The organism is Stenotrophomonas sp. 2201_Sma, from assembly GCF_056486685.1.
On the sequence record NZ_CM151329.1, the window covers coordinates 392,501 to 616,341 of the forward strand.

The 223,841-nt window shown below is 66.7% G+C and carries 203 protein-coding genes, 3 rRNA genes, 2 pseudogenes and 1 riboswitch (2 of these 209 running past the window's edge); of the genes and pseudogenes, 122 read left to right on the plus strand and 86 right to left on the minus strand.

The window, feature by feature from the left end; genetic code table 11:
- The 3 genes from ACZLIF_RS01765 to rrf (ACZLIF_RS01775) all read left to right on the plus strand — a co-directional run.
- Window positions 1-2,374: ribosomal RNA gene (locus tag ACZLIF_RS01765) — 23S ribosomal RNA — on the plus strand (it extends 507 nt beyond the left edge of the window).
- A 126-nt stretch (window positions 2,375-2,500) separates the two neighbouring features.
- A 5S ribosomal RNA gene (gene rrf / locus ACZLIF_RS01770) occupies window positions 2,501-2,615 on the plus strand.
- A gap of 132 nt (window positions 2,616-2,747) precedes the next feature.
- Window positions 2,748-2,862, plus strand: a 5S ribosomal RNA gene (rrf, locus tag ACZLIF_RS01775).
- A 146-nt stretch (window positions 2,863-3,008) separates the two neighbouring features.
- On the opposite strand, the gene ACZLIF_RS01780 is transcribed toward rrf (ACZLIF_RS01775), so the two are convergent.
- A complete protein-coding gene (locus tag ACZLIF_RS01780; protein ID WP_065175456.1) occupies window positions 3,009-4,724 on the minus strand; it encodes a M28 family metallopeptidase in 1,716 nt (571 codons plus the stop codon).
- 76 nt (window positions 4,725-4,800) lie between these two features.
- The gene (locus ACZLIF_RS01785; RefSeq protein ID WP_128988099.1) at window positions 4,801-5,463 is read right to left on the minus strand and encodes a DUF4097 family beta strand repeat-containing protein; all 663 of its coding nucleotides are present in this window, start codon (window positions 5,461-5,463) and stop codon (window positions 4,801-4,803) included.
- A 50-nt stretch (window positions 5,464-5,513) separates the two neighbouring features.
- Between ACZLIF_RS01785 and ACZLIF_RS01790 the strand changes: the two genes are divergently transcribed.
- Window positions 5,514-6,857 carry a murein hydrolase activator EnvC family protein gene (locus tag ACZLIF_RS01790; RefSeq protein ID WP_428992349.1) on the plus strand — a complete coding sequence of 448 codons (1,344 nt, stop codon included), beginning with the start codon at window positions 5,514-5,516 and terminating at the stop codon, window positions 6,855-6,857.
- Window positions 6,858-6,965: 108 nt separating this feature from the next.
- On the plus strand, window positions 6,966-8,378 hold the full coding sequence (locus tag ACZLIF_RS01795) for a S41 family peptidase (RefSeq protein WP_128988098.1): 1,413 nt from the start codon (window positions 6,966-6,968) through the stop codon (window positions 8,376-8,378).
- A gap of 39 nt (window positions 8,379-8,417) precedes the next feature.
- On the opposite strand, the gene ACZLIF_RS01800 is transcribed toward ACZLIF_RS01795, so the two are convergent.
- Window positions 8,418-9,110, minus strand: a complete 693-nt coding sequence (locus ACZLIF_RS01800) for a rhomboid family intramembrane serine protease (protein WP_053520204.1) — start codon at window positions 9,108-9,110, stop codon at window positions 8,418-8,420.
- Window positions 9,111-9,336: 226 nt separating this feature from the next.
- Here ACZLIF_RS01800 and ACZLIF_RS01805 point away from each other — a divergent pair, with 226 nt between their 5' ends.
- A complete protein-coding gene (locus tag ACZLIF_RS01805) occupies window positions 9,337-10,689 on the plus strand; it encodes an outer membrane protein transport protein (RefSeq protein ID WP_478462283.1) in 1,353 nt (450 codons plus the stop codon).
- A gap of 105 nt (window positions 10,690-10,794) precedes the next feature.
- Entirely contained in the window at window positions 10,795-11,394 is a 600-nt protein-coding gene (gene pnuC / locus ACZLIF_RS01810) for a nicotinamide riboside transporter PnuC (protein WP_128988096.1), read from the plus strand.
- Window positions 11,395-11,512: 118 nt separating this feature from the next.
- On the opposite strand, the gene putA is transcribed toward pnuC, so the two are convergent.
- The gene (gene putA, locus ACZLIF_RS01815) at window positions 11,513-14,731 is read right to left on the minus strand and encodes a bifunctional proline dehydrogenase/L-glutamate gamma-semialdehyde dehydrogenase PutA (RefSeq protein ID WP_128988095.1); all 3,219 of its coding nucleotides are present in this window, start codon (window positions 14,729-14,731) and stop codon (window positions 11,513-11,515) included.
- Between the two features lie 273 nt (window positions 14,732-15,004).
- On the opposite strand from putA, the gene ACZLIF_RS01820 reads away from it, so the two are divergent.
- Genes ACZLIF_RS01820 through ACZLIF_RS01845 form a run of 6 tightly spaced genes read left to right on the plus strand, consistent with a single transcriptional unit; the run spans window position 15,005 to window position 19,798 of the window.
- The gene (locus ACZLIF_RS01820; protein ID WP_065182572.1) at window positions 15,005-15,481 is read left to right on the plus strand and encodes a DUF2244 domain-containing protein; all 477 of its coding nucleotides are present in this window, start codon (window positions 15,005-15,007) and stop codon (window positions 15,479-15,481) included.
- Between the two features lie 11 nt (window positions 15,482-15,492).
- Window positions 15,493-16,440: a cytochrome c oxidase subunit II gene (coxB, locus tag ACZLIF_RS01825; RefSeq protein WP_053519495.1), complete on the plus strand. Its 948-nt coding sequence runs from the start codon at window positions 15,493-15,495 to the stop codon at window positions 16,438-16,440.
- Window positions 16,441-16,499: 59 nt separating this feature from the next.
- Window positions 16,500-18,107: a cytochrome c oxidase subunit I gene (gene ctaD, locus ACZLIF_RS01830; protein WP_053519494.1), complete on the plus strand. Its 1,608-nt coding sequence runs from the start codon at window positions 16,500-16,502 to the stop codon at window positions 18,105-18,107.
- Between the two features lie 8 nt (window positions 18,108-18,115).
- Window positions 18,116-18,322 carry a hypothetical protein gene (locus tag ACZLIF_RS01835; protein WP_128988094.1) on the plus strand — a complete coding sequence of 69 codons (207 nt, stop codon included), beginning with the start codon at window positions 18,116-18,118 and terminating at the stop codon, window positions 18,320-18,322.
- Window positions 18,319-18,909 carry a cytochrome c oxidase assembly protein gene (locus tag ACZLIF_RS01840; protein WP_053519492.1) on the plus strand — a complete coding sequence of 197 codons (591 nt, stop codon included), beginning with the start codon at window positions 18,319-18,321 and terminating at the stop codon, window positions 18,907-18,909. The genes ACZLIF_RS01835 and ACZLIF_RS01840 overlap by 4 nt, the downstream gene beginning before the upstream one ends.
- Before the next feature lie 13 nt (window positions 18,910-18,922).
- Window positions 18,923-19,798, plus strand: a complete 876-nt coding sequence (locus ACZLIF_RS01845; protein ID WP_128988093.1) for a cytochrome c oxidase subunit 3 — start codon at window positions 18,923-18,925, stop codon at window positions 19,796-19,798.
- 21 nt (window positions 19,799-19,819) lie between these two features.
- Here ACZLIF_RS01845 and ACZLIF_RS01850 read toward each other — a convergent pair whose 3' ends face one another.
- Window positions 19,820-20,038, minus strand: a complete 219-nt coding sequence (locus ACZLIF_RS01850; protein WP_008264755.1) for a twin transmembrane helix small protein — start codon at window positions 20,036-20,038, stop codon at window positions 19,820-19,822.
- Between the two features lie 57 nt (window positions 20,039-20,095).
- On the opposite strand from ACZLIF_RS01850, the gene ACZLIF_RS01855 reads away from it, so the two are divergent.
- The 6 genes from ACZLIF_RS01855 to ACZLIF_RS01880 all read left to right on the plus strand — a co-directional run bounded on the left by ACZLIF_RS01855 (window position 20,096) and on the right by ACZLIF_RS01880 (window position 24,995).
- A complete protein-coding gene (locus ACZLIF_RS01855) occupies window positions 20,096-20,809 on the plus strand; it encodes an SURF1 family protein (protein WP_065175446.1) in 714 nt (237 codons plus the stop codon).
- A 57-nt stretch (window positions 20,810-20,866) separates the two neighbouring features.
- Window positions 20,867-21,436, plus strand: a complete 570-nt coding sequence (locus ACZLIF_RS01860) for a hypothetical protein (protein ID WP_128988092.1) — start codon at window positions 20,867-20,869, stop codon at window positions 21,434-21,436.
- A 10-nt stretch (window positions 21,437-21,446) separates the two neighbouring features.
- The gene (locus ACZLIF_RS01865; protein WP_053519488.1) at window positions 21,447-22,610 is read left to right on the plus strand and encodes a COX15/CtaA family protein; all 1,164 of its coding nucleotides are present in this window, start codon (window positions 21,447-21,449) and stop codon (window positions 22,608-22,610) included.
- 4 nt (window positions 22,611-22,614) lie between these two features.
- Window positions 22,615-23,508: a heme o synthase gene (cyoE, locus tag ACZLIF_RS01870; protein WP_053519487.1), complete on the plus strand. Its 894-nt coding sequence runs from the start codon at window positions 22,615-22,617 to the stop codon at window positions 23,506-23,508.
- Window positions 23,509-23,844: 336 nt separating this feature from the next.
- Window positions 23,845-24,246: a hypothetical protein gene (locus ACZLIF_RS01875; RefSeq protein ID WP_128988090.1), complete on the plus strand. Its 402-nt coding sequence runs from the start codon at window positions 23,845-23,847 to the stop codon at window positions 24,244-24,246.
- Window positions 24,247-24,251: 5 nt separating this feature from the next.
- On the plus strand, window positions 24,252-24,995 hold the full coding sequence (locus tag ACZLIF_RS01880; RefSeq protein ID WP_128988089.1) for a hypothetical protein: 744 nt from the start codon (window positions 24,252-24,254) through the stop codon (window positions 24,993-24,995).
- Window positions 24,996-25,091: 96 nt separating this feature from the next.
- Here the strand turns inward: ACZLIF_RS01880 and ACZLIF_RS01885 are convergent, their stop codons facing one another.
- The 4 genes from ACZLIF_RS01885 to ACZLIF_RS01900 form a co-directional block, all read right to left on the minus strand.
- Window positions 25,092-26,063 carry a bile acid:sodium symporter family protein gene (locus ACZLIF_RS01885; RefSeq protein WP_128988088.1) on the minus strand — a complete coding sequence of 324 codons (972 nt, stop codon included), beginning with the start codon at window positions 26,061-26,063 and terminating at the stop codon, window positions 25,092-25,094.
- 28 nt (window positions 26,064-26,091) lie between these two features.
- Window positions 26,092-26,592, minus strand: coding sequence for a protein tyrosine phosphatase family protein (locus ACZLIF_RS01890; RefSeq protein WP_128988087.1), 501 nt, complete (start codon window positions 26,590-26,592; stop codon window positions 26,092-26,094).
- 27 nt (window positions 26,593-26,619) lie between these two features.
- A complete protein-coding gene (dnaG, locus tag ACZLIF_RS01895) occupies window positions 26,620-28,359 on the minus strand; it encodes a DNA primase (protein ID WP_128988086.1) in 1,740 nt (579 codons plus the stop codon).
- A gap of 61 nt (window positions 28,360-28,420) precedes the next feature.
- Entirely contained in the window at window positions 28,421-29,347 is a 927-nt protein-coding gene (locus ACZLIF_RS01900; protein ID WP_128988085.1) for a YihY/virulence factor BrkB family protein, read from the minus strand.
- 212 nt (window positions 29,348-29,559) lie between these two features.
- Here ACZLIF_RS01900 and ACZLIF_RS01905 point away from each other — a divergent pair, with 212 nt between their 5' ends.
- Window positions 29,560-30,498: a hypothetical protein gene (locus ACZLIF_RS01905; protein WP_478462288.1), complete on the plus strand. Its 939-nt coding sequence runs from the start codon at window positions 29,560-29,562 to the stop codon at window positions 30,496-30,498.
- 77 nt (window positions 30,499-30,575) lie between these two features.
- Here the strand turns inward: ACZLIF_RS01905 and ACZLIF_RS01910 are convergent, their stop codons facing one another.
- Window positions 30,576-31,022, minus strand: a complete 447-nt coding sequence (locus ACZLIF_RS01910; protein ID WP_065175438.1) for a GatB/YqeY domain-containing protein — start codon at window positions 31,020-31,022, stop codon at window positions 30,576-30,578.
- 133 nt (window positions 31,023-31,155) lie between these two features.
- Window positions 31,156-31,371: a 30S ribosomal protein S21 gene (gene rpsU, locus ACZLIF_RS01915; RefSeq protein WP_002808376.1), complete on the minus strand. Its 216-nt coding sequence runs from the start codon at window positions 31,369-31,371 to the stop codon at window positions 31,156-31,158.
- Between the two features lie 167 nt (window positions 31,372-31,538).
- On the opposite strand from rpsU, the gene tsaD reads away from it, so the two are divergent.
- From tsaD to ACZLIF_RS01940, 5 genes are all read left to right on the plus strand, one after another.
- Window positions 31,539-32,564 (plus strand): tRNA (adenosine(37)-N6)-threonylcarbamoyltransferase complex transferase subunit TsaD, encoded by a 1,026-nt coding sequence (tsaD, locus tag ACZLIF_RS01920; RefSeq protein ID WP_065175437.1) that lies wholly within the window; start codon window positions 31,539-31,541, stop codon window positions 32,562-32,564.
- A gap of 124 nt (window positions 32,565-32,688) precedes the next feature.
- On the plus strand, window positions 32,689-33,042 hold the full coding sequence (gene folB / locus ACZLIF_RS01925; RefSeq protein ID WP_053519479.1) for a dihydroneopterin aldolase: 354 nt from the start codon (window positions 32,689-32,691) through the stop codon (window positions 33,040-33,042).
- Between the two features lie 65 nt (window positions 33,043-33,107).
- Window positions 33,108-34,379 (plus strand): mechanosensitive ion channel family protein, encoded by a 1,272-nt coding sequence (locus ACZLIF_RS01930; protein ID WP_065175436.1) that lies wholly within the window; start codon window positions 33,108-33,110, stop codon window positions 34,377-34,379.
- A gap of 128 nt (window positions 34,380-34,507) precedes the next feature.
- On the plus strand, window positions 34,508-36,682 hold the full coding sequence (locus tag ACZLIF_RS01935; RefSeq protein WP_128988084.1) for a glycoside hydrolase family 3 N-terminal domain-containing protein: 2,175 nt from the start codon (window positions 34,508-34,510) through the stop codon (window positions 36,680-36,682).
- Between the two features lie 161 nt (window positions 36,683-36,843).
- A complete protein-coding gene (locus tag ACZLIF_RS01940) occupies window positions 36,844-37,359 on the plus strand; it encodes a hypothetical protein (protein ID WP_128988083.1) in 516 nt (171 codons plus the stop codon).
- 44 nt (window positions 37,360-37,403) lie between these two features.
- Here the strand turns inward: ACZLIF_RS01940 and ACZLIF_RS01945 are convergent, their stop codons facing one another.
- Entirely contained in the window at window positions 37,404-38,588 is a 1,185-nt protein-coding gene (locus ACZLIF_RS01945; protein ID WP_128988082.1) for a PQQ-dependent sugar dehydrogenase, read from the minus strand.
- Window positions 38,589-38,752: 164 nt separating this feature from the next.
- Here ACZLIF_RS01945 and yiaA point away from each other — a divergent pair, with 164 nt between their 5' ends.
- Window positions 38,753-39,202: an inner membrane protein YiaA gene (yiaA, locus tag ACZLIF_RS01950; protein ID WP_128988081.1), complete on the plus strand. Its 450-nt coding sequence runs from the start codon at window positions 38,753-38,755 to the stop codon at window positions 39,200-39,202.
- Window positions 39,203-39,254: 52 nt separating this feature from the next.
- On the opposite strand, the gene ACZLIF_RS01955 is transcribed toward yiaA, so the two are convergent.
- The 6 genes from ACZLIF_RS01955 to ACZLIF_RS01980 all read right to left on the minus strand — a co-directional run bounded on the left by ACZLIF_RS01955 (window position 39,255) and on the right by ACZLIF_RS01980 (window position 45,268).
- Window positions 39,255-39,599, minus strand: a complete 345-nt coding sequence (locus ACZLIF_RS01955) for a hypothetical protein (RefSeq protein ID WP_053519473.1) — start codon at window positions 39,597-39,599, stop codon at window positions 39,255-39,257.
- 111 nt (window positions 39,600-39,710) lie between these two features.
- Window positions 39,711-41,009, minus strand: coding sequence for an APC family permease (locus ACZLIF_RS01960; RefSeq protein ID WP_065175432.1), 1,299 nt, complete (start codon window positions 41,007-41,009; stop codon window positions 39,711-39,713).
- Window positions 41,006-41,782: a L,D-transpeptidase family protein gene (locus ACZLIF_RS01965; RefSeq protein ID WP_128988080.1), complete on the minus strand. Its 777-nt coding sequence runs from the start codon at window positions 41,780-41,782 to the stop codon at window positions 41,006-41,008. Before ACZLIF_RS01965 ends, ACZLIF_RS01960 begins: the two co-directional genes overlap by 4 nt.
- 27 nt (window positions 41,783-41,809) lie before the next feature.
- The gene (locus tag ACZLIF_RS01970) at window positions 41,810-42,655 is read right to left on the minus strand and encodes a MurR/RpiR family transcriptional regulator (protein ID WP_065175430.1); all 846 of its coding nucleotides are present in this window, start codon (window positions 42,653-42,655) and stop codon (window positions 41,810-41,812) included.
- Window positions 42,656-42,728: 73 nt separating this feature from the next.
- On the minus strand, window positions 42,729-43,835 hold the full coding sequence (locus ACZLIF_RS01975) for a dipeptide epimerase (protein WP_065182564.1): 1,107 nt from the start codon (window positions 43,833-43,835) through the stop codon (window positions 42,729-42,731).
- The gene (locus ACZLIF_RS01980) at window positions 43,832-45,268 is read right to left on the minus strand and encodes an SH3 domain-containing protein (RefSeq protein WP_128988079.1); all 1,437 of its coding nucleotides are present in this window, start codon (window positions 45,266-45,268) and stop codon (window positions 43,832-43,834) included. Before ACZLIF_RS01980 ends, ACZLIF_RS01975 begins: the two co-directional genes overlap by 4 nt.
- 132 nt (window positions 45,269-45,400) lie before the next feature.
- Between ACZLIF_RS01980 and ACZLIF_RS01985 the strand changes: the two genes are divergently transcribed.
- The 9 genes from ACZLIF_RS01985 (at window position 45,401) to hglS (ending at window position 56,075) form a co-directional block, all read left to right on the plus strand.
- Window positions 45,401-46,861 (plus strand): transglutaminase-like domain-containing protein, encoded by a 1,461-nt coding sequence (locus ACZLIF_RS01985; protein WP_128988078.1) that lies wholly within the window; start codon window positions 45,401-45,403, stop codon window positions 46,859-46,861.
- A 51-nt stretch (window positions 46,862-46,912) separates the two neighbouring features.
- Window positions 46,913-49,912, plus strand: coding sequence for a TonB-dependent receptor (locus ACZLIF_RS01990; protein ID WP_128988077.1), 3,000 nt, complete (start codon window positions 46,913-46,915; stop codon window positions 49,910-49,912).
- Between the two features lie 58 nt (window positions 49,913-49,970).
- Window positions 49,971-51,521 (plus strand): serine hydrolase domain-containing protein, encoded by a 1,551-nt coding sequence (locus ACZLIF_RS01995; protein WP_128988076.1) that lies wholly within the window; start codon window positions 49,971-49,973, stop codon window positions 51,519-51,521.
- Complete coding sequence (locus ACZLIF_RS02000) at window positions 51,454-52,167, plus strand: M15 family metallopeptidase (protein ID WP_081284430.1); 714 nt, start codon at window positions 51,454-51,456, stop codon at window positions 52,165-52,167. Before ACZLIF_RS01995 ends, ACZLIF_RS02000 begins: the two co-directional genes overlap by 68 nt.
- Window positions 52,168-52,238: 71 nt before the next feature.
- Window positions 52,239-52,610, plus strand: coding sequence for a hypothetical protein (locus tag ACZLIF_RS02005; protein ID WP_065182560.1), 372 nt, complete (start codon window positions 52,239-52,241; stop codon window positions 52,608-52,610).
- 227 nt (window positions 52,611-52,837) lie between these two features.
- Entirely contained in the window at window positions 52,838-53,245 is a 408-nt protein-coding gene (locus ACZLIF_RS02010; protein WP_065175425.1) for an EF-hand domain-containing protein, read from the plus strand.
- A gap of 95 nt (window positions 53,246-53,340) precedes the next feature.
- On the plus strand, window positions 53,341-54,093 hold the full coding sequence (locus tag ACZLIF_RS02015; protein WP_053519655.1) for an HAD family hydrolase: 753 nt from the start codon (window positions 53,341-53,343) through the stop codon (window positions 54,091-54,093).
- 31 nt (window positions 54,094-54,124) lie between these two features.
- A complete protein-coding gene (locus tag ACZLIF_RS02020; protein WP_053519656.1) occupies window positions 54,125-54,613 on the plus strand; it encodes a hypothetical protein in 489 nt (162 codons plus the stop codon).
- A 100-nt stretch (window positions 54,614-54,713) separates the two neighbouring features.
- Complete coding sequence (gene hglS / locus ACZLIF_RS02025) at window positions 54,714-56,075, plus strand: 2-oxoadipate dioxygenase/decarboxylase HglS (protein ID WP_128988075.1); 1,362 nt, start codon at window positions 54,714-54,716, stop codon at window positions 56,073-56,075.
- Between the two features lie 340 nt (window positions 56,076-56,415).
- On the opposite strand, the gene ACZLIF_RS02030 is transcribed toward hglS, so the two are convergent.
- On the minus strand, window positions 56,416-57,930 hold the full coding sequence (locus ACZLIF_RS02030) for an acetyl-CoA hydrolase/transferase family protein (protein ID WP_128988074.1): 1,515 nt from the start codon (window positions 57,928-57,930) through the stop codon (window positions 56,416-56,418).
- 318 nt (window positions 57,931-58,248) lie between these two features.
- On the opposite strand from ACZLIF_RS02030, the gene glnE reads away from it, so the two are divergent.
- Window positions 58,249-61,044 (plus strand): bifunctional [glutamate--ammonia ligase]-adenylyl-L-tyrosine phosphorylase/[glutamate--ammonia-ligase] adenylyltransferase, encoded by a 2,796-nt coding sequence (gene glnE, locus ACZLIF_RS02035; RefSeq protein ID WP_128988073.1) that lies wholly within the window; start codon window positions 58,249-58,251, stop codon window positions 61,042-61,044.
- Between the two features lie 111 nt (window positions 61,045-61,155).
- On the opposite strand, the gene ACZLIF_RS02040 is transcribed toward glnE, so the two are convergent.
- Window positions 61,156-61,722, minus strand: a complete 567-nt coding sequence (locus tag ACZLIF_RS02040; protein WP_053520117.1) for a queuosine precursor transporter — start codon at window positions 61,720-61,722, stop codon at window positions 61,156-61,158.
- 101 nt (window positions 61,723-61,823) lie between these two features.
- Window positions 61,824-62,783, minus strand: a complete 960-nt coding sequence (locus tag ACZLIF_RS02045; RefSeq protein ID WP_128988072.1) for a mitochondrial fission ELM1 family protein — start codon at window positions 62,781-62,783, stop codon at window positions 61,824-61,826.
- A gap of 125 nt (window positions 62,784-62,908) precedes the next feature.
- Here ACZLIF_RS02045 and ACZLIF_RS02050 point away from each other — a divergent pair, with 125 nt between their 5' ends.
- Both ACZLIF_RS02050 and ACZLIF_RS02055 read left to right on the plus strand, forming a co-directional pair.
- The gene (locus ACZLIF_RS02050; RefSeq protein ID WP_053520115.1) at window positions 62,909-63,499 is read left to right on the plus strand and encodes a malonic semialdehyde reductase; all 591 of its coding nucleotides are present in this window, start codon (window positions 62,909-62,911) and stop codon (window positions 63,497-63,499) included.
- 85 nt (window positions 63,500-63,584) lie between these two features.
- Window positions 63,585-64,298: a YceI family protein gene (locus tag ACZLIF_RS02055; protein WP_128988071.1), complete on the plus strand. Its 714-nt coding sequence runs from the start codon at window positions 63,585-63,587 to the stop codon at window positions 64,296-64,298.
- Window positions 64,299-64,401: 103 nt separating this feature from the next.
- Here ACZLIF_RS02055 and ACZLIF_RS02060 read toward each other — a convergent pair whose 3' ends face one another.
- Window positions 64,402-64,803, minus strand: coding sequence for a hypothetical protein (locus tag ACZLIF_RS02060; protein WP_128988070.1), 402 nt, complete (start codon window positions 64,801-64,803; stop codon window positions 64,402-64,404).
- A 181-nt stretch (window positions 64,804-64,984) separates the two neighbouring features.
- Here ACZLIF_RS02060 and ACZLIF_RS02065 point away from each other — a divergent pair, with 181 nt between their 5' ends.
- Window positions 64,985-65,809, plus strand: coding sequence for a hypothetical protein (locus ACZLIF_RS02065; RefSeq protein ID WP_128988069.1), 825 nt, complete (start codon window positions 64,985-64,987; stop codon window positions 65,807-65,809).
- A 16-nt stretch (window positions 65,810-65,825) separates the two neighbouring features.
- Here the strand turns inward: ACZLIF_RS02065 and ACZLIF_RS02070 are convergent, their stop codons facing one another.
- Window positions 65,826-66,623 carry a siderophore-interacting protein gene (locus ACZLIF_RS02070; protein ID WP_128988068.1) on the minus strand — a complete coding sequence of 266 codons (798 nt, stop codon included), beginning with the start codon at window positions 66,621-66,623 and terminating at the stop codon, window positions 65,826-65,828.
- A 59-nt stretch (window positions 66,624-66,682) separates the two neighbouring features.
- Complete coding sequence (locus ACZLIF_RS02075; protein WP_053520111.1) at window positions 66,683-67,240, minus strand: PadR family transcriptional regulator; 558 nt, start codon at window positions 67,238-67,240, stop codon at window positions 66,683-66,685.
- 573 nt (window positions 67,241-67,813) lie between these two features.
- On the opposite strand from ACZLIF_RS02075, the gene aceE reads away from it, so the two are divergent.
- Window positions 67,814-70,501, plus strand: a complete 2,688-nt coding sequence (gene aceE / locus ACZLIF_RS02080) for a pyruvate dehydrogenase (acetyl-transferring), homodimeric type (protein ID WP_128988067.1) — start codon at window positions 67,814-67,816, stop codon at window positions 70,499-70,501.
- A gap of 119 nt (window positions 70,502-70,620) precedes the next feature.
- Window positions 70,621-72,192, plus strand: a complete 1,572-nt coding sequence (locus ACZLIF_RS02085) for a DUF6119 family protein (RefSeq protein WP_128988066.1) — start codon at window positions 70,621-70,623, stop codon at window positions 72,190-72,192.
- Window positions 72,193-72,852: 660 nt separating this feature from the next.
- Here ACZLIF_RS02085 and ACZLIF_RS02090 read toward each other — a convergent pair.
- Both ACZLIF_RS02090 and ACZLIF_RS02095 read right to left on the minus strand, forming a co-directional pair.
- A complete protein-coding gene (locus ACZLIF_RS02090) occupies window positions 72,853-73,347 on the minus strand; it encodes a very short patch repair endonuclease (RefSeq protein WP_128988065.1) in 495 nt (164 codons plus the stop codon).
- Window positions 73,348-73,447: 100 nt separating this feature from the next.
- On the minus strand, window positions 73,448-74,947 hold the full coding sequence (locus tag ACZLIF_RS02095) for a DNA cytosine methyltransferase (RefSeq protein WP_128988064.1): 1,500 nt from the start codon (window positions 74,945-74,947) through the stop codon (window positions 73,448-73,450).
- Window positions 74,948-75,276: 329 nt separating this feature from the next.
- On the opposite strand from ACZLIF_RS02095, the gene ACZLIF_RS02100 reads away from it, so the two are divergent.
- On the plus strand, window positions 75,277-76,410 hold the full coding sequence (locus tag ACZLIF_RS02100; protein WP_128988062.1) for a protein NO VEIN domain-containing protein: 1,134 nt from the start codon (window positions 75,277-75,279) through the stop codon (window positions 76,408-76,410).
- A gap of 565 nt (window positions 76,411-76,975) precedes the next feature.
- Here the strand turns inward: ACZLIF_RS02100 and ACZLIF_RS02105 are convergent.
- Window positions 76,976-77,344 (minus strand): hypothetical protein, encoded by a 369-nt coding sequence (locus ACZLIF_RS02105; RefSeq protein WP_128988061.1) that lies wholly within the window; start codon window positions 77,342-77,344, stop codon window positions 76,976-76,978.
- Window positions 77,345-77,832: 488 nt separating this feature from the next.
- Window positions 77,833-78,048, minus strand: coding sequence for a hypothetical protein (locus ACZLIF_RS02110; RefSeq protein ID WP_206733962.1), 216 nt, complete (start codon window positions 78,046-78,048; stop codon window positions 77,833-77,835).
- A 62-nt stretch (window positions 78,049-78,110) separates the two neighbouring features.
- Between ACZLIF_RS02110 and ACZLIF_RS02115 the strand changes: the two genes are divergently transcribed.
- Both ACZLIF_RS02115 and ACZLIF_RS02120 read left to right on the plus strand, forming a co-directional pair.
- Window positions 78,111-79,535: a GAD-like domain-containing protein gene (locus ACZLIF_RS02115; RefSeq protein ID WP_241685933.1), complete on the plus strand. Its 1,425-nt coding sequence runs from the start codon at window positions 78,111-78,113 to the stop codon at window positions 79,533-79,535.
- A gap of 262 nt (window positions 79,536-79,797) precedes the next feature.
- Complete coding sequence (locus tag ACZLIF_RS02120) at window positions 79,798-80,937, plus strand: YncE family protein (protein WP_128988058.1); 1,140 nt, start codon at window positions 79,798-79,800, stop codon at window positions 80,935-80,937.
- Between the two features lie 113 nt (window positions 80,938-81,050).
- Here ACZLIF_RS02120 and ACZLIF_RS02125 read toward each other — a convergent pair whose 3' ends face one another.
- Entirely contained in the window at window positions 81,051-81,527 is a 477-nt protein-coding gene (locus ACZLIF_RS02125) for a nuclear transport factor 2 family protein (protein WP_053518805.1), read from the minus strand.
- Between the two features lie 219 nt (window positions 81,528-81,746).
- Here ACZLIF_RS02125 and ACZLIF_RS02130 point away from each other — a divergent pair, with 219 nt between their 5' ends.
- Window positions 81,747-82,559, plus strand: coding sequence for an alpha/beta fold hydrolase (locus ACZLIF_RS02130; RefSeq protein ID WP_128988057.1), 813 nt, complete (start codon window positions 81,747-81,749; stop codon window positions 82,557-82,559).
- Between the two features lie 20 nt (window positions 82,560-82,579).
- Window positions 82,580-82,750, plus strand: coding sequence for a hypothetical protein (locus ACZLIF_RS02135; RefSeq protein ID WP_164972344.1), 171 nt, complete (start codon window positions 82,580-82,582; stop codon window positions 82,748-82,750).
- Here the strand turns inward: ACZLIF_RS02135 and ACZLIF_RS02140 are convergent.
- Window positions 82,747-83,490: a hypothetical protein gene (locus ACZLIF_RS02140; protein WP_128988056.1), complete on the minus strand. Its 744-nt coding sequence runs from the start codon at window positions 83,488-83,490 to the stop codon at window positions 82,747-82,749. The genes ACZLIF_RS02135 and ACZLIF_RS02140 overlap by 4 nt on opposite strands.
- Before the next feature lie 139 nt (window positions 83,491-83,629).
- On the opposite strand from ACZLIF_RS02140, the gene ACZLIF_RS02145 reads away from it, so the two are divergent.
- Both ACZLIF_RS02145 and ACZLIF_RS02150 read left to right on the plus strand, forming a co-directional pair.
- On the plus strand, window positions 83,630-84,226 hold the full coding sequence (locus ACZLIF_RS02145) for a hypothetical protein (protein ID WP_227255455.1): 597 nt from the start codon (window positions 83,630-83,632) through the stop codon (window positions 84,224-84,226).
- Between the two features lie 54 nt (window positions 84,227-84,280).
- Entirely contained in the window at window positions 84,281-85,249 is a 969-nt protein-coding gene (locus ACZLIF_RS02150; RefSeq protein ID WP_128988055.1) for a polysaccharide deacetylase family protein, read from the plus strand.
- A gap of 3 nt (window positions 85,250-85,252) precedes the next feature.
- On the opposite strand, the gene ACZLIF_RS02155 is transcribed toward ACZLIF_RS02150, so the two are convergent.
- The 3 genes from ACZLIF_RS02155 to ACZLIF_RS02165 all read right to left on the minus strand — a co-directional run bounded on the left by ACZLIF_RS02155 (window position 85,253) and on the right by ACZLIF_RS02165 (window position 87,073).
- Window positions 85,253-86,095, minus strand: a complete 843-nt coding sequence (locus ACZLIF_RS02155) for a class I SAM-dependent methyltransferase (protein ID WP_065182578.1) — start codon at window positions 86,093-86,095, stop codon at window positions 85,253-85,255.
- A gap of 44 nt (window positions 86,096-86,139) precedes the next feature.
- A complete protein-coding gene (locus ACZLIF_RS02160) occupies window positions 86,140-86,529 on the minus strand; it encodes a hypothetical protein (RefSeq protein WP_128988054.1) in 390 nt (129 codons plus the stop codon).
- A 127-nt stretch (window positions 86,530-86,656) separates the two neighbouring features.
- Complete coding sequence (locus ACZLIF_RS02165) at window positions 86,657-87,073, minus strand: hypothetical protein (protein ID WP_128988053.1); 417 nt, start codon at window positions 87,071-87,073, stop codon at window positions 86,657-86,659.
- A gap of 85 nt (window positions 87,074-87,158) precedes the next feature.
- Between ACZLIF_RS02165 and ACZLIF_RS02170 the strand changes: the two genes are divergently transcribed.
- Entirely contained in the window at window positions 87,159-87,443 is a 285-nt protein-coding gene (locus ACZLIF_RS02170; protein ID WP_065175406.1) for a hypothetical protein, read from the plus strand.
- 27 nt (window positions 87,444-87,470) lie between these two features.
- On the opposite strand, the gene dmeF is transcribed toward ACZLIF_RS02170, so the two are convergent.
- Window positions 87,471-88,445 carry a CDF family Co(II)/Ni(II) efflux transporter DmeF gene (gene dmeF, locus ACZLIF_RS02175; RefSeq protein WP_065182548.1) on the minus strand — a complete coding sequence of 325 codons (975 nt, stop codon included), beginning with the start codon at window positions 88,443-88,445 and terminating at the stop codon, window positions 87,471-87,473.
- Between the two features lie 51 nt (window positions 88,446-88,496).
- Here dmeF and ACZLIF_RS02180 point away from each other — a divergent pair, with 51 nt between their 5' ends.
- Window positions 88,497-88,781, plus strand: a complete 285-nt coding sequence (locus ACZLIF_RS02180; RefSeq protein WP_049417302.1) for a metal-sensing transcriptional repressor — start codon at window positions 88,497-88,499, stop codon at window positions 88,779-88,781.
- Window positions 88,782-88,805: 24 nt separating this feature from the next.
- On the opposite strand, the gene ACZLIF_RS02185 is transcribed toward ACZLIF_RS02180, so the two are convergent.
- On the minus strand, window positions 88,806-89,183 hold the full coding sequence (locus ACZLIF_RS02185) for a MerC domain-containing protein (RefSeq protein ID WP_053518817.1): 378 nt from the start codon (window positions 89,181-89,183) through the stop codon (window positions 88,806-88,808).
- Window positions 89,184-89,251: 68 nt separating this feature from the next.
- Here ACZLIF_RS02185 and ACZLIF_RS02190 point away from each other — a divergent pair, with 68 nt between their 5' ends.
- Window positions 89,252-90,577 (plus strand): GTP-binding protein, encoded by a 1,326-nt coding sequence (locus ACZLIF_RS02190; protein WP_128988052.1) that lies wholly within the window; start codon window positions 89,252-89,254, stop codon window positions 90,575-90,577.
- Window positions 90,578-90,587: 10 nt separating this feature from the next.
- Here ACZLIF_RS02190 and ACZLIF_RS02195 read toward each other — a convergent pair whose 3' ends face one another.
- Together ACZLIF_RS02195 and ACZLIF_RS02200 are read right to left on the minus strand one after the other, a co-directional pair.
- The gene (locus ACZLIF_RS02195) at window positions 90,588-92,198 is read right to left on the minus strand and encodes an ATP-binding cassette domain-containing protein (protein WP_065182546.1); all 1,611 of its coding nucleotides are present in this window, start codon (window positions 92,196-92,198) and stop codon (window positions 90,588-90,590) included.
- Between the two features lie 163 nt (window positions 92,199-92,361).
- Complete coding sequence (locus ACZLIF_RS02200; protein WP_128988051.1) at window positions 92,362-93,261, minus strand: LysR family transcriptional regulator; 900 nt, start codon at window positions 93,259-93,261, stop codon at window positions 92,362-92,364.
- 197 nt (window positions 93,262-93,458) lie between these two features.
- Here ACZLIF_RS02200 and ACZLIF_RS02205 point away from each other — a divergent pair, with 197 nt between their 5' ends.
- Together ACZLIF_RS02205 and ACZLIF_RS02210 are read left to right on the plus strand one after the other, a co-directional pair.
- Window positions 93,459-94,637 (plus strand): serine hydrolase domain-containing protein, encoded by a 1,179-nt coding sequence (locus ACZLIF_RS02205; protein WP_128988050.1) that lies wholly within the window; start codon window positions 93,459-93,461, stop codon window positions 94,635-94,637.
- The gene (locus ACZLIF_RS02210) at window positions 94,634-95,818 is read left to right on the plus strand and encodes an MFS transporter (RefSeq protein ID WP_128988049.1); all 1,185 of its coding nucleotides are present in this window, start codon (window positions 94,634-94,636) and stop codon (window positions 95,816-95,818) included. The genes ACZLIF_RS02205 and ACZLIF_RS02210 overlap by 4 nt, the downstream gene beginning before the upstream one ends.
- A 3-nt stretch (window positions 95,819-95,821) precedes the next feature.
- On the opposite strand, the gene ACZLIF_RS02215 is transcribed toward ACZLIF_RS02210, so the two are convergent.
- Complete coding sequence (locus tag ACZLIF_RS02215) at window positions 95,822-97,438, minus strand: EAL domain-containing protein (protein ID WP_053518830.1); 1,617 nt, start codon at window positions 97,436-97,438, stop codon at window positions 95,822-95,824.
- 221 nt (window positions 97,439-97,659) lie between these two features.
- Between ACZLIF_RS02215 and ACZLIF_RS02220 the strand changes: the two are divergent.
- The 4 genes and pseudogenes from ACZLIF_RS02220 to ACZLIF_RS02235 form a co-directional block, all read left to right on the plus strand.
- Window positions 97,660-97,999 (plus strand): annotated as a pseudogene (locus tag ACZLIF_RS02220) (D-serine/D-alanine/glycine transporter); the annotation flags it as partial.
- Window positions 98,000-98,041: 42 nt separating this feature from the next.
- On the plus strand, window positions 98,042-98,818 hold the full coding sequence (locus ACZLIF_RS02225) for a lytic transglycosylase domain-containing protein (RefSeq protein WP_065182540.1): 777 nt from the start codon (window positions 98,042-98,044) through the stop codon (window positions 98,816-98,818).
- Window positions 98,819-98,951: 133 nt separating this feature from the next.
- Entirely contained in the window at window positions 98,952-100,304 is a 1,353-nt protein-coding gene (locus ACZLIF_RS02230; protein ID WP_128988047.1) for a hypothetical protein, read from the plus strand.
- 9 nt (window positions 100,305-100,313) lie between these two features.
- A complete protein-coding gene (locus ACZLIF_RS02235) occupies window positions 100,314-102,392 on the plus strand; it encodes an SMP-30/gluconolactonase/LRE family protein (RefSeq protein WP_128988046.1) in 2,079 nt (692 codons plus the stop codon).
- Here the strand turns inward: ACZLIF_RS02235 and ACZLIF_RS02240 are convergent.
- The gene (locus ACZLIF_RS02240; protein WP_065175397.1) at window positions 102,370-102,774 is read right to left on the minus strand and encodes a YciI family protein; all 405 of its coding nucleotides are present in this window, start codon (window positions 102,772-102,774) and stop codon (window positions 102,370-102,372) included. The two genes, ACZLIF_RS02235 and ACZLIF_RS02240, sit on opposite strands and share 23 nt — an antisense overlap.
- Window positions 102,775-102,955: 181 nt before the next feature.
- On the opposite strand from ACZLIF_RS02240, the gene ACZLIF_RS02245 reads away from it, so the two are divergent.
- The 9 genes from ACZLIF_RS02245 (at window position 102,956) to ACZLIF_RS02285 (ending at window position 110,254) form a co-directional block, all read left to right on the plus strand.
- On the plus strand, window positions 102,956-103,369 hold the full coding sequence (locus ACZLIF_RS02245; RefSeq protein ID WP_053518842.1) for a YciI family protein: 414 nt from the start codon (window positions 102,956-102,958) through the stop codon (window positions 103,367-103,369).
- A 51-nt stretch (window positions 103,370-103,420) separates the two neighbouring features.
- Window positions 103,421-103,843, plus strand: a complete 423-nt coding sequence (locus ACZLIF_RS02250; RefSeq protein ID WP_128988045.1) for a VOC family protein — start codon at window positions 103,421-103,423, stop codon at window positions 103,841-103,843.
- 38 nt (window positions 103,844-103,881) lie between these two features.
- A complete protein-coding gene (locus ACZLIF_RS02255; RefSeq protein ID WP_128988044.1) occupies window positions 103,882-104,292 on the plus strand; it encodes a VOC family protein in 411 nt (136 codons plus the stop codon).
- 30 nt (window positions 104,293-104,322) lie between these two features.
- Window positions 104,323-104,679: a DUF1428 domain-containing protein gene (locus ACZLIF_RS02260; RefSeq protein ID WP_053518847.1), complete on the plus strand. Its 357-nt coding sequence runs from the start codon at window positions 104,323-104,325 to the stop codon at window positions 104,677-104,679.
- 45 nt (window positions 104,680-104,724) lie between these two features.
- A complete protein-coding gene (locus ACZLIF_RS02265; RefSeq protein WP_065175393.1) occupies window positions 104,725-105,993 on the plus strand; it encodes an RNA polymerase sigma factor in 1,269 nt (422 codons plus the stop codon).
- A 54-nt stretch (window positions 105,994-106,047) separates the two neighbouring features.
- Window positions 106,048-107,697 (plus strand): M28 family metallopeptidase, encoded by a 1,650-nt coding sequence (locus ACZLIF_RS02270; protein WP_128988043.1) that lies wholly within the window; start codon window positions 106,048-106,050, stop codon window positions 107,695-107,697.
- Window positions 107,698-107,857: 160 nt separating this feature from the next.
- Window positions 107,858-109,120, plus strand: coding sequence for a sensor histidine kinase (locus tag ACZLIF_RS02275; RefSeq protein WP_053518853.1), 1,263 nt, complete (start codon window positions 107,858-107,860; stop codon window positions 109,118-109,120).
- The gene (locus tag ACZLIF_RS02280; protein WP_128988042.1) at window positions 109,110-109,877 is read left to right on the plus strand and encodes a LytR/AlgR family response regulator transcription factor; all 768 of its coding nucleotides are present in this window, start codon (window positions 109,110-109,112) and stop codon (window positions 109,875-109,877) included. Before ACZLIF_RS02275 ends, ACZLIF_RS02280 begins: the two co-directional genes overlap by 11 nt.
- Before the next feature lie 32 nt (window positions 109,878-109,909).
- Window positions 109,910-110,254, plus strand: a complete 345-nt coding sequence (locus tag ACZLIF_RS02285) for a hypothetical protein (RefSeq protein ID WP_128988041.1) — start codon at window positions 109,910-109,912, stop codon at window positions 110,252-110,254.
- Between the two features lie 39 nt (window positions 110,255-110,293).
- Here the strand turns inward: ACZLIF_RS02285 and ACZLIF_RS02290 are convergent, their stop codons facing one another.
- Both ACZLIF_RS02290 and ACZLIF_RS02295 read right to left on the minus strand, forming a co-directional pair.
- The gene (locus ACZLIF_RS02290) at window positions 110,294-110,908 is read right to left on the minus strand and encodes a hypothetical protein (protein ID WP_053518857.1); all 615 of its coding nucleotides are present in this window, start codon (window positions 110,906-110,908) and stop codon (window positions 110,294-110,296) included.
- Window positions 110,909-111,238: 330 nt separating this feature from the next.
- Window positions 111,239-113,350 carry a M13 family metallopeptidase gene (locus ACZLIF_RS02295; protein ID WP_128988040.1) on the minus strand — a complete coding sequence of 704 codons (2,112 nt, stop codon included), beginning with the start codon at window positions 113,348-113,350 and terminating at the stop codon, window positions 111,239-111,241.
- Between the two features lie 287 nt (window positions 113,351-113,637).
- Here ACZLIF_RS02295 and ACZLIF_RS02300 point away from each other — a divergent pair, with 287 nt between their 5' ends.
- Window positions 113,638-116,589 (plus strand): bifunctional diguanylate cyclase/phosphodiesterase, encoded by a 2,952-nt coding sequence (locus tag ACZLIF_RS02300; RefSeq protein ID WP_241685932.1) that lies wholly within the window; start codon window positions 113,638-113,640, stop codon window positions 116,587-116,589.
- A gap of 66 nt (window positions 116,590-116,655) precedes the next feature.
- Here the strand turns inward: ACZLIF_RS02300 and ACZLIF_RS02305 are convergent, their stop codons facing one another.
- Window positions 116,656-117,537 (minus strand): LysR family transcriptional regulator, encoded by an 882-nt coding sequence (locus tag ACZLIF_RS02305; protein WP_053520278.1) that lies wholly within the window; start codon window positions 117,535-117,537, stop codon window positions 116,656-116,658.
- 95 nt (window positions 117,538-117,632) lie between these two features.
- Between ACZLIF_RS02305 and ACZLIF_RS02310 the strand changes: the two genes are divergently transcribed.
- The 3 genes from ACZLIF_RS02310 (at window position 117,633) to ACZLIF_RS02320 (ending at window position 120,622) form a co-directional block, all read left to right on the plus strand.
- Window positions 117,633-118,043: a DoxX family protein gene (locus ACZLIF_RS02310; RefSeq protein ID WP_128988039.1), complete on the plus strand. Its 411-nt coding sequence runs from the start codon at window positions 117,633-117,635 to the stop codon at window positions 118,041-118,043.
- A 31-nt stretch (window positions 118,044-118,074) separates the two neighbouring features.
- Complete coding sequence (locus ACZLIF_RS02315; RefSeq protein WP_128988038.1) at window positions 118,075-118,863, plus strand: dioxygenase family protein; 789 nt, start codon at window positions 118,075-118,077, stop codon at window positions 118,861-118,863.
- Between the two features lie 115 nt (window positions 118,864-118,978).
- A complete protein-coding gene (locus tag ACZLIF_RS02320) occupies window positions 118,979-120,622 on the plus strand; it encodes a Na+/H+ antiporter (RefSeq protein WP_053520275.1) in 1,644 nt (547 codons plus the stop codon).
- Window positions 120,623-120,684: 62 nt separating this feature from the next.
- Here the strand turns inward: ACZLIF_RS02320 and ACZLIF_RS02325 are convergent, their stop codons facing one another.
- On the minus strand, window positions 120,685-120,933 hold the full coding sequence (locus ACZLIF_RS02325) for a DUF3297 family protein (protein WP_053520274.1): 249 nt from the start codon (window positions 120,931-120,933) through the stop codon (window positions 120,685-120,687).
- A gap of 89 nt (window positions 120,934-121,022) precedes the next feature.
- Here ACZLIF_RS02325 and ACZLIF_RS02330 point away from each other — a divergent pair, with 89 nt between their 5' ends.
- Complete coding sequence (locus ACZLIF_RS02330; protein ID WP_053520273.1) at window positions 121,023-121,565, plus strand: DUF6630 family protein; 543 nt, start codon at window positions 121,023-121,025, stop codon at window positions 121,563-121,565.
- Between the two features lie 92 nt (window positions 121,566-121,657).
- On the opposite strand, the gene ACZLIF_RS02335 is transcribed toward ACZLIF_RS02330, so the two are convergent.
- The 5 genes from ACZLIF_RS02335 to msrB (ACZLIF_RS02355) all read right to left on the minus strand — a co-directional run bounded on the left by ACZLIF_RS02335 (window position 121,658) and on the right by msrB (ACZLIF_RS02355) (window position 124,926).
- The gene (locus tag ACZLIF_RS02335) at window positions 121,658-121,933 is read right to left on the minus strand and encodes a DUF4031 domain-containing protein (RefSeq protein ID WP_053518230.1); all 276 of its coding nucleotides are present in this window, start codon (window positions 121,931-121,933) and stop codon (window positions 121,658-121,660) included.
- Between the two features lie 13 nt (window positions 121,934-121,946).
- Window positions 121,947-122,444 (minus strand): hypothetical protein, encoded by a 498-nt coding sequence (locus ACZLIF_RS02340; RefSeq protein ID WP_053518232.1) that lies wholly within the window; start codon window positions 122,442-122,444, stop codon window positions 121,947-121,949.
- A 126-nt stretch (window positions 122,445-122,570) separates the two neighbouring features.
- Window positions 122,571-123,509 (minus strand): flagellar motor protein MotB, encoded by a 939-nt coding sequence (gene motB, locus ACZLIF_RS02345; RefSeq protein WP_053518234.1) that lies wholly within the window; start codon window positions 123,507-123,509, stop codon window positions 122,571-122,573.
- A gap of 3 nt (window positions 123,510-123,512) precedes the next feature.
- On the minus strand, window positions 123,513-124,367 hold the full coding sequence (gene motA / locus ACZLIF_RS02350) for a flagellar motor stator protein MotA (protein ID WP_053518236.1): 855 nt from the start codon (window positions 124,365-124,367) through the stop codon (window positions 123,513-123,515).
- A gap of 91 nt (window positions 124,368-124,458) precedes the next feature.
- Window positions 124,459-124,926, minus strand: a complete 468-nt coding sequence (gene msrB / locus ACZLIF_RS02355) for a peptide-methionine (R)-S-oxide reductase MsrB (protein ID WP_053518238.1) — start codon at window positions 124,924-124,926, stop codon at window positions 124,459-124,461.
- A gap of 140 nt (window positions 124,927-125,066) precedes the next feature.
- On the opposite strand from msrB (ACZLIF_RS02355), the gene ACZLIF_RS02360 reads away from it, so the two are divergent.
- A complete protein-coding gene (locus ACZLIF_RS02360) occupies window positions 125,067-125,441 on the plus strand; it encodes a classical arabinogalactan protein 4 (protein WP_128988037.1) in 375 nt (124 codons plus the stop codon).
- A gap of 164 nt (window positions 125,442-125,605) precedes the next feature.
- Complete coding sequence (locus ACZLIF_RS02365; RefSeq protein WP_429000973.1) at window positions 125,606-125,767, plus strand: lana protein; 162 nt, start codon at window positions 125,606-125,608, stop codon at window positions 125,765-125,767.
- Window positions 125,768-125,812: 45 nt separating this feature from the next.
- Here the strand turns inward: ACZLIF_RS02365 and ACZLIF_RS02370 are convergent, their stop codons facing one another.
- Window positions 125,813-126,292 (minus strand): winged helix-turn-helix transcriptional regulator, encoded by a 480-nt coding sequence (locus ACZLIF_RS02370; protein WP_128988035.1) that lies wholly within the window; start codon window positions 126,290-126,292, stop codon window positions 125,813-125,815.
- Window positions 126,293-126,441: 149 nt separating this feature from the next.
- On the opposite strand from ACZLIF_RS02370, the gene ACZLIF_RS02375 reads away from it, so the two are divergent.
- Together ACZLIF_RS02375 and alr are read left to right on the plus strand one after the other, a co-directional pair.
- Window positions 126,442-127,746: a D-amino acid dehydrogenase gene (locus ACZLIF_RS02375; protein WP_128988034.1), complete on the plus strand. Its 1,305-nt coding sequence runs from the start codon at window positions 126,442-126,444 to the stop codon at window positions 127,744-127,746.
- A complete protein-coding gene (alr, locus tag ACZLIF_RS02380; RefSeq protein ID WP_128988033.1) occupies window positions 127,725-128,795 on the plus strand; it encodes an alanine racemase in 1,071 nt (356 codons plus the stop codon). Before ACZLIF_RS02375 ends, alr begins: the two co-directional genes overlap by 22 nt.
- Window positions 128,796-128,940: 145 nt before the next feature.
- Here the strand turns inward: alr and ACZLIF_RS02385 are convergent, their stop codons facing one another.
- Complete coding sequence (locus ACZLIF_RS02385; protein ID WP_128990516.1) at window positions 128,941-129,507, minus strand: DUF3016 domain-containing protein; 567 nt, start codon at window positions 129,505-129,507, stop codon at window positions 128,941-128,943.
- Between the two features lie 245 nt (window positions 129,508-129,752).
- Between ACZLIF_RS02385 and ACZLIF_RS02390 the strand changes: the two genes are divergently transcribed.
- Window positions 129,753-131,741: a hybrid sensor histidine kinase/response regulator gene (locus ACZLIF_RS02390; RefSeq protein WP_128990514.1), complete on the plus strand. Its 1,989-nt coding sequence runs from the start codon at window positions 129,753-129,755 to the stop codon at window positions 131,739-131,741.
- A gap of 44 nt (window positions 131,742-131,785) precedes the next feature.
- A complete protein-coding gene (locus ACZLIF_RS02395; RefSeq protein ID WP_128990512.1) occupies window positions 131,786-132,079 on the plus strand; it encodes a DUF3247 family protein in 294 nt (97 codons plus the stop codon).
- Between the two features lie 73 nt (window positions 132,080-132,152).
- Here ACZLIF_RS02395 and ACZLIF_RS02400 read toward each other — a convergent pair whose 3' ends face one another.
- Window positions 132,153-132,416, minus strand: coding sequence for a hypothetical protein (locus ACZLIF_RS02400; RefSeq protein WP_053518254.1), 264 nt, complete (start codon window positions 132,414-132,416; stop codon window positions 132,153-132,155).
- Window positions 132,417-132,575: 159 nt separating this feature from the next.
- On the opposite strand from ACZLIF_RS02400, the gene ACZLIF_RS02405 reads away from it, so the two are divergent.
- The 3 genes from ACZLIF_RS02405 to ACZLIF_RS02415 are packed head-to-tail and all read left to right on the plus strand — an operon-like array spanning window position 132,576 to window position 135,024.
- Window positions 132,576-133,640, plus strand: coding sequence for a class I SAM-dependent methyltransferase (locus ACZLIF_RS02405; RefSeq protein ID WP_128990518.1), 1,065 nt, complete (start codon window positions 132,576-132,578; stop codon window positions 133,638-133,640).
- Complete coding sequence (locus tag ACZLIF_RS02410; protein ID WP_065175382.1) at window positions 133,637-134,338, plus strand: pseudouridine synthase; 702 nt, start codon at window positions 133,637-133,639, stop codon at window positions 134,336-134,338. The genes ACZLIF_RS02405 and ACZLIF_RS02410 overlap by 4 nt, the downstream gene beginning before the upstream one ends.
- Window positions 134,335-135,024 carry an HAD family hydrolase gene (locus ACZLIF_RS02415; RefSeq protein ID WP_128990511.1) on the plus strand — a complete coding sequence of 230 codons (690 nt, stop codon included), beginning with the start codon at window positions 134,335-134,337 and terminating at the stop codon, window positions 135,022-135,024. Before ACZLIF_RS02410 ends, ACZLIF_RS02415 begins: the two co-directional genes overlap by 4 nt.
- A gap of 111 nt (window positions 135,025-135,135) precedes the next feature.
- Here ACZLIF_RS02415 and fabB read toward each other — a convergent pair whose 3' ends face one another.
- Both fabB and fabA read right to left on the minus strand, forming a co-directional pair.
- Window positions 135,136-136,344, minus strand: coding sequence for a beta-ketoacyl-ACP synthase I (fabB, locus tag ACZLIF_RS02420; protein ID WP_065182526.1), 1,209 nt, complete (start codon window positions 136,342-136,344; stop codon window positions 135,136-135,138).
- Window positions 136,344-136,859, minus strand: coding sequence for a 3-hydroxyacyl-[acyl-carrier-protein] dehydratase FabA (gene fabA / locus ACZLIF_RS02425; RefSeq protein WP_053518264.1), 516 nt, complete (start codon window positions 136,857-136,859; stop codon window positions 136,344-136,346). The genes fabB and fabA overlap by 1 nt, the downstream gene beginning before the upstream one ends.
- A 190-nt stretch (window positions 136,860-137,049) precedes the next feature.
- On the opposite strand from fabA, the gene dinB reads away from it, so the two are divergent.
- Window positions 137,050-138,144, plus strand: coding sequence for a DNA polymerase IV (dinB, locus tag ACZLIF_RS02430; protein ID WP_128990509.1), 1,095 nt, complete (start codon window positions 137,050-137,052; stop codon window positions 138,142-138,144).
- A 13-nt stretch (window positions 138,145-138,157) separates the two neighbouring features.
- Here dinB and ACZLIF_RS02435 read toward each other — a convergent pair whose 3' ends face one another.
- Window positions 138,158-139,069 carry an MBL fold metallo-hydrolase gene (locus tag ACZLIF_RS02435; RefSeq protein WP_111186587.1) on the minus strand — a complete coding sequence of 304 codons (912 nt, stop codon included), beginning with the start codon at window positions 139,067-139,069 and terminating at the stop codon, window positions 138,158-138,160.
- A gap of 47 nt (window positions 139,070-139,116) precedes the next feature.
- Window positions 139,117-139,755: an NAD(P)-dependent oxidoreductase gene (locus ACZLIF_RS02440; protein WP_128990507.1), complete on the minus strand. Its 639-nt coding sequence runs from the start codon at window positions 139,753-139,755 to the stop codon at window positions 139,117-139,119.
- A gap of 109 nt (window positions 139,756-139,864) precedes the next feature.
- Between ACZLIF_RS02440 and ACZLIF_RS02445 the strand changes: the two genes are divergently transcribed.
- Together ACZLIF_RS02445 and gph are read left to right on the plus strand one after the other, a co-directional pair.
- Window positions 139,865-140,794, plus strand: a complete 930-nt coding sequence (locus ACZLIF_RS02445; RefSeq protein WP_065175376.1) for a LysR family transcriptional regulator — start codon at window positions 139,865-139,867, stop codon at window positions 140,792-140,794.
- A 62-nt stretch (window positions 140,795-140,856) separates the two neighbouring features.
- Complete coding sequence (gene gph, locus ACZLIF_RS02450; protein ID WP_128990505.1) at window positions 140,857-141,525, plus strand: phosphoglycolate phosphatase; 669 nt, start codon at window positions 140,857-140,859, stop codon at window positions 141,523-141,525.
- A 27-nt stretch (window positions 141,526-141,552) separates the two neighbouring features.
- Here the strand turns inward: gph and btuB are convergent, their stop codons facing one another.
- Complete coding sequence (btuB, locus tag ACZLIF_RS02455) at window positions 141,553-143,394, minus strand: TonB-dependent vitamin B12 receptor (RefSeq protein WP_128990503.1); 1,842 nt, start codon at window positions 143,392-143,394, stop codon at window positions 141,553-141,555.
- A gap of 116 nt (window positions 143,395-143,510) precedes the next feature.
- Window positions 143,511-143,732, minus strand: a riboswitch (cobalamin riboswitch).
- A gap of 152 nt (window positions 143,733-143,884) precedes the next feature.
- Here btuB and ACZLIF_RS02460 point away from each other — a divergent pair.
- Window positions 143,885-144,463: a histidine phosphatase family protein gene (locus ACZLIF_RS02460; protein ID WP_065175373.1), complete on the plus strand. Its 579-nt coding sequence runs from the start codon at window positions 143,885-143,887 to the stop codon at window positions 144,461-144,463.
- 15 nt (window positions 144,464-144,478) lie between these two features.
- On the opposite strand, the gene ACZLIF_RS02465 is transcribed toward ACZLIF_RS02460, so the two are convergent.
- Both ACZLIF_RS02465 and ACZLIF_RS02470 read right to left on the minus strand, forming a co-directional pair.
- The gene (locus ACZLIF_RS02465; RefSeq protein WP_128990499.1) at window positions 144,479-144,841 is read right to left on the minus strand and encodes a TfoX/Sxy family protein; all 363 of its coding nucleotides are present in this window, start codon (window positions 144,839-144,841) and stop codon (window positions 144,479-144,481) included.
- Window positions 144,838-145,320 (minus strand): GAF domain-containing protein, encoded by a 483-nt coding sequence (locus tag ACZLIF_RS02470; protein WP_053518280.1) that lies wholly within the window; start codon window positions 145,318-145,320, stop codon window positions 144,838-144,840. Before ACZLIF_RS02470 ends, ACZLIF_RS02465 begins: the two co-directional genes overlap by 4 nt.
- A 67-nt stretch (window positions 145,321-145,387) precedes the next feature.
- Here ACZLIF_RS02470 and bioD point away from each other — a divergent pair, with 67 nt between their 5' ends.
- Window positions 145,388-146,074 carry a dethiobiotin synthase gene (gene bioD / locus ACZLIF_RS02475; RefSeq protein WP_128990497.1) on the plus strand — a complete coding sequence of 229 codons (687 nt, stop codon included), beginning with the start codon at window positions 145,388-145,390 and terminating at the stop codon, window positions 146,072-146,074.
- A 34-nt stretch (window positions 146,075-146,108) separates the two neighbouring features.
- Here the strand turns inward: bioD and ACZLIF_RS02480 are convergent, their stop codons facing one another.
- The 4 genes from ACZLIF_RS02480 to msrB (ACZLIF_RS02495) form a co-directional block, all read right to left on the minus strand.
- Window positions 146,109-147,551: an aminotransferase-like domain-containing protein gene (locus ACZLIF_RS02480; protein ID WP_128990495.1), complete on the minus strand. Its 1,443-nt coding sequence runs from the start codon at window positions 147,549-147,551 to the stop codon at window positions 146,109-146,111.
- 154 nt (window positions 147,552-147,705) lie between these two features.
- Window positions 147,706-148,443 carry a peptide-methionine (S)-S-oxide reductase MsrA gene (msrA, locus tag ACZLIF_RS02485; protein WP_128990493.1) on the minus strand — a complete coding sequence of 246 codons (738 nt, stop codon included), beginning with the start codon at window positions 148,441-148,443 and terminating at the stop codon, window positions 147,706-147,708.
- Between the two features lie 14 nt (window positions 148,444-148,457).
- A complete protein-coding gene (locus ACZLIF_RS02490) occupies window positions 148,458-150,227 on the minus strand; it encodes a cytochrome c biogenesis protein DipZ (protein WP_128990491.1) in 1,770 nt (589 codons plus the stop codon).
- Entirely contained in the window at window positions 150,227-150,805 is a 579-nt protein-coding gene (gene msrB, locus ACZLIF_RS02495) for a peptide-methionine (R)-S-oxide reductase MsrB (RefSeq protein WP_053518289.1), read from the minus strand. Before msrB (ACZLIF_RS02495) ends, ACZLIF_RS02490 begins: the two co-directional genes overlap by 1 nt.
- A gap of 143 nt (window positions 150,806-150,948) precedes the next feature.
- Between msrB (ACZLIF_RS02495) and ACZLIF_RS02500 the strand changes: the two genes are divergently transcribed.
- Complete coding sequence (locus tag ACZLIF_RS02500; protein ID WP_065182516.1) at window positions 150,949-151,668, plus strand: response regulator transcription factor; 720 nt, start codon at window positions 150,949-150,951, stop codon at window positions 151,666-151,668.
- Window positions 151,665-153,140, plus strand: a complete 1,476-nt coding sequence (locus ACZLIF_RS02505) for a sensor histidine kinase (RefSeq protein WP_065175368.1) — start codon at window positions 151,665-151,667, stop codon at window positions 153,138-153,140. The genes ACZLIF_RS02500 and ACZLIF_RS02505 overlap by 4 nt, the downstream gene beginning before the upstream one ends.
- A 661-nt stretch (window positions 153,141-153,801) precedes the next feature.
- Here the strand turns inward: ACZLIF_RS02505 and ACZLIF_RS02510 are convergent.
- Together ACZLIF_RS02510 and queD are read right to left on the minus strand one after the other, a co-directional pair.
- A complete protein-coding gene (locus ACZLIF_RS02510) occupies window positions 153,802-154,155 on the minus strand; it encodes a phasin family protein (protein WP_065175367.1) in 354 nt (117 codons plus the stop codon).
- A 115-nt stretch (window positions 154,156-154,270) separates the two neighbouring features.
- Window positions 154,271-154,633, minus strand: coding sequence for a 6-carboxytetrahydropterin synthase QueD (queD, locus tag ACZLIF_RS02515; protein ID WP_128988905.1), 363 nt, complete (start codon window positions 154,631-154,633; stop codon window positions 154,271-154,273).
- 193 nt (window positions 154,634-154,826) lie between these two features.
- On the opposite strand from queD, the gene ACZLIF_RS02520 reads away from it, so the two are divergent.
- Together ACZLIF_RS02520 and ACZLIF_RS02525 are read left to right on the plus strand one after the other, a co-directional pair.
- The gene (locus ACZLIF_RS02520) at window positions 154,827-157,466 is read left to right on the plus strand and encodes a TonB-dependent receptor plug domain-containing protein (protein ID WP_128988903.1); all 2,640 of its coding nucleotides are present in this window, start codon (window positions 154,827-154,829) and stop codon (window positions 157,464-157,466) included.
- Window positions 157,467-157,539: 73 nt separating this feature from the next.
- On the plus strand, window positions 157,540-160,134 hold the full coding sequence (locus ACZLIF_RS02525) for a M14 family zinc carboxypeptidase (protein WP_478462303.1): 2,595 nt from the start codon (window positions 157,540-157,542) through the stop codon (window positions 160,132-160,134).
- Between the two features lie 113 nt (window positions 160,135-160,247).
- On the opposite strand, the gene ACZLIF_RS02530 is transcribed toward ACZLIF_RS02525, so the two are convergent.
- The gene (locus ACZLIF_RS02530) at window positions 160,248-161,660 is read right to left on the minus strand and encodes a DEAD/DEAH box helicase (protein ID WP_065175363.1); all 1,413 of its coding nucleotides are present in this window, start codon (window positions 161,658-161,660) and stop codon (window positions 160,248-160,250) included.
- 878 nt (window positions 161,661-162,538) lie between these two features.
- Between ACZLIF_RS02530 and ACZLIF_RS02535 the strand changes: the two genes are divergently transcribed.
- Both ACZLIF_RS02535 and maiA read left to right on the plus strand, forming a co-directional pair.
- A complete protein-coding gene (locus ACZLIF_RS02535; protein ID WP_111186697.1) occupies window positions 162,539-163,528 on the plus strand; it encodes a fumarylacetoacetate hydrolase family protein in 990 nt (329 codons plus the stop codon).
- 14 nt (window positions 163,529-163,542) lie between these two features.
- Complete coding sequence (gene maiA / locus ACZLIF_RS02540; RefSeq protein ID WP_053516994.1) at window positions 163,543-164,211, plus strand: maleylacetoacetate isomerase; 669 nt, start codon at window positions 163,543-163,545, stop codon at window positions 164,209-164,211.
- 32 nt (window positions 164,212-164,243) lie between these two features.
- On the opposite strand, the gene ACZLIF_RS02545 is transcribed toward maiA, so the two are convergent.
- From ACZLIF_RS02545 to ACZLIF_RS02555, 3 genes are all read right to left on the minus strand, one after another.
- Window positions 164,244-165,740 (minus strand): UdgX family uracil-DNA binding protein, encoded by a 1,497-nt coding sequence (locus ACZLIF_RS02545; RefSeq protein WP_128988221.1) that lies wholly within the window; start codon window positions 165,738-165,740, stop codon window positions 164,244-164,246.
- Window positions 165,721-167,004, minus strand: coding sequence for a putative DNA modification/repair radical SAM protein (locus ACZLIF_RS02550; protein ID WP_445393886.1), 1,284 nt, complete (start codon window positions 167,002-167,004; stop codon window positions 165,721-165,723). Before ACZLIF_RS02550 ends, ACZLIF_RS02545 begins: the two co-directional genes overlap by 20 nt.
- 131 nt (window positions 167,005-167,135) lie before the next feature.
- Window positions 167,136-168,263, minus strand: coding sequence for a PilT/PilU family type 4a pilus ATPase (locus tag ACZLIF_RS02555; RefSeq protein ID WP_053516991.1), 1,128 nt, complete (start codon window positions 168,261-168,263; stop codon window positions 167,136-167,138).
- A 121-nt stretch (window positions 168,264-168,384) separates the two neighbouring features.
- Between ACZLIF_RS02555 and ACZLIF_RS02560 the strand changes: the two genes are divergently transcribed.
- From ACZLIF_RS02560 to ACZLIF_RS02630, 15 genes are all read left to right on the plus strand, one after another.
- Window positions 168,385-168,750: a DUF4398 domain-containing protein gene (locus ACZLIF_RS02560; protein WP_053516990.1), complete on the plus strand. Its 366-nt coding sequence runs from the start codon at window positions 168,385-168,387 to the stop codon at window positions 168,748-168,750.
- The gene (locus tag ACZLIF_RS02565; RefSeq protein ID WP_053516988.1) at window positions 168,747-169,631 is read left to right on the plus strand and encodes an OmpA family protein; all 885 of its coding nucleotides are present in this window, start codon (window positions 168,747-168,749) and stop codon (window positions 169,629-169,631) included. Before ACZLIF_RS02560 ends, ACZLIF_RS02565 begins: the two co-directional genes overlap by 4 nt.
- Before the next feature lie 324 nt (window positions 169,632-169,955).
- Window positions 169,956-170,192, plus strand: coding sequence for an HP1242/YdcH family protein (locus ACZLIF_RS02570; protein ID WP_053516987.1), 237 nt, complete (start codon window positions 169,956-169,958; stop codon window positions 170,190-170,192).
- 304 nt (window positions 170,193-170,496) lie between these two features.
- Window positions 170,497-171,867: a pyridoxal-phosphate dependent enzyme gene (locus ACZLIF_RS02575; protein WP_053516986.1), complete on the plus strand. Its 1,371-nt coding sequence runs from the start codon at window positions 170,497-170,499 to the stop codon at window positions 171,865-171,867.
- 123 nt (window positions 171,868-171,990) lie between these two features.
- Entirely contained in the window at window positions 171,991-173,163 is a 1,173-nt protein-coding gene (locus tag ACZLIF_RS02580) for a cystathionine gamma-synthase (RefSeq protein ID WP_065175355.1), read from the plus strand.
- Window positions 173,164-173,171: 8 nt separating this feature from the next.
- A complete protein-coding gene (locus ACZLIF_RS02585; protein ID WP_231108685.1) occupies window positions 173,172-174,470 on the plus strand; it encodes a glycosyltransferase family 4 protein in 1,299 nt (432 codons plus the stop codon).
- Between the two features lie 37 nt (window positions 174,471-174,507).
- Window positions 174,508-175,302, plus strand: coding sequence for an ABC transporter permease (locus tag ACZLIF_RS02590; RefSeq protein ID WP_111186692.1), 795 nt, complete (start codon window positions 174,508-174,510; stop codon window positions 175,300-175,302).
- Complete coding sequence (locus ACZLIF_RS02595; protein ID WP_053516984.1) at window positions 175,299-176,561, plus strand: ABC transporter ATP-binding protein; 1,263 nt, start codon at window positions 175,299-175,301, stop codon at window positions 176,559-176,561. Before ACZLIF_RS02590 ends, ACZLIF_RS02595 begins: the two co-directional genes overlap by 4 nt.
- A gap of 9 nt (window positions 176,562-176,570) precedes the next feature.
- Entirely contained in the window at window positions 176,571-177,992 is a 1,422-nt protein-coding gene (locus ACZLIF_RS02600; protein ID WP_128988223.1) for an FkbM family methyltransferase, read from the plus strand.
- The gene (locus ACZLIF_RS02605) at window positions 177,989-181,669 is read left to right on the plus strand and encodes a glycosyltransferase (protein ID WP_128988224.1); all 3,681 of its coding nucleotides are present in this window, start codon (window positions 177,989-177,991) and stop codon (window positions 181,667-181,669) included. Before ACZLIF_RS02600 ends, ACZLIF_RS02605 begins: the two co-directional genes overlap by 4 nt.
- Window positions 181,666-182,700 carry a GDP-mannose 4,6-dehydratase gene (gene gmd, locus ACZLIF_RS02610; RefSeq protein WP_053516980.1) on the plus strand — a complete coding sequence of 345 codons (1,035 nt, stop codon included), beginning with the start codon at window positions 181,666-181,668 and terminating at the stop codon, window positions 182,698-182,700. The genes ACZLIF_RS02605 and gmd overlap by 4 nt, the downstream gene beginning before the upstream one ends.
- On the plus strand, window positions 182,684-183,586 hold the full coding sequence (locus ACZLIF_RS02615; RefSeq protein WP_053516979.1) for a GDP-mannose 4,6-dehydratase: 903 nt from the start codon (window positions 182,684-182,686) through the stop codon (window positions 183,584-183,586). Before gmd ends, ACZLIF_RS02615 begins: the two co-directional genes overlap by 17 nt.
- Before the next feature lie 94 nt (window positions 183,587-183,680).
- Window positions 183,681-185,879, plus strand: coding sequence for a hypothetical protein (locus ACZLIF_RS02620; RefSeq protein ID WP_128988225.1), 2,199 nt, complete (start codon window positions 183,681-183,683; stop codon window positions 185,877-185,879).
- A gap of 61 nt (window positions 185,880-185,940) precedes the next feature.
- Window positions 185,941-186,288, plus strand: a complete 348-nt coding sequence (locus tag ACZLIF_RS02625) for an EamA family transporter (RefSeq protein WP_053516976.1) — start codon at window positions 185,941-185,943, stop codon at window positions 186,286-186,288.
- Window positions 186,289-186,290: 2 nt separating this feature from the next.
- Window positions 186,291-187,427, plus strand: coding sequence for a glycosyltransferase family 4 protein (locus tag ACZLIF_RS02630; RefSeq protein WP_128988226.1), 1,137 nt, complete (start codon window positions 186,291-186,293; stop codon window positions 187,425-187,427).
- A gap of 108 nt (window positions 187,428-187,535) precedes the next feature.
- On the opposite strand, the pseudogene ACZLIF_RS02635 reads toward ACZLIF_RS02630, so the two are convergent.
- From ACZLIF_RS02635 to ACZLIF_RS02655, 5 genes and pseudogenes are all read right to left on the minus strand, one after another.
- Window positions 187,536-188,933 (minus strand): annotated as a pseudogene (locus tag ACZLIF_RS02635) (UbiA family prenyltransferase).
- A gap of 36 nt (window positions 188,934-188,969) precedes the next feature.
- The gene (locus ACZLIF_RS02640) at window positions 188,970-190,379 is read right to left on the minus strand and encodes a mannose-1-phosphate guanylyltransferase/mannose-6-phosphate isomerase (RefSeq protein ID WP_065175349.1); all 1,410 of its coding nucleotides are present in this window, start codon (window positions 190,377-190,379) and stop codon (window positions 188,970-188,972) included.
- A gap of 14 nt (window positions 190,380-190,393) precedes the next feature.
- Window positions 190,394-191,752 carry a phosphohexomutase domain-containing protein gene (locus ACZLIF_RS02645; protein ID WP_053516973.1) on the minus strand — a complete coding sequence of 453 codons (1,359 nt, stop codon included), beginning with the start codon at window positions 191,750-191,752 and terminating at the stop codon, window positions 190,394-190,396.
- 143 nt (window positions 191,753-191,895) lie between these two features.
- Window positions 191,896-192,837 (minus strand): electron transfer flavoprotein subunit alpha/FixB family protein, encoded by a 942-nt coding sequence (locus ACZLIF_RS02650; protein WP_128988227.1) that lies wholly within the window; start codon window positions 192,835-192,837, stop codon window positions 191,896-191,898.
- Window positions 192,837-193,583, minus strand: a complete 747-nt coding sequence (locus tag ACZLIF_RS02655; RefSeq protein WP_053516970.1) for an electron transfer flavoprotein subunit beta/FixA family protein — start codon at window positions 193,581-193,583, stop codon at window positions 192,837-192,839. The genes ACZLIF_RS02650 and ACZLIF_RS02655 overlap by 1 nt, the downstream gene beginning before the upstream one ends.
- A 261-nt stretch (window positions 193,584-193,844) precedes the next feature.
- On the opposite strand from ACZLIF_RS02655, the gene rfbB reads away from it, so the two are divergent.
- The 7 genes from rfbB (at window position 193,845) to ACZLIF_RS02690 (ending at window position 199,343) form a co-directional block, all read left to right on the plus strand.
- Window positions 193,845-194,900: a dTDP-glucose 4,6-dehydratase gene (gene rfbB / locus ACZLIF_RS02660; RefSeq protein WP_128988228.1), complete on the plus strand. Its 1,056-nt coding sequence runs from the start codon at window positions 193,845-193,847 to the stop codon at window positions 194,898-194,900.
- A gap of 13 nt (window positions 194,901-194,913) precedes the next feature.
- Window positions 194,914-195,801, plus strand: a complete 888-nt coding sequence (gene rfbA, locus ACZLIF_RS02665) for a glucose-1-phosphate thymidylyltransferase RfbA (RefSeq protein ID WP_128988229.1) — start codon at window positions 194,914-194,916, stop codon at window positions 195,799-195,801.
- On the plus strand, window positions 195,798-196,355 hold the full coding sequence (gene rfbC / locus ACZLIF_RS02670) for a dTDP-4-dehydrorhamnose 3,5-epimerase (protein WP_053516966.1): 558 nt from the start codon (window positions 195,798-195,800) through the stop codon (window positions 196,353-196,355). Before rfbA ends, rfbC begins: the two co-directional genes overlap by 4 nt.
- Window positions 196,352-197,251, plus strand: a complete 900-nt coding sequence (rfbD, locus tag ACZLIF_RS02675; protein ID WP_128988230.1) for a dTDP-4-dehydrorhamnose reductase — start codon at window positions 196,352-196,354, stop codon at window positions 197,249-197,251. Before rfbC ends, rfbD begins: the two co-directional genes overlap by 4 nt.
- A 90-nt stretch (window positions 197,252-197,341) precedes the next feature.
- Window positions 197,342-198,073 (plus strand): CoA transferase subunit A, encoded by a 732-nt coding sequence (locus ACZLIF_RS02680; RefSeq protein ID WP_128988231.1) that lies wholly within the window; start codon window positions 197,342-197,344, stop codon window positions 198,071-198,073.
- 1 nt (window position 198,074) lies between these two features.
- Complete coding sequence (locus ACZLIF_RS02685) at window positions 198,075-198,707, plus strand: CoA transferase subunit B (protein WP_128988232.1); 633 nt, start codon at window positions 198,075-198,077, stop codon at window positions 198,705-198,707.
- 48 nt (window positions 198,708-198,755) lie between these two features.
- Window positions 198,756-199,343 (plus strand): alpha-ketoglutarate-dependent dioxygenase AlkB family protein, encoded by a 588-nt coding sequence (locus ACZLIF_RS02690; RefSeq protein ID WP_053516962.1) that lies wholly within the window; start codon window positions 198,756-198,758, stop codon window positions 199,341-199,343.
- 8 nt (window positions 199,344-199,351) lie between these two features.
- On the opposite strand, the gene ACZLIF_RS02695 is transcribed toward ACZLIF_RS02690, so the two are convergent.
- Genes ACZLIF_RS02695 through ACZLIF_RS02710 form a run of 4 tightly spaced genes read right to left on the minus strand, consistent with a single transcriptional unit; the run spans window position 199,352 to window position 202,870 of the window.
- A complete protein-coding gene (locus ACZLIF_RS02695) occupies window positions 199,352-199,993 on the minus strand; it encodes an ABC-type transport auxiliary lipoprotein family protein (RefSeq protein WP_128988234.1) in 642 nt (213 codons plus the stop codon).
- Window positions 199,990-200,916: an MlaD family protein gene (locus ACZLIF_RS02700; RefSeq protein ID WP_128988236.1), complete on the minus strand. Its 927-nt coding sequence runs from the start codon at window positions 200,914-200,916 to the stop codon at window positions 199,990-199,992. Before ACZLIF_RS02700 ends, ACZLIF_RS02695 begins: the two co-directional genes overlap by 4 nt.
- Window positions 200,917-200,919: 3 nt before the next feature.
- Window positions 200,920-201,747, minus strand: a complete 828-nt coding sequence (locus tag ACZLIF_RS02705) for an ABC transporter ATP-binding protein (RefSeq protein WP_053516958.1) — start codon at window positions 201,745-201,747, stop codon at window positions 200,920-200,922.
- Between the two features lies 1 nt (window position 201,748).
- Window positions 201,749-202,870: an ABC transporter permease gene (locus ACZLIF_RS02710; RefSeq protein WP_053516957.1), complete on the minus strand. Its 1,122-nt coding sequence runs from the start codon at window positions 202,868-202,870 to the stop codon at window positions 201,749-201,751.
- Between the two features lie 92 nt (window positions 202,871-202,962).
- On the opposite strand from ACZLIF_RS02710, the gene ACZLIF_RS02715 reads away from it, so the two are divergent.
- Window positions 202,963-204,222 (plus strand): threonine/serine exporter family protein, encoded by a 1,260-nt coding sequence (locus tag ACZLIF_RS02715; RefSeq protein ID WP_053516956.1) that lies wholly within the window; start codon window positions 202,963-202,965, stop codon window positions 204,220-204,222.
- Between the two features lie 54 nt (window positions 204,223-204,276).
- Here ACZLIF_RS02715 and ACZLIF_RS02720 read toward each other — a convergent pair whose 3' ends face one another.
- The 3 genes from ACZLIF_RS02720 to ACZLIF_RS02730 form a co-directional block, all read right to left on the minus strand.
- The gene (locus ACZLIF_RS02720) at window positions 204,277-204,657 is read right to left on the minus strand and encodes an H-NS histone family protein (RefSeq protein WP_053516955.1); all 381 of its coding nucleotides are present in this window, start codon (window positions 204,655-204,657) and stop codon (window positions 204,277-204,279) included.
- Window positions 204,658-204,879: 222 nt separating this feature from the next.
- The gene (locus ACZLIF_RS02725) at window positions 204,880-206,571 is read right to left on the minus strand and encodes a proline--tRNA ligase (RefSeq protein WP_111186681.1); all 1,692 of its coding nucleotides are present in this window, start codon (window positions 206,569-206,571) and stop codon (window positions 204,880-204,882) included.
- A gap of 473 nt (window positions 206,572-207,044) precedes the next feature.
- The gene (locus ACZLIF_RS02730) at window positions 207,045-207,422 is read right to left on the minus strand and encodes a DUF4124 domain-containing protein (protein ID WP_074902117.1); all 378 of its coding nucleotides are present in this window, start codon (window positions 207,420-207,422) and stop codon (window positions 207,045-207,047) included.
- 80 nt (window positions 207,423-207,502) lie between these two features.
- Here ACZLIF_RS02730 and pssA point away from each other — a divergent pair, with 80 nt between their 5' ends.
- Genes pssA through rimI form a run of 3 tightly spaced genes read left to right on the plus strand, consistent with a single transcriptional unit; the run spans window position 207,503 to window position 209,264 of the window.
- Window positions 207,503-208,279 carry a CDP-diacylglycerol--serine O-phosphatidyltransferase gene (pssA, locus tag ACZLIF_RS02735; RefSeq protein ID WP_128990747.1) on the plus strand — a complete coding sequence of 259 codons (777 nt, stop codon included), beginning with the start codon at window positions 207,503-207,505 and terminating at the stop codon, window positions 208,277-208,279.
- A complete protein-coding gene (locus ACZLIF_RS02740; RefSeq protein WP_128990749.1) occupies window positions 208,276-208,770 on the plus strand; it encodes a hypothetical protein in 495 nt (164 codons plus the stop codon). The genes pssA and ACZLIF_RS02740 overlap by 4 nt, the downstream gene beginning before the upstream one ends.
- Window positions 208,767-209,264 (plus strand): ribosomal protein S18-alanine N-acetyltransferase, encoded by a 498-nt coding sequence (gene rimI / locus ACZLIF_RS02745; RefSeq protein WP_053516950.1) that lies wholly within the window; start codon window positions 208,767-208,769, stop codon window positions 209,262-209,264. The genes ACZLIF_RS02740 and rimI overlap by 4 nt, the downstream gene beginning before the upstream one ends.
- A 75-nt stretch (window positions 209,265-209,339) precedes the next feature.
- Here rimI and ACZLIF_RS02750 read toward each other — a convergent pair whose 3' ends face one another.
- The 4 genes from ACZLIF_RS02750 to ACZLIF_RS02765 form a co-directional block, all read right to left on the minus strand.
- Entirely contained in the window at window positions 209,340-210,161 is an 822-nt protein-coding gene (locus tag ACZLIF_RS02750; RefSeq protein ID WP_128990751.1) for a DMT family transporter, read from the minus strand.
- Between the two features lie 63 nt (window positions 210,162-210,224).
- Window positions 210,225-213,068: a valine--tRNA ligase gene (locus tag ACZLIF_RS02755; RefSeq protein ID WP_128990753.1), complete on the minus strand. Its 2,844-nt coding sequence runs from the start codon at window positions 213,066-213,068 to the stop codon at window positions 210,225-210,227.
- Window positions 213,069-213,140: 72 nt separating this feature from the next.
- Window positions 213,141-213,566, minus strand: a complete 426-nt coding sequence (locus tag ACZLIF_RS02760; RefSeq protein ID WP_004154132.1) for a DNA polymerase III subunit chi — start codon at window positions 213,564-213,566, stop codon at window positions 213,141-213,143.
- Between the two features lie 82 nt (window positions 213,567-213,648).
- Window positions 213,649-215,127: a leucyl aminopeptidase gene (locus tag ACZLIF_RS02765; RefSeq protein WP_053516946.1), complete on the minus strand. Its 1,479-nt coding sequence runs from the start codon at window positions 215,125-215,127 to the stop codon at window positions 213,649-213,651.
- Window positions 215,128-215,231: 104 nt separating this feature from the next.
- Between ACZLIF_RS02765 and lptF the strand changes: the two genes are divergently transcribed.
- The gene (gene lptF / locus ACZLIF_RS02770; protein WP_053516945.1) at window positions 215,232-216,314 is read left to right on the plus strand and encodes an LPS export ABC transporter permease LptF; all 1,083 of its coding nucleotides are present in this window, start codon (window positions 215,232-215,234) and stop codon (window positions 216,312-216,314) included.
- A complete protein-coding gene (gene lptG, locus ACZLIF_RS02775) occupies window positions 216,311-217,417 on the plus strand; it encodes an LPS export ABC transporter permease LptG (protein ID WP_053516943.1) in 1,107 nt (368 codons plus the stop codon). Before lptF ends, lptG begins: the two co-directional genes overlap by 4 nt.
- Window positions 217,418-217,458: 41 nt before the next feature.
- On the opposite strand, the gene ACZLIF_RS02780 is transcribed toward lptG, so the two are convergent.
- Window positions 217,459-217,950, minus strand: a complete 492-nt coding sequence (locus ACZLIF_RS02780; RefSeq protein WP_065175339.1) for an RDD family protein — start codon at window positions 217,948-217,950, stop codon at window positions 217,459-217,461.
- 56 nt (window positions 217,951-218,006) lie between these two features.
- On the opposite strand from ACZLIF_RS02780, the gene xerD reads away from it, so the two are divergent.
- The gene (gene xerD / locus ACZLIF_RS02785) at window positions 218,007-218,984 is read left to right on the plus strand and encodes a site-specific tyrosine recombinase XerD (protein WP_065182490.1); all 978 of its coding nucleotides are present in this window, start codon (window positions 218,007-218,009) and stop codon (window positions 218,982-218,984) included.
- Window positions 218,985-219,085: 101 nt separating this feature from the next.
- Window positions 219,086-219,877, plus strand: coding sequence for a DsbC family protein (locus ACZLIF_RS02790; protein WP_128987984.1), 792 nt, complete (start codon window positions 219,086-219,088; stop codon window positions 219,875-219,877).
- Window positions 219,878-219,956: 79 nt separating this feature from the next.
- Here ACZLIF_RS02790 and ACZLIF_RS02795 read toward each other — a convergent pair whose 3' ends face one another.
- On the minus strand, window positions 219,957-222,056 hold the full coding sequence (locus ACZLIF_RS02795) for a glycosyl hydrolase family 18 protein (RefSeq protein ID WP_128987985.1): 2,100 nt from the start codon (window positions 222,054-222,056) through the stop codon (window positions 219,957-219,959).
- Window positions 222,057-223,195: 1,139 nt separating this feature from the next.
- On the opposite strand from ACZLIF_RS02795, the gene purL reads away from it, so the two are divergent.
- Window positions 223,196-223,841, plus strand: the 5' portion of a protein-coding gene (gene purL / locus ACZLIF_RS02800) for a phosphoribosylformylglycinamidine synthase (protein WP_128989074.1). Its footprint extends 3,239 nt past the window's final position; 646 of the gene's 3,885 nt are visible here — the first part of the coding sequence; the start codon lies at window positions 223,196-223,198; its stop codon lies off the right edge, out of view.

The following is a 223,841-nucleotide window of genomic DNA, read 5'->3' on the forward strand; positions in this document are numbered from 1 at the left end:
GCGTACAAGCAGTAGGAGCTCCGCAAGGAGTGACTGCGTACCTTTTGTATAATGGGTCAGCGACTTACTGTTCGTGGCAAGCTTAACCGTATAGGGGAGGCGAAGGGAAACCGAGTCTGATAAGGGCGCATAGTCGCGGGCAGTAGACCCGAAACCGGGTGATCTAGTCATGCCCAGGGTGAAGGTGCGGTAACACGCACTGGAGGCCCGAACCCACTCCCGTTGCAAAGGTAGGGGATGAGGTGTGATTAGGAGTGAAAAGCTAATCGAACCCGGAGATAGCTGGTTCTCCTCGAAAGCTATTTAGGTAGCGCCTCATATGTATCCTCTCGGGGGTAGAGCACTGTTATGGCTAGGGGGTCATCGCGACTTACCAAACCATTGCAAACTCCGAATACCGAGACGGACTGTATGGGAGACACACGGCGGGTGCTAACGTCCGTCGTGAAAAGGGAAAACAACCCAGACCCACAGCTAAGGTCCCAAATTCAGTGCTAAGTGGAAAACCATGTGGAAAGGCACAGACAGCCAGGAGGTTGGCTTAGAAGCAGCCACCCTTTAAAGAAAGCGTAATAGCTCACTGGTCGAGTCGGTCTGCGGGGAAGATTTAACGGGGCTAAGCACTGAACCGAAGCTTGGGGTGCATAACTTTGTTATGCGCGGTAGAGGAGCGTTCCGTAAGCCTGCGAAGGTGGATTGAGAAGTCCGCTGGAGGTATCGGAAGTGCGAATGCTGACATGAGTAACGATAATGCGGGTGAAAAACCCGCACGCCGAAAGCCCAAGGTTTCCTTGCGCAACGTTAATCGGCGCAGGGTGAGTCGGCCCCTAAGGCGAGGACGAAAGTCGTAGTCGATGGGAAGCAGGTTAATATTCCTGCACCTCGCGTAAGTGCGATGGAGGGACGGAGAAGGTTAGGTGTACCGGGCGTTGGTTGTCCCGGGGAAAGGCGGTAGGTTTGGATCTTTGGCAAATCCGGGATCCTTTAAGACCGAGCACCGAGACGAGCCTTTAAGGCGAAGTCACTGATACCACGCTTCCAGGAAAAGCTCCTAAGCTTCAGCTTACGCAGACCGTACCGTAAACCGACACAGGTGGGTAGGATGAGAATTCTCAGGCGCTTGAGAGAACTCGGGTGAAGGAACTAGGCAACATGGCACCGTAACTTCGGGAGAAGGTGCACCCTTTTTGGTGGCTCGTGCGAGCTATAGCTGAAGAGGGTCGCAGTAACCAGGCCGCTGCGACTGTTTATCAAAAACACAGCACTCTGCAAACACGAAAGTGGACGTATAGGGTGTGACGCCTGCCCGGTGCTGGAAGGTTAATTGATGGGGTCAGCCGCAAGGCGAAGCTCTTGATCGAAGCCCCAGTAAACGGCGGCCGTAACTATAACGGTCCTAAGGTAGCGAAATTCCTTGTCGGGTAAGTTCCGACCTGCACGAATGGCGTAACGACAGCGGCGCTGTCTCCACCCGAGACTCAGTGAAATTGAAATCGCTGTGAAGATGCAGCGTTCCCGTGGCAAGACGGAAAGACCCCGTGAACCTTTACTATAGCTTTACACTGAACGTTGAGTTCGTCTGTGTAGGATAGGTGGGAGGCTATGAAACCATGGCGCTAGCTGTGGCGGAGCCATCCTTGAAATACCACCCTGTCGTGCTTGACGTTCTAACCTGGGCCCATTATCTGGGTCGGGGACCGTGTATGGTGGGTAGTTTGACTGGGGCGGTCTCCTCCTAAAGAGTAACGGAGGAGCTCGAAGGTACGCTCAGCGCGGTCGGACATCGCGCACTGTGTGCAAAGGCATAAGCGTGCTTGACTGCAAGATCGACGGATCAAGCAGGTAGGAAACTAGGACTTAGTGATCCGGTGGTTCTGTATGGAAGGGCCATCGCTCAACGGATAAAAGGTACTCCGGGGATAACAGGCTGATACCGCCCAAGAGTTCATATCGACGGCGGTGTTTGGCACCTCGATGTCGGCTCATCACATCCTGGGGCTGTAGTCGGTCCCAAGGGTATGGCTGTTCGCCATTTAAAGTGGTACGCGAGCTGGGTTCAGAACGTCGTGAGACAGTTCGGTCCCTATCTGCCATGGGCGTTGGAGATTTGAGAGGGGCTGCTCCTAGTACGAGAGGACCGGAGTGGACGAACCTCTGGTGTTCCGGTTGTCACGCCAGTGGCATTGCCGGGTAGCTATGTTCGGAAGCGATAACCGCTGAAAGCATCTAAGCGGGAAGCGCGCCTCAAGATGAGATCTCCCGGGGCACAAGCCCCTGGAAGGAACCATGTAGACTACGTGGTTGATAGGTCAGGTGTGTAAGTACAGCAATGTATTGAGCTAACTGATACTAATGATCCGTGCGGCTTGACCATATAACCTCAAGTTGCCTTGGCTTTACGACAACGTCGTAAGAGCATCCAAGTGCACGCTACGTCACAAGAACTATGCGAGGCTGGCGCCTTGTCCCATCGGGACGAGTGCGACTCTCCAAAAGCCTCCCTGGTGAAATTAGCGCTGTGGAACCACCCGATCCCATCCCGAACTCGGAAGTGAAACGCAGCTGCGCCGATGGTAGTGTGGCTCAAGCCATGCGAGAGTAGGTCATCGCCAGGGTTTATACCCAAAAACCCCGCTGCTCACGCAGCGGGGTTTTTCCTTTTAATGAAGGCACTGCATTTTCCGGGTGGCTTCCGCCCAAGGGCAAGATCGCGAAGCTGGCGCCGCAGGCGCTGCTGCAACCGTCTCCCTGGTGAAATTAGCGCTGTGGAACCACCCGATCCCATCCCGAACTCGGAAGTGAAACGCAGCTGCGCCGATGGTAGTGTGGCTCAAGCCATGCGAGAGTAGGTCATCGCCAGGGTTTACACCCAAAACCCCGCTGCTCGCGCAGCGGGGTTTTTCTTTATGCGCGGAAAGCGGTCACTGAGCTGCGAACGCACAAAAAAAGCGGCGCCCCGTAGGGCGCCGCTCTGACCTCGATAGCATTCAGTCGAGCATAGCGCGACGTTAGCGGGCCGGGGTCTTGGCCTTCATCATCGTGTCGCGGGCGGCTTTGAAGGGATTGCCTTCATACCAGTTCGGCCAGCGGTCGCCACCGGCAAGCTCCTTGCCGACGCCGTACATCAGCTGCAGGTCTTCGACAGTGCCGTCCAGCTTCCAGCTCGCCGCATCGAACTCATCCTTCGGGCCATGGTAGCGGTTGGCGCCGTAGTCGGCTGCTGCCTTGCGGCCGGCTTCCACCCCACCTTCGCGCAGATCTTCGCCGCCGTCGGCGTACAGCGCCGGGACGCCTGCCTTGGCGAAATTGAAGTGGTCGGAACGGAAGTAGAAGCCACTCTGTACCGAGCTTTCGCCGTGCAGGGTGCGTCCCTGGGCCGCCGCCAGCGGCTTGAGGATGTCTTCCAGCTCGGAGCTGCCGAAGCCGGTCACCGTCACGTCCTTGGCGCGGCCGGCCACGGACATGGCGTCGATGTTGATGACGCCGGCGATCCTGTCCAGCGGGAACGTCGGATGCGCAACGTAGTACTTGGAGCCGAGCAGGCCGGATTCTTCCAGGGTCACGGCAAGGAACACCACCGAACGCTCCGGCTTCGGATCCTGGTGGGCCATTGCTTCGGCGACTTCCAGGATGCCTGCCACGCCGGTCGCGTTGTCGATCGCACCGTTGTAGATGTTGTCGCCCTCCTCGCCCTCGTGCTTGCCCAGGTGATCCCAATGGGCCATGTACAGCACGGCCTCGTCGGCACGCTTGGTGCCCGGCAGGACGCCGACCACGTTGCGCGACTGCTTCTGTGCGATACGGCTCTTGAGGTCGACGGATGCGGTGGCTTTCAGCGGCACCGGCTTGAAGCCGCGCTTGCTGGCGTCCTTGTAGGCCTGATCAAGGTCCAGGCCCGCGGCAGCGAACAGCGAGCGTGCGGCATCAGCGCTCAGCCAGCCCTGCACCGGGATGCGTGCTTCCGGATCGTCCTTGGCCGGCAGGTCGTACTGCGGTCCGGCCCAGGAGTTCTTCACCACATCCCAGCCGTAGGAGGCGCCGGCCGTGTCGTGCACGATCAGGGCTGCAGCGGCGCCCTTGCGTGCGGCCTCCTCGAACTTGTAGGTCCAGCGGCCGTAATAGGTCATGCGCTTGCCGTCGAACAGGGTCTCGTCATCGACGTGGAACCCCGGGTCATTGACGAACATGACGACCGTCTTGCCCTTCCAGTCCTGGCCGGCATAGTCGTTCCACTTCTGTTCCGGTGCATCGACACCGTAGCCGACGAACACCAGGTCGCTGGCATCGATGCTGATCTCGGCCTGGCCGGTACGCGTGCCGACCACCATGTCAGTGCCGAACTTCAGTTCCGTGGTCTTGCCGCCCTGGTTGATCTTCAGCACGGTGGACTCATCGGCCGTGGTTTCGGTCATCGGCACGTCCTGGAACCAGCTGTCGCCATTGCCTGGCTTCAGGCCGATGCGTTGCATCTGGTCGCGGATGTAGTTGACCGTCAGCTCTTCGCCCTTGCTGCCCGGTGCTCGCCCTTCGAACTCGTCGGAGGCCAGGGTCTTGACCATCTCGGCGAAGTCGGCGGCATTGATCTCCGGCGAGAACGCATGGCCCGCGGTTGCGGTAGACGGGGCGGTACTGTCGGTGCCGGCGCTCGGCGCCGGGGAGTCATTGCCTTTGCAGGCACTGAGCGCGGCCGCGGCGGCCAGGCACAGGAGGAGTTTGCGGGGCATCATCGGTTCCTGGGAAACAAGGGATGGCCGCATGGTGGTGCGGCCGGGAACGGGGAGTATCCCCGAATCGTTGGGCTCAGTCCGCCGGCGCGGTTTCGCTGTCGAACGGAATGGGATCGGCGCCGCTGACCGGGCCGATGCGCGCGGTGCGGTGCACGTACAGCACCACGTCCCGCTCGAAGTGCAGGGCGCCACTGACCACGGCGTTCGGGCCGATGATGACCCGCGGCTTGCGGACGGCCGTCAGCGAGACGCTGAAGCTGGGCTTGCGCACGCGCACGCCGCCGTCGACCTGGGAGCCGATGCCCACGGTGATATCGCCATTGACGGTTTCCACGTCCTTGCTGACGCGGCTCTCGACCAGGCCGATGCCACCGTTGACGGTCTCCACGCCGCCTTCGATCTGGCTGCCGCGATCACTGAAGATGCTGCCATTGACCGTGCTGACGTTGCCGCGGGCGATCACCTCACGGCCCAGGCGCACCCCGCCGTTGACCGTTTCGATGCTGCCGGTACGGGCGCGGTCGGCGACCTTCACCCCACCGTTGACGGTATCGATGCTGCCGGTTTCGCTGCCTTCGCCGACGCGGATGCCGCCGTTGACGGTATCCAGCTTGCCGTAGCGCTGCCCGGCTTCGGCGGTGATGCTGCCGTTGACCTTGCTGATGTTGTCCTGTGCCCAGGCGGGATTGCTGGCCAGCAGCACGCCCAACAGCAGCGGAATGGATCGAATGTTCATGGGTCCCTCGGTGGATGTGCGGCTGGCAGGCCGCGTGCGTTGATGTCACCATTCCCCAATCGCCCCTGCAACTGCCTGAAGTCACTGGAAAGCCCTTGCGCAACAACGCCTTCCCCTCACGCCGACATCACATCGCCGCTGCCCGCGGCGGGCGCTGCCTGCTGCTGGGGCTGGCCTTGGCATTGGCGCTGCCGCTTCCGTCAGGTGCACAGAACACGCGCGAAACGGAGCGCAAGCTGCAGAAGCTGCGCAGCGAGCTGAAGGGCGTCGCGCAGGAGCGCCGCCAGCTTGAGGGCCAGCGTGGCCAGGCATCTCAGCAGCTGCGCGCGGCCGATGAGAAGGTGGCCCGCAGCGGCCGTGTGCTGGCCCAGACCGAGGCGGCGCTGCGCGAGCAGAACCAGGCACTGGCCGAGGCCGAGCGACGTCGCACGACCCTGCAGTCCAACCTGGCGCAGCAGCATCGCGAACTGGCCGGGTTGCTGCGCGCGGCCTATCAGCTGGGCAACCACGCCCCGCTCAAGCTGCTGCTGTCACAGGACACGGTGGCCGATGCCAACCGTGCACTGGCCTACCACCGGTACCTGCAGCGCGAGCGCGCGCAGCGCATCACCGCATTGACTGCCGATCTCAAGGAACTGGAGGCGCTGCAGGCACAGATTGCCGAACGCCAGCAGCAGCTGCAGGGGACCCAGCGCGAGCAGAAGCAGCAGGCGGCTGCGCTGGCGGCCGATCGTCGCGAACGTGCGCAGACCGTGGCCTCGCTGGACGAACGCTTCAAGGACCGGCGCGAGAAGGAACAGGCATTGGGGCAGGATGCCAAGGCACTGGAGACCCTGCTGGCCAATCTGCGCGCGGCCGCAGCGCGGGCCGAAGCCGAGCGTCGCGCGGCAGCGCGCCGGGCTGCCGCGGAGAAGGCCGCCGCCGAACGCGCTGCACGCCAGGCCGCCGCCGAAGGCCGACCGCCGCCGGCGACCAAGGTGCCGCCGGCCGTGGCATCGGCGCCGGCACCGAAGGTGGGGGGACTGGGGTGGCCGCTGTCGGGCAACCTGCTGGCACGCTATGGCGGCAAGCTGCCGGATGGCCGCACCAGCAGCGGCGTGCTGATCGGTGCGCCGGCCGGCAGCACGGTAACCGCAGTTGCGGACGGCACGGTCGTCTTCTCCGACTGGATGACCGGTTACGGCATGATCCTGATCGTCGATCACGGCAATGGCTACATGAGCCTCTACGCGCACAACGACACGCTGCTGAAGGATGCAGGTGCGCGGGTCAGTCGTGGCGATGCGGTCGCCAAGGTCGGCAACTCCGGCGGCCAGGGCGTGACCGCGCTGTATTTCGAACTGCGTCGTGGTGGGCAGCCGGTCAATCCGGACAGTTGGCTGCAGCGCCGCTGAACCCGGGGCCTGCACGGACTGCGTGGGTTCAACGGGAATTTAGCTGTGCTTCGCGCATAATCGGTGCCTGTGCCTTGGGCACGATGCCACCGTCGACAGGAGTGCTCCATGCGCGCAGCCCGTACCGCCACCCTCTTACTGGCCCTGTTGCCAGCGCTGTCCTGGGCGCAGCAGACCGCGCCGGCCCCGACCGCTGCGAACAGCGGGCAGGCGGCGAGCAGCGAGGAGGCGGTGACCTCGAAGGTGCCGCTGGAAGACATCCGCCGTTTCGTGGCGGTGTACAACGCGGTGCGCGCGGCCTATGTCGACCCGGTCGACGACAACAAGCTGATGCAGTCGGCGGTCCGTGGCCTGCTGCTCGACCTCGACCCGCACAGCACGTATTTCAACAAGGAAGATGCGCAGGCCTTTGACGAGCAGGCCTCCGGTGCCTACGAGGGCATCGGCGTCGAGCTGCAGCAGCAGCCGGACAACGCCAGCATGAAGGTGATCGCGCCGATCGATGACACGCCGGCGGCCAAGGCCGGCATCCTCGCGGGCGATCTGATCATCGCCATCGATGGCAAGCCGATCAGTGCGATCGATGCCAGTGAGCCGCTGCGGGGCCCGGCCGGCAGCAAGGTGGTGCTGACCATCGTGCGCGACGGCCGGCCGAAACCGTTCGATGTCAGCCTGACCCGGCAGACGATCCGCGTCACCAGCGTGCGCAGCCGCCTGCTGGAGCCGGGCTATGGCTACATCCGCCTGAGTACCTTCCAGGCCGACACCGGTTCGGATTTCCAGAAGCATGTACAGCAGTTGCAGAAGCAGTCCGGTGGAACGCTGAAGGGGCTGGTGCTGGACCTGCGCAGCAATCCGGGTGGCCTGCTGACCGCTGCTGTGCAGGTGGCCGACGATCTGCTGGACAAGGGCAACATCGTCAGTACGCGGGGCCGCATCAGCATCAGCGATGCGCGTTTCGACGCCACGCCGGGCGACCTGTTGAAGGGCGCACCGGTGGTGGTGCTGGCCGATGCGGGTTCGGCCAGCGCCTCGGAAGTGCTGGCCGGTGCATTGCGCGACAATGGCCGTGCACGCGTGGTCGGCAGCCGCACGTTCGGCAAGGGCTCGGTGCAGACCGTGCTGCCGCTGGACAACGGCGATTCGGTGAAGCTGACCACGGCGCGCTACTACACGCCCAGCGGCAAGTCGATCCAGGCCACCGGCATCGTGCCGGATGTGGAGCTCAAGCCTGCGCCGCGCCCTGAGGATGACGCGCTGCCGGCCAGCCTGAGCGACTACAGCGAAGCCACCCTGCCGGGTCATCTGCGCGGCGACGACGAAGGGACCGAAGGTTATCGCGCAGGCGCGGTGTTGCCGGGCGATGGCCCGATCAACGATGCGCTCGCCGAACTGAAGCATCCCGGCTCGGTGGCCGCGCGACTGAAGGCCGAAGCCGCGAAGGCGGAAGCGGAAATGGCCGCCGACGCGGCGACCGCAAAGCCGGAAGCCAAGCCGAGCCCGGCCCCGGCAAAGCCCTGAGGTAGCGCCGGGCCACGCCCGGCGATGCCGGCCGGTTGCCTAGAACCCGTGCCGCTTGCGCAGGCGGCGCGCGATTGCTGCGCGCACGTACACGCCATACACCACGCCGAACACGAAGCCGCCGATGTGGGCCCACCAGGCCACCATGCCGAAGGTCGGGCCGATATAGGCGAACACCACCTGCAGTGCTGCCCACACGCCGATCAGCAGGTAGGCCGGGGCGCGTACGAACTCCAGGAACAGGCCGAGGGGAATCACCACGCCCAGTCGCGCGCCCGGGAAAAGGGCCAGGTAGGCGCCGATCAGGGCTGACACCGCGCCGCTGGCACCGATGATGATCTGGTCCGGGCTGCCCATGGTGTAGATCGCCACCAGGTTGGAGACCGCGCCGCCGACCAGGAACAGCAGCAACAGGCGCCATGGCCCCAGTACCCGCTCTGCCGGCAGGCCGAAGATCAGGAGGAAGACCAGATTGCCCAACAGGTGCGACCAGTCCGCATGCAGGAACAGGGCTGTGAACAGGCGCAGCACGCTGCCGTCCTGCAGGGTGGCCCACCAGTCCAGCGGATGGGTCAGCCCGGTGGAGAGCGCGCCCCAGTCGAGCCACAGGCTGCCCCTGGCATCATCCGGCCGTGAGATCGACCACAGGAAAGCCAGCCACAGTGCCGCAAACAGCACGGGTGTGGCCCAGCGCAGGGCGGCCTTCTTGCGCGACGGAAGGGAAACGAACATGGCGACAAGCCTAGCGCGCCGGGCTCCGTGGCGGGGGCGCTCCTGTTCAGGTTTTGCGACGAAAAAAGCGCCGCCGCTGTTATTGTTTCATTAACGGCTCTGGGTAATACTCGCATACGGCGTCGTATGTCGGGAGGGGAATCCGGCGCGCTCCGATGGGCCCCAGGGCCTGCCGGGCGCAGGCGCACTCAGAGCAACATCACCGCTTACCGGAGAGAGAACTACGATGCAAACCGCTTCCACCATTGCCCGTCTGACCCTGCTGGCCGTCGGCGTTGCCGGTGCGCTGGCCGCCGCCGACGCCAACGCTGCTGCCTTCCAGCTGAAGGAAAACAGCGCCAAGGGCCTGGGCCGCGCCTTCGCCGGCTCGGCCAGTGCACCGGATGATGCCTCGATCATCGTCAACAACCCGGCCGGCATGCGCCAGCTCGACGGACGCCAGGTCCAGTTCGACGCCAGCGCGGTCAGCTTCTCGGCTGAGTTCAAGGGCGCTGGCCGAAATGCCGGCCCGACCGGTCCGGGTACCGGCACCGCGATCAGTGGCGGCGACGGCGGTGACGCCGGCAAGATCGCTGCCATTCCGGCCGCATACTTCCATACTCCGATCGGTGAGAAGGCTCACTTCGGTGTGTCGCTGAGCGTGCCGTACGGCTTCGCCACCAAGTACGACACCGACTGGGTCGGCCGCTACAGCGGCACCCGCACCGAGATGGAAACCGTCGATCTCGGGTTCTCGGCCTCCTACGACGTGAACCCCTACGTGTCCTTCGGTGCCAGCGTGTTCGTCGAGCGCATGAACATCGAGCTGCGCAATGCCATCGACTTCGGCGCCATCATGGCGCAGTCGCGCGTTCCGGGCTATGCGCCTGGCAGCGCTGACGGCTCGTTGAAGGTCAAGGGCGACAACAACGAAATCGGTTGGACCGTCGGTGGCCTGTTCAGCCCGGACGAGAACACCCACATCGGTATCAGCTACCGCTCCAAGGTCGAGCACAAGATCACCGACGGTGACGCGACGTTCGACGTCCCGACCGGCCCGAAGACCGTCCTTGCCGCAGCCCGTCCGGGCTGGTTCGTCGACACCAAGGGCCGTGCCACGGTGACGCTGCCGGCGTCGGCCACCCTGAGCGTGACCCACCAGGTCAACGACAGGCTGTTGATCGCCGCCGACGTCACCCGTACGGCATGGTCGACCGCGTTCGATTCGGTCACCATCGATTACGATTCCAACCAGGCCAACTCGGTGCTGAACTTCAGCTACCGCGATACGACCTTTGCCTCGATTGGTGCCGATTACAAGGTCAACGACAAGCTGACCCTGCGCGGCGGCCTGGCATACGACCAGACTCCGACGACCGACGCGCATCGTGACGTGCGGGTGCCGGACACCACCCGCAAGTGGGTCACGCTGGGCATGAGCTACGCCACCTCGGAGAAGATGGAGTTCAACCTGGGCTACCTCCACATTTTCGCCAAGGATCCCAACGTCACCGCGACCTCGGACACCGGCAACGTTGTGCGTGGCAAGTACGATGTCGTGGGCGACGTTCTGGCTGCATCCATCAACTACAAGTTCTGATCCGGGCCACGGCCTGATCCGGTACACGGAAGGCCCCGCGCAAGCGGGGCCTTCTGTTTGTGCAGGCGCATCCCACGCGGGGCGTGGATCTACGACAATGGCCGCATGAATCTGTCCGATCCGAACTTCCAGCTGGAGCTGGCCGCCAACGTTGCGGTCGCAGGCTCGATCCTGCTGGCGGGACGCAACAACGTCCACACCTGGTGGCTGGGTATCGTCGGCTGCGCGTTGTTCGCCCTTGTCTTCGAGCGCTCACACCTGTTCGCCGACATGGTGCTGCAGTTCTTCTTCATCGCCATCAGCGTGCTGGGATGGTGGCAATGGCTGCGTGGCAACCACGGCGCGCCGCTGCCGATCACCTCGCTGCGCCCGCGCACAGGAATGTGGCTGCTGCCGACGGCGGCACTGGCCACGTTCGGCTATGGCTGGATGCTGACCCGTCTGACCCACGCCTATGCGCCCTACGTCGATTCGGCGGTACTGGTGCTGAGCGTGATCGCGCAGATCCTGATGATGCGCCGCAAGCTGGAATCGTGGTGGGTGTGGCTGCTGGTCAATACGATCGCCGTGCCCCTGTACTACAGCCGTGGCCTGCACCTGACGTCGATCCTGTACGTCGGTTTCTGGATCAATGCACTGGTGGCGTTGCGCCACTGGCGCAATCTGATGCGTGCCGAGGCCACGGCGGCACCTGACTCCCTGTAGCGCCGAGCCCACGCTCGGCTGCGCCGGAAAAGCCGAGCGCGGGCTCGGCGCTACAGCAAGCGAAGCACAAAAAACCCCGCTTCCGCGGGGTTTTTCGTTGACCACATCAACCCGGTGATCAGTCGCCCAGCGTCAGCAGCGAGGCGTTGCCGCCAGCGGCCGTGGTGTTCACCGTGACGGTCTTCTCGGTGGCAAAGCGCAGCAGATAATGCGGGCCACCGGCCTTCGGTCCGGTGCCGGACAGGCCCTGGCCGCCGAACGGCTGCACACCGACCACCGCGCCGATCTGGTTGCGGTTGACATACACATTGCCGACCTGGATGCCGTTGGTGATGCGATCGACGGTCTCGTCGATGCGCGAGTGCACGCCCAGGGTCAGGCCGTAGCCGGTGGCATTGATCTGCTCGATCACCGCGTCCAGCTGCTCACCCTTCCAGCGGATGACGTGCAGGACCGGCCCGAAGATCTCCTTCTGCAGCTGGCCCAGGTTCTTCAGTTCGTACGCGCGCGGTGCGAAGAAAGTGCCGTGGGCAGCCTCGGCGGACAGTTCAGCCGCAGCGATCAGGCGCGCTTCGCGGTCCATGCGTTCGGCATGGTCCTGCAGGATCTTCAGCGCATCGGCGTCGATCACCGGGCCGACGTCGGTGGACAGCAGGCCGGGGTCGCCGACCTTCAGTTCCTTCATGGCGCCGGCCAGCATGGTCATCACCTTGTCGGCGATGTCGTCCTGCACGAACAGCACGCGTGCGGCCGAGCAGCGCTGGCCGGCCGAGGTGAAGGCCGAACCGATCGCATCCTTGACCAGCTGTTCCGGCAGCGCCGAGGAGTCGGCGATGAAGGCGTTCTGGCCACCCGTCTCGGCGATCAGCACGCCGATGGCGGCATCACGCGCGGCCATCGCACGGTTGATCGCACGTGCGGTGTCGGTGGAGCCGGTGAAGGCCACGCCCGCCACGCGCGGATCGGCGGTCAGCGCCGCGCCGACGGTGGCACCATCGCCCGGCAGGAACTGCACCACCTCGGCCGGCACGCCGGCGTCATGCAGCAGCTTCACGGCGTAGTAGCCGACCAGGTTGGTCTGCTCTGCCGGCTTGGCGATGACGCTGTTGCCGGCAGCCAGTGCGGCGGCCACCTGGCCCAGGAAGATCGCCAGCGGGAAGTTCCACGGGCTGATGCAGACAAACACGCCACGGCCGTGCAGCTGCAGCTCGTTGGATTCGCCGGTGGGGCTCGGCAGCGTCTCGGCATGTCCGAACTGCTCACGTGCCTGCTTGGCGTAGTAGCGCAGGAAGTCGACCGCTTCACGCACTTCGGCAATGCTGTCGGGCAGGCTCTTGCCGGCTTCCTTCACGCACAGCGCCATGAACTCGGGCATGCGTGCTTCGAGCTGGTCGGCGGCGTGCTCGAGGATGGCGGCGCGGCTTGCTGCCGGGGTGCGGTTCCAGGCCGGCTGCGCGGCCACGGCATTGGCCAGCGCCTTCTGCACGGTGGCGGTATCAGCGGGCAGCCACTGGCCGACCACTTCGCGGGTATCGGCGGGGTTGGTTACCGGTTGCGGCGCGCCTGCGGGGGTCGCACCCGGCACCAGCGGCGCGGCCTGCCACGGCTTCACTGCCGCGTTGAGCTGCCCGGCCAGGGCGCGCAGTTCGTTGTCGTTGGCGAGATTGGCGCCCATGGAGTTCTTCCTGTCGTGGTTCTGGCTGCGCAGCAGGTCAACCGGCAGCGGGATCTTGGGATGCGGAATCGATTCGAACGAGGACACCATCTCGACCGGATCGCGGATCAGATCGGAGATCGGCACGCGTTCGTCGGTGATGCGGTTGACGAAGCTGGAGTTGGCGCCGTTTTCCAGCAGGCGTCGCACCAGGTACGGCAGCAGATCCTCATGCGATCCGACCGGTGCATAGACGCGGCAGGGAAGGCCGAGACGATCGGCCGGCACCACTTCGGCGTAGAGATCGTCGCCCATGCCGTGCAGCTTCTGGTGCTCGTACACGCCGCCGTTGGCAATGCTGCGCACGGCCGCGATGGTGTGCGCGTTGTGGGTGGCGAACATCGGGTAGATCGCATCGGCATGCGTGAACAGACGCTTGGCACAGGCCAGGTAGGACACGTCGGTGTTCTGCTTGCGGGTGAACACCGGGTAGCCCGGGTAGCCTTCGATCTGCGCGCGCTTGATCTCGGCATCCCAGTAGGCGCCCTTGACCAGGCGCACCTGCAGGCGACGACCGGCACGGCGCGCCATGTCGGCCAAGTGGTCGATCGTGTACGGGGTGCGTTTCTGGTAGGCCTGCACCACGACGCCGAAGCCGTCCCAGCCGGCCAGCGAGGCGTCGCAGAACACCTGCTCGATGATGTCCAGCGACAGCTCGAGGCGGTCGGACTCCTCGGCGTCGACGGTGCAGCCGATGCCGTAGCTCTTGGCCAGCTGCGCCAGTTCCAGCACGCCCGGCACCAGGTCCTTCAGCACGCGCTCGCGCTTGGCATGTTCGTAGCGCGGGTACAGCGCCGACAGCTTGATCGAGATGCCCGGTGCGTTGTTGACGTCGCCGTCGGGACGGCCGCCGCGTGCCTTGTGGTCACCGCCGATGGCGTGGATCGCACGACGGTAGTCTTCCAGATAGCGCAGCGCATCCTTCATGGTCAGGGCACCTTCGCCCAGCATGTCGAAGGAATAGCGATAGCTGGCGTTGTCGCCCTTGTGCGAACGCGCGAGCGCCTCGCTGATGGTGCGGCCCATGACGAACTGATGGCCCATGATCTTCATCGCCTGGCGCACGGCCAGGCGGATCACCGGCTCACCTACGCGTCCGACCAGGCGCTTGAACGCGCTGGGTGCGTCGGCACGGGTGGCATCGTTCATCTGCACCAGCTTGCCGGTCAGCATCAGGCCCCAGGTGGAGGCATTGACCAGTACCGAGTCACTGCCGCCCAAGTGCTTTTCCCAGTCGGCGTCGGCCAGCTTGTCGCGGATCAGTTTGTCGGCGGTGTCCTGGTCCGGAATGCGCAGCAGCGCTTCGGCCACGCACATCAGCAGCACGCCTTCCTCGCTGCCCAGATCGTACTGGCGCATGAAGGCTTCGATCGCGCCCTGGTCCTTGGCGCGCACGCGCACGCGGCCGACCAGATCGGCGGCCAGCGCCTGCACCCGGGCCTGTTCCTCGGCGGGCAGGCGGGCCTGCGCCAGCAGCTCACGGACGTGGCTGGCCTCGTCCTTCAGCCAGGCGTCGGTAATGGCCTGGCGGAACGGGTTGGGGGACGCCGGCAGTTCCGGCGACAGCAGCGCGCCATGACGCGGGGCGTCGTGGGCGGCAAGGGAGGAGGAGGGTGCGTTCATGCCGGTCCGGCCAATGGAAAACTTGGCGATTTTAATCATTTTTGCGCCCTTCGGAAGTGCCCCGCAGCCGCCTTCGTGAATGCTGATAGCCCCTAACGGTGGTGGATTCAGCGTGTTCAGCATGTGCGACTCTATTTGTGCTGAATTCGTCATTTGCGGCGCCGGGCGGATGCTGTATTGCAGCATGGCAAAAAGTGTGAATGCACCCTTGCTACCGGTGAGACGGCGGGGCTACCATCGAGACGTTTCCCGCGGCAGGAACGCGGTTGCGACATGATCGAGGTGCTTCCAGCTCCAGATGGGTCAGGTACGCAGCTGCGGCTGCGTCCCCCACGGGCGCTCGATGCCCGGCAGTTCGTCCTGTTGTTCACCGTGTTGTCGGGAGCGATGTGGCTGGTCTCCGCCCTGGGGTGGTTGGCCGGCAATGCATTCGCCCCCCTGTTCGCGCTGCTGTACAGCCTGTTGCTGGCAGCCGCGTTACGTGCCCTGTGGCGCAGCGGCGAACGGCAGGAGGAAATCCGGGTAGTGCCGGCGTATGTGGAGGTCATCCCCGTACCCGGTGGATTGCCGGTGTTCCGGGCTCACCCGCATTGGGTGCGCCTGCTCGCCGACGATGAGAGGGTCCGGCTTGCGTCCAGCGGCCGGCAGGTGGAGGTGGGGAGTTTCCTCGCGCCGGCCGAACGTCAGACGCTCGCAGAGACACTTGAAGGCTTGCTCGCCGCCAGCGATGGCGGCAACCGACGACGCTAAGGGTCTAGGCAATGAAGCAAAGCAGCAGGTGGGGCACGAAGTGCGTTGCAATGGCCGCCGCAGTGGTGGCCGGGGGATGGGTTCCGGCGATGGCATGGGCCCAGGCGGCCGATCCCAAGCCGTGGCAGCTGAACATGGGCAAGGGGGTAACCCAGACCTCGCGCCTGGCCTGGGAGTCGAACAATCTCTCGCTGATCGTCTGCACGGTGATCGGCGTGATCGTGTTCGGGGCGATGGCCTACGCCATCTTCAAGTTCCGCAAATCCAAGGGGGCGGTCGCAGCCACCTTCAGCCACAACACCAAGGCCGAGATCATCTGGACGGTGATCCCGGTGATCATCCTGGTGGTGATGGCATGGCCGGCCACGGCCAACCTGATCAAGATGTACGACACCCGCGATGCCGAGATGACGGTGAAGGTCACCGGCTACCAGTGGATGTGGAAGTACGAGTACCTGGGCGAGAACGTCACCTTCACCAGCCGCCTGGACCGCGAGTCGGACCGCATGCGGCAGAGTGGCAAGGTGCCGACGCGCGAGAGCCATCCCCACTACCTGCTGGATGTCGACAACCGGCTGGTGCTGCCGGTCGATACCAAGGTCCGTTTCGTCATCACCTCCGACGACGTGATCCACGCCTGGTGGGTGCCGGCGCTGGGCTGGAAGCAGGATGCCATTCCCGGCTTCATCAACGAGGCCTGGACCAGCATCGAGCAGCCGGGCGTCTATCGCGGGCAATGCGCTGAACTGTGCGGCAAGGACCACGGATTCATGCCGATCGTGGTCGAGGCCGTGTCCAAGGAGGAGTTCAGGCAGTGGCTGGCGCAGCGCAAGCCGGCACCGCCGGCCGCAGCCCCGGCCGAACCGGCTGCGCCTGCGGCGGAGACGCCTGCCGCGCCGGCCGAACCTGCCGCCGCCGAAGCGGGTGCCGCCCCTGCCACCGCGGCCAGCGGCGCGTGATGTAAATCCCGCGGCCGCCTGCGGCCGTGGCGACAACCGATTCTGAGAGGTGTTTTGCAATGGCGCACTCGGCAGTTGGGCACGACGATCACCACCACCACCCGGGTTTCTTCGAGCGTTGGTTCTTCTCGACCAACCACAAGGACATCGGCACCCTGTATCTGCTTTTCAGCTTCATCATGTTCATCATCGGCGCGGCGATGAGCGTGATCATCCGCGCCGAGCTGATGCAGCCGGGCCTGCAGTTCGTCAGGCCGGAAACCTTCAACCAGCTCACCACCGTGCACGCACTGGTGATGATCTTCGGCGGAGTGATGCCGGCCTTCGTCGGCCTGGCCAACTGGATGGTGCCGTTGCAGATCGGTGCGCCGGACATGGCCCTGCCACGCATGAACAACTGGTCGTTCTGGCTGCTGCCGGTGGCCTTCAGCCTGCTGCTGCTCACCTTCCTGCTGCCCGGAGGTGCGCCGGCCGGTGGCTGGACGTTGTATCCGCCGCTGTCGCTGCAGGGCGGCTACAACGTGGCCTTCACTGTGTTCGCCATCCACGTGGCCGGCATCAGTTCGATCATGGGCGCGATCAACATCATCGCCACCGTGCTCAACATGCGCGCGCCGGGCATCGACCTGCTGAAGATGCCGATCTTCTGCTGGGCCTGGCTGATCACCGCCTTCCTGCTGATCGCGGTGATGCCGGTGCTGGCCGGTGCGGTGACCATGCTGCTGACCGACAAGTTCTTCGGCACCAGCTTCTTCAACGCCGCCGGTGGCGGTGACCCGGTGATGTTCCAGCACATCTTCTGGTTCTTCGGCCACCCCGAGGTGTACATCATGATCCTGCCCGCCTTCGGCGTGGTCAGCGAGATCATTCCCACCTTCAGCCGCAAGCCGCTGTTCGGCTACCAGGCGATGGTGTACGCCACGGCTGCGATCGCCTTCCTGTCGTTCATCGTCTGGGCCCACCACATGTTCACCGTGGGCATGCCGCTGGGCGGCGAGATCTACTTCATGTTCGCCACCATGCTGATCTCGATCCCGACCGGCGTGAAGGTCTTCAACTGGGTCAGCACGATGTGGCGTGGCTCGCTGACGTTCGAGGCGCCGATGCTGTGGTCGGTGGCCTTCGTCATCCTGTTCACCATTGGCGGCTTCTCCGGTCTGATGCTGGCCATCGTCGCCGCCGACTTCCAGTACCACGACACCTACTTCGTCGTTGCCCACTTCCACTACGTGCTGGTGACCGGTGCGGTGTTCGCGCTGATTGCCGCGGTGTACTACTGGTGGCCGAAGTGGACCGGTCGCATGTACAGCGAGAAGTGGGCCAAGGTGCACTTCTGGTGGTCGATCGTGTTCGTCAACCTGCTGTTCTTCCCGCAGCACTTCCTCGGCCTGGCCGGGATGCCGCGCCGTATTCCCGATTACAGCGTGGCATTCGCCGACTGGAACCTGATCAGCTCGATCGGCGCATTCGGCATGTTCGTCACGCCCTTCATGATGGCGGCGATCCTGCTGTCCTCGCTGCGCAATGGCGAGAAGGCGGCCGATCGGTCCTGGGAAGGGGCGCGTGGCCTGGAGTGGACGCTGCCGTCGCCGGCACCGGCCCATACCTTCACCACCCCGCCGATCCTGCGCCCGGGCGATCTGGCGCATGACGACATCACGCATTGAGGTGGGGCATGCATAACGAGCGCCCGCTCCAGACCTGTAGAGCCGAGCCCGGCTCGGCTGTCGAAGAGCAGCCGGGCAGGGCCCGGCTGTACGGCGGCGAGACTGAGGGCATCGAACAGCAGCGCCGGCGTGCCCGGCGCACGGCGGTCGTGGTGGGCGCCATCGCCGTACTGGTCTATGCCGCCTTCATTCTCAGCGGGGTGATCGGACGATGAGCCCGACGCCGGCCAGCACACCGTCGCCCAGCGCCGGCCTGCCGCGCCTGATCGGCGTTGCCGTGGCCGTGTTCCTGCTGACCTTCTCGCTGGTGCCGCTGTATCGCATCGCGTGCGAGAAGGTGTTCGGCGTGCGCCTGGAGCGTGGCCCGGGCAGCGAGGCCAGCGTGGGGGCTGCCACCGCAAAGCGCACCGTGCGGGTGGAGTTCGATGGCGGGGTCAATTCGCGGCTGCCATGGGCATTCCATCCCGAGCAGCTGACCATGGACGTGGTGCCCGGTGAGCTGAACGAGGCGCTGTATTACGCCCGCAATGACGGCCCACAGGCGATCGTCGGCAGTGCGGTGCCCTCGGTCGCGCCAGCACGTGCCTCCGGATTCTTCAGCAAGACCGAGTGCTTCTGCTTCACCGCGCAGACGCTGCAGGCCGGCGAGAAGCGCGACATGCCGGTGCGCTTCATCGTCGATCCGGATCTGCCGCCGGAAATCAAGACGATCACCCTGTCCTACACCTTCTACCGCAACGACGCGCTGTCCGATCGGCTGGCTCCGGCCGCCACCTCGGAAGGCGCGCACGCCGCTCCCTGACCCGGATAACGACATGGCCCAGACACCGACCGACGCCAACGTGTACTTCGTCCCGGCCCAGAGCAAATGGCCATTCGTGGGCTCCATCGCGATGATGGTGACCATGGTGGGCGTGGCCAGCTGGCTCAACGATGCCAGCTGGGGGCGCTGGACGTTCTACATCGGCATCGCGATGCTGGTGCTGACCCTGTTCTGGTGGTTCAGCGACGTGGTGCGCGAATCGCAGGCCGGCCACTACAACCGCCAGGTCGATGGTTCGTTCCGGATGGGGATGGTCTGGTTCATCTTCTCCGAGGTGATGTTCTTCGGCGCGTTCTTCGGCGCACTGTTCTACACCCGTCACCTGGGCCTGTCCTGGCTCAGCGGCGAGGGCCGCGGGGTGATGACCAACGAGCTGCTGTGGCAGGGCTACTCCGCGGGGTGGCCAACCAACGGCCCGGCGGCGATCGGCGGGGCCTTCCAGACCATTCCGGCCTGGGGCCTGCCGCTGATCAATACGCTGATCCTGCTGACCTCCGGCGTGACGCTCACCATCGCCCACCATGCGCTGAAGGCCGGGCACCGTCGCCAGCTGCTGGTCTGGCTGGGCCTGACCGTGGCGCTGGGCCTGGGCTTCCTCGCCCTGCAGGCGGAGGAGTACATCCACGCCTACAAGGAGCTGAACCTGACGCTCGGCTCGGGCATCTACGGGTCGACGTTCTTCATGCTGACCGGTTTCCACGGTGCGCACGTGCTGCTGGGCACGATCATGCTGATCGTGATGTGGCTGCGCTCGGCAAAGGGGCACTTCACCCGCGACAACCATTTCGCGTTCGAAGCCGCTGCGTGGTACTGGCACTTCGTCGACGTGGTGTGGCTGATGCTGTTCCTGTTCGTCTACGTGCTGTAAGTGCCGGTGCCGGTGGCGTGCTCAGCCACCGATGCCGTGTGGTTTGATCCAGCCCATGTAGATGCTCACGATCACCAGTACGATCAACGCCACCGACACCGCGATGCGGCGCGTCAGTGCGTTGACCGTGCGCTTGGTCTGGCCCCGGTCGACCAGCAGGTAGTACAGCCCGGCGCCCAGGTTCCAGACGATGACGATCAGAAACGCGATCACCAGCAGGGTCTTCAGCGAATCACTCATGCGCGGCTCGAGGGCAGGGTGGATGTGCCTATCTGACCGCGTTTGCGCGGACTTGTCATGATGCGCCAGCACACGCGGGTGATCGGCTGGCTGCTGGCGCTGGTGGCGATCACGGGATTCACCGCGCTGGGCCTGTGGCAGTTGCAGCGCATGCATGCAAAGCAGGCCATGCTGGATGCGCAGGGCCCCGCTGCGGCGCAGGCACTTCCGCTGGCGCAGGCACTGGCGGCGCCGGGCGCGCTGCATGGCGTGGCCGACCATGGCCGCTTCCTGCCGGGCGTGGTGCTGCTGGACAACCAGACCCGGCACGGCCGGGCCGGGGTGAAGATCTATCGCCCCTTCCGCAGCGACGGCGGCAGCGTGCTGCTGGTCGACCTCGGCTGGCGCGCGCTGCCCGCCGACCGCACGCTCCCCGACCTGCCGCCGCCGCCTTCGCCGGTGGCCGTGCGCGGGCTGCTGGCGCCGCCGCCGTCGGCAGGGTTGGCGCTGGGCCCGGCGTTCTCTGCAACCGGTGAGGCGCAGCGCTGGCTGGCCAGCCGGCTGCCTGCCGAGGGCCTGGCGACGGCGCTGGGGCTGCCCGCACTGCCGGAGCGCGTGCTGCGGCTTGATCCGGCGCTGCCCTTCGGTGATGAACGCGACCTCGATCTGCTGCCGAACACGCTGCCCCCGCAGCGCCACCTGGGTTACGCCGTGCAATGGTTCGGCCTGGCGCTGACCGTGCTGGTGGTTGCGCTGGTGCTGGAAGGGCGCAGCAGGCGCGTTCCACGCTAGCGCCGGCCCGACTTCGGACGCCCGGCATCCCCTGTCCAACCATGAGAAAATGCCCGCATGAACACTGCTACATCCCCGCAGGCGCGCGGTTCCGGTCGCCGGACCCTGGTGTTGTTGTTCGCCGTGTTCTTCGGGGCAATGGCGCTGGCGGCCGTGCTGCGCTTCTCCGGATGGCAGCCTACCGGCCACCGCAACAGTGGACAGCTGCTCAAACCCCCGGTGGACCTGCGCCAGCAGCCACCGACCCTGGCCGACGGCACGGCCTATCCCTGGAATCCGGAGGCGCGCACCTGGCGCCTGCTGGTGGCACCGGCTGGTGCCTGCGACGCGCAGTGCGTCACTTTGTCGCAGGGACTGGGCAAGGTGTGGCAGCTGTTCGGCCATAACGCCGATAATGTCGAGATCCTGTGGCTGGGTCCGCCACCGGCGTCGATCGCCTCGCTGCCCGCGCTGCGGCCGCTGGCACCGTCGCCAGCGCTGCGCGCGGCCCTGCCCGGCGTCGACGATCCGGCTGGCCTGCCGGTCTACGTGATCGATCCGAACGGCTTCGTGATCATGCGCCATGCCCCGGGCAGCGACCTCGGGGGCATGCGCAAGGACATGGCCACGTTGCTGAAACTGAAGTGAGTCCTGTTTGATGAGCCTTTCCGCGCGTCCGGCGCTGCACCGCAATTTCCACCGCCTGGCGTGGTTCGCCATGATCATGACCGCGAGCACGATCATGTTCGGTGCCTTCGTCCGTCTGTCCGATGCGGGGCTGAGCTGCCCGGACTGGCCGACCTGCTATGGCCGCGCGACCTGGCCGCAGCACATCGAGGAGACGGTTGGCCACCCGGCTGCCGATATCCGTCCGCTGGAAACGCACAAGGCCTGGCGCGAGCAGGTGCACCGCTTCCTGGCCGGCGCGCTGGGCATCGAGATCCTGACCCTGGCCCTGCTGGCCACGCGCAGGCGCCGGTTCGGAACCACGGCGGTCGTCACCGCCTGCGTGCTGGTGGCTGCCGGCATACCGTTGTACATGATGGGCTGGCATGCAACGGCCAGTGCCCTGGCCCTGAGTGGTGAGGCGATACTGCTGATTGCCGCCTTGCGCTGGAACAACATCGATCTGGCGCGCGCGGCGGTACTGACCCTGGCAGTGGTGATCTTCCAGGCCCTGCTGGGCATGTGGACGGTGACGCTGCTGCTGAAGCCGATCGTGGTGATGGGCCACCTGCTGGGCGGCATGCTGATGTTCGGCCTGCTGGTGTGGCTGGCGTGGCGGGCCACGCATCTGCCGATCACGCTGGCCGAGGCGCCCAGGCTGAAGTGGCTGCTGCGTGCCGCCGTGGTCGTGCTGGTCACCCAGATCGCACTGGGCGGCTGGGTCAGTGCCAACTATGCGGCGCTGGCCTGCGGCGGCGGCAGCGCCTCGCTGGACAACTTCCCACGCTGTGCCAACCAGTGGTGGCCGCAGCACAACTTCGTCGAAGGCTTCACCCTGTGGCGTGGCATCGGCGTGGACTACGAAGGGGGCGTGCTCGATGGCGCCTCGCGTATCGCCATCCAGCTGGCGCATCGCCTGTTCGCCATCGTGGTGGCTGCCTACCTGCTGTGGCTGGGCGTGCGTCTGTTCCGCCTGCCGAGCATGCGGGGCTGGGCGACTGCGCTGATCGTGCTGCTGGTGCTGCAGGTCACCCTCGGCATCCTCAACGTGAAGCTGGCGCTGCCGCTGGAAGTGGCGGTGGCGCACAACGGCGTGGCCGTTGCCCTGTTGTTCGTGCTGGTCAGCCTGCTGGCCCGCCTGCGTGCCCCGGACTGATCCGATGTTTTCCAATTACCGCCAGTACTGGGACCTGACCAAGCCCAAGGTCGTCGCCCTGATCGTGTTCACCGCCCTGGTGGGCATGGTCCTGGCCATTCCAGGCGTGCCCAGCTGGGAACAGGTACGCGCGGGCCTGCTCGGCTTCCTCGGCATCTGGCTGGCGGCCTCGGCTGCGGCTGCGATCAACCAGCTGCTGGATGCGCACATCGATGCGCAGATGGCGCGCACCTCGTGGCGGCCGCTGGTGGTCGGCAAGGTCAAGCCGTGGCAGGTGCTGGTGTTCGCCGGCGCGCTGATCGTGCTGTCGATGACGATCCTGGTGCTGTGGGTGAACGTGATCACCGCCGTGCTGACCTTCGCTTCGCTGATCGGTTATGCGGTGATCTATACGGTCTACCTCAAGCGTGCGACCTCGCAGAACATCGTCATCGGTGGTCTGGCCGGCGCGATGCCACCGATGCTGGGCTGGGCCGCCGTCACCGGAATGCAGGGCTCTTCGGACTGGGCGTACTCGTCGCTGCTGGTGCTGATCATCTTCATCTGGACGCCGCCGCATTTCTGGGCGCTGGCGATCTTCCGCCGCGAGGACTACGCCAAGGCGAAGATCCCGATGCTGCCGGTGACCCACGGCGTAGTGCATACCCGCAGACAGATCATGGTGTATTCGGTGGTGCTGGCCCTGGTCTGCCTGCTGCCCTATCTGGTGGGCATGAGCGGACCGTTCTACCTGGGCGGTGCGATCGTGCTCAACGCGGTGTTCCTCTGGTATGCGTGGCGCATGCTGGATCCGCCGGATGAGCTGTTCTCGATGAAGATGTTCCAGTACTCCATCGTCTATCTGATGGCGCTGTTCGCCTTCCTGCTGATCGACCACTGGATCCTGCCCTGGTTGTAACGGGCGCCTGCCGCCGGGCATGGCCCGGCGCTACCGTATCCCAGGGAAAGGCGGGCGCATCAGCCGGATGCATGACGGCCGTCGCAGGGAGGACAGGCTTGACCTGATCGAGGCGGCACGCGTGCTGCGCAGCCACGCCGTGCGTGGACGGTCTTCCACAGAACTCCGTGCGTTCAATGTCGGCTTCCGCTCGCCGGAGGCGGCACTTTGCCAACCCGCCGAGCCGCTAAGGTGTGGGGATCTGCCGCGCTGCTGACTCACCGCGGGCAGTGGATCACAGATACGGATGGATCCGGCAGGCGGGATGGTCGAATGTGGATACACAGGATTTGCGAGATGAATCGCAATCCTGTGGAGCAATCAATGAAATGCCATGTTTCTCTGCCCATCGTTCTATGTGCTGCGCTTGCATGCTTGGCCGGCAATGCAACAGCAGAAGTAAAAGCACTGAGTCGGGCCAACTGCATTGGATTCGTCAATGAATCCGTTACCTACGAACGGCCCCAGTTCCGCAACTTCCAGGGCTCTACCGCATCCAGGCATATCCCGCTTGGAAACATCGAGCCGAAGCATGTCCTTGCTGCTCCCAACAATGGACTGTACTCCTGGCGCTTCTACGCAGGCGATGGCACCGATCCGGAACGGATGGTTGTTCATGGTTACCACACATGGGTGCTGGGCGGACGTGTATTCACCCAGTCCACGAGCGCGGTCGATTGCCAACTTTCGGAGTGGTGAGCATCATGAAAAGCCTTTGCTGTCTTGCAATTTCACTGCTGATGTCGATGTCGGCCCAGGCATCGCAGACCGATGCAGCTCCTGATCCGGTGGGACGTTGGCTGCATCAACGTGCCATGCAAGCTGCAATGCAGGAGACCTCGACGACGAGAGAATCGTCTGTCGGCGCTGGCAGCTACCAGATCGTGCGACTGGCAGACCTGGATGCCCCCGAAGAGGTGAAGCATCAGCTTCGCACGGACATGGACCGGTCAGCGGGTGTGGTGCAGGTTGCAGAAGGGATCATCCCAACGCGGGCCGAACTGCTGGCCGCCTTGCCCCGCCGATATCGCTCGGCGTCGGAACTACGCCAGCGGCTGCCACAGCCACCCAGCAGCTTGGAAGCAAGCCTCCTGGGACCGGCGGAGCTGATCGGTATGGAGTCCAGTGGCGTGCTGGATGGAAGCAGGTCCTCGGGGCTGAGCCGTTTCTTCCAGCTGGAAGGCGTCGGCGTCGTGGAGTTCAGCGAGAACAACTTCCTCGCTGCGGGCACGCATATCGAGGTCATCGCCGAGGCGCAGAACACAACAGTGAAGGGCGCGCTCGCGCACTTGAAGAAGAGCGTTGACAGCGCTGGCCGTACCCGCGTCGAGCTTGTCTGGACGGGAGACAGCAAGACCTTCAGCCTGATCGCAACCGGGGAGCGCGGCACCGACGTGGAGCGTAACGCCCGATTGCTGCACGACATCGCTGCCGCCATCGTGGATTAGCGACGGCGCGAGGGGCGTCCACACGTGGCGTGGCATCAGCCGAGCATGGGCTCTGCTCTGCAGTAGTTCCACGCCATGTGTGGATGAATTTCCGGGTCAGGAGCTGCGCCGTGCGTAGCGCTGCGCGATCACACCGCAGACGATCAGCTGGATCTGGTGGTAGATCATCACCGGCAGCACGATGGCACCGAGGCTGCCCCCGGCGAACAGCACCTTGGCGATCGGCACGCCGGTGGCCAGGCTCTTCTTGGAGCCGCAGAACACGATGGCGATCTCGTCCTCGCGGTTGAAGCGCAGGCGACGGGCGATGAAGGTGATCAGCGGCATGGCGATACCGAGCAGGACGGCGGCTACCACGGCCACTGCCAGCAGTGACAGCACAGGGGTCTTGCTCCAGAGCCCTTCGGTGACGGCTTCGCCGAACGCCGAATACACGACCAGCAGGATGGTGGCCTGGTCGGTGTAGCGCAGCAGCGCGCGCTGCTTCTCGACCCAGCCGGCGATCCACGGGCGCAGCAGGTGGCCGGCCACGAACGGCACCAGCAGCTGCAGCATGATGCCGCCGATCGCATGCAGCGGGTCATGCACACCGCCGGAGGTGCCGGCCAGCGCGGTCAACAACAGCGGCGTGAGGAACACACCGAGGATGCTCGACAGCGATGCGCTGCAGACGGCCGCCGGCACATTGCCGCGCGCCATCGAGGTGAAGGCGATGGACGACTGCACGGTGGAGGGCAGGGTGCACAGGAACAGCACGCCCAGGTACAGCTCCGGGGTCAACAGCCAGCCCGACAGCGGCTTGAACATCAGGCCCAGCATCGGAAACAGCAGGAAGGTGCAGGCGAGAATGGTCAGATGCAGGCGCCAGTGCAGCATGCCGCCGATGATCGATTCGCGCGGCAGGCGCGCCCCGTGCAGGAAGAACAGCGCGGCGATGGCGACCGTGGTGACATCGTCCAGGACGATGGCGGCGGCGCCCTTCATCGGCAGCAGCGACGCCAGGCCGACCGTGCACAGCAGGGCGAGGGTGAAGTTGTCCGGTCGCAGGCGCGACCACCAGCGGGTCATGGGGGGCAGACTCCTTGGTGTGGAGGGTTCAGGGCGAGGTGACCGGTGTGGCCAGACGCTGGCGGGTGACCGCTTCCAGCGACTTCAGGCCGGCGCGCTGGCCCAGCTGAAGGGCCTGTTCCGGGCTGGCATGTTCGTAGCGTGCATTGACCAGGCCGAGCACGGCACCGGCGCGGTTGCCGGACGCGCAGTGCAGCAGCACCGGCCCCTGGCTCTGCTGCAGGGCCTGGTGCACGGCGCGCACATTGGCCGCATCCAGGTCCTCGGCGCCGGCCACCGGGATGCGCACATAGCGCAGGCCCAGCGATTCGGCCGCGCGGGTTTCATCGAAACCACGGTCCTCGTCGGGCTGGCGCAGGTCGATCACGGTGCGCACGCCTTGCGCAGCCAGTTCGCGCAGGTGTGCGGCACTGGGCTGGCCGCCGGCATACAGGCCGGGGCGGACTTCATTGAGCGGGGCATCTGCGGCCAAGGCCGCCAGCGGCAGGCAGAGGGACAGCAACAGCAGGCAGGTCAGGCGCAGCAGCATGGTCCTCTCCGTTAAAACGTTCCGCCGCTACCGGCCCAGGCTGGCGCGGGCCTTGAGCAGCTCGCGCAGTTCGTACTTGTCAGTATCGTCCAGTCCCTGCTGCCGCTGCTTTGCCAACAGCTCTTCCAGACGTTGCTGCAACAGCTGTTTCTCCAGCTGGGCCACGGCGTCGTGCAGTTCCTGGGTCCAGATCGCTTCGCTGCCGGGCAGGGTCTGGGCGGCCAGCGTGTGCAGCGAGGCCTGCTCCTCACGCCTGTCGAAATGCTCCAGCAGCGCGCCGGTGCTGATATCGGGACGCTGTTCGACCAGCGCCAGCAGCTCCAGCAGCAGCTCCACACCCGGCAGGCGCAGGCCCTGGAAGTGATGCTTGCCGCCCAGGGTCAGCGCCAGCGACGGCTGCTGCAGCAGCACGGCGATCGCACCCCGCACCAGGCTGCGCTTGGCCACCGGCTGGATCGACCGTGCCGGAGGGCGCTGCGGCATCGCCGTGCGGGTATTCTGCGTGGCCGCACCGAGCCCGGTCAGCTGCGCCAGCTGCTGCTTCATCAGGTCACCGAACGCGCCATCGGGAATCTGCGCCAGCATCGGTCTGGCCCGCTCGGCCAGGCGTGCCCGGCCGTCCAGCGTGCCCATGTTGATCTCGCGGGTCAGCTCGTCGAAGAAGAACTGCGATAGCGGCGTGGCCTGCTTCAGGCGTTCGTTGAAGGCCTCAGCGCCTTCCTTGCGCACGATGGTGTCCGGGTCCTCGCCGTCGGGCAGGAACAGGAAGAAGGCCTGGCGGCCGTCCTTCATGCGCGGCAGCACCGACTCCAGTGCCTTCCAGCCGGCGCGGCGGCCGGCGGCATCGCCATCGAAGCAGAAGAACACGTCCGGTGCGTTTCGGAACAGCAGCTCGGCATGGTCGGGCGTGGTCGCGGTGCCCAGCGTCGCCACCGCCTGGGTGACGCCGAACTGGAACAGCGAGACCACGTCCATGTAACCCTCGACCACGATCAGCCGCTCGATCTTCTGGTTCGCCTGGCGCACCTGCCACAGGCCGTACAGTTCGCGGCCCTTGTGGAACAGCGCGGTTTCGGGCGAATTGAGGTACTTGGGACCGTCGTCCTTCTCGAACACCCGGCCACCGAAGGCGATCACCCGTCCACGGCGGTCGAAGATCGGGAACATCACCCGGTCGCGGAACTTGTCGTAGACGTGCCCCCGGTCGTTCTTGGAGAACAGGCCGGCACGGTCGAGCAGCTTCATCCGCCGCTCGTCCTTGCCCAGCGCATCGCGCAGGCCGCTGTAGCCGTCGGGCGCATAGCCGATCTGGAAGCGGGCGCGGTTCTGTTCGTCCACGCCACGGCCGTCAAGGTAGGCGCGGGCCTTGTCGCTGCCCTCCAGGTTCTTCTGGAAGAAGCGCGCCGCTGCATCCAGTGCCGAATAGAGTTCGCGGCTGTCGTCCTGCTGCTGGGCGCTGCGCGGGTTCTCACTGCGCGGTACGTCCATGCCCGCGCGCTTGGCCAGCTCATCCACCGCGTCGAGGAACTCGAGGCGGTCGTAGTTCATCAGGAAGCTGATTGCGGTGCCGTGCGCACCGCAGCCGAAGCAGTGATAGAACTGCTTGGTCGGCGAGACGGTGAACGAGGCCGAGCGCTCGTCATGGAACGGGCAGCGTGCCGCGTACTCCTTGCCCTGTCGCTTCAACGGCACACGGCTGCCCACCACCTCGACGATGTCGGTGCGGGCCAGCAGGTCGTCGATGAAAGCGTCGGGGATACGGGCCATGGGCAGCAGGGCAGGGCGCGGCCGCCGGGGCGCGCAGCAGGGGCGGCAGGTCCCCCCTAGTTTACTCGCTGGCGATGGTCGGGCCGGCCTGTTGTTCGCTGCCGCCGCCGGCGCTGGCGGCCGCCCGCTGTGCCCGGGCACTCAGGCGCTCGTCGATCACCGCGGTCATCAGGGCGCCGACGAAGAACACCGCGGTGGCGTAGTAGATCCAGACCAGCGCGATCACCAGGGCGCCCATCGAACCATAGGCGCTGCCGGGTGCCACGGTGGCGATGTAGACGCCGATGCCGTAGCGCCCCAGGGCGAACAGGAGCGAGGTGATGGCCCCGCCGATGAAGGCCTGGCGCCAGGCCACGCGACGGTCGGGCAGATAGTGGTAGAGGAAGGCGAAGGCCAGCGTGTACAGCAGCAGCGTGGTCACGTAACCGATGGCCGGCAACACCGATGGCAGCTGCGCGAATACCACCTGCAGGGCGGTGGTGGCGGTCATCGACAGGATCAGCAGGAAGCCCAGCGCCAGCACCACGCCGAAGGAGAACACGCGCTTGCGCAGCCAGGCCTGGACGCCTTCCAGGCGCTGGCCGCTGGTATGGAAGATGCGGTTGAGTGCGTTCTGCAGCTGTGCGAACACGGCGGTGGCGCCGACGAACAGCAGCAGGGTGCTCCACAACCCGGCCAGCGAGCCCATGCTCGGCTGGCTGTTGGCGTTGTGCAGCACGGTATCGGCCACGCTGGCCACGCTGCTGCCGGCCACCGAGCCGATCTGGCTGATCAGCGCCTGCTGCGCGGGCGGGTACAGCGAGGCGGTCAACCACAGCAGCAGCACCAGCAACGGCGCCATCGACAGCAGGGAATAGAACGAAACCGATGCGGCCTGGGTCAGGACGTCGATTTCGACGAAGCGCTTGGCCACGGCCATCGGGAAGCTGTCCTGCAGCTTCTCCAGGCGCGATCGGACGATGGGCAGGAAGGTGCGGGGATGCGGCATCTACGGCGTCGGCTGGAGCGGTACAGGCTTCCTTTTCTAGCAGATGCCGGCGTTGCGGCAGGTGAAGTGGCAGCGCGGTCGCGGAATGCAGCGAAGTCCGCGTTATCCTTCTGCCCGGACCGAGGGCGCGCTGGGGCTGCCGCCACGGTATCCGGGCCCACCGCCTGTGTGCGGGGCCACGACAATCCAACTTCTCTGCAAAAGGACGCGTTATGAAAGGGATGGTCTGCACCACGATGGTGTTGCTGCTGGCGACGAGCGGTTCGGCCGCTGCGGCGTCCACGGCCTGCGAAAAGGCCTTCAAGACGGTAGGGGATCCGCGCAATGGCGCGATGTACATGGCCGACCTGACGGTGCCCGGTCTGAAGGTGCAGAGTGCACTGGACCAGCTTCGCAAGATCGGTGCCGATGACCAGTTCGAGGTGGGCGGCCAGCTGGTGGAAGGCGATACCGGCAACCAGTACCTGATCCAGACCAAGGGCCTGCGCACGCCGCTGGTGCTGATCGGCACCGCCGACCGCAGCGGCCGGGTCACCCTGGCCACCAAGCTGGCCCGCGGCCAGACCATCGCCCAGGAGGACGCCCGCAAGTCGATGTGCGACATGCTGGACAAGCTCAAGGGCGGCAGCCAGGGGGATGCGCTGGCCGCCGCCGCGCGCGCGCAGTATCCGATCTCCGTGGCGGAGGAGGTGACCGCGCCGGACCTGTCCAAGAAGATGGGTAAGGAGGTGCGCGATACGATGGCGGCCTACAACGCTGCGGGCAGCTTCAAGGACCTGCTGCTGGGCACCACCACCAACAAGGAAGACCTGGGCGACCGCTCGGCCACCTTCCTGCCGGTGTATGCCAAGTACATCGGTCGCCGCTACCGGATCGACGGCCAGATCTACACGGTCAACTCGAACAGCTACTCCAGCCGTCCGGGTGAGGTCGGATCGATCAACTACCTGGTGACGCCGACCCGTGGCCTGTTGCGGATCCGCCAGTATGACACCTTCAACAACAACAACTACACCATCCGTTGCGAATTCGCTCCGGACCAGGCAGCCAACTTCGCCATGCTGCGCGAACGCGACTGGGCCAAGCTGGAAGGCGAGGTCAGCGCGGTGGAGGGCAGTTCCATGACCCTGCGCAACTGCCGCCAGGTGTAAGCGCTGGCGCGGCAGCTGCAGCAATGACAAGGCCCGCGTGAAGCGGGCCTTGTCATGTCCGGCAGGGTGGTGGCGGATCAGCCAGCCAGGGCCTGTTTGACCAGCTTGGACACCACGCCCATGTCGGCCTGACCGGCGAGCCTGGGCTTCAGCGCCCCCATCAGCTTGCCCATGTCGGCCGGGCCGGTGGCACCGGTTTCGGCGATGGCGGCCTGGATGGCGGCGGCGATCTCGGCCTCACCCATCTTGGCGGGCAGGTAGGCCTCGATGACCACGATCTCGGCACGCTCGATCGCGGCCAGGTCTTCACGGTTGGCCGCTTCGTACTGGCTGACCGAGTCCTTGCGCTGCTTGACCATCTTGTCCAGCACGGCGATCACGGCGGTGTCGTCGAGCTCGATACGCTCGTCCACTTCCTTCTGCTTGATCGCGGCGTTGATCAGGCGGATCACGCCCAGCTTGTCCTTCTCGCCCGCCTTCATGGCGGCCTTCATGTCATCGGTGAGCTGCTGCTTCATGCTCATGGGAGACCTCGTGGTGGTAGTGGGGCAGGGCGGTTGCCCGGGCCCGGAAACGCAAAAAGCCGGCGACGCTCGCGCGTGCCGGCTTCGGCTTCACCGCGGAAGGACGAACCCGCCGCAATGAAGATGCGTCCGATCAGTACAGGCGCTGACGCTTGGTGACGTCGCGCGACGAGCGGCGCAGCTGACGCTTCACAGCAGCGGCGGCCTTGCGCTTGCGCTCCTGGGTCGGCTTTTCGTAGAACTCGCGCTTGCGGGTTTCGGCCAGCACACCGGCCTTTTCGCAAGTGCGCTTGAAGCGGCGAAGAGCAAACTCGAAGGGCTCGTTCTCGCGGACTTTGACGCTGGGCATGGAATCTCCGGGACACAGTAGAACCGGGTCACGCCCGGCGAGCCGCACATTATAGCGGCGAATCAACAAACTGCAAGCACGCAAGCCTGAATGCGGGCCAGCAATACGGATGCAGTGGGATCTGCACGTCACCCCGAGGGGGCGGCAGGGGCGTCATAATAGCAGGCATGCGAGTCCTTGGCATCGAATCTTCCTGTGATGAGACCGGCGTGGCGGTGTACGACACCGACCTGACCGGCAGCGCGGCCCTGCGCGCCCATGCGGTCTACAGCCAGATCGCCCTGCACGCCGAGTACGGCGGTGTGGTGCCCGAGCTGGCCAGCCGTGACCACGTGCGCAAGCTGCTGCCGCTGGTCCGGCAGACCCTGGCCGAGGCGGGCCTGGGCGTGGACGACATCGATGGCGTGGCTTATACCGCTGGCCCCGGGCTGGTCGGTGCGCTGCTGGTCGGTGCCGGGGTGGCCCGTGCCCTGGCCTGGGCACTGGAGGTGCCGGCCGTGGGCGTGCACCACATGGAAGGGCACCTGCTGGCGCCCTTGATGGAGGACGATCCGCCGCAGGCCCCGTTCGTGGCCCTGCTGGTGTCCGGTGGCCACACCCAGCTGGTGGCGGTCGATGCCATCGGCCGCTACCGCCTGCTGGGCGAGACCCTGGACGATGCGGCCGGCGAAGCCTTCGACAAGACTGCCAAACTGATGGGGCTGCCCTATCCCGGCGGCCCGCAGCTGGCCAAGCTGGCCGAACAGGGCACCCCGGGGGCCTACCGTTTCGCGCGGCCGATGACCGATCGCCCGGGTCTGGATTTCAGCTTCTCCGGCCTGAAGACCCAGGTGCTGATGGCCTGGCGTGACAGCGACCAGAGCGACCAGACCCGCGCCGACATCGCGCGCGGTTTCGAGGATGCGGTGGTGGAGACCCTGTCGATCAAGTGCGAACGCGCGCTGGAAGCAGCCGGCACCAATGTGATCGTGGTGGCCGGCGGTGTCGGTGCCAATACGCGGCTGCGTGCCCGCCTGCAGCAGATGGCCGAACGCCTCGGGGGGCGTGCCTGCTTCCCGCGGCCGGCGCTGTGCACCGACAACGGCGCGATGATCGCTTTCGCCGGCGCCCTGCGCCTGCAGGCCGGGCAGCACAACCCGCCGAAGGTTGACGTGACCCCGCGCTGGGACATGGCGACGCTGCCCGCGGTGTGACCCGCGGCGCACCCATCCACACAGGCTGCGACCGTAGCGGAGGACGTGCCGGGATCCGGTCGTTTCAGGCAGCGGTGGTTCCGTCCCGTTACCATGACCGTCTGTTTTCCGGCTGGTAACCGCAATGGACAAGGTTTTCATCGAGGGGCTGACGATCGACGCCCTGATCGGCATCTACGATTGGGAACGGCGGATCCGGCAGGACCTGGTGTTCGACCTGGAGATGGGTTTCGACAACCGGCGCCCGGCGGCGACCGACGATATCGCCCATACCCTCAACTACAAGGCGGTCAGCAAGCGGCTGGAGCAGTTCGTGCGCGAATCGGAGTTCGGCCTGGTCGAGACCCTGGCCGAACGTTGCGCGCAGATCGTGCTCGACGAGTTCGATGTGCGTTGGCTGCGGCTGAAGCTGAGCAAGCCGGGAGCGGTGCGCGGCGCGCGCGCGGTCGGCGTGATCATCGAGCGCGAACGCGGCTGAAACAGCAGCGTCGGCCGGTGGCCGGCAACTTCTTCATGCGAAATGACTGAAACAGGAGACGACTGATGGTGGATGCGGTGGTGGCGGTACAGTGGATGGAGCGGCTGCAGAACACACTGGAACCCTATCCCGGCGCCTACCTGGCGTTGATGATTTCGGCCCTGCTGCTCGCGGCGGGCCTGGCCAACTGGGTGACCAAGCGCATCCTGGTGCGCGGCCTGCGCCGTCTGCTGCAGCGCCTGCCCGGTGCCGAATCCGGGCGTGGCAGCCATCTGATGCGGGTCATCTCGCGGTTGTCCAACGTGGTGCCCAGCCAGGTGATCGCCTCTGGCATCACCCTCATTCCCGATCTGCCGCCCGGGCTGGTCAGCGTCATCGTCAAGCTGTGCATCGTGTGGGCGGTGCTGACCGTCTCGCTGGCGTTCTCGCATGCGCTGGATGCGGCCAACAGCCTTTACGAGCGCAAGCCGGATGCGCGCAACAAGCCGATCAAGGGCTACCTGCAGGTGGTCAAGATCGTGATCTTCGTGGCGGCCGGCCTGGCGATCATCTCCACCCTGCTGGGCGTGGCACTGGGCCCGCTGGTGACCGGCCTGGGTGCGGCCACGGCCGTGCTGATGCTGATCTTCCAGGACACCATCCTCTCGCTGGTGGCCAGCGTGCAGATCAGTGGCGATGGCCGCGTGCGCATCGGCGACTGGATCGAGATGCCGAGCCAGAACGCCGATGGTGACGTCATCGACATCGCCCTGCACACCATCACCGTGCAGAACTTCGACAAGACCATCACCACCATCCCGACCAAGAAGCTGGTGACCGAGTCGTTCAAGAACTGGCGCGGCATGCAGGAGGCCGGTGGCCGCCGCATCAAGCGCGCGCTGTACCTGGACCAGCACAGCGTCGGCTTCCTGGACGAGGGCGACCTGGCCTTCCTCGGTGAGTTCGCCCTGCTGCGCGACTACCTGCGCGACAAGGAGCAGGAGCTGGGGCAGTGGAACGGGCGCCTGCGCGAACAGGGCGTGGCGGACGTGAACAGCCGCCGGGTGACCAATCTGGGCACGTTCCGGGCCTATGTGGAGCGCTACCTGCGCAGCCACCCGGGTATCCACACCGACATGACCCTGCTGGTGCGACAGCTGCAACCGACCACCGAGGGCCTGCCGCTGGAGCTGTACTGCTTCACCCGCACTACCGCCTGGGCGGAGTACGAGGCCGTGCAGTCGGACATTTTCGACCATCTGCTGGCGATCCTGCCGGCCTTCGGCCTGAGGGTGTTCCAGGCGTCCAGCGACGCCATGTTGATGGCCGGGCAGCGCCAGTCGGCCCGCTCGGAGTAAGCTGCCGTGCCGCCCGCGGGACCGTACGGACCCCGCTGGTGGATGAAACTGAATGCCGAAACCTCTCGCCAAATGGCCCGGGATCGCTAGAATGCCGGGCTTGTAAACGTTTTCATCAAGGACTGCCGGTGGCCTCCGAACGCATCGAATCCCTCATTGCCCAGATGACCGTCGAGGAAAAGGTCGGCCAGCTGGGTGTTTTCGCGGACATGGTCCGCCCGTTCGCCCCGGACGTGAACCCGGAAGCCAACGTGCGCAATGCCGACCAGGTGCTGCAGCAGGTGCGCGAGGGCAAGGTCGGCTCGCTGTTCAACGGGGTGGGCGCCGAACTGGGCCGCCGCATCCAGCAGGTCGCGACCGAGGAGAGCCGGCTGGGCATCCCGGTCATCCTCGCGGCCGACGTCATCCACGGCATGCGCACCGTGTTCCCGATCCCGCTGGGCGAGGCCGCCAGCTTCGAGCCGGACCTGGCCGAGCGCACCGCCCGCGCCACTGCGGTCGAGGCCACCGCCGCCGGCCTGCACTGGACCTATGCACCTGCCGTGGACATCGCCCGCGACCAGCGCTGGGGCCGTGGCGCCGAAGGCGCAGGCGAGGACGTGGTGCTGGGCTGTGCCTTCGCCGCCGCCCGTGTGCGCGGCTTCCAGGGCAGCGACCTGCGTGCCGCCGATTCGCTGCTGGCCACGCCCAAGCATTTCGCCGCCTATGGCGCGGTGATGGCCGGCATGGAATACAACATGGTGGACATCTCGCCGCAGACCCTGCGCGACGTGCACCTGCCGCCGTTCAAGGCGGCCTTCGATGCCGGTGCGATCACGGTGATGTCCTCGTTCAACGACATCAACGGCGTGCCGGCCAGCGCCAATGCAGAACTGCTCACCGACATCCTGCGTGGCGAGTGGAAGTTCCCGGGCGTGGTGATCTCCGATTACACCGCCGACATGGAACTGGTGGCGCACGGCTACGCCGCCGATGACCGCGACGCCACCGCCAAGGCCTTCACCGCAGGCCTGGACCTGAGCATGCAGAGCGGCTTCTATGCCGAGCACCTGCCAGGCCTGGTGGAAAGCGGCGAGGTGCCGATGGCGGTGCTGGATGAGGGCGTGCGCCGCATCCTGTGGCTGAAGGAAACCATCGGCCTGTTCGACGACCCGTACCGGTCGCTGGACCCGGCCCGCGAAGCGGACGACTCGCACATCGCCGCACATGATGAGCTCTCGCGCGATGCCGCGCGCCGTTCGATCGTGCTGCTGAACAACCGTGACAACGTGCTGCCGCTGCAGAAGACCGGGCAGAAGATCGCGCTGATCGGCCCGTTCGTGCAGGACCGCGAAAACATCGAAGGCTGCTGGACCCTGTTCGGCGACAAGCAGCGTTATGTGGACCTGGAAACCGGTGTGCGTGCCGCCATCGGTGACGCGTCGCTGCTGGAGATCGTGCCCGGTTGCGATCTGGAAACCGCGATCCCGGGGGGCACCGAAGCCGCCGTGGCGGCTGCGCTGCGTGCCGACGTGGTGGTGTTGGCGCTGGGCGAGCCGCAGCGCTACAGCGGCGAAGCGCAGTCGCGCGTGGAGATCACCTTGCCGCCGGCGCAGCAGGCACTGGCCGAGGCGGTGGCAATGACCGGCAAGCCGCTGGTGGTGGTGCTGCGCAATGGCCGCGCGCTGGCCCTGCAAGGTGCGGTGCGCAATGCACAGGCCGTGGCGGTCACCTGGTACCTGGGCACGCAGACCGGTCATGCGGTGGCCGATGTGCTGTTCGGCGACTACAGCCCGTCCGGCCGCCTGCCGGTCAGCTTCCCGCAGGTGTCCGGCCAGCAACCGTATTTCTACAACCATCCGCGTACCGGCCGCCCCGAACTCCCGACGATGTCGGAGTTCAAGGCACGCTGGCGCGAGATTCCCAACGAGCCGCTGTATCCGTTCGGTCATGGCATCGGCTACACCACCTTCGCCTATGGCGTGCCGCAGCTCAGCACGGCACAGCTGGGCTGGGACGACACCCTGACCATCACCACCACGCTGACCAACACCGGTACCGTGGCCGGCGAGGAAGTGGTGCAGCTGTACATCCATGACCGCGTGGCCAGCCGCGTGCGGCCGGTGCGCGAGCTGAAGGACTTCCGCAAGATCGCACTGCAGCCGGGCGAATCCACCGATGTGGTGTTCACCCTGCATCGCGAGCAGTTGGCGTTCACCGGCCGCGATGGCGTGCTGCGTGCCGAGCCGGGCCTGTTCGAGCTGTGGGTGTGCGCCTCGTCAGCGGCTGGCGAGCCGGTGCAGTTCGAACTGCTGAAGGGCTGAACGGGAACGGTAGCGCCGGGCCATGCCCGGCGTCGTCACCCACACGCCGGGCATGGCCCGGCGCTACCATCGCGGTGGGTGTGTGCGTCGTCACCCATGGCAAACACGCCGGGCCTGACCCGGCGCTACCATCGGGGTTCGTGATCCGATGGAGCCCGACCATGCGCAAGAGTGCTTTCCTTGCCCCCGTGCTGCTGCTGGCAGCCTGTGCACAGCCGGCGCCGCCCGCGGCCCCGGAGGCAACGCCCGCTGCCGCACCGGCAGCCGAGCCCGTGCAGGCAGCACCTGCAGCACCTGCGGCACCCGCGAGCGAACAGACCGAAGATGCGCGCGCGCGCATCGAGACACTTCTCGGTGATGCGGCGCAGTACGAGAAGGTCTTCACTGCCTTCAGAACGGCGGTGGTCGGCGGTGATCGCGCGGCGGTCGTCGAGGAAATACGTTTCCCGTTGAACATCAGCGGCGGAAAGACGATCGCCGGACCGGGCGAATTCCAGCGCAGCTACGAGAAGATCATCACCCCGGCCGTGGTCAAGGCGGTATCCACACAGGATTTCGGAAAGGTGTTCGTCAACCAGCAGGGCGTGATGATCGGCGATGGCCAGGTGTGGTTGGGCGGCCAGTGCCTTGATGCGGCCTGCACCCGGACCGAAGTGAAGGTCATCACCATCCAGTGAGCGTGCAGGGTGACGGGCACTGGTCCGCCACCCTGCGCAGCTGATCAGGTCTTTGGCGTGAGCTTGAGCAGGCGCGCCTTGCTGCCATCTTCAAGCAGCCACAGCGCGCCATCGGGCCCCTGTTCCACTTCACGGATGCGCTCACCCATGTTGAAACGTTCCGCCTCGCGCGCGTTGTCGCCCTCGAAGGCTACGCGCACCAGTGATGTGGAGGACAGGCCGCCGATGAAGCCGCTGCCCTTCCACTGCGGGAACAGGGTGCCGCTGTAGATGACGAAGCCCGCAGGCGAGATGACCGGCGTCCAGGTCACCTTCGGCGCGGCGAACTCCGGGCGCGTGTCGTGGTCGGGAATCGGCCGGCCGTCGTAGTGGTCGCCGTTGGAGACCACCGGGTAGCCGTAGTTGGCGCCCCGCACGATCAGGTTCAGTTCGTCTCCGCCCGCCGGCCCCATCTCATGCGCCCACAGCTTGCCGTTGGCATCGAAGGCCATGCCCAGGATGTTGCGATGGCCGAGCGACCACACCTGTGCAGCCACGCCGCCCTGTGACGCAAACGGATTGTCCGCCGGCAGGCTGCCATCGTCGTTGAGGCGGATGATCTTGCCGAGGTTGCCGCCCATGTCCTGCGCGGGGTCGAACTTCTGCCGTTCGCTGGAGCTGATCCAGAGCTTGCCGTCCGGACCGAACACCAGGCGATGGCCGTAGTGGCCCTGCCCGCTGACCTTCGGTGTCTGTCGCCAGATCACCTTCAGATCCTTGAGCTGGCCGCCGCCATCGGCGTCCAGGGCAAGCGTGGCGCGGGCCACCGCGGCCCCGCGGGTATCCAGCGTGCCTTCCTCCGCATAACTGACGTAAATGACCTGGTTGCGGGCGAAGTCGGGGTGCAGGATGACATCGCCGAAGCCGCCCTGGCCACCATAGGCGACCTTCGGTACGCCCGTGATCTCATGCTTCTGGCCGCTGGCCACGTCCAGGTGCTGCAGTTTGCCGCGTTTCTCGGTGACCAGCAGGCTGCCATCGGGCAGGAAAGTCATTGCCCACGGTTGATCGAAACGGCTGACTTCCGTGGCGGTGAACGGCCGGTGGTCGGTTGCGGCCGCAGTCGCGGCGGGTGCAGCAGCGGTGGCGGCAGTACCGGCAGTAGCGGATGCAGGATCGGCGGCGTTGCAGGCAGTGGTGGCGAGGATCGGCACGAGGCCGAGGGCAAGCATGAGGGGCGTACGGGTCACGGGAATCTCCGGGGCGGGGATGCGGATGGCCAGGCTCTCCCTTGTATACCACCGCCGACGTGACCGTCGTGGCCCGAAGGTCCCCCCCCTGTGCGCCGCGAGGGGGATCGTCTAGGGTGACCACCACCGGGCAACGCATGCCCGCCTGCCTGCAAGGATCTGCAATGCACACTGTTACCGCTCACAAGCCGTCTCCCGCCTTCATCGCCGCCTCATGGGTCGCCCTGCTGCTGGGCGCGGGGGCCTACCTGATCGGTCTGTTCAACGCCCAGATGGCACTGAGCGAGAAGGGCTACTACCTGGTGCTGCTGCTGTACGGATTGTTTGCGGCGGTATCGCTGCAGAAGAGCGTGCGCGATCGTCTGGAGGACATCCCGGTCAGTGGCCTGTACTACGCGCTGTCCTGGTTCGCGCTGCTGTCGGCGCTGCTGCTGATGATGATCGGTCTGTGGAACGCCACGCTGCTGCTGAGCGAGAAGGGGTTCTATGCCATGGCCTATGCACTGGCGCTGTTCGGTGCTGTCGCGGTACAGAAGAACACCCGCGACCTGATCGCCGCCAATAGTGGGACTTCGCGCAGCCCGGTCATGCCACCGCTGCCGGAACACGACTGATACCCCGGTGCTGCAGAACCGGGTTGCGGCCCGGTTCTGCAGAGGCCTGAACTCAGGTGCCGCGCGGTACGCCCCGGTCCAGGCGCTGGTCGAGGTTGACCGCTTCTTCCCAGCCGCGGCGGACGGCGTTGCGGGCCTGCGCCCACTCCAGCCGGCTCTTGCCGCGCTCGCTCGCCCAGCGCGACTCGAGTTCGGCTTCCACCTCTTCGTACGCGCGGATCATGTCCTGCGCACGGGCAGCGTGACCGATGCGATAGGCCGGCTCGTAGTCCTCGAAGAACAGCTGGTTGTCGTAATAGGGTTCAGCGGTGTAACGCTCGCGCCAGAAGTCGGAAACGGCCTGGCGCGGTGCGCTGTCATCCGGCACGCGGCCGGGGATCTGGTACTCGGGGCTCATCGATCGGGCTCCGTGGTGGATGAGCTTCGATCATGCCGCCATGGCGGTTAACGGTCCGGTCCGCTCGCGTGAAGGGAAGGTGTCCTCCATCCGCGCCGTCGCTGCCGATCATCAGGCGCCTACGTCCTTGCGCGGCAGTTTGTAGATCACTGCGCCGATGGCGAAGGCGACCAGTGCGGCGGCGATGTTCTGCCAGCTGGCACTGGCGAACAGGGCCAGGCAGAGCAGCAGGGCCAGGACCGGAATCAGCGGCCCGCCCGGCAGCTTCAGTGCGCCCGGCCGGTCGGCGTAGCGCTTGGCCAGCACCAGCACGGCCGCCGCGGTTCCGATGTAGGCGAACAGTCGCGTGGTCATCGACAGCAGCGCCAACTGCACGAACGAACCGGACAGCGCCAGGCCGAGGGCGATCAGCCCCTGGCAGAAGATCGCGGCAGCCGGTGTGCGGAAGCGCGGATGGACCTGCGCGAGGATCTTCGGCCCGTAGCCATCGCGGGCAAGCGCGAACAGGAAGCGCGGGCCCATCATCATCGTATTGCTGTTGGTGCCGAGAATGGAGATGGTCGCGCCGACGGTCAGGATCAACGCCAGTGCCTCACCGCCGAATCCGGCCGCGGCATCGGCCAGCGGTGTCGGCGACGACGCAAGCCCGGCCAGGGTGCCCTGCGCCACCACCTGCACCGCGCCGTAGATGACGGTGACGGTGATGATCATGGTGATCAACGCGAATGGAATGTCGCGACGGGGATTGCGGTACTCGCCGGCTGCCGCCGGGATGTTCTCGAAACCAGCGTAGGCATACAGCAGCAACAATGCGGCCTCACCCATGCGCTGCAGGTCGTGCGGGTCCGGGCGCTGGCCGGAGAACGCCAGCTGCGGATCGATGTAGAACGCGCCGATGGCCACGAACAGCAGCAGCGGCAGCATCTTGCCGATCACCAGCACGATGCCGGTGCGGGCCGCCGAGCGCACTCCGATGATGTTCACGCCGGTCAGGAAACCCAGCGACAGCACGATCACGGCAAGGCGACCCGTGCCGGCCCCAGCCCAGGGCCAGAAGCGCGCGACCGCATCGGCCAGCGCATTGCTGAGTGCGGCCGCCGAGCTGATACGGGTCAGCCAGATCATCCAGCCGATCTCGAAGCCGGCGAAGCGGCCAAAGGCTTCGCGGGCATACAGATAGCTGCCGCCGGGTTCATCGAAGTAACTGGCGGCCTGCGCGTAGCACAGCACCAGCAGGGCCACCACGATGCCGGCGGCGACCACGCCCCACAGGCTGAAGGGGCCCAGCAGGGCGACGGTGGCCGCCGGCAGCAGATAGATGCCGCTGCCGATCACATCGTTGATCGACAGGCCGACGATCTGCCAGCGGCTGACCGCGCGCTGCAGCTGCGGTTCGTCCGGGGCGCTCAACGCAACGCTCCGGTCAGGGCCGGCAGCTGCCACGGCCCCTGCAGGTTGTCGTACTCCGTCTTGGGCAGCAGGACGAAGACCGCGCGCGTGTCCGGCTTCAGCCAGGCCAGCAGGGCCGTCATGTGGCGCGGCTCCATTGCCGTACAGCCGGCCGTGGCCTCGCCCGGTTTGCGCCAGAGGTGGGCGAAGATGCAACTGCCCTTGCCCGGCCTGCGGCTGCTGTTGTGTTCGATCACGAAGCCCTCGCGGTAGCGAACATCGCCCTTGTTGTGCAGGTCCAGCCGCATCGGTTCGGTGGAGCCTTCTACTGCGGCGGTACCTACGTCCGCCGCATCGACGATGCGGTTGTAGTAGCGCGAGGCGGGTACATCCATGCAGTAGTGGCTGGCCGTCATCGGCAGATACGGCATCGCGCTGGCGATCGTCGGCGCGTAGCCGAACGCGGGGCCGATATCGAAGACGCCGGCCGGACTGCGCCCGTCGCCTTCCGTTTTCTGCGGCCCCTGGTTGTGCAGCGACGCACGGCCCACGCCCCACGCGCTGCCCTCACGCCCCACGGCCACGGTGAAGGCCGGGCCGTGCGGGCGCCAAGTGTCGTCGCTGCTCCTGCGCTCATAGGCCTGCAGCCGGCCCTGGGTGGCATCCCAGCTGTCGGTGACCACCACGATGGCCTGCAGACTGCGCGCCATCGGCGGCAGCGGGGTGAGCGCGCCAGCGGGCAGCGCGGTGGCCAGAGCGGTGACAGCGAGGGCGGTACGCAGCAGCGGCAGCATCGTGGACTCCAGTGAACCAGGGGTCGATCAGGCGTCGATCAGGTGTTCGATCCGTTCCAGGTTCACCCCGAGCTGGCGGTGGCGGTCCGGGTTGGCATGGCACAAAAGCACGAAGACGAAGTCGAGCAGGGACTGCAGTGAAGCACGGTACAGCAGCTGCGCCACGTGCGGTGCGGGGTCATGGGCGCAGACCACCAGTGACTGGTCGGCATGTGCGCGCAGTGGGTTGGCGGTGTGGCGGGTGATCGACACCACCTTCCCGCCCACGTCCTGGAACTGCCGCGACAGCTGGAACAGCTGCGGCAGCTTGCCGAACTCGGAGAACACCAGCATGGCATCACCGGCCCGCGCCGCTGACAGGTTGGCCATCATCAGGATCGGATCGGCATGGTGCACGGTCAGCATGCCCAGCAGCGACAGTCGCATGGCGAACTCGCGCGCGTACAGGCCGTCATCGCCAAGGCCGTACACGAACACTTTGGGCGCCCTGTCGAGCAGTCGCACGATGGCCTCCACATCAGCCTGCGCATTGGCCAGGCTGGTCTCTTCCTCGGCGGCTGCCCGGCTCAGGCGCAGGCGCCCGGCGATGTCGGCGTAGTCATCGGCGCTCGGCGACGGCGGGCGTGCCTGCGGATCGTGGCCGGCGCGCGCCACGTCCTGGCCGATCGAGTACTTCAGGTCCGGGTAACCCTTGAAGCCCAGCTTCTGGCTGAACTTCACCACGCTGGACTGGCTGATGCCCAGCGCGCTGGCCAGCTGCTGCGACGAGTAGTCGCGCAGCAGGTGCGCGTTGTCGAGGATGAAGTCGGCGATGCGGCGTTCGATGGCCGACATCTGCCCGCGCTCGGAGCGGATTTTCACCAGGGGTGGCATGGGGCTCAGCGTGGGTCCGGTTGCAGGAAGGGTAAGCGGGATCAACGGTCGGCGGTAGCGCCCGTGCAGCGGCCTACCAGCGCGGCGGCGTGATCATCTCCAGCCCGCGCACCTCGGTGATTCCCAGCCCCGGCGCATCGCTGATGGTGATCTCCGACTCGTTGAAGTTGACCCCGCCGCTGACCGGGTCGAACTGGCCCAGCGAAGGGCCGTCCAGGTCGACCTTGGTGATCACATCACTCCTGGCCACGGCCAGGTGCACGGCCGCGGCCACGCTGATGCTCGATTCGATCATGCAGCCGATCATGCACGGCACGCCGTAGATGCCGGCGATGTCGGCGATGCGGATGGCATTGGACAGGCCACCGGTCTTCATCAGCTTGATGTTGATGATGTCCGCCGCGCGCTGCTGGATCAGGTCCATCACCTGGCTGGGACTGAACACGCTCTCATCGGCCATGACGGGCGTGTTGACCCGGTCGGTCACGTACTTCAGGCCACTGATGTCGGCGGCCTTCACCGGCTGCTCCAGCAGCTCCAGCACCACGCCGGCATCCTCCAGCGTGCGCATCGCGTGCACCGCCTGCTTGGCGGTCCAGCCTTGGTTGGCGTCCAGGCGCAGCAGGGCGCGGCCTTCAACCGCCGCGTGGATCGCCTTGACCCGCTCGATGTCCAGGCCGATGTCCTTGCCCACCTTGATCTTCAGCGACTCGAAGCCACGCTCGATCGCCGACAGCGAATCGGCCACCATCTTGTCGATGTAGTCCACGCTGATGGTGATGTCGGTGGTGATGACCGGGTCGCCGCCGCCGAGCATCTGGTACAGCGGCGCACCATGCAGCTGCGCCCACAGGTCGTACAGGGCGATCTCCACTGCGGCCTTGGCGCTGGTATTGCGCTCCATCGACGTCTGCACCAGCCCGCACAGGCGGTTGAGGTTGGCAACGTCCTGCCCGATCAGGCGTGGAGCGATGAAGTGGCGGATCGCTTCGATGATCGAGCCATGCGTATCACCGGTGATCACCGCGGTGGCCGGCGCCTCGCCGTACCCGGTGTGGCCGCTGTCGGTGCGGACCAGCACCACCACGTCCTCCACGGTTTCCACGGTGCGCAGGGCGGTCTTGAAGGGGGTCTTCAGCGGCACGCGCAGCATGCCCAGTTCAATGGCGGTGATCTTCATTCAGGGGTCTTGGCCCGCAGGCGCTGGATGTTGGTGATGCGGTCGATGTAGCGGACCGTGTCGCTGGCCATCATCGGCTCCAGCGGCGTGACCGAAACACCATTGAGATGGGCCTGCACACGCGTGCCGTCGGCGCCGAACCAGCTGCCGCCGGCCGTATCGTGGATGACCCAGGTGCGGCCGTCGACGTGGCCGATGGCCATCATCACATGGCCGGGGATGTAGACCAGATCACCGACCTGCAGGCCGGTGACGGCACGTTCGCGCGCGGCCTTGCCATCCCTGCTGGTGAACGGCAGGCGATCCAGTGCCGGGCTGATCGCCTGGGCGCTGGTATTGCGCGGCAGCAGCACGCCGAAGCTGCGGTAGATTTCCGAAACGAAGCCGCTGCAGTCGCGGGTATCGTAGTCATGGCCCCAGCCATAGCGCTCACCCAGGAACTTGAACGCCTGCTGCAACAGCCGGCGAGGGGTCAGCGGCAGGTAATCGGCGGCCGTGTCCTGCGAGCGCGGCAGCAGTGCCGGAACCAGCTTCAGTCGTCCATCGGCCTCGCGCACGGGCAGCTGCACCACCCATGAGGCGTGGGCCTGCTGGCCGTTGACCGGCGTGGCCGCAGGCCAGTCGGCCAGCACCGGCAGGCGCACGCCCATGTCCAGCTGCAGGCGCGAGACGCGCGGCTCTTCCGGCGTGTAGACGGTGTGCGCGGTGGCGCCGGTGACGATGCGGTACGGGCCGGCGCTGCCATAGCCGAGCACGCTGGTCTTGTCGCCGGTGGCCACGGCGTCCGTTTCGATCCATGCACTGTAACGCTCGCTGTGCACGAACAACCAGCGGCCATCGGTGCTGCGATGGACCACGGCGACCTTGTCACCGGGGAACAGCGCCGATTCCTGGAAGCGATCGATATCGGTATCGCCCACCGTGCTGAAGACCCGCTCGCGGGTCGGGAAGGTGCGCAGTGCGGCACGCTTCACCACCAGCCCGTAGTCGGGCGCCACCTGTGCGGGAATCGCATCCAGGCCGAGGTTGGCTTCGATGGCCTTGCGCACTGCCGGTGCGATCGCCTGCCCCTTGGCGTTGTAGAGCGTACGCGTGGGCCAGCTCGACAGCGCCGTGATGCTGCTGCGTACCTGTGCCGCATCCAGCTGGGCGGGCAGGGCGGCGATGTCCTGGATATGGACATCCTCTGCGCGCATCCGTGCGTTCTGCGCCTGGATCTGTGCGCGGTCGAGGATCGGCGCATCGGCATCGTCCAGCCGGGCGGCCCAGTAGTCCGGAGTCAGGTAAGCCTCGTGCAGACCGATCACATACGGCAGCGGCGCGCCCGGATCGGGCGCGGCAGCCTGCACGAAGGCCGGTGCGGCGAACAGGCACAGGGCCAGGGTCAACCGGCGCGGCCACTGCCGGCGCGGTTCGCGGGAAGCCAGGATCATGCGCAGCACACCCTCCTCGAATGCCTTAAGGAATATTTATTCCTTTCGCTCGCGAAAGCAAGAATAAATTATTGACCGGTCCTCCGGCCCGTGTTACACAGCCGTTACCACCCGCGCTTGGGAAGTGTCGCTGTGGATCCTGCCGTTCGCAAACCGCGTCTGCCTGCCGCCGCCGGCCTGTGTGCCGCGCTGCTGCTGTGGGCGTCGGCCACGCACGCGGCAGACGCGCGCGACAGCCGGCAGCTGCAGGTGATCGACCTGATCGACAGCGGGCGCTTCAGCGACGCCCAGGCGCTGCTGGCGACCGGGCGCGATGCTGCCGAAGACGCATTCCAGCGCGAGCGCATGCGCCGCATCCGCCTGGATTTTTCCCTCGACGAAGCGGCGGCCAAAGCGGCGGTGCGTCGCTGGATTCCGGATCTGACCGACGAGGAGTTCGCGCGCTGGGACCAGCTGGGGCTGATCGAGCACCTCGATATCGATGGCAGGCGCGCGTACTTCAAGCGCGCGCCCTCGAACCTGTTCCTGCTCAGCGATGAAGCGCGTGCACGCCGCCGCGCCGATGCACCGATGCCGTCTCCGGGCCCGAATGAAGTGCTCAACGCGCACCACGCACGTGTCGTTGCTGCTGCCGGTCAAAGCGGTCAGGGCTCGGTGCTGCCGCAGCGCATCGCGTTCACGCAGTCGCTCACGGTCAAGGCCGATGCGGTCCCGGCGGGCGAAACCGTTCGCGCCTGGATTCCCTATCCGCGCGAGATTCCGGGCCAGCAGGAGCGCGTGCAATGGCTTGGCAGTACACCGGACAAAGCACGCGTGGCACCCGCCGGTACCCTGCAGCGCACCGCCTATCTGGAAGCGAAGGCCGTCGCCAGGCAGCCCACGCGCTTCGAGATCCGTTATGCCGTCACCCTGTTCGCCCGCCACACGGCAATCGATCCGGCCCGGGTGCAGCCGACACCGGCCGACGCCGCGCTGCAGCCCTACCTGAGCGAACAGCTGCCGCATGTGCGTTTCACGCCGGCATTGAAACTGTTCTCCGACCAGGTGCTGCAGGGCGAAACACGCCCCTACGAGATCGTGCGCAGGCTGTTCGCGGCGGTCGATCGCATCCCATGGGCCGGCGCACGCGAGTATTCCACCCTCAGCAACATCAGCGACTACGCGCTGCGTGCCGGCCATGCCGACTGCGGCCAGCAGACGCTGCTGCTGATCGCGCTGCTGCGCATGAACGGCATTCCCGCGCGCTGGCAGTCGGGCATGGTGTTCTCCGACGATGGCAGCGGCTACAACAACCTGCATGACTGGGGACAGGTCTATCTGGCGCCGTATGGCTGGCTGCCGATGGATGTGACCACCGGTGCACTGGCCAGCGATGTACCTGCGCTGCGCGATTTCTACCTGGGTGGCCTCGACGGCTACCGCATCGCCTTCAACGACGATTTCGGCCAGCCGTTTGTGCCGGCCAAACAGCATTTCCGCTCGGAAACGGTCGACTCGCAGCGCGGCGAGGCCGAGTGGGCAGGCGGCAACCTGTACTTCGACCAATGGAGCTACGACTTCCAGTGGCAGGTACTGCCCGCCGGGCAACGCTAGCGCGACACACCACCATCGGCACCATTCAATTCTTGCAGGAGAGAGCAGGGGATGAAGGCATACAACATCAAGCGGGCGGCGCTGTGCGTCGCCCTGGGTACCTGTCTGGGCGTGATCGCGCCCGGCGCCTTCGCGCAGGATGGCTCCGTCGCCGGCCGGCTGGTCAGCGATGCCGGCCAGGTTCCCGCCGGCGCCACGGTCACGGTGCGCAATCCGGCCACCGGCTTCGTCCGCTCGGTACAGGCCGATGCCAACGGCAGCTATCGCATTCCGCTGTTGCCGGTGGGCACCTATGAGATGGAGGTGAGCCTGCCCGGCGGCGGTGCCAGCCGCGTCGGCCAGGTCACCGTCGGACTGGGCAGCGCAACCACCGTCAATGTGCCGCTGGGTGCGGTCAGTACCCTGGGAACGGTGGAGGTGCGCGCGCCGCAGGTGGTATCGATGGTGGATGTGAAGTCCACCGAATCGGCCACCAACATCACCCGCGAGGAGCTGTCGCGCCTGCCGGTGGACCGTGACATCACCGCCGTCGCGCTGCTGGCGCCGGGCGCAGTGAAGGGCAAGGGCTCGCTGGGCGGGCAGGGCATTTCGTTCGGCGGCTCGTCAGTGGCCGAGAACACCGTGTACATCAATGGACTGAACGTCACCGACTTCTACAACCGGGTGGGCTTCTCGTCAGTACCGTTCTCCTTCTACCAGGAGTTCCAGGTCAAGACCGGAGGCTATTCGGTGGAGTTCGGGCGCAGCACCGGTGGCGTCATCAACGCCGTCACCCGCTCGGGCAGCAACGACTTCAAGGCCGGTGCCGAGCTGGTGTTCGAACCCCGCGCGTGGCAGTCGCAGGCCCGCGACCGCTATGACGGCCAAGGCAGCCGCTACATCAGCGCCAGCCGCGACGACTACAGCCGCAGTGCGCTCAACGTGTTCGCCTCCGGTGCCCTGGTCCAGGACCGGCTGTTCTTCTTCGGCATGTACGAGGCCCGTGACTACCGGCCAACCTCGACCAACGACGCTGGTACGCGCCTGAGCCAGGGCAAGGCCGATGACCCGTTCTGGGGCGGCAAGATCGACTGGCAGATCACCGACAACCAGATGCTGTCGCTGTTCGGCTTCTCGGACAAGAGCAAGACGCTTACCGATGTCTACAACTACGACTATGCCAGTGGCCAGACGGTAGGTGAGCGCAGCAACCAGATCTACAACACCGTGGGCGGCAGGAACTGGTCGGGCACCTACAGCTGGCAGGTCAACAACGACCTGACCATGAAGCTGATGTATGGCGAGAACAAGCGCAACCGCGCGCAGAGCTCGTTGATGGACGAAAACTGCAACCGCGTGTTCGACAACCGTACCGCCAGCCAGGGCGTGCCCTCGCAGCTGCAGGGCGACCGCAGCTGCACCAGCAGCTCGCTGCTGGAATCGGCACTGGATACGCGCAAGGCCGCACGCGCCGACTTCGAGTGGACCCTGGGCGACCATCTGCTGCGCTTCGGCCTGGACCGCGAAGAGAACACCTCCGACTACAGCCGCGCCTATCCCGGTCCGGGTGGTTTCCGCTACGACATCTACTACCGCACGCCGGGCAGCTCGCTCAATGGGGGCATCGTGCCGGCCAGTGGCCTGGTCGCGCGCACCCGCCGGTATGAAGTGGATGGCTCGTTTGAAACCATCAACTCGGCGTATTACCTGGAAGACAACTGGCAGGTCACCCCGAACCTGCTGCTGAACATGGGCCTGCGCCTGGAAGCCTTCGACAACAAGGGCGGCGACGGCAGCAGCTACATCAAGATCGACGACATGCTGGCCCCGCGCCTGGGCTTCGCGTGGGACGTGCGCGGTGATGGCACCACCAAGGTGTTCGGCAACCTTGGCCGCTACTTCCTGCCGGTGGCCAACGTCATCAACATCAAGCAGGCCGGTGGCTTCCTGGACGAACGCACCTGGTACGAATTCCTCGGCTATAGCGGTGCCGCCAACAACGTGCCGAACCTGGGGGCGCAGATCGGGCCGGTCGACAATTCGCAGGGTGATGGCAGCGTGCCGGACCTGCGTGCCGAAGTGAACCGGGACATGGACCCGGTCTACCAGGACGAGGCGATCCTCGGCTTCCAGCAGATGATCAACGAAGCTTGGTCGGTCGGTGCCAGCGTGACCTATCGGCGCCTGCACAACGCCATCGATGACATGAACATCACCGCCACCGGCCAGTGCGGTGCCATCGACAGCGTCTGGATCATGGGCAATCCCGGGCGCAGCAATACCGTCTGGGGCGATACCAACTGCGACGGCAGCAACGACGGCTGGATCAGCATCGATACGTCGAAGGAAGGCTGGGCGCTGTATGACGATGACGGCAACTATGTTGGCCAGCGCGGCTGGGTGAAGCCCAAGCGCGACTACAAGGCGCTGGAGCTGCAGGTCGATCGCGCCTGGGATGGCAAGTGGGGCTTCAATGCGTCCTATACGCTGGCCTACGGCCGTGGCAACGCCGAAGGCCCGGTCAACTCCGATACCGACTTCGCCGATGCCGGTCGTACCGAGAACTTCGACAACCCCTGGGTGAACTACGGCGGCTATGGCTACCTGGCCAATGACCGGCGGCATCAGTTCAAGTTCCGTGGCAGCTATGCGTTGACCGAGAACCTGAGCGTGGCGGCGACGCTGGGCGTGCAGTCGGGCAGCCCGATCACCCGCTTCGGCGCCGGCAATCCGTTCGACGATACCGACTTCCACAGCTACTACGTGTGCGTGTCCAACTGCCAGGCGAGCGTGCCGTCCGAGCGCGTGTTCGTGCATTCCCCGCGCGGTGGCGATGGCCGCACGCCGTGGACCTACGACCTCGACGTCAGCGTGTCGTACAAGGTGCCGATCCCCACCGACCTGCGCCTGAAGCTGGCGGTGTACAACGTACTCAACCAGCAGCGTGTGGTGACGGTGGACCAGGACTACGAACCGCAGGACAGCATCGGTACGCCGAACCCGCTGTATCGTTATGGCACCGGCTTCCAGTCGCCGCGCTATGCGCAGCTGACGGTAACCTGGAGCTACTGACGCTGTGCCCGCGCCGCTCGAAGGGGCGGCGCGGGCAATGACACAAGGGAGCAGGCCTGTGCTTCAGCTGATCGTCCTTGCTGCACTTGCCACCTCGCCTGCTGCGTCGGCGGAGCCCGCGCGCTTTGATGCCGATATCGCCACCGTTGTCGCACGCGAGCACCTGCCTGGGGTGGCGGTGGCGGTGGTGGACCAGGGACAGGTGGTGTACCGCCATGCCGAGGGCATGCGGGGCGATGGCGGTCGCGTTGATGAGGACACGCTGTTCAAGATCGCCTCCAACAGCAAGGCGATGACCGCCGCGCTGCTGGCACGGCTGGTGCAGCAGGGCCGGCTGCGCTGGGATGACCCCGTGCAGCGGCATCTGCCCGGCTTCCGTATGCACGACGCCTGGGTGGGGCAACAGATGCAGGTGCGTGATCTGCTGATCCACAACAGTGGCCTGGGGCTGGGCGCCGGTGACCTGATGCTGTGGCCCGAGCCCAATGCCTTCACCCGCGCCGACATCATCGCCGGGCTTGCGCATCTGAAACCCGTCACCAGCTTCCGCAGCGGCTATGCCTACGACAACCTGATGTACGTGGTCGCCGGTGAAGTGGCTGCTGCCGCAGGGGGCAAGCCCTATGACCAGCTGATGCGCGAGCAGGTGTTTGAGCCGCTGGGCATGGCCCGTTGCCAGGTCGGCCGCTGGTCGTTGCGCGACGTCGGCAACGTCGCCCAGCCGCATGCGCGGCGCGACGGCCGCACGACGGTGGTCAACGCCGACGGTGAGATCAGCGCCGATCTGCCATCGATGGCGGCCGGTGGCATCCGCTGCTCGCTGCGCGACATGACGCGCTGGATGCAGGTGCTGCTGGATCCCGACCTGGTGCCGGACTGGCTGGACACGCCACAGCGGCGCGCGCTGTGGACGCTGCACATGCCGATGCCGCTGGGTGACATGCAGCGGCGCTGGGACAACGCACACGTCCATGGCTATGGCTACGGCTGGCGCCTGTCGGACATCGATGGCCACTGGAAGGTGGCGCATACCGGCACCCTGTCCGGCATGTATTCGTCGCTGGCCCTGCTGCCCGACCGTGGCATCGGCGTGGTGATCCTGATCAATGGCGAGGGCGAGCAGGCACGTACGGCGCTGATGCAGTCGATGCTGAAGGCGTACACCGCGCCGCAGGACCGCAGGCGTGCCGCCGACTACCTCGATGAACTGGAGCGCGCGCAGGCGTCCAAGCGTGCGCAGGGGCATGTGGCGCCTTCGACGGCAGGTGCGCGCGCCGTATCCGGCACGGCCTTGCCGCAGTGGCAGGGCCGCTATGCGGATCCGTGGCTGGGAACCGCCTGGCTGTGCCCAGGCCCCGACGGCCTGCGGTTCCGCGTTGAGAAATCGCCTCGCCTGCAGGCCCGGGTGATGCAGCTGCAGCAGCGTTGGCTGCTGCGTTGGGATACGCTGGGTGAGGACGCGCAGGCGTGGCTGCAGCCCGGCGATGGCCCGGTGCCGTCCCTGCAACTGCGCGCGATCGACCCGGACATCGACTTCAGCTATGACTTCCAGGATCTGCATTTCACTCGCACTGGCGACTGCACTGGCGAGCCCCGCGCACGCCAGTGAGGCGCCGCGCATATCGTCGGCCACCGATGCGTCGCAGGCCGGGCTGGTGGAGATCCGCACGGTGTCGCCGGGAATCGAGCTGGACATCCGCTATGCCGGCGCCGGCAACTTCACGGGCGCACGCGTGCCTGGCTATGAAGCGCCGGCCTGTTATCTGCTGGCGCCGGTCGCGACCGCACTGGCACGGGTCGAAGCGGATCTGCGCGCGCAGGGCTTCGCTCTGCGCATCTACGACTGCTATCGCCCGGTGCGCGCGGTGCAGGCGTTCGTGGCCTGGGCACATGACCCCGCGGAGCAGTCACGCAAGTCACTGCAGTATCCGGATCTGGAAAAGCCGCAGCTGTTGAGCGAAGGCTACATCGCCGAGCGCTCGGGCCACAGTCGCGGCGCCACCGTGGACGTCGGCCTGCTGGCGTGCCGGCGCGACACGTGCACGCCGCTGGACATGGGCACCGATTTCGATTTCTTCGGTCCGCGGGCGCACACCGCGGCCGAGGGACTCAATGACGCACAGCGGGCCCACCGTGCCCGTCTGCTGCAGGCGATGGCCCGGCATGGCTTCAGCAACTATGCGCAGGAGTGGTGGCACTACACGCTGCAGCCCGAGCCGGACCCGATGACCGCCTACGACGTGCCCGTTCGATAGCAGCACCGGCGGGTCCGCGCCGCCGAGACCCTCCGTCGTACACTGGCCGCCTTTCCCCTCCTGCGCACCCGATGAATCTTCCCCTGCATTTCGGCCTGCTCGGTACCCTGGAAGCTGGCGCCATCGCATTGCTGGTTGGCCTGCTGGTGTACCTGCTCTGGCATCGGCTGTGCCGCCTGCTGCACTGGACGGTAGGCCATGCCATCGGCTGGTCGTGCGTCATCGCCGTGGTGATCTCGGCCGGCATCGATGCATGGAAGCTCTTCTACATGGGAATCGTGCGGCTGGAGTCGCCGCTGTATGCGCGGTTGTTCCTGGCCACCATCCACGATCCGAACGAACTCGGCAGCCGCGTGGTGCTGGAGATTGCCGGAGCGCTCGCCGGTGTGGCGCTGGGATGGGTGTTGTTCAGTTCGCGGTCATCGTCCCAGAACGTCGAATGACGCAGGTTTTTCGTTGCCTGCGGGTTAAATCCAAGGGCGTTGAATGTTCGCCTTATGGGCCGATCACTCCACCCTAACCACCGCGCTAATGCATGCACGCCGGGCAGTGGTTAACCGCGCGTGTGGATGACGGTCGCGGCGCAAAATCGATTCAGAAACGGGGTGGCAGGGTAGGTGCCGTGCGGAAACAACAGGCCGCGCAACACCACCCCAAGGAGACAACCCTGATGACCATTCGCAACCGCAAGCCCCTGATCGCCCTGATTGTCGCCGCCGGCAGCGTTCTGGCCATTCCGGCCATGGCACAGACCGCGCAGCAGCAGGCCGCGCAGGCGCAGAATGATGCAGCGCAGGCCCAGCAGGCCGCCGCGCAGGCAGGCCAGGCCGCGAACCAGGCCACTGACGCAGCGGCGGCCGCATCGGCGCAGGCCAGCGGCGGCGGCCAGACCTGGGCCAGCATCGATACCGACGGCAACGGCACCATCAGCAAGTCCGAGGCACAGGTCAACGCCGGGCTTGCCCAGGTGTTCGACCAGGCCGATGCCAACAAGGACGGCGAGCTGAGCGCCGATGAGTACAAGGCCTATGTGGCCGCCCAGCAGGCCGGTGCCGGCGGCGCCGCACAGGGCCGCTGATCCACCGTTGATTCGGGACAACCGGTGCATGGGTACCCGGGCGGCGCCAGCCGCCCGGGTTTTTTTCGCCCTCGCCGCGCCTGTATCCTTGTCCGATGAACACCTCCACGCCTGCGCCCGCGCGCGCCATCGGCCTGGTCGGTTTTGACGGTGACGACACGCTGTGGAAGAGCGAGGACTACTACCGCAAGGCCGAGCAGGACTACCTTGACCTGCTGTCGCGCTACATCGACGTGCACGACACCCAGACCGCCCGTCACCTGCTGGAAGTGCAGCAGCGCAACCTAGGTGTGTTCGGTTACGGAGTGAAAGGCATGGCGCTGTCGATGATCGAGGCGGCCATCGACATCACCGGCCAGCGCATCGAGGCCAGGGACATCCAGCGCATCCTCGACATCGGCCACGACACCCTGCGCCATCCGGTCGAGCTGATCGACGGTGTGCGTGAATCGGTGGCGGCCATCGCCGAGCACTATCCGGTGGTGCTGATCACCAAGGGCGACCTGTTCCACCAGGAAGCGAAGATCAACGTCGCCCGGCTGCATGAACTGTTCCCGCGCATCGAGATCGTCTCGGAGAAGGACCCGGCGACCTATGCCCGCGTGCTGGCCGAGTTCGACCTGCCGATCGAGCGCTTCGTGATGGTCGGCAATTCGCTGCGCTCGGACATCGAGCCGGTGGTCACGCTCGGGGGCTGGGGCATCCATACGCCCTATGCGGTCACCTGGGCGCACGAGACCCAGCATGGCGTGGCCGACGACGAGCCGCGCATGGTCAGCGCCGATACCGCCTGGGACTGGCCGGCCGCACTGGCCGCGATCGAAGCCAAGGCCAGCGTCGCGGCCTGACAGGGCGCGACGGCTGCGGCAGAATCGGGGCATGAATGCTCGCCTGCTCACGCTGCTGATGCTCCTGCTGCTGGCGCCGGCCACCGTGCTGGCACAGCAGACGGCCGAACGCTCGGCAGCCTATGAGGTGGACACCGGCGACCGCTGGATCGACGCCCAGCTGCGCGACATCAACCACTACGCCGAGCGCTACCCCGATGCCTTCCTCGACGAGGTCTCGCGCTATGCCGATGTGCCGCGTGGCTATGTCAGCGCGCTGTTCAGCACCCACGGCTGGCAGGCGGGTGACCTGTACTTCGCCTGCTTCTGGGCCAAGGCCAGCGGCCAGACCTGCCGCGACAGCGTGCGTGCCTTCAGCCGTGACCCGGCCGGCGGCTGGCAGGCCGTGGTGAAGCGGATGCCCAAGGCACCGGACAACCTGCACTACCGCGCCGTGCGCCACGCCATCGTGGCCAGCTATGAGCATTGGGACCGGCCGATCACCCTGGATGCCACCCTGAAGCGCCAGCTCAACCGCTAGCGCCGGTCCGCTCCATGCTGCTCTGCATATCGCCGCCGGCCCCGCGCTCCGGCGACAATACGGGTCCGAGCTGTTCCCCGTTCCCGTAATCGAGTGACTGATGAGCGCCTCTTTCGTTTCGCCTGATGTGATCCGCCGCCTGTTCGCCCAGGCCATGTCCCGCATGTACCGCACCGAAGTGCCGCTGTACGGCACGCTGGTGGAACTGGTGGAGCGGATCAACGCGCAGGTGCTGGCGCAGGACCGTGCATTGGCTGCGCAGCTGCAGCGCAACGATGAGCGCGGCCGGCTGGACGAGGAGCGGCACGGCGCGATCCGCGTCGGCACCGTGCAGGAGCTGGCCACCCTGCGCCGCCTGTTCGCGGTGATGGGCATGTTTCCGGTCGGCTACTACGACCTGTCGGTGGCCGGGGTGCCGGTGCATTCCACCGCGTTCCGCCCGCTCACCGGTGCGGCGCTGGCGCAGAATCCGTTCCGCGTGTTCACCTCGCTGCTGCGCCTGGAACTGATCGAGGACGAAGCCCTGCGTGCGCAGTCCGCGCAGATCCTGGCCCGCCGCCGCATCTTCACCGATGCCGCCCTGGCCCTGATCGACCAGGCCGAGCGCGATGGCGGGCTGTCGCAGCACGACGCCGAGCGCTTCGTGGCGGAGGCGCTGGAGACCTTCCGCTGGCACGGTGACGCCACCGTCGACCTGCCGACCTACCATGCGCTGCACCAGGCACACCGGCTGGTGGCCGACGTGGTCAGCTTCCGTGGCCCGCACATCAACCACCTGACCCCGCGCACGCTGGACATCGATGCCGCGCAGGCGGCGATGATCGAGCAGGGCATGGCCGCCAAGGCAGTCATCGAAGGTCCGCCGCGCCGCGCCTGTCCGATCCTGCTGCGGCAGACCAGTTTCAAAGCGCTGGAAGAAGCCGTGCATTTCCCCGATGAGCAGGGCGGTGATGCCGGCACCCACACCGCGCGGTTCGGCGAGATCGAGCAGCGTGGCCTGGCCCTGACGCCGAAGGGGCGCGCGCTGTACGACCAGCTGCTGGCGCAGGCGCGCAACAGCGAAGGTGCGGGCAGCACCGGTGGCGACTATGGCCAGCGCCTGCAGGCAGCGTTCGCAGCGTTCCCGGACGACCATGACACCCTGCGCCGCGAGGGTCTGGGCTACTTCCGCTACCAGCTGACCGAGGCCGGCCGCGCCGCGCCTGGCGGGATCGGTGACCTGCCGGCGGAAGCCCTGATCGCGGCGGGGCTGGTGGTGGCCGACCCGATCGTCTACGAGGATTTCCTGCCGGTCAGCGCCGCAGGCATCTTCCAGTCGAACCTGGGGGGCGAAGAGCAGCGCGCCTATGCCGCACATGCCAACCGCGAAGCGTTCGAGCAGGCGTTGGGCGTGCCGGTGAACGATGAGTTCGACATCTACGAGCGCCTGCAGGCCGAATCACTGGCGAGCCTGCGCGGTTGATGCGTTGGTCGCCGGGCATGGCCCGGCGCTACCAGGGACAATGCAAGGGTAGCGCCGGGCCATGCCCGGCGAAGCGGCAAAGGATGCAGCGGTAGCGCCGGGCCGCGCCCGGCGAAACGACGCAGGATGCATGGGTGGCGCCGGGCCGCGCCCGGCGAAACGGCGAAGGACGCAACGGTAGCGCCGGGCCATGCCCGGCGAAACGGCGAAGGATGCAGCGGTAGCGCCGGGCCATGCCCGGCGAAACGGCGAAGGACGCAACGGTAGCGCCGGGCCATGCCCAGCGAAACGGCGAAGGATGCAGCGGTAGCGCCGGGCCATGCCCGGCGAACCCTATGCCTCAACCCTTCATCGTGCCCGTATCCAGCCACCGCTGGTGCCAGGACAACGCTTCCGGCAGCAGGTGCGGGGTGTGCTTGCCATAGCTCTCACGGCTGGCGCGGTCGAAGTAGTCCTGCAGCTGCGGGCGGAAATCCGGGTGCGCGCAGCGGTCGATCAGCACCTGCGCACGCTTGCGCGGGGTCAGGCCGCGCAGATCGGCCAGGCCCTGCTCGGTGACGATCACCGAGACGTCGTGTTCGGTGTGGTCGACGTGGCTGGCCATCGGCACGATCGCCGAGATGGTGCCGTTCTTCGCCGTGGACGGGCTGAGGAACGCCGACAGGAACCCGTTGCGGGCAAAGTCACCAGAGCCGCCGATGCCGTTCATGATCCGCGTGCCCATCACATGCGTCGAATTGACGTTGCCGTACAGGTCCACCTCGATCATGCCGTTCATGCCGATGCAGCCCAGCCGGCGCACGAGCTCGGGATGGTTGGAGATTTCCTGCGTGCGCATGATGATGCGCTCGCGGTAGAAGTCGATGTTCTCCTTGAACGTCTCGTTGGCCTGCGGGCTCAGCGCGAAGCCCGTGCACGAGGCATAGCTCAGCACGCCGTCGCGCAGCAGGTCGAGCATGCCGTCCTGGATCACCTCGGTGAACGCGGCCAGATCACGGAAACCACTCCTGGCCAGGCCTGCCAGCACCGCATTGGGGATATTGCCCACGCCGGACTGCAGCGGCAGCAGGTTCGGCGGCAGCCGGCCGTGCTTCACTTCGTGCTTGAGGAAGTCGATCAGGTGCGCGGCGATCTGCTCGCTGGTCGCATCGATGGGGCTGAACGGGCTGTTGCGGTCCGGGCCGTTGGTGCGGACCACCGCCACGATCTTGTCCGGGTCGCAGCGCAGCGCGGTATCGCCGATGCGGTCGTTGGCGTTGACCAGCGGAATCGGCTTGCGATGCGGCGGCAGCGCGGTGCCGTAGTAGATGTCATGCATGCCATCGACGCCGGCCGGCTGCCACTCGTTGACCTCGACGATCACCTTCTTCGCCAGGTCCAGCCAGGTCTTGTTGTTGCCGACCGAGGTGGATGGCACCAGCGAGCCGTCCTCGCGGATGGCCGAGACTTCCACTACGGCGGTGTCGATCTCGCCGTAGAAGCCGAACCAGACGTGCTGGGCAACGTGGCTGAGGTGGATGTCGATGTAATCCAGCTTGCCTTCATTGATGCGGTTGCGCGCATCCGGGTCGCTCTGGAAGGGCATGCGCATGGCGATGCCATCGGCCTTGGCCAGCGCACCGTCCAGCTCCGGCGCGGTGGAGGCGCCGGTCATCAGCTTGATCTGGAAGGGCTGGCCCTGGGCATGCACCGCTTCGATGCGGCGCGCCAGTTCCACGGGGACGGCCTTGGGATAGCCCGAGCCGGTAAACCCGCTCATGGCCACGGTTTCACCCGGCTGGATCAGCGCGGCTGCGGCCTCGGCGGAGACCACGCGGTCGCGGAGACGCGCGTTGGCGATGCGATCAACAGACATGACGACAGTGTTTCTGGGGGGAGCCTCGATTATCGGCCATCCCCCGGCGTACGGGGGGGCTACCTTCGTGGAATGGCTTTTCGCGGGCGGGGCTATCCATACCCGCCGGTTCTGTTTTGCAGTGCAGCGTGCAAAGTCCTTTCGCAGCCCGCAGGATGGCCCTGCATCCCGACGTGGGGGAGGGAGCAGAGCCCGCTGGCAGTTCGCTGCAAGCGGGCTTTTTTATTGCCCGCTGCCCAGGATGAATGCGCGCGATGGACGGCGGCGCAGCGACTTCCCGCCGTTGGCAAAGGCGCCCGGCGCCGCGAGAATCAACGCATGACCCTCGCCCCCGCCGAACTGCCCGCCGCGCTGCAGCCCCTGGTTGATCGTGCCCTGTCGCGCCTGGCCCAGGTGGTTCCGGAACTGATTCCGGCCGACCTGCGGCCCCTGCTGACCCACCTGGCCATCGCCAGTGACTTCGCTCTGGACACGCTGGTGCGGCAGCCCGGCCTGTTGTCGCAATTGGCCCAGCCGGGGTGCCCGCCGTTGCCGACGCCGGTGCTCGACCCGGTGCAGCCCGGTGAATGGCCGGCGCAGCTGCGGCGTTGGCGTGCGGCGATGTCGACCCGCCTGGTCTGGCGCGATCTGGCCGGGTTGGATGACGTGGCGCAGACCCTGGCCGGCGCCACCGCCCTGGCCGAAGACTGCCTGCGGCTGGCGCTGGACGCCCTGCAGCAGGAATTCGCACAGCGCCACGGCGTGATCCGTGATGACGAGGGCCGCGTTGAGCAACTTGTCGTATTTGGCCTGGGCAAGCTCGGCGGTGGCGAACTCAACTTCAGCTCCGACATCGACCTGGTCTACGCCTACCCGCAGGGCGGTGAATCGGACGGACCGCGTCCGCTGGCCGCCGAAGAATACTTCGCGCGGCTCGGCCAGCGCCTGGCCAAGCTGCTGGATGAAACCACCGTCGATGGCTTCAGCCACCGCGTCGACCTGCGCCTGCGCCCGTTCGGCAGTGCCGGCCGCGTTGCGCTGTCGTTCGCTGCGATGGACCAGTACTTCCAGCGGGAGGGCCGCGACTGGGAGCGCTACGCCTGGTTGAAGGCACGTGCCGTGGCCGGTGATATCGCCGCCGGTGAGGCGTGGCTGCAGACGCTGCGCCCGTTCGTCTATCGACGCTATCTGGACTTCACCGCGCTGGACGGACTGCGCGAGATGAAGGCTGCGATCACGGCTGAAGTCGCCCGCCGCGAACTGCATGAAGACATCAAACGCGGTGCCGGTGGCATCCGCGAAATCGAATTCCTGTGCCAGGCACTGCAGCTGATCCGTGGCGGCCGCGAACCGGCCCTGCGTGAACGTCGCCTGCTGGTGGCGCTGCAGGCGCTGGTGGCGGCGGGCCAGATCGCGCCCGAAGACGGCGCATCGCTGGAGCAGGCCTACCTGTTCCTGCGCCGCCTGGAGAACCGGCTGCAGATGCTGCGCGATGCGCAGACGCATGTGCTGCCCAGCGATGCGATCGACCGCGAGCGCATCGCCCTGGGCCTGGGTTACCCCGACTGGGAAGCGCTGCGCGCTGCACTGGCCGTGCAGCAGCAGCGGGTCAGCACCGAGTTCGCTGCGTTGCTGGCACCGCGCAAGGGCCAGGCGGCGCCGGACGCGCTGGCCAACTACTGGCGCAGCCTGCCGGGTGGCAGTGACGCGCCGTTGCTGGCCGAAGCCGGTTTCCTCGATGCGAACGGCGCCGATCAGTCGCTGCGCGATTTCGCGCAGAGCACCGGCGTGAAGTCGCTGTCCGACGCCGCGCGCGCGCGGCTGGACCGCGTGCTGCCGGCGCTGCTGCACGCCGCCACGCGCTCGCCGCAACCGGATGCCGCACTGAAGCGCGTACTCGGCCTGCTGCAGGCGGTGCTGCGCCGGACCAGTTATCTGGCCCTGCTGGACGAACAGCCCAGTGCGCTGGCGCGGCTGGTGGATGTGCTGGCGCGCAGCGCGCTGCTGGCCGAGCGCCTGGCGGCCTATCCGTTGCTGCTGGACGAACTGCTGGACGTGCGCGTGTCCGGCCCGATGCCGGATGCGGCCGGCATGCTGGCCGAATGCCAGCAGGCGCTGACGGTCGAAGACCCGGAAGCCGCGTTGCGCTGGCTCAACGAAACCCGGCTGGCCCTGAGTTTCCGCATGGCGATGGCCACGCTGGACGGCCGCCAGGGCGCGGTCGACAGCACCCGCCAACTGGCCGAGCTGGCGCAGGCGGTGGTGGTCACGGTGCTGGCCATGGCCGAGTCCGACATGCAGGCCGCGCACGGCGGCATTCCCGGTGGGCGCTTTGCGATCATCGGCTATGGCAGCCTGGGGGGCCTCGAACTCGGCTTCGGTTCCGATCTGGACCTGGTGTTCCTGCACGACCATCCGGCGGGCGTGGAGGCCAGCGATGGCGCGCGCGCGCTGGAGCCGGGACGCTGGTACGCGCGGCTGGCACAGAAGGTGATGGCCCTGCTCGGTGCGGTCACCGCCGCCGGTCGGCTGTACGACATCGACGTGCGCCTGCGGCCGGACGGCGGCAAAGGCTCGCTGGTCTCGTCCCTGGCCAGTTACACCGAATACCAGCGCGAACGCGCGTGGACCTGGGAGCATCAGGCGCTGGTGCGTGCGCGCGGCGTGGCCGGTGATGCCAGCCTGCTGGCCGACTTCGAGCAGGTGCGTGCGCAGACCCTGGGCCGTGCACGCGACCCCGCCACCCTCTATGCCGATGTGCTGAAGATGCGAGGGCGCATGCGCACCGAACTGGACCGCAGCGATGCCGCGCGCATCGACCTGAAGCAGGGCGCCGGTGGCGTGGTGGACCTGGAGTTCCTGCTGCAGACCGGTGTGCTCGAGCGCAGTGCACAGGTACCGGCGCTGCTGTCACCCCGCGATACGCCGTCGTTGATCGATGCATTGGCCGCAGCGGAATTCCTGCCGGTCGCCACCGCGCAGGCACTGCACGCTGCGCATGCCACTCTGCTGGATGTGGGCCTGGCCTGCACGCTGGACCGTCGCCCGCGGCTGGCACCGACCACACCGGCCATCGAAGCGGCCTGCGCAGCAATCAGTGCGGCCTGCCGGGCGGCCGGCCTGCCGTTCGGCTGATCGGCGGCGAGGCCGCCGGGCATGGCCCGGCGCTACCCGAACAGGCGCGCTGCGCCATGCCGGCGTCATCCAAACAAACGCAGCGGTAGCGCCGGGCCATGCCCGGCGGAATCACCGCGCGCTTTCCGCGCGCAGCGGCGCCATCTTCCACAGCAGCGCGCGGAACGGCGCCAGCAGGCACACGCCGATGGCCAGCTTCACGGCCAGATCGCCTGCCGCCCAGCTCACCCACGGCAGGCTGGAACCGGCAAAGGCGATCGACCAGAAGATCGTGGTGTCCACCGTCGCGCTGCAGGTGGTGGCTACCATCGGCGCACGCCACCAGCTGCCCCGGCGCAGGCGGTCGAATACGGTGATGTCCAGCAGTTGCGCCACGATGAAGGCCGAGCACGATGCGATGGCGATGCGCGGCGTCGCCACCCAGACCGACAACAGCACCGCCACCGCGAAACCGATCCAGGCCACGCGCCGGGCCGGTCCCGGGCCGAAGCGGCGGTTGATCAGATTGCTCACCAGGAACGCGACGGGATAGCTGAACGCACCCCAGGTCAGCCAGTCGTTGATCGGGTACTGCACCAGCACGTTCGACAGCAGCACCACCGCGCCCATCGCCAGCACGGCCAGCACCAGGGCGCGCGGGGTCAGCGGGGCAAAAACGGGGGCAGGACGCACGGACATGGCGAGCCAGGAGGACAAGGGGAATCGCCCATTATCCGCCCGGCCAAAGGCAAATCCAAAACCACCCGTTCAGGAACACACCAGCCGTCAACGGTGGGGCGTTACCCCAATGCCAGCCGCGCCCTGACCTCGGCGGCGATGCGCGCGGTTTCGCGCAGTGGTTCGATGCGGTCGTACTGCCAGTCCAGCCAGCGTGTCTGCAATCGCCCGCGCTCGTGCAGCTGCTGCTGGAAGCGGGCGAGGCGTCCCTGCGCGGTCTCCGCCAGCGCCACCATCACCGGCATGCGCGTGGCGCAGGCTTCAGAGAGCAGGTTCACCGAATCGGGCGATACCACCACCCGGTTGGCCCAGCCGAGCAGGCCGCCATACGGATTCACCCCGTCGCCGCCATCGCCCCAGATCACGTGCGGCAGGTCGGCGAAGGTCGCGCGCAGGATCTCGGCCAGTGCCGGCGGGGTGCGTCGCGAGGTGGTGGCCAGCAGGCTGCCGCCTTCGCTGCGGATCTGCGCGGCCAGGGCGCGGAACACACCGACCATCGCCGTTTCGTCCCACGGCGCCAGCGGCGTCGGGCCGCCCACCAGCAGTGCAGTGCGCGGACCGGGCAGGGTGCTGAAGCCGGCGAACGCGGCCCGTCCCCAGGCCAGCCAGTCGTCATCGACCGGGTTGAGGCTGCCGATCAGGGTCAGCACATTGCTGCCGCGCAGGCGATCATGCTCGGGTACCACCACCACGTCCCAATGCCTGGCGCCGATGCGCGGGTCGAGGATCTGCACCACCTGCGTGCCGCGGGCGCGCAGCACGCGCAGCGCACCGGCGGCCTGGCGGCCACAGCCGATCGCCAGCGCAGGGGGCTCGGCAGCCAGTGCCGCGAACGCATCGCCGTAGCCGTTCACGTCACCGGGCAGGCGCCGTGGTGACAGCCAGCGCCAGGGCGCTCGAGGCTGCAGCACCACCGGCCGATAGGTGCCCTGGCGCAGCGCCGAGGCCAGCGCGACCGCCTGGCGGACATTGCCTGCACGGCCATCGGTGACCGTCCACGGTGCGCTCGATCGTTTCACCATTGGCATTAATTCGTTTCAGCCCTGCTGGGTGTTGCAACAGTCGCGACACTCTACACTGCGGCTGGTCGTTTCGCCCCGCCTCGCCGCGGGCACTGACTCCCCTTCGCCGCCCTGGAGATGCACCGATGTCCCACGCGCTTGACGCCGCCGCACTGGATCAGCTGTTCCGCACCGCCCGCACCCAGAATGCCTTCCTCGACACCCCGGTGGACGACAGCCTGCTGCAGGAACTTTACGAGCTGGTGAAGTGGGGCCCAACCGCGGCCAACGCCAGCCCGGCGCGCTTCGTGTTCGTGAAGTCGGCCGAAGCCAAGGCCAAGCTGGCCCCCGCGCTGTCCGAAGGCAACCATGACAAGACCATGGCCGCACCGGTCACCGTCATCATCGGTTTCGACCTGGATTTCCACGAGAAGCTGCCGTACCTGTTCCCGCACGCCGACGCCAAGTCCTGGTTCGACGGCCCGCAGGAAGGCCGCCACGAGGCCGCCATCCGCAACGGCAGCCTGCAGGGCGCCTACCTGATCCTGGCCGCGCGCGCGCTGGGCCTGGATGCCGGCCCGATGTCCGGCTTCGACCCGGCCAAGGTCGATGAAGCCTTCTTCGCCGGCACCAGCATCAAGTCGAATTTCCTGGTCAACCTGGGGTACGGTGACCCGGCGGGCCTGTTCCCGCGCCTGCCGCGTCTGTCGTTCGACGAAGCGGCGCGCATCGCGTAAGTCGCTGTATCGGTTTCGGGCCCGCCGGTTGCGGCGGGCCATTGCTGCACCCTGTACCCACCCTACGATCCGGAGAGTTCCTCAGATGAGCGCCACCCGTAAACTGCTGCTGCTGCCGCTGGCCCTGACCCTGGCCATCGCCGCCTGCTCCAAGCCGGCCGATACCGCTGCCCCGGCCGCTGATGCCGCCGCTCCGGCCGCCACCGAACAGCCGGCCGCCACCCCGGCTGCCGATGCTGCCGCTGCCGCGCCCGCCGCCGAAGCGATCCAGATCGCCTCGGGCACCTACAAGCTCGACCCGAGCCACACCGACGTGCTGGCACAGTGGAGCCACTTCGGCTTCTCCAACCCGAGCGCGCACTTCGGCAACGCCGAAGGCACCCTGGTGTACGACGCCGCCGACGTGACCAAGTCCACCGTGGAAGTGAAGCTGCCGCTGAGCGGCCTCAACAGCTTCACCGCCAAGTTCGACGAGCACCTGAAGAGCGCCGACTTCTTCGACGCTGCCAAGTTCCCGGCGGCCACCTTCAAGAGCACCAAGGTGGAATCGGCCGGCACCAACAAGCTGACCGTCACTGGCGATCTGACCATCAAGGACATCACCAAGCCGGTGACCCTGGACGTCACCATCAACGGCGGCGGCGAGCACCCGATGGCCAAGGTTCCGGCCGCCGGCTTCGATGCCACCACCACCCTCAAGCGCAGCGATTTCGGCGTGGGCGCCTACGCCCCGAACGTCAGCGATGAAGTGAAGATCCGCATCACCACCGAAGCCACCGGCGAGAAGCCGGCGGCTTGATGCACCCCGCTCACTCGTCGTGAGAAGGCAGAAGGCCCGCTGCGAAGCGGGCCTTCTTTTTTAGCGCCGGGAACGCGCGTTGACCGCTACCGGGTACGTGCGCTCAGCGCAGCGCGCCCAGCCACGCTGCACACGCCTCGCTCGGGCTCTGCTTGGCCTTCACCGTCATGCCACTCACCCGCACGAAGGTCTGCGCGGCCTGCGCCACCACCTGACGTGCGATCAACGCGGCCTGCCTGGTCGCCGCCTGCTGCTTGCGCAGTTGCACGATATGCACCGACGGCCGGCCCACCGGCGCGTACTTCTGGTCGCGGCGCAGCACATCGGCCACCTGCGCCACTTCGTCCTCGGCCTGCAGGAACCGGTGTTCGGCGTCCAACAGGTCCCGCAGCGGTGCACGCAGGGCGGCCGGATCAGCGAAGGCCGCCAGCGCGCCATCACAGGCGGCGTCGTCGTTGAAGCGGGAGCGCAGCGCATCGACGCCGGCCAAGGTCAGTTTGCCCACAGGGGCCTCGTTGCAACTGGGAAGGAGCGCGATTGTCGCATCTGCCCGGGTCGATCCGATGCCGGCGTCATGCGCCGCTCCGTGGGACAAGGGGTCTGACCCCGTGGCATGGGCCGAAGAGCCACCGAGGGTGAACCCGGTCCTACAATCGCCTGCTGTTTCATCCACGGAAGGTAAGGCCATGCAGGACGTGCAGTACTGGTTGAACGAATTCTGGGCCGGGTTGAGCGTGCTCGAACTGGCAGTGGGCAGCGTGCTGGGCGCGCTGCTGGGCCTCATGGTCGGCCTGGCCGGCTGGTACGCGCTGCGCCGCCGCGGCTGGTTGCAGCGGCGCAGGCGCTGGCATCACTGGCTGCTGGCCAGTTACGCGCTGCTGCTGCCGCTGGGCACCGCCTTCTTCGGCCTGCAGCTGGGTTTCACCGCGGGCGCGCACCGCGCGCTGCTCCAGCAGATGGACCATTTCCAGCCGCATCTGCAGACGCTCGTGGCCCAGTGGAGCCACGGGTTCACCGACTCGCTTGACGACCCGCGCATGCGCGATGCGCTGCACAGCGAAGGCACGGTGGGCGATGTGGCCGAAGCCGTCGCCTCGGCCTACCTCAGCGAACACCCGCTGCCGGTACTGGATGGCCTGGGCGATGGCGTACTGGCACGCGCCAGTGGCTGGGTGATCGGCAAGGTGCGCGAAGGCGTGCTGCGCGGCCTGGTGGAAGACACCCTGGTGGACAAGGCCGGTGTACTGGGCGTGGAGCCGACGGTGGTGCGCGAAGCGCTGACGATGCGCGTGGACGAACTGCTGCACACCCGCGGCGTGTTGCGGCTGGTGAAAGCGCAGATCAACGGCATGATGCCGGGCGTGTATTTCGGCCTGCTGCTGCCGTGGCTGGTCGTTGTGCTGCTGATGGCGCTGGAGATCTGGGCCGCGCACCGGTTCGGATGGCGACAGGAGCGCATGCCGGTGGCTGCCTGCTGCAGAGCCGGGCCATGCCCGGCTCACGCAGACTGAGGCCAGCGCGGCGCGCTCAGTCGCCGTCGGTATCGTCCGGGTGCGCCTTCCAGTAGCCGGTCGAGCGGATCCAGTCGCGCGGCACGCCCAGATGGCCTTCGATGAACTTGCGCATCATCCGTGCGCGACGCGATTCGGTGGCGATCCAGTAGAACGTGTCGCCCTCCGGCGCCTCGAAGTCGGTCAGCATGTCTTCCAGCAGCGTGCTGCTGGCCGCCGGGAAGCCATTGCGCTCCAGCCAGTGAATCTGCACGTTCTCGTACTGCGGCAGGTCCTGGCGCTCGGCTTCGTCGCTCACTTCGATGAAGGCCTGCACCTCGGCGCCCTCCGGCAGCACGTCCAGCCAGCGGGCAATGGCCGGCAGCGCGGTTTCATCGCCAATCAGCACGTAGGCGTCGTAGCTGTCGGCCACCACGAACGAGCCGCGCGGGCCGCCGATCACCAGCCTGTCGCCCGGCTGCGCCCGTTCGGCCCATGGCCCGGCAATGCCCTGGTCGTGCAGCACGAAGTCGATGGCCAGTTCGCCGGCGTCGTGGTCCCACCAGCGTGGGGTGTAGTCGCGTGCCGGAGACTGCTGCTTGCCGTCCGGGTAGCTGCGGCCTTCGGCCGTCAGCACCGGCAGCACCATTTCGCCGCTGGCGTTGGGGAAGAACAGCTTGATGTGGTCGTCGGCGCCGGGCGAATCGAAGCCGGCCAGATCATCGCCGCCCAGCACGACGCGGCGCATGTGCGGGGTGACCACCTCGGTGCGCAGCACCGTCAGTTCGCGGAATCTCACATCCAGGCGCAGGCGCGCGTTGTGATGCTCAGTCATGGGAATACCTGTAAAGGTGTCGCGCAGGGGGCGCGGCGTAGGGGGAGACCTGGCTGGAGTCAGTCTGGCTGGGTCGTTGAAGAGGTGGGCTCGCTACCGGTGGTGCCGTTGATCAGTGCCGATGCCTGCGACAGCAGCGCCGCCACCTGCTCGGCCTCGCCTTCGGCCCAGCGGCCGTGGTGATGCACCAGCGCCCGCTTGAAGTCACGCAGGGCGCTGGCCAGCGGCGGCGGCAGCGATGCCTTGGTGATCTCGCGGGCGCGATCGAAGGCCCGTCGCTGGGCCAGGCGCACCTGGGTGCGCTGCACCTTCAGCTCGAACTCGCCGGCGGCGGTGATGCGGAACACCCGGCGGCCATCCACTTCCTCCGATGCCACCCAGCCGGCCTGCTCGAAGCTCGCCAGCAGCGGGTACATGGTGCCGGCGCTGGGCGTGTAGGCCTGCAGGAACTGGTTGCTGATCAGTTGCATCAGCTCGTAGCCATGGCGCGGCTGCTCGCCGATCAGGGCCAGCACCAGCAGGCGCAGGTCGCCCCGGCTCAGCACGCGTGGCTGGCCATGGCGGCGGGGCACGGCCGATTCGCTGGAACGGGTTCTGGGGGAAGGGGAACGGCTCATTTCGATATATCGGTAACGAGTATCGAAACGATATATCGATAGGGCAGGCGCCGGCAAGCATCGATCCGGCCACAACCGTGCCGCGTTTGGGCCACGTACACAGAAAGGGCGCCCTTGCGGTGCGCCCCGGGGACCACTGTGGAAGGGAGCGAGGCAGCCAGACGGCGGGCCGTTGCGGCAGTGCCAACACTCGCCGTCACCTTGCGCGGCCGGCGCAGCCCGGTCCAGAGCCGGGCGCGACACCGCATCAGTCATTCAGCTGCGGTGCCCCCGGCGTAGGCCCACACGCGGTCGGCCGTGCCCTACAACGGTCATCGCCCTGGGTAACACTTCGTTCTGCACATGCGCCAGGCGGGCAATCGCGACGTGCCCGAAGCGGTCCAAGGCCCGCCGCAGCGGCCTGCAGCGCGCCTGCTGGCCCGCCGAAGACAGGCGGGACATGCCTTGCGGACACTGGCTGCATGCGTCCATACGCCAGCGTAGCCAAGTGACGAAAGCCCTTGGTGCGCTACACTTTGCGGTCTAGATATCTATACAACAGTCGCGCGCGTGCGTGCGGTTATGGGAGCGCTAATGAACTGGTTGAACGAGGTGCTGAACAACGACCCGAATCCTGTGGAAACCCAGGAGTGGATCGAGTCGTTGAAGGCCGTTATTGATGTCGAGGGCTCCGAGCGCGCGCATCAGCTGCTGGAAGGCATGGTGGAGCTGACCCGTCGTTCGGGCGCCTACCTGCCGTTCTCTCCCACCACCGAATACGTCAATACCATCGAGCCGCAGTTCGAGGCCAAGAGCCCGGGCAATGCCGAGCTGGAATGGCGCATCCGTTCGATCATCCGCTGGAACGCGATGGCCACCGTGGTCCGCGCCAACCGCAAGCCGGGCGACCTGGGCGGCCACATCGCGTCGTTCGCCTCCGGCGCCACCCTGTACGACGTGGGCTTCAACCACTTCTGGCGCGCCCCGAGCGACAACCACCCCGGCGACCTGCTGTTCATCCAGGGCCACAGCGCCCCGGGCATCTACGCCCGCGCCTTCCTGGAAGGCCGCATCAGCGAAGAGCAGCTGGACAAGTTCCGCATGGAAGTGGACGGCGGTGGCCTGTCCTCGTACCCGCACCCGTGGCTGATGCCGGACTTCTGGCAGACCCCCACCGTGTCGATGGGCCTGGGCCCGCTGGCCGCCATCTACCAAGCGCAGTTCATGCGTTACCTGGAAAACCGTGGCCTGATCGAGAAGTCCGACCGCAAGGTGTGGTGCTTCATCGGCGACGGCGAGTCGGACGAGCCGGAAACCCTGGGTGCCATCGCTCTGGCCGGCCGTGAAGGCCTGGACAACCTGATCTTCGTGGTGAACTGCAACCTGCAGCGCCTGGACGGCCCGGTGCGCGGCAACGGCAAGATCATCCAGGAACTGGAAGGCGTGTTCCGCGGCGGCGGCTGGAACGTCATCAAGCTGCTGTGGGGCGGTTACTGGGATGCCCTGCTGGCCAAGGACACCAACGGCGTCCTGAAGAAGCTGATGATGGAAACCGTCGACGGCGAATACCAGAACTGCAAGGCCTTCGGCGGCGCGTATACCCGCGAGCATTTCTTCGGCAAGTACCCGGAGACCGCCGCGATGGTCGCCGGCCTGTCCGACGACGACATCTGGCGCCTCAACCGCGGTGGCCACGACCCGCACAAGGTGTACGCCGCCTACCACCAGGCCGTGAACACCAAGGGCATGCCGACCGTCATCCTGGCCAAGACCGTGAAGGGTTACGGCATGGGCAGCGCCGGTGAAGCGCTGAACCCGACCCACCAGACCAAGAAGCTGGACGACGAAGCCGTCAAGCACTTCCGCGACCGCTTCAACATTCCGGTGACCGACGAGCAGCTCAAGGACGGCCAGGTGCCGTTCTACAACCCGGGCCCGGACTCGCCGGAAGTGCAGTACCTGCAGGAGCGCCGTGCCGCCCTGGGTGGTTACCTGCCGCAGCGCCGCCGCAAGGCCGACAAGAGCTTCAACGCACCGAAGCTGGAAACCTACGAGCGCCTGCTGAAGAGCAGCGGCGAACGCACCTACTCCACCACCATGGCGTTCGTGCAGAGCCTGAACATCACCCTGCGCGACAAGGAGCTGGGCCCGCACATCGTGCCGATCGTGGCCGACGAAGCCCGCACCTTCGGCATGGAAGGCCTGTTCCGCCAGATCGGCATCTACGCGCCGTTCGGCCAGAAGTACAAGCCGGTGGACGCCGACCAGCTGATGTTCTACCGCGAAGACCAGAGCGGCCAGGTGCTGCAGCAGGGCATCAGCGAGCCGGGCGCGATCAGCTCGTGGATGGCCGCCGGTACCAGCTACTCGGTCAGCAACGTGCCGATGCTGCCGTTCTACATCTACTACTCGATGTTCGGCTTCCAGCGCGTGGGCGACATCGCCTGGCAGGCTGCCGACATGCGCACCCGCGGCTTCCTGCTGGGTGGCACCGCCGGCCGCACCACGCTGAACGGTGAAGGCCTGCAGCACGAAGATGGCTTCAGCCATCTGGTGGCCGGTGGCATCCCCAACGTGCGCAGCTACGACCCGACCTTCGGCTACGAAGTGACGGTGATCCTGCAGCACGGCACCAAGGCGATGATGGAAGACCAGGTAGACGAGTACTACTACCTGACCCTGATGAACGAGAACTACGCCCACCCGGACATGCCGGAAGGCGCAGCCGAGGGCATCGTCAAGGGCATGTACCTGCTGACCGACGCCGGCAAGCCGAAGAAGGGCGAACTGCGCGTGCAGCTGCTGGGTTCGGGCACGATCCTGCGCGAAGCCATCGCCGCCGCCGAGCTGCTGGACAAGGACTTCGGCGTGACCGCCGATATCTGGAGCTGCCCGAGCTTCAACGAACTGCGCCGCGACGGCTTCGATGTGGAGCGCCACAACCGCCTGCATCCGGAAGGCGAGCAGCGCAAGGCCTTCGTGACCGAGCTGCTGGAAGGCCGCCAGGGCCCGGCGATTGCCGCTACCGACTACGTGCGTGCGTATGCGGACCAGATCCGCGCGTTCGTGCCGATGTCGTACACGGTGCTGGGTACCGATGGCTTCGGCCGTTCGGATACGCGTGCGAACCTGCGTCGCTTCTTCGAGGTTGACCGGTACTACATCGCGCATGCTGCGATTGCGGCGCTGGCGAAGGAAGGGAAGATGACCGCGAAGGATGTGGCCCGGGCGATCAAGCAGTACAAGATTGATCCGGAGAAGGCTAATCCTGTTGGGGTTTGATCTAGACCCCCTTTAAAGTCTTAAGAAAAGCGGCCATTGGCCGCTTTTCTTTATACTGGCGATTAGTAAGTAATAAAACCAAACTAGAGCTCTTCGAAAACAATAGGAAGGGATCAGAAATGGAGTTCTGTATCTATCTGGTCGAAGATGGCTGTGCCGCGGCAGATGTAGTGGCCCCCGAAGCAGGAACCCCGTTGCCGAGCTCAATAACCGGCGACTATGGAGATCTTTGGATCTTTCCTAAGGATCCAACCCCACCAGACTGGGTCATGACTGTAGCTGGGGCTTGGCCTGAAGCCGATCTTAGTGAAGTGTTATCAGCCAGGGGAGGGGCTGTCGCAGCTGTCCAAGCTGCTAATCGGACATTTCTATTAACGTTTGGAACTGGCTACTTGAGAGTTAACAAGGATCGTGTCGTCCGGGACTTTGGCCGACGAACCGTTGTCAACTGCGTGAATCAAGGCCAGCTTCGATCTGTATCCCGTCAGGCGATGGAAGGCAGCTACCTGCAAGCGATTGAGCAGACCCCGAAGTCAGCAAGCATCGGCGTATATGGCGTAGACGTCGATCGGGACCTCTTAAAGGGATTGGCAGGCATTCCCAGGAAGAGGGCGTTCGGCGAATTCCTTGCCGGTTCTGACTCGCTCCGTGGACGCATCATTGGCGGATTAGACGAGCTCCTAGGAGTGTTGCGCTTATACCTGCGGGCGTACCGTCAGAAGAAGATCCTGGCAGATGACCTTAAGTGGATCGACAGGCTTAAGAAAGAGACTAGGGCAAGTGTAGTGCATGCACTTGAACAGAAGCTCGATGCGAAAATGCAGGGTGCGAGTCTCGGCGGCGAAGTGATGCTTCTCCTGCCGGAGCATCTAGACCTCTCATCTGCCCCGAGATTTTCCTTCGAGGAACTCGGTAAGACTGCGGCACCGGCCATATTCAATGATCCCAGCCTCGACGACTGGGTGACTTGGCGGGCAGCTCACAAAAAAAAGCCTGCTAGCTATTCAGTGGCAAGAGTTGAACGCATCTATGTTCATGTTGGGGGCGTCAACAACAAGGTCAGCTACCCCATCGCCAGATGTATCGGATGGATTACTGTGCACTCCGGTGCCACGTATGTTATGCATGACGCAACTTGGTACAGAGTCGATCAGGAATTCGTCAAAGACTTGTCAGTCTCACTGAGAGGTATCTACAGGAGTAGGAGCGGAGTCGCTTGGCCGAAATACACAGGCGGAAGCGAGGGTGCCTACAATGTAGATGCCGTGAAGGCTCTGTCTCCCAGCTCACTGGAGCTTCTAGACAAAAGCAACATCATCCTTCCAGGCGCTCGTACAGCTGTCGAGCCCTGCGACCTGTTCGACCCAAGAGCCAGGATGCTCGTTTACGTCAAAAGGAAGAAGGCTGGATCTCAAGGCCTCGCTCACCTGCTGATGCAGGTCCTTGTTGGTGTCGAAGCATTCATGTCGCACGACGTGACTATGCGCAACGCCATCCATGCAAAGCTGCCGCAACCGACTATTTTCTCGGTGGATTCTCAGGTTGATCCGTCAAAATGGACTGTTGTTATTCTAATCTGCGGCGTAGATGCGAAGAGAGGGATTCCCTTCCTGACGAACGTCGCACTAAGAAGAGTTGTCGCGCAGCTCAAGTTGAGATATGGCCTAAAGGTGTGCGTTGAGTACGCTTGAAAGTAGCGCAGGGAGGGGGCTCATCTATCTCTATCACCCGGAGTTTGAACTGTTCCACGGAAGGTGGTCTCTGGAACTATGTCGCTATGATGACTTTAGCGGTCGAGCAGAAAATCATGCTTCTGTGATTATGCAATAGAGAGCTTAGGGAGATGGTCGGCGTTGAGGCCGAGCCATGCTTTACGGCTAATCGCCTCCCTGAGTGGTTCGCACAGTTGCTTCATGCCGGCTTCTGCACGCTCGCGACACGTTAGATGTTCTTCCGCTTGGCGCAGCTTCTCATTACACGCGCGTAGTGCTGCGTGTGTGAGTGCTCTCAGATCGGAATCTGCTTTCCGCCTCTCAGCCTCGTGCTGCATCCCATAGTCGCGTTTGGTCCAGCAGGCTTGCTCAGCAGCAGCCTCAGGCTTTCCAACAGTGGGTTTAAGGAGGATGGTCCTCCACCATGCCTCGCGATCAAGTTCAGAGACGGGTCTGCGCGGAGGTAGGTTCAATCCTGACATTCAGGAGGGCATCATCGAGAAGCTGATCAACTTTCCTCGGCTCAGTATCCGAGTGCAGATAAGGCGTGCCTGACAGTGGTCTGAGCCAGGACTGTGGCGTCTGAAAGGGCCTTGAGAACGTCAGCAAGTCGGGAGGCACAGAGCCCGTGTCGATCCGTCATGCTTTTGAGCCCGTCAGGTATGCTGGAGGCTCGACCGAGTGCGTCGGAATCTCGACCTTCATAACCTTGGTGGCGTGGAGAAACGTGGCACATCGGTTGGCCACTTCCAAAGGTCCAATCTTTTTACTGCCTCGGAGGGCGCACTCCCATACAACGATCACTCGCCAGCCTAGCATTGCGAGCATCCTTTCGACCCGTTCATCTCGCGCGCTGTTGCCCTCGATCTTCTTAGTCCAGAAATCCGTTCTCGTCGTGGGGATCTTTGCACGGTAGCACTTATGACCATGCCAGAAGCAGCCATGCACGAAGATAACAGTTCGGTACTTTGTCAGTGCAATGTCCGGCGAGCCTGGAAGATCTTTCTTGTGCAATGCATATCTGAATCCAAGTGAATGCAGGGCTCTTCTCAGCAGCATCTCAGCGTCGGTGTCGCCTTTGCGAATCCGACTCATGTTGAAACTACGTTGGGCTGGTGTGCTGCGATCGGCCATCACCGCTCCCGATTCGTGCAGGGAAACAAAATGACCGTCCAGGTGAGCTCGGTGCGAGAGATCGAAGGCTCAACTGAACGGTCATCGTCGATCGAACTTTCTAAGTACCGACGCGCTCAGTCGGAGTGGCCGCTCCGAAAATTACGGAAACGGAACTTATCAGAGTTCCAATCATCTCAGTTGCAATTGCTTTTGCTAGCAGAGGAGGGACAGCGTTACCGATTTGCTTGAACGCAGGATTCATAGTGCCGCTGAACTTGAAGCCGTCTGGGAAGGACTGAAGCCGAGCCGCCTCACGAACTGATATTGTGCGGGCCTGACTGCTATCGTAGTGAATGTGGCTATAGCTGTCCTTCCCTAGATGCGCCATCAATGTGCGCGCGGGTTGATCTGCCCACATCTTGCGCCACTTGTTTGGGAACTTGGTAGCGTCGTAAGGCGGGACAACAGAATCCCAGAGAGCCTTGTAGCCCGCCGACTTCTCTCCTAGCTTCTCGCCCCGGGCACGGGCTGCCTCCAGCTTCTCCTGAAACATCTCAAGAGCGTGCGCGTAAGCCTCGGGATACTGATCCCCAGGATTCATTCTTGCGAAAAGCTCGTAGTCTCTCGGAAGGTACCGAATTACGTGGTCCGAGATGCCTTGCTTAGGAGCCTCATGCCCCTCCCACGAACGCATCAGTGTTCCGTAAGCGGTGGGTTCCTTGTTGCCATAGGGAATCGGAGTGTCAAAGCGCCGAGCACCACGTGCGATCTTTCCCTGCGCGAGTAGCTCGCGAGCGTTGATACTTGGAAGGTCAGTCAGAGCATCCATTGCGGTGACGGCAGGTGGTAGCTTAGGAGAAGCCGCCGGCGGAGTGATATACGAGTGTGCTCCGTCGAGAAGGTTACGCAAAGTCTTCAGTGCGACAGAACGTGAACCCTCATAGCCTGGCGGCAAGACCAGGTAGTGAGTCGGCTCCGGGAACGAAACGGTTGCATTGAGTTCGCGCCTGTAGGCCATCAGGAACATTCGCTCACGCATCTGTGGAACGCCATAGAACGCCGCATTGAGAAGTGTATACCCGCAGGTATAGCCCTTCGACTCGAGCACCTCACAGGTTTCTTCAGCGATGTTCTGCCCGCCATGGTTCAGCATGTCGGGCACGTTCTCCATCAGAACCGCGATGGGCTGGAACGCATCTACGTACTCAAGGTACTTCTTATAGAGCTGAGCTCGCGGATCGTGAATGAAGGCCTCAGGATGCTCCTCGATCTCGCGCAGCTTTGAGCGACCGACGCGAGCGAACGCTTGGCACGGCGGGCCCCCGACGACGATGTCAAACGCGTCAGCGACGCTCCCAAGCCCAAGCTGCATGCAGAGTTCGGCCGGTGTGGTCTTGGTAATATCAATCGGCTTGCTGTGGGCCTCAGCGCCACCATGGAAGTTCAAGCCATGCGATCTTGCAGCGTCGGGGTCGAACTCAACCGCGGCGCGTAGCTCGAAGCCCGCTGACTCGAAGCCCAGAGAAATGCCGCCGCAGCCAGCGAACAGATCAAGCACGCGGGGCTTACCGCCCGCGGCGATGCGCTCTAGCTTACGAAGAATGACATCAGTGTTCATCAATTGGTCCCTTGCCCGTTCGGCAGGCGAAGTGGTGACTCGGATTGGTTGTTGCAGTCATCCAGGAAGCGCTGGACCGCCATGCGGATGACCCAAGCGGACGAAACGTGGTGGCTGTCTGCTAAGGCCTGAACCTGGGTGTGGACGTCCTCGGGCAGCATCACCGACGTCCGCACAGACCTGCGGTCTGGTGAAATAGGGCTTCGAGCCATGACAAGGCCAAAATTGGGGCGGTGGCGGCATTGTGGAGCAATCTGCGTATAAATGCACCACATAGGCTGCCCCGGACGCGGCATACTTGCGTTCATCTGGATAAACATCATCGACATATGGCCCGCAAGCTAGCCCTCAAGCGTCTCACCGCTTCAGATTTGACTGTTTTCCGCTGGCATTTCATCAATCGGCCCGCCGGCAATCAGAAGGCGATCAACCTGGACAGAAGCGTCTTGGTGGACAGCCTGTTCCCTGAGCTGGCCAAGCCGGGGGCGGTGCCCAACCCTCGGTACAACTTGGAGCTCAAGATTTCTGGCCCTGGGTCCTGCGCGCCTCACACGTTGGTCCGTAAGATTCTTAAGCAGCAGAAGAACTGGAGGCTCAACGGCGAATTCATCGATGGGCCGATCGATGATCCGCAGAGGTACAACTGTCTCGCAGCTGACGACTTTGCTTTTTTTGAGTTCCGCGGCGATCAGGTGCCGGAGGCTATCCATATGCTGCTGGTTTCGGCAGCCGATCCACAGGACGCACAGCTCCACCACGCCCTAAGTCAGATCTTTGTGACCGGCTCGATGCGTGTCATAGATGAGCACTTCATTCATGATGTACTGGAACGAAGTGGAGTTGCCGGCCGGCACGCACTGTCTGACTGGGCAGAGGGCGCATTGCTCGAGGAGATCGGGCTTGGCAGCGCGGCTGCAACCCTCAAGCTCTACGCACGTCGTAACAGGCGTGGACTCACTCCAGAGGAGTTTCTCGAGATTCGAGACCGCGCACAGTCAACGGGGATCTCTGGCGAACGGTACCTCAACGACTGGCTGTTGGACCTGCAACGAGAGGGAGAGTGCTCTGACGTTGAGTGGACATCGAGCAGCAATGCGATCGCACCATACGACTTCCGACTCAGAATGCCCCCGCATGGCGTCGAACGCCGGATTGATGCCAAGTCGACCACTGGCGAATTTGAAACCGCACTGCATATGTCGCGCGCGGAGATCATTGAAGCAGTGCGAGGTGGTGTGTGCTACGACATATATCGCCTCTATCGACTGTCAGAGGAAGGGGCGGAGATGCGGGCGGCATACGATGTTGGACCTGCCTTGGCCCCTATACTGAAAGCGCTCGAAAACCTCCCGCTTGGCATCTCGGTAGATTCGATCTCCATCGACCCGCGAATTCTTCAGTTCACCTCCGACGTTCACTATCCGCGGAACTCGGAGCTGGACGACGATGAAGTAAGTCTCTGAACTACATCGGTTCTACTTTTTCAGTGACCTGACAAGCCGGCCGGAGCGAGACTTCCTCCGGCACCAGAGGGCGCGCTCTTCGAACGAATTGCGGGCCCTCTTTCGTCTCCGTTGCCACGATCACCAAGGTGTCGTTCCCCCAAACCACCTTGTCGGTCGGCCACTCTCCTCAAGAGCGGTTCGGCGGAGACGCTGGCGATCACTAGCTGTCTCGTGGAATTGTCTACCGGCGCAGCTGGGGTACCTTGGATCACAAGTTCGAAGAACTCATCTCCGAAATGACCGGAATCTAGCGCCGAGACCGTTGCAGCCAGATGCAACATTCCCTCGCGCGCATCCGTCAATTCAGCACTGTAGGCCCTCTTGTAAGTTCTAAGTTCAAGCGCCGTTGTGAGTGCGGGGGGGGGGAGGCATTGCGAGCATCCGCGCTAGAGCGAGCCCGACGGCGAATCTCTGTGACTTCATTGGAAGTCCTGCAGATCGATGACCAACGGGGAAGCGTCGATGCCCACGATGCTCCGTTAGCGGCGCACCCCACTGTGATTGGTGCTGCAAATCGCCCTCGCTACTCCCGCACATGCAACCTTTCAGTAGCCTGCGCAGTCAACGCCACACAGGCCATCTTCAACCCCTCCATAACTCGATCCCCCACGTACTCCTCAGGCGCTCCATTCTGCCGAGTCCGCTCCGCAGCCAGCATCAACTCTGCCACCACGCGCAATCCCGCCAGCGCGCAGTCCGCATCCGCCAGTTGAAGACAACGCCCAGGCAACTGATGCCTTTCCGGCCACGGCTGGCCATCCGCAGCCGCGCCCTTTCCAATGCGACGCAGGGTCGAGACAAATCCGTTGGGATCGGTGGGTGCGTCGCGCTCGGGCTCGGAATTGGCCGGATCGTACTGCGCGTGCAGGGAACGGAAATTCGATTCGTTCATGGCAATGCTCCGTACAGAACAGATAGCGCCGCCATCGATGAAGGTGGCGGGACGATGCGTGGCTCGAAAACCGGTCACTAGCCAATCCGGCGGGTCCGTAGACCCCCACGCACCGCCCGCCATGGAACGCGAACGGATTGCCAGCCGGCGCCACGTAAACGTGACGCCGACTGACAAGCGCAAACACATTGGCTAATGAACGGGTTTTCGACGCCCGCGCCACCCTGTGTGAGGTGGCATGCAAAGGTGTACTCGCATGGCTGCGAGATGCCAAGGAACCGTGGGCGGCAGAGGCCCCAAGTGCTGACGCTTACGGCATTGTTACACGACTCTAGTGCGGCGGAACCCCTGTGGTGCGGCGGTTTCCGCCATTGTTAAGTTACCGCCCGAACGCGCAGCAGAAAGCACGCTTTGCCGTCGTGTAAGGCCCCAAAAGCGACACCCAACACAAAGGGCCGATAGAGAAAGCGGGGCAATTGCGACACAGCTTAACGCTCGAGTTCCAGTCCCGGCCGAGGCCACAAGGCGTCGTCGCGCTCCAAGTCGTAATCGCTTCCGAATGCGAGCGCCGCCTCGCGTGGCGGAAGGTCCGCGTAGCAAGCCAGCAGATACTCGTCCATGCCGGCATTGCGATGGTCGATGGCGAACAGATGTAGCAACTCCTTGTCGAACGCTTCCAGCCATCCGGCGTCGATTCTGGTCATGGTCATCCTCAAACGGGGAGGGCAGGATATTGGGCATACGTCTTATGACAGGAATACGTGCATTGGTCCTTCCTCGCCACCTCACCCTGCATCGCTTCGTCAATACGCACCGGCCGTCGCGGCAGGTTGCCTCGGCTCCCCGTGAGCTTGTTTCCGCCTATGAGGGTGTTCTTCCTGCCAGCATTCTCGATCTGTGGCGCCGGAAAGGTCTCGGATTCTATGGCGACCTTCAACTCGCGCTGATCGATCCCCGGCAATGGCAATCCGTGCTTGATCGCTGGATTGTCTCGCCACCCGACTCCGTACGGCGCATTCCCATTGTGCTGACGCCCTTCGGCACACTTCTCTACTACCGAAAACTGACGGAAGCTGACGAGGATGTGGCCTACATCGATCCCATGTCAAAGAAGACGGGTGACTTGGCGTGGAGTCTCGATGACTTCTTCAACACATTCCTCTGCGAGCAGGACTCGCTCGAAACGCTCATTTCACCGGCGTTGGATCGGGCCGCAAGAGAAGCGTGCGGAGTACTCGCGCCCGGCGAAGTTTACGAAGTCGATCAGATGCTGTTCTCCGCCCAGATGCTAAGGATCGCAAAGGTCGATGCGCTCGACATGCATCGCCGCCTTCGCGATGCCGTTGATTTGCCCAAGTCGAAGACCGACGATCCGACGACAGTAGCCGACGCGCTGCCAGTCGAACATCGCTCCATGTTCGAAGGCATTGCGACAGGCCCGGGACTCGCCGGGCTGTATCTGTCTTCCTACATCGACTGGCATCAGCTGCTGGCGCTGCAGCCGAGCGGCCAGTACCACTTGCTGTTCTGGCGCATTCATCACAAGACGTTCGAGCGCACCGAGATGCGCGTTTTCAGCGGCTCCTACGAGATTTCCAGCAATTCTGAGGGGGATGACATTGTCGCGCTCGACGTCACCCTGCGGGAAGATTCCCTGGGCAGTGACGCCAATGATGAAGAACTGGTGGCGATGCATGCAGATGACACGACCCTTCTGCTACGTGCCGACGAGTTGGCGGACATGGCAACCGCCATCGGTGGGCGTGGCGTGATGGGGCGAAGTGAACACTACTTTCGTTGCGTCACGCTGGACGTGCCATTCGTAGAGGAGCCCAGCGATGGCCGCGCAGCACCATCATTCACGGATATGCCACATGCGCTGCAAGCATTGATCCATGGTGAACCTCTCCTTGCGACCATCACTCACGTTGACGATCCGGATCTCGACGAAGAGCATGACGGCGAGGGCGCTGTCATGTGCACGCTCGATCTGGGCGAGGACCACGGGTTGCGCATGAACATGCCGCTCTATTCGCCTGAGAATACCCGTCGCCAACTCAAGGGATGGGTTTGGGATATGGCACCGCTTGCCTGCAGGGCGGGCATCAGGTATCGGCGCGGAGAGGACGGTGTCATTGAATATGGACCCTTGGTCGGGGACGTGTTGACTACCCGTGCTCCGGATTCTTAGAAGGGCGCCAGGGCCGTGAATGCAACTCGGCCTCCTTGCCGGCCGTGAATGCCCCCTCGCTGGCACTACGCGGGCGCGCACAGGCATTTCGCAGCGATTGCGCGGTTGGCCTGGTACAAGCATCCCACCCCGCCTCCCTGTCTCCTGTTACCATTCCCCCCGCTAACCCAGCCAGCCTTTCCGTGCGCACACGCCGGAACGGCCGTCTTCGTACGGCCCAGCGAGCCAGGACACCCTTCCGTGCCCTTTCAAGGATGCTCGCATGTTCCGTCATTCCGCTTTCCGCTCGGCCGCCCTGGCCCTTGCCATCTCGCTCAGCGTCGGCGCCCCGGCGGCCTTCGCCGATAACGCGCCCGCCGCCAGCACCCCCGCTGCCGTGCAGCGCCAGGCCATCGCCAAGGGCCTGTACGAACTCGCGTACAGCCCCACCCAGAACGCCGTGTTCGTTGCCTCGTCCGGTGGCTTCGGCGATGACGCCGGCCCGTCGCAGGTGCTGCGCCTGAACCCGGCCACGCTGGCCGTGGAAACCCGCATCCCGCTGGAGCGCAAGGCGTTCGGCGTGGTGCTGGATGACGCCCACAACCGCCTGTACGTCGGCAACACCGTCGATACCTCGGTAACCGTGGTCGATACTGCCCAGAACAAGGCCATCGGCATCGTGCAGCTGATGGAGAAGAAGGTCGGCAAGGACGGCAAGGCCGCCTACACCCACGACCTGCGCGAGCTGGTGGTCGACAGCCCGGCCAACCGTCTGTACGTGACCGGCCATTCCAGCGAAGGCAGCGTGCTGTTCGTGGTCGATACCACCACGCTGAAGGTGATCAACACCATTCCGGGTCTGGGCAACGCCAAGGCGCCGGGCCTGGCGCTGGATGCCGCCAACAAGCGCGTGTATACCAGCAACCTGCTGGCCGACCTGGTAGTGGTCGGCACCGACGCCAACACGGTGGTGGCCCAGCACAAGATCAGCGCCGAGCAGCCGATGAACATCGCACTGCACCCGGACGGCAAGCGCCTGTTCGTGACCGACCAGGGCTCGGAGATGATCCGCAGCTACATGACCAAGAGCAGCGCGGGCTTCACCAGCAAGCACCCGGGCCAGCGCGTGCTGGTGCTCGACCGCACCACCGGCAAGGAACTGGCCAGCATTCCGACCGACGCCGGCCCGCTGGGCATCCTGTTGGACGCACCGCGCAAGCGCCTGTACGTAACCAACCGCGACGGCGGCACGGTGACCGCGTACAACAGTGACAGCTACCAGAAGGTGGCCACCTACCCGGTGCCGACCCACCCGAACAGCTTGGCGCTGGATGCGAAGAACAACGTGCTGTACGTGAGCATCAAGAACGGCGAGAAGGATGCCAAGGACGCGAACGAGAGCGTGGCGCGCATCCAGTTGTAACGGCTGGAGGTGGCCGCGCTGGGAAGGCGCGGCCACCTGCTACAGGCATGGGATTTCGCAAGGTGGGCGCCAGAGTGGCGGTACGGACCCTCCGCCGCCTGCCACCCCCAACCTCAATCCACCCCGCGGTGGTCATAGCTGATCACCCGCTCCACCTGCCAGGTGCCGTCCACGCGTCGCCACACCTGCACGAAGCGCGCCTGCCCCACCCACCGCTCCACGCCGTCCTTGCCGCGTTCGTAGAAGCGATGGTCGCCCATCTCCAATGCACGCTCGTCGTGCAACGGGAACACCTGCAGCGAACGGTCCACCAATTCGCGGCGCAGGCGCCAGCCGCCCTGGCGCGCGCTGTCGCACATGCGGGCCACGCTGCGCCGGAAGTCCTCGCGGCTGCTGGCCGACTTGCCGTCCTTGTCATGGAAGAACTCCATGTCCTCGGTGGTCATCGCCGCGGCCCGATCGGCATCGCAGGCCTCGAACGCCACCGCGAACAGCTGGGTATCGGCCTGGCGGATCTGCTCGCGCAGGGTATCGGACGGGGCAGGGCTGGCGGCAAGGCCGGCGGCGAGCAGGGGCAGGGCGAACAGCATGGCGCGTCTCCGTGGATGTTGGACGCACAGTGGCACGCTGCGGGGGCGGTCGGTGCACGGGTGCGACGAAGCCGCGTCGGCCGGGTACGAACGGCCGGATTCCGGGTGTGGGTGCCGGGCGCCAGGCGTGTAGGGCATGTCATGGCGCGGGCGGATTCCCTCACGGTCGCCACAGGCGGCGCTGCCTAGGCTGGTGCCATCCTTTCACCAGGAGTTCCCATGCCTGCTTCCCCCATCCGGCTGCACATCGAAGACACCGGCGGCGAGGGCCGCCCGGTCATCCTCATCCATGGCTGGCCGCTCTCGGCCGAGGCATGGAAGGACCAGGTGCCGATCCTGCGGGATGCGGGCTACCGCGTGATCTGCTATGACCGGCGTGGCTTCGGTCGCTCCGAGAAGCCAGCCGACGGCTATGACTACGACACGCTGGCGGCCGATCTGGCCGGCATCATCGAGCAACGCGATCTGAAGGAGGTCACGCTGGTCGGTTTCTCGATGGGCGGCGGCGAGGTGGCGCGCTACATCGCCAATCACGGCGAGTCGCGCCTGCACAGTGTGGTGTTCGCGGCTGCGGTGCCCCCTTACCTGCTGCGCACCGACGATAACCCGGAGGGCCCGCTGACCCAGGACAAGGCGGACGAGATGCGCGCCGGCCTGGAACAGGACCGCGAAGCCTTCTTCGATGGCTTCACCCGTGATTTCTTCAGCGCCAACGGCAAGCTGATGGTCACCGAGGCCGAGCGCCAGGCGGCAATCGCGCTGTGCCACCAGTCCGACCAAGCGGCGGCGCTGGGTTGCATGAAGGCGTTTGCCACCACCGACTTCCGTCGCGATCTGCAGAAGGTGAGCGTCCCCACCCTGGTGCTGCACGGCGACAGTGATGCCACCGTGCCACTGGAGGGCTCGGGCAAGCGCACCCATCGCGCCGTACGTGGCAGCGAGCTGGTGGTGCTGCAGAACGCGCCGCATGGCTGCAACACCAGCCACACCGACGACTTCAATCTGGCGCTGCTGAACTTCCTCAAGCAGTAACCGGCCTCTACACTCGTCGCATGCGCCAGACCCGCACGCCACCGTGGAAGAAGCCCAACCCGAAGGGCCAGAAGTCGCAGCCGCTGTCGCCTGCACAGAAGGAGGCGGCGCGGCAGCGCGCGGAGGAGAACGGGCGACCCTATCCGAACCTGGTCGACAACATGTGGGCGGCCAAGCTGCCGCGCGGTTAGCGCGGCGTTGGGCGGCCCGCTGGTGCAGGGGCGAGCAGGGGCGTCCAACCGCGTTCGCGCCAAGGTGCGACCGTGCGTGGATGGACCTGCACCGCACCCGCGGCCAGAGCGCCCCGCGCTGTCAGTGCGGCCTGCAGCTGGTGCGTCTGCATCGGCTGTGCGAACGCGGCCTGCAGCAGGTCACCCTGCTGCCGTACCTGTACCGGCAGAACGTCGCGCGACTGGATTGCCAGCGGTGGACGGCCGATGGTGTAGTCCATCTCGACCGTGCGTGCGCCCTGTGCGATGACAGGCTGCCACGCCTGCAACAGCGCGGCGTGCCGGGATGCGGGCAGGCGCACCTGGGCGATGCTCGCCGGGTAGCCGAGGGTGCTTTCAACCATGACCTGGAAGCGTGCGCCGTCCGGCATGACGACGGCCCATACCGCTGCCGTGGCGAAGATCGGTATGCAGCCGATGAAGTACCACGCGCGGGGAACCGGTGCGGCAACGGGGTAGCTCCACTGCGGATGACGACGTTGCAGGCGCCGTAGTGCCTTGCGTTCGCGACGGCGCGGTGGTGTGGCCGCAGGCAGCAGGGATTGCGTGACTGGTGGCAGCTTGGCGCGCTGGGTCTGGATGACACGCGACACGGCGTAGGCCGCCCCTGCGATCATCAACAGGCCGGTGCCGTAATGCACCAGCAGGTACAGCGTCAGCATCCAGCGCACTCCATGCAGCGGTTCTTCCTCGGTGGACATCGTACCGCCGAGCACACGTGTTGTCGCATCCGCCAGCCGACAGCCGTGATCGGCTTGGTTACGATGACAGACCGCCGACACGAGTGTAACGATGACATCCACTCCGTTCCCTCAGGGCCGCACGCGCGCCCCGGGACTGATGTTGCTTCTGCTGCAGGTGGTCGCCGTGCTGGGCCTTGGCCTGGCCGCAGGCTATTTCCATCACCGTGTGGATCTGTTGCTGGAGCCGGTGACGGCTGCCTGCGGTGGCCCGGACCCCGCGGCGCGACTGCGGATGGCCGAAGTGTTGATGGCGCGTGCCGGCGCGCTGGATGATTGGCAGCCACTGCGGTGGTTGCCGGTAGCGGGCATGGTGCTCGCACTGCTGGGTGCGATGGCCATCTGCGTGCATTGGTGGCACCGGGTGCGGCGGCCCCTGCGCACCACCGCGCTGGGGCTGATGGCCCTGCATGCCAGCGCCATGGCGCTGGCGGCGTGGACCCTGCATCTGTACGAAGACGCGTGGAACAGCGTGGTCAGGCTGTCTCCGACGGCGTGTCTGGTCGATCTGACCCAGCAGGGACGCATGCCGCTGGAGCAGGCCCAGGAAGTGGTCTTCCATATTTTCACCCGCGCGCACGCGCCGCTGCAGCGCAATCCGGATGACCTGGCCCTGGTGCTGGTGGCGCTGCTGACGGCCGCGATGGTGGGCGGTGTTGCGCTGTGGCGGGCCGCGGCTGCTGAAGAGGGGCGCTGACGGCGCTCGCGCGCTGGGCTACAGTCGGCGTTCCTGCCGACACAAGGATGGTCCATGCGTACGTGGCTGTGTGCCCTGCCGTTGCTGCTGTTGTCCCTGGCGGTGCACGCCGCGGAGGTGGACCGGCGCATCGCGGTGACCATTGATGATCTGCCGTGGGCGCGCGTGGACACCATCCTGCCTGCGGATCTGCAGACGCGCCATGCGGCGTTGATGGCGCAGCTGCGCCAGGCCGATGTGCCGGTGGTGGGCTTCGTCAACGAGAACAAGCTGGAGGTTGATGGCCAGGTGCAGCCGGCGCGGGTGCAGATGCTGCGCGATTGGCTCGACGTGGGTTATGGGCTGGGCAACCACACCTATTCGCACATGGACCTCAATGCGCAGGGCGTAGCCGCCTTCCAGCAGGATTTCCTGCGTGGCGAACAGGTGCTGCGGCCACTGCTGGCCGAGCGCGGCCAGCGGCCACAGTGGATGCGCCATCCGTATCTGCGTGCGGGCCGGACGGCCGAGGACCGCGCGGCAATGGACGGATTCTTCCGCGACCACGGGTACCGCGTGGCGCCGGTGACGGTGGACAACGGCGAATGGGTCTGGGCCTTCGCCTACGCCAACGTGATGAATGAACAGCCGCCGTCCGCAGCCCGCGAGGCTACGCTGGCGCGGCTGCGCAAGGGCTATGTGCCGTACATGCTCAACAAGCTGGACTACTACGAGCGGCAGTCGCAGGCGCTGCTGGGCTATGCGTTGCCGCAGGTCTGGCTGATGCATGCCAATGAACTGAACGCGGCCACCTTCGCCGAACTGGTGGCGGCCACCCGGCGGCGCGGCTACCGCTTCATCACGCTGGAAGAAGCCATGCGTGACCCCGCCTATGCGCGCGGCGCGGAAGGCTACAACGGCCGCTACGGCCCCAGCTGGCTGCATCGCTGGGCGATGGCCGAGAACAAGCCGAAGGACTTCTATGCCGGCGAACCGGTGGTGCCGGCGTGGGTGATGACGCTGGCGAAGGTGGATTCGGAGTAGCGCTCAGCGCTTGACCGCCAGCACGCCGTCCAGCGCGAGCTCGGCCTTGAATCCGGCCTTTTCCAGGCGCTTGGCCACTTCGCGCGGCACATCGCGGCCGCTGGTGAGCTTGTTGGGCGCGCCGGTGTAGTGGAACAGGCGGCCGCCCTTGCGCAGGACGCGGGCGAGATGGTCGTAGAACACCTGCGAATACAGTTCGCCTGCGATGCCGAAGCGCGGCGGATCATGCAGGATCGCATCGACGCTGTTGCTGGCGATCTGCTCGATCTGCTGCGAGACGTCGCCCTGGCTGAAGTGCAGGCGACCACCGGCAGCGGCCGAGTCGGGATCGGGCGACCACGGGTTGAGCGTGCGCAGCCACATCACGTCGGCGTTCTTCTCGAACGAGCGGATCTGGCCGACGCCGGCCTCCAGCGCGCAGGCGGCGAAGTAGCCGAGCCCACCGCAGGTATCAAGCAGCGCCTTGCCTGCCGGTGCAACCAGCTCGACCTTGCGGCGTGCGTCTTCGAACGGCGACAGCTTCGAGGTGGGCAGCATCTTGATGCCGTCGATTTCGAAGGTCGGCGCACCCCACTCGGTAGGCACCAGTTTGATCAGTGAACCGCTGTAGCGTGAGATGGGAGCGAAGTCTTCGCCCTCCCAGTAGTACAGCGTGCGGTCCTTCAGCTTGCCCGGCCACGGGTAGTGCTGGCCGCGGAAATGGAAGCCTTCCGCGTCCAGCCCCACGCTGTCCTGGCTGCGCCCCAGGTCAAGCGAGCCCTGCCACTCGGGCGCGCCCTTGTCGTGGGCGCGACGCAGGGCGTCGGCGCTGTCGCGGGTCAGCAGGGGGCCGGTGTAATGGGGCACGGCAGGCATCGGGCGGTTCGGGGGAGGGCATGGTACCGCAGCTGTCATGAAGGATAGAAAGAGCGGTGTTGGATCCCAACGCAACTGCCGGGGGCATTTTCACGAGTGCATACCCAGCCTGCTGCCGGCCCTTCAATCGTCCCTTCCCCCTCAGACGGTTCCATATCCATGGAGGCGCAGAAGGCCTGATGATAGAGCTTGGTGGCTTCCGACTGGTCACTGTATCGATAGATCAGGCGTCCAAATCCATCTGGCTTGAGATGCTGATCAACCTGGATGTGTGCTCCGTCGAAGTCTGGCCACGTTGTACGACGAACGATGATGATCTCGCCCTTGGAGTCCAACTCGGTTCTGTCGACACTCAAGGGTGTTTCTGCGAACGCAGGTACAGCCATGGCCGTCGCTATACATAGCATCAGCGTGCGTCTGCTCATGTGTGAGTCTCCGTTTCATGGTGGCGGAGACAGTAGGCTCAACAATATCCGGCATCTCGATTGTGACCGAAGTTGTGCCTGATCGAATTTGAAACTTTCCTCATCCGCTTGAATCCCTGCACTTCGATCAATCGCACTTCACCGCATACACCGGCCCGGCACCGATCAGCATCAGTGCCATGTAGTCGCTGTCACTGGCCTTGCCCTTCAGCGTGGCGCCGCTGTTGAAGTGGAAGAGGCCGAAGCCGCCGGCCATGCGGATCAAGGCGCTGTCGATCTGTGCCGCATCGTCGCGGAAGTAGCGGCTGATCTCGCTGGAGGTGGCCTTGTGCAGCCCGTTCGGGTCGCGCTGCCATTGGCCATCGCGGTTGAAGGAAACGAAGTACTGGCTGCCTTCGCGCTCGATGCGGAAATCGGCGGTCTTGCGCGGGCTGGTGGCAAAGCAGCCTTGCAGGGCATCGGAAGAGAACGGCAGCCGCGCATCGCCGCCACAGGCGGTGAGCAGCAGCAGGGCACCGGGCAGCAGCAGGCGAAGCGCGCGCATGGGATGTCCCGACGAGGCAGGTGCGGCTAGTGTAGGCAGCAGCCGGGCGTGGCCCGTACAGAAATTCGGCAAGAGGACGCGTGCAATGGCACAGGGCAAGGCACCGTGGTGCGGAGTGGCCAGTGGATTGGGCCTGGTCGTGGGGTGGGCTGCAGGCACGCTTGCGGCACAGGCGGCGGTGGCCGCGGGAGGCAATGGCATCGCCGCGGGCCTTGGGGTGGGCGTGCTGGGCTCGGCACTGGTGGGATGCGGGCTGGCGGTGGCATCGCGGGTGCGGGGCGAGCGTTGGCCCTGGATCGGTATCGTGGGCGCGGTGCTGAGTGCGCTGCCGTTGCTGATGTACCTGCTGCGGATGATGCTGAAGCTCTGAAGCCGGGACGAGCGATGCTCGGCGCTATCAGGACGGGCTGTGATGGATCTCGACCGTCACGTGCACCAGCTCCTCGTGGATCGCCAGCGCCTGGCGCACGGTATCGGCATCAAGGCGGGCGTCGCTGGTCACCACGCTGGCGCTGACCGCGTACTTGCCCCGGCCCACTTGCCAGACGTGCAGGTCGGCCAGGCGTGCCGGCCATGGGCCCTGCTCGATCACCTCGCGGACCTCGGCCACCACCGGTGCGTCCATCTGCGCGTCGAGCAGGATGCGGCCACTGTCACGCAGCAGGCCGACCGCCCACACCGTGACCAGCACGGCGCCGACCAGACCCATCACGGGGTCCAGCCAGGTGAGGCCCAGCAGTTTGCCGCCGAGCAGTGCGACGATGGCCAGCACCGAGGTGGCCGCGTCGGCCAGCACGTGCAGGTAGGCCGAGCGCAGATTGAGATCGTGGCCATGCGAAGGGGCATGAACGTGATCGTGGTGATGCCCGTGATGATGCGCGTGGTCGTGCCCATGCGCATGATGCGCGTGGCCGGGGCTGTCGTGCAGCCACCACGCACAGAGCAGATTCACGCCCAGGCCGACCACGGCGATGGCGATGGCTTCGTCGTAATGGATCGGCGCGGGAACCCACAGCCGCTGCACGGACTGCGCGGCCATCAGCGCGGCGACACCCAGCAGGGCAATGGCGCTGGTATAGCCCGCCAGGATCTCGATCTTCCAGGTGCCGAAGGCGAACCGCGGGTCGTGCGCGTAGCGCCGTGCACAGCGGTAGGCGAACACCGAAAGGCCCAGCGCGAGTGCGTGCGAGCTCATGTGCCAGCCGTCGGCCAGCACGGCCATGGAGTTGAACCACCAGCCGCCGATGATCTCCACCAGCATCATGCCAACGGTCAGCCACAGGGCGCGGCGGGTGTTGCGTTCGGCAAGGGGATTGCCATCGTCGAAGCGATGGTCGTGGCGACGGGCAGCGGCGAGCGTGTCCAGATGCATGGAGTGACCGGCGGGTGGAGTTGATACCCCCATAGGGTATACGATCTACCCATGGCACATGTACACAGAAATCGAAAACAGCTGCTGACCCGGGTGCGCCGCATTGGCGGCCAGGTGGCGGCATTGGAGCAGGCGCTGGACAGGCCCGAGGGTGAAGCGGGCGACTGTGCGGACGTGCTGGTGCAGGTTGCGGCGGTGCGTGGTGCAGCCCACAGCCTGTTGATGGAGTTGCTGCACGAGCACCTGCAGGAGCATGTGGTCGGGGCTGAAGACCCGCAGCAGCGGGCGGCGGAGGCCGAGGTGCTGGTCGAACTGTTGCGGCGTTACGGGAAGTAACGCCGGGCGGGCCGTCGGCGATGCTCAGCAGTGGCGGTGCCGGCGCCGCGCGTTCCAGACGTGGGTGGCGGCCAGCAGCAGGCTGCCGGTGACGGTCAGCGGCGTTTCCCAGGCATGCGAAGGCAGCTCGAGCGCGCCGGCCAGCAGCAGGCCCAGGCCGAGACCGGCCGCGGTCCAGGCCATGACGGGCAGGCGATGGCGGCGGTCGGCCCGCCACAGGGCGTAGCCGGTGAGCGGCAGGGCGATCGCCACGAACAGCAGATGCACCCATTCGGCCTGGGCCCAGGCGCCGAACAGTGGCAACGCGGCGGCAAGCAGGGGCAGCGCCAGGCAGTGCAGCAGGCACAGGCTCGACAGGGCGAGGGCTCCGGCATCGAGCAGTGCGGGGGAAGGGGACTTCATGGGGGAGGTTCCTTGCGCAGCAATTGTTATACAGTAACATTTCTTTCCCGCAGCCAGACCGCTCCGACATGAACACTGTTTCCCGCGCCGACCGCCGCCTGCCCGTCACCGTGCTGTCCGGCTTTCTGGGGGCCGGCAAGACCACCCTGCTCAACCACATCCTGCGCAACCGCGAGGGCCTGCGCGTGGCGGTCATCGTCAACGACATGAGCGAGGTCAACATCGATGCGCAGCTGGTGCGCGACGGTGGCGCCGAACTGCGCCGCACCGAAGAGACGCTGGTGGAATTCAGCAACGGCTGCATCTGCTGCACGCTGCGCGAGGACCTGCTGCAGGAAGTGCGGCGGCTGGCTGACAGCGGCCGCTACGACTACCTGCTGATCGAATCCACCGGTATCGGCGAACCGATGCCGGTGGCCGCGACCTTCGCGGTGCGCGATGAGCAGGGCTTCAGCCTGAGCGACATCGCCCGGCTGGACACGATGGTCACCGTGGTCGACGGCAGTGCCTTCCTGGCCGACTTCGGATCGACCCTGCGCCTGGCCGAGCGTGGCCAGCAGGCGGGACCGGACGACGACCGCGGGGTAGTCGACCTGCTCTGCGAGCAGGTCGAGTTCGCTGACGTGATCGTGGTCAGCAAGCTCGACCAGGTGGAGGAGGAAGTGCTGCAGGACACGCTGGCCGTGCTGCGCGGCCTCAACCGCGATGCGAAGCTGCTGCTGTCCAGCTTCGGTGATGTACCGCTGACGGAACTGCTCGATACCGGCCGCTTCGACTTCGAGCGGGCGCAGCGCGCACCGGGCTGGGTGAAGGAGCTGCGTGGCGAGCACACGCCGGAAAGCGAAGAGTACGGCATTGCCAGTTTCGTCTACCGTTCACGGCGGCCGTTCCATCCGGCCCGTTTCGCGCGCGCGTTGCGCAGTGGCATGCCCGGCGTGATCCGCAGCAAGGGCTGGTTCTGGCTGGCCAACCGCATGGACTGGGTGGGCGAGTTGAACGCGGTTGGCGCGGCAACGCGCACGCAGGCCGCAGGGTTCTGGTACGCCGCGCGTGATCGCGTACGTGCAGGCCTGGAAGACACCACGCCGCTGCTGCCGCCGACGCCCCTGCCGTACAGCGATGTGGGCTGGGCGCGCCAGCAGGCCAACTGCTGGAGCGCTCCGCTGCCGGGCGTGGAGGACTTCCCGGATCGCGCCGCGCATGCCGCGATGGCGCGGCTGTGGCATCCGCTATGGGGGGACCGTCGGCAGGAGCTGGTGGTGATCGGCGTGCACATGGATGAACGCGCGGTGCGCGCGGAACTGGACGCGTGCCTGCTGGATGACCAGGAGCTCCGCGCCGGCCCGCTGCTGTGGCAGCAGTTGCCTCAGTCGTTCCCGGTGTGGAAGCGCTGACGGGAGGGGTTCAAGGGCGTGGGTCGTGCCATTGCCAACCGTCTGCTGTTACCTGCAGTACCTGCGTGGGCCGCAAGGCCTGCAGCAGGTGACGGTCGTGGCTGACCATCATCAACGCACCCGGCCATGCATCCAGCAGCTGTTCCAGCGCCTGCAGTGCCCCCAGGTCCAGGGCATTGCCGGGCTCGTCGAGCAGCAGCAGCTGGGGTGCCGGGTCGGCATACAGCACGCTGGCCAGTGCGCCCTTCACCCGTTCGCCGTCGCTGAGGCTGCTGGCGGGACGCTGGATGCGCTGCGCATCCAGCCCCAGCAACGCCAGGCGCGTGCGCAGCTCGCCAGGATCGGCGGCGGGGTTGGCGGCCTGCACGCTGTCCAGAATGCTGCGCGTACCGCACAACCCCAGCAGCTGCTGGTCCAGCAGGGCCAGCGGCGCCAGGCGCTGCACGGCACCACTGCGGGCGGGCAGGTGATCGGCCAGCACACGCAGCAGGGTCGATTTGCCACTGCCGTTGTCGCCGATCACGGCGATGCGTTGCCGGCGACGGATCTCCAGCTGCAACGGCAGGCTGCAACCGTACGGCAGTACGAGATCAGTCGCCTGCAGCAGGCGCGTACTGCCACGTTCGCCCTCGCCTGCAAACAGGGCCAGCTCGGGTGTGGCCTGCACGGCCGATGAAGCGGCGCGCAGCTGCGCGGCACTGGCCTGCAGGCGCTCGTTCTGGATCTGCTGCGCACGCCCGTGGCTGGCTTCTGCGCGCTGCTTCTGCCGGCCGAGCAGGATCGGTGCCTGGTTGGCCTGCTTCGCCTCGCGTGTGCCGCGTGCCTGCCGCTGCTGTTGGCGTTCGTGCTGCTCGCGCGCGCTGCGTTGCTGCCGCCGGTGCTGCGCACGTGCGTGGTCAAGCTGTGCGTCCGCTGCGTCCCGCTCGGCGGCGCGTGCCTCGGCATAGTGCTGCCAGGGTCCGCCGTAGCGACGCAGGCCGTGCGCGTCCAGCTCGACGATCTGCTGCATGTGCGATAGCAGCTCGCGGTCGTGGCTGATCACCAGCAGACCGCCGGTCCACTGCTGCAGCTGCGCGTAGAGCTGCTGCCGATGGCGGGCGTCGAGGTGATTGCTGGGCTCGTCCAGAATCAGCCAGTCGGCGCCACTGGCCCAGGCGCCGGACAGCGCCACCTGCATCGCCTGGCCACCGCTGAGGCGGGCCGCCGGCTGCGCAGGATCGAGATCGTCCGGTAGCTGTTGCGCCTGCCAGTGCTGTGCCAGCCGCTCGCGCAGATCCCAATGCTCGCCAATGCAGGCGAAGTCGGCCTCGTCGATGCTGCCAGCCTCGATCCGCGCCAGTGCGGCCAGCTGCGGGCCGACGCCGGCCAGTTCGCCGACGCTGCCACGGGGTGGGTGGCCGGGCGTGGGCAGCAGGAACACGTTGCCGCTGCGGTGCACGTCGCCGCTGTCCGGCGTGATCTGCCCCGCCAGCAGGCGCGCCAGCACGCTCTTGCCGGCACCGTTGGCGCCGACCAGGCCGGTGGCGACCGGTTCAAAGGAAAACGACAGGTCTGAAAACAGCGACCGGCCATCGGCCAGTCGATACGACACGCGATCGAGCGTGAGGAAATGTGCGGTCATGCGACCTCCATGGATGCCGTGTTCTCCCCTGCGCGCAGGGGCGGGAAGCGTCGGGCCGTCTAGTTCGAAGACGGCGGCATCAATGGCGCATCGGTCGCGAGCCTCAAGGAGGAATGAGCGGCCAGTATAGCGCCGGCGGCTGAACGGTCGCGCCGCGGCGTGGCTACGGCACGGTGTCCAGGCGCGCGCCGACGAAGTCGATGAACACGCGCAGCTTCGGCAGTACGTGGCGCCCCGAGGGCCACAACAGGTGGAAGGTGCCGCAGGAGTGCACGTACTCGTCCAGCACCGTCACCAGGCGCCCGTCGGCCAGCGTATCGCGCACTGAATGCACGGGCACGAAGGCCAGGCCGACATCGCGCAGGACCAGGGCCACACGGGCTTCGATGGTGTTGGCGACCATGTGCACAGGCAGTTCCTGCACGGGTTCGCCTTCGGGCCAGTGGATCGGCCATGGCTCCAGCTTGCCGCTGCTGGGGAAGCGGTAGTGCAGCAGCGTGTGCTGCAGCAGGTCGGCCGGGGTGCGGGGCGTACCACGCCGCTGCAGATAGGCAGGCGAGGCAACGACACGCCGGGGAAACACCCCCATCCGACGCGCGTTCATGCGCGAATCGCTGGGCTCACCCACGCGCAGCACTGCGTCGAAGCCTTCTTCGATCACGTCCACCAGGCGGTCACTGAAGTCCAGGTCGAGGCGGATGTCCGGATACGCCGCCATGAATTCGGCCATCAGCGGCAGGGTGAGGTCGCCGACCAGCGGCAGGCTGATGCGCAGGGTGCCACTGGGCGTGGCATGCGGTTGCGCCAGTTCGGTACGCGCGGCATCGCGCTCGTCGAGGATGCGCCGGCAACGGGCCAGGAACAGCTGGCCCTCTGCGGTGAGGGTGATGCTGCGCGTACTGCGGTGGAACAGGCGTACGCCCAGGGCCTGTTCCAGCCGCGCCACGCATTTGCCCGCCGCGGAGGCGGAAATGCCCTGCAGGCGCCCGGTTTCGACGAAGCTGCGGGTGTCGGCGGCATGCACGAAGGTCTGCAGGTTGGCGAGATTGTCGAGAACGGACATGGGCGTGGCAGGCAGGGCAGCGGCGGGGGGAATGCAACACCGTGATGCAGCGCGTTGACGCGCGATGATGGCCTTCCGGTTCCGGGCATCATGCCCATTGCGGACTCCCCGGTCCATGATGCGCGGAGCGGCAACCGGCTTTTTGCCGGCGTCCAGGCTGCCTAAGGTGGCGGCCTCTCCTCCCACGGACTGCCGTCATGAATGCCGCTCTTTCCCCAGTGACTGAACCCGCCCTGCCGTCGGTGCAGCGCCTGCTGCAGCAGGTGCACCCTCACCGGCTGGTCGGTGCGGTCGTGCAGGTGCGCGTGCACGGGGTGCTGCGCCACGCCAGCGCCACCGGCCTTGCCGACCGTGAACGCGGCGAACCGATGCGCCGTGACCATCTGTTCCGCCTGGCATCGGTGAGCAAGCCTCTGCTGACGGTGGTGATCCTGCGCCTGGTCGCCGAGGGCGTGCTTGATCTGGATGCGCCGGTGCAGCGCTGGCTGCCCGATTTCCGGCCGGCGCTCGCCGACGGCAGCACCCCGGCCATCAGCCTGCGCCAGCTGCTCAGTCACAGCAGCGGCCTGGGCTACCGCTTCCTGGAAGCCGATGCGCACGGCCCCTACGCGCGGGCCGGCGTCAGTGATGGCATGGATGCCAATCCGCTGTCGCTGGCCGACAACGTGCGGCGCATCGCACAGGTGCCGCTGCTGTTCCCGCCGGGCAGCCAGTGGATGTATTCGCTGGGCGTGGACGTGGCCGGGGCGGTGGCCGAAGCCGCAACGGGCGAGACCTTGCAGGCGTTGTTCGAGCGCCTGCTGGCGACGCCGCTTGGCCTGCGCGACACCGCCTTCGCAACCGGCGACGCGAGCCGCCTGGCCACGCCCTATGTCAGCGACGACCCGCTGCCGCACCGCCTGCGCGAGGGCGAGGTCGTGCCGGTGTTCCCGGAAACGGTCGGTATCGAGTACAGCCTGGCCCGGGCCACCGATGCCAGCCGCTACCCGTCGGCCGGCGCGGGCCTGGTCGGCACGGCCGACGACCTGATAACCGTGCTCGAGGCGCTGCGCGACGGGCAGGCGCCTGCGCTGCTGCCGGCCCCGCTGCTGGCGCAGATGGGCACGCCGCAGGTGGGTGAGGCGGGACCGCCGGAGCCGGCAGGCTGGGGCTTCGGCCTGGGATTTGCCGTGCTGCGCGATGCGGTTGCCGGCGCAACGCCGCAGGCGCCAGGCAGCTGGCGCTGGGGCGGTGCCTACGGCCACAGCTGGTTCGTCGACCCGGCACGGGGCCTGAGCGTGGTGGCGCTGACCAATACGCTGTACGAGGGCATGGACGGTGCATTCGTGGATGAACTGCGCGATGCGATCTACGCCGATCTGGAGGCTGCACGATGAGTGGCCACGCGATCGATGCGGCCGCACCCGCGGGTGCGGCCTCGCGCCTGCCCTGGGCCGGCCTGCTGGCGCTGGCCGGCGGTGCCTTCATCACCCTGCTGACGGAAACACTGCCGGCCGGGGTGCTGCGGCCGATGGGCGCCAGCCTGGGGGTGAGCGACGCGGCGGTGGGTCAGCTGGTCAGCGTGTACGCGCTGGGTTCGGTACTGGCGGCGCTGCCGATGACCGCGCTGACCCAGCGTTTGCCGCGTCGTCCCCTGTTGCTGGCCGCGATCGCCGGCTTCGTGCTGGTCAATACGCTGACCGCGTTGAGCAGCAGCTACGCGCTGATTCTGGCGGCGCGCTTCCTGGCCGGCGTCAGTGGCGGCCTGCTGTGGTCGCTGGTGGCAGGTTACGCCGCGCGCATGGTGGTGCCTGAGCTGCAGGGACGGGCCATCGCGGTGGCGATGATCGGATCGCCGTTGGCCCTGTCACTGGGCGTGCCGGCCGGCACCCTGCTGGGCCAGCAGATCGGGTGGCGCTGGGCGTTCGCCCTGATGAGCGTGCTGGCGGTACTGCTGCTGGTCTATGCGCGCTGGGCCCTGCCGGCCCTGCCCGCAGCCGGTTCCGGACGGCGTGTGTCGCTGGCTGCGGTATGGCGCATGCCGGGCGTGCGCAGCACCTTGCTGGTGATGGCGCTGTACGTACTCGCGCACAACGTGCTGTACACCTACATCGAACCTCTGGCCTTGCAGGCCGGTGCGGGAGCCTGGCTGGACCGCCTGCTGCTGGCGTTCGGCATGGCGGCCCTTGTCGGTATCGCGATCGCTGGCTGGGGTGTGGACCGCCACCTGCATGCGCTGGTCTGGAGCACGGTGCTGGGCTTCATCGCCGCCGTCATGGCGCTGCTGTTGTGGCCGGTGAGCGCGACCGCACTGCTGCTGGCGACGATCGTGTGGGGTATGGCGTTCGGTGCAGTGCCGACCCTGTTCCAGACGGCACTGGCGCGGCGCGCCGGCGCGGCGGCCGACCTTGCACAGTCGATGCTGGTGACCGGCTGGAACCTGGCCATTGCGGCCGGCGGCGTGGCCGGTGGCCTGGTGCTGCAGTCCGGCGACGCGCGCCATCTGGGCTGGCTGCCGCTGCTGTTGCTGGCGGCAAGTGCGGTGTGGCTGATCGCACGCCCGAAGGCCTGGGCGTAACGCTTACGGCAGTGGCTCCTGTTCGATCGGTACGCTGCGCGGGTTCTGCATCTGTTCGCGCGCTGCGCCATAGCGTTGCTGCCGTTTGTGGTGGAACGCCACGAATTCGTCGCGTGGCAGCGGCCGGGAGAACAGCCAGCCCTGCCCGAACTGCACCTTCTGGCTGTGCAGATAGGCCAGCTGTGCTTCGGTCTCCACGCCTTCGGCCACGACCCACAGGCCCAGCTCGCGTGCCATGCCGATGATGTGCGGGGTGACCGGGCTGGTGGCACTGTCGGTGCCGATCGCATCGACGAAGGACTTGTCGATCTTCAGCGCATCCAGTGGCAGCTGTGCCAGGTACTGCAGGCTGGAATAGCCCACGCCGAAATCGTCGATGGCGACGCTGTGGCCGGCGCGGCGCGCCGCGGCCAGCATCGTGCGGGCGCGGTCCAGGTCGAGGAAGCCGCGCTCGGTGGCCTCCATCCAGATCTGCTGCGGCAGGATGCCGCTGCCGGTCATGTGCTTGGCGATCATCTTCAACGCGCGGCCGCTGCTGATGTCTTCGGCCGCCAGGTTGATCGCCACGTGCGCGCTGCGATCGCCGACCAGCAGTTCGCGCAGGTCACGCACCACGTTCTCGATCACCAGATCGGTGACATCGCCGATCATGCCGGCCTCTTCGGCCAGCGGAATGAACAGGTCCGGACGCACCTGGGTGCCGTCCGGACGCTGCCAGCGCACCAGCGCTTCGGCGCCCACGCAGATGCCGGTGTCCAGTTCGATGATCGGCTGGTAATGCAGGTACAGCTCGCGACGGCGGATGGCGGTGGCCAGTTCACCCCGCAGCGACAGCCGGCGGCGCGACAACCAGATCACCAGGCCGGCACCGGCGGCGGCCAGCAGCACGCCCAGCGGCACGAACAGCCACGCCTGCTGGCGGAAGCTGGCGGTGAGCGCGGTCCGCGGGGTGGTGGCGATGGCCAGCCATTCTTCATTGCGAGCGGTGGCGTACAGCGTGTTCTGGTCCAGACCAATGCCGGGATCGCGCAGCAGGCTCTGCAGCAGCGCCGGATCCATGTCGTTCTGCCGGGCCAGCAGGCGGCCGTCGGGGCTGGCCAGGGCCAGCCGCACGTTCGGATCAACGATGACATCGACGAAGCGGCGGGGATCGACCAGTACGTCGTAGGAGCCATACAGGATCGACAGCACCTTGCGGCGGCCGCTGGTCTCGGGACGCACATCGACCGCGATTCCGGCGCCGTCGCTGGTGACGTGGTCCGGCCTGGGCTGGTTCACGTCGGACAGGAACGGCCCCCATGAGGTGCACCGCAGTTTGCCGCCTTCGAAATAGCCCAGCTGATCGGCCGAAGGGGTGGTCATCACCAGCGTCTGCATGCGCCGGATGTGCTCCGGGCTGCAGGCGGGGAGTGCGGTGGCCTCGGCTGATTTCAGTGCGGCCAGTGCTTCCTGGTAGGACAGGTCCGCACGCCGCAGGGTGCGTTCGGCGATGTCATGCAGGCGCTGCTGCTCCACGCTCACGGCGCGGTCCCACGTGGCGTAGGCCATGACGGCGATGGGAATGGCCGCCGCCAGCAGCGCCAGCGCGGTTCCCCCGATGATGATCCGCAGTCGGCTCACGTCCGGGGCTCCAGCAAGGCAGGCAGGGCAGGGCGCATGGTCGGGCCGATCCTTGGGCAGATGCGGCTATCTGAGCATGCCGCCGCGCCGGGCGGAATGGGACGAATCAGGTATTCGGTCACATTGTGGTGAAAGCGGCCAACTTTGCCGGATTCAGCCCGTCCCCAGCTGGCGCAACCGGCCCGGGAGGACGACCGTCGGACGCTTCGCCCGCCGATTCGGCGCCATGCGGGCGCACCGCGTCGCTGGCCAAGCGGCGGAACGACGGTGGCATGTTCCCGATGGGAGTGGTCGCCTTCTTCGCCGGTGTCCAGATTACGGTGTTCGGCTTCGTCGGTATCGAGCTGGTGGGAACCACCGCCGCTGAAACCGCCGAGCCGGAGCGCAACCTGCCCAGGGCGATCAACTCGATTCTGGCGCGCATCATCATCTTCTACGTGCATGCGCTGGTGGCGATCATGGCCGTGACGCCGTGACGCCGTGACGCCGTGGCGGCAGGTGGTGCAGGACAAGCGCCCGTTCGAGCAGCTGTTACCCGTCAGGGGCGCGGCCGCCACCGCATTCACCCATCGTTAGCGGGGGCGGCCGGATGATCCGGCCGCCATGACCCGCCGCCCCGTCCTCGCTGCGCTGATGCTGCTGTCCCTCCTGTGGGCCGGGACGGCGGCTGCGCGCACGGTGTACCGCTGCGTGCAGGGCAACACCGTCAGCCTGGCCACCGCGCCGGAACCCGGTTCGCGCTGCACCGCGCGAGATATCGACGACAACGCCATCCAGACCCCGAACCTGTGGGGCAACATGGGGGTGTTCAGCGGCGTGCTGTACGAACGTGAGCAGGACGGCCGGCTGGTCTATTCCACCCGCAATCTGCCGGGCTCGCGGGTGTTCCTGAAATTCACCGTGGCCACGCCGCCGGGCGAGCCTGCGCATGAGGGCCTGGGCCGGGTCGGCAAGCCGCAGCTGGCGCCGCACGCGCGGCAGTTCAGGGCGGCAGCGAAGGCGACCGGTGTTGATGATGCCTGGCTGCGTGCCATCGCCCACGCAGAAAGCAACTTCGACGCGCTGGCGGTGTCCAGCAAGGGCGCCCAGGGCGTGATGCAGCTGATGCCCGAGACCGCACTGGAGTACGGGGTGAGCGACCCGTTCTCGCCACAGCAGTCAATCGACGGTGGCGCGCGCTACATGCGCGCGCTGCTGCGCCGCTACAACGGCGACCGCACGCTTGCCGCGGCCGCGTACAACGCCGGCATCGGCGCGGTGACCCGCTACAAGGGCGTACCGCCCTACGCGGAAACGCTGGCCTACGTGGACAAGGTGATGGCGTTGTACACGCGCTATCGCGAGGCGATGGGCATCCGCATCGAGGTGCCGGCAAAGTAGCCACTCGTCGGACGGTGATTGTGGATGCCCCTCGGCCGCGGCAGGATGGCGCTGCACGGGTGGGCGGGGGAGCGCCGGCCCGGGCGTCGAGGGACGATCCGGCCTGCAGCATCGAATCCACAGGGGGATGTGCATGAAGCCTATCGGGAGCGTGGTCGCGGCATTGCTGTTCGCGATCGCATGCAATGGCTGTGCCAGCAAGAACGTGTTGTATCGCGACGCCGAACGACGACAGGACGCAACCGCGCTGTTCCTGGACCGTGAGGGCAGTCTCTACCCTGCGGCCAGCGTGGCGGTGCCGGTGCAGCAGATGCTGGAAGGGGCACGCCCGTCGTCGGCGGAGTTCGCGACGCTCCGGCATCTCTACCAGCAGTCGGCGGTGCCAGGTGCCGCCTCGGCAGCGGCGTGGCGCAGCCTGCTTGCCGATACCGGGGTGACGCCCGACGCCGCCTTCACCGACACCTGGCAGCAGATCCAGCAGGTGCTGCGTGCGCGCGCCTCGCAGCAGCTGGATCGTGCTGCGGAGGACGGCCGTGTGGTGGTGCTGCTGGTGCACGGCTACAACAACGACTACCGCGAGGCGGCCGCCTGGTACGAACGGGTGGAGCGTGATTTCCGCGAGCGCGGGGCGGCCAGCGGGCAGACGTTGTCATTCGTGCGCGTGTACTGGGATGGCCTGCATGGCAATGCGTTCCGGATCTGGGGCGCCGCCCAGCTCAACGGGCCCTACGTGGGGCTGGAGCTGCGCAGGGTGCTGGCGGGTGTGGACAACAGGGACATGCCGTTGCGGGTGTTCACCCACAGCTCGGGTGCGTACGTGATGAACAACGCACTGGGCAACGGCTCTTCGCCGCTGCGCGGCATGCAGGACGCCTACTACCGTCGCGCTGCCGGTCTGGATGGCTATGGATTCCCGCCGCTGCGCAACCTGCGCATGGCCATGCTGGTACCGGCGCAGCCGCCGACGGCGATGGCCAACTACCATCATCCGCGCCTGGAGCAGACCTTCGGCACGATCCCCGACCGGTTGATCCTGGGCCTGAGCCGGCACGATTTCGCCACCGGCAAGGGCCGCCGGCTGGGGTCGTGCAGGATGGCGGGCAACACCTGCATGGCCACCCACATCCGCTATTCCTGCGCAGCGGTACGGCGCGACCTGCGCAGCAGCGAATCGCACGGGCGAAAGCAGGTGTGGGCCGTCGCGTTTCCGCAGCCCGCGCTGAGATCGCATCCCCATGCGGTAGCGTCCTACATGCAGGATGGCGACTGGAAGCTGTTCGCGGACGCGCTGCTGCTCGACACCGCGCTGGAGCCGGCCAACCAGGCTGCGCTGTGCGAGCGCAGGGTAGGGCCGCTGAAGCACAGCGATGCCTGGCCTGACGAAATAAAAGTGCGCGCTGCAACAGCACCCGAGCGTGCGGCTGAGGCCGATGCGGGTTGGCATTGGTGGAACTACTGGCTAAGTTCGTCGCTCCCCGTTGAATGATGGAACACGATGGCGCGGCGATACTGGATGGCGGCGGTTGCGGTGGCAACCGCCGGTGCATTGGCAGCTACCTTCTGGCTGCCGGACGAACCCCACCCCGAGACACCTGCGGGACCGGCGCCGACGCCGCTGGCATGGACCGCGCAGATCGAACTGCTGGCCGGTGATGGCCATCCGGGTGATCGGGATGGGGCCTCCGCGCAGGCGCGCTTCGCCGATCCCTACGCGCTGCTGCGGCTGGCCGATGGCAGCGTCTACTTCACCGATGGCGGCGACAACAACCGTATCCGCCGCCGCCTGCCCGATGGCCGCGTCGAGACCGTGGCCGGGCAGGGCGAAGGTCGCGTCGATGGCCCGGCACTGCAGGCACGCTTCCACACGCCGTCCGGCATCGCCGCCGATGCACAGGGCAATCTGTACGTGGCCGACACCGGCAACCATGCGATCCGCCGCATTGGCGTCGATGGCCAGGTGACCACGGTGGCCGGCGGCGAGCAGGGGTACGCCGACGGTCCCGGCGCGCAGGCACGTTTCGATGCGCCGATGGGTATCGCCGTGGATGCGCAGGGGCAGATCTACGTGGCCGATACCTGGAACGACCGGATCCGGGTGATCGGCACCGACGGCAGTGTGCGCACCCTCGCCGGGGGCGATCGGCCCGGTTTCATCGACGCGGCAGGAGGCGAGGCGCGGTTCGATACACCGGTGGCGTTGGCCTTCGACGCGCACGGGGTCCTGCTGGTGGCGGATCTGTTCAACAACGCGGTGCGTCGTGTCGGTGCCGATGGCACGGTCAGCACGTGGGTCGGCAGTGGCGGGGCCATCAACGGGCCGCTGTCGCTGACCGCGACCCATGATGGCGTGCTGTACGTGGGCGACCTTGAGGGACGCGTGGTGCAGGTCACCGCACAGGGCCACCAGATCGCACTGGTCGGTAATGACCGACTGCCGCGGCTGGCGCGCCCCAGCGGCCTGGCGCTGGATGCGGATGGCAGCCTGCTGGTGGCCGACGCGGCCGGATACCGGCTGCATCGGCTGCGGCCGCTGCCGGTGGGCGAGCTTCCGGCCCCTGCGCTGGTTGGACCCGCCGCTGACGCAGCGCTGCCGGACACGGCCGGGCGCTGGCCGCTGGCACCGCAGGAGGGCTGGCACGAAGTGGTCGGCACGCTGGGCGAGGTGCGGGGTAATTTCAGGGGTGAGAGCCGGCACCATCTGCACGGCGGCTTCGATGTGCGCGGCGATGTCGGCCAGACCGTGCTGGCCATTGCCGAGGGCAAGATCAGCAGCCCGGTGGCCAGCTGGAGCCTGGGCGGGCAGGGCGAAGGGCTGGCGGTGGACCGGCTGAAGTACATCCACATGCGGGTGGGCCGCACGCCGCGCGGGGAACCGTTCGACGCGCGCTGGCAGGCGCTGTATGACGACCAGGGCGCGCTGGAACGCATCCGCGTGCGCCGGGGCACGCGCATCCACGTGGGCGATCGCCTGGGCAGCATCAACAGCCAGGCGCACGTGCATCTGGCGGTAGGCACCAGCGGCTTTGAAACCAACGCGGTCGCGCTGGGGTTCAGCAACTTCGCCGATCACTTCGCGCCGCGCATCACCGATGTGGCGCTGCTGGACGCCAACGACCAACCGATGACGGCGGGGAGCGACGGCAGCGTGATGGTCGCGCGGCAGGGACGGGGCGTGCAGATCGTGGTCGAGGCCTGGGACCAGGTCGACAACAACCTGGCCCGGCGCAGGCTGGGCGCGTACCAGGTGGGCTACCAGATCCTGGATGCGGCCGGTCGGCCGCTGCAGGGCTACGAGCAGCCGCGCTGGAACATCGTGTTCAACCGCATGCCGCCGCAGAATGCCGCCGTAAAGGTTGCCTACGCACCGGACAGCGGCATCACGGTGCACGGCAGCGCCGTCACCCGTTTCCGCTACCTGGTCACCAACACCGTGCGCGATGGCCTGATGGAGACCGGTCGCTGGCAGCCGGCAGCCCTGCCGCCGGGGGACTACATCGTGCGTGCCAGCGTGCGCGACTACAGCGGCAACGAGGGCATCGGCAAGCGCGAGGTCAGAGTACGGCTGCTGCCATAGCGGGCGGGGCGCCGCAGCGCTCACGCTCGGCGTCCATGTCCTCCAGCGGGCGCACTTCGATGCTGCCGAACCGTGCCCACGGGAACTCGCGCGCGATGCGCATCGCCTCGTCACGGTCGCGCGCCACAATGAGATTGAAGCCGGCCAGCAGCTCGCGGGTTTCGGCGAACGGGCCATCCAGCACCCGGCTGTGGCCATCGCGGACGCGCAGGGTCTGCGCGGTATCCACCGGCTGAAGCTTCTGCGCCAGCAGCAGCGTGCCTTCGGCCTGCAGCCTGTCGGCGTGGGCCAGGCAGTCGCGCATCAAGGTGTTGAACGCCTCGGTCGGCAGGGCCTGCAGCAAGGCAGGTTCGATGTAGATCAGAAGCAGGTACTGCTGCATGGCGCGATCCTGGCGGGGGCGGACCTGCATGATCGCGCAGGTTTGCGCCGGAGCATGTTGCAGCGCGGGAGACCGGCCCGCCGGTCCCCCCCAAAAAAAACTTTCAGAATTTGTCGATTCCCCGTCCCCTCGTTCGTTGTAACAGTGAAGGGCGCGCACCTGCGCCCCACGGGAGACCCACATGAAAGTCATGGTGATCGTCAAAGCCAACGCCGATTCCGAAGCCGGACGCCTGCCCAGCGAGCAGGAGCTGACGGCCATGGGCGCCTACAACGAACAGCTGGTTGCCGCCGGCATCATGCTGGCCGGTGAAGGCCTGCATGCCACCGCGCGTGGCCGCCGCATTCACTTCGGCGGCGCTGGACCGCAGGTCGAGAGCGGCCCGTTCGCGCCCGTCGCCGACCAGATCGCAGGCTTCTGGCTGTGGAACGTCCGCTCGCTCGACGAGGCTGTGGAATGGGCCAGCCGCGCCCCCTTTGGCAGTGGTGGCACGCTCGAGGTGCGCCCGCTGATCTCCGCCGAAGACTTCGGCGAAGCCTTCACCCCCGAATTACAGCAGCAGGAACAGCGTCTGCGCGAGCAGCTCGAAGGCTGAGCCCCGCCGCGCCGCGAACACTCGACATCTTCAACCGAACGGAGCACCCCGATGAAACTGATTCCCTTCCTTGGCTTCAGCGGCCAGGCCCACGAGGCGATGGCCTTCTACGCAAAGGCCCTGGGTGGCCAGGTCACCTCGGAAATGAAGTACCGCGACATGCCTCCCTCCGACGGCTCGCCGGGGTGCAACGAGATGCCGGCCGACACCCTTGACCACGTGGCCCACAGCCAGCTGGAAATCGGCAGTGCCATCCTGATGGCCGCCGACGGCCCCGGTGCCGGCGACGGCGGCTCGACCACCATCAATGTCGATGTCGACAGCATCGAGGAAGCCGAGCGCGCGTTCGCTGCGCTGGCCGATGGGGGCCAGGTGCAGATGCCGATCGCCGAGACGTTCTGGGCGCACCGCTGGGGCATGTTGACCGATCGCTACGGCAAGCCGTGGATGGTCAACTGCATGAAGCAGCCCTGATCGCCCGCCTTCTTTCCATTTTCCAGGGAACCCGAACAATGAGCACACCGCAACCGCAGATGATCTTCGTCAACCTGCCCGTGCAGGATCTGGACAAGTCCAAGGCCTTTTTCGCCGCACTGGGCTACCACTTCAATCCGGCGTTCACCGATGAGAACGCGGCCTGCATGGTGGTCAGCGACAGCATCTTCGTGATGCTGCTGGTCAAGCCGTTCTTCCAGCAGTTCACCACCAAGGCGATCGCCGACGCGCAGGCGCAGACCGAGGTGATCACCTGCCTGTCCGCCGACAGCCGCAACGCGGTGGACGTGATGGTGGACAAGGCGCTTGCCGCCGGTGCCAGTGAACCGCAGCCGGCGCGCGACTATGGTTTCATGTACCAGCGTGGCTTCCAGGACCTGGACGGACATCTCTGGGAAATCGCCCACATGGACGGCGAGCCGGGCTGAGCGGCCACGCCCGACGACAGGAGAACGCTCATGGCTTACGTCGATGCCTATGTGCTGCCGTGCCCCGAGGACAAGGTCGCGGCCTACCGCCGCCTTGCCCGCAAGGCCGGTGCGGTGTGGAAGGATCACGGTGCGCTTCAGTACATGGAATGCGTGGCCGACGACGTGGAACCCGGCACGTCGACCTCGTTCCCGCGTGCGGTGAAGGCCAAGCCGGGCGAGACCGTGATCGTGGCCTTCGTGGTGTTCCGATCGCGTGCGGCACGTGACCGCATCAACGCGAAGGTGATGGCCGATCCGCGCCTGGCCGGCATCGGCCCGAAGGACATGCCGTTCGATACCCGGCGGATGTTCTGGGGCGGTTTCAGGCCCATCGTCGAAGCGTGACTGCCGGTGCTTGTGCGGCGGGAACGTGCATGCTGTGATCGGCGCATGCACGAGCCCTCCCTGACCCAGCGCCTGGAGACTCTCTGGCGGATGGAATCGCCAGTGTTGATCGCGCGCCTGGCGCGGCTGCTCGGCGGTGATGTCGGCCGTGCCGAGGAACTGGCCCAGGACACCTGGCTGGCTGCGCTGGAGCGTTGGCCGGAGCAGGGCATCCCGGACAATCCTGGAGCCTGGCTGATGACCACTGCGCGCAACCGGGCCATCGATGTACTGCGCCAGCACCAGCGGGTGGCGCAGCAGCATGCGCAGTGGGGCGAGGCACTGCATCCGGCCGCGCTGCCGGCACCGGACGACAGCACCGCGCTGGAAGACGATCTTGGCGACGATCTGCTGCGCCTGATGTTCGTGGCGTGCCATCCGGTACTGCCCGCGGACGCGCGCGTGGCGCTGACCCTGCGCCTGCTCGGCGGGCTGACCACGAGCGAGATCGCGCGCGCGTTCCTGCAGCCGGAACCGACCATCGCCCAGCGCGTGGTGCGCGCCAAGCGCACGCTCGCGCAGAAGCAGGTGCCCTATGAAGTGCCGCGTGCCGAGGCGTTGCCCGCGCGCCTGGCCTCCGTGCTGGAAGCGATCTACCTGGTGTTCAACGAAGGCTACGCCGCCAGTGCCGGCGATGACTGGATGCGACCAGCGCTGTGCGAGGAGGCGCTTCGCCTGGCGCGCATTCTCGCCCACCGCATGCCGGCCGCCGCCGTGCTGGGACTGCTGGCACTGATGGAACTGCAGGCCTCGCGCGCCGCGGCGCGGGTGGATGCGCAGGGCCGGCCGGTGCTGCTGGACCAGCAGAACCGCGCACGCTGGGACTGGCTGCAGATCGAACGCGGGCGGCAGGCGCTGGCGCGCGCGCTGTCGGCCGGCGGTAGCGACGATCCCTACGTGCTGCAGGCCTGCATTGCCGAGTGCCACGCAACGGCGCGCCAGGCCGACCAGACCGATTGGGCGCGCATCGCCGGGCTGTATTCGCGGTTGCTGCAGATCCAGCCTTCGCCTGTGGTGGCGCTGAACCGGGTGGTAGCCATCCTGCGCAGTGAGGGCGCGTTCGCTGCCTGGGCGCATCTGCAGCCGCTGCTCTCCGATGACCGTCTGCGTGACTACGCACCGTTGCAGGTCGTCCGTGGCGAAGTGCTGCAGCACCTGGGTCGGGTCGAAGACGCCCGGCAGGCGTTCCAGGCCGCTGCCGCGCTCACCGACAACGTGCGCGAACGCGATCACCTGCTGGCGCGGGCCCATCCGACAGTGCCAAAAGCGCCTTAAATCCCTCGGGCCCCTTTTGTACACTCGGCTGGGATTTCCCTGCTGGAGAGAGCAATGAAGCGAGTAGCACTGGGCGTGCTGGCCCTGTCGGTGTCGGGCGCGCTGATGGCGGCCACGCCGAAATTCGATGGCGCGCGGATTTCCGCCGACGTGAAGGAACTGGCCTCGGACGCCTATGAGGGCCGTTCGCCGGCCACGGCGGGCGAAGCGAAGACCATCGCCTACCTGAGCAAGCAGTTTGCCGACGCCGGCCTGCAGCCGGGTGGCGACCTGAAGGATGGCAAGCGCCTGTGGACCCAGGCCGTGCCGCTGCGCAAGGGCGACATCGTGGGGACGCCGCAGCTGGCCCTGCATCAGGGTAACAGGACCATCGCGCTGGAGCAGGGCAAGCAGATCGCCGTGCGCGCGGCCATGAACGGCGCCAGCACGGTGGACATCAGCAAGGCGCCGCTGGTCTTCCTCGGCTACGGCGTGAAGGCCCCGGAGCGCAACTGGGACGACTTCAAGGGCGTGGACCTGAAGGGCAAGATCGCGGTCGTGCTGATCAACGACCCGGACTTCGAGACCGGCAAGGGCGACTTCGACGGCAAGGGCATGACCTGGTACGGCCGCTGGCCCTACAAGTACGAGGAAGGCGCACGCCAGGGCGCGCTGGGCGTGCTGATCGTGCATGAGACCGCACCGGCCTCGTACGGCTGGGCCACGGTCGCCGGCTCCAACACCAACACCATGTTCGATGTGGTGCGCGACAACCCGGCCGACAGTCACCCCCTGCTGGAAGGCTGGATCCAGCGCGACCTGGCCGTGGACCTGTTCCGCGCGGCCGGCCAGGATTTCGAGGCACTGAAGAAAAAGGCGCAGCAGCGCGACTTCACGCCGGTCACGCTGACCGGCGCCAGCCTGGACGCGAAGTATGCGGTGAAGACCGAAGTGATCACCTCGCACAACGTGGCGGCGCGGCTGGAAGGCAGCAGCCACCCGGACGAGACCGTGATCTACAGCGCCCATTGGGACCACATCGGCGTGGGCGAGCCCGATGCCCGCGGCGACCGCATCTTCAACGGTGCGCTGGACAATGCCAGTGGCACCGCTTCGCTGATCGAACTGGCCCGTGGCTTCGCCAAGGGCAAGCAGCCGCAGCGCTCGCTGCTGTTCCTGGCGGTCACCGCCGAAGAAAAGGGCCTGCTGGGTTCGGAGTACTACGCGACCCACCCGTTGTATCCGCTGGAGAAGACCGTGGCGGTGATCAACATGGATGGCATGGCGCCGTTCGGCCCCTCGCGCGACTTCGGCATCTACGGTGCCGCGCGCTTCGAGCTGCTGGACCAGCTGAAAGAGGTGGCCAAGGGCTGGGACATCCGCTATACGCCCGATCCGAAGCCGGAAGCGGGCCTGTTCTTCCGCTCTGACCATTTCCCGTTCGCCAAGCGCGGCGTGCCGGCGCTGTCCTGGTCGGCCGGACAGGACTGGGTGGACGGGGGTGTGGCTGCTGGCAGGAAGGCCTCGGAGGACTACACCGCCAAGCGCTACCACCAGCAGGGCGACGAGTGGCAGCCGGACTGGGTGTTCGCCGGCGCCGCCCGCGACCTGGAGGTGCTGTACACCCTGGGCAACCAGCTGGCGAACTCGCGCAGCTGGCCGAACTGGAGCAAGGACGAGTCGTTCCGCGCCGTGCGTGACGAAAGCGCGGGGCAGCGGAAGTAAGGGAAGGCGGGGCGCTGCCCCGCCCCCCCGGTAGCGCCGGGCCACGCCCGGCGTTTCCGTGAGGGGTTCCATCGCGGCTTTCCCGCACTTCGTCGCAGGCCGCTTGTCTGCCCGGCAGGCCGCCCTATGCTCGGCTTACCCCTTTCACCAAGGCGCCGCCGTGTTCGCCAGCCTCACTCTCATTTTCCGTCATCTGTTGGCCTGGGCCGCGGCGCTGGTCGTGGCCGGCATGGTCTGGAGCGGCATCTTCAGCGGCATGAACGATGGCCCGGGCTGGATCTTCGGCCTGCTGGCGATGTTCCTGATGATTACCGCGCTGGGCAGTGCGATCAGCCATGTGCGCCGGGTCTGGCTGGTGGCCGGGCGCCTGGACGCGAGCACGCTGTCCGGGCGCCAGCGTCGGCAGGTGGAACTGCCGATGGATGCCGGCCAGGCCTTTGCCGTGGTCGAGGCGGCCGTGGCCGAGCTGCCCCGGGTGGAGGACGTGGAAAGCGCGGCCGGCAGCCTGCAGGTGCGCGCCTACGTGCGCCGCGTCGACCCCTGGAACGGCCGCCAGCCCTCGCGCTGGAACCTGCCCGCGCGGCTGGCGATCAAGCGCAACGGCGTGCTGGCCACGGTCACGCCCGGGCAGGGCACCAGTACCGTCACCCTGCTGTTCGAGCCCGATGCGGGCTGGTGGGCCGATCTGCTGGCGCTGGACGAAGGCAGCAACTACGAGAATGCCGAAGCGGTCACCCGTGCGATCAGCCGTCGGGTGGCCGACCAGCGCCGCACCGAGCAGGCCGCCGCGGAGCAGACCCAGGTGGAAAAGGAGCTGTCGGTGGCGCGCCTGAACCTGCTGCACGCGCAGGTCGAGCCGCACTTCCTGTACAACACGCTGGCCAATGCCCAAGTGCTGACCCGCACCGATCCGGCGCGGGCCGAGCAGATGCTGGGACACCTGATCCAGTACCTGCGCAGTTCGTTGCCGCAGGTGGACGAATCGATGTCGACCCTCGGCGTGGAGCTGGAGCGTACCCGCGCGTACCTGGAGATCCTGCGGATCCGCATGGGCGCAAGGCTGGCGGTGGAGGTGCAGGTGCCGCCGGAACTGCATGCGGTGAAGCTGCCGGCGATGGCGCTGCAGACGCTGGTCGAGAACGCGATCAAGCACGGCCTGGAGCCCAAGCCCGGAGGTGGAACGATCTGGATCCTGGCGCGCGGCTTCGACGACCACGTGACGGTGACCGTGGCCGATGATGGGCTCGGCTTCAGCCAAGGCACCACCAGTGGCACCGGCATTGGCCTGAAGAACCTGCGCGAGCGGCTGCGCCTGACCTGCGGCGAGCAGTCCGGCGTAGCGATCGTCGCCAATTTCCCCAGTGGCGTTGCCGCGACCATGACATTGCCGCCATCCAGCAAGGAGCGCAGCCATGCCGCTTGAAGCCCTGATTGCCGAGGACGAGGAACTGCTGCGGCAGTCGCTGGTGGACCAGCTGCGCCGGCTGTGGCCGGAGCTGAAGCTGGTGGCCGAGTGCGAAGACGGCGCCAGTGCACTGGAGCAGCTGGCCGAGAAGCAGCCGGACATCGCGTTCCTCGACATCCGCATGCCGGGCATCACCGGCATCGAGGTCGCGCGTGCACTGTCCGAGCTCAGCCCGCGCACGCAGGTGGTGTTCGTCACGGCCTATGACCAGTACGCCATCGATGCCTTCGAACAGGGTGCGATGGACTACCTGCTCAAGCCGGTCAGCGATGAGCGCCTGCTGGCCACGCGCGAGCGCCTCCTGGCGCGGTTGCCGTCCACGCGCCACGATGACGCGGTGCTGGAACGCCTGCTGCAGCGTCTGGGACCGGGACAGAACAGTGACCGCCCGCCGCTGGCGTGGATCACCGCCAGCAATGGCCGCGAGACCCAGCTGATCATGCTGGAGGACGTGGTCTACTTCCGCGCGGACAACAAGTACACCACCGTGATCACCGCCGCCGGCGAGAGCCTGCTGCGCACCCCGCTGCGCGAACTGCTGGAAGTGCTCGATCCGCAGCACTTCCGCCAGATCCACCGCTCGACCATCGTCAACATGAAATCCGTCGCCGCGGTCAGTCGCGACGATACCGGGCGCGGTGTGCTGCGCCTGCGCCAGCGGCCGGAAACGCTGGTGGTCAGCCAGCCCTTCATGAGCCTGTTCCGCGGCATGTAGCCGCGACGTTGCATCTGCCCCGAGGAATGACCATGCCCCGTCTGCTGCTTGTGTGTGCTGTGCTGCTGGCACTGGCCGGCTGCGAAAAATCCAGCAATTCCTCGATTACCCGCGCGCGCGCCAACGGCGTGGACACGCTGTACAGCAAGGGCACCGTCGTCGATGGTCAGGCGCGGTTCCAATGCATCGCCAGCAGCAGTGGCAGGTGCCACTATCTCGTGCTGGATCCGGACTGCAGCACCGAGGCCACCTGCGCCACGCCGCCCCTGCGGCGTTTTTCGGTGGCCGTAGGCCAAACCGAAACCATGCGAGGCCTGCCCGAGGGCTTCCACCAATGCGTCAGCCAGGACCCGATAGAACAATGCCACCGTGAGTGATCACGGTGGCATTGTGGACCCCCCCGTTTTCCGCAAGGGTCAGTAGGCAGGCTGCAGCGTCAGTTCGTGATGGTGTTCGGTTTCGCCTACATGGTTCAGCCGCCCGACCAGTTCGGAGTGCTGCTTCATCCGTCCGATCTCGGTCATGATGCGGATGTCCTCGTGGCGCAGCTCGCGCCTGGCGGTGACCGCCTGCTTGTAGTCCAGCACTTCCGGGTAGTGCTCGGCCAGGTCCAGCGCCTCGGCCACATGCTCGACGCTGTCGGCCTTGGAACTGATGCGGGCCCGGCTGTTGAAGGCTTTCATCCAGCGCTCGAAGCCGGCCTGCTGGTCGAACATGTTGGCCATGAACCAGATCACGAACAGGATCGAGACCCATGAGCCGAACACGATCACCACGCGGGTGAAGGTGATATGGAAGTCGTCACGCCACAGGTAGTTGGCGATCAGGCCCAGAATCACCAGCGACGCCGCCTGCCAGCCGATGATGGAGGCGATCAGCCACTGGCACTTGGCCTGGGCCAGCACCGCCACTTCATCGCGGATCTGCTGCTCGCTGAGATTGCGCCAGTGCGCGACCTGTTTGTCGAACGGGCTGCTGTAGAGCTCGTTGTCGCGAAGCAGAATTCCCAAACCCTTGAACAAAGCAATCATGGCTGGCTCCTTGTGGAACGTGCGTCGATCAGCGTTGGACGGTGTGGCGGGTTCAGTTCTAGCACTTCCAGCGAGCGGTGCAATGGGCGGAACGCCAAGCGCCGTAAGGGTCTTGTCCGGTCGGGTGAAGTTTTGTGCGATGCAGCACAGTGCCCGCAGCCTGCGACAGGATGTCGCAGGGTGAAACGTGCTGCGGGCGCACATGAAACCGGGGATGAGCAGGAATCCCGGTGAATCGCGTCGTCTTCGGCCTGAATCGGCACCGACCGCGCAGCCCGCCGGGCCGGTGCAGATGAAAACGGGCGCCTCGCGGCGCCCGTTTCCCTCATCTCACCAGACTTTGACCCGCTTGTCGGGGGCCAGGTACAGCTTCTGGCCCTCCTTCACCTCGAACGCGGGGTACCAGGCGTCGATGTTGCGCACGGTGAGCGCGCGGAACTGGCCCGGCGCGTGCACGTCGGTCAGCAGCGAATTGCGCAGCGCCTGCTCGCGGCTCTTGCTGCGCCATGCCTGGGCGAAGCCGAGGAAGAAGCGCTGGTCCGGGGTGAAGCCTTCCAGGGTCTGGCCCGGCTTGCCCTGCAGCGACAGCTGGTAGGCGTCGTAGGCCGTTCCCAGACCGGCGACGTCAGCGATGTTCTCGCCCAGCGTCAGCTTGCCGTTGACGTGCACGCCGGGGAACGGCTCGTAACTGCTGAACTGGGCCGCGAGCGCGTCGCCGGCGGCGTTGAACTGCTTCAGGTCCTCGGCGGTCCACCAGTTGTGCAGCTTGCCGGTCTCGTCGAACAGCGCGCCGGCATTGTCGAACCCGTGGCTGATCTCATGGCCGATCACCGCACCGATCGCACCGTAGTTCACCGCATCATCGGCGGCCCCATCGAAGAACGGCGGCTGCAGGATCGCGGCCGGGAACACCAGGCGGTTCTCCAGCGGCACGTTCATCGCGTTGATGGTCTGCGGCAGCATCGCCCACTCACCGTGGTCGACCGGCTTGCCCAGCTTGGCGATGTTGCGCTGGTACTCGAACAGCTCGGCGCGCTGTGCATTGCCCAGCGGATCGTCGCGGCGGATTTCCAGACCGCTGTAATCGCGCCATTTTTCCGGATACCCCATGCCCACGGTCAGGCCGGCCACCTTTGCCTTGGCGCTGGCCTTGGTCTGCGGCGACATCCACGTCAGCGCGTCGATGCGCCTGGCGAACGCGGCGATGATGTTCTTCGCCATTTCGTCCGCGCGCTCCTTGGTCCTGGCGTCGAAGTGCTTCTCGACATAGCGCTTGCCGATGGCCTCACCGACGGCGTGGTTGGCATCATCCACCGCGCGCTTCCAGCGATCGCTCTGCTGCGGCGTGCCGCTCAGCGCGGTGCCGTGGAAGGCGAAGCGGGCATCGGCGAACTTCTTCGGCAGGTACGCCGCGGCGCGATCCAGCGCATGGAAGGCCAGGTAATCCTTCCAGACCTCCAGCGGCTCGGTGGCCACCAGCCTGGACAGGCCGGCCACCGCCCTGGGCTGCCAGACGATGAAGTCCTGCTGCTTGCCCAGTGCAGCGGCATCGAGGAAGGCGGTCCAGTCCATGCCCGGGGCCTTGGCGTTGAAATCAGCCTGGGTCCAGGGGTTGGCACCCTTGGTCACGTCGTTGGTTTCTTCCTGGGTGGCGTGCGCCTGCGCGATCTTCGTTTCCAGCGCAACGATGCGCTGCGCCTTGCCGGCCGGGTCGGCGCTGCCGGCCAGCTGCAGGAGCTGCGCGATATAGGCCTGGTACTGCTTGCGCAGTTCGGCCATGCGGCCGTCGCCCAGATAGAAGTCGCGGTCGGGCATGCCAAGTCCGCCCTGCACCAGATACGGCGCGGTGCGGTCCGGCTGCAGCAGATCGACCGAGACCCACAGGCCGAACAGGCGGTCGGTGTAGAAGTTGGTGGCATTGAGCAGGTCGACATCGGCGCGCATGTCGCCGCCCAGCGCGCGGGCCAGGCCGGCCTTGTCAGTGATCGCATCGATCGCCTTCAGCTGCGGCTGCACCGGCGCGATACCGCGCTGCTCGATGCCGGCCTCATCCATGAAGGCGGCGTAGTAATCGCCGATCAGCTTGTCCTCGCCGCTGGCCTGGGCATTGCCGGCAGCGCCTTCGAGGATGGCGCGGGTGTCGGCCTGGGTCTTCTCCGCGATGACGTTGAAGCTGCCGAAGCGCGAGCGGTCGGCGGGGATCTCGGTGTTCTTCACCCAGGTGCCATTGGCGAAGCCGAAGAAATCGTCTCCGGCGGCGATGCTGCGATCCATGCCGCTGGCATCGAAGCCGAAGCTGCCCAGCATCGGCTTGGCGGCTGCGGGGGCGGATGCGGCCGGCGCGGCGGTACTGGCCGCCGGATCGGCGGCGCGGTCGCAGGCGGCCAGGGACAGGCTGGCAGCAATGGCCAGTGCCAGGGTGGGACGGCGCAGCTTGGACATGGACTTCTCTTGCGGCGGGAAAACGCCAAGTCTAATCCGCTCCGATGCGACGGGTCGCACCGTTGTGGCGCAAGGCTGTGCACGATCTGGCTGAACGCGGTGCGGCGATCTTCACGCCGTCACCGCCGTGGTGCATGCTGCATGCCGGACCCCTGCGCGGACGCAGGCAGGTGACCCGGCGTGGCGGGCCCGGCGGTCAAGAATGGCAGTCGCCGGCCGCTGAGGTCGGGGATGTGGAGGAATCGTTCGCGCATGAAGCCAGCCCACTGGACAGGGAACACCCACCGATGCCCGCGCTGAAACGCGCGTTGGCCCGGCCACTGCGCGCCATCACCTGGGGCGGGGTGGTGCTGGGCGTGCTGCTGGTGGCCGGTCTGGCGATGATGCTGGTCAATGACCATCATCGGCGGTTGGAAGCGGCGCAGCGGCAGAGCCGGGCACTGGCGGTCGGCAGCGAGCGCCTGCTGGCATTGCAGCTGCGCAACCTGGAGCGGGCCATGGGTGGCATTTCCGCCGACGCCGCCGAGCTGTTCCGGAGCGTGCCGGCACAGGCACCGCGGCTGCTCGATGCGGCCGTGGCCGGCGTGCTGCAACGGCACGCCGAGCTGCACAGCATCGTGGTGCTCGACAGCTACGGACGTGCGCTGACCGCGGGCCAGGGCGACCTGCAGCTGCCCCTGTGGACCGATCCGCAACGGCGCGGCCCTGGCAGTGCGCTGTACATCGGGCCGCCGCAGCGGGGCAGCGATGATGGCTGGGTGGTGCCGCTGGCGCTGCCGCTGGACGACGACCGCTGGCTGCTGGCGCGCCTGCGCTGCGGCGAACTGCAGCGCATCATCGGCGGGCTGGACGTGGGCCCGAACGGCCTGGTGTCGATCAGTGATGCCGAAGGCTACATGTTGGCGCGCGTGCCCGATCCGCATGGCACGGTCGGCCACCGCTACGAGCTGCCCGGGCGCGATCTGCTCGGCAGACAGGCGGTGATCGAACTGGGGAACGTGCCCGGCGTGGTCGATGGCGTGCCGCGCATCACCACCATCAGTACGCTGGAGCGCAACCCGCTGGCGGTGCAGGTGGGCCTGGCCGAAAAGGACGTGCTGGCGCCGTGGTGGCCCTACCTGCAGGCATCGGCGGCCATCGTGCTGGTCTATGTGGCCGTGCTGCTGGTGCTGTTGTTCGCCGTCCGGCGAACGATCCGCCGGCAGCAATCGATGGCCGAGGAACTGCAGGCCGGCAACGCGGAACTGCGGCTGGCCCACCAGGTCGGGCGGGTCTGCACCTGGTACGTCGATGAGGATGCTGCACTGCTGCGCTGGTCACCGCTGGCACGCGAAATCTTCGGCGTACAGACCGACGCGCTGCCGGTGGCCGATTTCTTTGCCCGGGTGCACCGCGATGATGCCGCACGGCTGCAGAAGGCGTTTGACCAGGCATTTGCCGGCAACGCGGTGATGGATGAGGTATTCCGCCTGGTGCTGCCGGGGGGGGCGGTGCGCTGGGTCGGCGCGCGGGGCCAGCGCGTGCCGGTGGCCGATCGCCAGCGGCGCATGATCGGCGCGCTCACCGATCTCAGCGAGCGGTATCAGGCCCGTGAACAGATGAACCAGGTCGAACGGCGCTTCCGGCTGCTGTTCGACCGCAATCCTGCGCCGTTCTGGGTGTTCGATCCGGACACGCTGCGCTTCATCGAGGTCAACGATGCGGCCGTGCGGCAGTACGGCTACAGCCGTGAGGAATTCCTCACCATGAGCATCCTCGACATCCGGCCGCGGGAAGGGTGGGACGAGGTCAAGGGAGCCATCGCGCGGGCGCGCGTGGGCGACCTTCCCGATGCTGCCGTGCGCCTGCACCGGCGCAAGGATGGCAGTGTGTTCGAAGTGCGCGCGCATTTGTCCCGGCTGGATTTCGATGGCCAGCCGGCCTGCCTGGTCCTGGCCGAGGATGTCAGCGAGCGGATGGCCTATGAGCGCGACCTGGCTTACCAGGCGCGGCACAACCCGGCGACCGGGCTGCTCAACGTGCGCGCGCTGACCGAGCAGCTGGATGCCCAGGCGGAGGGCTATACCATCGCCTTCGTGCAGCTGCGTGGCCTGCAGCTGGTGGCCGACACGCTGGGCCGGGAGATCGGCGATGCGGTGCTGCAGTCGATGGCCTCGCGCCTGGCTGTGCTGGCGGCACGTTACGGCGCGCTGGCCTTCCAGCCGGCGGAAGATTTCGTGTTCGCCATCGGCGCCGCGCACGACACCCGGCGCGTACTCGACGATCTGCTGCAGATCGTATCGGCACCGATGCGTGGCAAGGATTCGCTGCACCAGTTCGAGCCCCGCATCGGCGTGGCCGTGCACACGGCAGGCGATGGCCACAGCGCCGAGCAGGTGATCGGCATGGCGGCACAGGCGGCGCACGCCGCGCGCGCCGAAGGGGATGTGGTGGCCTGGTTCGACGCTGCGGTCACCACGCGCCTGGCTGATCGCCTGCGCCTGGCCGGGCGCATCCATGCGGCGATCGACAGCGAGTTCCAGCTGTACTTCCAGCCGATCCGCCACGCCAGCGACGGCAGTCCGGCGGCACTGGAGGCATTGCTGCGCTGGCCGCAGGCCGATGGCAGCTTCATTCCTCCCAACGAGTTCATCCAGCTGTGCGAGGACACCGGTCTGATCCTGGCCCTGGGGCGCTGGGTGATCCGTGCGGCGGCGCAGGCGCAGCGGCGCCTGGTGGAGGCGGGCTGGGGCGATCTGCCGATCGCGGTGAACGTGTCGGCCGTACAGTTCTTCAACAGCGACCTGGTGGCCGAGTTCACCCGTGCCCAGCAGGACTTCGGCCTGGCCCGCGGCGCGCTGCATGTGGAGCTGACCGAGAGCAGCCTGATGCGCAAGCCGGCGCAGGCGATGCAGACCATGCAGCGCCTGCACGAGCAGGGCATCTGCGTGTCGCTGGATGATTTCGGTACCGGCTACTCCAGCATGTCCTACCTGCAGCACCTGCCGCTGGACATCCTCAAGATCGACCGCAGCTTCGTCGCCGACGTGGAGACCAATCCGCGCAACGCATCGATCTGCAGGGCGCTGCTGTCGCTGGGCCACAGCATGGGCCTGACCATCATTGCCGAAGGCGTGGAAACGCCGGGGCAGCTCGACTGGCTGGCCGCGCACGGCTGCGACCAGGTGCAGGGCTACCTGCTGGGACGTCCGGCCCCTCTGGAGCGGATCATCGGCATGCTGGACGAGGTCGCTGTCTAGCCCATGTTGCGGCTCGCCGGGCACGGCCTTGCGCCCGCGTGTCACGGGTGTTGTCCGGTGGCGCGGTCAGATCCCGGCCTCCACCAGGTAATCGATGAAGCTGCGTACCTTCGGCGCCAGGTGGCTGCGACTGGTGTAGACGGCGAAGATGCCGATCGGCGCCGCTTCCCAGTCCGGCAGGATGCGCACCAGGCGGCCGTCGGCCAGCGCCTCCTGGAGCAGGAAATCCGGTTGCAGGATCACGCCCATGCCAGCAATGGCCGCCTCGCGCAGCACGTCGCCGTTGTTGGCGCGCAGCACGCTGTTCACCGTGACCTGGACGTCGCCTCCGGGGCCGTGCAGTGGCCACTGGTCGCCGCCGGCCCAGTAGCTGTAGCCCAGGCATGCGTGATCCTGCAGTGCCTGCGGCGTGGCCGGCGTGCCGTGCGCAGCCAGGTAGGAGGGCGCCGCGCACAGACTGATCCGCGATTCGCCCAGGCGACGCGCGATCAACGTGGGCCCGGGCTCGCGGGTGATGCGGATGGCCACGTCGTAGCCTTCTTCGACCATGTCAACCAGGCGGTCGGACAGGGCCAGGTCCAGTTCCACCTGCGGGAACCGCTCGCGGAAGCCGGCCAGCAGCGGGCCGAGACGGGCGATGCCCCAGCTGACCGGCGCATTGATGCGCAGCAGGCCGGACGGTTCCAGTGCCTGTGCGCCGATGCTGGCCTCCAGTGCGTCGAACTCCGCCAGCAGGCGCACGCACTGCGCGTAGTAGGCGGCGCCGGCACTGGTCGGGCTGACCCGGCGGGTGGTGCGGTGGAGCAGCCGCGTCGACAGGCGCTTCTCAAGCGCCGCAACCTGCCGGGTGACGCCGGCGGTGGACATATCCAGTGCCTGGGCGGCCGCACTGAAGCCATTGCGCTCGACCACGGCCACGAACACACGCATGGCGTCCAAAGTGTCCATTGTTGCGCCTTATGAAATAAATACGGTCGAATCATCGTATTTATCGGCATCGGTCGGCGCAATAAGCTGTGCTTCTTCCCTTTCGAGGCCACGCCATGACGACCTCTGCTGCTTCCGCTCCCCCGCTGGCGCCCTATGGCGCGACGCTGCTACGCCTGGCCCTCGGCGTCCTGTTCCTGGTCCACGCGTTGACCAAGCTGCTGGTGTTCACCCCAGCCGGCACCGCGGCGTTCTTCGAGTCGCTCGGTCTGCCGGGTGTGCTGGGTTACCTCACCCTCGCCGCAGAACTGGTGATTTCCGCAGCCCTGCTGCTCGGTGTCTACGCGCGCTGGGTCGGGCTGGCCGGGGTGCCCCTGTTGCTGGGCACCATCGTCACCGTGCACGGCGCGAACGGCTTCGGCTTTGCCAATGCTGGCGGTGGCTGGGAGTACCCGGCCTTCTGGGCGCTGGCGCTGGTGGTGCTGTTCCTGGTCGGTGACGGCCGCTGGACCCTGCGTTCGCGTTGAGCGCTGGCTGATACTGCAAACGGAGAATTCCATGTCCCGCCTGCCTTCGCTGTACATCTCGCATGGTTCACCGATGACTGCGCTGCAGCCGGGCGAGGTGGGCGTGCGCCTGGCCGAACTGGCGCGCGACCTGCCCACGCCGCGCGCCATCGTCATCGCCTCGGCCCACTGGCTGGGGCGGCAGCCGTTGGTCGGCGCCCACCCACAACCGCCGACCGTCCATGACTTCGGCGGCTTCCCGCGCGCGCTGTTTGAACTGCAGTACCCGGCACCGGGCGATCCTGCGCTGGCCGAAGACGTAGCCGGGCGCATCGCCGCGGCGGGCCTGCCGGTGGCCATCGATACCCAGCGTGGTCTCGACCACGGCGCCTGGGTGCCGCTGCGCCTGCTGCGTCCGCAGGCCGACATTCCCGTGGTGCCGGTATCGATCCAGCCGTTGCTGGGGCCTGCGCACCAGTTTGCGCTGGGCCGCGCGCTGGCACCTCTGCGCGAACAGGGTGTGCTGCTGGTCGGCTCGGGCAGCATCACCCACAACCTGCACGACTGGGGCGACTACCAGGACGGTAAGGAAGCGCCCTATGTGCGGCCGTTCATCGAGTGGGTAGAGCAGCGGCTGGCGGCCGATGATCGCCCGGCGCTGTTGGACTACCGCCGGCAGGCACCGTTCGCCGAACGCGCCCATCCCACCGATGAACACCTGTTGCCGCTGTTCTTTGCGATGGGTGCGGCCGGTGACCACCGCTTCGGCGCACGTCGCATCGATGCCGGCGTCGATGGCGGCTTCCTGGCGATGGACATCTACCGCTTCGACGGGGCATGAGCCTGTGCTGACGCAGCGTCGCCGCGGTTGTCGCAGCCGTGGTCGCCTGTGGTAGTTTTTTCCGGGTTTCCGGCGCTGGCTTCATGCCCCCCGCGCGCCGCTTCCTGGAAGAAGCATGCATACCATTGAAGTCGTGCTGGCGATGCTGGTGGCGGTCGTCGCCAGCGGATACCTCGTCCGCGTCCTGCCGTTCTCACTGCCGCTGCCACTGGTGCAGATCGGTCTGGGCGCGGTCATTGCCGGCGTGTTCAACCGCGGCCATGCGCTGGAGCCGGAAGTGTTCTTCCTGCTGTTCCTGCCGCCCCTGCTGTTCCTTGACGGCTGGCGCATCCCCAAGCAGGGCCTGTTCCGCGACAAGGGCGCGATTCTCGAGCTGGCGTTCGGCCTGGTGGTGTTCACCGTCATCGGCGCCGGCCTGCTGATCCACTGGATGATCCCGGTGATGCCGCTGGCGGTGTGCTTCGCGCTGGCGGCGATTGTTTCGCCGACCGATCCGGTGGCCGTTGGAGCGATCGCCTCCAAGGCCCCCATTCCCAAGCGGCTGATGCACATCCTCGAGGGCGAATCACTGCTCAACGACGCCTCCGGTCTGGTCTGCTTCCGCTTCGCGGTGGCGGCGGTGATGACCGGTACCTTCTCGCTGGCCACCGCTTCGCTGACCTTCCTGTGGGTGGCGGTGGCGGGCCTGGCGGTGGGCGTGGCGGTGACGCTGGGCGTGTCGACCTTCCAGCGTTGGTTGTGGCGCCGTTTCGGTGAAGAGCCGGGTGCGGCGATGCTGGTCAACCTGCTGATCCCGTTCGCGGCCTACCTGCTGGCCGAAGAGATCAATGCCTCGGGCATCCTCGCGGCGGTCGCGGCCGGCATCTCGATGAGCTACGTGGAAATGACCGGCCGTGTTTCCGGCAGCATGCGCGTGCAGCGCGCGGGCGTGTGGAACATGCTGCAGTTCAGCTTCAACGGCATCATGTTCGTGCTGCTGGGCGAGCAGTTGCCGGGCATCGTCGAGCGTGCAACCACCACGATGAACGAGACCGGTCACCAGAGCGCGTGGTGGCTGCTGGTGTACGTGCTGGTGATCAATGCCAGCCTGATCGCCCTGCGCCTGCTGTGGGTGTGGCTGTCACTGCGCTGGAACCTGCTGCGTGCGCGTCGGCGTGGCCTGGAGCGGGGCGAGGCGCCGAACTGGCGCATCGTGGTGGCCACCTCGGTGGCAGGCGTGCGCGGTGCGATCACCCTGGCCGGCGTGCTGACGCTGCCACTGTTCCTGCCCGATGGCAGCCCGTTCCCCGCACGCGACCTGGTGATCTTCCTGGCTGCAGCGGTGATCCTGTTCTCGCTGGTCGGCGCCAGCGTGGCGCTGCCGCAGCTGCTGAAGGGCCTGCAGTTGCCGGCCGACTCCGGTGAGCGCAAGGAAGAGGATCTGGCCCGCCGGTTGTCCTCGAAGGCGGCGCTGGCCGGGGTGGAGCGCAAGCGGCAGCAGCTGGTGCTGAACCAGAACACCGAGAACGTGCAGTTGTACAACGACGCGGCCTCGCGGGTCAGCCTGCTGTATCAGCGGCACCTGGATCGCGAGAATCCGGACGTGGATCCGGAGAAGGTGAAGCGGATGGAGGAGGGCTATCGCCAGTTGCGCAGCGCCGGCCTCACTGCCGAGCGCGAGGAACTGTTCCGCCTCACCCGGCGCGGGGTGATCTCCGACGAGATCTCGCGGCGCCTGATCCGCAACCTGGATCTGCTGGAGTCGCGCAAGCGCGAGTGACCGGCCCTGTGCATCGGGGTCGGATCCCTTTCCCGCGGAAAGGGATCTGACCCCGGGCTCCGTCAGGCCGGCTTCTGGTCGAGGAAGTAGGCCTCGACCTTGCCTTTGACCTTGATCGTCATCGGGTTGCCGCGACGGTCACGGGCCTTGCCGGCCTGCACGCGGATCCAGCCTTCGCTGACCGAGTATTCCTCGACGTTGTCGCGCTCGACGTCGTTGAAGCGCACGCCGACGCCGCGCTCCAGCGCCTGCGCATCATGGAAGGGGCTGGCCGGATTGATCGCCAGGTGGTCGGGAGGGGTATCGCTCATCGCATCATTCACAGTGACGGCCACCAAGGCCGGCTTCAGCGATACAGGATAAACCGTAGAATGCCGGCCTGCCCCGAGGAGTTCCCGCCATGCCCGACAACAGCGACTACTTCGACTTCGAGGAGGACGTCCATGATTTCGATGAGGATGGCTTCGAAGCGCGGGTCTGGAACCTGCTGGTACTGATCAACCCGGGCGACGAGGAGCTGGCGCTGCAGCAGTTCAACCGCTGGCGCGAGCTGCTGGCCGAAGCCGGCGAACCGCTGGAGGCAGACGCCGATTGGCTGCCGCCACTGCTGTCCGCGATCGGTTGGCAATCCGGCTTCGAGGTGGAGCGGGATGACCTGGAAACGCTGATATCGGCGGTGAACGAGCTGTCCGCGCGCTTCAACCTGCAGCTTGACTGGGGCGGCGACCTGGACGATGAGGATTTCACCGAAGACCTGGATGGCGTGCAGCTGATGTCCACCGCCTTCGACCGCCTGCGCGAGCACAACTACACGCTGTGGAGCGTGGATGCCGGCAGCGCGGGTTTCACCGGCTGGATGGCACTGACCCGTGACGACGACGCCATGCTGGCGCTGTGCTCGCTGCTGAACGTGGAAATCCGCCTGGGCAGCGACCCGTTCTGAGCGTCATCCCGGTTCGCCGGGCATGGCCCGGCGCTACCCCATCCCGGCACGCAAGGTAGCGCCGGGCCATGCCCGGCGGGGGGCACTGCGGCCTACGGCTGGTACTGTGCCCGCGCGTTGGCGATCACCGCTTTCACCTGTGCGCGGTCGGTGTGCCGTGAAATCGCCACGGCACCCAGTGCGATCGCCTGTGCGCGCAGCTCGGTCGTGACGTCGTAGTGCGCGCCGCTGGCCTTGTTCTGGAAGGCCCGGCGGGGGATGCCGAGCTGCGCCGCCATGGCGTGCAGCTCGGCCAGGGTGTCGGCCATCAGATGCGCCCAGCGCTGGTCGCGCCAGGCATGCACTGCGTCATCGACGTAGACCGTCACCGCCGCGGCCGGATCAGGCCTGCGGCTTGCCGTCGGCGTCGGCGGCCGGAGCAGCCTCGGCGTCAGCGGTACCTTCGGCAGCGCTGGCTTCTTCGGCCACATCGCCTTCAGCGGTCTCGCCCTCAGCTTCCACGCCTTCGAACTCGGCGACCAGCGCGTCCAGGTACTCGTCGGCGGTCTGGCCCGCTTCGGCGGCCAGGGTATCCAGCAGCTTCTGCAGCAGTTCGGAATACTCCAGGCTGACCTTGCGGCCTTCCTTCTCCTGCACGTTGGCCAGGTGCTTGAGCATGGCCAGCATCGGCACCGGGTTCTCGGCGTTGCCCATGGTCTGACCGCCGATGGCCAGCAGCCACTCGCGGCCCTGCAGGCCGATGGCGGCGACCACCTGGCCGTCCTCGCTGGTCAGCACGGCGTGGTTCTGCACCTGCTGCTGGGCGTTCAGACGGAGGAACGGGCGCTTGGCCTGCTGCTTCTTGCGCTGGTCGCGCTTGGCCTTGGAAGACTTGGACATCGGGGGTGTCACCTGAAAACGGAAAGACCCCCATTGTACCGGTAGCGCCGGGGGATGCCCCTGGTGGGTGCGGACCTTGGTCCGCATGCTTTCCCGGATGTGCGGACCAAGGTCCGCACCCACCGTCTACTTTGCCTCACCCTGCGCCGCCTGTACGTCCGCGTCGATGACCGGCGCCGACAGACCCACCTGTGGACCGGCGCCGGCCAGCGCGGCCTGCTCGGCGGCGCGGGTCATCACCACGATGCTGATGCGGCGGTTGATCGGGTTCTGCGGGTCGGCCCGGTCGAACAGCACCGAGGAGGACAGGCCGACCACGCGGGTGATCTTGCTGTCCTCCAGTCCGCCATCGATCAGGGCGCGGCGGGCCGCATTGGCGCGGTCGGCGCTCAGTTCCCAGTTGCCGTAGCCGCGGGCGGCGGTGTAGGCGGTGATGTCGGTGTGGCCGGTCAGGCTGATCCGGTTCGGCACGTGGTTCAGGTACTCGGCCAGCTCATGCAGGATCTGCTGCGTGTAGGGCTTGAGCGTGGCACTGCCGAGGTCGAACATGGGCCGGTTCTGCTTGTCCACGATCTGGATGCGCAGGCCTTCCGGGGTCAGGTCCAGCAGCAGCTGGTCCTTGAACGGCTCCAGCGCCTGGCTGCGGCTGATCGCTTCCTGCAGTTCCTTCATCAGCTGTTCCAGCTGCTGCTTGTCGCGCTGCTGCTGGTCCACCGGGTGCGGCACGGCTTCCTGCTGGTTCTGGAAGGGATCGTTGCTGCTGCCACGCGAGATGTCGGTGGCGCCGCCGAGCTTGATCATCGACGTGCTGGCACCGCCCGGCCCGGCCATGCCCGGGGCCGGCGTGGCGCTCTGGCCACTGAGCGGGCTGGGGTTGCGGAAATATTCGGAAATGGCCGCACGATCGTTCTTGCTGGTGGTGGCCATCAGCCACAGCACCAGGAAGAAGGCCATCATCGCGGTCACGAAGTCGGCATAGGCCACCTTCCACGAGCCGCCATGGTGGGCGGCATGGCCGGCCTTCCTGACCTTGCGGACGATGACGGTGGGTTTGCTCTCGGCCATGGCTTACTTGACCGTCTTCAGGTGCTGCTCGAAATCGGAGAAGGCCGGGCGCACGTTCGACGGCAACGTCTTGCGGGCGAATTCCAGCGCGATCTTCGGGTTGTAACCGCGCAGGCAGGCCAGCAGTGCGGTCTTCACCGATTCGTAGATGCGGCTGTCCTGCTCGGCACGTGCTTCCATCGCCGCTGCCATCGGGCCGACGAACCCGTAACCGAGCAGGATGCCCAGGAAGGTGCCGACCAGTGCACCGGCGACATGGCCGCCGACCTCGACGATGTCGCCGCCGATCGAGCCCATGGTGATGACGATGCCCAGCACCGCCGCGACGATGCCGAAACCGGGCAATCCGTCGGCCACCTTGGTCAGCACCTGCGACGGGGCCATCGCTTCGGCGTGGTGCTTTTCCAGCTCCAGTTCGAGCAGCGGCTCCAGTTCATGCGGCTCGATGTTGCTGCCGATCATCAGGCGCAGGCAGTCGGTGATGAAATCGATCAGGTGGTGGTCGGCCTGCACCTTCGGATAGTTGCCGAACACGGCGCTCTCGGCCGGGCGTTCGACATGGTCCTCCAGCGCCATGAAGCCTTCCCGGCGCGCCTTGTTGAGCAGTTCGTAGAGCAGGCTGAGGACGTCGATGTAGTCCTGCTGCTTGTAGCGCGGGCCCTTGAACACGCCGACGATGGCCTGCAGCGTCTGCTTGACCGTCTTGGCCGGGGTGCCGACCAGGAACGCACCCAGCGCGGCACCGCCGATGATGACCAGTTCGTAGGGCTGCCAGAGAGCCCCCAGGCGGCCGTGGGCACCGAGGTAGCCCCCGATCACGCTGATGATGACGACCAGGAATCCAACGATGATGAGCATGGGGCAACGCAGGGAGGGGGGATATCTCCTTGTCGGCCCACCCTGCGGATTTCTGAAGAGGGAATTCTGTGAAACCGGTCGGCGGGTTGTCTCAGCCCGCCACGCCGCTTTCCGCACCGCCACGCTGCAACGGGTTGGGCCAGGCCTCGCCGTTGCCGGCGAACGAAAGTGAGACGGAGTTCAGGCAGTGGCGCTCATGGGTGGGCGGCGGCCCGTCCGGGAACACGTGGCCGAGGTGGCTGCCACAGCGGGCGCAGGTGATCTCGGTGCGGATCATGCCGTGGCTGGTATCACGGATCTCACGCACGTGTGCCGCGTCGTAGGGGGCGAAGAAGCTCGGCCAACCGGTGCCGGAATCGAACTTGGTGCTGGAGCGGAACAGGGGCAGCCCACACAGCCGGCAGCAGTAGACACCCTCACGCTTGTTGTCCAGGAACACGCCACAGAACGGTGCTTCGGTGCCGTGCTGCAGCAGCACGCGGCGTTCTTCGCTGCTGAGGCCGGCGACCAGGGTGTCGGTCTGGGAGGCGGTAGGGGGCGTCAGGTCGAAGGCACTCATGCTGGCTCTCCGTGGGGTCGATGGCCTGGGGATGCCTGCAGACGTGGGGGTGTGACCGCCGTCTTGCAAGTGTGAGCTGCGTTCATGGGCGGCACACGGGCGCGGGCGCATGGTGGGGAGGATTCCTGCTGGAGCGTGCCATGAAGACCCTTTCCATCTGGGTGCTGTCGGCTCTGCTGCCCCTGTCGGCACAGGCCCAGGTGCCCACCACATCGCCGACCACCACCCGCAGCACCACCACCGTGGCGCCAGCGCCGGTGACGCCGCCCCCACAGCCGGCAAGACCGCAGCCGCAGGTCCTGCCGTCACCGCAGCCGACGCAGCCGATCAAGTCCACCGGCCCGGCGCAGGTGGTGCCGACGCCGGCGCCGAAGCTGCCGGACAAGGTCTATGACCGCAACGGGCGCATCGTTCCCGGCGTCAAGCCGGTCGGCCCGAACCGTGTGTTCGACTCCCGTACCGGCCGCTACTACGACAGTGTGCCGGCCGGCAGTGGCCAGCAGGTCAAGCCATAGGGCAGCCTGCCACCCGCGGCGGGCGGTGACCGCGCCGGCTGAACGCCTGAAAACACACTGCTGCTGCTCACGGCTTTTTCGCCTGTGATTAACCGCCGCAGGACCACCGTGGCCCTGCGCCGGCATCCCGCCGTCGCATGTCCTTCGTCCTTTGGATCGCGATCATGAAGAACCCGCAGAACCGTCATCCCGGCAAGGAAGCGCAGAGCCATAAGCCGCAACAGCAGCAACAGCAGCAGATGGACCCGCAGCGGCCGCAGAAGGGCGGCAAGCAGCAGGAAACACGCCAGCAGCAGGGCTCGATGAAGCACCCGCAGCAGCGCTGACGCCCCTGGAACAGGGCCGGAACCCGCCGCGCGGGCTCTGGCCCTTCATTCCGGAATCGGCAGGCTGAGCGTCTCCTTGACCTCTTCCATGACGATGTAGCTCTTCGATTCGCGCACGTGCGGCAGGGTCAGCAGGGTGCTGCCCAGCAGTTTGCGGTAGGAGGCCATCTCGCTGATCCGCGCCTTCAGCAGGTAGTCGAAGTCGCCGGACACCAGATGGCACTCGAGCACGTTCGGCAGCTTCAGCGCCGCACGCCGGAACTCCTCGAAGATGTCGCTGGACTTGTAGGCCAGGCTGATCTCCACGAACACCAGCAGGCTGGCTTTCAGGGCCGTGGGATCCAGGTGGGCGTGATAGCCGGTGATCACGCCCTCGCGCTCCAGCCGGCGCACGCGCTCGGTGCACGGGGTGGTCGACAGGCCCACGCGCTCGCCCAGCTCGGTAAAGGAAATGCGGCCTTCGGCCTGGAGGATGCGCAGGATCCTGCGGTCGATCTTGTCCAGTTCACGGGGGCGGGCGGCCATGGGCGTCAACCTGGGGAAGTGAATCACGGGGAAACATCTTGCCCGCAGCGTGAAAAACAGGCAAATCGCCTATGAATGGAAGAATATACTTCCCCGATTATGGCCCTGTCGTGCTCAAACGCAGGGAATGATCGGGTTGGAGAATTTCCATGCGAGTCCTAGTTCTCGGCAGCGGCGTGATCGGCACCACCAGTGCCTGGTACCTGCGACAGGCCGGGTTTGATGTCACGGTCGTCGACCGCCAGCCCGGCCCCGCGCTGGAGACCAGTTTCGCCAATGCCGGCCAGCTGTCATTCGGCTACACCTCGCCCTGGGCCGCGCCCGGCGTGCCGAAGAAGGCGATCGGCTGGCTGTTCGAGAAGCATGCACCGCTGGCGATCCGTCCCGGCATGGATCTGGCCCAGTACCGCTGGCTGTGGCAGATGCTGCGCAACTGCACCCACGAGCGCTATGCGATCAACAAGGCGCGCATGGTGCGCATGTCCGAGTACAGCCGCGATTGCCTGAACGAGCTGCGCGCGCAGATCGGCATCGAGTTCGAGGGGCGCGACCTGGGGACCACCCAGCTGTTCCGCACCCAGCAGCAGCTGGATGCCTCGGCACAGGACATCGAGATCCTGGCCCGCTATGGCGTGCCGTACGAAGTGCTGGATCGCGCCGGCATCATCGCCGCGGAGCCGGCGCTGGCCCATGTTGATGGCCTGGTCGGTGCGCTGCGCCTGCCGCGCGACCAGACCGGCGACTGCCAGCTGTTCACCCGCCGCCTGGCGCAGATGTGCACCGAAGCCGGTGTCGAGTTCCGATTCGACCAGGACATCAGCGCCATCGAGTCGGATGGAGAGCGCATCACCGGCGTGCGCATCGCCGGCAAGCTGGAGACTGCCGACCGCTATGTGGTCGCGCTGGGCAGTTACTCGCCGGCGCTGGTCGCGCCGCTGGGCATGCGCCTGCCGGTGTACCCGCTGAAGGGGTATTCGTTGACCCTGCCGATCACCGATCCGGCCATGGCTCCGACCTCGACCATCCTCGATGAGAGCTACAAGGTTGCTGTAACCCGCTTCGACAACCGCATCCGTGTCGGTGGCATGGCCGAAGTGGCCGGTTTCGACCTGTCGCTGTCACCGCGTCGCCGCGAGACCCTGGAGCTGGTGGTTCGTGACCTGTACCCGAAGGGCGGGGACCTGTCGCGCGCGCAGTTCTGGACCGGCCTGCGCCCGGCCACGCCGGATGGCACGCCGGTGATCGGCGCCACGCCCTTCCGCAACCTGTATCTCAACACCGGTCACGGCACCCTGGGCTGGACCATGGCGTGTGGTTCAGGTCGCTACCTGGCCGACCTGATGAGTGCACGCCAGCCACAGATCAGCACCGAAGGCCTGGACATCTTCCGCTACGGCCAGTTCGGCCATGCCCCGCAACACGAGAGCCGCACATGCGTCCTGCCCGCGCGCTGATCGATCTGCACGCGCTGCGCAGCAACTACCGGCTCGCCCGCGAGCTGGGGGGCGGCAAGGCGCTGGCGATCATCAAGGCTGATGCCTATGGCCATGGCGCCGTGCGCTGCGCGCAGGCCCTGGAAGACGAGGCCGACGGCTTCGGGGTGGCGACCATCGAAGAGGCGCTGGAGCTGCGCAAGGCCGGTATCCGCGCGCCCATCCTGCTGTTGGAAGGCATTTTCGAAGCCAGCGAGATGGCGCTGGTGGCCGAGCATTCGCTGTGGTTCTCGGTCGGCTCGCCGTGGCAGCTGGAAGCGCTGGCTGCCTTCGACAGCCCGCATCCGTTGACGGTCTGGCTGAAGCTGGACAGCGGCATGCATCGCCTGGGTCTGGACGTGGAGACCTTCCGCGCCGCACACGCGCGCCTGCAGGCGATGCCGCAGGTGGAGCGGATCGTGCTGATGACCCATCTGGCGCGTGCCGATGAACTGGACAGCGAACGTACCCACGAGCAGGCCGCCACCTTCGCACGTGCAATCGAGGGCCTGCAGGGTGAGACCAGCGTGTGCAATTCGCCGGCCCTGCTGGGGTGGCCCGACGTGCGCAGCGACTGGGTGCGCCCGGGGCTGATGCTGTACGGCGCCAACCCGCTGCCGGACGACACGGATCTGACCGGGCGGCTGCGCCCGGTGATGACCATGCAGTCCAAGGTGATTGCCGAGCGCTGGATCGAAGCCGGTGAGCCGGTGGGATATGGCGCGCGCTTCGTGGCCAAGGCGCGTACACGCGTGGGCGTGGTGGCCCTGGGCTATGCCGACGGCTATCCCCAGTTCGCGCCGAACGGCACCCCGGTACTGATCGACGGCCAGCCTGGCGTGCTGATCGGCCGGGTTTCGATGGACATGCTGACGGTGGACCTGACCGCACATGCACAGGCCGGCGTTGGCAGCGTGGTGGAACTGTGGGGGCAGGCCCCGACGCTTTCGGAACTGGCGCCGCGTTGCGGGGTGAGCGCCTACCAGCTGCCCTGCGCGGTCAAGCGGGTCGCCCGCGTCTACCGCGATTGATGCGCCGCCGGGCATGGCCCGGCGCTACCGGATGTCCAAAGCGCCATGCCCGGCGGGTGTCGGAAATGCACAGGTAGCGCCGGGCCATGCCCGGCGGGTATCGGAAATGCACAGGTAGCGCCGGGCCATGCCCGGCGGGTCCCGGTCAACGCGCGGCGGTGGCCCGGGCGGTCAACTGCCGCTTTACCCAGTCATCGATCAGCCGCTTCTCGTAGCGCAGCGGATCGCTGTCGCTGCGCAGCCCGAGGGTGTGCAGGTAGCCGGTATCGGTCAGCTTGGCCTCGCCCTCGTCGACGATGCGGCCGCTGGCGTCCTTCAGCGTGTACTGCAGGGTGATGCGCGGCGGATAGATGTCGCGCATCACGCGGATGTCATTGGCGCGCGGGCCATGCCACGGTTCGTAGTCGCCCGCGCGCTTGATGTCGACCAGGGTGATGTCCAACGTCTGCCCGGCCTGCAGCGGCTTGGCGGCGCTGGTCTGCAGGTAGCGCGCCAGCTGCTGCACCCAGTCGCCGCGTTCGGCCTCGAAGCGGTTGTGGCTCTGGCGGATCTCGGTGAATGTCGCCGGATCGTTCCACTGCACGTTGACCGGGCCGTCGGCCTGCAGCGTGCGCGGCGCATCCGGGCTGGTGACGGTGCGCGGCGCGGCGTTCGCAGCACCCGCGGCAAGGGCCGCGGCCAGCAGCAGGGTGGCGGACAGAGAGCGGTTCATGGCGGTCTCCTGCGTCCCCGGAATGGGGGCGGATGTTGATCTCGCATCGAGTGTGATCCTGCTGGCGGGGCCCAGCAATGGCCGATTGCGTCAATAGCGTCAGCGGTTGTCGCCAATTCATTGTCGTCAACCATGACTGACGGCGCTTGACGCTGTGAATACGTCCTTTGGAAGATGCTGTGCCTCCATCCGGTACGCCCCAGACGCCCTTGTCCACACTGCCGCCCCTCGCGGAGCGCCCACCCTTGATGGTTCCGGCGCCCGAACCCGACCTGCATCGCGGTGTGCTTGAACGCGTCAACGCCGGCTTTTGCGTGATTCAGGTCATGTTCGACGCTGATCGCGCGGTGGATTACCGCTTCCTTGAGGTGAACGACGCCTTCGAGCGCCACACCGGTCTCAAGGACGCCCGCGGCAAGTGCATGAGCGCGCTGGAACCGAACCACGAGAGCGACTGGTACCGCATCTACGGCGAGGTGGCGCGCAGCGGACGGCCGGCGCAGTTCGAGATGGAAGCACGGGCGCTGGGGCGCTCGTTCGCGGTGGACGCGGTCCGTGTGGGCCGCCCCGGCGAGGACAAGGTCGGCATCCTGTTCTTCGACATCACCGCACGCAAGCAGATGGAGCTGGAGCTGGGCGAGAGCGAGGCCCGGTTCAGCGCGTTGGCCGATGGCCTGCCGATGCCGGTCTGGGTGCTGGATGAGCGCGGACATGCGCGCTTCGTCAACAGCGCCTTCAGCGAGTTCTTTGGTGGCGACGAGACGCGTGTGCCGGAGGATGTCTGGCGTGGCCTGGTGCATCCGGATGATGCGTCGGTGTTCGAGTACGAACTACAGGAAGCGTTGAAGGCGCAACGCTCCATGCATGCCCTCGTCCGCGCACGGCGTGCGGACGGACAGTGGCGATGGCTGGAAATGAACGCGCGTCCTCGGTTCTCGCGGATGGGTCGATTCATCGGCCTGGCCGGCAGCAGTCCGGACGTGACCGAGCGCCGCGAGATCGAACTGGCCCGTGAAGAGCTGCTGCAGTCCGAGCGCGCCGCACGCAGTGCCGCCGAGAACATGGCGCGCCTGAAGGATGAATTCCTGGCGACCCTGTCGCACGAACTGCGCACGCCGCTGACCACCATCCTTGGCTGGAGCGAGCTGTTGCTGCAGCGTGTCGACAACACCAGCCCGCTGTACAAGGGGCTGGGCGTGATCGCCAACAGCGCCGGTGCACAGAAGCGGCTGATCTCGGACATGCTCGACCTCAGCAGCATGCTGCTGGGCAAGGTGCAGCTGGAAGTGGAAGTACTGGACCTGCGCGAACTGCTGGGCGAGGCGATCGGTGCGCAGGAGCTGGTGGCCGAGGGCAAGGCACTGGACGTGCAGTTGCGGCTGCCTGAGCAGCCCAGCCTGGTGCTCGGGGACGCGACGCGGTTGCAGCAGGTGTTCTGGAACCTGTTGTCGAACGCCATCAAGTTCACGCCGGCCGAGGGCCGCATCGAGATGCAGCTGCGGGCCGACGGCAAGCATTGGGAGATCACCGTGCGCGATACCGGTGATGGTATTGCTCCGGAGTTCCTCAATCATCTGTTCAGCCGCTTCCGGCAGGCCGACGGCACCACCACCCGCCGCCATGGTGGGCTCGGCCTGGGCCTGGCGATCGTGCAGCAGCTGGTCGAGCTTCACGGCGGCACGGTCACTGCGGCCAGCGAAGGCCATGGCCACGGTGCCACGTTCACCGTACGCCTGCCGCAGCATCTGCCCGATGCCGAGCGGCGGCCGCTGCGCGAGGTGATCAGCGGGCCGATTCTGGAGCCGGTGGTCGTCGAGCCCTATCCGCTGCGGGGCATGCACGTACTGGCCGTGGAAGACCAGCCGGAAGTGCTGGAGTACCTGCGGCGCATGCTGGAAGAGCAGGGCGCGACGGTGTCGGCTGCCAGTTCGGCCGGCGAAGCGTTGGCGCTGCTGGCCGATGCCGGCCACCTGCAGTACCACGTGATGCTGACCGACATCGGCATGCCGGGTATGGATGGTTATGGGTTGGTGCGCACTCTGCGCGAAGACATGGGCGTGGATGCGGCGACCCTGCCGGCGGTGGCCGTGACCGCGCTGGCGCGTGCTGATGACCGTCGGCGCGCGCTGGCCTCGGGCTTCCAGGAGCATGTGGCCAAGCCGTACTCGGTGGCCCAGCTGGTGGCTGCGGTACGCCAGGTCCAGGTGCCGCGCGCCGACAGCGCGCTGCACTGAGCATTCACGGTGGATCGGCGACCCTGCACGCAGGAGGTTCACCGATGTCCCGCATTGCACCACGCATCCATACCGACCCGGCCCAGATCGCGCGCCTGGAGGGCTTGCTGCCACAGCTCGACGGCGAAACGCAGGTCGAACTGACCCTGTTCGATGGCCGCCGCCTGCTGGGCACGGTGGCCGTGCGCCCAACCGTGCAGCAGTACCGCAACGAGGCCGGCGATGAAGGCAGCAACGGCCAGCTGCGCCTGGACGACTACGACACGCCTGTGCAGCAGCATCACGTCTGGCTCGACGAGATCGCCAGCATCCGCCAGCTGCCACCCAGAACGACGTGATCCGACAGGGGGCCGGGCTCACGCCCGGCTGCGGTCCGCACGCCCGGGCCTCGGCTCGGGCGCGACAGGCACGTCAGTGCTCGAACACCGTCGGCGTTGCCTCGAACCGCCGGGCATAGGCGCGCTCCTCCGCCACCCGCGCCACCTCGTCGTCGGCCAGGTCCGGTGCCCCGTATACCGCGTATGCCACGCTGCCATCGGCGCCGTGGCCGACCTGGTGCAGCCGGTAGCGTGAATGTCCACCGCCGGTGTCCTCGGGGTAGTGCACGGGAGGATGGCTGCCTTCCAGGTCCATTTCGCTGTTGTCGACCACGCCACCGACGAACAAGGCACGCATGCGGATTCTCCTGCTGGAAGTCTCGGGGGACCTCTACCCTGAAGGGTCCGATGTTGCTGGGGCATCAATGCCCCGTTGAAGTTTCGCAAAGTGGCCTGCCGGGCCGGACCGCGCGAGCCGGTACAATGGACGGCCCTCACGCTTCAAGTAACCGCGCCGATGGCCGCCAGCGACGACGCCCCCCTGCAGACCCTGTTCCTGCCGTTCTCCCAGGGCGCGCTGCGCTGGCCGGACGGGCCGGCTGCGTTCCTGCGTGCCCGCGACGGCTGGCCACTGCGTGAGCAGGCCGGCGGGCGCGAGGTGCACTGCGAGCAGAGTTTTGCGCCGTTCGCGCAGCCCCTGCAGCAGGCCGCCGGCTGGACCGTCAGCGGCCAGCTTGACGATGTCGCGGGCCGGGGCCGCTACCCGCTGGTGCTGGTGCTGCCGCCGCGCCAGCGCGAGGAGGCCCGCGCGCTGTTCGCCCGTGCCCTGGCATTGGCCGCAGAAGGGGGCCGCATCGTCGCCTGCCAGTCCAACAACGAGGGCGCGCGCTCCGGCGAAGGCGACCTCAAGCAGCTGGCCGGCCTCGGCGGCAGCCTGACCAAGAACCATTGCCGGGTGTACTGGACCCCGCCACTGCAGGGCCAGCACGATGCCGACCTGGCCAAGCGCTGGAGCGCGCTGGATGCGGTGCGGCCGATCGTGGGTGGCCGCTTCCTCAGCCGCCCGGGCGTGTTCGCCTGGGACCGCATCGACCCGGCTTCGGCGCTGCTGGCCGAGCACCTTCCGGCCGATCTGGCCGGACGCGCGGCCGACCTCGGGGCCGGCTATGGCTACCTGTCGCGCGAGCTGCTGGAGCGTTGCCCGAAGATCACCGCGCTGGATCTGTACGAAGCCGAGCAGCGGGCCCTGGCACTGGCCGAGCTGAATCTTGCACCACCGCCGCGCCCGCTGCCGCTGCGCTTGCTGTGGCGGGACGTCACCGCCGGCATCGAGCCGGGGTACGACGTCATCATCAGCAATCCGCCGTTCCATACCCCGTCGCGCGCGGACCGGCCGGATATCGGCCAGCGCTTCATCGCCGTGGCGGCGCAGGCGCTGCGCCCGGGTGGTCGCCTGTATGTGGTGGCCAACCGCCACCTGCCGTACGAACACACGCTCAACGACAGCTTCGGTGCGGTGCGCGTGGTCGCCGAGCGTGACGGGTTCAAGCTGGTCGAAGCGGTAAAGGGGAAGGGCCGATGAAGCTGGTCAAGCACATCGCCAACCTGGGCTATGGCAGCCGCAAGCAGGTGCAGTGGATGTTCCGCGAAGGCCGTATCACCGACGCCGACGGCGAGGTGCTGTATGCCGACGATCAGGTGCCGCACGAGGCCGTGCGGGTCGATGGCGAGCCGCTGGATCCGCCGCCGGGGCTGTCGATCGCGCTGCACAAGCCGGCCGGTTACACCTGCTCGACCAAGGACACCGGCCGCCTGATCTACGATCTGCTGCCGCCGCGTTTCCGCGACCGCGACCCGGTGCTGTCCACGGTCGGCCGGCTGGACCGCGACACCAGCGGCCTGCTGCTGCTGACCGACGATGGCGGCCTGCTGCACCGGATCATCTCGCCGAAGTCGAAACTGCCCAAGGTCTACGAGGTGGAGCTGGCCCAAGACCTGCGCGGCGACGAAGTGGCCCTGTTCGCCAGCGGCACGCTGATGCTGGAGTCGGAGAAGACCGCCCTGCTGCCGGCTGAACTGGAGGTGCTGGGTCCACGCAAGGCGCGCCTGGTACTGCATGAAGGCCGCTACCATCAGGTGCGCCGCATGTTCGCCGCTACCGGCAACCATGTGCAGGCACTGCACCGCAGCCGCGTCGGTGGCCTGGACCTGGAGGGGCTGGCCGAGGGGCAATGGCGGCTGCTGACCTCCACCGACCTGGATACGCTGTTCGCTCCATGACTGTCATCGCTGCGCTGCCGTTTCTTCCCGACGCCGTCATCTTCGACATGGACGGCCTGATGATCGACAGCGAGCGGGTGTCCATCGCCTGCTGGTGTGAGGCTGCCGAAGCGTTCGGCCTGCCGCTGGATGCATCCTTCTTCGTGCGCATGGTCGGCCTTGGCGATCGCGACAGCCAATCGCTGCTGCGCCAGCAGGGCGTGGAGGACAGTGTGATCGAGGCGATGGCGCTGCGCTGCCATGATCTGTATGAGCAACGCACGCAGACCGGCCTGCCTCTGCGGCCGGGCATCCTGGAGCTGCTGGAACTGCTGAAGGCGCATGCGATTCCGCGTGCGGTGGCGACCACCACGCGTCAGCCGCGGGCCAACCGCAAGCTGGGCGCTGCCGGTCTGCTGCCGTACTTCGATGCAGTGATCACCAGTGGCGACGTGGCGCGGCCGAAGCCGGCGCCGGACATCTACCTGCTGGCCGCACAGCGGCTGGGGCAGGCGCCGGAGCGCTGCCTGGCGCTGGAGGACTCACCTGCGGGAACGCGTGCGGCGCTGGCCGCAGGGATGACCGTGATCCAGGTGCCGGACCTGGTGCATCCCGATGAGGAACTGCGCGCGCTCGGCCATCGCATCGTCGGCTCGCTGCGCGACGCGCACGCCCTGCTGCTGCCGCTGCTGCCGCGCTTGGCGTAGGCGCGCGCTGCCTTTGCGCCGGGCATGGCCCGGCGCTACCTGAGGCGGTGCTGCCGACTACGCGGTAGCGCCGGGCCATGCCCGGCGACCGTGCAGGCCAATGGCGGGCGATCAGACCCGGCCGAACACCAGGGCCGCGTTGGTGCCGCCGAAGCCGAAACTGTTGGACATCACCGTGTCCAGCACCTGTGCGCGGCTTTCGCGCAGGATCGGGAAGCCTTCCACCGCCGGGTCCAGCTCGCTGATGTTGGCCGAGCCGGCAACAAAGCCATCGCGCATCATCAGCAGGCAGTAGATGGCTTCGTGCACGCTGGCCGCGCCCAGCGAATGGCCGGACAGCGCCTTGGTCGAGGACAGCGGCGGCACGGCCTCGCCGAACACCTCGCGGATCGCGTTGAGTTCGGTGACATCGCCCAGCGGGGTCGAGGTACCGTGCGTGTTGAGGTAGTCCAGCGGGCGGTCCACGTTCTGCAGTGCCATCTTCATGCAGCGCACCGCGCCCTCGCCGGACGGTGCCACCATGTCCGCACCATCGGATGTCACGCCATAACCGATCAGCTCGGCATAAATGCGTGCGCCGCGCGCAACCGCATGATCGTAGTCTTCCAGCACCAGCATGCCGCCACCACCGGCGATGACGAAGCCGTCGCGGTCCTTGTCGTAGGGGCGCGACGCGCTGGCCGGGGTGTCGTTGAAACTGGTCGACAGCGCGCCCATCGCATCGAACATCACGCTCATCGACCAGTGCAGGTCCTCACCACCGCCGGCGAACATGATGTCCTGCGCGCCGTGCCGGATCATGTCCGCGGCGGCGCCGATGCAGTGCGCCGACGTCGCGCAGGCCGCCGACAGCGAGTAGCTCACGCCCTTGATCTGGAACGCGGTGGCCAGGCACGCCGACACGGTGGAGCACATCGTGCGCGGCACCATGTACGGGCCGACCTTGCGCACGCCACGTGCACGCAGCAGATCGACCGCGCCGATCTGCCACTCGCTGGAGCCGCCGCCGGAGCCGGCGATCAGGCCGGTGCGCAGGCCACTGACCTGCGCCTCGTCCAGCCCGGCATCGGCGATGGCATCGCGCATGGCGATGTAGGCGAACGCTGCTGCATCGCTCATGAAGCGCTTCTGCTTGCGGTCGATCAGGGCGTCCAGGTCGAGGTCGACACGGCCGCCGATCTGGCTGCGCAGGCCCGCTTCGGCGTGGTCGGCCAACGCGGTGATGCCGGCACGCCCCTCGCGCAGTGCGGAAGAGACGGTATCCAGATCATTGCCGAGGCAGGACGTGATGCCCATGCCGGTGATGACGACACGACGCATCAGAAGCTCCCGGTTTCGGTGAACAGGCCCACGCGCAGGTCGCGAGCGTTGTAGATCTCGCGATCGTCCACATACATGCGGGCGTCGGACTGGGCCATCACCAGCTTGCGGTTGATGACGCGCGTGATGTCGATCTCGTAGCGCACGCGCTTGGCGTCCGGCAGTACCTGGCCGGTGAACTTGACCTCGCCGCAGCCCAGGGCGCGGCCCTTGCCGGGAGCACCCAGCCAGGTCAGGTAGAAGCCGGTCAGCTGCCACATCGCATCCAGGCCCAGGCAGCCGGGCATCACCGGGTCGCCGATGAAGTGGCAGCCGAAGAACCACAGGTCCGGGCGGATATCCAGTTCGGCGCGTACCATGCCCTTGCCATGCGGGCCGCCGTCCTCGCGGATGTCGGTGATGCGGTCGAACATCAGCATCGGGTCGTTGGGCAGACGGCCGGCGGCGGCGCCGAACAGTTCACCGCGTGCGCTGGCCAGCAGCTGGTCGCGGTTGAACGCGTGGAGACGAGTCATGAAACGCAATCCTGGAAGCGACGAACAGGGATACAAGTGCTCGAGAATGCCCGTGGAAGCGCTGCCGATCAAACATTTCAACCGTACGCAACCGTAGTGTTTTCAATGGAATACGCGCATCCTGTTGATGTGCAACGACCATACCTCGGCGTGTGGCCCACCCACGCCGAACCCGCCCCGTACACCTGACATGACCCGACTGCGCAAGATCATCCACGTCGACATGGACGCCTTCTACGCGTCGGTGGAGCAGCGCGACGATCCCTCACTGCGCGGCAGGCCGGTGGTGGTGGCGTGGCGCGGTGCGCGCTCGGTGGTATGCGCGGCGTCCTACGAAGCGCGCGTGTTCGGCGTGCGTTCGGCGATGCCGGCGATGCGTGCCGAGCGCCTGTGCCCGGACGCGATCTTCGTGCCGCCGGACTTCGCGCGTTACGCGGCCGTGTCGCGCCAGGTGCGCGAGATTTTCCTGCGCCATACCGACCTGGTCGAGCCGCTGTCGCTGGATGAGGCCTATCTGGACGTGACCGAGCCGAAAAGTGGCATCGAGCTGGCAACCGAGATCGCACGCACGATCCGCGCACAGATCCGCGACGAGACCCAGCTGACCGCTTCAGCGGGCATCGCGCCGAACAAGTTCCTGGCCAAGATCGCCTCGGACTGGCGCAAGCCCGATGGCCAGTTCGTGATTCCACCGCAACGGGTGGACGCATTCCTGGCGCCGCTGCCGGTCAGCCGCGTGCCCGGCGTGGGCAAGGTGATGGAAGGCAAACTGACGGCGCACGGCATCATCACCTGCGGTGACCTGCGGCAATGGGCGCTGGCGGATCTGGAAGACGCGTTCGGCAGCTTCGGCCGCAGCCTCTACAACCGTGCACGCGGCGTCGATGAACGGCCGGTGGAGCCGGACCAGCCGGTGCAGTCGATCTCTTCCGAGGACACCTTTGCCGAGGACCTGCTGCTTGAAGACCTGGGCGAGGCCATCGTGCAGCTGGCAGAGAAAACCTGGAACGCCACGCGCCGGACGGAACGCGTGGGCCACACCGTGGTGCTGAAGCTGAAGACGGCGCAGTTCCGCATCCTTACCCGCAGCTTCACCCCGGACCGCCCGCCGGAATCGATGGAGGAGCTGCGCGATGCCGCGCTGGCGCTGCGCGCGCGCGTGGACCTGCCGGCCGACACGCGCTATCGCCTGGTGGGCGTCGGCCTGGGCGGTTTCCGCGACAAGGAACCGGTGGTGCAGGGGGAGCTGTTCGAGCAGGCGTCGAACGATCCGCACCGCCCCTGACCGCGGTCCTGCCTCACGGCCACTGCATTTCGCCCTTGGCCACCTTCGCGCTCAGCTGCAGCGACTCCACGCCCTCCAGCCGCGGGTAACGCGCCTGCATCGCCTTCACCAGCGCCTGGCTGTCCTTCGCTTTGGCCGCTTCCGCGTCGAACGCACGGATGTACCCGGCGGTGAAGCGCAGCGCACTGGCGTCCAGCGCCGCCCCTTGCGCGTAATGGCCCGGTACCACCACCTGCGGCTTCAGTGCCTGCAGTCGCTGCAGGGTCTGCAGCCAGTCGGCATGCGACTTCGGGGTCTGCGTGTCGGCCATCCACACATGCTCGCCGGCGACCACGGGGATGCCACCGACGATCGCGCGCAGTGAAGGCACCCACAGCACGCTGCGGTCCGGCGTGGGGCCATCGAGTCCGATCAAGGGCAGGCGCTGCCCTTCCAGCAGCAGCGCGTCGCCCTCCAGCACCTGCGGCACAACGATGCGCGCCGGTGCGTCGGCCCCCATCTTCGGGCCCCAGTAGGCACGCTTGCCGGCGTGGGTCTGCTGGATGTGGGCCACGGTCTGCGCCGTGGCGACGATGCGTGCGTGCGGGAAGGCGTCCTGCAGCGTGGCCAGGCCGAAGTAGTAATCCGGATCGCCATGGCTGATGTAGATCGTGGTCAGCTGCTTGCCGCTGGCACGGATCAGCTCGACGAGCCTGCGCGCGTCGCTGGCCGCGAACTGCGCGTCGACCAGGATCGCATCGTGGCGGCCTTCGATCAGCACCGATGACACGGAGAACATCGCCTGCGGGCCAGGATGGAAGTACTGCAGGTGCAACTGTGATTTCGCCGCCGTGGCCGGCGCCGGGGCAGCCGGCGCGGCCAGCAGCGGGGCGCTGGCGAAGCTGGTGACCAGTGCAAGCGGAAGCAGCAGGGCAACGGAACGCATGCGGAACTCCTTGTGCAGCGCCGGGCCATGCCCGGCATGTAGGTCGATCAGTACGCCGCAGTGATGATCTGCTTCGGGTAGGCATGCGCCTCCAGTTCCGCCACGAAGGCAGCGCCATAGTCGGCGTAGCTGATGCGGCTGTGGCCGCTGGCGTCGGCGAGGAAGGCCTTGGCCTGCACGCGGTACTGGCCACGCTCTTCGCCCGGTCCGATTTCCGCGGCCGGCGAGAAGAAGGTCCAGTCGAGGTCGTCTACCGTCTGCAGGCGCTTGAGTGCTTCGCGGTGGGCCAGCGCATAAGGCTTGTATGCCTCCGGGAAATCCGGTGTATCGACCAGCTGGACACCCGGTGCCACTTCCAGGCTGCCGGCACCGCCGACCACGACCAGGCGCGGCACCCCGGCCTTGCGTGCCGCGGCTGCCAGCTGTCCGGCCACTTCGCCGACGCGGCTGATGTCATCGCCCGGACGTGGCCCGTAGGCGCTGGCCAGCACGTCGTGGCCGGCGATGGCCGCGGCCAGCGCGTCGGGATCATCCAGCGCGGCGATCACCGGATGGGCCCCGGCCAGCTCCGCCGGCAGGTCCTGCGTGCTGCGCACGATCAGGGTCAATTCGTGGCCGGCGGCCAGCGCGTGGCGCGCGATCTGGCGGCCGATGTTGCCGGTGGCACCGACGAGGGCGATTTTCATGGCGAACTCCATAAGCAAGGGGAGGGGAAGACGACGGGGCCACTGTAGGACGCTGTAATTGTCCGAAAAACAGCGTATAACGCGCTTGTTTGTTGCATGAATCGAGCAGATGGATCGACTGACCGCCATGACCGTATTCATCGAGGTGGCCGAGCGCGGCAGCCTCACGGCCGCCGCTGAGGTGCTGGACATGTCGCGGGCGATGGTCACCCGTTACCTCGCCGAGGTGGAGGCGTGGCTGGGGGCGCGCCTGCTGCACCGGACCACGCGCCGGGTCAGCCTAACCGGCCCGGGGGAGGCGGCGCTGGCGCGCTTCCGGCAGATGCTGGAGATCGGCGAGGCGCTGCAGGGCGAACTGGCCAGCGACGATCCCGAGCCGCATGGCACGCTGCGGGTGACCGCCAGTGTCTCGTTCGGGCAGAGCCATCTGGCGCGCGCCGTCGCCGACTTCGTCAAGCGTCATCCGGCGGCGCGCATCGAACTGCTGCTGGTCGATCGCACGGTGAATCTGGTCGAGGAGCGGGTGGATCTGGCGGTACGCATCGCCCGGCAGATCGACCCCAGCCTGATCGCGCGACGTCTGGCCACATGCCGCTCGGTGCTGTGCGCCACGCCCGGTTACCTGGAGGTGCGCGGCACGCCGACCGCCCCGGAACATCTGGCCGCACACAACTGCCTGACCCATCACTACGTGGGCAAGAGCCTGTGGCACCTGCACCGCGACGGACGTTCGCAGTCGGTGGCGGTGGGCGGCAACATCAGCGCCAACGAAGCGTCATTGCTGCTGGAAGCCGTTCGCGCCAGCGCCGGCATTGCGATGCTGCCCACCTACCAGGTGGCGCCGTTGCTGCGCAGTGGCGAGCTGGTGGAACTGCTGCCGGCGTATACCCTGGACGAGCTGGGCATTCATGCGGTGTACGCATCGCGTCGCCAGCAGTCGGCGATCATGCGGCGGTTCCTCGACTTCCTGGGCGAGTGTTTCGCCAGCCCGGCCTTCCAGGATCTGGACTGGCGACCGGCGCGTGTGGAACCTGCATGACATCCCGGTGCGATGCGCACACGGCATACAATGAGCGGCCCCACGTCGTACAGGTGCGTTGCGTGTCGTATCCCTATCCGCTGGTCGTATTCGACCTCGATGGCACGCTGGTCGACAGCGCCGCCGATATCGCCGAAGCCCTGAACCGCACGCTGGAGGACATCGGCCTGGCCCGTGTGCCGGAAGCCACCGTGCTGGGCTGGATTGGCGACGGTGTCCGCCGGTTGGTCGAGCAGGCCGTGCATGCCGCAGGGCGGCAGGTCGATCTGGCCGAGGTCATGCCGGTGTTCATGGTGCATTACCGTGAGTGCCTGCTGCGCAGCCCACGCCTGTTCGACGGTGTGGCCGAAGCATTGGCGCAGCTGCGGGAACGCGCTGTGCCGCTGGCCATCTGCACCAACAAGCCTGCAGCGCTGGTGCCGCTGCTGCTGCAGCATCTGGGCATCGGCGATGCGTTCGCGCTGGTGCTGGGCGGCGATTCGCTGCCGCAGCGCAAGCCCAGCGGCGAACCACTGCGGCACATCGCGGCACACTTCGGCGTGCCGGTGGATGCATGCCTGATGGTGGGTGATTCGTTGACCGACTACCGCGCGGCGGAAGACGCGGGAATGCCGATCGTGCTGGTGCGCTACGGTTATCCGCGTGGCCTGGACCTGGCCACCGCAGCTGCGGTGGCGGTGATCGACGATCTGCGCGAACTGCCGGGCCTGGCCGCGCGCATCCCGGTATAGCGCCGGGCCTGCGCCCGGCGCGCCTGCTCATTTCGGCTGGTAGCGCACGCTCAGCTGATACTCGCGGCCCGGCTGGTTGAACCACGCCACGGTCTCGTACCTGCGGTCGAACACATTGGTTGCCCGGGCCAGCAGCGACCACGAGGGCGTGAGCGCGTACTCGGCGCGCAGATCCAGCGTGCCATAGCCGCCGACCTTCACCGTGTTGGCGGCATCGTCATAGCGCTTGCCCGCACCCTGTACGGTCAGGCCGGCACGGAATGCGCCGAAACGGCGATCCACATCCAGCCGTGCCGTCTGCTGTGCACGGCGCGGCAGCCAGTTGTCGAACTGGCTGCTGCCGTTCGTGCGGTTGCGCGGGTCGGTGTAGCTCAGCTGTGCAGCGATGTCGAAACCGGCCAGCACGACACCGCCGGTCAGTTCGGCACCGCGGATGCGCGCCTTCTCCACCTGCTGCATCCTGAAGGTGGCTGCATCGTAGGTGATCAGGTCATCGATGCGGGTCTCGTACACATCCAGGCCCCAGCGCCAGCCCTGGCCCTGCTGCGAAAGGCCCAGGTTGGCGCTCTTCGACTTCTCAGGATCCAGCGTCGGCACGCCACTCCACGGGTCATACAGGTCGCTGAAGGTGGGTGCCTTGAAGGCCGTGCCGTAGCTGGCGTTGATGCGCAGGCCGTGATCCAGCTCCATCGCCCAGCCGACGCTGCCGGTGGCATGGTTGCCGAACTGCTCGTTGTCATCGTTGCGCGCGCTGGCCTGCAACTGGTGCCGGCCGAAGCGCCCCTGGTACTGCACGAACACACCGGTGTTGCGACGGCTGTCGACACGATAGCCGGCACTGCTGCCGCCCAGGTTGTCCTCACTCCAGTCCACACCGGCACTCAGCAGCTGGCCTTCGGCCACGCCGAAGTCGCCCTGCAGCGACGCGCTGTCACGATGCGTCTGCGCGCTGCCATGCACGTCGTCCGCGCCGACGTTGTCCGATTCGTTGTCACTGCGACCGACGTTGGCGGTCAGCACCAGCCGTTCGGCCGGCGTGTAGCGGACCTTGCCGGACAGTACCTGCTGGCGCGTCTCGGAGTAGTTGTAGTAGCCGTCGTAGTGGTTCTGGCCGTCGGCGCGCAGCGCGCTGCCCTCCACCGTCCACTGCTCGTTGAAGTTGTAGCCGCCGCGCAGGCTCTTGGAGAGGTTGCGGTAGCCGTCGCGGTCGGGTTCGTCGGCGAAGCAGCCGGTGAACAGCGTGGCCGAGCCCCGGCAGGCGTCGATGCCATCGGAATGCTGGTAGGCGATGTCGGCGCCGAACCAGCCGCGTTCGCTGCTGCCACCGATGCCGCCGCTGGCCTCACGCAGGCCATTGCTGCCACCGCCCAGCTGCAGATGTGGCGCGAAGTCGCCCTGGTTGCGGCGGGTGAAGATCTGGATCACACCGCCGATGGCGTCGGCGCCATACAGGCTGGACTGCGGGCCGCGCACGATCTCCACGCGTTCGATCTGCGCCAGCGGCAGGTCCTGGATCATCGCCAGGCCGAGATCGGCGCTGTTGATGCGCACGCCGTCGACCAGCACCACCGTGTGGCCGGAGTTGGTGCCGCGCAGGAACAGCGAGCTCTGCTTGCCCAGGCCGCCGGCGTTGGTGAGGTTGATGCCGGCGCGGCCACGCAGCAGGTCCTGCAGCGAAGTGGCCTGGCTGGACTCGATCTGCGTCCGGTCGATCACCTGCGCAGGCGCGATGCTGTCCTGCAGGGCGATGGGGGTGCGGGTGGCCGTGACCAGGATGGGATCGAGCGCGCGGGCGCCATCATCGGCCTGGGCCAACGCGGGCAGGGCGGCCAATACGGCCAGGGAAAGCAATCGGGACTGCAGCTTCATCGGGGGACTCCAGGTGCCACGCACGCCCGCGTGGCGAAGGGGAGGAGCCGCGGAGGCAGGCAAGCGCCGATGCCGCAGGCAGTGCTGCGGACATCCAGCGCCATGCCCACCGCATCGCGACCTGAGGCTTCCGGGCCGGTCTCCGGGCTTGCCGCCAGGCGGCGCGAGGCCACCGTCCAGGCGCCTTCCCATGCTGTTGGCACAGTGGCGGTCTTGCCTGGAACTGACGTGCTTACCGTTGCGGGGGCAGCGCCGGCATGGCGTGGGTTCACGCGTCACCGGCTTCCCGTTTCAACCTGCCGGCCATGCCGCAGGTCACCTGGAAGTGCGCGCAGTCTACGGCATCGGCATGCCCGGTGCGGCGCATATGCGGCAATGTCTGTGGAGCTGATGATCCCCAGCCACTAGAATTGCTGCTTGATCCCGTGGTGCCGTTGCCGATGTCCGCCCGTTTTCCGCTGTCCCCGCGTTGCCTGCACAGGACGCATGCATGATCCTCGACCTGGTCCGCCACGCCGGCAACGGTCGCGACGAGTACCTCGATGGCCGCAGCGATCCACCGCAGCTGGCCCGCCTGCCACAGGAACTGGTGGAGGCCTACGCCACGCAGCCCTGGGAGCGGGTGATCAGCTCGCCCCGCCTGCGGTCACTGCACACAGCGATGGCGCTGGCCACCCCGCGCGGGCTGGACGTGGATGCGGACGAGGAGTGGGAAGAACTCGACTTCGGCGACTGGGACGGGCAGGCACTGTTCGACCTGCCGGAGCAGGCGCTGGCGGCATTCCATGCTGATCCGCATGCGTATCCGCCGCCCAACGGCGAAAGCTGGGGGCACTTCGAGCGGCGCATCGCGCGTGCGCTCGACCGCCTGCTCGACGATGACGACCCGCTGCCGACCGTCGTGGTCAGCCACGGTGGCCCGCTGCGCATGGTGCTGTCACAGGTCTGCGGCCTGCCGATGTCGCTGTGCTGGGCGCTGCGCATCGACCACGGTACGCGCCTGCGGGTCAGGCTGGAGCGTGGCGAGGCAGGCCTGGTGGGCGAGCTGCTGGAGTTGCAGCAGCCCTGATCCGGCCGGCGCCGATCAGTCCTCGTCGGCGCTTCCGGCCACGTTTTCTTCTGCGTCGTCGTCTGCGTCGAATCGCTGCTCGTGCACCGGCCCCGAGGCCGGGCCGGCCGCCTTCAGCGGGTGCGCGGCGATGCGCGCTTCGTAGTCCTGCACCAGCGCCTCGCGCTGCGGCTCGCCCAGTTCCTGCCAATGGCAGTCCAGCAGGGCGCCTTCCAGCGAGTAGAGCAGGTTCAGGCTGGGCTTGAAGCCGGCGCGCTTGACCTTGACGAAGGCACCCACCGCGCCGACGGCGGCCAGATCGTCACGGCTGCGCAGACCGACCTGGCGCAGCCATGCCGCACTTTTCGGACCGATGTTGCGCAGCTTCGGCGCACTCATCCCAACGCCTCGACGAACACGCGCGCGATGGCTTCCAGTCCGGCCTGGTCATCGGCATCGAAGCGACCGGTCTTCGGGCTGTCGATGTCGAAGACTCCGATCAGTTCATCGCCGCGCAGCAGCGGAACGACCAGTTCCGAGCGGGAGGCCGAGTCGCAGGCGATGTGGCCCGGAAAGGCATCGACATCGTCGACGCGCTGGGTCACGCGCTGGCGGGCCGCGGCACCACACACGCCCTTGTCCAGCGGAATGCGCACGCAGGCCGGCAGCCCCTGGAACGGGCCGACCACCAGCTCCTGGCCATCGTAGAGATAGAAACCCACCCAGTTCAGGTCGGGCAGGGCGTGGAAGACCAGCGCCGAGAGATTGGCCGCGTTGGCGATGCGGTCAGACTCTCCATGGACCAGGCCACGGGCCTGTTCAAGCAGCTGGGCGTATTGTTCCGGCTTGCTGCCGGTGAGCGAGGCGTTGGCGAACATGACCGCAGTCTAGCAAGCGTGCCGGGCCAGCGATAATGCACGCTCTGTTGCCCCGCTGGAGCCTTCGATGCCGTTGCCCGCTGCCCTGCCATCCGCGCTGTTCGTCACCGGCACCGATACCGAGATCGGCAAGACGGCGGCCAGCACCGCGCTGCTGCACGCCCTGCGCCGGCGTGGCCTGCGAGCGGTCGGAATGAAACCGGTGGCCAGTGGCAGTCAGGATCTGGGGCAGGGCCTGCGCAACGAGGATGCGCTGGCGCTGCAGGCAGCCAGTCGGCCGGTGCCGGACTACGTCGACGTGAATCCCTATGCCCTGCGGCAGCCGATCGCCCCCGAGCTGGCGGCCGCCGAGGACGGGGTGGACATCGCCCTGGCACCGATCGTCGCCGCGTTCGAGCGCCTGCGTGCCACCGCCGACGTGGTGGTGGTGGAAGGCGTAGGGGGATGGCTGGCGCCGGTCTCCATCCACCTGGACCAGCTCGACATCGTGCGTGCACTGCGTCTGCCGATCGTGCTGGTGGTCGGCCTGCGGCTGGGCTGCGTCAACCACGCGAGATTGACCGCGCAGGCGTTGCAGGCCAGCGGCGTGGAGTGCCTGGGCTGGATCGGCAATCACATCGATCCGGCCATGCAGCGCCAGGACGAGAACGTGGCGACGCTGGTGCAGCGGTTGCCGATGCCATGCTGGGGACGGCTGCCGCACCTGCCGGGCGCCGATGCTCACGCGCTGGCCATGCACCTGCATGATGGCTGAGTTCCTGTAGAGCAGAGCCTGCGACCGGTTGCGATCAACCGGCCGCGAGCTCCCGCGCGAGCGCTCCCAGGCGCTCCACGGCGGCGATGAAACGTGCGTCGAAGGTCTGGCAGCACGACAGCCGCAGGCAATGCCGGTAGCGCGGACCGCGCGAATACACCTGGCCCGGCATGAACACGATGCCCTCTTCCAGCGCCCGCTCGAACAGTGCGCGGGTGTCCACGCCCGGCAGTTCCAGCCACAGCAGGAAGCCGCCCTGTGGTTCCGTAGCGCGTGTGCCGGGCGGGAAATGCTCGGCCACCAGCTGGCGCAGCCGTCCCACCTGCTCGCGATACAGGCGCCGCATGCGGTTCAGGTGATGTTCGTATCCGCTCCCTTCCAGGTACGCGGCCACGGCATCACCCAGCAACTGCGGCTCGCCGCCCGTGGACTGGAACTTCAGCAGGGCGATGCGTTCAGCGAAGCGCCCGCCGTCGAGCCAGCCGATGCGATAGTCCGGGGCCAGCGTCTTCGAGAAACCGCCGACCACCATCACCCAGCCGTCGCGGTCAAAGGCCTTCAGCAGCGGCGCAGGTGGCTCGCAGAACTGCAGTTCCGCGTACACGGCATCCTCGATCAGCGGCAGCTGCCGCGCGTTGACCAGCTCGGCCAGACGCTGCTTGGCCGCCACCGGCATGGTGCAGCCCAATGGATTGTGCACGGTCGGCATCAGCACCAGCGCGGCCAGCGGTGTGTGCTCCAGCATCGCCTCCAACGCATCGACGTCCAGGCCCTGTTGCGGATGCGTCGGCAGTTCGATGGCCTGCAGGCCCAGGTTGGCCAGCAGCGGATACAGGTTGAAGTACGACGGTGCTTCGATACCCACTGAATCGCCGGGCTGGGTCACCGCACGCAGTGCCAGCTGCAGCGCCTCCATCGCACCGTGGGTCAGCAGCAGGCGATCGCTGTGCGTGTGCAGGCCCATGCGCGGGCCGCGCCGCACGATCTGCGCCAGCAGCCGCGGCGAGCCATTGGGGCGTGCGTAGGTTTCGACCGTCTGCTGGCCGTGGCGCAATACCTGGGCGGTGTGCCGGGCCAGCTGGGCGCCAGGATAGAACTGGCGCCCGCGTGGCCCGGCGAAGGCGAGGTCGATCACCCCGGAACGGCGTTGCGCCTCCAGCACGCGTGCCATCAGCACCTGCTGCAACGGCGCGGTGGGGGCCGACGGCGCATCGCGCAGCGACCGTTGCGGCACTGACAGTCGCGGCGCCACTTCGAAACCTGCCTTTGGCCGCGGAACCACCAGGCCGGCGTCTTCCAGCTGGCGGTAGGCGGCGATCACCGTATTGAGGCTGAGCTGACGCTGTGCTGCCATCTGCCGCAGCGATGGCAGGCGGCTGCCGACCGGCAGGCGCCCTCCCTGGATGGCCTCGGCCAGCTCATCGGACAGCCGCTGGTAGCGAGGAGCGGACGCGCTGCTGCGTTGATCTGTATCCATCGGTTCCGGCCGCATCTGGTGCTGTACCCATGAGGATTCCGAGCCTAGCATGTCCTCGTCGGCAGGGCCTGATCGGTGCCCGCCGATATTTCAAGGGCGCGCGGCTGGATGGCCGCGCGCCCCTTTTTTTTGCATGGGCTGGCGCACCATGCAGTCAACGCATCGGCACCAGCACCGGATCCCGGCGATACAGGGCAGGGAACTGCCTGCCCAGTGCTGCCAGCTTCGGAGCATCGTAGTAGCGGATGTAGGCCGCCTGCGGATAGTTGCTCATGTAGTTCTGGTGGTAGCTCTCGGCCGGATAGAAGCGCTGGCCGCTCCCCACCTGGGTGACGATGGGCGCGCGATAGCTTCCGGCCTGGCCCAGCTGGGTGATGTAGGCACGGCTGGCCGCCTGCTGGCGCGGGTCATCGACGAAGATCGCCGAGCGGTACTGGCTGCCATGGTCCGGGCCTTGCCGGTCGAGCTGGGTCGGGTCATGCACCACCGAGAAGAACACCTGCATCAGCTGGCCGTAGCTCACCTGGCGCGGGTCGTAGTCGACCTTCACCGCCTCGGCGTGGCCGGTGCGTCCGCTGCTGACACGCTCATAGCGCGCATCCGCCGCGCTGCCGCCGACGTAGCCCGAGACTGCGTTGCTCACGCCCTTGACGTGCTGGAACACGCCCTGCACGCCCCAGAAGCAGCCGCCGGCAAACACTACGCTGGCGTGCGTGCCGTCATCGCGGAATGCGGCTTCACCGGCGGGCGCAGGCAACACCTGCACCTGTGCGCTGCGCTCGAGCGGCGCGGCGATGGCACCGTGATCAACCAGCAGTACCCCGGCAATCAATGCGGTAGCGACCAGCCCGGCAATGCCGGCGGCGATCCCCTGTTCGAACGAAATCTTCATCGTGTCCTCCCGGATCAACCGAAGGTGAAGGCGTAGGCCTGGGCGCCGGCATCGAGGAATTCGATCTCGAAGCGGTGTGGCGCGACGGCGCCGCGCTGGCGCACCAGCTGGTACAGACGGTGTTCGTCGATCACGCCGCTGCCATCGCTGCCAACGTCGCTGCCGGCGTCGGCCGCGGGCAACGGCCGACCATCCAGCCAGACGCGGAAGCGCACCGGCGTGCCGTCCTGGCGTGGCGCGAGCACCAGATGCAGATCGCGGGCATGGAACTGGAAGGCGATGCGTCCTCCGGGCTGCTGCAGCCGTGCCGCCTCGTCGTCGATGATCCAGCGGCCGGACAGGCCCCACTGGTTCAGCGCCAGCGCGGGTGGCAGCGCGTAGTCGAATGCCGTGTCCGCACGTTGCCCGCCTGGCGAGGCGAACTGCTCGGCGCGCGCATGCCCCAGGTAGGTCTCCGGCGAGCGCAGGTTGCCCATGTCCGCCTGCGCGGCCACGCCCTTCAGGTCCGCTGCGGCCGGATCGGCCGGCGGTGGCAGCCGGGTCTGGCCGGCTTCGGCCAGCAGGCGGCGGATCACCTGCTCCGAACGCGCATAGTTGCCCTCGCCGAACTGATGGCCGCGGATGTTGCCCTGCGCATCGACGAAGTAGTGCGCGGGCCAGTAGCGGTTGTTGAACGCACGCCAGATCGCGTACTGGTTGTCCAGCGCGACGGGATAGTCGACCTTCAACTGCTGCACGGCCTTCATGACGTTGCGCGGGTCGCGTTCGAAGGCGAACTCGGGGGTGTGCACACCGATCACCACCAGGCCGTGATCGCGGTAGCGCCGCTGCCACTCGTGCACGAACGGCATCGCACGCAGGCAGTTGATGCAGGAATAGGTCCAGAAGTCGATCAGCACCACCTTGCCGCGCAGCTGGGCGGCGTCCAGCGGTGGGCTGTTGAGCCAGCCGGTGGCGCCGTCCAGGGCGGGCAGCGTGCCTTCCACCGGCAGCGGTGCCTCGCTGCCTGCAGTGGCCGGGCCCATCATCATCATCGGTGGAGCGGAAGGCTGCGCGCCGGGTACCGCATCGAGCAGGCCCTGCTCGATACGCGCGGTGCTGACGGTGGACAGCCGGGTCAGCAGGCCGGTGTCCCAGCCCAGGGCAATGGCCACGACCGCCAGCAGCGCAGCGACGCCGAGCACGCGGCGGAGCAGATTGCCCAGCCCCAGCCGTGCCTGCAGGGCGCGGAACACCCGGCCGCCGATCCAGACCGCCAATGCCAGCGCGGTGACCGCACCCAGCGCGTAGGCAAGCAGCAGCGTACTGGTGCTGGCGCTGGCGCCATGCAGCGCAGCCCCGGTCAGTACCAGGCCAAGGATCGGGCCCGCGCACGGGGCCCACAGCAGGCCGGTGGCGATGCCGATCAGCAGCGACGTCCAGGCACCGCCGCGCCCGGCGGCATCGGCAGCGTCCGCGCGTGCGCTCAACCGCGCGCCGACACGCTGCAACGGCGCCAGCAGATGGTCTGCCAGTGCGGGCCACAGCAACGCCACCGCGAACAGCGCCATCAGCAGCAGGGCGATCCAGCGACCGATCTGGTTGGCCTGCGCCATCCACTGGCTGCCGACCGCCGCCAGGCTGGCGACGAGGGTGAAGGTCAGCGCCATGCCCAGCAGCAGCGGCAGGGTGCTGCGCAGGAACGGGCGGTCAGCACGCGCGAATACGAATGGCAGCACCGGCAGGATGCAGGGGCTGAGCAGGGTCAGCACACCGCCAAGATAGGCAAGCAGCAACAGCAGCATCATCGGGCTCCAGAAGCAGGGGACGATCCCACCGGCACGCGCCAGCCCGCATCGCTGTCATGCGCGGCAGGTCCGGGCTGGAAGGCCAGCGCCGCGCCGTTCATGCAGTAGCGCAGGCCGGTAGGGCGTGGGCCGTCGTTGAAGACATGGCCCAGATGGCCGCCGCAGCGGCGGCAATGCACTTCCACCCGCAGCATGCCAAAGGTGACGTCGCGGTCCTCACCGATAGCGTTGTGCAACGGTGCCCAGAAGCTGGGCCAGCCAGTACCGCTCTCGAACTTGGTGGACGAAGAGAACAGCGGCAGCGCACAGCCGGCGCAGGTGAACGTGCCTTGCCGGTGTTCCTTGTTGAGCGGGCTGCTCCAAGGGCGTTCGGTCGCCTGCTGGCGCAGCACTGCGTACTGGGCCGGGGTCAGCCGCTGGCGCCAGTCAGCATCACTGCGCATGATCTCGAACTGTCGCGCAGGGCGCGTTTCTGCTGCCGCTGGCGCGGCGCGGCTGCAGGCCCCGAGACCGAGCAGGCCGGCGGTGGTGGCGATACCGCCCAGACCCAGCAGATGGCGGCGGGTGAGGGGCATGGCGGACTCCGGGAAGGGGCGACGGGGCCATGCTGCGCCTGCTCCGGTCAACGAATCCTCACGCAGGATTCAATTTTTCGTGAGGTATCGGCGGCGATCCCGCGCCACAATGCGCTCAGCCTCCCCCCTGGCCCGAGCTGCCGATGTCCCCGAAACGTGTCCTGATCGTTGAAGACGATGCCCACATCGCCGACTTGCTGCGCATGCACCTGGGCGATGAGGGGTATGAGGTCGCCCACGCCGACAGCGGTGATGGCGGGCTGCGCCTGCTCGAACAGGAAGGCCCGTGGGACGCGCTGGTGCTGGACGTGATGCTGCCCGGTGTCGATGGCCTGCAGGTCTGCCAGCGCGCACGGGCGATGGCGCGCTATGTCCCGATCATCATCATCAGTGCACGCGGCAGCGAAACCCAGCGTATCGTCGGCCTGGAACTCGGCGCCGACGATTATCTGGCCAAGCCATTCTCCATGCCGGAGCTGGTGGCGCGCGTGCGTGCCCTGCTGCGTCGCGCCGAGGCCATGGCGCAGAACGCGCGCATCGATGCCGGTGCCATCGAGCTGGGAGGACTGCAGCTGGACCCGGTCGCGCGTACTGCCGACGTGGATGGCAGGCCGCTGGAACTGACGCCGCGCGAGTTCGACCTGCTGCTGTTCTTCGCGCGCCATCCCGGCCAGGTGTTCGCGCGGATGGAACTGCTCAACCAGGTCTGGGGCTACCAGCACGATGGCTATGAGCATACGGTCAATACCCATATCAACCGCCTGCGCAGCAAGATCGAAACGGATCCGGCCAACCCGCGGCGGTTGCTGACGGTCTGGGGCCGGGGCTACAAGCTGGTGGACCCGGCCGGAGCGGCGGCATGATCCGGCCGAACCTGTGGCAGAAGCTGGCGGCGGTGATCGCGGCGCTGATGCTGATGTGCTGCATGGCGCTGCTGGCGCTGCAGATGCGCTCGAACACACGGCACGAGCAGGAAGTCGTGCAGCGGCTGTCGCTGGGGCTGGCCGAGCACATCGCGCAGCGCAGTGAGCTGATGGATACCAGCGGCATGCGCGATGCGGCGGTGCGTGCGCTGTTCGGACAACTGATGGCGGTCAACCCCAGCGTCGAGGTGTACCTGCTGGACGACCAGGGCCGCATTCTCGGCCACGACGCACCCAGCGGGCACCTGATGCGCAACCGCGTGGACGTGGCACCGCTGCGCCGTCTGCTGGCGGGCGCGCCGCTGCCGATCCTGGGCGACGATCCGCGCAGCAGCGAGGGTCGCAAGGTGTTCAGCGTGGCGCCGCTGGTGGTGCAGGGGCGGCAGGCCGGCTACGTCTACGTGGTGCTGGTGGGCGAGCACCGGCAGATGCTCGCCGACGACCTCGCCGCCAGCAACCAGTGGAACACCACTTTGTGGTCGGTGATGCTGGTGGGCAGCCTGGGCCTGCTGGCCGGCCTGGTGGCGTTCTACTGGGTGACCCGGCCGCTGCGCCGCCTGACACGTCGCATCCAGGCATTCGACATCGATGCGCCGACGCCGCTGCCGCCGCCCGGCCCGCTGCGGCCGGGCGAGCGCGATGAACTGGTCATCCTCGAACATGCGCATGCGCAGATGGCGCAGCGGTTGGGGGAGCAGTGGCAGCAGCTGCGCCAGCAGGACCTGCAGCGGCGCGAGCTGGTGGCCAACATTTCGCATGATCTGCGCACGCCGTTGTCTTCACTGCATGGCTACCTTGAGACGATGGCGTTGAAGGACGCGACGCTGTCGCCGGAGGAGCGCCGGCGCTATCTGGGTATTGCCCTGGCGCAGAGTGCGAAGGTCGGGCGATTGGCGCGCGCGCTGTTCGAGCTGGCACGCCTGGAACACGGCGAGGTGCGGCTGGAGTGGGAGGTGTTCGCGCTGCCCGAGCTGCTGCAGGACGTGCTGCAGAAATTCGAGCTGGCGGCGCAGGCGCGCGGCCAGCAGCTGCACGCGGATTTTCCGCAGGGGTTGCCGTTGGTACGTGCGGACCTGGGTCTGGTGGAGCGGGTGCTGACCAACCTGCTCGACAACGCCCTGCGCCATGCGCCGGAGGGAGGGCGGATCGAGGTGCGGCTGCGCGCGGTGGCTGACAGCGTGGAGGTGATCGTCTCTGATGACGGTCCCGGCGTTGCTGCTGCGGTGCGTGCGCAGCTGTTCCAGGCGCCTGCTGCGTTGGGGGCGCGACGGGGCGAGAACGGTGGCCTGGGGCTGCTGATCGTGCAACGTATCGTGCAGCTGCATGGCCGCAGCATCGCGCTGCGCGACAGTGAGGCAGGGGCGACGTTCGTGTTCGAGCTGCCGCGGGCGGAGTCGGCGGCGGTGGCCTAGGCGCAGCTGGTTTCCGGGTGGCGGTGTTTGCCCCTTCGCGCAGGTATGTGCGTTTTTCCGTGTGGCGCCGGGCGGATGCCCTTGCGTGCGAATGTCCCCCGGCGCCGGCCGGTGGCCGTCACCTCCTCCTTTACTTCGCACGCAAGGGCATCCGCCCGGCGTTGAGGGGTTATCGGCACGCAGCGGTGTGCGGACTCCGCACTGGGATGGGACGGCTCGGGCTGAGGCTGCCTGTGCGCAGGTGTATGCGTTTTTCCGTGTGGCGCCGGGCGGATGCCCTTGCGTGCGAATGTCCCCCGGTGCCGGCCGGTGGCCGTCACCTCCTCCTTTACTTCGCACACAAGGGCATCCGCCCGGCGTGCAGGGTTATCGGTGCGCAGAGGTGCGGAAGCGACGGCACTACGCGCCGCAAGCCGAGCATCGTGGTGGTCGGCAGCGTGTGGGCAAAGTAAAGGAGGAGGCGATGGCCACAGGCCGGCGCCGGGGGACATTTGCCCACACGTTGCCGGCCGGCGCGAGGCCTTTGCGCTCGCGATCTGCTCGGGCGAAGACGCGCATCTGCACGCAGGCGAGGAATAAAAAAAGACCCGGCAGAGGGAGGGATCTGCCGGGTCCGGATTGCATGGGGGGAGGGACCCATGCAATGAGCGAAAGCGTCGCGTCAGGGCGTGTGGCCGGTCGCGTCCGCTGTTGATTCGTTGTAGCCCTGCACCAGCTCGGACCAGGAGCGTCCAGCCAGCAGGCCAAGACCGACCACGTCCTGCTGGGCCTGCCCGAACCGCTGCAGGTTGTCCTGCCACAGCTGAGCGCCCTGCGACAGCAATCCGGCCGGATCTTCGCTTCGTGCCAGCTCGCCGAGCCAGCCGCCCGTCGCGGTCAGGTTGCGTTCCAGTGCCTTCAGCTGCACGCCGAACATGCTTTCAGCGTTCTCCAGCGCCAACCGGTTCGCGCGCGTTGCGGCGGCGGCCAGCTGGCGGGTGGCATCACTGAAGCGATCGCTGAAGGCGGCGGTCATGGGCGTCAGGAAAGGACTTGATGCATTGCAGCATACGCCGATGATGCCGCATTGCAACAAAAATCATAAAGGCGCCCAAGGCGCCTTTAGAAACCTTTAGATATCAATGAGTTGTTCAGGCGCCGGGGCCCCGGTACCGGCAGCCGGAGGTGCAGGTCTCGTGGACCGTGATCTCGCTCAGCGCCGGCAGCGCGGGCTTGAGTTCGTTCCAGATCCACACCGCCAGGTTCTCGCTGGTCGGGTTTTCCAGGCCGGGAATGTCATTGAGGTAGTGGTGGTCCAGGCGTTCGTAGATCGGCTGGAAGGCCGCCTTCACGTCCCCGAAATCCATGATCCAGCCGCTCTGCGCGCCGGGTTCGCCCTCGACCTTCAGTTCCACCCGGAAGGAGTGGCCATGCAGGCGCGCGCACTTGTGCCCCGGCGGTACGTTCGGGAGGCGGTGGGCCGCCTCAAGCATGAAGACTTTGAAGATTTCCATGAGCGGATTGTACGCCGCTGCTGTCGCATCCGACCGGGATCGCGCCGGCCCCGAAGCGGAGTGACTATTTCCATCCGGATGAAGAGATGTTAGCTTCTCTTATATCCGTATGAAGAGATGTTATTGGTCGGACCCCGGCCAGTCATGGATTACTGCGGAACTTCGTCGCCCTACCACCACCCCACACATCGTCATGCCCCAGCACACCCTGCTCGTGGCGGCCCTGGCCGCCGCTCTGGCCGCGCCATTGTCCGCCGCCGCCGAAACCACCGCTGCCGCCAGTGGCGAAGCCAGTACCCTGGCCGCCGTCCGCGTCACCGGCTCCAACATCAAGCGCGCCGATACCGAGGCGTCCAATCCGGTGCAGGTAATCGGCCGCCAGCAGTTGGAACAGACCGGCAAGGCCACCGTCGCCGATGTGCTGCGCTCGATCTCCGCCAACACCGGCAATGCCAACAACGAGACCACCAACAACGGCTGGGCCTCCGGCTCGGCCAGCATCGGCCTGCGCGGCCTGTCACCGAAGAACACGCTGGTGCTGCTCAACGGCCGTCGCGTGGCAAACTACGGCTTCCCGGCCGGTGGCCTGTCCGATACCTTCGTCGACCTCAATGCCCTGCCGCTGGTTGCGGTCGAGCGCATCGAAGTGCTCAAGGATGGTGCTTCGGCTGTGTATGGTTCCGATGCCGTGGCCGGCGTGGTCAACATCATCACCCGCCAGAACTTCGAAGGTGCCGAGATCGGTGGCAGCTTCGGAGGCGCCGACCAAGGGGGCCTGCGCGAGCAGAACCTGAAGTTCGTGGGTGGCCTCGGTGATCTGGACAGCGATGGCTACAACATCCTGTTCAGTCTGCAGGGCTACAACCGCGACCGCCTGGACCAGGACGAGCGCGATCTGACCAAGAGTGGCATCTACACCGACCTGCCGGGCGGGCGCTGGAACGGCTGGTCGGCCAAGGGTGCGCGCTATCTGATCAATGGCGTGTCGGTGCCGATGCTCGACGCCAGCGGCAACTGCCCCACCGGGACCACGCGCGTCGCGAGCGCTCCGATCGACGGCCTGGCTGGCGACACCTGCGGCTTCAACCAAGCGCCGTACACCACGCTGATTCCATCCACGAAGCGCTACCAGGCCTATGCCAACGGCACCTTCCGCCTGGGCGACAACGTCGAAGCGTTCGGTGAAGTGCTGTACAGCCAGATCAAGAGCGCGGCCTGGTTCGGCAGCAGCCCGTTCTTCACGCTGGAAAGCGGCCGCTTCGCCCTGAATGCCGAGACCGGCCTGGCCGAGCCGGTGTCGTCGCAGCTGCCGGCGGGCAATCCGTACAATCCCTACGGGCGTGCCGTGCCGATCGAGTACACGTTCTTCGATCTCGGCGGCACCATCAAGACCAACCGCTCCACCGCCTATCGCGGCGTGTTCGGCCTGCGCGGCACCACCGCCAACTGGGACTGGGAAGTGGCGGCGTTCGGTGCGCGCAGCAGCGAGCGTGAGACCGTCTCGGGCGGCTTCGCCAACCGCTGGGCGCTGGCCGATGCGCTGGCCAGCGGCAGCTACAATCTGCTCGACCCGGCGGCCACCCCGCAGTCGGTGCGTGATGCGATCAACATCGCTACGCTGCGTCCGGCCGAATCGAAGCTGCAGGGTGTCGATGCGAAGATCTCGGGCAGCCTGGGCCGCACCTGGGCCGGTGACATCGGCTTTGCCGCTGGCGCCGAGTGGCGCCGCGAGAAGCTCGATTCGAACAACCCCTGGCAGATCGATGCCGGCCTGCAGGTGCGTCCGGCCATCGCCGAGGTGCACGGCGAGCGCCAGGTCAGCGCTGCGTACGCGGAAGTGAACGTGCCGCTGGCCTCGACCCTGGAACTGTCCGCCGCTGCGCGTGCCGATCACTACGATGACTTCGGCGATGCGTTCTCGCCGAAGCTCGGACTGCGCTGGCAACCGCTGGACTTCCTGCTGGTGCGCGCGTCGGCCTCGAAGGGCTTCCGTGCGCCCTCGCTGTCGGAGAACTCCAACAGCACCAGCATCTCCTACGGCAGCGTGGTCGATCCGCGCGACCCGGATGTGCCCGGCTCGCGGCAGAGCCCGACGTTCTTCACCGTGGGCAACAGTGACCTGAAGCCGGAGCGCACCCGGAGCGTGAACTTCGGCGTGGTGCTGTCACCGTGGGCGAACACCAATCTGAGTGTCGACTACTACCGTATCCAGCTCGACAACCTGATCGGCACCAACAACACCCAGACGCTGATCAACGACAACGTTGCCGGTGCCGTGCAGCGCGATGAGCGCGGCAAGCTGCAGGCCGTCTACAACCGCTACCAGAACCTGAGCGAGCTGAAGACATCGGGCATCGACGTGGAACTGCGCCAGCGCATTCCGACGGCGCGCCTGGGAGATTTCACCCTGTCTTCGGCCTACACCCACGTCCGTGACTACCGCCGTCCGACCGTGGTCGGTGGGCCCCTGGTCGACTACGCCGGCAGCAACCTCGGCGCCACCCTGCCCAAGGACAAGGCCACCACCACGCTGGACTGGAAGTACGGCGACTTCAACGCGGCGGTGACCTGGTACTACACCAGCAGCTATCGGCAGGAAGCCAGTACCGCCGCCAAGGCCGTGCAGCAGCGTGTCGGCAGCTACAGCCAGTACGACCTGTACCTGGGGTACACCGGCATCGACAGCCTGACCCTGTACGCCAAGGTGCAGAACCTGGGTGACAAGACGCCGCCCTACGATGCGTCGTTCCCGGGCATCCGTGCGCCGTATGACTTCACCCAGTACGACCTGCGGGGTCGCTACTTCACACTGGGCTTCGACTACCGCTTCTGATCCAACGCCGTGGCCGGTCACCTGCCGTGACCGGCCACGTTGCCCTCTGCCGTCCTGTTTCCGGGGAGTCACCGTGTCCTTCCACCGTCGTGCCGTTCTTCCGTTGCTGATCGCCGCTGCCAGCGCAGTGTTCCCCGCGTTGTCGGCGCAGGCGCAGAGCGCCTATTTCTTCCCGCAGGCCAGCGCGGCCGACGCGTTCGACAGCGCCATTCCCACGCCGGAGCAGTTCCTCGGCTATCCGATCGGCAGCCGCTACACCCGCCACGACCAGTTGGTCGCCTATTTCGAGGAACTGGCCAGGCATTCGGACAGGATCCGCGTCCAGCACATTGGACGCAGCTATGAAGGCCGCCCCCTGCTGATCGCCACCATCACCGCGGCCAGCAACCAGGCGCGGTTGGAGCAGATCCGCCAGCAGCACGCGACCCTGGTCGATCCGGCACAACCGCGCAGCGCAGCCGGTGACAGCCCGGTGGTGGTCTGGCTGGGCTACAGCGTGCACGGCAATGAAACGTCCAGCGGCGAAGCAGCGATGCTCACCGCGTATTACCTGGTGGCCAATCGCAGCAGTGAAACCCAGCAATGGCTGCAGCAGGCCGTAGTGCTGTTCGACCCGGCGCAGAATCCGGACGGACGTGACCGTGCCGCCAACTGGCACAACGCCTGGGCATCGGACCCGGCCTCGGCCGATCCGGCCGACAAGGAGCATGTCGAGCCGTTCCCGCAGGGGCGTACCAACCATTACTTCACCGATCTCAACCGCGACTGGCTGGCGCTGACCCAGCAGGATTCGCGGCCGAAGGTGGCCGCCTTCCACCAGTGGTACCCGAACGTGCAGATCGACTTCCACGAGATGGGCAAGGACAGCACGTACTACTTCGAGCCTTCGCCGAAGAGCATGCACAGCCCGTTGATCCCGGCCGCCTCCTACGAGTTCAACAGGACGCTGGCCACGTACCACGCACAGGCGCTGGACGCACTGGGGTCGCTGTACTACACGGGTGAGAACTTCGACAACTTCTCGCCGGTGTATGGCTCGACCTATCCGGACTTCCATGGCGCGGTCGGTGTCACCGTCGAGCAGGCCAGTTCGCGCGGACGGGTGCAGGAGTCGGTGAACGGGCTGCTGACCTTCCCGTTCACCATCCGCAACCAGGTCGCCACCGGCCTGGGCACGGTGCGCGGTGCGGTGGCCGAGCGCAGTGGCCTGTTCGACCTGCAGAAGACCTTCTTCCAGAGCGCATTGAAGCAGGCGGCGCAGCAGCCGCAGAAGACCTTCGTGTTCGGCGACGCGCATGATCCGGCGTTGACCCGGCGCCTGCTTGAACTGCTGCTCCTGCACCGGATCGAGGTACGCGCGCTGGATCGCGATGTCACCGTCGAGGGGAAGCGCTTCCAGGCAGGCAGTGCCTATGTCGTGCCCGTGCAGCAGGCGCAGTTCCGCCTGGTGCACTCGATCTTCGCCGAGACGCCGCCGATCAAGGGCGACGTGTTCTATGGCAGCACCAGCTACGCCATCGCGCCGGCCTACGGCGTGGCCTTCGCCGGCAGCCGCAGCCGCATCGACGGTGGTGCACAGGTGAGCGAGCTGCCGCCGCTGCAGGGCGCGGTCGTCGGCGGCCAGGCGGGGTTCGCCTATGCCATCGACTGGCGTGACTACAACGCCAGCCGTGCGCTGGCCGAGCTGCAGGGCAGGGGACTGGCCGCCCGCGCTGCATTCCAGCCGTTCACCGCCGGAACCGCACAGGGCGATGTGGCTTTCGCGGCCGGCAGCATCGTCGTTCCGGTCGCCGGCCAGCCACTGCAGGGGGCGGCCCTGCTCGACGCGGTGGCCGCGGCGGCACGTGCTTCGGGCGTACAGGTGCATGCGTTGTCGAGTGGCCGCAGCCGCGAGGGCATCGATCTCGGCAGCGATGGCGTGAAGGCACTGCGCAAGCCGGCCGTGGCGCTGGTGATGGGCGAAGGCGTGGCGGCCACCGAGATCGGATCGGCCTGGTTCCTGCTGGACCAGCACCTGCACCTGCCGGCCAGCAAGCTGGATCCGCAGCAGCTGGGCAAGGTTCCGCTGGATCGCTACACCACCCTCGTGTTGTCCGGTGGCACCTACAGCAGTGTCGATGCGACCGCGGTGGCCGCACTGAAGCGCTGGGTGCAGGCCGGCGGCTCGCTGGTGACCTATGGCAGCGCGTCGAAGTGGGCGATCGAACAGAAGCTCGCCGATGGCGAGAAGACCGGCAAGAACGAAGAGGCCGGCGACGAATCCCGTCGCGCCTTCGGTGACCAGCGCGACATCGCTGCGATCGAGCGGGTGAGCGGCAACATCCTCAGCGCCGATGTCGATACCAGCCATCCCCTGGCGTTCGGCGTGCCGGGCCGGCAGCTGGCGGTGAACAAGGAAAACAGCGTGACGCTGCAGCCGAGTGCGAATCCGTTCTCGACGGTGGTGCGCATCGACGCGTCACCACGGGTCAACGGTTACTTGTCCGAGCGCAATCGTGCGCGGGTGGCAGGCAGTGCGTGGCTGCTGGTGTCGGCCCAGGGAAAGGGCAACGTGGTGCTGTTCGCCGATGATCCGGCACACCGCAAGTACTGGCATGGCACGGATCGACTGCTGATCAATGCGATCTTCTTCGGGAATCTGGCGAATCCGGCGAAAGCACGCGGGTGAGGCGTCTGGCGCATTGATTGATGCGCGGGCAACAAAAAAGGGACGGCGCGCCAGCGCCGTCCCCGATGCAAGGCCCCCCGCGCAGCGGGACGCCTCATTCCTGTCAGTCAGGATCAGCCGGCGCGACCGCCGCCGCCCTGGCCGCGGCCACGACCACCGCCGTTGCCGCCTCCGCCACGACGCTGGCCCTGACCAGCGCCGGCACGCTGCTGGCCGTTGCCACCGCCCTCACGACGGCCACCACCGGCCTTCTTCGGGCCGGCGTGGGCATGGCGCGGCGCATCGCCGTGCGGACGTCGCGCGTGGCTCTTGCGCGGGGCGCGCTCGCCGGTGTCGTGCTCGGCCTTGCCCGGCGCACTGTTGCCCCAGCGGATCGGCACCTGCAGTTCGAAGCCCGGCACATCGCGGATGTCCATGTCGCGTCCGAGCAGGCGCACGATTGCGCGCAGCAGCTTGACCTCGTCCTGCGCCACCAGCGAGATCGCCTGGCCGGTGGAGCCGTTGCGGCCGGTGCGGCCGATGCGGTGCACGTAATCCTCGGCGACCATCGGCAGGTCGAAGTTGATCACCTTCGGCAGCTCGTTGATGTCGATGCCGCGCGCCGCGATGTCGGTGGCCACCAGCACGGTCACGCGACCGGCCTTGAAGTCACCCAGCGCACGCAGGCGCTGGCCCTGGCTCTTGTTGCCATGGATCGCCGCGGTCTTGATGCCCGACTTCTCCAGGAACGCGGCCAGCTTGTCGCTGCCGTGCTTGGTCCGGGCGAACACCAGGGTCTGCTCACGGCTGTCCTGTGCCAGCAGGTGCAGCAGCAGGTCGCGCTTGCGGCCGGCGTCGACCGGATGCACGCGATGGGTGATGGTCTCGGCCACGGTGTTCTTCGGCGTCACCTGGATCTGTTCCGGGTTGCGCATGAACTCCAGCGCCAGCTGGCGGATGTTGTCCTCGAATGTGGCCGAGAACAGCAGGGTCTGACGGTTCTGCTTGGGCAGCTTGGCCAGGATGCGCTTGATCGACGGCAGGAAGCCCATGTCCAGCATGCGGTCGGCTTCGTCCAGCACCAGCAGTTCGATGCCGGACAGGTCGATGCTGCGACGCTCCAGGTGATCGATCAGGCGGCCCGGGCAGGCTACCAGCAGGTCCACGCCACGGCGCAGGATGTCCAGCTGGTTGCCCATGCCGACGCCGCCGTAGATGCAGGCGCTGGGGATGCGCAGATACTTGCTGTAGCCGCGCAGGCTGTCATGCACCTGGGTGGCCAGCTCGCGGGTCGGGGCCAGGATCAGTGCGCGCGGCTTGCGCGGGCCACCGCCACGCACTTCCTGCGGCGCGGTGCCCAGATGCTGCAGCAGCGGCAGGCCGAAGGCTGCGGTCTTGCCGGTGCCGGTCTGTGCGCCGGCCAGCAGGTCGCGACCGGCCAGCGCCAGCGGGATCGCCTGCTGCTGGATCGGGGTCGGGTTTTCGTAGCCCTGCTCGGCCAGCGCACGCAGCAGGAAGGGCGCCAGGCCCAGCGATTCAAAAGACATCGAGTGTGCTCCAAGTACAAGAAACGCCTGTCCGAATGGACAGACGGGGGCAGATCAAACTGATCGGCTGACTCGGAGCGTTCCCGTGAACCGCGCTGCGAGAATTGGGTGCAGCCGGCACGAAGCGCAGGCTGGAATGCGTGACGAACGGCGTCGGAGTGGGGGCGGGCGAAGAGGGCGGACCCTGGTCGCCGGCGATCCCGGAGGGAAACGGACGGCCGCTGCAGACTCCGCAAGTCTAAACGATGTTTGAGACTTCACGCAAAAAGGCCTGTTCAGGTAAGGGTTCTCTCTGCAGGGGTGCGCCCTGCACCCGCAGAGGCCGAAGCCACGTCAACGTCAACGTCAAAAGCGGGCTTCCTGAAGGTAGGCGGGGTGGGTCCGGTTGCGGGAGACGCCGTAAACCCGTCCCTGGGGGCTTGGCCGCGGCATCCATGCCGCGGACACTCCCGCCACCGGACCCACCCCGCCTTCGACAGTTTCCTGCGAACTGGCGGAACGGATCTGACCCCCGTTTGGATTTCGATATCCGAAAGGTTTCATCCACGCGTGGCGTGGATCTACCGACCGTCACCGGGAAACTTTCAAAGGTGGGGCGGTGTGGGCGGGCAGGACCGTTGGCGCCATGGATGGCGCCATCGAGCCCCCAGGGATGGGTTTACGGCGTGTCCTGCCCGCCCACACCGCCCCGCCAAATCCGCAGACAACCCAGAGCCGGCTGTTGCCATTGACGTTGCCCTGGCTTGAAGCAGGTGCAGGGCGCAGCCCTGCCTGACCCCCGCTACGGTAGGGTGGAGCGATGCGGCGCTGCAGCTTGGCGCCGCCCCATATTTGATTACACTTGAAACTTGTTTGCCCATGACTCCGGACACCCACCCATGAAGCTTGGTTCTTTGAAGGAAGGCGGCCGCGACGGCACCCTGATCGTCGTCTCGCGTGATCTGCGCCACGGCGTCCGCGCCACCGGCATCGCGGCCACCCTGCAGCAGGCCCTGGAGGACTGGAGCCGTGTCGCACCGCGCCTGAACGCGCTCTACGAATCACTGAATGCCGGTGACGCCGATGGCGTGTTCGACCTGGACCCGCAGACGCTGGCGGCGCCCCTGCCGCGCGCCTATGAATTCGTCGATGGCAGCGCCTACCTGCCGCACGTCGAGCGCGTCCGCCGCGCCCGCGGGGCCGAGGTTCCGGAAAGCTTCTACACCGACCCGCTGATGTACCAGGCCACCAGTGCCGGTTTCTACGGCCCGCGCGACGCGGTGAAGGTGGTCAGCGAGGAGTACGGCATCGATCTGGAGGCCGAACTGGTGGTCATCACCGACGACGTGCCGATGGCGGTCACCCCGGAGCAGGCCGCCGGCCACATCCAGCTGGTGGGTCTGGTCAACGACGTTTCGCTGCGCAACCTGATTCCGGGCGAGCTGGCCAAGGGCTTCGGCTTCCTGCAGTCCAAGCCGCGCTCGGCACTGTCGCCGGTGTTCGTCACCCCTGACGAACTGGGTGACGCCTGGCAGGACAACAAGGTGCACCTGCCGCTGGTCACCCACATCAATGGTGCGTGGTTCGGTGCGCCGGAGGCAGGCGTGGACATGCAGTTCAACTTCGCCCAGCTGGTGGCGCATGCGGCCAGGACCCGTCCGCTGGGCGCCGGCACCATCGTGGGATCGGGCACCATCGCCAACGAGGACACCAGCAAGGGCGCTTCGTGCTTTGCCGAGCAGCGCACCGTGGAAACCCTGCGCGACGGCAAGCCGAGCACACCGTTCATGTCGTTCGGCGACGTGGTGCGGATTGAAATGTTCGACGCCGCCGGCAACAGCATCTTCGGTGCGATCGAGCAGCGCATCGAGCAGGCGGCCAGGCCCTGAGGAGGGACGCGGCGATGGAGATCCCGGTCGACGACGGCATCGTGCTGTACACCTACTGGCGATCCAGCGCCGCCTACCGCGTGCGCATCGGCCTGGAGCTGAAGGGCCTGCGCTGGGAGGCGCGCCCGGTTCATCTGCTGCGCGACGGTGGTGAACAGCACGGCGAAGCCTATCGCGTACTCAATCCGCAGGAGCGGGTGCCGACCCTGCTGCACGACGGGCAGGTGCTGACCCAGTCGCTGGCGATCCTGGAGTATCTGGACGAACGTTTTCCGCAGATGCCGCTGCTGCCGGCCGATGCGGCCGGCCGCGCCCGCGTGCGTGCACTGGCGCAGCTGGTCGCCTGCGACATCCATCCGCTGAACAACCTGCGGGTGATGCAGCATCTGGAACGCGGCCTGCACCTGTCCGCCGATGTCCGCACCCAGTGGACGCTGCAGTGGATCGCCGAAGGCTTTGCGGCCCTGGAAACCCTGCTGGCCGGCAGCAGCGACACCGGCACCTTCTGCCATGGCGACCGGCCCGGCCTGGCCGACATCTGCCTGCTGCCGCAGGTGTACAACGCACATCGCTTTGGTCTGGATCTGTCGCCGTATCCGACCCTGCGCCGCATCGAAGCCGCCTGCCAGGCGCTGGACGCATTCGAGCGTGCGCGCCCCGAAAACCAGGTCGACGCGGCCTGATTGCCGCTGCGATCGCCGGGCATGGTCCGGCGCTACCCCTCGCTGGTCGGTGGCAGCGCGGGGCGACGCCCGGTGGATTCCGCATCCCCGATGAGCAACTGCCGCAGGTCATCGCGGAACAGCCGGTAGGCGTCTTCTCGACGGACCTCGTCGGCCTGCCGCAACACCCATGCGGGATGCACCGTGGCAGAGCCCCGGGTGCCATCCGGCAGGGTGTGCCAACGGGCACGATCACGCGTCAGGCTGAAATGGCTGCCGAACACCGCCGACGCCGCAGTTGCGCCCAGGCACACGATGATCGCCGGCCGCACCCGCTCGATCTCGCCCAGCAGCCACGGACGGCAGGCCTGCACATGGCGGCCCTGCGGACGTTTGTGCAGGCGCACATTGCCGCGCCTCTCGTGGTGGAAATGCTTCACTGCGTTGGTCAGGTACAGCGTGGAGCGGGCGATACCCAGCTCGGTCAGGGCACGGTCCAGCAGGGCGCCGGCAGGTCCCGCGAAGGGGCGTCCGCACAGGTCCTCGGTGTCACCCGGCTGTTCGCCGACCAGCATCACCCGTGCATCGCCAGGCCCTTCACCGAACACCACCTGGGTGGTGGACTCCCACAGGGGGCACTGCCGGCAGCCCGCTGCCTGGCGCTGCAGGGTAGCCAGATCACTGGAGGGTGAGGGGACCGGGGATGTCGCCTGCCGTGATGGAATCCGCCGCTGGGGTGGCTGCGCCGGGCGATCGTGCATGGCCTGCACGCGGTCGCCAGCATCGCGGATCAGCCCGGGCAGCAGCTGCGCCTCGGGCAGGTGCCGCCAGTACCGGGCAGGCATCTCCTGCTGCATCATCCGCGTGTTGAGGCGTGCGGGATTGAAGATGCTCGCGTAGTAGGTCTGCCAGAGCGTCTCGCGCGCGTCCTCCGCCGGCGCCTGCTCGCGGTGCCCGCCAGCGCCGAAGGACAGCGCCTGGCCATCCCAGTGCACGCTCCGGTAGGGGGTGAGGATGGCCCAGCGCATGCCAGCGAAGCGGCGTGCGAAGAACGCCGCGACCCGGTCGACGATCCGATGCTGCGGCTCGAACCATGCGATGAAGGCATCCTGCTCGCCGGGGATCTCGCGGAAGCGCACGAACGCCTTCATCTTGTGCGTGTCGCGGCGGACCGCCTGCGCCATCGTCATCGCGCGCAGCACATCGGCGTCGGTTGGATTGGAGAGCAGCGCGCGCTCGCCGTGCACGATCCGCCACAGCAGCCGGTACAGCAGTGGCATCGGCTGCGCATCGGCATGGCACAGGCAGGTGGAGGCCAGCTCAAGGAACGCACTCGGCACATGCGGTACGGGGGGCGTTTCCAGCAGCGGGGCCTGGGTCGCTGCTGGAGCGTCCAGCAACGACCCGGCGCCGCTTTCCAACCAGTCCAGCTGCTCGGGCGACAGTCCGCGCAGCAGCGCTTCGCGCGCTGCACCCCGCCAGGCATCGAGCGACCACGGGGGATCGACCCGCAGCGACCAGCGCTGGGCGTCAGGCCGCCGGCGGCGCATCGAACAGCGATCCCTGGCGGGGCGGCGGGGCCAGGCGCGCGCGCAATGCCACAGGATCCTCCAGCGCCTTGCGTGGCTGGTGGTCAGCCAGCAGCACGAACGGCAGCAGCTTGCCCATCGGTGCCTTCAGCCTCGCAATGTCCGCCACCCGCAGCCGGCCATGGCGGCGCGCCATCAACACGCGCTTCACGTTGCGTACGCCGAGCCCGGGAACCCGCAGCAGCAGTTCCTTCGGCGCACGGTTGAGGTCGACGGGGAAGCGCTCGGGATGGCGGATCGCCCAAGCCATCTTCGGATCGATGTCCAGATCCAGCATGCCCCCCTGCGCGGTGTCGGTGATCTCCTCCACGCCATAGCCATAGAAGCGCAGCAGCCAGTCCGCCTGGTACAGCCGATGCTCGCGCTGCAGTGGCGGCGGCTGCACCGGCAACTGCAGACTGGCGTCGGGAATGGGGCTGAACGCCGAGTAGTAGACGCGGCGCATCCGGTAACTGCCGTACAGATTGTCGGCGCTGCAGAGGATCTGCCTGTCGCTGGCGCCATCGGCACCGACGATCATCTGCGTGCTCTGCCCCGCCGGTGCGAAGCGCGGGGCTTTCGCTCGCGTCCGGCGCGGCGCGCCCGCGGTGACCGCACGCGATGCCTTGCCGGCCTCCTTGGCTTCCTCGATGCGCCAGCGCAGCTCGCCCATGGCGCCGCGGATCGAGCCGACGGTCTTCTCCGGAGCCAGTTTCGTCAGTCCGGCCTCGGTGGGCAGTTCGACATTGATCGAAAGACGGTCGGCGTGCCGGCCGGCCGCTGCCAGCAGTTCCGGCGATGCTTCGGGGATGGTCTTGAGGTGGATGTAGCCGGCGAAGCGATGTTCCTCGCGCAGCTGGCGGGCGACTTCCACCAGGCGCTCCATCGTGTAATCCGCATTGCGGATGATTCCGCTGGAAAGGAACAGGCCCTCGATGTAGTTGCGCTTGTAGAAGTCCAGGGTCAGCGCGACCACCTCATCCACACTGAAACGCGCGCGTGGCACGTTGCTGGAGACGCGGTTGATGCAGTACGCACAGTCGTAGACGCAGAAGTTGGTGAGCAGGATCTTCAGCAGGGACACGCAGCGGCCGTCCGGCGTGTAGCTGTGGCAGATGCCCATGCCCTCGGTGCTGCCGATGCCACCGCTGGTCCGGGAGTCGCGCTTGCCGGACCCGCTGGAAGCACAGGAGGCGTCGTATTTGGCGGCGTCGGCAAGAATGGCCAGCTTGCGGAGGGTGTCCATGACGGCACGCTACGCAGGGGCTGTCTCATTGGATGAGACAGCCCCTGAACTCTTCAGGATCTGCCGCCGGGCATGGCCCGGCGCTACCGACGGGCGTGCACTGCCGCCGGGCATGGCCCGGCGGGGGTGGATCAGAAGCCGTGGGTGATGCTCGGCTGGCCTGCTGAATAGTCGGCGTACGGGTCGTGCTCGCCGCTGCTGCCTTCGGAGAGGCGGAACTTCAGCGCCAGGCCGTCGCGCGAATCGGCAGCGCGCAAGGCTTCCTCCTGCTCGATCACGCCGGACTTGGCGAGCCGGAACAGGCATTGGTCGAAGCTCTCCATGCCTTCTTCCAGCGAGGCTTCCATCGCTGCCTTGATCTCGTGCACCTGGCCGCGTCGCAGCAGGTCGCGGATCATCGGGGTGTTGATCAGCACCTCGGTGGCTGGAAGACGGCGGCCGTCCTTGTTCTTCACCAGGCGCTGGCTGATCACCGCACGCAGGTTCAGCGCCAGGTTCATCAGCACGTTCTTGTGCGCGCTTTCCGGGAAGAAGTTGAGGATCCGCTCGATGGTCTGGTCGGCATTGTTGGAATGCAGCGTGGCCAGGCACAGATGGCCGGTCTCGGCGAAGGCGATGGCCGCTTCCATCGTCTCGGCATCCAGGATCTCGCCGATCAGGATGACGTCCGGTGCCTCGCGCATCGCGTTCTTCAGCGCATTGTGGAAGGCATGGGTGTCCAGCCCCACTTCACGCTGGTTGACGATGGACATCTTGTGCTTGTGCAGGTACTCGATCGGATCCTCGATGGTGAGGATGTGTCCGGTCGTGGTGCTGTTGCGATGGTCGATCATCGACGCCAGCGAGGTCGATTTGCCGGAACCGGTGGACCCCACCACCAGCACCAGCCCGCGCGGGGTCATGATGACGTCCTTCAGCACCTGCGGCAGGTTCAGCTCCTCGATGCTCGGGATCCGGCTGCGGATGGCGCGGATGACCATGCCGACCTCGCCCCGCTGCTTGAACACGTTCACCCGGAAACGGCCGGCATCGGCCAGGGCGATGGCCATGTTGAGCTCCAGCTCGCGCTCGAACTGCGGCACCTGGCCCTCGTCCATCAGCGAATAGGCGATCTTCTTGACCATGCCGGGCGGCAGGCCGGTGTTGCCCAGCGGATAAAGCTTCCCCTCGATCTTGATGTAGACCGGTGCTCCGGTGGTCAGGAACATGTCCGAGGCGTTCTTTTCGGTCATCAGCTTCAGGAAGTAGCCGATATCCATCGCGAATTTTCCCCAACGAAACTGCCGGCGCCCGTTGCAAGCACGGCGCTGGCTTGACGACAATGGCCGTGAACCGACAACCGGTACGGCCTCCCCAATGAAACGACCTAGCTTCGCACGAATGCGCCACGGCCTGTATGTGATGGCGTTTGCATTCGCACTGTCTGCCCCCGCCTGGGCGCAGGACGGTGCGCTGGAACTGGCCCAGGCCCGGCAGGCGGTGGACAAGGCCACCCAGGCCGATGCCGACCAGTACGCCCCGGACCTGATCGATCTGGCCCGGCAGGGCCTGGAGCAGGCGCAGCGCGCCGCTGGCGATCGCCGCGAACGCAAGAACGCCCCGGCCATGGCCCTGCGCGCGGCGGCCGATGCCGACCTGGCCCGCGCCCGCAGCGAGGAGGCCACTGCCACCGCGCAGCTGCAGCTGCGCCGCAACGAGGTGAACCAGCTGCAGCGCCAGCTCTCGACCGGGGAGGACCGCCGGTGAAACCCGTGAACGCCGCAACCCTGGCCGTACTGCTGGCTCTGCCGACCCTTGCCCTGGCGGCCGACAACCCCGTGGTGGCCCAGCTGAGCCAGCGCCTGATGGCCATCCAGGCCAATCCGGACACCGCCGAACTGGGCGCCTTCGAGCGCATGCAGGCCCAGCAGGCCATTGCCACCCTGGACAAGGCCAAGCGCCGCGACCAGGAGTTGGCGACCTACCTGGCCCAGCGCCGGGTCGAGATCGCCGAGACCGCCGTACGCGCGGCCCTGGCCGCCCGTGAGGTCGATCGGCTCGAGCGGACCCGCAGTGACCTGCTGATCGAGGCGAGCCGCCGCGATGCCGCCCGCGCCCGCCAGGAGGCCGAACAGCTGCGCATGCAGGCGCAGATGCAGGCCGAGGAAGCTGAACGCCTGCGTCAGGCTGCCGAGGCCGAGACGCTGGCGCGGCAGGACGCCGAGAACGCCCTGACCAGCGTGGCCGGCAAGCAGCAGCAGCGATTGAGCGCGGCCCAGCAGAATGCGGCGAAACTGGCCCGCGAGGAGGCCGAGCTGGTGTCCGGGCAGAAGCTGCCGGGCTCGAAGTTCGACGGACGCGGCGAGGTCTTCACCTTCGCCGGTGATGCTTTCGGAGCTGGCGGCTCCAGTCTGTCCGCCGGGGCGCGCAACCAGGCCAAGGCATTGGCCGAGTACCTGAACATCGGCAAGAAGGGCCGGCTGCGCATCGAAGCCTACGACAGCGCCAACGGCGTCGGGCAGAAGCGCGCCGAGGCCCTGCGTGATGCACTGGTGGCGGGCGGTGTCGCCAGCAACCGCATCCAGATCAGCGGCAAGAAGGCGGCGTCGACCCGGGCACGCTCGGCCGAGGTCATCATCGCCCCGTAATTGATTGATATTGTTTGTTTTTCGTTGCGTTGAGCATTCAGCCTGAACCCCGCCCCGGCGGGGTTCGGTCTTTTTGTCGCAGGGGTCTTGTACCCCGCCCGGAGCAGGCGTAGGGTCAATCGTCCGGGACGCAATGCCGCGGACCGGACGATGGGAGGGCCGGGCCGATGCAAGCAGGGCGCGAACCGCAGCAGACCGACGTGCGCAGGCCAGTGCCGCAGGTCGTTGTGCGCACCCATGCAGCCATCGAACGGCGCTCCTCCATGAACAACGCCCCGTGCCTTGCGGCCGGGGCGTTCGCGTATCTGTCGAAGGAGGTCCATCATGTTTGAAGATCAGCCCCAGAGCGAGATCGACGCACGTCGCGCGCGTGATCCGGAGTTCAGGGCACTCCATGACCAGCACCGCAAGTTGAACAAGAAGTGCATGGACGCGGAGTTGGGTGTACTCCCGATCGATGATGTCACCCTGGGTCGCATGAAGCGTGAGAAGCTGCTGGCCAAGCAACGACTTCTGCGAATGTACGAAACACCGCTCCCAACGACGTCCGCCACGCTGTGACGCACCTCGTCACGCCCGGAACGGCGTGATCCGGCCACAGAAGGCCCGGCCAGGCGCTCGCGCCCTGGCGTCGCGGTACCGCCGATGACGGCGGCCGCGCCAAGGCACCACAGGCGGTGGTGCCTTGGCCCGCACGTCCCTGTCTCATCGATGCGGACGGTACCGGTCTCCTCGTCGATCCGGGGCCGTCCGCATCCCCTTTCCGGCAGCGTCACGCCCATGCCCGGACTGACCTGACTTTCAGCGCCATCCGTCGGATAATCATCTGTCCGGCCCTGTGTGGCGCGAACCGAAAGTCCTGCGAATGCCCATCCATTCTTCCGTCCTCGAACTCATTGGCCAGACCCCGATCGTCAAGGCCCAGCGCCTGGACACCGGTGTCTGCGAGCTCTATCTGAAGCTCGAGAACGCCAACCCGGGCGGATCGATCAAGGATCGCATCGGCCTGTCGATGATCGAGGCAGCGGAGAAGCGCGGGGACCTGAAGCCGGGCGCGACGCTGGTCGAGGGCACCGCGGGCAACACCGGACTGGGCCTGGCCCTGGTCGCCCAGCAGAAGGGCTACAAGTTGATCCTGGTCGTTCCCGACAAGATGAGCCGGGAAAAGATCTTCAATCTGAAGGCGATGGGCGCTGAAGTGCGTCTGACCCGCTCGGACGTGGCCAAGGGCCACCCGGAGTACTACCAGGACCTGGCAAAGACCATCGCCGAGCAGACGCCGGGCGCCTACTTCATCAACCAGTTCGGCAACCCCGACAATCCGGCCGCCCACGAATTCGGCACCGGCCCGGAGATCCTGGAGCAGATGGGCGGCGATCTGGACGCCATCGTGTTCGGCTGCGGCAGCTCGGGCACCATGACCGGCCTGTCGCGCGCCTTCGCCACGCTGTCGCCGAAGACCGAGCTGGTGCTGGCCGACCCGGTCGGGTCGATCCTGGCCGAGTACATCAACGATGGCGTGCTCAATGACAAGTCGGGCAGCTGGCTGGTGGAAGGCATCGGCGAGGATTTCCTGCCCTCGATCTCCGATTTCAGCCGTGTCACCAAGGCCTATGCCATCAGCGACGCCGAGAGCTTCCACACCGCACGCGAACTGCTGGGCAAGGAAGGCATCCTCGGTGGCTCCTCCACGGGTACCCTGCTCGCCGCCGCACTGAAGTACTGCCGCGAGCAGACCACGCCGAAGAAGGTGCTGGTGCTGGTGTGCGACACCGGCAACAAGTACCTGTCGAAGATGTACAACGACTACTGGATGCTGGACAACGGCTTCCTCGAGCGCCCGCAGCACGGCGACCTGCGCGACCTGATCCTGCGCCCGTACGGCCAGCGCGACACCGTCGTGATCGGCCCGAATGATCTGTTGACCACCGCCTACCAGCGGATGAAGCTGTACGACGTCTCGCAGCTCCCGGTGATGGAGGGCGACCAGCTGGTCGGCATCGTCGATGAAAGCGACGTACTGCTGCATGTCTACGGCGACGAGGCGCGCTTCCGGGATCCGGTGGCCACGGCCATGGTCAGCAAGCTGGACCGGCTGGACGTGAAGTCGCCGATCGAAGCCCTGCTGCCCGTGTTCGATCGTGGCCAGGTGGCGATCGTCATGGACGGCAATGCCTTCCTCGGCCTGATCACCCGGATCGATCTGCTCAACTACCTGCGGCGTCGCGTTCAGTAACGCGAAGATCGCAGACGATCGCAGCTGAATTCACGTTTATTCGCGTCAAAGGTTGTTAAGGCCGCGCTGATAGACTTCCGCTCCTTCGACGGCACCGTCCACCGGTGCCCATCAGGAATCAACATGTCCAACGCTTCTTCCCAGGATCGCGCGCTCGCCCTGGCCACCCTGGCCATCCACGGCGGCCAGTCGCCCGATCCGAGCACCGGTGCGGTGATGCCGCCGATCTACGCCACCTCGACCTATGCGCAGTCCAGCCCGGGCGAGCACCAAGGCTTCGAATACTCGCGTACGCACAATCCGACCCGCTTTGCCTATGAGCGCTGCGTCGCCTCGCTGGAGGGGGGAACCCGCGGTTTCGCCTTTGCTTCCGGCATGGCCGCCAGCTCGACCGTGATCGAACTGCTGGACGCCGGCAGCCACGTAGTGGCGATGGATGACATCTATGGCGGCAGCTTCCGCCTGTTCGAGCGCGTGCGCCGTCGTACCGCCGGGCTGGACTTCAGCTTCGTCGATCTGACCGACCTGGCCGCGTTCGAGGCTGCGATCACGCCGGCCACGCGCATGGTGTGGATCGAAACCCCGACCAACCCGATGCTGAAGATCGTGGACATCGCCGCGGTCGCCGCCATCGCCAAGCGCCACGGCCTGATCGTGGTGGTGGACAACACATTCGCCTCACCGATGCTGCAGCGTCCGCTGGAGCTGGGTGCGGATCTGGTCCTGCACTCGGCCACGAAGTACCTCAACGGGCATTCGGACATGGTCGGCGGCATGGTCGTGGTCGGCGACAACGCCGAACTGGCCGAGCAGATGGCGTTCCTGCAGAACTCGGTGGGGGGCGTGCAGGGGCCGTTCGACAGCTTCCTGGCCCTGCGTGGCCTGAAGACCCTGCCGCTGCGCATGAAGGCGCACTGCGCCAACGCGCTGGCCCTGGCCCAATGGCTGGAAAAGCACCCGGCGGTGGACAAGGTGATCTACCCCGGCCTGGCCTCGCACCCGCAGCACGACCTGGCGACCCGCCAGATGGGCGGCTACGGCGGCATCGTCTCGATCGTCCTCAAGGGCGGTTTCGAGGCGGCCAAGCGCTTCTGCGAGAAGACCGAGCTGTTCACCCTGGCCGAATCGCTCGGCGGCGTGGAGAGCCTGGTCAACCATCCTGCCGTGATGACCCATGCGTCGATCCCGGTCGCGCGCCGCGAGCAGCTGGGCATCAGCGATGCGCTGGTGCGCCTGAGCGTGGGGGTGGAAGACCTGGGCGACCTGCAGCTGGACCTGGAACGGGCGCTGGGTTGAGCCGCACCATGGCCAGCAACGACGAAAGCAGGGGAGGGAGGCGGGCGCCACGTCGCATCGTCCACGCCCTGCGCGCCCGCCTGGGCGGGCTGCGCCGTTGGTGGCTTGCCCGCGGACTGGAGCAGGCACGTTTCCCCACGCTGCCCGCACCGGCCGCTGGCGACGCGCGCGGTGAAGCGCTGGTCTTCCCGCCGACAGATCCCACCCTGGGGCCCGGCGTCAATCTGTACGGCTACATCCACGGCCAGTTCGGCCTGGGGCAGACGGCACGGATGTATGCCCGGGCCCTGCTGGGTGAGGGATATCCGGTTGCGGTGAACGATGCCGCCCTCCGCATCCCGCACGCGTGCAATGACCACAGCCTGTCCGGTCAGCTGGGACGGGGCGCGCCGTATCCCTTCAACCTGGTATTCGTGAATCCGGACCTGTTCGGTGAACTGGCGCCCCGCCTGCCGCGCGATACCTACACCATCGCGTTCTGGTTCTGGGAACTGGATACCGTGCCGGCCGCATGGCAGCGAACGCTGGAGCAGGTCGACGAAGTCTGGGTCTCCACCCGCTTCGTCGAGGATGCCTTCCGGCGCGCGACCGGCAAGCCGGTGGTGCGCATTCCGCATCCGATCGTGCCGCAGCCCGGCGCGGACCTGTCCCGGTCCAGCTTCGGCCTGGACGACGACGCCTTCGTGTTCCTGTGCAGCTTCGACTTCAATTCGTCGATCCACCGCAAGAATCCGTGGGCGGTGCTGGCGGCGTTCCGCGCGGCCTTCGATGGCGCACCGGACAACGTGCAGCTGGTGATGAAGTGCAGCAACGGCTTCCGCCATCCGCAGCGGCTGCGCGAGCTGATGCAGCAGGCTGCCGGCGATCCGCGCATCCTGGTACGCGACCAGGTGCTCGACGATGCGCAGCTGCACGCATTGCAGGAAACTGCCGATGCCTATGTCTCGCTGCACCGCGCGGAAGGGCTGGGGCTCGGACTGGCCGAGAGCATGGCCCGTGGCAAGCCGGTGATCGCCACCGCCTGGTCGGGCAATCTCGATTTCATGAACGAGGGCAACAGCTGCCTGGTGCCGTTCCGCACGGTGCCGATCCGCCCGGGGGAGTATCCCTTCGCCGATGGCGGCACCTGGGCCGAGGCCGACGTGCCGGCCGCGGCAGCGTGGATGCGCCGGCTCGCCCGTGAACCGGGCCTGGCGCAGCAGATCGGCGCGCAGGCACGCAGCGACATCCTGGAAACCATGAGCCTGCAGGCCGCCGCAACGGCCATGCGCGCTCGATTGCAGTCTTTGGAACGACACGACCGATGAACCCAAGAACCACCCCCACCGGGCACGAGGATTCGACATGCTGGGTATGCTGAAAGCCCTGTGGAACTACCGCTATTTCATTTTTTCCTCGATCAAGAACGAGCTGCGGCTGCGCTTCATCCGCAGCCGCCTGGGCGCCCTGTGGATGATCATCCACCCGCTGATGCAGGTGCTGATCTTCGCCACGATCCTGTCCGAGGTGCTGGCCGCCAAGCTGCCGGGCATCGATGACAAGTACGGTTACGCGCTGTACCTGATGTCCGGCACCCTGTGCTGGACGATGTTCTCCGAGACCATCGGCAAGTCAGTGAACCTGTTCGTCGACAGCGGCAACCTGATGAAGAAGATGTCGTTCCCCCGCATCTGCCTGCCGTTCATCGCCGGTGGCACGATGCTGGTCAACAACGTGCTGCTGCTGGTGGCGATCTTCGCGGTGTTCGCGGTGATGGGCCACATGCCAACTGCCGAGGCCCTGTGGCTGCCGGCGCTGATGCTGCTGACGCTGAGTTTCTCGATGGCGCTGGGCCTGCTGCTGGGCGTGCTCAACGTGTTCATGCGCGATATCGGCCAGGTCGTCCCGGTGGTCCTGCAGGCATTGTTCTGGCTGACCCCCATCGTCTACCACATCACCATTCTGCCCGAGCGCGTGCAGGCCATCTTCCGGCTCAACCCGTTGCTGCCGCTGGTTACCAGCTACCAGAACGTGCTGCTGTTCGACAAGCCGCCGGTCTGGGGTGACCTGTTGTGGCTGATGATCGCCACGGTGGTGCTGGCATTGGCTTCGCTGGTGATGTTCCGTCGTGCCAGCCCGGAAATGGTGGATGCGCTATGAGTGGTGAACTGAAGGTCGACAACGTCGGCAAGGCGTATCGCGTCTGGACGAGCGAGTGGCTGCGCGCGGCCCGCTGGTTCGGTGTGCCGACGCGGCCCAAGGAAGAGAACTGGGTGCTGCGCAATGTGTCTTTCACCATCGCGCCCGGCGAAGCCGTGGGCGTGATCGGCCAGAACGGCGCGGGCAAGAGCACCCTGCTCAAGCTCATCACCGGCACCGCCCAGCCCACCGAGGGCCAGGTGACGCGGACCGGCCGCGTTGCGGCGATCCTCGAGCTGGGCATGGGCTTCAACCCCGACCTCACCGGTCGCCAGAACGCGTTCCACTCCGCAGGCCTGATGGGCTACTCGCAGGAGCAGATCGAAGCCGCGATGCCGGAGATCGAGGCCTTCGCCGAAGTGGGCGAGTATTTCGACCAGCCCGTGCGTACCTATTCCAGCGGCATGCAGGTGCGCGTGGCGTTTGCCGTCGCCACTGCATTCACCCCGGACCTGCTGATCGTCGACGAGGCCCTGTCGGTCGGCGACAGCTACTTCCAGCACAAGAGCTTCGACCGCATGCGTCGCTTCCGCGAGGAGGGCACGTCGATCATGCTGGTCTCGCACAGCCTCAGCGACGTGAAGGCACTGTGCGACCGCGCGATCCTGCTGGACAAGGGACGAGTGCTGAAGGATGGCGAGCCGGACGAGGTCATCGATTTCTACAACGCGCTGATCGCGAAGAAGGAAAACGAGACGCTTGCGGTCGAGCAGCGCCGTGGCAAATCCGGCTGGGTGACTACCCGGAGCGGGACCGGCCAGGCCCGCGTGGAATCGCTGCGACTGCTCGATGGCGAAAGCAGCCAGGAGGTCAAGCTGGCAACCGTTGGCCAGAAGCTCCGGCTTGAACTGAAGGCACAGGTCAGTGCCGACCTGCCCAGCCTGGTACTGGGGTTCATGCTGCGCGACAAGCAGGGCCACATCATCTGGGGCAGCAACACCTGGCATACCGGTCAGGTCCAGCGTGATGTACGGGGCGGAGAACAGGTGGTCTACCACCTGGACTTCACCTGTACGCTGGGCCCGGGTTCCTACTCGGTGTCGCCGGCGCTGGTCAGCACCGAAACGCACATGGTCGACAACTTCGAGTGGGTGGACAACCTGCTGGTGTTCGACGTGATGAATGCCGACAGGACCACGTTCATCGGATCGAACTGGCTCGATGCTGCCTTCAGCGTCGAACGCAGCCGCGCATCGGCCGATGGTGTGCAGGCGGACTGACGGACAACCATGTCAAAGCTGATTTCCTACGCGCAGAATTTCGAAGACGTCATGCTCTGGCGCGCGCTGTCACATGTGGTCAATGGCTGCTATGTCGATGTGGGCGCACAGAGCCCCGATACCGACTCGGTAAGCAGGATGTTCTACGAGCATGGCTGGCGCGGTGTGCACGTGGAGCCCACGCCGCAGTATGCCAACCTGCTGCGCGATCGCCGGCCGGATGAGGTGGTGCTGCAGGTTGCCGTAAGCGATCAACCCGGGATACTGCAGTTCTTCAACATCGCCGATACCGGCCTGAGCACCACGGATCCGGCCATCGCTGCCGAACATCGGGAGGCGGGCTTCAACGTCTCCGACGTGCGTGTACCGGCGCTGACGCTGGACACCGTGCTGGAGCAGGTGCCAGCCACTGACATCCACTGGTTGAAGGTCGACGTCGAGGGCGCAGAGGAACTGGTGCTGCGCGGCTGGCAGCGCGATACCCGCTTGCCCTGGCTGGTCGTGGTGGAAAGCACGCGTCCGCTGAGTTCGGAACAATCCCACCAGAACTGGGAACCGATCCTGCTCGACAAGGGGTACCGGTTCGTCTATTTCGACGGCCTCAACCGGTTCTACGCCAGTGCGCAGCATCCCGAACTGGATGCGGCATTCGAGAGCGGACCCAATGTGTTCGATGATTTCAGTCTGAGTTCGGGCTCGCAGTTCTGCTCGCAGATCAACCTGGCCTATCACGAACTGCAGACGCTGGCGGATCGACGCGAGGTCGAACTGAACGAGCGGATCCAGGATCTGGATGCGGCACTGCAGCGGGCGCAGGAAGAATCCGCCGGGGCAACCGAGCACAACGCCCGGGCAATGGAAAGGCTGCGCAGCGAGCACGAAGGCGCGGTCCGTGCGATGGCAGTGGCCCAGCGGGAACTGGTGAGCAAGCATGAGCGTGAGCGCACCCTGCTCGACAGGAAGGCGCTGGCCGAACTGCATGAGCTGACTGAGCAGGTCACCAAGGGCAAGCACGAGGCCCATCGCTGGTGGTTGGCGCATGAGCAGGTGCGCGCGCAGCTGGATGCGATCGAACGCAGCCGTTCGTGGCAGCTCACGCGGCCGTTCCGGGCCGTCCGCCGACGCCTGTCGTCCAGCGTGCTGGGCCGCATGAAACGTGCGCTGCGGCCGGCGGTCGTGCGCGCGCTGAAGGTCGCCATGGCCGCACCGTGGCTGCGACGCCTGGCCAAGCCCCTGGTTACGCGCATTCCCTTCCTTCACCAGCGCCTGCAGAAGATCGCCATCAGCGAACAGCTGTTCGAGATCGAGCGGGCGCGATTGGCTGCGATGGAGGGCAACGAGCACGAAGTCACTGTCGTCCATCTGGATCGACGGGCCCGGCGCGTGCTGGAAGACCTGAAGCGTTCAAGGAATGAAAGGGCTGCCCGATGAGAGTGCTGATTGACCTGCAGGGTGCACAGACCGAGAGCCGATTCCGGGGCATCGGGCGCTATTCGACCTCGCTGGCGCAAGCGATGGCCCGCAATGCGGGCGACCATGAGATCTGGGTGGCGGTCAACGGCACCTTCCCCGATGGCATCGGCGACATCCGCCAGGCCCTGGATGGCCTGGTCCCGCAGGAACGGATCCGTCAGTTCGATACCTTCAGCCGGGTAGGCTGGCCGAACGCCGCGGATGCGTGGCGGCGTGGTGCATCCGAGCTGATGTGGGAAGCGTTCCTGGATGGCCTCCAGCCCGACTTCATCCACGTATCCAGCCTGTTCGAAGGTTCCCAGGGCGGTGCGGTCGGCTCGATCGGCAAGTTGCCGGGCGTACGGGCGGCGACTGCGCTGACCCTTTATGACCTGATTCCGCTGCTCAATCCCGACGTCTATCTGGCATCGGACTGGGTCCGGTCCTGGTACATGGACAAGGTCGAGTCGCTCAAGCGCGCCGACCTGCTGCTGTCGATCTCCCAGCATGCCCGGCAGGAGGCATTGCAGGCGTTGGATATCGATCCGGCGCGTGTGGTCAACATCTCCTCGGCAATCTCGCCGCACTTCGTGCCGATGGCCATCGGCGAACGCGAGCAGACCCTGTTCCGCGAGCGCTTCGGCCTGCGTGGCCGCTACGTGATGTACAGCGGGGCAATGGAGCCGCGGAAAAATGCAGAGGGTCTGCTGCGGGCATTCTCCCTGATGGATCCGGCCGTACGTGCGTCGACGCAGCTGGTCATCGCCGGCAAAGTGTCCGAGCACGACCGCCGCAATTTCGATGTGCTGGCAGCGCAGCTCGGCGTCAGCAACCAGGTGGTGTTCACCGGCTATATCACCGACGAAGAGCTGATCGCGCTGTACAGCGCGACGGCGGCCTTCGTGTTCCCCTCGTTGCATGAAGGCTTTGGCCTGCCCGCGTTGGAGGCCATGTCCTGCGGAGCACCGACCATTGGCTCAGGCACGACCAGCATCCCCGAGGTGATCGGTCGTGAAGATGCGTTGTTCGATCCAACGGAGCCTGCTTCGATCGCCCGCTCCATGCAGAACGTCTTGACTGACACCGCATTCGCCGATTCCCTGCGTGCCCATGCTCCCCGACAGGCGGCGAAGTTCTCGTGGGACAATTCGGCCAAGGCCGCGCTGCAGGCCATGGAAGCGGTCGCATCGCGTCGTGCGCCACGCGATCGCCGCTGGGTCGCCGCGTCGCCTGCACTCGACGCCGGCTACCGCACCCTGGTCCAGGCGGTGGGTGGGCTGGACGTCGGCTGCGAGCCGGAACCCTTCGAACTGCAGCAGGCGGCAGCGCTGATCTCCTCCGGAATGGCGGCCAACGAGGCGCTCGCACGCGGCGGTGAGCTGCCCGCATCGCTGTCTTGGCGCGTGGAAGGGCCATTCGACAGCAGCTACAGCCTGGCCCTGGTGAACCGTTGCCTCGCGGAAGCATTGGCCGATCGTGGCCACCGCGTGGGTCTGCATTCGACCGAGGGCCCGGGTGATTTCGATCCGTCACCGCAGTTCCTTGCGCGCAATCCGCGCGTGGCGGCGCTGCATGCTGCCGTGGCCGCGATCCCGGCCGACCAGGCCGATGTGACCAGCCGACTGCTGTATCCGCCACGGGTTGCCGATGCACGCGCAAGGATGAACCTGCTGCACGCCTATCCCTGGGAGGAGAGCGGTTTTCCGCAGGAGTGGGTCGAGGAGTTCAATGACAGCCTGCAGGGGATCTCCTGCGTTTCGCATCATGTCGAGAAGATCATGGTGGATAACGGCGTGTCGGTTCCCCTTGGCGTCTGCTGGAACGGCGTGGATCACTGGGAGCAGATTGTTGCCGATGCGACGTATCCGGTGCCGGGCAGGGGGTTCCGCTTCCTCCACGTGTCCTCGTGCTTCCCGCGCAAGGGCGTGGACGCGATGCTTCTGGCCTATGGCAAGGCGTTCAGCGCCGCCGACGATGTCAGCCTCGTCATCAAGACCTTCGCCAATCCACACAATGAAGTGCATCGCTGGCTGGCTGGCGCACGCCGCGACAACCCGGATTATCCGGACGTGCACATCATCGAGGAGGACGTGAGCGACGCCCAGCTCAAGCATCTGTACGCAAGCTGCAACGCGCTGCTGGCGCCGAGCCGGGCTGAAGGCTTTGGCCTGCCATTGGCCGAAGCGATGCTGGGCGGCCTGCCGGTGATCACCACCAACTGGGGGGGGCAGCTGGATTTCTGCAGCGAAGAAACCGCCTGGATGGTGGATTACCGCTTCGTCCCGGCGCAGACCCACTTCAATCTGCGCAATTCGGTCTGGGCCGAACCCGATGTCGACGCGCTGGCCGCCGCAATGCGTGAGGTGCACGGCGCCGATCCAGCGCGTGTGCGGGACAAGGTCGAGGCCGCGCGGCGACTTCTGAAGTCGCGCTTCACGTGGTCCGATGCCGCGCGGAGACTGGAGCAGGACGTACGCGCGTTCGCGGCGCAGCCGACGCTGCCCGATGCGCGCGTCGGCTGGATCACGACCTGGAATACGCGCTGCGGCGTGGCCAGTTACGCCAGCTATCTCGTGGAGAGCGGCGGAACGCCGGTGGCAATCCTGGCGGCCGAGGCCGATGACCGCACGTTCCGCGATGGGCCAGAGGTTGTCCGCTGCTGGCGGCAGGGCGAAGGCGACATGCTCGAGCGGCTGGAACAGCAGATCGAGCGTCTGAAGCTGGACACGCTGATCATCCAGTTCCAGTACGGCTTCTTTGACTTCCCCGCGTTCTCGGCCTTCCTTGAGCGGCAGCAGGCGGCCGGCAGGGGCCTGATCGTGATGATGCATGCAACCGTTGATGCCGCGGAGAATCCGCGCAAGCGGCTGCGCGACCTGGGACCGGCACTGGCCGGCTGCGATCGCGTGCTGGTGCACTCCATACACGACCTCAACCGTCTCAAGGACATCGGCGTGGAGCGCAACACCGCGATGTTCCCGCACGGCATCCTGGAACCGGCTGAGCCGGCGGCGGCAAACACGGGCGCACGCCTGCGCGTCGTTTCCTACGGTTTCTTCCTGCCGCACAAGGGGTTGCTGGAACTGATCGACGCTGTTGCGTTGATGGTCGCCCAGGGCGTGGACGTCGAACTGGCGATGATCAATGCCGAGTATCCGGTGGATGTCTCGCGGCAGCAGATCGACCAGGCGGTGGCGCGCGTCGTGCAGCACGGCCTGCAGTCGCGTGTGCGGATGGTGACCCGTTTCCTGCGTGACCAGGAGAGCATGCAGGAGCTGGTGCAGGCCGATGTGGTGGTGTTCCCATACCAGGGCACCGGCGAATCCTCCAGCGCGGCAGTCCGCTACGGGCTGGCCTCAGGCCGCCCGGTGGCCGTCACGCCGCTGGCGATCTTCGACAACGTCGGCGACGTCGTTCACCGTCTGCCCGGGACCTCCCCGGCCGATCTTGCGGCCGGTCTGCGGCAACTGCTGCGTGCCAGCCGTGACGGCGATCCAGTGTTGGCCGAAGTGCAGCAGCGTGCCGCACAATGGCGCGCCGAACACCGGTATCCTGCGCTGGCCCGCCGTCTGGACTCCATGGCTCGACAGATCCTCCGCACGCGTCGGCAGGTTCTGGCTGCAAATACACTCAATCATCAGGACGAGAAGCAATGAAGAAGGCAATCATCACAGGCATCACGGGTCAGGACGGCGCCTATCTCACCCAGCTGCTGCTGGAGAAGGGCTATGAAGTGCACGGCACCTACCGCCGCACCAGCTCGGTCAATTTCTGGCGCCTGGATGAGCTGGGCGTGACCAACCACCCGAACCTGCACCTGGTGGAGTACGACCTGACCGACCTCGGCACGTCGCTGGCGATGGTGCAGAAGATCCAGCCGGACGAGATCTACAACCTGGCCGCACAGAGCTTCGTCGGCGTCAGCTTCGACCAGCCGACCACCACCGCGCAGATCACCGGTGTGGGTGCACTGAACCTGCTGGAAGCGATCCGCCTGGTCAATCCGAAGATCCGCTTCTACCAGGCGTCGACCTCGGAAATGTTCGGCAAGGTGCAGGCCGTGCCGCAGGTGGAGGACACCCCGTTCTACCCGCGCAGCCCGTACGGCGTGGCCAAGCTCTACGCGCACTGGATCACTGTCAACTACCGCGAGAGCTACGACATCTTCGGTTCCAGCGGCATCCTGTTCAACCACGAAAGCCCGCTGCGCGGGCGCGAGTTCGTGACCCGCAAGATCACCGACTCGGTTGCCAAGATCAAGCTGGGCCAGCTGGACGTCCTGGAACTGGGCAACCTGGACGCCAAGCGTGACTGGGGCTTCGCCAAGGAATACGTGGAAGGCATGTGGCGCATGCTGCAGGCCGAGCAGCCGGACACCTTCGTGCTGGCCACCAACCGTACCGAGACCGTGCGCGACTTCGTGGCGATGGCGTTCAAGGGCGCCGGCATCGATGTCGAGTTCAAGGGCAAGGACGTGGACGAAGTCGCGGTGGACACCGCCACCGGCAAGACCGTGATGCGCATCAATCCGAAGTTCCACCGCCCGGCCGAAGTCGATCTGCTGATCGGCAACCCGGAAAAGGCCGAGCGCATCCTTGGCTGGAAGCCGCAGACCAGCCTGGAACAGCTGTGCCAGATGATGGTCGAGGCTGACCTCAAGAGGAACGAGCGTGGCTTCTCGTTCTGAGTTGTCAGGCCAGCGCGTGCTGGTCACGGGGGCGTCCGGGTTCACCGGGCGCTACGTGATCGAGCGCCTGCGTGCTGCCGGTTGCGATGTGCATGATCTGCATTCCGGCGACACCGCAACGTCGGTCAATCTGCTCGACCGTGCTGCGCTCAAGCAGCACGTCGCCAGAGTGCGTCCGCAGCGCGTGGTCCATCTGGCTGCGATCTCGTTCGTCGCCCACGGTGATGCCGACGAGATCTACCGGGTCAACGTGGTGGGTACGCGCAATCTGCTGGAAGCGCTGGCGTCTCTGGACGAGGCGCCGAGCAATGTACTGCTGGCCAGCAGTGCCAATGTCTACGGCAACGCGTCCGGCGTGCTCGACGAGCAGGCGCCGCTTTCGCCGCAGAACGACTACGCGGTCAGCAAGATGGCGATGGAGGCCATGGCGGCGCTGTGGATCGATCAGCTTCCGCTGACCCTGGTGCGTCCATTCAACTACACCGGCGTGGGCCAGGACGAGAAGTTCCTGATTCCGAAGATCGTGGCGCACTTCCGCCGCGGTGCCGATGTGATCGAGCTGGGCAACACCGATGTCTCGCGCGATTTCAATGACGTGCGGGGCGTGGCCGCTGCCTACGAAGGCCTGCTGGCACTGCCGGGCAATGGCCAGACCTACAACGTCTGCTCCGGCCAGGAGCATTCGCTGCATGAGGTCATCGAACGCATGCGTGGCATCTCCGGCCGCGACATCGAAGTGAAAGTGAATCCCGCCTTCGTCCGCGCCAACGAGGTCAAGTCGCTGCGTGGTGACAACGGCAAGCTGCGGGCCGCGGTCGGCTCATTGCCGGACTTCGATCTGGGCGAGACGCTTCGTTGGATGTACCAGGCCCGCGCGGAGGCCTGAAAGAGCGCGGGGTCCGCTTCGGCGGATCCCGCCTTCAGTGCAGGGAGAACACGCAGTGCATTATGTCTGGCAACTGATTGCGCCGGTATTGGCGATGTGTCTTGCTGTCATCGGCAGCTCGACTCTGCTGGCCGTCGCCGGCATCCGCGTGAGCCCGCATCTGCGGCGGATCGGGCCGGTCCAGGCGTTGCTGCTTGCGAGCGTGTGCGTACTGGCTCTGTTGATGAATGCCAATGCGTGGCTGCCCGGCTACGTGGTGTTTCCCTGTTTCCTGATCAGCGGGGCCGTGGGAGCCCTCGTGGCGCTTCGCCGTGGCTTCGCCGATCCGCTCGCCCATGCGTCGATCTGGGCGTTCACGATCAGTCTGCTTGCGGGCGTTCTGCTGGTCGCATGGTGGAATCTCATGTTCGCCTCCCGGCATCTGTGGATGCTTGAAGGCACCAACCATGATCTGGTGTTCTTCTACGGCGGTGCCAAATGGGCCATGCAGCACCCGCTCTGGGTCGAGCAGGCCACGGTGGCCCGCGAGTGGGCGCTGGGGCAATGCGGTCAGGGCATGCAGTTCATCGGCAACGGCTGCATCGTGCAGCGCAATGGGGCGTACAGCCTGTTGGCACTGGCGTCCAGCTTCGTGCCGGAGGCAGGCCCAAACCAGGTGCGGGCGATGATCGGCACCGCCGCACTGTTCCCGGTGCTCGGCATGCTGCCCTCGATGGCAGGCCGCTTCGGCGGCGCGCGTCGCTGGCCGCGGGGAACCGCGGTGGCCTTCCTGCTGGCGGTGCTGTGCATGCTGGGTACCGGCATGATGCTTGCGGTGGTCAACGAGAACATCGGTACGGCGATGGCGGGCGCCCTGCTGATGATGATCGTGCTGTGGGCGCTTACGCCGATGCAGTCGCTGGGCGCGAAGTGGATCATGCTGGGTGCAGCCGCGGGCTGTACCGGCATGGCATACGGCGAAGCGGCGGTGCATGCGTGCATGATCGTGGCCCTGGCCGTACTGGTGACGGCCATGTGGCTGCGTTCCTGGCGGGTGTTCCTGCTGGGCGGCCTGCTGGCGATGCTGGCCTGCGCGATCGTCCTCAACCGGATGCTGCCCGAGCTGATGGCATCCTATGCCCAGGTCAGTGGCATCGTCGCGCAGTCGTCGTGGCCCAGCTGGTACATCCGGCAGCCCTTCTGGGGTTGGTGGCTGTCGGCTCCCTTCGCCGGCCTGTTGATGACCGGCGAACCTGCCGTGAATCCGGAAGCCATCATGCTCGGGCTGGTGCTGATGGCGTCGACTGCATGGCTTTCCATCCGGGAAGGACGCTGGCGGTTCTTCGTCGGCCTGCTGGCAGCCAGCATGGTGCTGGTTGCCTATGTGCAGAGCCATGGCTATCAGTACGGCGAGCACAAGCTGGTGCAGGTGCTCGGGCCGGCATGGGTGGCGCTGTTGAGCTGGCTTCTGCTGCGCCATGCGCGCCGTCGCGGCCGCACAGGTGTGGTACTGCTGCTGATGGCGACGCTGGGGGCGCTGTCGGCGGCCTACGCCGTGCGTTCGCGATCGATCCTGGTCTCGCATGTGCCTTCGGGTATCACCCATGCCCTCTCGGAAGCGATCAGGCTGCCGCAGAAGGGAGATGAGGTTGTCATCGACACGTCCGGGGTCAACGGGCCGGAGCGCTACGTCAAGCAGGACTTCGCTGTGCTGGAGCTGCATCGGCGCGGGGTGCGCGCGCGCATTGCCGACCGTGGCGACGCTCCGGTGGGGTACAGCGATGCCCTGTTCAATGACAGCCTGCGCGGTGCCGAATCACCCGATTGGCTGCTGGTACTCAGGCAGCCCGGGACGGGCCCAGCGCTGCCGCCGGGTACTGCCCCGCTCCTGGAAGATCCCACATTCGCATTGTTCTCGCTGCAGTCCGGTCAGTTGCCGCTGGCCCAGGCGGGTACGGGCTGGCACACCTGCGAACAGGATCACTGCTGGACCCGCGGCGCCTTCAGCCTTGAAACCTTCGTGCCCAAAGGATGTGCGGGCGCACGACTGCAGGTTGATCTGGATCTGCTGCAGCCGCCCACCAAAGGACGAATCCATGTGACCGTCAACGGTGTGGAAGCAGCAACCGTCGACGGGCACCAAGGCGAGGTCAGTCTGCCGCTGGCCGGCGGCAGCTCGGTGGTCGTCCTCGCGCCGGATTGGCCGGTTGCGTCGCCGCAGGCGTTGGGTCTATCAACCGATCCCCGGCCTCTGTTCGCCAACGTGTCCCACGCCCGCATCAGCTGCGGTGTGCCTGCCGAGCCTGCAGAATGACGGTCTCCGCAATCATCCATCGAACAGCGTCGGGCCACGGCCACGGCGCAAGAGGTCTCCCATGCAACTCCTGATCGTCTTTGGCCTGGTCATCCTCGGCGCCTGTGGAACCGTCCTGCTGAAGGTCGGGGCAGGGCGTGTCACCTATTCCGACGGCCTCCTGCCCATGCTGTCGTCTGCGTTCAACCTGCCACTGGTGACCGGCTTCATCCTGCAGATGATCCCGCTGGTGTCGTGGGTGGTGCTGCTCAAGTACATGCCACTGACCAAGCTGCAGCCGATGATCGCCCTGACCTACGTGGTGACACCGGTGCTTGCCGTGCTGTTCCTGGGCGAGCACATCGGCCCACTGCGCATGGCCGGCATCGGCCTGATCGTGCTGGGCGTGGTACTTGTGAGCGCGAGCTGAGCATGAAGATCCTGATCGTCCTGACCTACTACACGCCCTACATGAGCGGGGTGACTGAATTCGCGCGGATGCTCGCCGAGGACCTGTCCCATCGCCACGAGGTCACCGTGCTCACCACCCAGCACGATGCATCCCTGCCGGTGGAAGAGACCATCAACGGCGTGCGCGTGGTGCGCGCACCGGTGTTCGCCCGCATGCACAAAGGCGTCCTGAGCTGGAAGTTCATCACCTGGTTCCGCCGACTGGCGCGGCAGCATGATGTGGTCAACCTGCATATGCCGATGCTGGAATCGGGCCTGCTGTCATTGCTGGTCCCGGCCCGCAAGCTGGTGGTGAACTACCAGTGCGACATGGCCGTGGTGGGTGGACTGCTGGACCGGCTGGCGGTGAACGTGACCCGTGTGTCCTGCTGGCTGGCCACGCGGCGCGCCCGTGATGTCGGGGTGCTCACCCATGATTACGCGAGCTCTTCGGCCTGGTTGTCCGGTATCCGCCACAAGCAGCATGAAGTGCTGGCGCCGATGAAGGCGATGCCCTGGCAGGATCGCCCGGTGAGTACCGACGGGGTGTTCCGCTTTGGTTTCGTGGGCCGCTTCGTCGCCGAGAAAGGCCTGCCCGTCCTGCTGGAGGCCTTCAGCCAGGTCCATGCCCTGCATGGCGACCGTGTTCGTCTGGTGCTGGTCGGCGATACCCACAACATCGCCGGCGGCGGCATCATGGATGCCATCCACGGCAGCATCGCCGCGCTGGGGGATGCGGTCGACGTGCGCGGTCGCGTCAGCGAACAGGAACTGCAGGCGTTCTATGCGCAGCTCGATGTGCTGGTACTGCCCAGCGTCAACCGCTATGAAGCGTTCGGCATGGTGCAGCTGGAGGCGATGCTCAGTGGTTCACGGGTGATCGCGTCGAACCTGCCGGGCGTGCGCACCATCGTGCAGAACACCGGCAATGGCGAAGTGGTGCCGGTCGGCGATGCACCGGCACTGGCGGCAGCGATGCTGCGCCTGATGGCCAGCCGCGATGCGGCAAGCCGTGCCGAGGTACGCGCACAGGCACTGCAGGCCTATCCGCTGCGGCGCTTCTACGACCTGCAGGAAGCCATGCTGCTGGATCGCACCGGGCCCGAGCGTCCGGCCTGATCCCACCTGGCCGGGTTGCCAGCGCTGCCTGCGGGCAGCGACGGCACCGTCATTCCCCGCGCTCGAATGACGGCTGCGCGCCGGTGGCGCAGCCGTGATGTGCCTGATTCAGATCGCCGCCAGTACCGACAGGCCACCCACCAGCACCGTGATCAGGCTGCCGGGATCCTTCACTGCGAACACGACCGGGTCGTCGTGCATCTGTCCACGGTGGGCCAGCAGCCAGGTGCGGCAGATCCAGTAGAGCAGGACCGGGCACAGCAGCCACAGGAACAGCGGATGCCCGTAGAGCTCCTGGCTTTCCGGCGCGTTGATGTACAGGCACAGCACCAGTACCGACGCCAGGCCCGACGCGGTACCCAGGGCCTGTACCAGTCCCAGGTCCTCGACGTGGTAGCCACGCCCGCTGGGCTTCTCCTTGCCGCTGGCCAGCGTCATGCGCAGTTCGGTGTAGCGCTTGAGCATGGCCAGGCTGAGGAAGATGAACATCGAGAAGGTCAGCAGCCAGAACGAAAGCGTGACGTCGATTGCCGCGGCACCGCCGACGATGCGGATGGTGTAGAGGGCGGCCAGCATCACCACATCGATCATCACCACCTGCTTCATCCGCAGCGAATAGGCCAGGGTGAGGCAGAAATAGATGGCCAGTACCAGCAGGAACGCAGGGGCGACAATGGCCGCCAGCAGGAAGCCGGCCAGGGTCAGTACCGGCGTGGCCAGCAACCCCGAGCGCAGATCCAGCCGCCCACAGGCGAACGGGCGCTTGCGCTTGCGCGGATGCTGCCGGTCTGAGTCGAGGTCCAGCAGGTCATTGAACAGATACACGCCGGATGCGCACAGCCCGAAGGCGATGAACGCCAGCACCGCGTTGAGCGTGGTCTCCAGCTCCAGGAAACGATGACTCGCCAGCAATGGCACGAATACCAGCACGTTCTTCAGCCACTGGTGGACACGCATCGCCTTGAGCCAGGCGCGTGGGCCGCCGCCTTCGCGGGGCCAGTGGGCGGCAAGCTCCGAACAGTGCGCCGCAGCGCGGGCGACACCGGCACTGGCGTTGACCACCCAGGCCGAATGCGCGTGCTTCCAGATGGCCAGATCGACCCGCGCGTTGCCCATGTAGTCGAAACCGCGCTAGCCGAACTGCTCCACCAGCAGATCGGCCTTGCGATGGCCGGCAAGATTGGTGTGTCCATCGCTGCAGAACACGTCGTCGAACACGCCCAGATGGCGCGCGATCGGCTCCACCAGTGCCGCGTCCGATGCCGTGCACAGGACCCGCCTGCGATCACTGCTGGTCCGCAGCAGTTCGACCACGCGCGGGTCGTACGGCAGCAGTGCCGGATCGCCGGCACCGTGCACCGCCAGCTGGTGCTTCAGGTGGGCCTTGCCACGCAGCAGCCAGAACGGCAGCACGAACAGCATCCAGGGCTGCCGTGCCAGCATCCTCAGGAAGGTCTCGTACAACAGGTCGCTGCGCAGCAGGGTGCCGTCCAGATCAACACACAACGGCCTCGAACGGCCGGCACCCGAAGCACTCACCGATCAGCCTCCCGCGCGGCCGTACTGGTCTTCGAAACGAACGATATCGTCCTCGCCCAGGTAGCTGCCCGACTGCACTTCAATCAACTCCAGCGGCAGCTTGCCCGGGTTCTTCAGGCGATGGGTGACGCCCAGCGGGATGTACGTGCTCTGGTTTTCCGACAGCAGGATGACCTCGTCGCCCCGGGTCACCTCGGCCGTGCCGCTGACCACGATCCAGTGCTCGGCGCGGTGGTGATGCATCTGCAGGCTCAGGGTCGCGCCCGGCTTGACGGTGATGCGCTTGACCTGGAAGCGGTCGCCGTTGTCGATGGAATCGTAGGCGCCCCACGGACGGTACACCTTGCGGTGCGCGGCAGCTTCACTGCGGCCCTCGCGCTTGATCCGGCCGACAATCTCCTTGACGTCTTGCACGCGGTCCTTGTGGCCGACGAACACGGCGTCGTCGGTCTCCACGACCACCACGTCCTGCAGGCCGACCATCGCGATCAGGCGGTTGCCATAGGCATAGCTGTCCTTGCAGTCCAGGGCGATGACATCGCCATGGCAGGCGTTGCCGTCGGCATCCTTGTCGGACACTTCCCACAATGCCGACCACGAGCCGACGTCATTCCATTCCGCGTCGAGCGGTACCACGGCGGCATCGGCGGTCTTTTCCATCACCGCGTAGTCGATCGAGTCGTTAGGGCTGGCAGCGAAGGCCTCGGCGTCGAGGCGGATGAAGTCGTTGTCGCGTGCGGCCTTGTCGAGCGCATTGCGGCAGGCGGCGAGGATCGCCGGCTGCAGCGTCTCCAGTTCCTTCAGGTAGCGCGAGGCCTTGAACAGGAACATGCCGCTGTTCCAGAAGTACTCGCCGGATGCCACGTACTGTTCGGCGGTGGCCAGGTCGGGCTTCTCGACGAAGCGGTCGACGGCACGCACGCCTTCACCCGTGGCGGCCTTGATGTAGCCGTAGCCGGTCTCCGGCGCCGTCGGCACGATGCCGAAGGTGACCAGCTTGCCGGATTCGGCCGCGACGGCGGCCTGCTTGACCGCGGCATGGAACGCCGCCTCGTTGCGGACCACGTGGTCCGACGGCAGCACCAGCAGCAGCGCGTCATCGCCGGCCGACAGTGCCTGCAGCGCGGCGATGGCGATCGCCGGCGCGGTGTTGCGGCCGACCGGCTCGAGGATCAGCGCCTGCGGCAGCACCTTGCATTCGCGCAGCTGCTCGGCCGCCATGAAACGGTGTTCCTGGTTGGCGACCACGATCGGTGCCGCGCCGGCAATCGACGCAACGCGCTTCCAGGTCGCCTGCAGCATCGTGTCGTTGCCGACCAGCGGCAGGAACTGCTTCGGATACGCTTCGCGCGACAGCGGCCACAGACGCGTGCCAGAGCCGCCGGAAAGAATGACGGGAACGATGGGATTCATGGTGCGTCCTTCGGTTAATGGTTTGCCGGCGTGCCGCCGATCAGGGCGGTCAGCTCGGCGATGCGTTCGCGCAGCAGGGCGTCATCGCCACGGGTTTCGATGTTCAGGCGCAGCAGCGGCTCGGTGTTGGAGCTGCGCAGGTTGAAGCGCCAGTCGGCGAAATCCGCACTGACGCCATCGGTATGGTCCAGTACCGGCTGCTGTTGCTGGAAATGCGCCAGCACGCGCGCCACGGTCGCCTTGGCATCGTCGACACGGAAGTTGATCTCGCCGCTGCACGGATAGGCCTTCATGCGATCGGCCACCAGCTCGCCCAGTGACTTGCCGGTCGTGGAAACCAGCTGCGCGATCAGCAGCCACGGGATCATGCCCGAGTCGCAGTAGGCGAACTCGCGGAAGTAATGGTGGGCGCTCATCTCGCCGCCGTAGATGGCATCTTCGGCACGCATGCGCTCCTTGATGAACGCATGCCCGGTCTTGCTCATGATCGGCACGCCGCCGGCCTGCTCGACCATTTCCACGGTGTTCCAGGTCAGGCGCGGGTCGTGGATGATCTTGCCGCCCGCCTGGCGGGCCAGCAGCGCCGTCGCCAGCAGCCCGACCAGGTAGTAGCCCTCGATGAAGTTGCCGTCGGCGTCGAAGAAGAAGCAGCGATCGAAATCGCCGTCCCAGGCGATGCCGAAATCGGCACCGTGCGCGCGCACGGCATCGCGCGTTGCCGCACGGTTCTCCGGCAGCAGCGGATTGGGGATGCCATTCGGGAAACTGCCATCGGCCTCGTGCTGGATGCGGATGAACTCGAACGGCAGATGCGGCGCCAGTTCGTCGATCACCAGGCCAGCGCCACCGTTGCCGGGGTTGGTGACGATCTTCAGCGGCTTCAGGCCGGCCACGTCGACGTAGCCGAGCAGGTGCTGGATGTAGGCGGACTTGTCGGTGTCCTGGCGGACCTCGCCCTGGCCGGTTCCCAGCGGCGCCTCCGAGGCGGCGAAGTCGCGGATGTCGAACAGGCCGGTATCGCCGCTGATCGGCTTGGACTCCTCGCGCACCAGCTTCATCCCGTTGTAGTCCATCGGGTTGTGGCTGGCGGTGACCATGATGCCGCCGGCGGCCTTGCGGTGGAAGGTCTGGAAATAGACCTCCTCGGTACCGCACATGCCGATGTCGATGACATCGCGGCCGCTGGCGGTCAGGCCTTCGATGGCGGCCTGCAGGAGGGCAGGGCTGCTCAGGCGGATATCGTGTCCCACCACCACCGGTCCCGGGCCCAGCAACGCGGCAGTGCCGGCGCCGATGCGGCGGGCAAGGCGTTCATCCAGTTCATCCGGAACGCGGCCACGGATGTCATAGGCCTTGAAACACGGGAGCGTCATCAATGCAGTCCTTACACGGGTTGACCCCGGATTATAGCGACAGGCACTGCAAGGACGGGTGAGCCAGGCCAGCGTCCCTGCGGGCCCCAGAAGGAAGGGAATGCCGCGTAACCTGTTGATTACGCGGCACCCCGGGCGGGCGCTCAGCCCAGCGCGGCCTCGAGTTCCGGCAGGATCGTGAACAGATCCCCGACCAGGCCGATATCGGCAATCTCGAAGATCGGCGCATCGCCGTCCTTGTTGATCGCCACGATCGTGCCGGCATCCTTGATGCCGGTCAGGTGCTGGATCGCACCGCTGATGCCGACGGCCACGTACAGCTCCGGCGCGATGATCTTGCCGGTCTGGCCGACCTGCAGGTCGCTGGGCACGTAGCCGGCATCGACGGCGGCGCGCGAGGCGCCGACGGCGGCGCCGAGCTTGTCGGCCAGCTGGAAGACCACCTTGAAGTTCTCTTCCGAGCCGACACCACGGCCACCGGAGACCACGCGCTTGGCGCTCTGCAGGTCCGGACGGTCGCTGGCACCGGCGGCCAGGCCGACGAAGCGGGTGTGGGTCGGCAGTGCCGCATCGACGCTGGCCGATTCGATGGCAGCGCTGCCGCCCTGCGCGGCTTCCGGCCACGACGCGGCACGCACGGTGGCGACCACGACCTGGTCGGCCGGGGCTTCCACAGTGATGATGGCGTTGCCGGCGTAGATCGGGCGCTTGAAGGTGTGGCTGCCTTCCACGGCCATCAGGTCGGAGACCTGGTTGACACCCAGCAGGGCGGCCACGCAGGGCATCAGGTCCTTGCCGAAGGTGGTCGAAGGGCCGAACACATGGGTGTAGTCCTTGGCCAGCTGGGCGATCTGCGGGGCCAGCACCTGGGCCAGGGCCTGTGCGTTGGCGGCGTTGGCCACGGTCAGGACCTTGGCGACGCCGGCGATCCTGGCGGCCTCGGCGGCGACGGCCGTCGGATCGGCGGCCAGCACCAGCACGTCGATGCTGGCACCGCTGATGGCAGCGGCGGCGCTGACGGTCTTGGCGGTGGCGGCGTTGAGCTTGCCGTCGTGGTGCTCGGCGATGACGAGAATCTTGCTCATTACAGCAACCCCTTCTGCTTGAGTGCGGCCACCAGTTCGGCCGCGTCCTTGACCATTACACCCTTGCTGCGCTTGGACGGCGCAGCGTACCGGGTGGTCTTGAAGGTGTCGGCGGCTTCAACGCCGAGGTCGGCCAGCTGCAGGGTTTCCAGCGGCTTGGCCTTGGCCTTCATGATGTCCGGCAGCTTGATGAAGCGCGGCTCGTTCAGGCGCAGGTCGGTGGTGACGACCGCCGGCAGATCCACTTCCAGTGTTTCCAGGCCGGCGTCGACCTCACGGGTCACCGTGGCCTTGCCATCGGCGATGTCCAGCTTGCTGGCGAAGGTCGCCTGCGGGCGGCCCCAGAGCGTGGCCAGCATCTGCCCGGTCTGGTTGGCGTCATCGTCGATGGCCTGCTTGCCGAGGATCACCAGGTCCGGCTGCTCCTTCTCGACCAGCTTGAGCAGGGTGCGCGCGGCGGTCAGCGGCTGGATGGCCTGGTCGGTGACCACGTGCACGGCACGGTTGGCGCCCATGGCCAGGCCGTTGCGCAGATGCGCCTGGGCGTCGGCCGGGGCGATGGTGGCCACCACCACCTCCGTGGCGATGCCCTTGTCGCGCAGGCGCAGGGCTTCTTCCAGGGCGATTTCATCGAAAGGATTGGGAGACAGCTTGACGCCGTCGGTGACCACGCCGGAACCGTCCGGCTTGACCTGAATGCGGACGTTGTAGTCCACCACGCGCTTGTATGCGACGAGGATTTTCATCTGGTACGGGGTCCTTCAGTAACAGGGAGAACGTCCGGTCCTGACAGCAACCGGTTCGGGGGTGGGATCCCGATTCTAGCTGGCTTGGGGCAACCATGCGAATGCGTATGGTTGTGCTGCGGCGCGGAAACGATGCTGCGCCGATGCGGGGTGCCGTTCACCTGCGGCACGCAGTCCGGCAGGAAGCCCGATGTATGCTGTGGCGCTTCGCAGGCTGCCGTCGGGCGCCGCGGTTGAATCAACAACACAGGAGATCAGGTAGTGCCTACATGGATTGTCACCGGCGGCGCCGGGTTCATTGGCGGCAATTTCGTCCTCGAGGCTGTGGCCCGTGGCGTCAAGGTCGTCAACCTCGATGCACTGACCTATGCCGGCAACCTGCAGACGCTGTCCAGCCTGGAAGGCAACCCGGACCACGTGTTCGTGCACGGCGACATCGGTGACCGTGAGCGGGTCGCCCGCCTGCTCGCCGAGCATCAGCCCGACGCGGTGCTGAACTTCGCGGCCGAGAGCCACGTTGATCGCTCCATCGATGGCCCCGGCGCCTTCATCCAGACCAATGTGGTGGGGACCCTGGGCCTGCTCGAAGCGGTGCGCGACTACTGGAAGGCGTTGCCGGCCGAGCGCGGCGCAGCGTTCCGCTTCCTGCATGTGTCCACCGACGAGGTGTACGGCACGCTGGGCGAGACCGGCGCGTTCAGCGAGACCACCCCGTACGCGCCGAACTCGCCGTACTCGGCGTCCAAGGCCGCGTCCGATCACCTGGTGCGTGCGTTCCACCACACCTACGGGCTGCCGGTGCTGACCACCAACTGCTCCAACAACTACGGCCCCTACCACTTCCCGGAAAAGCTCATTCCGCTGGTGATCGCCAAGGCGCTGGCCGGCGAACCGCTGCCGGTGTACGGCGACGGCAGGCAGGTGCGTGACTGGCTGTTCGTGTCCGATCACTGCGAGGCGATCCGCACCGTGCTGGCCAAGGGCCGGGTGGGCGAGACCTACAATGTGGGCGGCAATTCGGAACGGCAGAACATCGAGGTGGTGCATGCGATCTGCGCTCTGCTGGACCAGCGCCGTCCGCGCGCTGACGGGCAGCCGCGCAGCAGCCAGATCACCCATGTGGCCGATCGGCCCGGCCATGACCGTCGCTACGCGATCGATGCCAGCAAGCTGAAGAACGAGCTCGGCTGGCAGCCGGCCTACACCTTCGAGCAGGGCATCGCCTTCACCGTCGACTGGTACCTTGAAAACCAGGAATGGGTCAACGGCGTGCTCGATGGCAGCTACCGCCTGCAGCGCATCGGCACCGCCGCCTAATTCGGGAGATACCATGACCCAACGCAAAGGCATCATCCTCGCCGGCGGATCCGGCACCCGGCTGTATCCGATCACCAAGGGCGTCAGCAAGCAGCTGTTGCCTGTGTACGACAAGCCGATGATCTACTACCCGCTCAGCGTGCTGATGCTGGCCGGCATCCGGGAAGTGCTGATCATCAACACCCCGCATGAGCAGGCCCTGTTCCAGCAGCTGCTGGGTGATGGCTCGCAGTGGGGCATGGACATCCAGTACGCCGTGCAGCCCAGTCCGGATGGGCTGGCGCAGGCGTATCTGATCGGCCGCGAGTTCGTCGCCGGCAAGCCCAGCTGCCTGGTCCTCGGCGACAACATCTTCCATGGCCACGGCCTGCGCGACGTGCTCCGGCGGGCCGACGCCCGCACCGATGGCGCGACCGTGTTCGGCTACTGGGTCAACGATCCCGAGCGTTACGGCGTGGCCGAATTCGACAAGGACGGCCGGGTTGTCGGCCTGGTCGAAAAGCCGCAGAACCCGCGTTCCAATTACGCGGTCACCGGCCTGTATTTCTATGATGGCAACGCCAGCGATTATGCGGCCGAGCTGAGGCCTTCGCCGCGTGGCGAGCTGGAAATCACCGATCTCAACCAGCGCTATCTCGGTGAGGGCAGCCTGCATCTGGAGGCGCTGGGGCGTGGCTATGCATGGCTGGATACCGGTACTCACCAGTCGCTGCTGGAAGCGTCCAACTTCATCGAGACCATCCAGACGCGCCAGGGCCTGCAGGTCTGCTGTCCGGAGGAAGTGGCGTTCGGGCAGGGCTGGATCAATGCCGAGCAGCTGGAAGCGCTGGCCGCCCCGTTGATCAAGAATGGCTACGGCCAGTACCTGCACACACTTGCATTGCGTGGAGTGGTTCCGTGAAAGTGATTGAAACCCGGTTGCCGGGATGCGTGGTGATTGAACCGGCGGTGTTCGGTGACGAGCGCGGCTTCTTCTTCGAGGGCTGGAATGCGGCGCGATTCGGCCAGCTGGGCCTGCCCGACCGCTTCGTGCAGAGCAATGTCTCCTCATCGAGCAAGGGCGTGCTGCGCGGCCTGCATTACCAGTGGCCGCGACCGCAGGGCAAGCTGGTGAGCGTGCTGGAAGGCGAGGTGTACGACGTGGCTGTCGATATCCGCCGCGGATCGCCCACCTTCGGCCAATGGGAAGCGGTGGTGCTGAGCGCGCAGAACAAGCGCCAGTTCTGGATTCCGGAAGGCTTCGCGCACGGATTTGCGGTGCTGTCCGACACCGCGCTGTTCCACTACCTGTGTACCGATGTGTACGTGAAGGAAGCCGATGCCGGAGTGCGCTGGAACGACGCGGACATCGCAGTGGACTGGCCGGTGGGCGCGCCGACGCTCTCGCCCAAGGACGAACATGCGCCGTTCCTGAAGGACATCGCCGAGGAACGTCTGCCGGTCTTCGCGCCATGACGGTTCTCGTGCTGGGCGGCAACGGCCAGGTCGGCCAGGAGCTGCTGCGCGCGCTGGCGCCGTTGGGGCCGGTGGTCGCCACCACCCGCAGTGGCCAGCTGCCTGATGGCAGCCCCTGCGAGACGGCGGACTTCGGCCAGCCCGGGAGCCTGCCGGCGCTGCTGGATCGCGTGCAGCCATCGGTGGTGGTCAATGCGGCGGCCTATACCGCCGTGGATCGCGCCGAGCAGGACATCGACGCCGCCTTCGCCGCCAATGCGCAGGCCCCGGGCGTGATCGCGCGCTGGTGCCAGGCGCAGGGCGTGCCGTTCGTGCATTACTCCACCGACTACGTGTTCGACGGCGAAGGTTCCGCGCCCTATCGCGAGGACGAGCCGACCGCGCCGCTGGGTGTGTATGGCACCAGCAAGCGCGATGGCGAAGACGCCGTGCGCGCTGCCGGTGGCCGCCACCTGATCTTCCGTACCGCATGGGTGTATGCCGAGCACGGCGCGAACTTCCTGCGCACGATGCTGCGCCTGGGCGCAGAGCGCGACCATCTGCGTGTGGTGGCCGACCAGATCGGCACGCCGACGCCGGCTGCGCTGATCGCCGATGTCACCGCGCTCGCGCTGCAGCATCCTGCCGCGCTCTCCGGTACCTGGCACCTCACCGCCAGTGGCCAGACCAGCTGGCACGGCTTCGCTGAAGCGATCTTCGCCGAAGCGCTGGCAACCGGTGTCCTGCACAGGGTGCCGGTGGTTGAAGCGATTCCGGGTGCCGAGTATCCGACCCCGGCGCGGCGGCCGGCCTGGTCGGTGCTGGACAACAGCGCCCTGCAGCAGGCGCTGGGCATCGTGCTGCCGCCGTGGCAGGACGGCCTGAAGCAGGTCATGGCCGCGATCGCGCGCGGCTGAGGGCACGCCGCAATTGCTGCGGCGCATCCCAGCCGGATGCGGGTGTGCCGCTAGAATGCGGGCATCCTTACCGTGTGGGACAGCAAAGCGATGGACAAGTCCAATACCGGCGGCAAGCGCAGCAAGCGCTATGTCAGCGCGGCCCAGGCGCTGGAGGGCGTGGTCGCCCATGGCCAGACGCTGGCCGTCGGCGGCTTCGGCCTGTGTGGCATACCCGAGGCACTGATCGCAGCCTTGCGCGACAGTGGAGTCAAGGGCCTGACCGTGATCTCCAACAATGCCGGTGTCGATGGCTTCGGCCTGGGCCAGCTGCTGGAAACACGCCAGATCAGCAGGATGATTTCGTCGTACGTGGGCGAGAACAAGGAGTTCGAGCGCCAGTTCCTGGCCGGTGAGCTGGAGCTGGAATTCAATCCACAGGGCACCCTGGCCGAGCGCCTGCGTGCCGGCGGCGCCGGAATTCCTGCCTTCTTCACTGCCACCGGCTACGGCACGGTGGTGGCCGAAGGCAAGGAGACCCGCGAATTCGACGGCAGGCACTATGTGCTGGAAACCGCGCTGCGTGCCGACGTTGCCCTGGTGAAGGCGTGGAAGGCCGACGAAGCCGGCAACCTGGTGTTCCGCAAGACCGCGCGCAATTTCAATCCTGCCTGCGCGATGGCCGGCAAGGTGTGCATCGCCGAAGTGGAAGAGGTGGTGCCGGTCGGTGCGATCGATCCGGACCAGGTGCATCTGCCGGGGATCTATGTGCATCGCATCGTGCACAACGCGCATCCTGAAAAGCGAATCGAGCAGCGCACCGTGCGTGCGGAGGGCAACTGACATGGCGTGGACCCGCGATGAGATGGCGGCCCGCGCCGCCCGTGAACTGACCGACGGTGCCTATGTGAACCTGGGCATCGGCCTGCCGACCCTGGTCGCCAACCACATTCCCGAAGGCGTGGACGTGTGGCTGCAATCCGAGAACGGCCTGCTTGGCATCGGCCCGTTCCCGACCGAATCCGAGGTCGATGCCGACCTGATCAACGCCGGCAAGCAGACCGTGACCGCGCGCGCCGGTGCCAGCTACTTCGGCAGCCATGACAGTTTCGCCATGATCCGTGGCGGCCACATCAACCTGGCCATTCTTGGCGCGATGCAGGTGACCGACAAGGGCGATCTGGCGAACTGGATGGTGCCCGGCAAGATGGTCAAGGGCATGGGCGGCGCGATGGACCTGGTGGCCGGCGTGCAGCGCGTGGTGGTGCTGATGGAGCACACCGCGAAGAACGGCGAGCACAAGGTGCTGGCCGAATGCACGCTGCCGTTGACCGGCGTGGGCGTGGTCGACCGCATCATCACCGATCTGGCTGTGTTCGACGTGACCGATGCCGGTCTGGTGCTGGTGGAGACCGCGCCGGGGGTTGACGAGGACGAACTGAAGGAAAAGACCGGCGTGCCGTTCCGGCGTGCCTGAGTCCGGCGGGGCGGCCTCGTGCCGCCCCGACACTGCCTGGCGATCCCGATGCTGTTTCCACACGAGCTGCCCGATGCCGACGTCCGTCATGTTCCGGGCTGGCTGCTGCCGGATCGGGCGGATGCGTTGCAGCGGACACTGGGCGAACAGGTGGCCTGGGATGTGCACCGCATTCGGATGTTCGGTCACTGGGTGGATTCGCCGCGGCTGAGCAGTTGGATCGGCGATCCGCAGGCACGCTACCGGTATTCCGGCGCCGAGTTCGTCCCGCGGCCCTGGCTGCCGGCATTGCAGGCGCTGCGCGTGCGATTGCAGGAAGAGGGTATCGGCCGGTTCAACAGCGTGCTGCTCAATCGATACCGCGATGGTGGCGATTACATGGGGTGGCACAGCGACGACGAACCCGAACTGGGACCGGCGCCGGTGATCGCTTCACTGAGCCTGGGGGCGGCGCGGCGTTTCTTGCTGCGACGACGCGACGAGCCGGCACGCAAGGCGGAGTTCCTGCTGGGCCATGGCGATCTGCTGTTGATGGCCGGCAGCACCCAGCGCTTCTATCAGCACGCGTTGCCGAAGATGGCGCGGGCTCAGGGCGAGCGGATCAACCTGACATTCCGTTGGATCACGCCGCGCTGAGCGAGGGATCAGCGCGGTGCTGCGGCGCTGTCGTTCTGCCCACTGACCAGCGTCCAGCCGACCACGTCCTGCGCGATCTGCTGCAGGCCACGTTCGAACGCCGCCGCAACCGCCGGCACATCGGTACTGCCAACGGGCTGCGCCTGACGGAAGGTGCGATCAGCGACCACGCGCTGGTCGGCCACGTGGATCAGCTTGGCATTGAGTTCGATCACCACCGTCGGCGTGGCCTGGCCCTGGTAGTCCGACTCGAAACGACGGATGTCCGTGGACAGCTTGTAATCGGCGCGGATACCGGCGGCGGTGCGGGCCACGCCGTTGATGCGGCCGGAGTCCTCGAAACCGCGCAGCAGCGTGTCCTCGATCATGTCGGTGGCCGGCTGGGCCCAGCTGGCACCCCTGTAGATCTCCAGCTCCGACGGCGTGGGACGCACGTTGATGCGCGGGCTGTCGACCATGCGCGCCGCGCTGGGCTTGGCCAGCACCAGCTGCCAGGCGACCTGGGGCCAGCTGGGATCGACCTTCACCTGCACGGCAGGCGAGTACAGGGTGACGGGATTCTTGTCGCCGCTGCCGAGGATCGAGCAGCCCGACAGCAGCGCCAGGGCCAGGCCTGGCAGCAGCAGGCGCGGGAAGAGGATCGGGCTCATTTGGGTTCGAACTCCTTCGGGGCATCGCGGCCGAGCAGATAGCGCGCGGGGTTGTTCTCGAGGCGGTCGCTGACCCGGCGCAGGTCGCGGATCAGGCCACGCAGCTCGGTCAGGGTCGGGCCCAGCTGGCCGAGCCCGTCATTGGCGAAGCTGTTGATCGCGGCGCGGTTCTCGCCAAGGATCGAATCGGCATTGCCGGCAGCCGAATCGAGCTTGACCAGGGTAGCGTCGAGCTTGTCGATGATGCCCGGCAGCTGCTGCACCAGGTTCTTGTCGAGGCGCTCGATGGTGCCGTTGGTGGTCTTCAGCGTGGTGTCCAGGCTGCGTGCGGCATCGCGCGCGCTGAGCAGCAGCGCCTGTGTGCCCTGGTCGCGGTCGGCCAGTCCGCCGCTGATGGTTTCCAGGTTGGCCAGGGTCGCGTTGATCGACGCCACGTTGCGATCGCTGAGGATCTGGTCCATGCGCTCGACGATGCGGTTGGCCACATCGGTGATGTTCTGCAGTGCCGAAGGCGTGGTCGGGATGATCGGCGCCGGGTCCTTGTTGACCGTGGTCAGTGCCGGCGACTGCGGCGTGCCGCCGCTGAGCTGGATGATCGACGGACCGGTCAGGCTGGTGATCGCCAGCTTGGCACGGGTATCGGTCTTCACCGGGGTGGTGGAGTTCAGGCGGATGCGCGCCACCACCTGGCGCGGATCGTCCGGTACCAGGTTCAGCTCGATGATCGAGCCGACCGCGATGCCGTTGTACTGCACCGGGCTGCCGACCGACAGGCCGGTCACCGCCTCGCGGAACACCACGCGGTATTCCTGCCAGGTGCGGTCGGATGAGTACTTGGCCGCCCACAGGCCGAAGGCCAGCAGGGCCAGGCCGGTGATCAGGGTGAACGCGCCGATCAGCACGTAGTTGGCTTTGGTTTCCATGGCTCAGGCACTCTCGATCTGTTCGCCACGCGCGGCACGCGCACGTGGTCCGTGGAAGTATTCCTGGATCCACGGATGATCCAGTTTCTCGATTTCCGCAAGCGGTGCGTTGGCGATCACCTTGTGGTCGGCCAGCACGGCGACGCGGTCGCAGATGGCGTAAAGCGTGTCCAGGTCATGGGTGATCAGGAACACGGTCAGGCCCAGCGCTTCCTGCAGGGTCTTGATCAGCCGGTCGAAGGCCGCCGCGCCGATCGGGTCCAGGCCGGCGGTCGGTTCGTCCAGGAACAGCAGCGGTGGGTCCAGTGCCAGCGCGCGGGCCAGGCCGGCACGCTTGCGCATGCCGCCGGACAGCTGCGAGGGCAGCTTGTTGATCGCATCGGCGGGCAGGCCGGCCAGCTTCACCTTCAGCAGTGCCAGCTCGTAGTGCCAGCGTTCGGGAAGGTCGCGATGATGCTCCTTCAGCGGAACCTGCACGTTCTCGCCGACGGTCAGCGAGGAGAACAGCGCGCCATCCTGGAACAGCACGCCGGTGTTGCGCTCGATATGCAGCCGGCTTTCGGCATCGTCGGCACGCGCATCGCGGCCGAGCACTTCGATCTGTCCTTCATCCGGCACGCGCAGGCCCAGGATCGAGCGCATCAGCACGGACTTGCCGGTGCCCGAGCCGCCGACGACGCCGAGGATCTCGCCGCGCCGCACGTCCAGGTCGAGGTCCTCATGGACGGTCTGGCTGCCGAAGCGGTTGACCAGCCCACGCACGCGGATGGCCAGGTCATGGCCATCGTCATCACGCATCTCGAAGGTGCCGGAACCGGAGGTCGTGTTCATGTCACCAGTCCATATGCATGAACCACAACGCCGCAAAGGCGTCGATGATGATCACCAGCGAGATGGTCTGCACCACGCTGGATGTGGTGCGCTCGCCGACCGACTGTGCGGTGCCGGTGACCTTCAGGCCCTCCAGGCAGCCGATCAGGCCGATCACCACCGCGAAGACGGGCGCCTTGGACAGGCCGACCAGCATGTGCCGCACCTCCATCGTGTCGTGCATCCGCGCGATGTACATCTGCGGCGGAATGTCCAGATCGAACGCGCCGACAGTGATGCCGCCGGCCAGGCCGGCAATCATCGCGATGAAGGTCAGCAGCGGCAGGGTCACCAGCAGCGCGAACAGGCGCGGCAGTACCAGCAGGTCGATCGGGTCCAGGCCCAGCGTGCGCATCGCATCGATCTCCTCGCGGGCCTTCATCGCGCCGATCTGCGCGGTGAACGCGCTTGCCGTGCGGCCGGCCAGCACGATCGCGGTCAGCAGCACGGCGAACTCGCGCAGGAAGGCGATGTTGACCAGCTCGACCACGTAGATCTCCGCGCCGAAGTCGCGCAGGATGGTTGAGCCCAGGAACGCGATCACCGCACCGACCAGGTAGGACAGCAGCGCCACCAGCGGCACGGCGTCCAGGCCCACCTGCTCCATCTGGTGCACGGTGGCGGTGAGGCGGAAGCGCCGCGGCTGCTTGACCAGGCGAGCGGTCTTGACCATCGCCTCGCCGAGGAAGCTGGCCAGGGCCACGATGTTGTGGCCGGTGCCATGCATGCTGACGCCCAGCCGTTCCAGCGCGGCCAGCACGCCGAAGTCGCGCTTGGGCTTGGGCCGGTCGTCGGCCACTTCCTCGATGGTGCACACCAGTGCCTGGTGATCCGGCCGGAACTGCAGCGCATCCTCACCGAGGTCGGCGCGATGGGCCACGCGCAACAGCTGCAGTACGCCGGCCGAATCGAGCTGCTCGATGCCCGTGGCGTCAATGCCGGTCAGTTTGTCGGGAACGGCGCGCAGCACCTCGGCCGCGGCCAGCGCGGTCTTCAAGGTCCAGTGGCCGGACAGGCGGATCAGCCCGGGGTCGTGGGCGTCCTGTTCGAGCTGGGGGGCGAGGTTCTGGGTCACATGGGCCATTCGGGTCGCAGCATAACCGTTCTGTATTGTGCTTCGCGTTGAACCAGGATGAATTCCTCCGGTGGGGCCCGGCCTAGGTAATACTACGGCGCATGTCCGCAGACGCTCACACGATCCCCACGCCCCAGGCCACCTACGCGCAGCGCGTGGCCTTCGTTTCCGAGATCGCCGGCCGCCTCCACAGCTACGGCACCACGGCCCAGCGTCTGGAAACGGCCGTGGTCGCACTGGCAAAACAGCTCGATCTCGATTGTGAACCGTGGTCTAACCCCACCGGCATCATCCTCAGCTTCAGCGACCCGGCCCAGGCGATCGGCTCCAGCGACATCACCCGCGTGATCCGCCTGGCACCGGGCGAGAACGACCTGCACAAGCTCAGTGTCGCCGACCGGATCGCCGAGGAAGTGGCCAACGGGCGGATGAGCATCGCGCAGGGGCACACCGCGCTGCGTCAGCTGGACAAGGATCCCGGCCGTCGCGGCAAGCTCCGCACCATCCTCTCGTTCACGCTCGGCGCGGCCGGCGTCGCCGGCATGTGGAAGCTGCCCTGGCTGGACATCGCCACCGCCGGTGTCATCGGCCTGATGATCGGCCTGCTCGGCATGGTCACCGACCGTCGCCCGGCGACCCGCGAGGCCGCCGAGGCGCTGGCCGCGCTGCTGGCCGGCCTGGTTGCCACCTTGGTCGCTTCGTTTGTCGGCGCGCTCAACCTCAACACGGTGATCATCGCCTCGCTGGTGGTGCTGCTGCCCGGCATGTCGCTGACCAATGCGGTCAACGAACTGGCCAGCCAGCACTGGGTGTCAGGCACCGCGCGGTTTGCCGGTGCGCTGACCACGATCATGAAACTGAGCGTCGGCGCGATGATCGCGGTGACCCTGGCCGATGTGCTGGGCCTGGACCCGGTGATCCGTGCCTCGCGACCGCAGGGACCGTGGGTGGAGTGGGGGTCGCTGCTGACCGCGGCCTTCGCCTTCGCGATGCTGTTCAAGGCCAGCCGTCGCGATTATCCCTGGGTGATTGCCGCGTCCGTGGCCGGCTATGCCATTTCCAAGTTTGGCGGGCACGCCTGGGGGGCACCGGCGGGCATCTTCCTGTCGGCGATGGTGCTGACCGCCGGCGGCAACCTGTTCGGTCGGCTGGCCGGGCGTCCGGGTGCGATCATCCGCCTGCCGGGCATCATCATGATGGTCCCTGGCAGCACCAGCCTGCGTGGCGTGCTGACGCTCGTCCAGCAGCAGGATGTCGGTGCCGGCCAGAGCGTGTTCCTGACCGTGCTCAACGTGGTGATGGCACTGGTGGCGGGCCTGCTGTTCGGCAACCTCTTGATGCCGGCGCGCAAGACGTTGTGATGGAAGGAAGAACGCCGGCTTGCGCCGGCGTTCTTCATTCTTTCCGATCCGGCCTCAGGCCTTCTTGATCAGGAAATCTTCCGGCTTCTTGCTGCCCTTGGCGGTCAGCTCGGCCATCCAGCGCGGCTGCTTGCCACGGCCGGTCCAGGTTTCCTTCGGGTTGGCCGGGTTCCGGTACTTCGGGGCGACCTTGCCGAGCTTGCGGCCGGCGGTCTTGGACGGCGCCGCTGCCTTGCGGGCGCGTGGCTTGGCAGCCGTGGTAGCGGTACCGAACAACTCCTCGATGGTGTAACCCTCGGTCTTGGCCAGCTTGCTCAGCTGGGCCCGCACCTTGGCGATCGGGCGACGCTTGGCGACGATGGTCTGCTGCTTTTTCGCGGTGCGGATCAATGCGCCCAGCTCGCGTGCCGACAGGCCGGTCAGGTCGATGCTCATCTACGGTTACTCCGGAAACTAATAAGGGACAGGGACGAGCCGGTCCGTGGCGTCGGCGCACAGGATAATGATGAATTAAATCCAGTACAAATCATGCAGGTCAGGGTATGGCGATGGACCGACTGCATCGTGACCATTTTGACCGGATTATGTCCAGCTGCATATTCGCCGGCCCACCGCCGGTACAAAGAAAAAGACCGGGGCATGCCCCGGTCCGGTCACTCAACCCTGCAGGCGTTGCAGCAGGGTAGCCTTATCCAGGCTTTCGGCTTCGCTGGCACGTCGCGAGCGGTACTCGTACGTGCCGGCCGCCAGGCCGCGCTCGCTGACCACCACGCGATGCGGGATGCCGATCAACTCCATGTCGGCAAACATCGCACCCGGGCGCAGCCCGCGATCATCCAGCGCGGCATCGAGACCGGCATCGCGCAGTTCCTGCAGCAGGCCGGCAGCGGCTTCGGCCACAGCGGTATCGCCCTTGGGGTTGATGACGCACACCACCACCTGCCACGGCGCCATCGCGTCCGGCCAGATGATGCCGGCATCGTCATGATTCTGTTCGATCGCAGCAGCGACCACGCGCGAGATGCCGATCCCGTAGCAGCCCATTGCCATCACTGCGGCCTTGCCGTTCTCGTCCAGTACGGTGGCGTCCAGTGCTTCGGCGTACTTGCGGCCAAGCTGGAACACGTGGCCGACTTCGATGCCACGGGCGATCTTCAACTCGCCGCCGTCCAGCGCACGGTCACCGGCACGCACGTTGCGGATATCGACCACTTCCGGTTCCGGCAGGTCGCGGCCCCAGTTGACTCCAGCCAGGTGGAAGCCCGCTTCATTGGCACCGACCACGAAATCGGACATCGCCGCCACTTCGCGGTCGGCCACCACGCGGATCGCCTTGGCCGGTGAAACCGGGCCGAGGAAGCCGGGCACGCTGCCCAGGTACTCGGCGATCTCCGCTTCGCTGGCAAAGCGCTGCTCTTCCAGGCCGGCAACCTTGCCCAGCTTGATCTCGTTGACCTCGTGGTCGCCACGGACCAGCACCAGCACGAACCCTTCGGCGGTCATCAGCGCCACCGACTTCACCGTGCGCTGCAGGGCGATGCCGAGCAGGGCGGCAACGTCCTCGCAGGTCTTCTGGGTGGGGGTCTCGACCTTGCGCATCGTCTCGCCGGCTGCCGCGCGCGGTGCCGGTTCCGCGGCGATCGCCGCTTCCATGTTGGCCGCGTAGTCCGAGCCGGTGGAGAACACCAGCGCGTCCTCGCCCGAATCGGCGATCACATGGAATTCCTGCGACGCATCGCCACCGATCGCGCCGGAATCGGCCTGCACCATGCGGAAGTCCAGGCCCAGCCGGGTGAAGATGCGGCTGTAGGCGGCCTTCATGTTCTCGTACTCGCGCACCAGGCACTCATCGTGCAGGTGGAACGAATAGGCGTCCTTCATCAGGAATTCGCGTGCACGCATCACGCCGAAGCGCGGGCGGATCTCATCGCGGAACTTGGTCTGGATCTGATAGAAGTTCACCGGCAGCTGCTTGTAGCTGGACAGTTCGCTGCGCGCGAAGTCGCATGCGGCTTCCTCGGCGGTCGGGCTGTAGCAGAACACCTGGTCCTTGCGATCCTTGATCTTCAGCAGCTGCGGTCCGAACTTCTGCCAGCGGCCGGTCTGCTCCCACAGCTCCTTGGGCTGGATGGTCGGAATCTGGAACTCCACGGCGCCGGCGCGATCCATTTCCTCCCGTACGATGCGTTCGACCTTGCGCAGCACGCGCAGTCCCAGCGGCGACCAGGTGTACAGGCCGGAGGCGAGCTTGCGGATCATGCCCGCACGCAGCATCAGGCGGTGGCTGGTCAGCTCCGCGTCGCTGGGGGTTTCCTTGGTGGTGTGCAGGTGGAACTGGGAGAGGCGCATCGTCGGCTTCGGTCTACGGCAGAGATCCCTATTCTGCCAGCCCGGGCGGGGGGAGGGTATCGGCAGGGCTGCGCCCTGCACCCGTCTCAGGCAACTTCAACTGCCACAGCAACAGCAACAGCAACAGCGGGCTTCCTGTGGGATGGCGGGGTGGATCCGGTGGCAGGGGACGCCGTAAACCCGTCCATGGGGGCTTGGTCGCGGCATCCATGCCGCTCACACCCCTGCCACCGGACCCACCCCGCCTTCGACAGATCTCTGCGACCTGCCAGGACATGCCTTGGGGTCAGATCCGTTTTCCTGCGGAAACGGATCTGACCCCATTTTTGATTCCATGTAGCCCCCATGGATGGGTTTGCGGCGTGTCCTGCCAGACCACACCGCCCCGCCAGACCAGCAGAAAACCAGAGCCGCTTTGGCATTTGACGTTGCCGTTGCCTGAAGCAGGTGCAGGGCGCAGCCCTGCCGACCCCTCAACCGGCTGCTGGGCAGTAGGCCTTGATGCTGGCTTCAGCCAGTCCCTTCTGCGCGGTGCGCTGCTCCGCGGTCAGCACGGTATCGCCCTTGCCGTCGCCGTCGGTGTCCTGCATCACCTGGCCGGAGCCTTCCAGCAGGGCCAGGTTGGCACGGGCGGTGCTGCACTGCTCCGGTACGGGTGCGGCCGGGCGTTCGGCGCTGTCAGCCGATGGCGCCGAGCGCGCCTGCGCCCGGGTCTCGTAGGTCCTGCCTGCTGGCGGGGTTTCCGAATACTGGGTGACGCCGTTGGCGTCCTTCCACTTGTAGACGGGGCCGGCCATGGCACTGGTACTGGCCAACAGCAGCAGGCATCCCAGGCAGGACAGGGCACGCATGGCAAACTCCGCAGAATGGGCGTAGAACGCCGATTGCAGCATTGGCACCGACCGCTGGCAAGTCGATTAAACTGGATTCCATGGACCCGATCACACCGCCGCCGCGTTCGCGCACGATTTACCTGCTGCCCAACCTGTTCACCACTGCGGGCCTGTTCGCGGGCTTCTACGCGATCATCGCCGCTGCCAACGGGGATTTCGTCAATGCCAGCATCGCGGTGTTCGTGGCGGCGGTGATGGACGGCCTGGATGGCCGTGTCGCGCGCCTGACCGGCACCAGCAGCGAGTTCGGCGTGCAGTACGACTCGCTGGCCGACCTGGTCAGCTTCGGCATGGCGCCGGCACTGGTGATGTACCACTGGTCGCTGTCCTGGCTGAAATTCGATGATCCCCTGCTGGGGCGTGTCGGCTGGGCCGTGGCGTTCCTGTACGCCGCATGTGCGGCGCTGCGCCTGGCCCGCTTCAATACCCAGGTCGCGGTGGTGGACAAGCGCTGGTTCGTCGGCCTGGCCAGCCCGGCTGCGGCCGGGCTGATGATGTCGTTCGTCTGGGCCTTCGCCGATGGCAACCTGGGCTGGGATGGCAATCAGCTGCGCTATGTGGCGCTGGCGGTGACGCTGGTCGCTGCGCTGCTGATGGTCAGCCGCATCCGCTTCTGGAGCTTCAAGGGCGGTGCCGCCAAGGATTCCCGTTCCGACCGGGTGCCGTTCCTGGTCCTGGCACTGGTACCGATGGCCATCGCGATCGCGGTGATCGACCTGCCGCGCGTCCTGTTCGCCGTGGGCATCCTGTATGCCCTGTCCGGCCCGGTGATGTGGGCGGCGCAGCGCCTGCGCAAGAAGTCCGAGGCCGCGTGAGCCAGGATCTGCCCGTGCTGTGGTCACCGGCCCAGCAGGCCTGGCTGCAGGCGATGGGCTATACCGTCTATCACGACGGCCAGCTCGCCGCGGAGCTGGACGCTGCATTGCAGCTGAGCGTGGCCGACGCCGATGCCGCCAGCCCGGCAGCGCAGTCTCCGTCACGCCAGCCCGAACCGGCAGCGGTGGAGCCGGCACCGCGCCAGCCGCGGAGTCCGTCGCCGCCGCCTCGCACCGCGCCCGCCGTGGTGCCGGCAACCGAACCTCAGGCGGCACGCGCAGCCTCGGCGGGCACCACCCGGCAGCCGGCGGTACGTCTGCCTGATCGCCTGCAGATCGCGCTGCTGCGCGCGTCCGGCTGCAATCCGAACGATGCCGCGACGCAGGCACTGATGGACAGCTGGCCGTTGGAGCAGCTGCGCCGTGATCCAGCCGCCAAGCGCGCGCTGTGGCCGCAGCTGCGCGCCCTGCGCAAGCGGGGCGCGCCGTGAGTGCGGTCAGCCAGCCCGGTCCGGTGCGCCTGCGGGCGCTGCGCGAGAGCGATCTTGCCGAGGTGATGGCGATCGAGGTGCGTGGCTATCCCTTCCCGTGGACCCGCGGCATTTTCATCGATTGCCTGCGTGCGGGTTACCCCGGTCTGGCAATGGAGCGCGATGGCCAGCTGCTCGGCTACGGCGTGCTGAGCATCGCTGCCGACGAGGCGCATGTGCTGAACATCTGCATCGATCCGCTGGTGCAGTCACGCGGGCTGGGGCGGCAGCTGCTGCGTGCGCTGGTGCAGCTGGCTGGTGATCGCGGTGCCCAGCGTGTGTTCCTGGAAGTGCGCCCGTCCAATGCGCCGGCGCTGGCGCTGTATCACAGCGAAGGGTTCAACGAGATCGGCCGGCGTCCGCGCTATTACCCGGCCGCGCAGGGGCGCGAGGACGCGGTGGTGATGGCGATCGAGCTGGTCGAGGGCGACCTGCAGACAATGCCGCCGCTGTAACCGGGATGCGCCGCGTTGCCCGCCGGTACGGCCGGGCGCTGGCGGCAGGTGCCAACCTTGGCGGGCACGTGTGGCTCACGCCAGCCGCAGGGCCAGCACTCCGCTGACGATCAGCGACGCCGCCAGCCAGCGCACGCGCGGTATCCGTTCGCGCAGCAGGAATGCCGAGATCAGCAGGGCGAACAGGATCGATGACTCGCGCAGGGCCGACACCATCGCGACCGGTACCTGGGTCATCGCCCACAGTGCCATCGCATAGGACGCGGTGGTGCCCACGCCGCCGGCCAGGCCCAGCGGCCAATGCTGGCGCGCATAGGTCAGCACCGCGCTGCGGCGGGTGTACAGCGCCCACAGCGGCAGCGGGATGCCCGACAGCAGGAACAGCCACAACGTGTAGGCCAGCGGGCTGCCCGACAGGCGCGCGCCGTGCGCATCGACCAGGGTGTAGGTTGCGATCATCGTCGCCGTCAGCAGCGGCAGGCCGAGCTGGCCTGCGCGCGCGCCCAGTGCCATGGCCAGGATGCCGCTGCTGACCAGCGCCACGCCCAGCCACGCCGCTGCGGGCAGTGATTCGCCTAGCACGGTGCCAGCCAGCGCGACCAGGATCGGTGCGCAACCGCGCATGAGCGAATACGCCAGGCTCATGTCCACCTGCTGATAGCAGCGCGCGACCAGCGCGTAATAGACCACCTGCAGCAGTACCGAGGCCGCCAGCCACGGCCAGCTGGTCACGTCCGGCAGAGGAAGGAGAGGCAGCAGCGCGGCGGACAGCAGTGCGGCGCTGCCGGTGACGAGCACGGTGCCGAGGAGCTTGTCGGCGCCACGCTTGACGATGGCGTTCCAGCTGGCATGCAGCGCGGCAGCGGCGAGAACCAGCAGGAAGATCGAAAGCGGCATCCGCTGATGATGCCAAAAGACCTGGGCGGGTGCGGACCTGGATCCGCACCCGCCGGTCGGCTGTTACAGCTTCGCGCGTTGTTCGCGCAGGCCGGCCAGCTGGGTGTTCCAGTCGGCCAGGCGCACGCGCTCCTGCTCGACCACCGCAGCCGGCACCTTGTCGGTGAACCGGGCCAGCTTGGTTTCGCTCTTCTCCTGCTCGCCTTCCACGCGCTTGATCTCCTTGTCCAGGCGTGCACGTTCGGCATCCAGATCGACCAGGCCTTCCAGCGGCACCAGCAGCTTCAACTCACCGACGATGGCGGCGGCCGCAGGCGGAGCGCTTTCGCCGTCGCCCAGCCATTGCACGCTGTCCAGCTTCAGCAGGAACGACAGCGACGCACTGAAGCGTTCGACGCGGGCACGGTCCTGCTGCTGGCCTGCCTGCAGGCGCAGGGGCACCAGCCTGGACGGTGCGACGTTCAGTTCGCTGCGCACGCGGCGCACCGCGCTGATCACCGCCTTGAGCCATTCGACGTCGGCCTCGGCCTGGGCGAAATCGCCCTGGAACTCGGCTGCAGTCGGGTAGGGGCGCAGCGACAGCGTGGTTTCGGCCAGGCCCAGGCGCGGGGCGAGCTGCTGCCACAGCTGTTCGGTGATGAACGGCGTCAACGGGTGCAGCAGGCGCAGCAGGGCTTCCAGCACATACAGCAGGGTGTGGCGGGTGCTTTCGGCATCCGCTGCGTCGCTGCCGCTCAGCGCCGGCTTGCTCAGTTCGAGGAACCAGTCGCAGAACGCATTCCACGCGAACTCGTACAGGCACTGCGCCAGCAGGTCGAAGCGGTAGGTGGCGAAGTGGCCCTGCGCTTCAGCGGTGGTGGCCGCCAGGCGTGCAAGGATCCAGCGCTCGGCATCGGTACGCGGTGCCGGCACGCCGCTGAACGCCGCACCTTCGGTGTTCATCAGCGCGAAGCGGCTGGCATTCCACAGCTTGTTGCAGAAGTTCTTGTAGCCTTCGGCACGGTTCATGTCGAACTTGATGTCGCGGCCATGGGTGGCCAGCGCCGCGATGGTGAAGCGCAGCGCGTCGGCGCCGTGGGCGGCGATGCCGTCCGGGAACTCCCGGCGCGTGGCTTTCTCGATCTTCTCCACCATCTTCGGCTGCATCAGGCCGCCGGTGCGCTTGGCGACCAGGTCATCGATGCTGATGCCATCGATGATGTCCAGCGGGTCGAGCACGTTGCCCTTGCTCTTGGACATCTTCTGGCCTTGTCCGTCGCGGATCAGGCCGGTGAAGTAGACGTCCTTGAACGGAATCTTTCCGGTCAGGTTGTCGGTGGCCATGATCATGCGGGCCACCCAGAAGAAAATGATGTCGAAGCCGGTGACCAGCACCGACGACGGCAGGTAGCGGTCGAAGCCACGCTCGGCCATGGCCTGTTCGTTCGGCCAGCCCAGGGTGGAGAACGGCCACAGCTGGGAGGAGAACCACGTTTCCAGCACGTCGCTTTCCTGGTTCAGCACGACATCGCTGCCGAGCTTGTGCTTTGCCCGCACCTCATCCTCGCTGCGACCGACGTAGCAGGTGCCGGTGGCAGCGTCGAACCACGCCGGAATGCGGTGGCCCCACCACAGCTGGCGGCTGATGCACCAATCCTGGATGTTGGCCATCCAGTGACGGTAGGTGTTGATCCAGTTCGGCGGCACGAAGGAGATGCTGCCCGGCTTCCCATCGGTACCTTCGACCAGCTCCAGGCCGCGCTTGGCCAGCTCGTCCATCTTCACGAACCACTGGTCGGTCAGGTACGGCTCGATCACCTGGCCGGTGCGGTCGCCGCGCGGCACCTGCAGCTTGTGCGCCTTGGTCTCGACCAGGATGCCCAGGTCTTCCAGCTCGGACAGCACGGCCTTGCGTGCTTCATAGCGGTCCAGGCCCTGGAAGCGTTCCGGGGCGTTCTCATTCAGCGCCGCCACCGGAGTGAACAGGTTGATCATCGGCAGGCTGTGGCGCACCCCGACCTGGTAATCGTTGAAGTCATGCGCGGGCGTGACCTTGACCACGCCGGTACCGAAGGCGCGGTCCACGTAATCATCGGCGATCACCGGCACGCGGCGGCCGGTCAGCGGCAGCACCACGGTCTTGCCGATCAGGTGCGCGTACCGCTCGTCTTCCGGATGCACCATCACGGCGGTGTCGCCCAGCAGGGTCTCCGGGCGGGTGGTGGCCACCACCAGGTAATCGCGGGTCTCGCGCAGGGTTTCGTTACCGTCGGCGTCGCGCTCGACGTGCTCGTAGCTGAGGCCGTCATCGAGCTGATAGGCGATCGACCACAGGAAACCGTCTTCTTCGGCGCTCTCCACTTCCAGGTCGGAGATGGCGGTTTTCAGCACCGGATCCCAGTTGACCAGACGCTGGCCGCGGTAGATCAGGCCCTGCTCATGCCAGCGCACGAAGGCCTCGATCACCGCCGCCGAGGGCTGCGGGTCCATGGTGAATGTGCTGCGCGACCAGTCGGCCGACGTGCCGAGGCGGCGCATCTGTCGTTCGATGGTGTCGCCGGACTGCTGCTTCCACTCCCAGACCTTGCCGATGAAGCCTTCGCGGCCCAGCGAGTCACGGGTTTCGCCCTTGCCTTCCAGCGCCAGGTTGCGGCTGACCACCATCTCGGTGGCGATGCCGGCGTGGTCGGTGCCGACCTGCCACAGCGTGTCGTAGCCGCGCATGCGGTGGTAACGCACCAGCGCATCCATCAGGGTCTGCTGGAAGGCGTGTCCCATGTGCAGCGTGCCCGTCACATTCGGCGGTGGCAGCAGGATGGTGTACGGCTCGCCCTGGCCGGACGGCTTGAAGTGGCCGGCCTTCTCCCAGGCCTCGTAGAGGTCGGTCTCGAAGGACTTCGGGTCGTAGCTGGAGGCGAGTTGGGTCATGCGGGGGAACCAGGAGGTAATCGTTGAAGGATCAGGGCGCAGGGGTGGCCCATCAAGGGGGCCGCGGGGCGCTCACATGTCGTGCTTGTTCAGGTCGTAACCGGCGGCCTTGTACTGGCGCCAGCGTTCGCGCAGCGGTTCGCGCGCTTCAGGGTCGGCCGGGACCACTTCCAGCACGCGCTCGCACTGGCCCAGCCAGGGGTCGTCGCGCAGGTTGATCACCAGCGGGCGGGCCGGCGCCTCGGTGCCGGGCACGGCGATCAGCACCAGCGCTTCTTCCTCGTCCATGTCCTCGCCGGCGATCTGATGCGGGATGTAGGCATCGTCATCGAACGCCCACAGCAGTTCGTCCAGTTCCTCGGCCTGGGCCTGGTCGCGCGCCAGCACCAGGGTGAACAGGCCGGCATCGTTGGCCTTGCGTGCCAGCTCGCAGACCAGGCGCAACGGCTCGGTCAGGAAACGGGGCTTGGCGATCAGGTAGAAGTCGGCGCGGGGCATGGCAGGGTCCGGAACAGGCGGGGGCCCGGCCTGGCCGGGCGAGGCCCTGGCCGGCGGTGGCCGGCCAGGGTCTGGTACAGCATCAGGCGCGGGCGGCCTGGTCCAGCAGCCACTGGCTCAGCAGGCCGACCGGGCGGCCGGTGGCCATGCCACGCTTGCCCTCGTCGCTGGCGACGCCGGCGATGTCCAGGTGAGCCCAGCGCTGGCCTTCGGCGAAGCGCGACAGGAAGCAGCCGGCGGTGATGGCGCCGGCCCAGCGGCCGCCGATGTTGTAGACGTCGGCGAAGGTCGAATCCAGCATCGGCTGGTACTCATCCCACAGCGGCAGGCGCCAGGCGCGGTCGAACACGTGCTCGCCGGCGGCCAGCAGCTCGTTGGCCAGGTCGTCGTGCTTGCTCATCAGGCCCGCGGTCTGGTGGCCGAGGGCGACCATGCAGGCGCCGGTCAGGGTGGCGACGTCGACCAGCGCGGCCGGCTCGAAGCGCTGCGCGTAGGTCAGCGCATCGCACAGGATCAGGCGGCCTTCGGCGTCGGTGTTGCCGACTTCGATGGTCTTGCCCGACATCGAGGTGATGACGTCGGACGGGCGGTAGGCGTTGCCGTCGATGGCGTTCTCCACGGCCGGCACCACCACCACCAGGTTCAGCGGCAGCCTGGCCTTGACCGCAGCGACGAAGGTGCCGATGACGTTGGCGCCGCCGCACATGTCGTACTTCATTTCCTCGATGCCGCCCTGGGTCTTCAGGTTGACGCCGCCGGTATCGAAGGTGATGCCCTTGCCGACCAGCACATAGGGCTTGGCATCGCCGGCGCCGGTCCACTTCAGCACGACCAGGCGCGGGCGATTGGCCGAACCACGGGCCACGGCCAGCAGCGAGCCCATGCCCAGAGCTTCCATCTGGGTCTCGTCGAGGATCTCGGCCTCGGCGCCGTCATGCTCGCTGGCGAACTTCACGCCGACTTCGGCCAGGTAGGCCGGGGTGCAGTAGTTCGGCGGCAGGTTGCCCAGCTCGCGGGCGAACTCGACACCGGCAGCGATGGCCTGGCCTTGGGCCAGGGCCTGCGCGTCGTCACCGGCGATGGCCAGCTGGGCCAGCCCGGCATCATCGGCCTTCTTCTTGCCCAGCGTGGCGGTGTAGCGGTACGCCGCGTGATCGGCGGCGATCACTGCCTGGCGGATCGCCCAGGCCGCATCGCGCTCCTTCACAGCCACTTCAGACAGGGTGAACAGCGCGCTGCGGGTGGCGCCTGCCTTCAGCGCGCGAACGGCGTCGCCTACGGCCTTCAGGTACTGCGGCACGCCGAAGCGGGCGGCTTCACCCAGCCCGACCACCAGCACGCGCGGCGCTGCCACGCCCGGCAGGTCGTGCAGCAGGCTGGTGGCACCGGTCTTGCCGGACAGGTCGCCGCGCTGGGCGAGGGCCGACAGGCGGCCGCCGCTGGCGGCATCCAGCGCCTGTGCGGCCGGAGTCAGGGTATGGTCGGCGTATGCGCCGACCACCAGGCAGTCAACGGGGGCGGCGGCCGGGGCGAGGTGGTTCAGGGTGAATTCGAGAGCCATTGAGCAGATTCCATTGGCAAGTCCGTACAATCGCGGACCGTTTACGCCCAGACGCTAGACTGGGCGGCACCGCGAACGAACCCCAGAGTTTAAACCACCGCCCCATGTTGAAGCTCGACCGCTACCTGCTGGGCGATTTCGTCCAGAGTTTCCTGGCCACCCTGATCGTCCTGCTGGTGGTCAGCGTGGGCGGCGTGCTGGTGGACATCCTCGGCAACATCGCCGACGGGCGCCTGCCGGCCAGGCTGCTGTTCTCGCAGCTGGCGCTGCAGTTCATCGTCTACATGCCGCTGATCCTGCCGCTGGCGTTGATGCTGGGCCTGCTGCTGGCGATCGCCCGCCTCTACCGCGACTCGGAAATGGCGGTGATCACCGCCATCGGCGTGGGCCCCAGGCGCCTGCTGCGGCCGCTGCTGATGCTGGTGGTGCCGGTGGTGGCGGTGGTGGGCGCCTGTTCGCTGTGGCTGGGGCCGTGGGCCTCACGCACCGCCGAGCAGATGATCCAGGACGCCAACCGCAGCGTACTGATGGCCGGCCTGGAGCCCGGGCGCTTCACCCCGCTGCCCAACGGCGGCGTGGTCTACCTGTCCTCGATCTCGCCCGATGGTACCCAGCTGGGCAAGGTGTTCCTGCAGCGTGCCAAGGACGACCGGCTGGAAGTGGTCTCTGCCGCCAGCGGCCGCATGTACTTCGAGGGCGAGCGGCAGCGCTTCCTGGAACTGGACAAGGGCCACCAGGTCGAGGGTCCGCTGGCCGGTGCGCTGGATTACCGGCTGGCCACCTTCGCCCGCAACGATGTGGCCCTGCCTGACGGTGCGCAGACCCGCAAGGATGACGATCCGGAACTGATGTCGACCCTGCAGCTGCTGGGCGACGGCCGCACCCAGGCCCAGGCCGAACTGCATCGCCGGCTGGCCCCGCCGCTGATCGCCCTGGCGTTCGCCCTGCTGACCGTGCCGCTGGGGCGCAGCTCGCCGCGCCAGCAGCGCTATGGGCGCATGATGCTGGCCCTGCTGGCCTACATGGTCGGCACCAACCTGACGTTCATCGGCGCCGGCTGGATCGCCAGTGGCAAGCTGCCGGCGATGCTGGGCCTGTGGTGGCTGACCCTGCCACTGCTGGCGTTCGCGGTCTGGATGTATGCGCGTGATGGACGCATGAGCCTGCCCAAGGGGGCCCGCGCATGATGCTGCGACCGATGCGGTTCGATTTCTACCTCGGGCGCGCGGTGTTCGGCACCGTGCTGTTGACCTGGGCGGTGCTGACCGGCCTGGACGTGGTGATGGCCTTCTCCGGCGAGTTCAAGGACATCGGAAAGAACGGCTACACCCTGGGACACGCCGCGGCGTGGGTGCTGTATACGGTGCCACGCCGCGCCTACACCTTCTTCCCGACCGCGGCGGTGATCGGCGCGCTGATGGGGCTGGGCCAGCTGGCGGCGACCTCCGAACTGACCGCGCTGCGTGCGCTGGGCCTGTCCCGCAAACGCCTGAGCGTGTCGGTGGCGATTGCCCTGTCGCTGCTGACCGCAGTGATGGTGTTCAGCGCCGAGACGCTGGGCCCGTGGGGGCAGAACCGTGCCGATTCGCTGAAGATGAGTGCCAAATGGGGCCAGGACATGGCCGTGGCCCGTTATTCCGGCATGTGGGCACGCGAAGGCGATACCTTCCTCAACGCGCAGAGCGGTGAGGAACAGCTGGTCGGCAACACGGGAACGCGGTTGATCCTGCGTGACGTCCGCCTGTACCGGATCGCCGAAGACGGGCGGATCGCATCCCTGACCCACGCCGCCACTGCCGAACATGACAAGGACGGCTGGGTATTGACCGGCGTGCGCCGCGATACCTTCGGCGAGCGCTCGGCAACGCGCGAGGAAGTGGCGCGCGAGCCCTGGAATTCCAAGCTGGACGCGGCGGCACTGGCGACCGGTATCGCCAAGCCGCGCAACCTGAGCGTGTCCGAACTGAGCACGAGCATTGCCTATCGCGAGCGCAACGGCCTGGATGCGCGTGACTTCGAGGATGTGTACTGGAGCCGCTGGTTCTATCCGGTGAACGTACTGGCGCTGTGCCTGGCCGCCGTGCCGTTCGCGTTTGGTTCGCTGCGCAGTGGTGGCATGGGCAAGCGCCTGTTCCTCGGCATCCTGTTCGCGTTGGGCTTCTGGCTGCTGCAGCTGTTCTTCGGGCGCATGGCCGGCGCACTGAAGTTTGATTACCGCATCGCCTACGCGCTGCCGCCGATCGTGATGCTGGTGGTGTCAGGCCTGCTGTTCCGGCGGAAATCGGGCTGATTCCGGCAACGCCGGGCCATGCCCGGCGCCAGCAGGACACTTCAGCGCTTGGGCATCCGCACCAGACGCGTGCCACTGGCACGGTCGTGCCACGCCAGGCGTTGGCGATCCAGCAGGGCCCACCAGAAGCCCAGCCCGCCCAGCAGCAGCGACAGCGTTGCCACCGCAAACCGCAGCCACAGCTGCGCGCGCCGCAGCGCGGTGCCGTCGGCCGACACCAGTTTCAGCCGCCACGGCCGCATGCCAAGAGTCTGCCCACCCCGGCGCCAGCTGGCGGTTGCATAGGCCCCGGTTACGACCCAGCACACCGCCCACAACAGCCATTGCCAGGCACTGAAGGGCGCGATGTTCTCGCGCTGTGCATGGCCACTGAAGGTGTAGGCCAGGGTGAACGCCGTGCCGGCCAGCATCCACAGCGCGAGCACGGGCAGCGCGTCGTAGACCATCGCCAGCACGCGCCACGGCAGCAGCGCACGGGGGCGCTGCGCCTCGGGCGTGGCAGTGGAAGACACGTCGGTGGCTGGGCTGGACATGCGCCGAGCATACGCAAAGCTGGCCGCGTCCGCAGTCACCCTCGTATCCTCCACGTATGGCCGTCATTTCCACCCCCGCCGAGCGCCGTCAGCTGGTCCAGCAACTGCCTGCACTGCGTGCCGACGACAGCATGCGCATCCAGCGCTTTCTTGATGCCATCTGGGCGGAGAACGGTCTGGCCAGGGCCACCCTGGACAGCTACCGTCGCGATCTGGAAGGGTTGGCACGCTGGCTGGACGGCCGCGAAGGGGGCCTGGCCGGCGTCGAACGCGCCGGGTTGTTCGACTACCTGGCCTGGCGCACGCGCCATGGCTGGTCGCCACGCAGCAATGCGCGCCTGCTGTCGGCGCTGCGTGCGTTCTTCGCCGATGGCGTGCGTCGCGGCGAGCGCAGCGAGGACCCCGGCGCTCTGCTGGATCCGCCGAAGCTGCCACGACTGCTGCCCAAGGCGCTGGCCGAAAGCCAGATCGATGCGTTGCTGGCCGCGCCGGATGTCGGCAGTCCGCTGGGGCTGCGCGATCGGGCCATGCTGGAGCTCATGTACGCCGCGGGCCTGCGCGTGAGCGAACTGGTACTGCTGCCGGCAACGGCGGTGAACCTGCGGCAGGGCGTGCTGCGGGTGACCGGCAAGGGCAGCAAGGAGCGGCTGGTGCCGCTGGGCGAGGAGTCACAGCACTGGCTGGAGCGTTACCTGCAGGATTCACGGCCGCAGCTGGTGGGAAAGGGCAGGGTGCAGGCACTCGCCGATGGGCAGACGCCGCTGTTCATCGAGCCCCGGCTGCACGCGCTCACACGGCAGGCGTTCTGGCATCTCGTCAAGCGCCACGCGCAGGTCGCCGGCATCGATCCGGCCCGCATCAGCCCGCATGGCCTGCGGCACAGCTTCGCCACCCATCTGCTCAACCGTGGCGCGGACCTGCGCGCGCTGCAGATGCTGCTTGGCCACAGCTCGCTGTCGACCACCCAGATCTACACGCTGGTGGCGCGTGAACACCTGCAGAAGCTGCACGCCCGCCACCATCCCCGTGGTTGAGCGACCTGGATGAACCCCGTCCGGCTTCCGTCAGCGGGCCACGGCGCCGCCCCGGGCGGCTGTGTCAGAATCGGTGGTCCTCTTCTGCTGCGGAATGCTCCATGCTCCGATTCGCCATCGCCGCCGTGTTCGGCGCGCTCAGCCTGACGGCCTGCGCCCAGCCGGCTCCGCCGGCCCCTGCGGCCAAGGCGTCTGCCGCCGCCTCCACCCGGGCCACCCCGGCTGCCAATGGTCCGGCAGAGCAGGCAGTGCGCGCCGCGCTGACCGCGCTCAACCCCGGTTTCGAAGTGGATTACATCGGCGCCGCGCCCTTCCCCGGTTTCCGCGAGGTGGTGGTCTCCGGTCAGCTGCTGTATGTCTCCGACGACGGCCGCTACCTGTTCCAGTCGCAGCCTTATGACACTCGGGCCAAGGGGCCGGCCAACAGCGAGGGCCTGCTCGGTTACCGTCGCGCGCTGCTGGCCAAGGCCAACCACGGCGACCGCATCGTGTTCGCCGCGCCCAACGCCAAGTACACGGTCAGCGTGTTCACCGACATCGAGTGCGGCTATTGCCGCAAGCTGCACCAGGACATCGCCGAACTCAACCGCAACGGCATCAGCGTCGAGTACCTGGCCTTCCCGCGCATGGGACTGGGCAGCAAGGATTACACCGACATGATTTCGGTCTGGTGCGCAGCCGATCGCCGCCAGGCGCTGACCAATGCCAAGCGCGGCGGAACCGTGCCGGCGAAGAACTGCACCAATCCGGTGGCGATGCAGTACGCGCTCGGCCAGCAGCTGGGGGTGAACGGTACCCCGGCGATCTTCGCGCCCGATGGCACCCAGCTGGGCGGCTACCTGCCGCCGGCGCAGCTGCGTGCGGCGCTGGAGAAACTGTCGGCCCAGCGCTGACCGGGATATCGCCGGGCAGGGCCCGGCGGATGCCTCATCCGATCAAGGCCGGGGGCGCACGGCGCCCCCGGCCTTTTCCTTACTTCAGACCATCGCTGACGGCCTTGGTCAGCGTGCCCTGCGCATCGTCACCACTGAATTCCCAGACGAACGCGCCGCCCAGGCCCTGGGTCTTCACGTAGCCCATCTTGCGGGTGATGTTGGCCGGAGTGTCGAAACTCCACAGCGTGCTACCGTTGTAGATCCAGGTGGCGCCGGCGGTGTTGTCGGTGTAGCCCGACCAGGCCAGGTTCTTCAGTACCTTCCAGTCTTCGATGCCGGCCTCATAGGTGCCCGGTGCGGCGCCTGAGGCGGTCTGGTACAGGCCATTGTTGGCATTGGCCACGCCCGTCCAGCCACGTCCGTAGTAGCCGATGCCCAGGTTGAGCTTGGCGGCCGGCACACCCCGGCTGATGAAGGCCTCGATGGCGTCGTTGCTGTTGTACAGCTTCTGGTCGCCGGTGGACGGATCATTCGGCGAATCGAACAGTGCCGACTGGTGATTGGTCCTTGCATCCCACGCACCGTGGAAGTCGTAGGTCATCACGTTGATGTAGTCCAGGTACGGGTGATAAGCCGCCGGGTCGGTGACGCGGATCTTGTCGATGCCGGCACCCACCGCCACGGTCAGCAGAAGGCCCGGACGCACCGCATCGAGCTGGCGGCGGAACTCGGCCATGAGTGCGGTGAAGTTGGCGTTGTCCTCGGGCTTGCCGCACTCGATGCCGCAGGCCACGGGGTATTCCCAGTCGATGTCGATGCCGTCGAATACGCCCAGCGCTGCGCCCGCGCCGCCGGCGCCGTCGGTCACCGGCAGGTTGCCCTTGATGTAGGCGTCGATGCAGGAGGCGACGAAGGCCTGGCGGTTCTCCGGACGGGCCGCGCTGGAGAATCCACGCGACCAGGTCCAGCCGCCCAGCGAGATCAGCACCTTCAGACCCGGATGCTTGGCCTTGAGCTGCTTGAGCTGGTTCCAGTTGCCGCGCAGCGGCTGGTCCCAGGTATCGGCGCTGCCACTGACGCTCTCGGCGGCGCTGAAGGCCTTGGTGTAATCGGCGAACGCATCGCCACCGGCGCCGCTGTTCGGGTCCGACGGCTGGGTCACGCCCACTTCGCAGCGGTTGTTGCGCACGTTGCCGAAGGCGTAGTTGATGTGGGTCAGCCGCGCGGCGGAACCGCTGCTGTCGATGTTCTTCACCCGGTAGTTGCGGCCGTAGATGCCCCACTGGGTGAAGTAGCCGATGACCCGCTTGCCGGTGCCGCCACCGTCGCCGGCCAGGGTGGTGGCGCTGATTTCCGTGCCCTGGGCGGACGCATTGCCGGCGTTGTCGCGGGCACGCACACGGTAGCGGTAGGTGGTGGACGCGGTCAGACCGCCATCGACGTAGCTGGTGCTGGACGGAGAACCGACCAGGCTGCCGTTGCGGTACACATCATAACCGGCCACGCCGCTGCCACCGGCGTTGTCGGTGGACGGACTCCAGCTCAGCGCGATGCTGCTGGCGGTACGGGTGCCCACCGCCAGCCCGCCGGGCACGCTGGGTGCGGTGGTATCGCCGCTGGCAGCGTTGACGGTGATGGTGATGGTCGGGGTGCTGGTGGTGGCGTTGTTGTTGTCGGTGGCCACCGCGCGCAGGGTGTGGCTGCCGGCGCTGGCATTGGCCCAGCTGGCGCTGTAGGGAGCGCTGGTATCCACGCCGATCGAGCTGCCGTCGCGGAAGAATTCCACCTTGCTGACGCTGCCGTCCGGGTCGCTGGCGTTGGCGGTGACGTTGATGGTGCTGCCGGCGCTGAAGGTAGCGCCATTGGCCGGTGAGGTCAGGCTGACCACGGGAGGCTGGTTGACGCCGCCGCCATCGCAGGCACCGAGGTTGGTGTAGTAGGGCGCACCGGCCGGATGGTCTGGCGGGGCATTCCAGATGTCCTGGTTTGCCCGATACAGCACGCCGCCCTTCTGCAGGGTGTCGCCGGCGCGATAGATCTTGGCCTGGTCCCATTCGGCCACGCCGGCACAGCTGGCGGCCTGGGCCAGGCCCGGCAGGCTGGCGGCGCCGGCGGCCAGGGCAAGCAGCCAGGCCAGGCGGCGGGGACGACAGCTTCGGGTGGAACGTTCGGCACTGCGCACAATCGGGTCGTACATGGTGTGTCTCCGATCAAAGGGCGCGCGGGCCCCGATGGCGCCGCGCGTGACGCAGGTCCGGGCGTCGCCGGGGAAGGCGACGGGAGGGGCCGGACGGAGGCACCTGGGAGGCCGGGGAGAGAGTCCGGCACCAGGTAGGGACAACGTTGTCATCAATTGCGTGGTCAATCCGTGAGCAAGCGCATGGTTCTGGGATTCGGGCGGAACGCGCTGGCGCGCAGTCGGCGGCCAACGGCGGAGCCCCTTCGTGGCTGGGGGGTTGGTCGCTTACAGCGGATTTGTGGGGGTTGGCCGGGTGGGTGGGCTGCGCAGGGGACGCCGTGAATACGTCCCTGTAGGCTCGGGCGCGCCATCCATGGCGCTTACGCCCCTGCGCAGCCCACCCACCCGGCCACGGACAGGTTCCTGCGGCTGCCAGCCACGAAAGACAGAACAAAATCAAAAGCAAGAGCCGGTCGCTTCGCTCTTCATTGCCTGAATCCTGAAATTTCCTGGTTGCCGGCCAGCGGCCGGCACTGCCGCGAAGCATCCGCGAGCAAGCGCATGGTTCCGGGATTCGGGCGGAGCGCGCTGGTGCGCGGTCGGCGGCCAACGGCGGAGCCCCCTCGTGGCTGGGGGGTTGGTCGCTTACAGCGGATTTCTGGGGGGTGGCCGGGTGGGTGGGGTCAGGCGGGGACGCCGTGAACCCGTCCCTGGGGGCTTGGCCGCGGCATCCATGCCGCGGACACCCCGCCTGACCCCACCCACCCGGCCTCTGACAGGTTCCTGCGCAGCCAGCCACGAACGACAGAACAAAATCAAAAGCAAGAGCCGGTCGCTTCGCTCTTCATTCGGCCGGCACTGCCGCGGAGCATCCGCGCATGGCGTGGACCGAATACAGATCGCGGAAATCCGTCGAAGGCGGGGTGGGTCCGGTGGCGGGGGTGTCCGCGGCATGGATGCCGCGGCCAAGCCCCCAGGGACGGGTTCACGGCGTCCCCCGCCACCGGACCCACCCCGCCATCCCATCGGAACCCAGCTTTCGCTTTGGCCGTTGCCGTTGTCCTGGCTTCGGCGGGTGCCGGGCGCAGCCCGGCCCAAGCCCATCCCCCGCTTCCGGTACAATATCGGGCCCGTTTCCCAACTACGGTTCCCCGGACATGATGGTCCTCGAGGGCGCGCCCGCCCTGTCGCCGTTCCGCCGCGAACGTCTTGAATCCCGCCTGCAGTCCATCGCTCCCTCCCTGCGCATCAGTGGTGCCTGGCACGTCTACTTCGTGCAGCCGGAAGGCTCGGCCGTGCCCGATCAGGCCACCCTGTGCCGCATCCTGGAAGCACAGCCGCAGGCCGGGACGGTCGCCGAAGGGGCCGTCAGCCGCATCGTGGTGCCGCGTCTGGGAACGTTGTCGCCGTGGTCGAGCAAGGCCACCGAACTGGTCCGCGGGGCCGGTCAGCCGGTCAGCCGGGTCGAGCGCGGCCTGCGTATCGACGTGCTGGGCTGGCCGGACGATGCCGCCACCCAGCAGTCGCTGGTGAAGGTGCTGCACGACCCGATGACGCAGTCGGTGCTGGACCACGTCGAGCAGGGCCAGGCCCTGTTCTCGGCGCCGGCCCGCGGTGAACTGGAGCGCGTTCCGGTGGCGCAGCTGGAAGCGGCCAACCAGCGCCTTGGCCTGGCCATGGCCCAGGACGAGATCGACTACCTGCGCGAGCGCTTCACCGCGCTGGGGCGCTCCCCGTCTGACGTGGAACTGATGATGTTCGCGCAGGCCAATTCCGAACACTGCCGGCACAAGATCTTCAACG

What these genes read in the sequence shown, in the direction of transcription:
- ACZLIF_RS01780 (WP_065175456.1), bottom strand. Translation starts at nt 4,724, where the DNA reads ATGCCCCGCAAACTCCTCCTGTGCCTGGCCGCCGCGGCCGCGCTCAGT.
- ACZLIF_RS01785 (WP_128988099.1), bottom strand. Translation starts at nt 5,463, where the DNA reads ATGAACATTCGATCCATTCCGCTGCTGTTGGGCGTGCTGCTGGCCAGC.
- ACZLIF_RS01795 (WP_128988098.1), top strand. Translation starts at nt 6,966, where the DNA reads ATGCGCGCAGCCCGTACCGCCACCCTCTTACTGGCCCTGTTGCCAGCG.
- ACZLIF_RS01800 (WP_053520204.1), bottom strand. Translation starts at nt 9,110, where the DNA reads ATGTTCGTTTCCCTTCCGTCGCGCAAGAAGGCCGCCCTGCGCTGGGCC.
- ACZLIF_RS01805 (WP_478462283.1), top strand. Translation starts at nt 9,337, where the DNA reads ATGCAAACCGCTTCCACCATTGCCCGTCTGACCCTGCTGGCCGTCGGC.
- pnuC (WP_128988096.1), top strand. Translation starts at nt 10,795, where the DNA reads ATGAATCTGTCCGATCCGAACTTCCAGCTGGAGCTGGCCGCCAACGTT.
- putA (WP_128988095.1), bottom strand. Translation starts at nt 14,731, where the DNA reads ATGAACGCACCCTCCTCCTCCCTTGCCGCCCACGACGCCCCGCGTCAT.
- ACZLIF_RS01820 (WP_065182572.1), top strand. Translation starts at nt 15,005, where the DNA reads ATGATCGAGGTGCTTCCAGCTCCAGATGGGTCAGGTACGCAGCTGCGG.
- coxB (WP_053519495.1), top strand. Translation starts at nt 15,493, where the DNA reads ATGAAGCAAAGCAGCAGGTGGGGCACGAAGTGCGTTGCAATGGCCGCC.
- ctaD (WP_053519494.1), top strand. Translation starts at nt 16,500, where the DNA reads ATGGCGCACTCGGCAGTTGGGCACGACGATCACCACCACCACCCGGGT.
- ACZLIF_RS01835 (WP_128988094.1), top strand. Translation starts at nt 18,116, where the DNA reads ATGCATAACGAGCGCCCGCTCCAGACCTGTAGAGCCGAGCCCGGCTCG.
- ACZLIF_RS01840 (WP_053519492.1), top strand. Translation starts at nt 18,319, where the DNA reads ATGAGCCCGACGCCGGCCAGCACACCGTCGCCCAGCGCCGGCCTGCCG.
- ACZLIF_RS01845 (WP_128988093.1), top strand. Translation starts at nt 18,923, where the DNA reads ATGGCCCAGACACCGACCGACGCCAACGTGTACTTCGTCCCGGCCCAG.
- ACZLIF_RS01850 (WP_008264755.1), bottom strand. Translation starts at nt 20,038, where the DNA reads ATGAGTGATTCGCTGAAGACCCTGCTGGTGATCGCGTTTCTGATCGTC.
- ACZLIF_RS01855 (WP_065175446.1), top strand. Translation starts at nt 20,096, where the DNA reads ATGATGCGCCAGCACACGCGGGTGATCGGCTGGCTGCTGGCGCTGGTG.
- ACZLIF_RS01860 (WP_128988092.1), top strand. Translation starts at nt 20,867, where the DNA reads ATGAACACTGCTACATCCCCGCAGGCGCGCGGTTCCGGTCGCCGGACC.
- ACZLIF_RS01865 (WP_053519488.1), top strand. Translation starts at nt 21,447, where the DNA reads ATGAGCCTTTCCGCGCGTCCGGCGCTGCACCGCAATTTCCACCGCCTG.
- cyoE (WP_053519487.1), top strand. Translation starts at nt 22,615, where the DNA reads ATGTTTTCCAATTACCGCCAGTACTGGGACCTGACCAAGCCCAAGGTC.
- ACZLIF_RS01875 (WP_128988090.1), top strand. Translation starts at nt 23,845, where the DNA reads ATGAATCGCAATCCTGTGGAGCAATCAATGAAATGCCATGTTTCTCTG.
- ACZLIF_RS01880 (WP_128988089.1), top strand. Translation starts at nt 24,252, where the DNA reads ATGAAAAGCCTTTGCTGTCTTGCAATTTCACTGCTGATGTCGATGTCG.
- ACZLIF_RS01885 (WP_128988088.1), bottom strand. Translation starts at nt 26,063, where the DNA reads ATGACCCGCTGGTGGTCGCGCCTGCGACCGGACAACTTCACCCTCGCC.
- ACZLIF_RS01890 (WP_128988087.1), bottom strand. Translation starts at nt 26,592, where the DNA reads ATGCTGCTGCGCCTGACCTGCCTGCTGTTGCTGTCCCTCTGCCTGCCG.
- dnaG (WP_128988086.1), bottom strand. Translation starts at nt 28,359, where the DNA reads ATGGCCCGTATCCCCGACGCTTTCATCGACGACCTGCTGGCCCGCACC.
- ACZLIF_RS01900 (WP_128988085.1), bottom strand. Translation starts at nt 29,347, where the DNA reads ATGCCGCATCCCCGCACCTTCCTGCCCATCGTCCGATCGCGCCTGGAG.
- ACZLIF_RS01905 (WP_478462288.1), top strand. Translation starts at nt 29,560, where the DNA reads ATGAAAGGGATGGTCTGCACCACGATGGTGTTGCTGCTGGCGACGAGC.
- ACZLIF_RS01910 (WP_065175438.1), bottom strand. Translation starts at nt 31,022, where the DNA reads ATGAGCATGAAGCAGCAGCTCACCGATGACATGAAGGCCGCCATGAAG.
- rpsU (WP_002808376.1), bottom strand. Translation starts at nt 31,371, where the DNA reads ATGCCCAGCGTCAAAGTCCGCGAGAACGAGCCCTTCGAGTTTGCTCTT.
- tsaD (WP_065175437.1), top strand. Translation starts at nt 31,539, where the DNA reads ATGCGAGTCCTTGGCATCGAATCTTCCTGTGATGAGACCGGCGTGGCG.
- folB (WP_053519479.1), top strand. Translation starts at nt 32,689, where the DNA reads ATGGACAAGGTTTTCATCGAGGGGCTGACGATCGACGCCCTGATCGGC.
- ACZLIF_RS01930 (WP_065175436.1), top strand. Translation starts at nt 33,108, where the DNA reads ATGGTGGATGCGGTGGTGGCGGTACAGTGGATGGAGCGGCTGCAGAAC.
- ACZLIF_RS01940 (WP_128988083.1), top strand. Translation starts at nt 36,844, where the DNA reads ATGCGCAAGAGTGCTTTCCTTGCCCCCGTGCTGCTGCTGGCAGCCTGT.
- yiaA (WP_128988081.1), top strand. Translation starts at nt 38,753, where the DNA reads ATGCACACTGTTACCGCTCACAAGCCGTCTCCCGCCTTCATCGCCGCC.
- ACZLIF_RS01955 (WP_053519473.1), bottom strand. Translation starts at nt 39,599, where the DNA reads ATGAGCCCCGAGTACCAGATCCCCGGCCGCGTGCCGGATGACAGCGCA.
- ACZLIF_RS01965 (WP_128988080.1), bottom strand. Translation starts at nt 41,782, where the DNA reads ATGCTGCCGCTGCTGCGTACCGCCCTCGCTGTCACCGCTCTGGCCACC.
- ACZLIF_RS01970 (WP_065175430.1), bottom strand. Translation starts at nt 42,655, where the DNA reads ATGCCACCCCTGGTGAAAATCCGCTCCGAGCGCGGGCAGATGTCGGCC.
- ACZLIF_RS01975 (WP_065182564.1), bottom strand. Translation starts at nt 43,835, where the DNA reads ATGAAGATCACCGCCATTGAACTGGGCATGCTGCGCGTGCCGCTGAAG.
- ACZLIF_RS01980 (WP_128988079.1), bottom strand. Translation starts at nt 45,268, where the DNA reads ATGATCCTGGCTTCCCGCGAACCGCGCCGGCAGTGGCCGCGCCGGTTG.
- ACZLIF_RS01990 (WP_128988077.1), top strand. Translation starts at nt 46,913, where the DNA reads ATGAAGGCATACAACATCAAGCGGGCGGCGCTGTGCGTCGCCCTGGGT.
- ACZLIF_RS02000 (WP_081284430.1), top strand. Translation starts at nt 51,454, where the DNA reads ATGACTTCCAGGATCTGCATTTCACTCGCACTGGCGACTGCACTGGCG.
- ACZLIF_RS02005 (WP_065182560.1), top strand. Translation starts at nt 52,239, where the DNA reads ATGAATCTTCCCCTGCATTTCGGCCTGCTCGGTACCCTGGAAGCTGGC.
- ACZLIF_RS02010 (WP_065175425.1), top strand. Translation starts at nt 52,838, where the DNA reads ATGACCATTCGCAACCGCAAGCCCCTGATCGCCCTGATTGTCGCCGCC.
- ACZLIF_RS02015 (WP_053519655.1), top strand. Translation starts at nt 53,341, where the DNA reads ATGAACACCTCCACGCCTGCGCCCGCGCGCGCCATCGGCCTGGTCGGT.
- ACZLIF_RS02020 (WP_053519656.1), top strand. Translation starts at nt 54,125, where the DNA reads ATGAATGCTCGCCTGCTCACGCTGCTGATGCTCCTGCTGCTGGCGCCG.
- hglS (WP_128988075.1), top strand. Translation starts at nt 54,714, where the DNA reads ATGAGCGCCTCTTTCGTTTCGCCTGATGTGATCCGCCGCCTGTTCGCC.
- ACZLIF_RS02030 (WP_128988074.1), bottom strand. Translation starts at nt 57,930, where the DNA reads ATGTCTGTTGATCGCATCGCCAACGCGCGTCTCCGCGACCGCGTGGTC.
- glnE (WP_128988073.1), top strand. Translation starts at nt 58,249, where the DNA reads ATGACCCTCGCCCCCGCCGAACTGCCCGCCGCGCTGCAGCCCCTGGTT.
- ACZLIF_RS02040 (WP_053520117.1), bottom strand. Translation starts at nt 61,722, where the DNA reads ATGTCCGTGCGTCCTGCCCCCGTTTTTGCCCCGCTGACCCCGCGCGCC.
- ACZLIF_RS02045 (WP_128988072.1), bottom strand. Translation starts at nt 62,783, where the DNA reads ATGGTGAAACGATCGAGCGCACCGTGGACGGTCACCGATGGCCGTGCA.
- ACZLIF_RS02050 (WP_053520115.1), top strand. Translation starts at nt 62,909, where the DNA reads ATGTCCCACGCGCTTGACGCCGCCGCACTGGATCAGCTGTTCCGCACC.
- ACZLIF_RS02055 (WP_128988071.1), top strand. Translation starts at nt 63,585, where the DNA reads ATGAGCGCCACCCGTAAACTGCTGCTGCTGCCGCTGGCCCTGACCCTG.
- ACZLIF_RS02065 (WP_128988069.1), top strand. Translation starts at nt 64,985, where the DNA reads ATGCAGGACGTGCAGTACTGGTTGAACGAATTCTGGGCCGGGTTGAGC.
- ACZLIF_RS02070 (WP_128988068.1), bottom strand. Translation starts at nt 66,623, where the DNA reads ATGACTGAGCATCACAACGCGCGCCTGCGCCTGGATGTGAGATTCCGC.
- ACZLIF_RS02075 (WP_053520111.1), bottom strand. Translation starts at nt 67,240, where the DNA reads ATGAGCCGTTCCCCTTCCCCCAGAACCCGTTCCAGCGAATCGGCCGTG.
- aceE (WP_128988067.1), top strand. Translation starts at nt 67,814, where the DNA reads ATGAACTGGTTGAACGAGGTGCTGAACAACGACCCGAATCCTGTGGAA.
- ACZLIF_RS02085 (WP_128988066.1), top strand. Translation starts at nt 70,621, where the DNA reads ATGGAGTTCTGTATCTATCTGGTCGAAGATGGCTGTGCCGCGGCAGAT.
- ACZLIF_RS02090 (WP_128988065.1), bottom strand. Translation starts at nt 73,347, where the DNA reads ATGGCCGATCGCAGCACACCAGCCCAACGTAGTTTCAACATGAGTCGG.
- ACZLIF_RS02095 (WP_128988064.1), bottom strand. Translation starts at nt 74,947, where the DNA reads ATGAACACTGATGTCATTCTTCGTAAGCTAGAGCGCATCGCCGCGGGC.
- ACZLIF_RS02100 (WP_128988062.1), top strand. Translation starts at nt 75,277, where the DNA reads ATGGCCCGCAAGCTAGCCCTCAAGCGTCTCACCGCTTCAGATTTGACT.
- ACZLIF_RS02105 (WP_128988061.1), bottom strand. Translation starts at nt 77,344, where the DNA reads ATGAACGAATCGAATTTCCGTTCCCTGCACGCGCAGTACGATCCGGCC.
- ACZLIF_RS02110 (WP_206733962.1), bottom strand. Translation starts at nt 78,048, where the DNA reads ATGACCAGAATCGACGCCGGATGGCTGGAAGCGTTCGACAAGGAGTTG.
- ACZLIF_RS02120 (WP_128988058.1), top strand. Translation starts at nt 79,798, where the DNA reads ATGTTCCGTCATTCCGCTTTCCGCTCGGCCGCCCTGGCCCTTGCCATC.
- ACZLIF_RS02125 (WP_053518805.1), bottom strand. Translation starts at nt 81,527, where the DNA reads ATGCTGTTCGCCCTGCCCCTGCTCGCCGCCGGCCTTGCCGCCAGCCCT.
- ACZLIF_RS02130 (WP_128988057.1), top strand. Translation starts at nt 81,747, where the DNA reads ATGCCTGCTTCCCCCATCCGGCTGCACATCGAAGACACCGGCGGCGAG.
- ACZLIF_RS02135 (WP_164972344.1), top strand. Translation starts at nt 82,580, where the DNA reads ATGCGCCAGACCCGCACGCCACCGTGGAAGAAGCCCAACCCGAAGGGC.
- ACZLIF_RS02140 (WP_128988056.1), bottom strand. Translation starts at nt 83,490, where the DNA reads ATGTCCACCGAGGAAGAACCGCTGCATGGAGTGCGCTGGATGCTGACG.
- ACZLIF_RS02145 (WP_227255455.1), top strand. Translation starts at nt 83,630, where the DNA reads ATGTTGCTTCTGCTGCAGGTGGTCGCCGTGCTGGGCCTTGGCCTGGCC.
- ACZLIF_RS02150 (WP_128988055.1), top strand. Translation starts at nt 84,281, where the DNA reads ATGCGTACGTGGCTGTGTGCCCTGCCGTTGCTGCTGTTGTCCCTGGCG.
- ACZLIF_RS02160 (WP_128988054.1), bottom strand. Translation starts at nt 86,529, where the DNA reads ATGAGCAGACGCACGCTGATGCTATGTATAGCGACGGCCATGGCTGTA.
- ACZLIF_RS02165 (WP_128988053.1), bottom strand. Translation starts at nt 87,073, where the DNA reads ATGCGCGCGCTTCGCCTGCTGCTGCCCGGTGCCCTGCTGCTGCTCACC.
- ACZLIF_RS02170 (WP_065175406.1), top strand. Translation starts at nt 87,159, where the DNA reads ATGGCACAGGGCAAGGCACCGTGGTGCGGAGTGGCCAGTGGATTGGGC.
- dmeF (WP_065182548.1), bottom strand. Translation starts at nt 88,445, where the DNA reads ATGCATCTGGACACGCTCGCCGCTGCCCGTCGCCACGACCATCGCTTC.
- ACZLIF_RS02180 (WP_049417302.1), top strand. Translation starts at nt 88,497, where the DNA reads ATGGCACATGTACACAGAAATCGAAAACAGCTGCTGACCCGGGTGCGC.
- ACZLIF_RS02185 (WP_053518817.1), bottom strand. Translation starts at nt 89,183, where the DNA reads ATGAAGTCCCCTTCCCCCGCACTGCTCGATGCCGGAGCCCTCGCCCTG.
- ACZLIF_RS02190 (WP_128988052.1), top strand. Translation starts at nt 89,252, where the DNA reads ATGAACACTGTTTCCCGCGCCGACCGCCGCCTGCCCGTCACCGTGCTG.
- ACZLIF_RS02195 (WP_065182546.1), bottom strand. Translation starts at nt 92,198, where the DNA reads ATGACCGCACATTTCCTCACGCTCGATCGCGTGTCGTATCGACTGGCC.
- ACZLIF_RS02200 (WP_128988051.1), bottom strand. Translation starts at nt 93,261, where the DNA reads ATGTCCGTTCTCGACAATCTCGCCAACCTGCAGACCTTCGTGCATGCC.
- ACZLIF_RS02205 (WP_128988050.1), top strand. Translation starts at nt 93,459, where the DNA reads ATGAATGCCGCTCTTTCCCCAGTGACTGAACCCGCCCTGCCGTCGGTG.
- ACZLIF_RS02210 (WP_128988049.1), top strand. Translation starts at nt 94,634, where the DNA reads ATGAGTGGCCACGCGATCGATGCGGCCGCACCCGCGGGTGCGGCCTCG.
- ACZLIF_RS02225 (WP_065182540.1), top strand. Translation starts at nt 98,042, where the DNA reads ATGACCCGCCGCCCCGTCCTCGCTGCGCTGATGCTGCTGTCCCTCCTG.
- ACZLIF_RS02230 (WP_128988047.1), top strand. Translation starts at nt 98,952, where the DNA reads ATGAAGCCTATCGGGAGCGTGGTCGCGGCATTGCTGTTCGCGATCGCA.
- ACZLIF_RS02235 (WP_128988046.1), top strand. Translation starts at nt 100,314, where the DNA reads ATGGCGCGGCGATACTGGATGGCGGCGGTTGCGGTGGCAACCGCCGGT.
- ACZLIF_RS02240 (WP_065175397.1), bottom strand. Translation starts at nt 102,774, where the DNA reads ATGCAGCAGTACCTGCTTCTGATCTACATCGAACCTGCCTTGCTGCAG.
- ACZLIF_RS02245 (WP_053518842.1), top strand. Translation starts at nt 102,956, where the DNA reads ATGAAAGTCATGGTGATCGTCAAAGCCAACGCCGATTCCGAAGCCGGA.
- ACZLIF_RS02250 (WP_128988045.1), top strand. Translation starts at nt 103,421, where the DNA reads ATGAAACTGATTCCCTTCCTTGGCTTCAGCGGCCAGGCCCACGAGGCG.
- ACZLIF_RS02255 (WP_128988044.1), top strand. Translation starts at nt 103,882, where the DNA reads ATGAGCACACCGCAACCGCAGATGATCTTCGTCAACCTGCCCGTGCAG.
- ACZLIF_RS02260 (WP_053518847.1), top strand. Translation starts at nt 104,323, where the DNA reads ATGGCTTACGTCGATGCCTATGTGCTGCCGTGCCCCGAGGACAAGGTC.
- ACZLIF_RS02265 (WP_065175393.1), top strand. Translation starts at nt 104,725, where the DNA reads ATGCACGAGCCCTCCCTGACCCAGCGCCTGGAGACTCTCTGGCGGATG.
- ACZLIF_RS02270 (WP_128988043.1), top strand. Translation starts at nt 106,048, where the DNA reads ATGAAGCGAGTAGCACTGGGCGTGCTGGCCCTGTCGGTGTCGGGCGCG.
- ACZLIF_RS02280 (WP_128988042.1), top strand. Translation starts at nt 109,110, where the DNA reads ATGCCGCTTGAAGCCCTGATTGCCGAGGACGAGGAACTGCTGCGGCAG.
- ACZLIF_RS02285 (WP_128988041.1), top strand. Translation starts at nt 109,910, where the DNA reads ATGCCCCGTCTGCTGCTTGTGTGTGCTGTGCTGCTGGCACTGGCCGGC.
- ACZLIF_RS02290 (WP_053518857.1), bottom strand. Translation starts at nt 110,908, where the DNA reads ATGATTGCTTTGTTCAAGGGTTTGGGAATTCTGCTTCGCGACAACGAG.
- ACZLIF_RS02295 (WP_128988040.1), bottom strand. Translation starts at nt 113,350, where the DNA reads ATGTCCAAGCTGCGCCGTCCCACCCTGGCACTGGCCATTGCTGCCAGC.
- ACZLIF_RS02300 (WP_241685932.1), top strand. Translation starts at nt 113,638, where the DNA reads ATGCCCGCGCTGAAACGCGCGTTGGCCCGGCCACTGCGCGCCATCACC.
- ACZLIF_RS02305 (WP_053520278.1), bottom strand. Translation starts at nt 117,537, where the DNA reads ATGGACACTTTGGACGCCATGCGTGTGTTCGTGGCCGTGGTCGAGCGC.
- ACZLIF_RS02310 (WP_128988039.1), top strand. Translation starts at nt 117,633, where the DNA reads ATGACGACCTCTGCTGCTTCCGCTCCCCCGCTGGCGCCCTATGGCGCG.
- ACZLIF_RS02315 (WP_128988038.1), top strand. Translation starts at nt 118,075, where the DNA reads ATGTCCCGCCTGCCTTCGCTGTACATCTCGCATGGTTCACCGATGACT.
- ACZLIF_RS02320 (WP_053520275.1), top strand. Translation starts at nt 118,979, where the DNA reads ATGCATACCATTGAAGTCGTGCTGGCGATGCTGGTGGCGGTCGTCGCC.
- ACZLIF_RS02325 (WP_053520274.1), bottom strand. Translation starts at nt 120,933, where the DNA reads ATGAGCGATACCCCTCCCGACCACCTGGCGATCAATCCGGCCAGCCCC.
- ACZLIF_RS02330 (WP_053520273.1), top strand. Translation starts at nt 121,023, where the DNA reads ATGCCCGACAACAGCGACTACTTCGACTTCGAGGAGGACGTCCATGAT.
- ACZLIF_RS02340 (WP_053518232.1), bottom strand. Translation starts at nt 122,444, where the DNA reads ATGTCCAAGTCTTCCAAGGCCAAGCGCGACCAGCGCAAGAAGCAGCAG.
- motB (WP_053518234.1), bottom strand. Translation starts at nt 123,509, where the DNA reads ATGGCCGAGAGCAAACCCACCGTCATCGTCCGCAAGGTCAGGAAGGCC.
- motA (WP_053518236.1), bottom strand. Translation starts at nt 124,367, where the DNA reads ATGCTCATCATCGTTGGATTCCTGGTCGTCATCATCAGCGTGATCGGG.
- msrB (WP_053518238.1), bottom strand. Translation starts at nt 124,926, where the DNA reads ATGAGTGCCTTCGACCTGACGCCCCCTACCGCCTCCCAGACCGACACC.
- ACZLIF_RS02360 (WP_128988037.1), top strand. Translation starts at nt 125,067, where the DNA reads ATGAAGACCCTTTCCATCTGGGTGCTGTCGGCTCTGCTGCCCCTGTCG.
- ACZLIF_RS02365 (WP_429000973.1), top strand. Translation starts at nt 125,606, where the DNA reads ATGAAGAACCCGCAGAACCGTCATCCCGGCAAGGAAGCGCAGAGCCAT.
- ACZLIF_RS02370 (WP_128988035.1), bottom strand. Translation starts at nt 126,292, where the DNA reads ATGGCCGCCCGCCCCCGTGAACTGGACAAGATCGACCGCAGGATCCTG.
- ACZLIF_RS02375 (WP_128988034.1), top strand. Translation starts at nt 126,442, where the DNA reads ATGCGAGTCCTAGTTCTCGGCAGCGGCGTGATCGGCACCACCAGTGCC.
- alr (WP_128988033.1), top strand. Translation starts at nt 127,725, where the DNA reads ATGCGTCCTGCCCGCGCGCTGATCGATCTGCACGCGCTGCGCAGCAAC.
- ACZLIF_RS02385 (WP_128990516.1), bottom strand. Translation starts at nt 129,507, where the DNA reads ATGAACCGCTCTCTGTCCGCCACCCTGCTGCTGGCCGCGGCCCTTGCC.
- ACZLIF_RS02395 (WP_128990512.1), top strand. Translation starts at nt 131,786, where the DNA reads ATGTCCCGCATTGCACCACGCATCCATACCGACCCGGCCCAGATCGCG.
- ACZLIF_RS02400 (WP_053518254.1), bottom strand. Translation starts at nt 132,416, where the DNA reads ATGCGTGCCTTGTTCGTCGGTGGCGTGGTCGACAACAGCGAAATGGAC.
- ACZLIF_RS02405 (WP_128990518.1), top strand. Translation starts at nt 132,576, where the DNA reads ATGGCCGCCAGCGACGACGCCCCCCTGCAGACCCTGTTCCTGCCGTTC.
- ACZLIF_RS02410 (WP_065175382.1), top strand. Translation starts at nt 133,637, where the DNA reads ATGAAGCTGGTCAAGCACATCGCCAACCTGGGCTATGGCAGCCGCAAG.
- ACZLIF_RS02415 (WP_128990511.1), top strand. Translation starts at nt 134,335, where the DNA reads ATGACTGTCATCGCTGCGCTGCCGTTTCTTCCCGACGCCGTCATCTTC.
- fabB (WP_065182526.1), bottom strand. Translation starts at nt 136,344, where the DNA reads ATGCGTCGTGTCGTCATCACCGGCATGGGCATCACGTCCTGCCTCGGC.
- fabA (WP_053518264.1), bottom strand. Translation starts at nt 136,859, where the DNA reads ATGACTCGTCTCCACGCGTTCAACCGCGACCAGCTGCTGGCCAGCGCA.
- dinB (WP_128990509.1), top strand. Translation starts at nt 137,050, where the DNA reads ATGACCCGACTGCGCAAGATCATCCACGTCGACATGGACGCCTTCTAC.
- ACZLIF_RS02435 (WP_111186587.1), bottom strand. Translation starts at nt 139,069, where the DNA reads ATGCGTTCCGTTGCCCTGCTGCTTCCGCTTGCACTGGTCACCAGCTTC.
- ACZLIF_RS02440 (WP_128990507.1), bottom strand. Translation starts at nt 139,755, where the DNA reads ATGAAAATCGCCCTCGTCGGTGCCACCGGCAACATCGGCCGCCAGATC.
- ACZLIF_RS02445 (WP_065175376.1), top strand. Translation starts at nt 139,865, where the DNA reads ATGGATCGACTGACCGCCATGACCGTATTCATCGAGGTGGCCGAGCGC.
- btuB (WP_128990503.1), bottom strand. Translation starts at nt 143,394, where the DNA reads ATGAAGCTGCAGTCCCGATTGCTTTCCCTGGCCGTATTGGCCGCCCTG.
- ACZLIF_RS02460 (WP_065175373.1), top strand. Translation starts at nt 143,885, where the DNA reads ATGATCCTCGACCTGGTCCGCCACGCCGGCAACGGTCGCGACGAGTAC.
- ACZLIF_RS02465 (WP_128990499.1), bottom strand. Translation starts at nt 144,841, where the DNA reads ATGAGTGCGCCGAAGCTGCGCAACATCGGTCCGAAAAGTGCGGCATGG.
- ACZLIF_RS02470 (WP_053518280.1), bottom strand. Translation starts at nt 145,320, where the DNA reads ATGTTCGCCAACGCCTCGCTCACCGGCAGCAAGCCGGAACAATACGCC.
- bioD (WP_128990497.1), top strand. Translation starts at nt 145,388, where the DNA reads ATGCCGTTGCCCGCTGCCCTGCCATCCGCGCTGTTCGTCACCGGCACC.
- ACZLIF_RS02480 (WP_128990495.1), bottom strand. Translation starts at nt 147,551, where the DNA reads ATGGATACAGATCAACGCAGCAGCGCGTCCGCTCCTCGCTACCAGCGG.
- msrA (WP_128990493.1), bottom strand. Translation starts at nt 148,443, where the DNA reads ATGAAGATTTCGTTCGAACAGGGGATCGCCGCCGGCATTGCCGGGCTG.
- ACZLIF_RS02490 (WP_128990491.1), bottom strand. Translation starts at nt 150,227, where the DNA reads ATGCTGCTGTTGCTGCTTGCCTATCTTGGCGGTGTGCTGACCCTGCTC.
- msrB (WP_053518289.1), bottom strand. Translation starts at nt 150,805, where the DNA reads ATGCCCCTCACCCGCCGCCATCTGCTGGGTCTGGGCGGTATCGCCACC.
- ACZLIF_RS02500 (WP_065182516.1), top strand. Translation starts at nt 150,949, where the DNA reads ATGTCCCCGAAACGTGTCCTGATCGTTGAAGACGATGCCCACATCGCC.
- ACZLIF_RS02505 (WP_065175368.1), top strand. Translation starts at nt 151,665, where the DNA reads ATGATCCGGCCGAACCTGTGGCAGAAGCTGGCGGCGGTGATCGCGGCG.
- ACZLIF_RS02510 (WP_065175367.1), bottom strand. Translation starts at nt 154,155, where the DNA reads ATGACCGCCGCCTTCAGCGATCGCTTCAGTGATGCCACCCGCCAGCTG.
- queD (WP_128988905.1), bottom strand. Translation starts at nt 154,633, where the DNA reads ATGGAAATCTTCAAAGTCTTCATGCTTGAGGCGGCCCACCGCCTCCCG.
- ACZLIF_RS02520 (WP_128988903.1), top strand. Translation starts at nt 154,827, where the DNA reads ATGCCCCAGCACACCCTGCTCGTGGCGGCCCTGGCCGCCGCTCTGGCC.
- ACZLIF_RS02530 (WP_065175363.1), bottom strand. Translation starts at nt 161,660, where the DNA reads ATGTCTTTTGAATCGCTGGGCCTGGCGCCCTTCCTGCTGCGTGCGCTG.
- ACZLIF_RS02535 (WP_111186697.1), top strand. Translation starts at nt 162,539, where the DNA reads ATGAAGCTTGGTTCTTTGAAGGAAGGCGGCCGCGACGGCACCCTGATC.
- maiA (WP_053516994.1), top strand. Translation starts at nt 163,543, where the DNA reads ATGGAGATCCCGGTCGACGACGGCATCGTGCTGTACACCTACTGGCGA.
- ACZLIF_RS02545 (WP_128988221.1), bottom strand. Translation starts at nt 165,740, where the DNA reads ATGCGCCGCCGGCGGCCTGACGCCCAGCGCTGGTCGCTGCGGGTCGAT.
- ACZLIF_RS02550 (WP_445393886.1), bottom strand. Translation starts at nt 167,004, where the DNA reads ATGGACACCCTCCGCAAGCTGGCCATTCTTGCCGACGCCGCCAAATAC.
- ACZLIF_RS02555 (WP_053516991.1), bottom strand. Translation starts at nt 168,263, where the DNA reads ATGGATATCGGCTACTTCCTGAAGCTGATGACCGAAAAGAACGCCTCG.
- ACZLIF_RS02560 (WP_053516990.1), top strand. Translation starts at nt 168,385, where the DNA reads ATGCGCCACGGCCTGTATGTGATGGCGTTTGCATTCGCACTGTCTGCC.
- ACZLIF_RS02570 (WP_053516987.1), top strand. Translation starts at nt 169,956, where the DNA reads ATGTTTGAAGATCAGCCCCAGAGCGAGATCGACGCACGTCGCGCGCGT.
- ACZLIF_RS02575 (WP_053516986.1), top strand. Translation starts at nt 170,497, where the DNA reads ATGCCCATCCATTCTTCCGTCCTCGAACTCATTGGCCAGACCCCGATC.
- ACZLIF_RS02580 (WP_065175355.1), top strand. Translation starts at nt 171,991, where the DNA reads ATGTCCAACGCTTCTTCCCAGGATCGCGCGCTCGCCCTGGCCACCCTG.
- ACZLIF_RS02585 (WP_231108685.1), top strand. Translation starts at nt 173,172, where the DNA reads ATGGCCAGCAACGACGAAAGCAGGGGAGGGAGGCGGGCGCCACGTCGC.
- ACZLIF_RS02590 (WP_111186692.1), top strand. Translation starts at nt 174,508, where the DNA reads ATGCTGGGTATGCTGAAAGCCCTGTGGAACTACCGCTATTTCATTTTT.
- ACZLIF_RS02595 (WP_053516984.1), top strand. Translation starts at nt 175,299, where the DNA reads ATGAGTGGTGAACTGAAGGTCGACAACGTCGGCAAGGCGTATCGCGTC.
- ACZLIF_RS02600 (WP_128988223.1), top strand. Translation starts at nt 176,571, where the DNA reads ATGTCAAAGCTGATTTCCTACGCGCAGAATTTCGAAGACGTCATGCTC.
- ACZLIF_RS02605 (WP_128988224.1), top strand. Translation starts at nt 177,989, where the DNA reads ATGAGAGTGCTGATTGACCTGCAGGGTGCACAGACCGAGAGCCGATTC.
- gmd (WP_053516980.1), top strand. Translation starts at nt 181,666, where the DNA reads ATGAAGAAGGCAATCATCACAGGCATCACGGGTCAGGACGGCGCCTAT.
- ACZLIF_RS02620 (WP_128988225.1), top strand. Translation starts at nt 183,681, where the DNA reads ATGTGTCTTGCTGTCATCGGCAGCTCGACTCTGCTGGCCGTCGCCGGC.
- ACZLIF_RS02625 (WP_053516976.1), top strand. Translation starts at nt 185,941, where the DNA reads ATGCAACTCCTGATCGTCTTTGGCCTGGTCATCCTCGGCGCCTGTGGA.
- ACZLIF_RS02630 (WP_128988226.1), top strand. Translation starts at nt 186,291, where the DNA reads ATGAAGATCCTGATCGTCCTGACCTACTACACGCCCTACATGAGCGGG.
- ACZLIF_RS02640 (WP_065175349.1), bottom strand. Translation starts at nt 190,379, where the DNA reads ATGAATCCCATCGTTCCCGTCATTCTTTCCGGCGGCTCTGGCACGCGT.
- ACZLIF_RS02645 (WP_053516973.1), bottom strand. Translation starts at nt 191,752, where the DNA reads ATGACGCTCCCGTGTTTCAAGGCCTATGACATCCGTGGCCGCGTTCCG.
- ACZLIF_RS02650 (WP_128988227.1), bottom strand. Translation starts at nt 192,837, where the DNA reads ATGAGCAAGATTCTCGTCATCGCCGAGCACCACGACGGCAAGCTCAAC.
- ACZLIF_RS02655 (WP_053516970.1), bottom strand. Translation starts at nt 193,583, where the DNA reads ATGAAAATCCTCGTCGCATACAAGCGCGTGGTGGACTACAACGTCCGC.
- rfbA (WP_128988229.1), top strand. Translation starts at nt 194,914, where the DNA reads ATGACCCAACGCAAAGGCATCATCCTCGCCGGCGGATCCGGCACCCGG.
- rfbD (WP_128988230.1), top strand. Translation starts at nt 196,352, where the DNA reads ATGACGGTTCTCGTGCTGGGCGGCAACGGCCAGGTCGGCCAGGAGCTG.
- ACZLIF_RS02680 (WP_128988231.1), top strand. Translation starts at nt 197,342, where the DNA reads ATGGACAAGTCCAATACCGGCGGCAAGCGCAGCAAGCGCTATGTCAGC.
- ACZLIF_RS02685 (WP_128988232.1), top strand. Translation starts at nt 198,075, where the DNA reads ATGGCGTGGACCCGCGATGAGATGGCGGCCCGCGCCGCCCGTGAACTG.
- ACZLIF_RS02690 (WP_053516962.1), top strand. Translation starts at nt 198,756, where the DNA reads ATGCTGTTTCCACACGAGCTGCCCGATGCCGACGTCCGTCATGTTCCG.
- ACZLIF_RS02695 (WP_128988234.1), bottom strand. Translation starts at nt 199,993, where the DNA reads ATGAGCCCGATCCTCTTCCCGCGCCTGCTGCTGCCAGGCCTGGCCCTG.
- ACZLIF_RS02700 (WP_128988236.1), bottom strand. Translation starts at nt 200,916, where the DNA reads ATGGAAACCAAAGCCAACTACGTGCTGATCGGCGCGTTCACCCTGATC.
- ACZLIF_RS02705 (WP_053516958.1), bottom strand. Translation starts at nt 201,747, where the DNA reads ATGAACACGACCTCCGGTTCCGGCACCTTCGAGATGCGTGATGACGAT.
- ACZLIF_RS02710 (WP_053516957.1), bottom strand. Translation starts at nt 202,870, where the DNA reads ATGGCCCATGTGACCCAGAACCTCGCCCCCCAGCTCGAACAGGACGCC.
- ACZLIF_RS02715 (WP_053516956.1), top strand. Translation starts at nt 202,963, where the DNA reads ATGTCCGCAGACGCTCACACGATCCCCACGCCCCAGGCCACCTACGCG.
- ACZLIF_RS02720 (WP_053516955.1), bottom strand. Translation starts at nt 204,657, where the DNA reads ATGAGCATCGACCTGACCGGCCTGTCGGCACGCGAGCTGGGCGCATTG.
- ACZLIF_RS02725 (WP_111186681.1), bottom strand. Translation starts at nt 206,571, where the DNA reads ATGCGCCTCTCCCAGTTCCACCTGCACACCACCAAGGAAACCCCCAGC.
- ACZLIF_RS02730 (WP_074902117.1), bottom strand. Translation starts at nt 207,422, where the DNA reads ATGCGTGCCCTGTCCTGCCTGGGATGCCTGCTGCTGTTGGCCAGTACC.
- pssA (WP_128990747.1), top strand. Translation starts at nt 207,503, where the DNA reads ATGGACCCGATCACACCGCCGCCGCGTTCGCGCACGATTTACCTGCTG.
- ACZLIF_RS02750 (WP_128990751.1), bottom strand. Translation starts at nt 210,161, where the DNA reads ATGCCGCTTTCGATCTTCCTGCTGGTTCTCGCCGCTGCCGCGCTGCAT.
- ACZLIF_RS02755 (WP_128990753.1), bottom strand. Translation starts at nt 213,068, where the DNA reads ATGACCCAACTCGCCTCCAGCTACGACCCGAAGTCCTTCGAGACCGAC.
- ACZLIF_RS02760 (WP_004154132.1), bottom strand. Translation starts at nt 213,566, where the DNA reads ATGCCCCGCGCCGACTTCTACCTGATCGCCAAGCCCCGTTTCCTGACC.
- ACZLIF_RS02765 (WP_053516946.1), bottom strand. Translation starts at nt 215,127, where the DNA reads ATGGCTCTCGAATTCACCCTGAACCACCTCGCCCCGGCCGCCGCCCCC.
- lptF (WP_053516945.1), top strand. Translation starts at nt 215,232, where the DNA reads ATGTTGAAGCTCGACCGCTACCTGCTGGGCGATTTCGTCCAGAGTTTC.
- lptG (WP_053516943.1), top strand. Translation starts at nt 216,311, where the DNA reads ATGATGCTGCGACCGATGCGGTTCGATTTCTACCTCGGGCGCGCGGTG.
- ACZLIF_RS02780 (WP_065175339.1), bottom strand. Translation starts at nt 217,950, where the DNA reads ATGTCCAGCCCAGCCACCGACGTGTCTTCCACTGCCACGCCCGAGGCG.
- xerD (WP_065182490.1), top strand. Translation starts at nt 218,007, where the DNA reads ATGGCCGTCATTTCCACCCCCGCCGAGCGCCGTCAGCTGGTCCAGCAA.
- ACZLIF_RS02790 (WP_128987984.1), top strand. Translation starts at nt 219,086, where the DNA reads ATGCTCCGATTCGCCATCGCCGCCGTGTTCGGCGCGCTCAGCCTGACG.
- ACZLIF_RS02795 (WP_128987985.1), bottom strand. Translation starts at nt 222,056, where the DNA reads ATGTACGACCCGATTGTGCGCAGTGCCGAACGTTCCACCCGAAGCTGT.